Origin of the sequence: Paraburkholderia sp. UYCP14C (genome assembly GCF_004197395.1) — a bacterium.
GTDB lineage: Bacteria > Pseudomonadota > Gammaproteobacteria > Burkholderiales > Burkholderiaceae > Paraburkholderia.
In genome coordinates, this window is the sequence record NZ_SELS01000007.1 from 57,672 (window position 1) to 247,907 (window position 190,236).

Consider the following 190,236-nt stretch of genomic DNA (forward strand, 5'->3'; position numbering starts at 1 on the left):
GAGGAAATTCGTGTGCCGAACGCGTTGATGGCGCGCTATTACGCCGAACGCGCGAGCGCCGGCCTGATCCTCAGCGAAGCGACGTCGGTCACGCCGCAAGGCGTCGGCTACGCCGAAACGCCGGGCATCTGGTCGCAGGAGCAGGTCGAAGGCTGGAAGCTCGTCACGCAGGCCGTGCACGACGCGGGCGGCAAGATTTTCCTGCAACTGTGGCACGTCGGCCGTATTTCCGATCCGGTGTTCCTGAACGGCGAGTTGCCGGTCGCGCCGAGCGCGATCGCGGCGGGTGGTCATGTGAGCCTCATGCGTCCCGAGCGTCCGTTCGTGACGCCGCGCGCGCTCGAGCTCGATGAAATCGCCGGCGTCGTCGAAGCATTCCGCAAGGGCGCGGAAAACGCCAAGGCCGCAGGTTTCGATGGCGTCGAAGTGCACGGCGCGAACGGCTATCTGCTCGACCAGTTCCTGCAGGACAGCACCAACAAGCGCACCGATGCCTACGGCGGCCCGATCGAAAACCGCGCCCGCCTGCTGCTCGAAGTCACCGACGCGTGCATCGGCGTGTGGGGCGCGAACCGCGTCGGCGTGCATCTCGCGCCGCGCCGCGACGCGCACACGATGGGCGATTCCGATCCGGCCGCAACGTTCGGCTATGTCGCGCGTGAGCTCGGCAAGCGCAAGATCGCGTTTATCGCGGCACGTGAAGCGCTCGGCGACGACCGCCTCGGCCCGCAACTGAAGCAGGCGTTCGGCGGCCCGTACATCGCGAACGAAAAGTTCACCAAGGAATCCGCGCAGCATGTGCTCGACGCGGGCGAAGCGGATGCGGTGGCCTGGGGTCAGCTGTACATCGCGAATCCGGATCTGGTGCGCCGCTTCGCTGAAGATGCGCCGCTGAACAAGCCGGTTCCGGCGACGTACTATGCGCGCGGCGAAGTCGGCTACACCGACTATCCGGCACTGGAAACGGTGTAACCGGTAGTGACAGCGGGCTCTGGTCCGCTGTGTGAAATGACAAAGCGGCGGGCATGACTGAATTTTCAGCCACGCCCGCCGCTTTTTGCGCGCTAGACGAGCTCGCGCCGCATGAACACCCGTTTCGATTCATCGAGCCCGCGCGCGATATGCGCATCGCGCCGCGCGAGTAACGCCTCGTCGAGTTCCGGTGTATCGAGGTCGCGAAACCCAAGCTGCCGGTAATACGGCGCGTTCCACGGCACGTCGCGATACGTCGACAGCACGAGCTGCGTCAATTGTCGTGCACGCGCGATTCTCGCGACCTCCTCGATCAATGCCGCACCGATGCGCCTTCCCGCGCGCGACGTCAGCACATCGAGTTCCTGAACGTAGATGCGCGTCGGCTGCGGCTCGAACATCACGAAGCCCGCGCAAATCGCGTCTTGGTCGATAGCGACGATGATCTCGCGCGCTTCGATCTTGCGCTCGACGACCTCGCGCGCCATCGGCGGCGCGTCGGCAATCCCGGTCATGCCGACGCTGACGAAACGCAGGCCCGCTTCGAATTCGATTGCACGAATCGTTTCGGCTTCGTGCGGCGCGGCAAAACGGAAGGTGATGGCAGAGTCGTGCGACATGGCGTTGCATCTGGTGAAGACTGCCCGAGTTTGACATCGGCGCCGCAACATCGACAAGCGTCAAACGACATAAACTCGCGCGAACGCCCCGCACGCACGCTCGCCGGACTACACTCATCACATCCGAACGCCAACTGGGGCCCGTGCCAAGATGAACCTGATGAATGTGCTGCAGATCGCGCTGCACCTCGACCAGCACCTGAGCGCGCTGATCGTGCAATTCGGCACGGCAATCTACGCACTGCTGTTCGTCGTCGTGTTCGTCGAATACGGCTTTCTGCCGCTGTTCTTCCTGCCCGGCGATCCGCTGATCTTCATCTGCGGCGCGCTCGCGGCCACCGGCGAATTGAACGTGTGGATCGTCGCGCCGGTGCTGTTCGTCGCGACGGTGGGCGGCAGCATCGTCGGGTACGCGATCGGCCACGCGGTCGGCGACAAGGTCTACACCCGCAATTACTACTGGCTCAACCGCGACGCGCTGCGTCGAGCCCACGCGTTCAGCGAGACCCGCGGCCGCCTGACCTTCCTGCTGTCACCGTTCATCGCCGTGGTGCGCACGTTCGCGCCGTTCGCCGCAGGCGTGTCGCGCATGACCTTCTCACGCTTCGTCGCGTTCGTCACCGCGGGCGCCGCGCTGTGGGTGGTCTCGCTGATCGCGGCCGGCTATCTGTTCGGCAACGTGCCGGTGGTCCGCGAGCATCTGAGTTCGCTGGTGTTGCTGGGCCTCGCGCTGGGCGGAGCGATGCTGGTCGGCGGAGCGGTATGGCGCTTTTTCAACCGGCGCATGCGGGCGCGTTGAGGGCATCGTGGCGACGCCCCGGCGCACGGCCTCCCGCCACCTCAAAACTTGACCCGGGCAAGATACGAAGGTAACCTTATCAGGAAACCTTCACATCATGTCATCGCGCGAGCTCATCGCATGAGCAAATCCCCTCCCCAGGTTACGCCGGAAGAACTTCATACGCTGGCCGAAGATCTGCGCGTGCTGGCGGGCAAGCTGCGCCGGCGTCTGCGCGAAGAGTCGCATGTCGGCGACTTCACGCCGTCGCAGGTGCAGGTGCTGAACTTGCTGGAACGCGAAGGCCCGGCCACGGTCACCACGCTCGCGCGCGCTCACGGCATGCGTCCGCAATCGATGGGAGAAACGCTCGCGGTATTGAAAGCCGCGGGGCTCGTCAGCGGCGCGCCCGACCCTAATGATGGACGGCAGACGGTTCTGTCGCTGACACCGTCCTTTCGCAAGAAGGTCAAGGCAAGCCGCGCGGCACGCGAAGACTGGCTGTACCGCACGATTCAAACGGACTTCACGGCAGCCGAACAGCAACAACTCGCGACGGGCGTCGATCTGCTGAAACGCCTCGTCGATCTGTAACTCGCGATTCGCGCACACGCGTCTCGCCACTCCCAGGAGCACTCCATGGCACTCACCACCCTCGACGCCAAGACCGCACTGATCGTCGTCGATCTGCAGCGCGGCATCGTCGCGCTGCCCACCGCCCCCCACCCGGCTGGCGAAATCGTCGAACGCTCGGTTAAGCTGCTCGACGCATTCCGCCGCCACGGCCTGCCCATCGTGCTCGTGAACGTTACCGCCGGCGCACCGGGCCGCACCGACCAGGGTCGCCACTCCGCCGACTTCCCGGCCGGCTTCGCCGATCTGCTGCCTGAACTGAAGCAGCAGCCGTCGGACCATCTGGTCACGAAGCGCACGTGGGGCGCCTTCACGAACACCAATCTGGCCGAGCATCTGCAGCAGCAAGGCGTCACGCAAGTGGTGCTCGTCGGGATCGCGACCAGCATCGGTGTCGAATCGACCGCGCGCTTCGCGAACGAGGCGGGCCTGCACGTCACGCTCGTCGTCGACGCGATGACCGACCTGAACGCCGACGCGCACACCAATAGCATCACGCGCATCTTCCCGCGCCTGGGCGAAACCGGCACGACGCAGGAAGTGCTCGATCTGCTCGAAAGCTCGCGCGCTTAAAGACTTGATTGAAGCGAGCCCTTGCCCGCATGCGGCCCACCCCCGCGTTGAGGAAACCCCTGCCGTGAGCACCACGTTCCGTTCGCTGCGCATATTCAACTACCGTGTCTGGGCGAGCGGCGCGATCGTCTCGAACATCGGCACGTGGATGCAGCGCACGGCGCAGGACTGGCTCGTGCTCACCGAGCTTACGCATCACAACGCGACGGCGGTGGGCATCGTGATGTCACTGCAGTTCGGGCCGCAGATGCTGTTGCTGCCGCTCACCGGCTATGCGGCCGATCACTTCGACCGCCGCAAGCTGCTGTTCGCGACCCAGGCGGCGATGGGCACGCTGGCGCTCGCACTCGGTCTGCTCACGGTCACGGGCCTCGTGAAGCTATGGCAGGTCTACGTGTTCGCGGGACTGCTCGGCTGCGTGACCGCGTTCGATTCCCCGGCGCGCCAGACCTTCGTATCCGACCTCGTCGGCGAGCGCGATCTCGCGAATGCGGTCGGCCTCAACTCCACGTCGTTCAATGCCGCGCGCATGCTCGGGCCGGCGGTCGCGGGTCTGCTGATCGCATCGGTGGGCACCGGCTGGGTATTTCTGATCAACGCGCTGTCGTTCGTCGCGGTGCTCGGCGCGCTGCGCATGCTGCGGCTCGACCAGTTGCATATCAAGCCGCGCAACGTGCGCTCGCGCGGCAGCTTCGTCGAAGGCTTCAAATATGTGTGGACGCGCCCCGATCTGAAGGCGGCGCTCCTGATGCTGTTCCTGATCGGCACCTTCGGCCTGAACTTCCCGATCTTCATCTCGACGATGTCCGTCACCGCGTTCCGTGCCGGCGCCAGCGAATATGGCGTGCTGAGTTCCACGATGGCGATCGGTTCCGTCACCGGCGCGCTGCTCGCCGCGCGCCGCGCGCGGCCCACCATGGGGCTGCTGCTCGGCGCCGGCGCGATGTTCGGCGTCGGCTGCACGGCGGCCGCGTTGATGCCGAACTACGTGCTGTTCGGCATCGTGCTGATCGCGATCGGCGTGTCGACGCAAACCTTCACCACCTCGACCAATAGCCTCGTGCAACTGACCACCGAGCCCGCGATGCGCGGTCGCGTGATCGCGATCCTGCTCGCGATCGCGCTCGGCGGCACGCCGCTCGGCGCGCCGGTGGTCGGCTGGGTCGCCGACCGTTTCGGCCCGCGCTGGGCGCTCGGCGTCGGCGCGGCATCGGGCTTCGGCGCGGCGCTCGTTGGCCTCGTCTATCTGATGCGATACCGGGAACTGCGTTTCTATCGCGAAGGCTGGCGCCTGCGTTACAGCATCGAAGACCCGCAGCCGGTCACGGCCACGATCATTCCGGACTCGGTCACGACGGTTCAGCGCAGCGCACTCGACGAGGCGGAAGAAGACACGGCTTCTAGCGTGTAAAAGCGCAGGCCTGTGAGCGCCAAGCGGAGGCTCGCACCGCTCAGAGTCCGCCCACGCCGCGCGTCACCAGCGCATACGGCCCGCGCGTCAGCTGCTCCCTGAGAAACTCGATGCACACCTGAATCCGTGCCGACGACGACAGGCGCTCGGCCGTCACCGCCCACACATCGGCGGATTGCTGATAGTCGGGCAGCACGCGCACCAGTTCGCCCGCGCGCAGGCTCTCGGCCACGTCCCAGATCGACACCATCACGATCCCGTAACCTTCCTTCGCCCACTGCACGACGATGTCGCTCAGATTCGACGCGACCGTGCCCGTCACCTTCACGCTCCTTTCCCCCTGCGGCCCGCTCAGACGCCAGACCCCGAAGCGGTCGTCGCGGCCGCGAAACAGCAGGCAATCGTGGCCGGTCAGATCGTTGAGTTCGAGCGGCGCGCCGTGCCGCTCGACGTAAGCCGGCGACGCGCACAGAATGCGCGCGCTCTCCACCATCTTGTGGGCGATCAGATGCGGCTCCTGCACTTCGCCGACGCGCACGTCGATATCGAAGTTCTCGCCGACGACATCCGCGCGCCGATCCAGCAGCTCGAGCCAGATTTCGAGGTTCGGGTGGCGCTCGCGCAGCATCGCGAGAATCGGCGACACGTGCTTGCGGCCGAGCCGCAAACTCGTGCTGATGCGCAACAGACCGCTCAGCTCGGTGCGGCGATCGGCGAATGCGTCGGCCATCCCCTGCACGTCGTCGAGAATTTTTTGCGCCCACTGCAGGGCGGCTTCGCCGTCGCTCGTCACGCTGACGCGCCGCGTGGTGCGCTGGAACAGCTTCACGCCGAGGCCGGCTTCGAGCATGGCGATGCGCTTGCTTACATGCGACGGCGACAGCCCCATCTCCGTCGACGCCGCAACGAAGCTGCCGCGTCGCGCGATATGGCAGAACAGCTGCAAATCGCGCAGGAAGGACTCATTCGTGGCTGTGAGCGCATTCTGATTTTGCATCTGGACGCATTGTGTCGGCGCATAACGCTATTACCCTAGCTCCAACGGATTGGTTGGGCAAGGTGCAGTCGTTTGGATGCCGGCTCGAATGCAATGCCCGGCACACTCAGGCCCGTGGTTAACCCGTAGTGCGCCGCAGCAACCGGCACGAGGCGCCGATTCAAGCCGTTATGCCGCACTGCGGCAACGAGACCAGGAAAATCCTGGCTTGCGCGGCGCCCGTTTAAAGGCGCCAATGACTCAGCCGTAGAAGCTGACAAAAACATTTCCAATTCAGGAGACGTCATGCAAACGAACGCATCGGCAAGCAGTGGGCATAGCTCGCAGGCTCGCAAGGCAACCGCCAGCGGCTGGATAGGCTCGGCACTCGAGTACTACGATTTCTTCATCTACGCGCAGGCCGCTGCGCTGATCTTTCCTCAGCTGTTCTTCCCTTCCGGCAACCCCAAGATCGCGATCGTCGCGTCGCTCGCGACCTACGGCGTCGGCTATGTCGCGCGACCGATCGGGGCGGTCGTGCTTGGCCACTGGGGCGATACGCACGGACGCAAGAACGTGCTGCTGGTCTGCATGTTCCTGATGGGTCTGTCGACGATGCTGGTCGGTCTGCTGCCGACCTATCAGCAGGTCGGCTTTCTCGCGCCGGTGCTGCTCGTCGTGCTGCGCCTGATCCAGGGCTTCGCGGTCGCCGGTGAAATCTCAGGCGCCAGCTCGATGATCCTCGAACACGCGCCATTCGGGCGACGCGGCTTCTACGCGAGCTTCACGCTGCAAGGCGTGCAGGCCGGCCAGATTCTGGCCGCCGCGATCTTTCTGCCGCTCGCGTATTTCATGAACGACGCCGCGTTCAATGCATGGGGCTGGCGCATTCCGTTCCTGCTCAGCTCGGTCGTGCTGATCGCCGGCTACATCATCCGCCGCGAAGTCCACGAAACGCCCGCGTTCGAGAAGGAAGACGCGAGCGGCGGCGTGCCGCGCTCGCCGATCGTCGAAGCGTTCAAGTACAACTGGGGCGACATGATTCGCGTCGTGCTGTGCTCGCTGATGAATGTGATTCCGGTCGTCGCGACGATTTTCGGCGCGGCGTATGCGGTGCAACCGGCGTACGGCATCGGCTTTTCGAAGAGCCTGTATCTGTGGATTCCGGTGATCGGCAATATCGTCGCGGTGCTGGTGATTCCGTACGTGGGCAATCTGTCCGACCGGATCGGGCGGCGTCTGCCGATCATCGTCGGCTCGCTTGGCGCCGGGCTGCTTTCTTTTGGGTATCTGTACGCGATCAGCATCCACAACGTGCCGCTCGCGATGGTGATGTCGATCCTGATGTGGGGCGTCATCTATCAGGGCTACAACGCGATCTTCCCGAGCTTCTACCCGGAACTGTTCCCGACGCGTTCGCGTGTCTCCGCGATGGCGATCGGCCAGAACATCGGCACGACGATCACCGCGCTGCTGCCGGCTCTGTTCGCCTACGTCGCGCCGCCGGGATCCAACAACGTGCCGCTGACGATCGGCACGATCACGTTCGCCATCACGATCATCTGCGCGATCGCCGCATGGAGCGCGCGTGAAAACTTCCGCGTGCGGCTTAGCGACCTCGGCGAAAAGAACGTCGTGCCGATGGACAAGCTCAGCTACGACGCAATGCGCGCACAGAGCATGGCCGACGCAAAGAAGGCCGTTGCCTGAGTTCGTTTGCTGATTGACGCAATTTCACAAGGGCTTTCAGGGACCTTACTCATGAACAGCACCCGGATCGCCGTCGCTGGCGCAGGGTATATCGGCCGCGCTCATATGGCGGTCGCGCTCATATGGCGGTCGCGCAGCAAAGCGACACGTGCACGCTGTCGGCGATCGTCGATCCGTCGCCCGCGGCCGCCGCGGTCGCGGCCGAGGCGGGCGTGCCGCTCTACCGCACGCTCGACGAACTGCTCGAACGCGATCGCCCGGACGGTGTGATTCTCGCGACGCCGAACCAGCTGCACGTCGAGCACGCGTCGCGTTGCCTTGCGGCGCGCGTGCCGACACTGCTCGAAAAGCCGATCGCGCCGAGCGTCGACGAAGCGGAAACGCTCGCCGCCGAGGCAGAGCGCAGCGGTGTGCCGCTCTTGATCGGCCATCACCGCGCGCACAGCCCGATCATGGCGCGCGCGCGGCAGCTGATCGACGAGGGCCGGCTCGGCAAGCTCGTCGCGGTGATGGGCAGCGCGGTGTTCTTCAAACCCGACGAGTACTTCGCCGATGCCGACTGGCGACGCCAGCCGGGCGGCGGTCCGATCCTGCTGAACATGATTCACGAGGTGCACAACCTGCGCATGCTGTGCGGCGACATCGTCGCCGTGCAGGCTTTTTCGTCGCATGCGACGCGCGGCTTCGCGGTCGAGGATACGGTCGCGATCAACCTGCGTTTCGCGAACGGCGCGCTCGGCAGCTTCATGCTGTCCGATACCGCCGCGAGCGCACGTAGCTGGGAGCAGACGTCGCAAGAAAACAAGGCCTATCCGTCGTATCCGGACGAAGACTGCTACGTGATCGCGGGCACGTTCGGCTCGCTCGCGATACCGACGATGCGCCTGAAGACCTACGCCGAAGCCGCGAACCGCTCGTGGTGGAAGCCGTTCGACGTCGGCGTCGCCGACCTGACGCGCGACGATCCGCTGAAGCTGCAGATCGAGCATTTCGTGCGCGTGATTCACGGCGAGGAGCCGCCGCTCGTCAGCGCGCAGGACGGCTTGCAGAATCTGCGCATCACCGAGGCGATCGTCGAAGCGGCTCGCACCGGCGCGGTGGTCGATACGACGCGTTCCGTCGCGGCGGCCGTCCACTAAAACATGTCGAATCCGCTTCGAGATTCTTCAATCGATTACTAAGGATCACTAGATGAAAACGTTCGTGATGCTGCACGGTATCAACCACAACATGTTCGGCAAGCGCGATCCCGCGCAATACGGCACGATCACGCTCGAAGAAATCGACACACGCCTGCGCGCGCTCGGCGACGAGCTCGGCGTGCGGGTCGACAGCTTTCAGACCAATAGCGAAGCGGCGATGTGCGAGCGCATCCACCAGGCGTTCACCGACAACGCCGACGGCGTGCTGATCAACGCCGGCGCATGGACGCACTACAGCTACGGTATCCGCGATGCACTCGCGATCCTGACGGTACCGGTGGTGGAGATCCACATGTCGAACATTCACGCGCGCGAAGCGTTCCGGCATCAGTCGGTATTCGCGGAGATCGTCAAAGGACAGATTTGCGGCTTCGGCGTGGACAGCTATCTGCTTGGGCTGCGCGCGGCGGTGTCGGCGGCGGGCTAGTCCTGAGAGTGCGCCGCGCGGTGGTGGCGGCGCACGGCTAGCGCCACGTTTCGGTCAACTCGTTGGCCAGCACCATCTTCTGGCGGACCACCTCGACGAAGGCCGCGTCGATACCCGCCTGCGCCTTCAGGAATTTCAGCGCGGCGGAATGGACGGCGCGCAGCGCGCCGCCGTCGATACCCGTCATACGCGCCGCGCTGCGCCGGGTTTCAACGACCAGATCGCGCGCGCTCGTGAAGTCGGGCGATAAGCCGCATTGCGCGTCGAACGCGGCGCGCAGACTGGCCGCGTAGTCGCGCGACTCGCCGAGCCGCTCTATATCGATCAGCAGATCGACGCCCTCGCCCATGCGCAGCGCGCAGAGGATCCACAACGCGATGAACGCGCGGTATGCGTTGTCGCTGTCCACGGTGCGCGCGAATTGCTCACACGCGACGGCATACGCGTCATCGGGCATCGACGGCAGCGGCGGCAGACGCACGCCGCACACGCCGATCGCTTCGCGCACCAGCGGGTTCATCTGATTCAGACCGAGCACGCGAAACGGCGCGGCGACAAAAAACGCATTGCTCCATTGCTGCCTCAGCAGCCAGCCCGACGCGAACTGCGACGCGGGATTGCGCAGCACGCCCACGTGCAGCGCGTCGGCAAACGCGCGCTTCAGCCACCGCAGACGTCCCCCGGTACGGCAAAACTTGAAGACGGGCACGCGGCCCTGCCCGATCGTGTGCTGGCTCAGCGCACGCAGATAGGCCTGCAGCGACGGGAATGTCGCATCGGGTTCGCGCGTAAAGCGATCGATGCTGAAGCGCTTGTCGTAACCCGCAACGCCCCGTGAGTCTTCGCGCAGAAACGGCCGGTATTCGTCGAAGTACGGTGCGGCGAGCGGCGGGTGCCCCGAGGTCAAGGTCGGCCGCGAGGCAGGCACGTCGGCGAGTTTGAGATCGGCGAGCACGTTGCTGAGCGGCTCGTAGAAGCCGGCCGCGCGCTCGAGCTCACGCAGCCGCGACCACACCCACGTGCCCGCGCTGCGCCAGCCCGTGTGCAGAAAAACCGCCTGTTTCAGCGGACTGTTGGGCGCGGCGTCGTTCGCGGACGCATCATGGGACAGCGACATGGGACTTCTCTTCCAATGATTGAATCGATAGACCGGAAGCGCCACTTTACCCTGTGGGCGATCCGGACGCATTATGCTGCGAGATTCCGGACCCATCGCATCGCACCATCTCCCTCGCCCCATGAACGAATCGGCCGATATCCGCTTCCTGCTCACGCTGCGCGCAAGCGGCAGTCTGATCGCCGCCGCGCGCCGACTCGCGCTGTCGCCGTCGGCGGTCACGCAGCGTCTGCAGCAACTCGAAAAGAAGCTCGGCGCGCAGCTCGTGAACCGCAGCGCGCGCCGCCTGCAATTCACCGACGAAGGCCTGCTGCTGTGCGAGCGCGGCGCCGATCTGATCGAGCAGTTCGACGCGATGTTCGACGATCTGCAAACGCGCCGCGGCGGCCTCGTCGGCACGCTGAAGATCAATGCGCCGCTCGGTTTCGGACGACGCCACCTCGCGCCGCTGATCGGCGAGTTCCAGCAGCAGAATCCCGATATCGACGTCGCGCTGACGCTGTCCGATCGGCCGTTGACCGAAACGCTCGATCGCTTCGATATCGTCGTGCATATCGGCGAGTTGCCGCTGTCGAACCTGGTCGGCTACACGATCGCGCCGAACGCGCGCTTCGTCTGTGCGGCGCCCGCGCTCGTCAGGCGAATCGGCGAACCCGAATCGCCGGAAGCGTTGAGCCGGCTGCCTTGCATCGTGCTGCGCGAAAACAACGAGGATGTGTCGCTATGGCAGTTTAGCAAGGGCCGCACGCGCCGCAGCGTGCGCGTGTCCACGCATCTGAGCTGCAACGACGGCGACGTGATCCGCCAATGGGCCTGCGAGGGACGCGGCGTGATTCTGCGCTCCGAATGGGACGTCGCCGACGATCTGGCCAAAGGCAAACTCGTGCGCCTGCTGCCGGGCTGGAAAGCGCCGGACGCGAATGTGATCGCGCTCACGCATCAGAGGACGGGACTGCCCGCGCGCACCCGCCATTTCATGCAGTATCTGCAAGGACACTTCAGGCCGTCGCCGCCGTGGCGGCGATGATTCAGTCTGCGTGAATCTAAGAGTCAGTTGACCTCAACGCTGACGTAGGCACCAAAACCTATAATCGATTCATCCTCAACAGCCGGCCCAATTGCAATCATGACTGCCGCCGCCCATTCCGCCGACACCCCCGCCTATCCGGACGCGGTCCTGTTCGACCTGCTAACCGCCTTGCTCGACTCGTGGACCTCGTGGAACCGCGCGGCAGGCTCCGACGAAGCGGGCCGTGCATGGCGTGCCGCCTATCTGCGTCTGACGTACGGCTGCGGCCGCTATGTTCCCTACGAACAACTGGTGCGCGAGGCCGCCACGCAGGTCGGTTTGTCCGAATCGGCCGCGAACGCGCTCGAAGCGGACTGGCTGAACCTGACGCCGTGGCCCGGCGCGCTCGACGCATTGCGCGCGCTCGCGCCGCATTGCAAGCTCGCGGTCGTCACCAACTGCTCGACGCGGCTCGGCTCACAGGCAGCCGCGCTGTTGCCGGTGCGCTGGGACGCGATCGTGACCGCCGAGGAAGCCGGCGTCTACAAGCCGGACCCGCAACCGTACCGCCTCGCGCTCGGCAAGCTCGGGGTCGAGGCGCGGCGCGCCGCGTTCGTCGCCGGGTCGAGCTACGACATGTTCGGTACCGCGGCCGTCGGTTTGCGCACCTACTGGCACAACCACATCGGCCTGCCGCTGGTCGCGGGCGCGCAGCCGCCCGAGGTCGAAGCGCCGTCGCTCGACCGGCTCGTTGCGTGGCTCGCGGGCTTTGGCGGCGACCGCCGGCACTGAATCCCCAACCTCACCCCGCTCCTCAGGTGCAAGCATGAAACTCGAACAGATCGAAACCCCGGCCGCGTTGATCGACGTCGCGCGGATGCAGAAGAACATTGCGCGGATGCAGGGGCGGATGAATGCGCTCGGCGTCGCGTTCCGGCCGCACGTGAAGACCACCAAGTGCATCGACGTCGTGCGTGCGCAGATCGCCGCCGGCGCGCGCGGCATCACGGTGTCGACGCTGAAGGAAGCGGAAGCGTTCTTCGCGGCCGGCGTCGACGACATCCTGTACGCCGTCAGCATGGTTCCGTCGAAGCTGCCCCGCGCGCTCGCGCTGCGCCGCCAGGGCTGCGATCTGAAGCTCGTGGCCGACAATCCGACCGCCGCCTCGGCGATTGCCGCGTTCGGCGACCAGCACGGCGAAACCTTCGAAGTCTGGATCGAGGTCGATACCGACGGCCATCGCTCGGGTATCCAGCCCGAACAGCAGACGCTGCTCGACATCGGGCGGATTCTGCATGAGAACGGCGTGAAGGTCGGCGGCGTGATGACCCATGCGGGTTCGAGCTACGAGTTGAATACGCCTGAAGCGCTCGCCGCGCTCGCGGAACAGGAACGCGCGGGCTGCGTGCGCGCCGCCGAACGCTTGCGCGAAGCGGGCATCCCGTGTCCGGCCGTCAGTGTCGGCTCGACGCCGACCGCGCTCGCCGCGCGGCATCTGGAAGGCGTCACCGAGGTGCGGGCCGGCGTCTACGTGCTGTTCGATCTGGTCATGCACAACGTGGGAGTCTGCACGCTCGACGACATCGCGCTCAGCGTCCTCACGACCGTGATCGGTCATCAGGAAGACAAAGGCTGGGCGATTCTCGACGCCGGCTGGATGGCGCTGAGCCGCGATCGCGGTACGTCGCGGCAGCCGCACGATTTCGGTTATGGGCAACCCTGTTTGCTCAATGGCACGTTGCTTCCGGGTTATGTCGTTAGCGGCGCCAATCAGGAGCATGGGATTCTCGCGGCAGTTCAGGCTCAGGCCGATCCGCAAGCCGATGCCCAGCCCGACGACATCGCGCAGCGCTTTCCTATCGGCATGAAACTGCGCATCATGCCGAACCACGCGTGCGCGACCGGCGCGCAGTTCCCCGAGTATCACGCGGTGGCACCGGACGGCAGCAGCGTGGAATGGCAGCGCTTTTACGGCTGGTAAGCCACCGCGTCACTCGTCCTCTTCCGACAACCCCGCCAGCAGATCGTCGACCGCGCGATAGACGCGCTCGACGATCTCCGGTCCCACCTTGCGCTCGAGTTCGCGATAGTGCGCCTCGAGATCCTTCGAAATCACGCGCACCAGTTCCATGCTCGTGTCGGTCAGCGACACGAGCACGCGCCGCTGATCCTCCGCGAAACGCTCCTTCGTCACGAGTTCCATGCTCTCCATGCGCGCGAGCACGCCGGCCATGCTCGGACTCGAAATCGTGCAGATGTCGGAGATGTGGCGCGGCTCCATCGGGCCGTGCTCGTTGAGCGCGCGAATCACTCGCCATTGCTGCTCGGTGAGTCCGTGCGCGGTGATCAACGGACGAAAGCGCTCCATCATTTTTTCGCGGGCGCGCAACAACAGCATCGGCAGGTTGCGGTGTAAGACTCGGGTGGACGCAGCGGACATGTTGGCAAGGAATGAGAAAAAAACGGCCGTCGAAGCTTACGGGAAAACCCGCGATCGACCAACAGCCTATTGACCGTCAATCATATCAAGCGGGATACTACTAACATCTTAGTGTTTTCGCCGAACTTTCGCCACGAGGCCGCGCAATTATGTTTGCCCTTGCCGATCATCTGCTGCATCCCGAAGGCGACGCGCTGCCTCGCGACGTGGACGCGCACACGGCGGCCGCGTTGCTGGCGCGCGGCGTCGCGTGTCGCGCGCCGGTCAGCGGCGCCGTGTACGGCACCTTGCTGAACGATCGCGCCGCCTTGAACGCGCTGGGCGACGCCATGCATGCGGCGCCGTACAAGGCGCCGCCGAACGCGCCGATTCTATATCTGAAGCCGCGCAATACGCTGGCCGGGCATCGGGCGCGCGTGGTCGTGCCGGACAACACGCTCGGCGTCGAGGTCGGCGCGTCGCTCGGCATCGTGATCGGCCGGACCGCGACGCGCGTCGGCGTCGAGCGCGCGGCGGACCATATCGCCGGCTATACGCTGGTCGGCGACCTGAGCGTGCCGCATACCAACGTGTATCGCCCCAACGTGCGGCTGCGCGCACGCGACGGCTTCTGCGTGATCGGACCGGCGCTCGTCGCCGCGCGCCATGTCACTGCGCCCGATCGGCTCGACATCGCGGTCTCGCTGAACGGCGCCGAGCCGTTCACGGCAAGCACCGCAACGTCGGTGCGCAACGTCGCGCAATTGCTTGCCGATGTCACCGACTTCATGACACTGAACGCGGGCGACGTGCTCACACTCGGCGTTCGGCACGGCTCGCCGGTCGCGCACATCGGCGATACGGCCACCCTGTCGATCGGCACGTTGCCGCCTCTAACCGTATCGTTCGTGGGCCTCGATCAACACAACGGAGAACAGTCATGATGCGCGGCCGCGTCGCCTATGCGGGAGCGATTCACGAAGCGTATCCGCACGAGCAGGGAGTACGTCTCGCCGATGGCCGCGTACGCCGCGAGGACGAAGTAGTCTGGCTCGCGCCGATCGAAGTCGGCACGATCTTCGCGCTCGGCCTGAACTACGCGGAGCACGCGAAGGAACTGCAGTTCAGCAAGCAGGAAGAGCCGCTGGTGTTTCTGAAGGGACCGGGCACGGTACTCGGCCATCGCGGCGTCACGCGCCGCCCCGCCGATGTCACGTTCATGCATTACGAGTGCGAACTCGCGGTCGTGATCGGGCGAACCGCGCAAAACGTCGAACGTGAAAACGCCATGCAGCATGTGGCTGGCTACATGATCGCGAACGACTACGCGATTCGCGATTACCTCGAAAACTACTATCGCCCGAATCTGCGTGTGAAGAATCGCGACGGCGGCACGGTGCTCGGTCCCTGGTTCGTCGACGCCGCCGACATCGCCGACGTCACGCAACTCGAACTGCGCACGTACGTGAACGGCACGCGTCAGCAATGCGGCAATACGCGCGACCTCGTCACCGGCATCCCGGCGCTGATCGAATACCTGAGCGGCTTCATGACGCTCGCGCCCGGCGACGTGATCCTGACCGGCACGCCCGAAGGCATCGTCAACGTCAACGCGGGCGATGAAGTCGTCTGCGAAATCGACGGCCTCGGCCGTCTCGTCAATACGATCGCATCGGACGCGGACTTCCGTCCCGCCTGATGGACAGCAAAAACCCAGCGAACCGCGAAAGGACAAGGCAATGCCGATCGACCATCTGATCAACGGCGAGGCGTGCGCCTCGAGTGACTATTTCGAAACCGTCAATCCGGCCACCCAGGAAGTGCTTGGCGAAGTCGCGCGCGGCGGCGCGAAGGAAGTCGATGCGGCCGTGCAGGCGGCCAAAGGCGCCTTCCCCGCCTGGGCCGCGAAGCCCGCCGCGGAACGCGCGAAGCTGATCCGCAAGCTCGGCGAGCTGATCACGAAACACGTGCCGGAAATCTCGGAGACCGAAACGAAGGACACCGGCCAGACGATCTCGCAGACCCGCAAGCAACTGGTGCCGCGCGCGGCCGACAACTTCAGCTATTTCGCCGAGATGTGCACGCGCGTCGACGGCCACACGTACCCGACCGACTCGCATCTGAACTACACGCTGTTTCATCCGGTCGGCGTGTGCGCGCTGATCTCGCCGTGGAACGTGCCGTTCATGACGGCCACCTGGAAGGTCGCGCCCTGCCTCGCGTTCGGCAACACGGCCGTGCTGAAGATGAGCGAACTGTCGCCGCTCACTGCCTCGATGCTCGGCAAGCTCGCGCTCGAAGCGGGCATTCCGGCGGGCGTGCTGAACGTCGTGCACGGCTATGGCAAGGAAACGGGCGAACCTCTGGTCGCGCATCGCGACGTGCATGCGGTGTCGTTCACCGGATCGACCGCGACCGGCAATCGCATCGTGCAAACCGCCGGCCTGAAGAAGTTCTCGATGGAGCTTGGCGGCAAGTCGCCGTTCGTGATCTTCGATGACGCCGACTTCGAACGCGCGCTCGACGCCGCGGTGTTCATGATCTTCTCGAACAATGGCGAACGCTGCACCGCGGGCTCGCGCATTCTCGTGCAGCGCTCCATTTACGCGCGGTTTGCCGAGCGCTTCGTCGAGCGCGCGAAGCGCCTGACGGTCGGCGATCCGCTTGCGGACAGCACGATCGTCGGCCCGATGATCAGCCAGGGGCATCTGGCGAAAGTACGCAGCTATATCGAGCTTGGCCCGAAGGAAGGCGCGACGCTTGCGTGCGGCGGGCTCGATACGCCCGATCTGCCCGAGGCGCTGCGCCGTGGCAACTTCGTCACGCCGACCGTGTTCGTCGACGTCGACAACCGTATGCGCATCGCGCAGGAAGAGATCTTCGGACCGGTCGCGTGCCTGATTCCGTTCGACGACGAAGCCGACGCGATCCGTCTCGCCAACGATATTTCGTATGGTCTGTCGAGCTATATCTGGACCGAGAACACCGGCCGCGCGTTGCGTGTGGCGGCCGCCGTCGAAGCCGGCATGTGCTTCGTGAACAGCCAGAACGTGCGCGATCTGCGTCAGCCGTTCGGTGGCACCAAGGCGTCGGGTGTGGGGCGTGAAGGCGGGACGTGGAGCTACGAAGTGTTCCTCGAACCGAAGAACGTCTGCGTGTCGCTCGGCTCGCACCATATTCCGCGCTGGGGCGTCTAATCGAGGAGACCGCGATGGGCAAGCTCGCATTGGCAGCAAAAATCACCCACGTGCCGTCGATGTATCTGTCGGAACTCGACGGACCGCACAAGGGTTGCCGTCAGGCCGCGATCGACGGACACCATGAGATCGGCCGACGCTGTCGCGAACTCGGCGTCGATACAATCGTCGTGTTCGACGTGCACTGGCTCGTGAACAGCGAATACCACATCAATTGCGCGCCGAAGTTCGAAGGTGTGTACACGAGCAACGAGCTGCCGCATTTCATCAAAAACATGCCGTACGCGTACCCCGGCAACGTCGGGCTGGGTCAGATCATCGCGGACGTCGCCAACGAAATGGGCGTGAAAAGCCGCGCGCACAGCGAAACCACGCTCGAGCTCGAATACGGCACGCTGGTGCCGATGCGCTATATGAACGGCGACCAGCACTTCAAGACGGTGTCGATTGCAGGCTGGTGCATGTGGCACGACCTCGCGACCAGCGCGCGCTTCGGCCTCGCAGTGCGCAAGGCCATCGAGGAACGCTACGACGGCACCGTGGCCATACTCGCGAGCGGCTCGCTGTCGCATCACTTCGCGAACAACGGCACCGCCGAGGAGTTCATGCACAAAGTCTGGAGCCCCTTCCTCGAACAGATGGATCGCAGCGTGGTGCGCATGTGGGAAGCGGGCGACTGGAAGACCTTCTGCGAAATGCTGCCGCTCTACAACGAGAAATGCTGGGGCGAAGGCGGCATGCACGATACCGCGATGCTGCTGGGCGCGCTCGGCTGGGATCGCTACGACGGCAAGGTCGAAGTCGTCACGCCATATTTCGGCAGTTCGGGCACCGGCCAGATCAACGCGATCTTCCCGGTCACACCGCTTCCCGTCTGACACTCGCGAAGGAATCGCCATGCCTCACCTGACACTCGAATACAGCGCCAACCTTGCGGATGCGCAACGCGTCGGCGAACTTTGCAAAGACCTCGCGCAGTGCCTCGACGCGCAGCGCGACAACGGCGAGCGCGTCTATCCGCTCGGCGGCATTCGCGTGCGCGCGCTGCGCTGCGACCAGTACTGCATCGCCGATGGGCGCCCCGACGCCGCGTTTCTGCACGCCAACCTGAAGATCGGCGCAGGCCGCTCCGAGGCTGTCAGGAAGGCGACCGGCGACGCGCTGTTCGCGCTGATCAAGCAGCGCTTCGCCACCGAGTTCGAACGGCAGGGACTCGCGTTGTCGCTCGAAATCAACGAGTTCAGCGAAGCGGGCACGTGGAAGCACAACAATCTGCACGCGCGGCTGAAGGGCTGACATCATCATGCTAGACGAACAAACCATTCGCGACCTCGCGGCGCAACTCGATCAAGCGGAAAAGAGCCGCACGCAGCTGCGCCATTTTTCCGCGCAGTATCCACAGATGACCGTACAGGACGGCTACGCGATTCAACGCGAGTGGGTCAAGCTGAAGCTCGCCGAAGGGCACGTGATCAAGGGCAGGAAGATCGGCCTGACGTCGCGCGCGATGCAGCGCTCGTCGCAGATCGACGAGCCCGATTACGCGCCGTTGCTCGACAGCATGTTCATCGACAGCGGCCAGGACATTCGCACGGATCGCTTCATCGCGCCGCGCGTCGAAGTGGAGCTCGCGTTCGTATTGAGCCAACCGCTGAAGGGCCCCGGCGTGACGCTGTTCGACGTGCTCGACGCGACCGCGTACGTGACGCCGGCCGTCGAAATCATCGACGCGCGCATCGAGCAGTTCGATCGCGATACGCGCGCACCGCGCAAGGTCTACGACACGATCTCCGATTTCGCCGCGAACGCGGGCGTCGTGCTCGGCGGCCGGCCCGTGCGGCCGCTCGACGTCGACCTGCGCTGGGTCGGCGCGCTGCTGTACAGGAACGGCGCGGTCGAGGAAAGCGGGCTCGCGGCGGCGGTGCTCAACCATCCGGCCACCGGCGTCGCGTGGCTCGCGAACAAAATTGCTCCGTACGACGAATCATTGAACGCCGGCGACGTGATCCTGAGCGGCTCGTTCACGAGCCCGATTCCGGCACGCGCGGGCGACACGTTCCACGTCGACTATGGCCCGCTCGGCGGCATCGGTTTGAATTTCATCTGAGAGCATCGCTATGTCCGTGCCGACCAACCCCTTCAAACGCGCGCTTGCCGAAGGCAAACCGCAATTCGGCCTGTGGGCCGCGCTCGCCGACGCCTATGTGACCGAGCTGCTCGCCACCGCCGGCTTCGACTGGCTGCTGATCGACAACGAGCACGCGCCGAACGACGTGCGTAGCACGCTGTCGCAATTGCAGGCCGTCGCCGCGTATCCGTCGCATCCGGTCGTGCGGCCGGTGAAGAGCGACGCCGCGCTGATCAAGCAGTTGCTCGACATCGGCGCGCAAACGCTGCTGCTGCCGATGATCGACACGGCCGCGCAAGCGCTCGATGCGGTCGCGGCCACGCGCTATCCGCCGCAGGGCATTCGCGGCGTCGGCAGCGCGCTCGCGCGTGCCTCGCGCTGGAATCGCGTGCCCGACTATCTGACCACCGCGGCCGACGAACTGTGCGTGATCGTGCAGGCGGAGACCGTGCAGAGCCTCGGCAATCTCGCGGAGATCGCGCGCGTCGATGGCGTCGATGGCGTGTTTTTCGGGCCGTCCGATCTGAGCGCGTCGATGGGATTGCTCGGCAAACCGGGCGACGCGCGCGTGCGCGACACGATCCGTCGCGGCATCGATACCGTGCGCGGTGCGGGCAAGGCAGCGGGCGTGCTCGCCCCTGATCCCGCGCTAGCGGGCGACTATCTGGCGGCGGGCGCGAGCTTCGTCGCGGTCGGCACCGACACCGGCTTGCTGAGCCGCGCAGCCGCGGATCTCGCCGCGTCGTACAAGAACACGGCAGCGATGGCGCCGCAGGTCAAAGGCGGGTATTGAGGCAAGAAAATCCGCAACGAAAGCCAAACCGAAAGCCAACAAAAGCCGCGAGACGCCCGACTTACCCGCGCTCGCGGCCTTCCACTTTCCCCTACTCCCCCGCCGGCCAGGGCAAGCCGCGCGCCGACCAATCCAGCTCCACCCCCATCACACAGCGCCCACTCGCCAGCTGCACGGCCAGTGTCACCGCGATGCACGGCCGCCCGCTCGCGAGCGACAGGTACGGATTACTGGTGATCGCCTCGCCGGGCAGCAGCACCGCGTTGCGGAAGTACGGCCGATGATCCCAGCGCGCATCGCGCGGATTCGCGACCGGCTGCAGCGACGCGGCGTCCTCGCACCATGCGGGCCCGCGCACCTCGTGACCGATCTGGCGCCCGGTATCGTCGAGAATGAAGCAGCTGATGGAACGCTCGAAGGTGGCGAGCATCGCGAACGCGTCGTCCATCGTGACGCCGGCGCGCAACCCGTCGGCCGCGCACCGCAGTTCGCGCCGGTACGGTTCCATTTCGGATTCGAACAACGCATGTTGATGCGCGCGGCCCTGCGCGATCACGTCGAACGCATCGTCGATCTGGCGGTGCACCGACTCGGGCGGTGCGATCTCGACAGCAGGCCGCCCGAGCAGATAGCCCTGCGCGAAATCGACATTCGACTCGACCGCGAGGATCAGCTCGTCGGCCGTCTCGACGCCTTCGACGACCACCAGCATCCCCGCCTGGTGCAACAGCGACACGAGCTTCGGCAGGATCGGCTGCTGCGTGCGGTGCGTGGTCGCGCGAATCAGCTCGCCGTCGAGCTTCACGATGTCCGGCCGGATCCGCAGCAGGCGGTCGAGATTCGACTGGCCCGCGCCGAAGTCGTCGACCGCGATCAGGAAGCCGTGCTGGCGATAGCCCGCCGCCGCGCGCGACATCTCGTCGACGCTGCCGCCGTGCGATTCGAGAATCTCCAGAATCACGCGCTCGGGTTCGAGCCCCGCGGCGCGCACGATTTTCGTCAACTGGTCGGCATAGCCGTCGGCGACGAAGGTGGCCGGCAGGATGTTCAGGAACAGCCAGGCGTCGTCTGGCAGCGCGCGACGCGCATTGCCGAGATGCACCGCGTGGCTCGCGCGGTCGAGCGCGCCTTCGTCGCTCGACGGCTTCGGCGCGAACATCACGACCGGCGGCACCAGCGTGCCGTCGTCCTGCTCACCGCGCAGCAGCGCCTCGAAGCCGACCTGCTTCTGATGCGACAGGCTGTAGAGCGGCTGGAAGTGCGAGATCAGATAGAAGTCTTCCCAACGATAACGCGCCGCGCCCGCGCTCGGGCCGGTGCTGTCGGCGCACGGCGCGAATACGTCGTCGAACGGTGGCTGCAGCGCGTCGAACGGCAGCGCGCGCTCCGCGCAGACGCGATTGCGGCCCGTCTGCTTCGCGCGCAGCAGCGCTTCGTCCGCGCGATCGAGCAGCACCATGAAGCTTTCGCCGCGCCGGTGCTCGGCGACGCCGAAGCTCGCGGTCAGATGGCCGTCCGGCCGCTCGATCGCGGCGATGTCGAGACGCAGCCGCTCGGCGAGTTGCAGCGCGCCGGTGAGGTCATCGTCGACCAGCAACGCAAACTCTTCCCCGCCGATGCGGCTCGCGCTGTGGTAAAGCGCGACCGCGTCCTTCAGCACCTGGGCGACCTGAAACAGCGAATGGTCACCGGCCGCATGGCCGAAGCGGTCGTTGAGCGACTTGAAGCTGTCGATGTCGAGAAAGATCGCGCTGATCGGCGCGCCCGGCGCCAGCGTCCCGAGTCGTCCCTCCGCGTGCTTGACGAACGAGCGGCGGTTTTGCAGGCCAGTCAGCGAATCGGTTGCGGCGAGCTGCGCGAGCTGGCTTTCGAGCAGAAAGTGATTGCGCCGGAAACGGTAGAAAGCGAAATGGAACACCGCCGCCGTCGGCGCGCCGATCGCGATGACCGAGGTCCACACGGCCACGTCGACCTCGGGTGAATGAGTATTGCCGCGCAGCAGCCCGATGGCAACCGCGTAGAACAACGCGCTGCCGGCAGCGAAATGCGCGGGCGTGAGCCATACCGGCGCCGCGCAGATCGGTATCGCGACGAACGCCGGCAGGAGCCACGGCAACGGATGTGCAAGGCCTTGCACAATCAGCACGAGCCCGCCGGTCAGCACCAGCTCGTACGTGACGCAGATCGCGCCGAACAGCGCCGTCGACTTCACGTACGGGATCGCCAGTACCAGCAGCGCAAGCACGAGCGCGCACAGTAGCCGGTACACGAGCGGCGTAGCCGATGAGCCGACCAGTTCGCGCGCCACCACCATGCACAGGTACGCAAGCACCGTGAAGCCCAGCTTCATGAGGGCAAGCGGCCGCTGATGCTCGAGCGAGCGCCGGTGAAAGCGCTCACGCATGCTCAACTGGGGTAGGTGCTGCGTTGGGATGGCAGACATAGAAGGCTGATCAGGCTGGGTTTCCGGTCACTCCGCCAATGGTTATCGGCAAACGTTCGATAAACATTTATGGCTAACGTCAGATGACGTATAAATTTGGCGGCTGCGTGCTTGCAAGATGTCGTGCTGTCCCACTATGCGGTTTGGTGGATCGGCACTTCGGCGATCCGCCGGGTCATGCCCGTTGCGACGCTCTGCGCTACGCCGCCACCACCCGATCGCGCCCCGCCGCTTTCGCCGCGTACAACGCGCGGTCGGCGCGCGCCATCATCTGCGCGAGCGATTCGCCGCCCCGCCGCTCGTCGACGCCGACGCTGAACGTGTAGCGCAGCCCGCGCGGCCGCTCGCCCGGCATGATGGCCGCAAGGCGCGCCCGTAGGCGGTCAAGCAGCACGACCGCCTCGCCGGCCGAGGTCGCCGGGCATAGCACGCCAAACTCCTCGCCGCCCAATCGCCCGAACACGTCGCCGATCCGCAGCTCGCGTGCGACGAACGCCGCGAAGTGCGCGAGCACCTGATCGCCGGCCGCATGCCCGTGCGTATCGTTGACGGCTTTGAACGAATCGATGTCGACGATCGCGATCGCGACCGGCAAGCCCGTGCGCAACGACGCGTTCAGCAGCGCGCCGCCGATTTCGAGGAATGCGCGACGCGACAGCGCGCCGGTCAGATCGTCGACGTTCGCGAGCCGCTCGAGGCGCTCGGCGAGCCGGTCGTGCGCGAGCATCACAACGCCGATCGACAGGAACGGCGGCGCGAGAATGCCGAGCGCGAGAAACACGATGTTGGGCATCGACACCTGCATCAGGCTCGTCTGCTCGAGCAGATGGAAGCCGTACATGGCGCCTCGGGTCGTGTGGCCCAGACACAGCAGCAGCGCCGCGGTCGCGAGAAAGTAGAAGCTGTAGCGCGGCCGGTTGGCGGGGCGTCCGGTCAGCATCAGAACACCGAGCGCCCCATAGAGGCTCGCGTGATAGGCGGACACCAGCGCGACGCGCGCATTGAAGTTCGGTACCACGAAGGTCCAGTAGACCATCCCGACCAGCACGAACAGCAGCCCCACATAAGCGGGCCACGGCCGCGCGCGGCGCCCGAGGAAACGCAGGCAGCCTTCGAGCAGGAGCAGCAGCGCGAGCGCGAACAGCCCGTTGGCCACGACGAGCGTCAGCCAGGGCGACGCATGTCCCTGTAGTGCAGCGCCCAGAAGCGCGACGACCGCGAGCGCGTTGGCGGCGATCCAGTAGCCGACACCCGGAATCTCCGCGCGCATCAGCGACAGCAGCACGGCCATCGCCATCGCGTCAGCCAGAATCGTGACCAGCAGAATAGTGAGTGGATTGAGCATTGCAAATTGTTTGAATCGAACGACGCCGCGCAAGCCGCGCGCTTTGCATCGTTTGCTTCTTCGTGTTGTATCGGTCCAGCCGCGCCGCGCGATTGACGATGACTTTCGTTACTGCTTGCCGCAATTGCGCAATTCAATATGCGCGATTAATACGCGCACCAATCCGCCGCCGGGCGCCCTCGCCCCGCGCCGTTCAAGATTCTGCAAGGTAGGTGTGACAAACACGCCGCGCGACTCTTCGCACGATTCACCACCCGCCGAATGCATGATTAAAAAAAGCAAAGCTCAAAGCATGCCGGGATTGTCGGCTAATACACCTATTGCCGCACAAGCTTTTTCGCGCAACGGAGAAGGCAAACGTTTCAATTCCCTTGAATCAGCAAAAATTACGCAATTCATGTGTCTCGAATGCGCGTCAATTAACGTATAAGCTGAGCAATGGAAAGTGGCTAAAAGCCAGTGTCTTAAGTAGACTTCTCACGGTGTGTGCCGGACACCCTGGACAACCCGGTAGAAATGACGTAAACGACGCGCGGCGCGCGATTGCCTACCGACTTCATGCTCAATGGCTGTCACGTTCGCGAAGGTGCAACGGGCAGCGACCACTTCCGGAAACCATGGTCCCAATCCTCAACTATCTGCTTGAACGCCAAATCTCGCCGCAATGGCGCGGCATGCTCGGCGCCCTGGCGAGCGAGTTCGAAGCGCAAATCGGACGCGACGAGTTGCGTCAACTGATGCATCGCGTCGGCAGCCGTTTCGCGCTTGCGCATCCGCTGCCCGCCTGCGCATCGACGGCCGAGCTCGAGCAGGCGTTGAATTTTTACTGGCATCAGATGGATTGGGGTTACGTCGCGCTCGCCGATGAGGCGGACTCATTGCGCATCGTTCACTATTGCGCGCCGCTGCCGGCCTTCGGCGAAGCGGCGCTCGCCTGGACGCCGGCGTTTCTCGAAGGCGTCTATCAGACGTGGTTGAGCGCGCTGGGCGCGCAGGGTTTGTCGGTCGTGCAGACGAGCGCGTTCGGCGAGGACAGCTCGCTCGAATTCCGCCTCGGCCGTCATCCCGCCTGAGCACCGGCGGCTCTACACACAGAGGTACGAACGAGCGTGCGAATCAGCGGCACGACTCGAGATGCATAACGCGCGAACGACATGCCAATTTCAAGATTGCGCGGTAGTACTGCAATAAGTGTGCGACGTCGTTACAGCCGACGCGTGGAATCAGGGAAGGCAGTTCAAATAAACAGCACCCCGAGGAGTCGGTTCGGGGCAATGCACGGTATGTAACAGACGACGGCATCATGAGTTCATCGAGCGACATCGAAAAACTGTTCGAGCAATTTGGCGGCGACGCCAACGCGTACCAGGAGATCGGCCGCGAAAACGACGCGCGCACCGCGCGCACTCGTTGGCCGCTGCTCGTGACGCTCGATCTGACGCAACCGGCGATTCCGGCAATCGGTCAGCTGCGCGACGCCAAACCGCAGCCGCCGGCGAGCGTAGCGCCACGGGCCGCCGGCCACGAGGACACGACCCCGAAGGACATGGCATCGGTGACGCGCGCGAAGGCGCCGTTGTTCACGCGCTCGCACCGGCGTGACATTCCACCGGTACCGGTGGCTGCGGCCCAGCCGGCGGCGCCGAGCGGCGCCTCGCGCTTCGGTACGGCCGACGAACTCGACGAGGCGGCCGCGCGAGCGGCGGGCGTCGCGTCGTCGGGCGTCGCTGCTGCGCCGGGCGTTCCGGTCGCGTCGGGCGTTCCGGTTGCGTCTGCTGCCGCAGCCTCGGCGCCGATCCCGCCGATTGCCTCACCGGCACCGGCATCGGCGCAAGCTTCGCTTCCACCGACCGCGCCCGCATGGGTCGCACCGAGCGTCAGCGCTGCGCCCACCGCACCGATAGCCCCGGCGCCCCCGCCTGCCGTGCCGCCCGCGAGCTTCTCGTCCGCGTTCCAGTTCCGCGCTCCGGCCCCGCAGCCGTTGCCGCCGGCCGCCCGTGCCACGCCCGCCGCACCCGTCGCGCCGGCCTGGGCCCGCGCCGTCGCTCCGGCTTATGGCGGCGCGAGCGCTGCACCGGCACCGTCGCCGCAATCGCGACTGGCGACGCAACCCACCTATCCAGCCCAGCCCGCAGGACCGACCCAACCACCATCCATCCTCGGCAAGCTGTTTGCCGCGCAGACTCCTTCCGCGCCGTCGCAAGCGCCCGCGCCCGCGGCCCAGTCCGCGCCGCTGAACTCGGTCTTCGACCGCCTGCGCGGCACGCCCGCCCAGGGCACGCCGGCACCCGGCGGCTCCGTGCGCGGCGGCTTCGGCTCGTGGCTCACCAACGGTCCGCGCCGCTCATGAAAGTCATTGCCGTGGTGTCCGCCAAAGGGGGGGTCGGCAAGACCACCCTCGCCGCCAATCTCGCGTCCGTGCTCGCCAGCAGCGGCCGGCGCGTGATCGCGCTCGATCTCGATCCACAAAACGCGCTGCGTCTGCACTTCGGCGTGCCGCTCGACAGCATCGACGGCCTGTCGCGCGCAACGCTCTCCGGCAATCCGTGGCAAACGGTGATGTTCGACGGCATCGACGGCGTGACCGTGCTGCCGTATGGCGCGCTGCTGGAGGACGACCGCCGCCGCTTCGAGGCGCATATCGACCAGCATCCGCAATGGCTCGCACAGTCGCTGCAGAACCTGCGGCTCGATCCGTCCGACATCGTGATCGTCGACACGCCGCCCGGCACGTCTGCCTACGTGCGAACCGCGCTGAGCGCGGCCACTTTCGCGCTGAACATCGTGCTCGCCGACGCCGCGTCGTACGCGGCGATCCCGCTGATGGAGCGACTGATCGAAACCTACGCCGCGCCGCGCGCGGACTTCGGCGGCGTCGGCTACGTGGTCAACCAGATCGACCAGTCCCGCCAGCTGACCAAGGACGTGCTGAAGGTGCTGCGCCAGATGCTCGCCGGCAAGGTGTTCCCCGGCGTGATCCATCTGGACGAAGGTGTCAGCGAAGCGCTCGCCTGCGACACCACGCTGATCCACTACGATCCACTGAGCCAGGCCGCCGCCGATTTCCGCGCGTGCGGCGCGTGGCTCACGGCGGCGCTCGACGCGATCGCCGCCCAGCCGAGGAACGTCGCATGAGCAGCCCAGTCTCCTCACGCGAACCCGAGGGCGGCGAGCCGTCGCGGTTCGGACGCTTCATCGAAGCGAGCTTCTGGAACAGCCGCATCGTCACCGGGCTCGTCACGCTGCTCGCGCTGTACATGCTGTACTTCGTGTTCACGGTGCCGCTCGAGTTCTATCAGCAGCTGACCTTCGCGACGCTCTGCTTCGTGCTCGCGCTGCTGTTTCGCCGTCTGCCCGGCCGCTACGCGACGATGGTGATGATCATGCTATCGATCGTCGCGTCGGGCCGCTACATGTACTGGCGCCTGACCGAAACCACGTACTGGGAGCATCCGCTCGACGCCGCCTGGGGTCTGCTGCTGGTATCCGCCGAGCTCTACTCGACGCTCGTGCTGATGCTCGGCTACTTCCAGACCGCGTGGCCGCTCAAGCGCAAGCCGATGCCGCTGCCCGCCAATCGCGACGCATGGCCGACCGTCGACGTGTTCATCCCGACCTACAACGAGCCGCTCGCCGTCGTGAAGCCGACCGTCTACGCGGCCCTCGCGCTCGACTACCCGGCCGACAAGATGTCGATCCACGTGCTCGACGACGGCCGCCGCCCCGAGTTCAAGGCGTTCTGCGAAGAGGTCGGCGTGAACTGGACGATCCGCACGCACAACCGCCACGCGAAGGCCGGCAACATCAACGAGGCGCTGAAGATCACGAGCGGCGAGTACCTCGCGATCTTCGACTGCGATCACATCCCGACCCGCTCGTTCCTGCAGATCGGTCTCGGCTGGTTCCTGCGCGACAAGCTGCTGTCGATGCTGCAAACGCCGCACCACTTCTTCTCCGCCGACCCGTTCGAGCGCAACCTCGGCACCTTCCGCAAGGTGCCGAACGAAGGCGAGCTGTTCTACGGTCTCGTGCAGGACGGCAACGATCTGTGGAACGCGACGTTCTTCTGCGGCTCGTGCGCGCTGTTGCGCCGGAGCATGGTCGAAGAGATCGGCGGCATCGCGGTGGAGACCGTGACCGAGGACGCGCACACCGCGCTGAAGCTGCACCGCCTCGGCTACACCACCGCGTATCTGGCGATTCCGCAGGCCGCCGGCCTCGCGACCGAAAGCCTGTCGGGCCACATCGGCCAGCGCATCCGCTGGGCGCGCGGCATGACGCAGATCTTCCGCATCGACAATCCGCTCACCGGGAAAGGGCTGAAGATCGGCCAGCGGCTCTGTTATCTGAACGCGATGATGCACTTCTTCTACGGCGTGCCGCGTCTCGTGTTCCTGACCGCGCCGCTGTCGTACCTGTTCTTCGGCGCGCATGTGATCGAAGCGGCGGCCAGCACGATCGCGATCTACGCGCTGCCGCACATGATGCACGCGAGCATCACGAACTCGCGGATGCAGCGGCTGTTCCGCCATTCGTTCTGGGCCGAGGTGTACGAGTCGGTGCTCGCGTCGTACATCACCGCGCCGACGCTGCTCGCGCTGATCAACCCGAAGCTCGGCAAGTTCAACGTGACGGCCAAGGGCGGCGTGATCGAGAAGAGCTATTTCGACTGGTCGATCTCGCGGCCGTATCTGTTCCTGCTGCTCTTGAACCTGCTCGGCTTCCTCGCGGGTCTCGTGCACATCTATCTGAACTGGCACGTACGCAGCATCGTCGAGACCACGCTGCTCAATCTCGCGTGGACCAGCTACAACATGCTGATTCTCGGCGCGAGCGTGGCCGCCGCCAGCGAGCGCCGCCAGATCCGCGCGGTGCCGCGCGTCGCGATGAAGATGCCGGTGATGCTGAAGTTCTCAACCGGCCGCACGCTCGCGTGCGAAACGATCGACTACTCGGAAGGCGGCGTCGGTGTAAAGCTGCCCAGCAACATCGAAGTGCCGATGCAGGAGCGCGTGAGCGTGTCGCTGTTCCGCGGCGACGAGGAGTACGCGTTCCCCGCCACGGTCAGCTTCAGCGAGCCGGGCCGCGTGGGCCTGCGCTTTTCGTCGATGTCGCGCGAACAGGAGTACGAGTTCGTGAAGACCACCTTCGCCCGCGCGGATGCGTGGACCGGCTGGGCCGAGGGTCGCGAGACGGACACGCCGCTGCGCGGTCTGTCGCACGTGCTGAAGGTGGGCGCGCGCGGGATCGCGGGTCTGTTCGAGCATCTGTACGACGACTTGCGCAGTTCGATCAAAAGCCGTCCTGCGGACGTCAAGAAGCTGAAAACGAAAGACTGATCTATGGGCAACAGGATGGCGAAGGACAATATCGAACGCCCGGCTCACGGGCGCAGCAGCACTGGACCCCAATCGAGCCCGATTGCCCGTCGCGGCTCACGACCCTCGCGGCGCTCGCGGCGAGTCATGCGCGGCATTGCCTGCTGGCTCGCGCTGCAGACCGCGCTGGCGTCGTTGATGCCGCTCGCTGAAGCGGCCACCCCGGCAGCCACCGCTGCGGCCAAACCAGCGTCGGGCCCGGCGACCGCCGGCGCGCCGCAAACCGCGCAAGTCGCAACCGGTGTCGGCAACGTGCCGGCGCCGAGCGCGGCGGTGCCGTTCGATCCGAACGCGATCGCCCAGGGCCAGCTCGCCACGCCGACGCCCGCGCTCGCGGCATCGTCGGTAAAGGCGCTCGGCATGCGCACGCCGACCACCGCCGAGCCGGGCACGCTGGTGCCCGGAGGCCGCCGTCAGACGCTGACGTTCGCCGACTTCGGCGCGCTCGATCCGCTGCAATTGCGCGGCGTCGACGGCCAGAACGGCATCGCGTTCTCGGTGCGCGGCGACGAGGTCGTGACCGGCGCGACGCTGCACCTGATCTACAGCTACTCGCCCGCGCTGCTGGCGAACCTGTCGCAGCTGAAGGTGCTGGTCAACGGCGAGGTCGCGGCGACGCTGCCGTTGCCGCACGAGCAGGCCGGCATGCTGGTCGCGCGCGACATCACGATCGATCCGCGCTTCATCACCGACTTCAACCACCTGAACCTGCAGCTGATCGGCCATTACACGACGGCCTGCGAAGATCCCGCGAACTCGTCGCTGTGGGCGACGATCAGCAATGCGAGCTCGCTCGACCTGACCTACTCGTCGCTCGCGACGAAGCCGGAGCTGGCCGCGCTGCCGCAGCCGTTCTTCGACCGCCGCGACGTGCGCCGCCTCGAACTGCCGTTCGTGCTCGCGCAGAAACCCGGCAACGGCACGCTCGAAGCCGCCGGCATCGTCGCGTCGTGGTTCGGCTCGCTGGCCGGCTATCGCGGCGCGGTGTTTCCGACCCAGCTCGACAACCCGCCGCTGTCGGGCAACGCGGTCGTGTTCGCAACCCCCGACCAGCATCCGGCCGGCGTCACGATTCCCGAGATCACCGGGCCGACCATCGCGGTGGTCGAGCGCGACCCGAGCGCGCGCGGCAAGCTGCTGCTGGTGCTCGGCCGCAACGAGGCCGAGCTGAAGACCGCCGCGAAGTCGCTCGGGATCGGCCATAGCACGCTGTCCGGCGCGAGCGCGACGATCACGTCGCTGACCGAGCTCACGCCGCGCGTGCCGTACGACGCGCCGAACTGGCTGCCGACCGACCGCGCGGTGCGCTTCGGCGAGCTCGCCGATCCGAAAGACCTGACCGTGTTCGGCTACGACGCCGACGCGGTGCGCATCAACATGCGCGTGCCGCCCGATCTGTTCATGTGGCACACGCGCGGCGCGCCGATCGATCTGCGCTACCGCTACACGGTGCGGCCGACGCGCGACCGCTCGTCGCTGAACATCAGCGTGAACAACGGCTTCGTGCAGGCACTGCCGATTCCGGCGCGGGCCGCGTCGGTGTTCGAGCTGAGCCGCTACTTCAACCTGATCATGCCCGACGGCACCGCCGACGCGCGCCGCAACATCCGCATCCCGTCCCTGCTGATGACGCCGCGCACGCAACTGCGCCTGCACTTCTACTACGACATCCCGAACACCGGCGAATGCGCGGGCCGCCTGCTGCAGAACGTGGTCGGCGCAATCGATCCGAACTCGACGATCGACCTGTCGTCGTTCCCGCACTACATGGCGCTGCCCGATCTGGCCGCGTTCGCCAATAGCGGCTTCCCGTTCACGCGGATGGCGGACCTCTCCGAGACCGCCGTCGTGCTGCCCGACGACGCCACCGCGAGCGACTACAGCCTGTATCTGCTGACGATGGGCCGGATGGGCGAATCGACCGGCTACCCGGTCGCCGGCGTGACGGTCACCCATGCGGCCGACGTCGATCGCTTCGCCGACAAGGATCTGCTGCTGTTCGGCGCGCCCGGCAAGCAGCCGCTGCTGCAGCGCTGGTCGAAGTCGATGCCGTTCTCCAGCGACGGCGCCGCGCACACGTTCCAGCTCACCGATCTCGTGTTCAAGCTGCAGGACTGGTGGCACGGCGAGCGCGGCGTCGAGCGCTCGCCCGCGCGCGCCGATCTGACGATGGTCAGCTCGAACGGCGCGGCCCTGCTGACCGGCTTCGAGTCGCCGCTGCAACGAGGCCGCAGCGCGGTTGCGCTGATCAGCGCGGCCGGCCCGTCGGACGCCGATCTGTCCGCCGCGCTGCTCGACGCCGACGTGCTGCCGAAGATTCAAGGCGCGATGGCCGTGATCCACGGCCGCGACGTGACCATTACGTCGAACGGCACCGCGTACTTTGTCGGCCGTCTGTCGCCGCAGGAGTATCTGCGCTGGGCGCTGTCGTCGCATCCGCTGCTGCTGCTGCTCGGCGGCGTGCTCGCCGCGCTGATCATCGCGGGCCTGTGCTACCGGACGCTGCGCGCGATCGCCGCGCGTCGACTGAAGGAATGATGGAACGGACATGACTCGTATGCGGTTTCGGATCGGCAGAAGAACTTCTTTTGCGCTGGCGCTCGGTATTGGCATGGCGGCGTCGGCGAGTCTCGCGGGCTTGAGCGGCACCGCTCAGGCCGCCCAGAACGGTGCTGCCTGCGGCGACTGGAGCGCGTGGCGCAGCTTCGTGCAACGCTTCGTGCAGGCCGACGGCCGCGTGATCGATTACTCGACGCCGGCTCAGCAGACCACCTCGGAAGGCCAGTCCTACGCGCTCTTTTTCGCGCTGGTCGCCAACGACCGCGCGACCTTCGACAAGCTGCTCGGCTGGACCCGCGCGAATCTCGCGGGCAACCAGTTCGACGCGCAGAACCTGCGCCTGCCCGCTTGGCAATGGGGCAGGAAGCCGGACGGCTCGTACGGCGTGCTCGATCCGAATTCGGCATCGGATTCCGACCTGTGGATCGCCTACGATCTGCTGCAAGCCGGCCGCCTGTGGCACAACCCCGCCTACACGCAGCTCGGCCAGGCACTCGCCGAGCGCATCGCGCACGACGAAGTCGCGAACCTGGCCGGCCTCGGGCCGATGCTGCTGCCGGGTGCGCAGGGCTTCAGGAACGGCAACGTCACGCGCCTGAATCCGAGCTATCTGCCGCTGCCGGTGCTGCGCGCGCTCGCGCACGAGGTGCCGGACGGCCCGTGGGCCAAGCTCGCCGACAACACGTTCCAGTTCGTCAAAACGGTCTCGCCGCAAGGCTTCGCACCCGACTGGGCGGCGTGGCAGAACGGCCGCTTCGTCGTCGATCCGAAAAACGGCGACGTCGGCAGCTACGACGCGATCCGCGTCTATCTGTGGGCCGGCCTCGCGTCGCCCGCCGATCCGCTCGCCAGGCCCTGGCTCGGCGCGCTCGGCGGCATGCGCGCGAAGGTCGAGCAGAACGGCTTCCCGCCGGAGAAGGTGTCGTCGACCACCGGCGCGTCGAGCGGCGAAGGCCCGCTCAGCTACTGGGGCGCGCTCGCGCCGTACTTCAAGGCACTGGGCGACGAGCACGGCCTCGGCCTCGCGCGCACCCGGCTCGCCGCGCTCGACGCGAGCGTGCCGGGCCGCGAACCGGTGTACTACGATCGTGTGCTGGGTCTGTTCGGCACGGGATTCATCGACGGCCGCTACCGCTTCGATGAAGCCGGCAGCCTCGTGCCCGCCTGGAGGACCGCATGCGATTGAACGCTCTCGCCGTGTCGCTGCGCATCGCGCTGTCCGTCGGCGCGGTCTTCTGCGTGGCCGCGGCCGCACCCGATGCGCTCGCGCAGGCGACCAAAGATCCGCTGACCGTGCTGATCGATCAGGGCAAGTACTGGCAGTCGCATCAACGCGGGGACCTCGCCGAGCAAGCGTGGCAGAAGGTGCTCAGCATCGATCCGAAGCAGCCCGACGCCCTGTTCGGCATGGGCATGGTGCTCGCCGACCGCAAGGACGGCGCCGGCGCGCAACAGTACCTTGCGCGGCTGAAGGCGGTCGCGCCGAATTATCCGAATCTCGACGAGCTCGGCCGCCGCCTCGGCGAATCGAGCCCGCGCGACCAGACGATCAACGACGCGCGCCGGCTCGCGCAAGCCGGCCAGAGCGCGAGCGCGGTGCAGGAGTATCAGCGCGCGCTGGCCGGCAAACCCGCCACGCCCCAGTTGCAGCTCGAGTATTACCAGGCGCTGTCGGCGACGCCGCAGGGCTGGGACGAAGCGCGCCGCGGCCTCGAACAGCTCGCGCACGACAACCCGAACGACCCGCGCTTCGCACTCGCGTACGCCCAGCATCTGACCTATCGCGACGTCACGCGGCGCGACGGGATCGCGCGGCTGCAGAAGCTCGCGGGCGATTCCACGGTCGGCGCGGCGGCGAAAAAGAGTTGGCGCCAGGCGCTGCTGTGGCTCGACGCGCGGCCCTCCGACGCCGCGCTGTACGAGTCGTACTTCCAGGCCGCCGGTGAAGACGCCGCCGTGAAGGCGCGCTTCGATTCCATGGTGCAACAGGACAGCGCGGCGCGCGCCCGCGCGCAGGAAAACGCCGCCGCCGACGCGCGCGGCCGCGTGATCGCCGAAGGCTTCGCCGCGCTCGACCGCGACGACCTCGTGAGCGCGCGCGCGAAGTTCTCGTCGGTGCTCGCGACCAGTCCTAACGATACCGACGCGCTCGGCGGCATGGGCATCGCCGCGCTGAAGCAGGAGCAATTCGCCGAGGCGCGCAACTATCTCGAGCGCGCGTCGCGCGGACCCAATCCGGCGCGCTGGAAGAGCGCGCTCGACAGCGCGACCTACTGGACCTACACGAGCGAGGCGATCGGCGCGCGCAGCAACGGCGAGTTCGCGAAGGCGAAGGCGCTGTTCGAGCGGGCGATCGCGCTGAATCCGTCGGACGTGACCGCGCAGGTGCAACTCGGCGAAATGCTGCTTCAGACCGGCGACCCGGCCGGCGCCGAGCAGGCGTACCGGATGGCGCTGCGCCGTCAGGCCGACAACCCCGACGCAATTCGCGGCCTCGTCGGCGCGCTCGCCGCGCAGGGCCGCGCCGACGAAGCGCTGCAGTTCGCCAATCAGCTGAATGCGGAGCAACAGGCGAAGGTCGGCGGTATCGACCGTTTGCGCGGCGACGCGCAGGCGGCGCAGGCGCGCGCCGCCGAAGCGCGCGGCGATCTCGGCACCGCGCGCAGCCTGTTCGAGGACGCGCTGCTCAACAAGCCCGACGATCCGTGGCTGCGGCTCGACCTCGCGCGCATCTACGTGCGCCAGGGTGCGGTCGCGAACGCGCGCAGCATGATGGACGGACTGCTCGCCACCCATCCCGACATGACCGATGCGCTGTACGCGAGCGCGCTGCTGTCGGCGGAAACCCAGGACTGGTCGACCGGTCTCGCGCAGCTCGACCGCATTGCGCCCGCGCAGCGCACCGACGCGATGACGACGTTGCAGCATCGGCTGTGGGTGCATCAGCAGGCCGACTTGGCGACGCGCATGGCGAAGAACGGCCAGACGCAGCAGGCCATCGCGACCTTGCGCGCGGCCGAGCCGGTGGCCGGCAACAACCCCGAGCTGATCGGCGTGATCGCCGGCGCGTACCAGCAGGCCGGCGATCCGGCCCGCGCGCTGAGCCTCATACGCGGCGCGATGAGCGCGGCGCCCGGCAACACCGATCTGCTGCTGCAGTACGCGGGCATTCTGTCCGCGGCCAACCAGCAGGCCGAGCTCGGCACCGTGATGCGCCAGTTGCAAAGCATGCAGCTGACGCCGCAGCAGCGCACCGACTTCAACAACCTGAATCTCGGCATCGTGATCCGCCAGGCCGATGCGGTGCGCCAGCGCGGCGACCTCGCCAGCGCCTACGAAGTGATCGCGCCATGGCTCGCCGCGATGCCCGACAACCCCGACTTGCAGGCCGCGCTCGGCCGCATGTACGCGAGCGCGGGCGACGACCGCAACGCGCTCACGAGCTTCCGCGTCGCGCTGCAGCGCCGCCCCGACGACCTGAACCTGCTGCAGGCGGCGATCTCGGCCGCGGCCGGCGCGAAGCAGTTCAGCTACGCCGAAACGCTCGCGAACCAGGCGCTCGCCCTTGCGCCCAACGACCCCGGCGTGCTCGCGACCGTGGGCCGCATGTATCGCGCCCAGGGCAAGCTGTCGCTCGCGGCGACCTATCTGCAACGCTCGCTCGTCGCGGCCAATACGCCGCTGATGGCGAACGCGCCTCGCAACGCCGGCGGCAACGTGCCGCGCGGCTGGGAAGCGGCGATGAGCCAGATCGGCGCGACGCCGCTGCCGGGCACCAATCCATTCGAAGGCAAAACCGCGATCGTCCCTTCGGGCGACACCGACAGTGCCGCGCCTTTCCTGAATACGCAGTCCTCCTCGCCGACGCAGACCGTGCCGAACTATCCGCCGCCCCCTCAGCCCGCGCCGTATGTCGCGCCTTATATGGCGCCCGCCACGACGCCTTATAACCCGCCCGCCGCACCGCCCACGCCCGTCGCCGCACCTTATGGCGCGCCCCGCTCCGCCGCCGAGGTCGGCGGCTACGGGCAGGAAGCCTACGGATCGAGCCAGTCGGGCGCGCCGTTGCAGCCTTATCCGGGGCAAGGCCAGGCGCCCACGCAGCCGATGCCGCAGCAGCAGTACAACGCGGGCTACGCGCAGCCGCAGCCTTATGCGCAGCAGCAGGCGTATCCGCAGCAGCAGCCTTACCCGCAGCAACCGGCATACGGCCAGCCGGCATACGCGCAGCAGCCCTACGGCGCGCAGGACGGCTATGCGGCCACACCATGGCCGATGTCGCCGGCCGCGCGCGAAGCGCAGGCCAACGCCGCGTCGACGCCGCTGCCGTACGGATCGACACGCACGAGCACGAAGAAGAGCGCAAAGAACAGCACCGCTAAAACGAGCCAACCGGCGCCGGTCTACGCGCAACAGCCGCTGCCGTATCAGCAGCAGCAGGGCTACGCGCAGCCGTACCAGCCGTACCCGCCGCAGCAGCCCTATCAGCAGCAACCCTATCAGCAGCAGCCTTACCCGAACCAGGGCTACTACGCGCAGCAACCCTACATCCCGCAGCCGCCCGCCGGCTATGCGCAGCAGTACTACCCGCCCGGCAGCGGCGCGCAGAACAATCCGCGCTCGAACGTCGCGAACGCGCAAACCCTCGGCGTCGCCGAAGAGCTGGCGCAGATCAATCGCGAGCAGTCGAGCACCGTGTCGGGCGGCCTGATCTTCCGCAATCGTGTCGGCGAGGACGGCCTGTCGTCGCTCACCGACATCGAGGCGCCGATCCAGGGGCGCATCAAGGCGGGCAACGGTCATGTGGTCGTCACCGCGACCCCGGTCACGCTCGACGCCGGCACCGCCTCGAACAGCCCGACGACGCTCGCGCGCTTCGGCGCGGGGATGTCGACCCTGCCGTCAGCGTCCAACGTCGTGGCCGGCAACAACGCCTACGGCAGCCAGACCGCGAGCGGCGTGGGCCTGTCCGTCGGCTACGACAGCCGCAACATCAGCGGCGACATCGGCGTGACGCCGATCGGCTTCCGCGAGACCAACATCGTCGGCGGCGCGCAGTACAACGGCGGCATCACCGACAAGGTCTCGTACTCGATCGCGGTCGCACGGCGCGCGGTGACGGACAGCCTGTTGTCGTACGCGGGCGCGCGCGATGCGGCGTCCGGCCTCGAATGGGGCGGCGTCACGTCGAACGGCGCGCTCGCCAGCCTGTCGTGGGACGACGGCACGAGCGGCGTATACGCGAACGCGTCGTATCAGCACTACATGGGCACCAACGTCCCGAGCAACAACGCGGTCAAGGGCGGCGGCGGCGTGTACACGCGTCTGCTGAAAGACGCCGACCAGACGCTGACGGTCGGCGTGAACACGACGATCATGGGCTACAACCGCAATCTGTCGTACTTCACGTACGGCCAGGGCGGCTACTTCAGTCCGCAGCAGTACGTGATCCTGAATCTGCCGGTCGAATATGCGGGCCGCGCAGGCCTCTTCACGTATGACGTGAAGGGCTCGATCGGTGTGCAGCATTACCGCGAGGATCCGTCGAACTACTTCCCGACCGATCCCACCCGGCAAAGCAACGCGGCGGCGTTCGCGAGCAGCAACCAGGCCCCGACAGGCGTGCAGAGCAATCAGATTTACCCCGGCCAGAGCAAGACGGGCGTGTCGTATTCGATCAGCGGCGTCGGCGAATATCAGCTCGCGCCGCAACTCGCGGTCGGGGCCACCGCATCGTTCGGCAATGCCTATGAATATCGTGAGTGGCTCGCGGCCGTGTACGTGCGCTACAGCTTCGACAGGCAGACCGGCTTGCAGCCGTTCCCGCCGGTGCCGCTGACGTCGCAGTATCTGTCGTTGTCCAACTGACGGATGCGCTCCACGGCTGAGCCCGACGCTTGCGCCTGAGAAGCCGCAAGCGTCGGGCTCACCCGTTCCTCACTTTCGTTCGCACTCCATCGCATAGCGCCGGCAATGCTCGAGATAGCCGGCCTCGTGACTGCTCACGAGCTCGACGATGCTGGTCCACAGCCAGCCCGGCGCGTCGAGCGTCTTCGAGCGCTTGCGGCGCAGCTCGGTAAGCCATGCGGCACGCTCGCCACGGTCCATCTGCCGCGCGTGCGCATTGCCGACCACCAGCGCGAGAAAGCGCGCGGCTTTCATCGCTTCGTCGCGGGTCAACTGTTCGATCGTCAGCTTCATGTCCTGCGGCAACAGCTCGCGGATCACCACCGCGCGCCCGTCGAGCCGCGCCGCGCGCATGCGTTCCCCTAGCGACGGCGCCAGATGCCGCGCGCCCTCGACGACCCGCTCGGCGTTGTCGCGCGGCATGCGCGCGCCCGCGTAGCGTGGCGCGGCCGCCTGCGCCGCTTCCTTGATATCGATCAGGCACAGGTCGTCGCCGTCGAGCGCGGCGCCGTCGATGTCGAGCAGCGCCGCGTAGCGCAGACGGCCGAGCGAGCTGCATCCCTTCACCCAATACGCGGCGTCGAGCACTTCGACTTCGGTGTCGTCGCCCGCGCCGCGCAACTGCGTCGCGAGCCGCGCAAGCGAGCCCTTTTCGAACAGCGCTTCGATCCCGCGCCGCTCGCTTTTCGCGAGCGGCCAGAAACGCGGGCCGAGCGGAATGGTCGGCTCGAGATCCTCGATGCGCTCTTCGGCGAGATGGCGCCACGAACGCCGGACCGCTTCTTTCATCACGACGCGTACGGCCTCGGGTTTTTCGGCGTGAATGTCGGCGTCGCCGGCGGCTTCGTCGAACGCGCGCTCGTAGCCGTCGGCGAGCGCCTCCATCATGCGCAGCGTCGTCAGGCCGGGCAGGTCCGAGCCGCGCGCGGCGGTGGCGAGCGACAGACCGAGACGGATCAGATCGTGCGCGGGATTGCCGATCACGGTCTGGTCGAGATCGCGAATCTGAATTTCGACGCGCCCTTGCGCATCGGCAACCGGACCGAGATTGCCGGTATGGCAATCGCCGCAGATCCAGATCGCCGGGCCTTCGGGTAGCGCATGGCCCTCGATGCTGTCGAGCCATTCATAGAACTTGCTGGTATTGCCGCGTACGTACGCGTGCGCGGAGCGCGCCATTTTCGCGTTACGCCGCCGGATCAGACGCGGCTGTCGCGCGGCGGGTTTGGGGAGTGGATATCGTGTGATGTTTTTGTTCGCCATCGTCCGGTGCGTCCTGTTGACGTTCGATGCTCGCGCAGGAATCGGCGACGTCAGCACGATTCGCACCTGACAGTCCGCACGACTCCCCCTTACACGAGGATATCGATCCAGGCGGACATTGCGGGCGCTTCTTCCGCTTTTGCCGCGCGACAATCGCACCCCGAGGTAAATGTTGCCCGCACATCGAGCGACATGCCGAATCAGTACGTTTTCGGACATTGCTGCATGCCCGGCAAAACCCGAATAGCGTCTGCGATGAAGTCAACCGCACTGCGTTGTGCCCTACAATAATTGCAGCTCGCGAGGCCGCGCGAAACCCTCGAAGCTTCGCTCAAGAGCCCACCATTTTCGACCTGATTGCACGTGGAGCGCTGCATGCCTTTTCCGGCACAAGAACACGGCTGCGCCGGCTGGCGCGGCGAGATGGCGCGACGCATCAGCGAATTCGACTGGCGCGCGACCAGCCTCGGCGCAATCGAAAACTGGCAGCGCAGCCTGACCTCGACGGTCCTGATGATGCTCGCGTCGCCGATGCCGCTCGTGCTGTTGTGGGACGAGCCCGGCTACATGATCTACAACGACGCGTATGCGGTCTTCGCGGGCGGCCGGCATCCGTATCTGCTCGGCCGTCCGGTCGAAGACGGCTGGCCCGAAGTCGCCGACTTCAACCATCACGTGATGGTCACCTGCCTCGCGGGCGGCACGCTGTCGTATCGCGACAAGGAACTCGTGCTGCTGCGTGACGGCAAGCCCGAAGACGTGTGGATGGATCTGTACTACAGCCCGGTCGCGGGCGACAGCGGCGCGCCGGCCGGCGTGCTCGCGATGGTCGTCGAGACCACCGGTCGCGTGCTCACTGAGCGCCTGCGCCAGCAAGCCGAAGCCGAACTGCACGAGACCAACGAACGCCTGCAGCTCGCGCTGAACACCGGCGCGGTGCTCGGCACCTGGGTGCTCGACGTGCGCACCGGCGAAGTCACGGGCGACGAACGCTTCGCGCGCACCTTCCTGTTCGCGCGCGACAAAGCGTCGAAAGGCGTCGCGCGTAATGCCGTAACGCAGATGATCCACCCCGACGACCAGGCGCTCAACGACCACTTGACGGCCGAAGCGATCCGCAGCGGCGAGCCGTTTCGCGCCGAGTACCGAATCCAGCGGCCTGACGGCAGCTATATGTGGGTCCAGGCGAACGGACGCTGTCAGTTCGACGAACACGGCGAGCCGACGCGTTTTCCGGGCGTGCTGATCGACATTCACGAGCGCAAGATCGCCGAACAGCAGCTTCTTCAGTTAACCGAAACACTCGAGCAACGCGTCGCCGATTCGATCGCGGCGCGCGCGCTCGCCGAGGAGCAGCTGCGCCAGGCGCAGAAGATGGAAGCGATCGGCAGCCTGACGGGCGGTGTCGCGCACGACTTCAACAACGTGCTGCAGGTGATCAACGGCAATCTGCAGATGCTCGCGGCCGACGCCGACGACGACCCGGTCACGCAGCGGCGTCTATCCGCCGCGACCGATGCGGTCAAACGCGGCGCGAAGCTCGCCGCGCACCTGCTCGCGTTCGCGCGGCGTCAGCCGCTGTCGCCGACCGTGCTGAATCCGCGCCGCCTGCTGACCGGCATGAGCGAGATGCTGCACCGCGCGCTCGGCGAAACGGTGCGCATCGACACCGTGCTCAGCGACGATCTGTGGAACGTGCAGGTCGACCGCAATCAGCTCGAAAACGCGCTGCTCAATCTCGCGATCAATGCACGCGACGCGATGCGCGCCGACGGCGTGCTCACCGTGCGCGCGACCAACCGCACGCTCGACGCCGCGTTCTGCCGCGGCAAGCCGGAGCTGTCGCCGGGCGAATACGTGGAGTTCTCGGTGGCCGACACCGGCTCGGGGATGCCGCCCGAAGTGCTGCAACACGTGTTCGAGCCGTTTTTCACGACCAAGCCCGACGGCCACGGCACCGGCCTCGGCCTCTCGATGGTGTTCGGCTTCGCGCGGCAAAGCGGCGGGCATGTGACGATAGAAAGCGAAGTGGGACAAGGCACCACGGTATCGCTATTCTTTCCGCGCTGCTGCGAGGCGGAGACGCCGGAAGCCATCGACGGCACCGCGGCGTCGGTCGGCGGCGGCGAAACGATACTCGTCGTCGAGGACGATGCCGACGTGCGCCTGACCGCGGTCGACATGCTCGCCCAGCTCGGCTACAAGGTGCTGACCGCGTCGAACGGCGACGCGGCGCTCGAGTTCATCGACAGCGACGTGCCGATCGATCTGCTGTTCACCGACGTCGTGATGCCCGGCAAACTGAAGAGCGTCGAACTCGCGCAGCGCGCGGCCGCGCGCACGCCGCCGCTGCCTACGCTGTTCACCTCGGGCTATACGCGCGACGAGATCGTCCACCACGGCAAGCTCGACGCGGGTATCACGCTGCTGTCGAAGCCCTATCGGCGCGACGATCTTGCTCGTCTGGTGCGCAACGTTCTACGCGCGGGCGCCGCACGCGCGGACCAGGCGGCCGCGATGCGCGAAGCGCGTATCGCCGCGTGCGTGCCGCCCGTCGCGTACGAAAGCGCCAATACGTACGACGCCACCAAGGCCCCGCGCAACGAGTTGAAAAAAGAATCGAAGAACGAGCCGCACAAGCAGAGCCGCTCGCGCGCGACCGCCGAGACCGCGCGCGTGCTGTTCGTCGAGGACGACACCGAATCGCGCGAGGCGCTCGGCGAACTGCTCGGCGCGCTCGGCCTCGCCTGCACCGCGGTCGAGAGCGCGGAAGCCGCGCTGCCGCTCGCGAACACGCAGCACTTCGACGTGCTGTTGACCGACCTCACACTGCCCGGTATGTCCGGCGACGAACTCGCGCGCGCGGTGCGGCAAGTGCAGCCGGAGATACACGTGCTGCTGGTGTCGGGTTACGGTCACAGCGCGGAGATCGGTGCGGCGATTCCGGGCGCGCGGATGCTGGGCAAGCCGCTCGATCTTGCGCAGTTGCGACACGAGCTCGCGCAATGGCTCGACCACACTGAAGCGGCGTCCTGCTCCAATGCGCGAGCTTGAGCCGCCGTAGCTGACGTGTCGCCATGGTGCGTCAGATCGACCTGAACAACGGGCTTTTCGCAAGCGCTTCGGCGCCGTCCGCATTGCTGAGGAATTTCTCCGTGTAGATGTCGCGCTCGAACAGCTGCCCCTGCATCAGCGCGCGAATCGACGCCTCGATCATCACCGGCGGTCCGCACAGATAGGCCTTGTGGCCACGAAAATCACCGCCGAAATGCGCCTTCGCGGCCTCGTGGACGAAGCCCCGGAAGCCCTCCCATGCACTGCCCTCGGCCTCGTTCGACAGCGCCGGCACATAGGTGAAATTCGCGTGCCGCCCGGCGAGATCGACGAACTCGTCGTGGTAGTACAGCTCCGCGCGATCGCGCGCGCCATACACGAGCGTGATCGGCCGGGTGTCGCCCTCGTCGAGCAGATCGAGCAGCATCGAGCGCGGGCTCGACAACCCGGAGCCGCCCGCGATCAGGATTACCGGCTGCGGGTCCGACGCCCGCACGAAGAACCGGCCGAACGGCCCGCTGAAACGCAGCGCGTCGCCGGGTTTCAGCGCTTCGTGCAGATAGCCGGTACCCTTGCCGCCCGGCACGCGCCTTACGTTCAGCTCGATCAGCGTCGACGAACCCGGCTTGCCGGCGAGCGAGAACGCGCGCGGCATGTCTTCGCCTGGAATCCGCACGTTCACGTATTGCCCCGCCTGAAACTCGATGCCGTCGCCGTCCAGTTCGACGAAGATGCCCTTGATCGTCGGCGTCAGATCGACGCTGTCCTTCACGCGTCCCGTGAAGTCGCGCACCGGGAAGTGGCGCGCGTCGACGTCCTCGTCAATATCGGCTTCGATCGTCAGATCCGATTGCGCGGTCGCGCAGCAGGCGAGGCACTTGCGTTCGTCGCGCTCGAAATCCATCAACGCAAACGGCGACGCGTTGCCATGCTCGATCTCGCCGTCGACCACCTGCACCTTGCAGGTCGCGCACAAACCGTGGCAGCACGCGTGCGGCAACCACACGCCGGCGCGCAGGCACGCGTCGAGAATGGTCTGATCGTCGCCGATTTCGATCGTATGGCCGATCGGCTCGATGGTTAGCTGGTAGCTCATGTCAGCGTCTCCTCTTTCTCTGATCGGGTGAATGCGCGGCCTAGCTGCACGAGCCGCGAAGGCCGGTCAGGCCCGGCGTGCGAAAACGGATCAGCGCCTTGTGACGCAAGCCGTTTTCTTCAAGCGTCCGATCGAACACGGGCGTAAAGCGCTCGTTCGAGCGGAACCACTCGATGTCGTCGAGCTTCACCTCTTCCCAATCGGGATGCGCTGAATAGATGCCGGGAAGCACGTCGTTCGCGAGCGTCGCGAATGTCATCGACGGAGGCACCGGAATGCAATGCGGCGCACAGAACATCAGATGATCTTCCCAGCCGATGAACAGCAGCCGGTTGCCGTGGAAGTTCTCCTCCCGGTCCTTCACTTCGCCCGTGTAGCCTTCTTTGAGCGCGATAACTGACATGATGTGTCTCCTTCGGATTCGATTGGCGTGGGCGAGCGTCACGCGGCTTGCGCGGCAGGCGTGCTTTGCGCTGAGGCTGCGGCGGCGCTTTCCGTGGTCCCTTCGGTGGTCCCTTCGCCGCCGTGGCTCGGCTTGCCGGTCCAGCGCAGCCAGTTCTTTCGGTCGGGCGAATCCTCGAATTCATGGCCGTCCGCGCCCACGTTGATGTGGTAATAGCGCAGCACTTCGGCGAGCGGATCGAAATCGGCGGCGGACGGGTCCGCGTCTTTCTCGAAGCAGTTGCCCTGGTAGATCTGATGCACGGGCAACCAGGCCTGCACGTATTTCTCCGGCTCGTTGTCGAAGATGTCCTTGCAGCCGTCCGAGCAGAAGTGATACTTGTTGCCGAGGTAATCGCTTTCGCGGTAGCAGGTTTTGGTCGGATCGTCGAGCTCGGTGAAAGCCATCGGGATCTGACAGATCTGGCACAGCATCGGCAGCGTGTTGTTGTAGAAGCGCTTGCCCGCTTTCTGCTGCTCGCGCCAGTACTCGAAGCGCGGACGATACAGCTTGTCGAACGTCGCCGGATACTTGTCGGCGAGCCAGTCCATTTCGTCATCCGACGGAATCCACGTGTGCATCGCCGCCGCGTGCGTGTAGTTGTAGAAGATGCCCCACGCCTCGTGCGAAATGCGGTCCTTCTCCTTCGAGGCGACCTCGTGGTACTTCGGCATGCGAATGCCGTAGCGTTCGAGGTCATGAAACAGCGCGCCGCCGTTCTTCTCGAAGTAGGTTTCCCACGCTTCCTGCCACGACATGATCCGCTTGGGCAGCATGTAGTCCATCATCATCGCGACGAGCGTCAGCAATCGGTAACCGCGCCAGAACCATTTGTCGATCCACTTCTGGATGATCGGCACGTTGCCCGGGTCCTGTTCGAGCAGGAACTTCACGACTTCGAGACCGAGCGTCATATGGCGAGATTCGTCGGATTGCGCGGAGAAGCCGAACGTCACCGTCGCCATGTCGCCGTTGAATGCAGCGCCTGACATGAACGGCATGAACAGCAGATTGGTCAGCACGTACTCGAACGAGAACGAGATCGCGGTGACGAACTCGAACGGGCCGGCGCTCATTGCGTCTTCGAAATACGACTTCGGCACCGACAGATACCAGACCCGGTCGTGCATGTGCTTGAAGTCGTGAAAGCCATTGAAGAACTTGTTGTAGTGGCTGATCGTGTGAACCTGCGTCTGCGCGTGGCGCAGTTCGTCGATCGCCTGCATCTGACACGCGATGCGCGCGCCGGCGCCGCGAAAGTTGCGGCCGGCCAGCGCGAAGCCGCGGTGTGCAGCATATTCGAGCGGACTCACGCCGGTCAGGAACAGCTTCAGCGCGTTGATATAGCGCGGGTCGGTCACGTTGAACTGGCCATTGTTCTGCTGGAACGCGTCGATGATCGCGTAGAGCTTGCGTTCCTTTTCACCCTGATATTTCCAGTAAGCGTCCATCGTCAGACGGAACGGGTCTTCCCATTTGTCCCAGTCGTGGACCTTGATGCCTTCGAAGCGGTCGTACGGAAAGACCTCGTCCATCGGCTGATAGGTCGTCTCCCAGCCGAGGCCGCGCGTCAGCATCGCGTAGTTTTCCTTGATGCTCAGCTTCTTCGGCGTCGTGTTCGTGGTGCTCATCGTGCGTCTCCCATGCGATTGTTCGCGGCCGCTCAGGCCTTCCATTCGAGAATGAATTCGTCGTCGGTCTCGTCGATGTTGCCGCCGAGCGAAATCAGATTGAGTTGCAGCTCGCGCAGATCGAAGTCGCGGCCAATGCGCTCCTCGATCGACTCGCGCCGGATCACGAGCCGCCCGACCGCGTCGATCTTGACCATCGCCGGAAACGCGTTGACGACGGCATGCGGGTTGTCCGCTTCGATCGCTTCGATGATCGGGCGCGAGTCGTCGTTGGCCTGAAACGCGATGAATACCGAATCAGCCATGGTGGGCCTCCTGTGCCTGTTGTTCTGCCTGTTCCGCCGGTTCAGCCGCGAGCGGCACGCCCTGCTTCTGCACGCGCGCATCGAACGCCTGCGTGATATCGCGGAACGCCGCTTCGGCCTCGTCCGCGCCAAGCGCCTCGACCGCAAGCGGACACAGCGCGTCGAGCACGCGCGAGCGCCACTTCGTGATCCACCGGCCGAGCAACACGGCGTTGTCCGTCGACTCCGCCGCCGCGGTCTTCAACGTCGCATCGACCCAGCGACCCGTTTCGTCGTACCAGCTGCTCGCGAACTCGTTCAGCATGCCGAGCGCCGCGCCGTAGTCGCGCGACAAACGCTGGTCGATATGCCGATACACGAGCGGATACAGCAAGCCATCGAGCACGACGTTCTGCGCGACGAAAGTTTCGAACCAGTCCTGCACGACCATCATGTCTTCGACCACGCGGCGCAGGCCCTGCCACATCGGATCGTCGAGCCATTGCGTCTTGCCAACGACCAGCGACGCGCCCGAATTGCCATCGAGCAGCAGACCGATACGCGACAGGTACTGCGCGATGCCGAGCCGGTCCATCGCGTGGAACATCGTCGCCTGCGTGATCGCGGTGCCCCAGCCGTAGCCGGTCACGAAGCAGTTGTTGGTATTGGCCGCCCATTCGATATGGCGCAGCGGCACCATCAGCGCGGCGATACGCGCTCTCGCGTCGTCCGGCAGATCGGCGAGCAGACGCCGCCGCGTGACGAACTCGAGGTTCTTCTCCATTGCGTCCTGCTGCCTCGCGCGGGCGATCGTGTACGCGCCGTAGTAGTACTGGCGCGGGTCCTTGAACGCGTACCAGTCGTTCATGCGGATTGCCGTGCGACCCTTGTCGTAGAGCGCGAAGCCGGGCTGCCACAGCGGCCGGTAATGGAAGTTGTCTTCGGGCTGCAGCTCCAGCGTCGCTTCCTGATAGCGCGACGCCGGCTTGTCCGCGCCGAGCCTTCTCGCGACATGCGAGAAGGTCTGGCGGATCTGCTCGACCGAGGACGTCTTGATGTCGATCTGCATGGGGTGTCTCCTTTGTCTCTGATGCGAGGGCTTCGATGGTTATGCGCGCTTCATTCAGTGACACCCGGCTCGCCGTAGCGCCACTTCAGCTGTTCTAGATCGAGCGCCGCGGCTTCGTCGTCGCTCAACTGACACACGCGATGACTCGCGCAAAAGGACGCATAGTCTGGTGCGCTCATCACGAGCTCGACGCTCAGGCCCGGATCGCCCATCGAAAAATCGAACTCGACGAAACCGTCGTCGCGACGCTCGCGCACGCGCACATAGCGCCGCGTGACGTCGAAGCTTCGCGAGACCGGTTCGGCGTGGGGTGAATGCGAGGGCATCACTGTCTCCAGATGGTTTTGCGTTATCCGTCACTGCACGCTTTGGTTGAACTCGGCGGCAGCGCGCCTATTAATGCAACCGCTATGCCAACGAACCCGGACAGACCGCGCGCCACGCGGCGAAAGGCGCACAATTCCTTGTGAATCAACGCCCAAACGCCAAACGGAAATTTGCGCGACGCCTGCGCGGCGAAACGCGCGCAGGCTTGCGCTAGATCAAATGATCGAAACCTAGCGGTTGCACGCGTGGCGCAGCCGATCAAATCGTCATCAGGGAACACCCGAAGACGATCCGCACGCGATTCGCGATGCAGCCGCGCACGCGGCATTGCATACTGACGGCCGGCATCCGCCGGAGAAAACACAGACAAGCAGCTGGAGACGAATTCCGATGGCCACCCAAAGCAAGCCTGCGGCGAACCCGCGCATGTCGATGGTCTCGCCCAAGGGCGACTGCGTGGACAGCCTGCGCTATCCGGACATCGCGGACCTGATGTCGAGGCTGCACTTCTCGCCCGGCGACGGGCGCATCTGGCTCGGCGATCAGCGCATGCTGCTGATGCATACGGGCTCGGTCGGCGTAATGCGCCGCGAGTTGATCGACAGTCTCGGCATCGATGCGGCGCGCGGCCTGCTCACGCGCATGGGCTACAACTCGGGTGCACGCGACGCCGAGCTTGCGCGCAAGACACGCCCCGATAGTTCGATCACCGAGATGTTCGCGGTCGGGCCGCAACTGCACATGCTCGAAGGCATAACCGTGGTCGAGCCGGTGCGGCTCGAGCTCGACGTCGAGAAGGGCCAGTACTACGGCGAATTCATCTGGAAGAACTGCGCGGAAGACGAGGAGCATATCCGCATCTACGGGATCGGCGCGGAGCCGGTGTGCTGGACGCAGATCGGCTATGCGTCGGGCTATACGAGCGTGTTCATGGGACGGCCGATTGTCTATCGCGAAGTCGAGTGCCGCGCGCTCGGGCAGTCGCAATGCCGGATCGTCGGCAAGCCGGTCGAGGAATGGGGCGACGAAGCCGCCGACGATCTGCGCTTCATGCAGGCGCAGTCGTTTACGCAGGGGCTGTCGGCGGCGGCGATCAAACGTGACGTCGCAGCCGACGCCACCCTCGCCGTGCTCGGCGACGCCCGTGCGTCCACCCCGACCGCCTTCGGCGACGACAACATGGTCGGGGCGTCGCCCGGCTTCAATGCCGTGTGCCATATGATCCGGCGCGTCGCGAACACGCGCGCGACCGTGCTGTTTCTCGGCGAAAGCGGCGTCGGCAAGGAAGTGTGCGCGCGCACGCTGCATCGGATCAGCGCATGCAGCGATGGTCCGTTCGTCGCGGTCAATTGCGCGGCGATTCCCGAAGCGCTGGTCGAGTCGGAGCTGTTCGGCGTCGAGCGCGGCGGTTTCACCGATGCGACGCATAGCCGCCCGGGCCGCTTCGAGCGTGCCGACGGCGGCACGCTGTTTCTCGACGAGATCGGCATTCTGAGCCTGACCGCGCAGGGCAAGCTGCTGCGCGCGCTGCAGGAGGGCGAGATCGAACGGATCGGCGATACGCAGATGCGCCGCGTCAATGTGCGCGTCATCGCCGCGACGAATCTCGATCTGAAGGACGAGATTCGCGCGGGACGTTTCAGGGAGGATCTGTATTTCCGGCTCAACGTGTTTCCGATTCGCGTGCCATCGCTACGCGAGCGGCGCGAGGATTTGCCGGTGCTGCTCAATCACATGCTGCACAAATACCGCGAACGTCACGGGCGCGACGTGACCGGCTTCACCGGACGCGCGCTCGATGCGCTCTTGAACTACGGCTGGCCCGGCAATATCCGCGAGATGGAGAACCTCGTCGAGCGCGGCGTGATTCTCGCGCCGGACGGTGGGGCGATCGACATCGGCCATCTGTTCACGAGCGGCGAAACCATCGACGCGCAGATGTTCGGCCTCGGCACCAACGGCTCGCTAACGCCGTCGGGCTCGCTGCTCGATCAGCAGGCGGGAGGCAACGGCGAAGTGGAGCGCGTGGTCAGAAAAGTGAACGATCTGCTGATGGGCGCGAGCGGCGACATCGACCCGACCTCGCTCGACGATATCGAAACCGCGTTGCTGAAAAGCGCGGTGCAGCGCGCGCAGGGCAATCTGTCAGCGGCTGCGCGCACGCTGGGGATTACGCGGCCGCAGCTGGTTTATCGGTTGAAGAGCCGCGGACTGCGGGTGTAGGAAAGCGAGCGGCGCTCGTTTTCAACAGCGGTTTCGTGCGCCGCGCAATCCGGTACTCCCGCCCCTACCCCCGCCCCGTCCGCCGGAACACGTCGACGAGTTTGTCGACGATCCGGTTCAAATCGTTGCGCTCCTGCGCCGAGAGCATCGACAGCATTTCCGTTTCCATCGACTGACCGAGTTCGTCGGCCGTCGTGCGCAGCCGCTTGCCGGCCGCGGTGGCCCACAGCTGGAAGTGACGCGCGTCGTCGGGATGGATCGTGCGCCGCACCAGTTTGCGCTCGATCAGGTCCGCGACGAGCTTCGACAGCAGCGTCTTTTCGATCAACGTCTGCTCCTTCAACTCGGTCGCGGTAATTCCCTCCGAGTGGCAAATAACCCGCAGCACGCGCAGCGAACGCACGTCGAGTCCCACCGCGCTCCTGTACGACGCATTGGCCCGGCTGATCATTTCGCTCTTGACGAGGTCGAGCTTGAAGGTCAGAAAGTAATTCCACTGGGTATCGCGGGCAACGGCGCTGTCGCTCGCCGCAGTCTGAGCGGGCTTCTGCGCTCCGTGTTGCGCCTGGTCCGCGGCTTTCTCATGGGCGTCGTCGCGCACCACCGCCCGATCCGCGTCCCCCGCCGTACCGTTCGCTTCCTTCTTCGCGCGGTCCTTCGCGTTTCCCCTCTGTCTCGCCACTGGCGTTCCTGCTCGCATCTCTTCGCGTCCTGTCTGAAGGCTTTGCTTAATTGAAGCCCGATTAGCCGGCGCGCCTTACCTCAAGTGCTTGCGTGTTGGGCTCACGCCAGCACCCACGGGCCTCACGCCGCGCCGGCGGCTCACCGAAGATGATAGCCCAGACCATCGGCATTGACCGGTCATCAGGGAAAAGCATTAGTTGCAAACTTCAACTAATGAATTATTCTTTGACACCAACCGGCCGTCTGAGGGTCGCGCAGGCGGACCATGCACTCATTCATCACAGAGGGGATTGGCGGTATGCAAAGGGACATCGAGTTGAACGCGCTCGGCGAACAGATGCGCGCATGGCGCAGGGATATTCACCAGCATCCCGAACTCGGCTTCGACGAGCATCGCACCGCCGGACTGGTTGCGAAGCTGCTCGCCGGCTGGGCGATCGACGTGCAGACCGGCATCGGCGGCACGGGCGTAGTCGGCACGATTCGCGGCACACGCGGCGACGGTCCGTCGATCGGTCTGCGCGCCGACATGGACGCCCTGCCGATGAGTGAAAAAGGCACGCACGCTCACCGTTCGACGCACGACAACGTGTTCCACGGCTGCGGCCACGACGGTCATACCGCGATCCTGCTCGGCGTCGCGAAACACCTCGCCGCGCATCGCGACTTTCGCGGCACCGTGCATCTGATCTTCCAGCCGGCCGAGGAAACGCTGCGCGGCGGCTCGGCGATGATCAGCGACGGCCTGTTCGAGCGCTTTCATTGCGACGAGATCTACGCACTGCATAACAACAACCAACTGCCCGCCGGCAAGGTCGGCGTGCGCAGCGGCGCGATCCTGTCGGCCTGCGATCTGTTCCGGATCACGGTCACTGGCATCGGCAGCCACGCGGCCATGCCGCACAAGTCGATCGATCCGCTGATCGTCGGCACGACGCTCGTGCAGTCGATCCAGAGCATCGTGAGCCGCAACATCGATCCGCTCGACACCGCCGTGGTCAGCGTCTGCAAGTTCCTGTCGGGCACCGCGATCAACGTGATCCCCGACACCGCGGTACTCGAAGGCACGGTGCGCACGTTGTCGCTCGAAGCCCAGCAAACCACGCTCGCGCGGCTGCGCGCGATCTGCGAAGGCGCGGCCACGATGTACGGCTGCGAAGTGCGCTTCGAGCATCTGCAGACCTCGCCGCCGACGCTCAACACGCCCGCCGAAACCGACACCGTGCGGCGTGCCGCCGAGCGCGTGCTCGGCGCGGACAACGTGATCGTCGACGTCGCCCCGCTGATGGCCTCGGAAGACTTCGCGTTCATGCTGCAGCAACGCCCCGGCTCATACTTCTTCCTGGGCCACGACGGCCTCACCTGCCATCACCCGGAATTCGACTTCGACGACGACACCGCCCCCACCGGCGCGGCCGTGTTCATCGAAATCGTGCGCCAGCGGCTCGGCTAATCCACATTCACGCAATCGATCAGAGGGGAACAGCAATGAACGGAAAACCGACGCCCTCGCCGGCGATGGTGCGAAAAGTTGTGATTGCTTCGGTGCTCGGCAATGCATTCGAATGGTTCGACTTCGCCATCTACGGCCTGTTCGCCGTGATGATCGCGAAGCTGTTTTTCCCGAGCGGCAACGACTTCGCGTCGATGCTGCTCACGCTCGCGACGTTCGGCGTCGGCTTCGCGGTCCGTCCGCTCGGCGGCGTGCTGCTCGGTTTGTACGGCGACCGGGTGGGCCGCAAGAAAGCGCTGTCGATGACGATCGTGCTGATGTCGATCGGCACCGGCATGATCGGTCTGTTGCCGACCTATGCGGCGATCGGCATCGCGGCGCCGATCCTGATGGTGCTCGCGCGGCTGATCCAGGGCTTCTCGGTCGGCGGCGAATTCAGCGGCGCGACGACGATGCTGGTCGAGTTCGCGCCCGCGAATCGCCGGGGCTTTTACGGCAGCTTCCAGATGTGCTCGCAAGCGCTCGCATTCGCGCTCGGCGCACTGGTCGCCTATACGCTGACCGTCAATCTCGCGCCGCACGATCTCGAGTCGTGGGGCTGGCGACTGCCGTTCCTGCTCGGCATCCTGATCGGCCCGGTCGGCTGGCTGATCCGCTCGACCGTCGACGAATCGCCGGAATTCCTCGCCTACGCGAACGAAGTGCGGCGCGGCAAGATCAAGCCTGTGAATACGCCGCTGCGCACGGTGTTCCGCGACTATCCGCGGGCGGTGCTCGGCAGCATCGGCATGTCGGTGGTCGGTACCGTGTCGGCCTACGTGTTCGTGTTCTTCCTGCCGATCTTCGCGAAGAAGCAACTCGGCATGTCGGCCGCCGATGTGAACCTGAGCACCTTCATCGGCACCGCGATCATCCTGGTGTTTTGCCCGCTCGCCGGCTATCTGTCGGACCGCTTCGGCCGCAAGGCCGTGCTGCTGCCCGCGATCGTCGCGTACGGCATCGCTTCGTACGTGCTGTTCCGGCAACTCGTCAACGTGCCGACGTTCGGTTCGCTGCTCGCGGTGCAGATCGGCGTGTCGTGCTTCATGAGCTTCTTCTGGGGCCCGACGCCGATCGTACTGACCGAAGTGTTCCCCGTCAGCGTCCGTTCGACCGGCGCGGCCGTCACCTACAACCTCGCGGTGCTGATTTTCGGCGGCCTCGCGCCGTTCGTGAACACCTGGCTCGTGCATGTGACGGGCAGCAATCTCGCACCGATCTACTACGTGCAGGCGAGCGTGGCGATCGGCATCGTCGGCGTGCTGGTGTTGCCGTCGACCGCGCGCGCGAGGCCGGCCGGGTTGCGGCTCGACCGGCAGGTGTAAGCGTACGGATCGGCCCTGCATCGCCGATCCCGGAAGGCAACGCTAGCAGCATCGGACGCGAAGCAATCCGCGGTTCAGCGCGGCAAACCACGCGTAAATCCGGAATTAGAAGGAACCGCCCAAACCGTAAGATCGCCATGAACCGGTCAGTCAGGTGTTGGCAACATGGTAGATCTTCCTCTTTCCGATGACGCCTGGGCGCGCATCAATCATCTGTTCGAGCCGGAGCCGAAGAAACGTTTGGGCCGGCCCGCGCGTCCGCCGCGCGAGATCCTGGACGCGATCCTGTGGGTCGTCACGCGCAACGAGAAATGGCATCGGCTGCCCGGCACCTTTCCGCCGTCGCAGACGTGCTACATCAGGTGGCTGCAATGGCGCCGCACGGGCTTGATGAACGCGATTCTCGACGAGCTCGGCCTGAGCGGTTGCGTGCTTGACCCGGCATCTTGCGCGAATTCGGCGCCTGCGGCCGAGTCCAACGCCGAGGCCTGAAATCGCGGCCTGGAATGGCATATATTGTTGGTAAGGATGAGTGCCCGCAACGGCGCGGCCCCGATCTGCATCAGCCGCACGCGTGCGGGTATGATGCCGGGCGCGGTACCCACCGCGCCCGCTTCCGATGCCGCATTTCTTGCCACGAGAACCATCATGCCTGCCCAACACGACGAAGCACCCGGCACTCACGACACGGCGGACAAGCCGAAGCGCAAGACGCTGTCCCTGTCCGTGCGCAATCTCCTGATGGTCGCCATCGGCGTCGCGATGTTCGCAATCGTGTCGGGCGTCGTGCTGTACAACCCGATCATGTACGGCGACGAGATCCCGAACTTCGGCATCATCCTGATGCTGACGGTGCCGGTGATCGCGGGCGTCGCGTTTCGCGTCGGCCTCGACGCGTGGCTCGATCGGGAGTGAGCGGCACGAGCGCCGCGCCCTCAACCCGTCAAGCCGCCTTGACCGGCAAGACGACCCACACTTCGAGGCCACCGCCGTCGCGCGCATGAAACTGCAGGCCGCCGCCATGCAGCCGCGCGATCCGCTCGACGATCGACAACCCCAGCCCCGTGCCGCCGCTGTGCGCACGCGCATTGCGGCCGCGCTGGAACGGCGCCTTCAGCTTTTCCAACTCCTCCGCCGTCAAACCTTTGCCGCGATCGCCGACCGCGACCGTCACCGCATCCTGGGTCGCCCACGTGCGCACCGCAAGCCCGCTGCCGCCGTAGACGATCGCGTTCTGCATCAGATTCATCAGCAGCCGCATCATGCTGATCGGCCGATATCGAACGGCCGGCAAGCTGCCCAGCGACAGTTCGAACTCGTGCCCGAGCCCCGCGAAGTCGCCCGCGAGCCGTTCGATCAGCGCGTTCAGATCGCCGGGCTGCGCTTCCTCGCGCTCGCCGCTGCCCGCGTAATCCATGAACTGCTGCAGGATCGTCTCGATCTGATCCAGATACGACTCGGCGGCGATCACGAAGCTGCTGTCGGCCCCTGCCGGCATCGCCATCGCCATCGACAGACGCAGCTTCGTCAACGGTGTGCGGATGTCGTGCGAGATGCCCGCGAGCATCAACGCACGCGTCGCCTCGGCGTCCTGTAACGCGCGCGTCATCTGATTGAAAGCGCTGCCCACGGCGGCGATTTCGGCAGGGCCGTCGGTCGGCAGCGGCGCGGGCAGGTCGCCGGCGCTGACGCGGCGGGCCGCTTGCGTGAGCTCATGCAACGGTTCGTTCAGATGCAACTGGATCGCGTAGCCGGCGAGCGCGGCGAGCACGCCGAGACCCAACGACAGGAAGATCGCCGCTTCGAGGCCGCTGCCCTGCGCGTCCGCGGGAATCGGCAGCGCGATCCAGTACGGCGCGTTCGCCACGGAACCCGCCGCGTTGTCGGAGCCGGCGGCCGGCGCATGCATGCGGATCCACAGCCGCTGCGCGCCCTCGGTCTGCCACCGCACGGGCATATCAGCGGGCAGGTGCTTGCGCAGGCTGTCGACGAACACGCCGCGCTGATAGGTGGTATAGACGTGAAACAGATCGTGCGGCGATGTGTCGGCCGCTTCAGGCGGCAACTGCTCGCGCGCGTCGAGACGCGCGGTTAGCGTCGCGCGCGAGGCGGGCGGCGTAGCGGCGAGCAGGTTGTCGAGCGTCGTCACGTAGGTCGCGAACACAGCGGCCGCGCGCTCGACGCGCGGCCGCTGCACGTAATGCAGCAGCACGACGATCGAGCAGATCTGGCTCAGCATCACGAGCGCGATCAGCAGCGCGATATTGCGCGCGAGCAGCGTACGCGGCAGCAGTGTGCGCGACAGCGAGCGCATCATGATTCGACATCGGCGACGAGCATATAGCCGACGCCCCAGACGGTGCGGATGAAACGCGGCTTCGACGGATCGTCCTCGACGGTCTGTCTCAGGCGCAGTACCTGCACGTCGATGCTGCGGTCGAGCGCGTCATGGTCGCGCCCCCGCGCACGCGCGAGCAGGTTGTCGCGGCTCACCGCGCGATTCGGCGACGACGCGAGCGCGACCAGCAGCAGCATCTGCGCGGAATGAATCTCGAGCGGCACGCCCGCGCGCGACAGCTCCTGCTTGCCGACATCGAGCGTGAAGTCGCCGAAACGCACGCACTGCGACGTCACCGTAGGGTCGCCCGCGGCCATTTTCTGGCGGCGCAGCAGCGCATTGATTCGCGCCACCAGTTCGCGCGGCAGGAACGGCTTCGCGAGGTAGTCGTCGGCGCCGGTTTCGAGGCCGGTCACGCGATCGAGCGGATCGCCCTTCGCGGTCAGCATCAGGATCGGCAAGGTCTGCCCTTGCGCGCGCAGCTTCGCGCAGATCTCGAGGCCGTCCTCTTCGCCGATCATCAGATCGAGGATCAGCAGGTCGAACGGCTCGCGCTCCAGGTAGCGATTCAGACGCTTGCCGTCCTCGGCCGCGCGCACGTCGAAGCCGTGACCGCGCAGAAAGCGCAGCAGCATGTTGCGCAACTCGGCTTCGTCGTCGAGCACGATGATCCTGGCGGGGCGTTCCATCCGCAAGCTCCTCGATATTCACGCCGCTCAGCGTGCGGCCCCGCGTTCCTGCATGAATGCCTCGATCTGCGACAGCGTGATGTAGCCGGCCTTCTGCGTGTCGATCTCGTCGAAATGACGCGCGACCATCGGCATGCCGGCCGCCGCCTGGGCGCGGGTCAGTTTGCCGTCGTGCGTGGTGTTCGCGTTCGAAAAGCGCGTTTGCAGCTGCTGCTCCATCTGCGCCATCCGCTGCGGGTTGATACCTTGCGGCGCGGCGGCCTGAGCGAACGTGACGGTGGACGCGCAGCACAGCAACACGGTGGCGAGCAACTTCTTCATGACTGACTCCTTCGGTTGGAACATCGACCGTCGCCTGGCTGGGTGCCGCGATCCGTTTCGATGACAGGCCGAATTCTTGGCCAGACGCCGCGCGATCGCAATTCAAGAATCATGTCGAATCATGTCACGGCCCCGGGTGCCGCTGCTGCGTGACATCGAATGAAATGAGTTTGCGATTCCGTTGCGCGGGCCTGCTGCGTATCGTTCCGTCTGCCGTCCGTCGGCTTTCTACGTATCAGGAGTCCCAAATGACTATCCGTCTTGCCTGCGCCTCGACTTTCACCGCCATCGGTCTCGCCTGTTCTTCCGCCGCCTACGCCAGAATCGTCGTGTATCTGCCCGCCGCCGTGGTCTATGCGCCGCCGCCGCGACCGGTCTACTACCCTGTGCCGATCAATCCCGTGTACGTATCGGCGCCGCCTGTCGCCATTCCAGTGGCGGCCGCGACCATCGTCGCGGCGCCGCCTAACCAGCTGCCGGTCACGACGGCCGCTGCTACCGTGGTGGTGCCGCCCGCACCGAACTATGCGGTGATGCCCGTGCCGACGGTCAGCTATGCGCAACCGCTCGCGACCGCGCCGCAGTGACCGCGCCGCATTGACCACGCACTTCGGGCCGTCGGGCAGAGCCGCTCCGACCGCCTCGAGGCTCGCCACGCCGTTGACTCAGCATAGGACAAGCGCCTGGCACGCACGCCTGGTGAATTCCCGTTGTCGAGTTGAAAGGTGCAGCGCCGCCGCGGCGCGTCGGGCGCTGCGCGTAAAGCTTGCATTGAGTTTGCCGCTTCTTACCATCGCTCACCGCGTCCGGCGCGCGCTCGATGTGGCGTTTTGTGCCGTCACGGCTGATCTTGACTACAAATAGGCGGGATGGAACGAAGCTTGCTGTCGCTCTTTTACGTTCGCGCGCGCGCCCATCCCCAGCTTTCCTTTTCCCGGACCTTTGTGATGAGTTACCAAGATATCGACAAGGAAATTGCCCATCTCGAAGTCGTTTTCAACGCACTTTCGGCGCGCGACCGTTTTCCGCTCTCGTACTGGCATCGCCGGCTGCTCGCGTTGAACCGTTCGTCGATGGTGCCCGCGCAACGCCAGCGCGTCGCCCACCTCGAAGCGAGGCTGCGCTCGATCGGCGCGCGACTGGACCCGCTCGCCGGCGCGACGCCCGTCGGCACCACGCCAGCCCGCGCCGATGACGGACGGGTCAACGATCCGTTTGATGGCGGACGGGTTTCGCAGATCCGTTCAGCCGGTTAGGATCCGCGCCCCCAGCGCCAGCACGAGCGCGGGCACCATCACCAGCGCGCCGACCTTCAGAAACTTCATGAAGCCGACGTCTTCGCCTTCGCGGCGAATCGCGTTGAGCCACAGGATCGTTGCGAGCGAGCCGGTGATCGACAGGTTAGGCCCGAGGTCGACGCCGATCAGGAACGCGTCGATCACGCGCTCCGGGCTATGCGCCTGCATCACGGTCGAACTCGCGATCAAGCCGGCCGGCAGGTTGTTGATCAGATTGCTGAGGAACGCGATGCTCGCGCCGGCCCAGCCAGCCGCTTCCATTTCGTTGTGTTCGGTCGCGCGCCGCAGCGCGCCCGCGAACGCGCTGATCACGCCGGTGTGATCGAGCATCTCGACCAGCACGAACAGCCCGGCGACGAGGGGCAACACGTTCCACGAGATTTCGCGGATCATCGGCAGCGGCGATTTGCGCTCCTTGATCAGCACGACGAGCGCGGTCAGCGTGCCGAGGATCGCGGTCGGCAGGCCGAGCTGGATGTCGTACGCGGAAACCGTCAGCAGCGCGCCGGCCGTCACCGCGATGCCCGCGAGCGCGACGCGCCCGCTCGCCGACAGCTCGACCGCCTCCAGATTCGCCTCGCAGACACCCGCCAGCGCCTCGCGCTGGGTCCAGCGCAGCATCACGAAGGTCGCGGCGATCGACAGCACCGACGGCAGCGTGAAACGCAGCATCCACGGTCCCAGCGGCGGCGTGTGATTCCCGTACAGCACGATGTTGGCCGGATTCGAAATCGGCAGCACGAAGCTCGCCGCATTGGCGACGAACGCGCAGATGAACAGCAGCGGCAGCGGCGGCGTCTTCGCTTTCTTCGCCGCCGCGAACACGGCGGGCGTCAGTACGACGGCGGTGGCGTCGTTGGAAAGAAACGCGGTGATCACGACGCCGAACACATAAATGAGCACGAACAGCTTGCGCGGCGAACTACGGGCATGATTGACCGCGAGCACCGCGACCCAGTCGAACAGCCCTTCACGGCGGCCGACTTCGGAGAGCAGCATCATGCCGAACAGGAACAGATAGACGTCGGTGCCCTTGCCGATCGCTTCGATGGCCAGATGCAAGGGCAACAGGCCGAGTGCGACGAGCAGCACCGCGCCGGCAACCGCCCATACGGCTTCGGGCCATTTGAACGGCCGCGTGATCACGCCGGCGGTGGCGAGCGCGGCAATGCTCCATGAAAGAAAGACAGGATTCACAGCTTAAGCCCGGAAAATGAATGATGTTGGTGGCTGCGCAAAGCGCGCAACCTTTGTTGTTCGGGGCAACAAGTTACCACAGCGGTACCACGGCGAGCGCTCCATAGCAGTGCGCGTGCCTTCATGCTCGTGCCTTTCAGCCCGCATGTCTTTCAACACAATTAACGACAACGGGGAAACAATCTGTTCCCGATCGCCCCCTTTTCAGTTTGAATTGGCATCCCTACTATCCGCATTCTCACGCGGTTTCTCGCGAGCAACGGATAGAACACGATGCAAATACAGGCTTCCGCTCCCACGCGCTACCACGGCGCCGCCATCGCGCTGCACTGGCTGATCGCCGCGCTGATGATCGGCGGCTTCTATATCGGCTGGATCATGACCGATATCCCCGGCTTCACGCCGACCAAGCTCAAATACTTCTCGTGGCACAAATGGATCGGCGTGACCGTGTTCGCGCTCGCGCTGCTGCGCGTGCTGTGGCGCGCGACGCACCGCGCGCCCGCGCTCGATGCCGCGACGCCCGCGTGGCAGAAGGCCGCCGCGCATCTGGTGCACGGTGTGCTGTATCTGCTGATGCTCGCGATTCCGCTGTCCGGCTACTTCTACAGCTCGGCGGCCGGCATTCAGGTCGTGTATCTGGGTATCGTGCCGCTGCCGACGATCATCGGTCCCGACCAGGCGCTGAAGGCCACGCTGCGCACGGTGCACGTGCTGCTCGATTACACGCTGCTCGCGCTCGTGCTGATGCACGTGGTGGCGGCGCTCAAGCATCAGTTCGTCGATCGCGACGGCTTGCTCGCGCGCATGGTGCCGTTTCTGAAGAGCCGCGCATAACGACATGACGGCTTGAAGACAGCGATAACTTTTGTCGATTGGCTACGACTGGTTGGCAATCAAATTCCTCGCGGTGTGCAATCAGGCCGCGAAGCTCGGATAGGATGCGTACCATTATGAAAACACCGTTTTATCACTCCGCTCATCGCGCGTCGCTCGCCTCTTTCGCGGCGCTTGCGCTGTTCGGCGCGAACCTCGCGCACGCCGACGTCGACCTCGCGAAAAGCAGCGTCATCGCGACGACCAAACAGATGAACGTGCCCGTCGACGGCAAGTTCAAAAAATTCTCCGCGCAGCTGAACTTCGATCCGGCCAAGCCGGCCGCGGGCAGCGCGAACGTATCGATCGACACCGCCAGCTACGACCTCGGCGCCGACGACTACAACAAGCAGGCGCAAGGCAAGGAATGGTTCGACAGCGGCGCGTTCCCGAGCGCGACCTTCGTGTCGAACTCGATCGCGCCGGCCGGCGGCAACCAGTACAAGGTGACCGGCAAGCTGACCATCAAGGGCAAATCGCAAACGGTCGTCGTGCCGGTCGTGATTGCAAGCCAGGGCGCCACGCAAACCTTCGACGGCTCGCTGCCGATCAAACGCACGCAATTCGACGTCGGCACCGGCGAATGGAAAGACACGTCGGTGGTCGCCGACGAAGTCGTCATCAAATTTCATCTGGTCGCGGCGAAGAAATAACGCACGACGCCGCAGCACCGCATAACCTTAGACCTCTGGAGTCCACCTTGAAGAAATCCTTCCTGCTCGCCGCCGGCGCGCTCGCCGCCGCATTGTCGTTCAACGCGATGGCCGCCGCCGAAACCTACATGCTCGATCCGACCCACACGTCGCCGAGCTTCGAGGCCGATCACTTCGGCGGCCTGTCGATCTGGCGCGGCAAGTTCACGAAAAGCAGCGGCACCGTCGTGCTCGACCGTGCGGCGAAGACCGGCACCGTCGATGCAACGATCGACCTGAGCTCGGAAGACATCGGCAACAGCAAGCTCAATGAGGAACTGCTCGGCGACAAGTTCTTCGACGCCGCGAAGTACCCGACTGCGGTCTACAAGGGCACGCAGATCCGCTTCGACGGCGACAAGCCGGTCGAAGTGATCGGCACGCTGACGATGCACGGCATCACGAAGCCGGTCAACCTGAAGATCGAATCGTTCAAGTGCATCCAGCACCCGATGCTGAAGCGCGAAGTGTGCGGTACCGAATCGACCGCGACGTTCAATCGTGACGATTTCGGCATCGACTTCGGCAAGGCGTACGGCTTCAACATGAAGACCACGCTGAATATCCAGGCCGAAGGCATCAAGCAGTAAGCGCATCGCCTCGCGCCCGGCACGGCCGGGCGCCGATCTACTGGACCGCGGGCTGCGCCGGCGCGTGCGACGCGCGGCGCGCCTCCAGCCACGCGACCAGCTCCTCGCGGCGCATCGCCTTCGCGAACAGCCAGCCCTGTCCGTACTGCACGCCACGGCGCGCGAGATACTCGACCTGCTCGCTGCGCTCGATCCCCTCCGCCACGATTTCCACCCCCAATTCGTGCGCCATGTCGATGATATGCGGCGCGACGATGCTCGACGCCGCCTGCTGGGCGATGGTATCGACGAACGATTTGTCGATCTTCAGCACGTCGATCCTGAAGGTTTGCAAATAGGCGAGGCTCGAATAGCCGGTGCCGAAATCGTCGATATAGACCGGGTGGCCGGCGCTTCTGAAAGCCGCGATCGTCTGCCGGGTTACATCGGCGTTCAGGAAATGGCGCTCGGTCGCTTCGATCCTGATCTGCGCGGGACGCAGGCCGGTTCCGGCGAGCCTCGCGGTGATCAGGTTCAGAAAGCGCGGCGTGCGCAGATCCTCGCCGCTCACGTTGATCGACACGTAGAACGACGGCCGCGAACGCAACAGATCCGTCAGGTCGTGCAGCGCCTTATCGAGCACGAGGTCGGTCAACGCCTGGATCAGGCCATGCTGCTCGGCCAACGCGATGAAGATATTCGGCGAGATCTCGCGCCCGTTCAGATTCCATCTGGCCAGCGCTTCGACACCGACGCATTCGTTGGTCGCGAGACTCACGACCGGTTGATACTCGACGTCGATAATTCTTTGCGAAATCGCCCATTCGAGCGAGGCCTGGAACGACACCTGCCGCGAGATCCGTTTGAACGCGAACCAGCCGAACGCGCCGCCCATCGCCACGCCCATCGACACCCACATCGCCAGCAGGCCGGGCCAGTCTTTCAGCAGGCTGGTGCGCCGGCCCTTCACGACGACGCCGAGGGCCCGCGTCGCCGAGCGTGCCACCGCGTAGTTCCATTCACCGCTATCGACGCGCCCCGCCCGCTTCCATGCATCGAGCATCTCGTCGGGGTCCGCGCCGGTCGACAGCGCGACGATCGAGTTCACGTCGGTGTTGATCGTGGCGATCGGCCTTCCCGCCGGATCCATCACATCGACGTACGACTGCGGATCGATCGACACGTACTGGCCGTTGCGCCCGATCTGTATATCCTCACGCACGTCGCTGAGCGGGTTCTTTTGCTGGAACCAGAGCAGGTAGCCGTCGTTGCTGCGCCAGCGCGGCGGCGGCAATGCGAGATTCTGCGTGCGAACGTCGCCGAACAGCGGCGAGCAAAGATAGCGTCCGTCGCCGTACGCGCCCGCGTCCCGGACGTAGCGGTAGTTGAAAATCACGTGGGCAGCCCGTTCCAGGTATTCCGGCGAACATGGCGCGCCGTGCTCGGCCTGCAGGTCCGCGATGGCGGCAAATCCCTGATAGGTGACGAGTTCCGTGCGCATCACGGCCTTTTCCGCGTAGAGGCGCAAATCGCGTTGCTCGCGGCGCGCGACGTCTTCGTTCGCGACATAGATGCTGATCAGGACCGGCAGCACCGTTGCGGCGCAGCCGAGTGCGATATACGCCGAAATCAGCGACATGCGCTTGAGCATTTATCGAGCCCCGTGGTGAACGGTCGCGGCGAAATCCGCCGGCAGCGACTGCGGCCCTGCATGGACCCAGTACGCAATCGGCGAATGTCAGAGTCAAGGATAGTTACTGAAGCCGCTTTTTCAACATTGCGTTGATCGACACGCATGCGGCCGACCGCGCGAGCCCGACCGGCGGCGGGCGCGGCAAGGTACCATTACGGCCTGGCGGCGTCGCGCCGCGCGCCGTCACCGTTTTCGTTTACTGCCATCGCCCGCTTCAAACCCCATGAATTCGCCACTCCGCCGCATCGCGCACCTCGACATGGACGCGTTTTACGCTTCCGTCGAACTGCTGCGCTATCCGGAGCTGCGCGGCCGCGCGGTGGTGATCGGCGGCGGGCGCAATAGCGCGCCGCAGGTGCTCGAAGACGGCAGCAAGCGCTTCGCGAAGCTGCGCGATTACGCGGGCCGCGGCGTCGTGACCACCTCGACCTACGAGGCCCGCGCGCTCGGCGTGTTTTCGGCGATGGGCATGATGAAGGCCGCCGCGCTCGCGCCCGACGCGATCCTGCTGCCCACAGATTTCGATTCGTACCGCCATTACTCGCGACTCTTCAAGGCGGCCGTCAGGACCTTCACGGAGCGCATCGAGGATCGCGGCATCGACGAGATCTATATCGACCTGACCGAGCTGCCGGGCGAGGCGGCCGACCTCGGCCGGCGCATCAAGGAGGCGGTTCGCGAGGCCACCGGTCTCACGTGTTCGATCTGCGTCGCGCCGAACAAGCTGCTCGCGAAGATCGGCTCCGAGCTCGACAAGCCCGACGGCCTGACGATCCTCACACCGGCCGACATACCGCTGCGCGTGTGGCCGCTGCCGGTGCGCAAGGTCAACGGCATCGGCCCGAAGGCCGCGGAGAAGCTGACCGCGCTCGGCCTCGCGACGGTCGGCGATCTGGCCGCCGCCGACGCCGGGCTGCTGCAGGACAACTTCGGGCGCAGCTATTCCGCGTGGCTGATGGAGGTCGCGCAGGGTCACGACGAGCGGCCGGTGGTGGTCGAATCGGAGCCGAAGTCGATTAGCCGCGAGACTACGTTCGAGCGCGATCTGCATCCGCGTCACGATCGGCCGGCGTTATCGAGCGCGTTTACGGGGCTGTGCGTGCGGGTCGCCGACGATCTCGTGCGCAAGGGCTACGTGGGCCGCACGATCGGCATCAAGCTGCGTTACGACGATTTCCGCACCGTCACGCGCGACCTGACGCTCGACGAACCGACCGCCGACGCGACCGAGATCCGCCGCGCGGCGACCGAATGTTTGCGACGCGTGCAGTTGAACCGCAAGCTGCGGCTGTTGGGCGTGCGCATCAGCACGCTGAGCTCGGCCAGCGAACAGGCGCGCAAACCGCGCCTGCCGGTTCAGGCCGACTTGCCTTTCGCGAGCGACGAATAGGCGGTGTCGCTGGCGATGCCAGTCGCAGTCGCAGTCACGTTTGCATTCGCGTTCGCGCGCATGGCCGGCACGTCGCCCGAGGTGGACAGCGCCGATGCCGCCACCGAAAACGAGAACGTATTGACACCGTTCGCGCTGTGCGCGGACACGGTGCCGCGATGCATCTCGGCGATCGCCTTCACGATCGCGAGCCCGAGCCCGTGGTTTTCGCGGCTATTGGTGCGCGAGACTTCCGCGCGATAGAAACGGTCGAACAGATGTTCGAGCACGTCCGGCGCGATCTGCTCGCCCGGATTCGCCACGACGACGCGCACCTGGTCGCGCAGCGGACCTTCCCCGCGCGCGATCGTCACGCTGATCGACGCGCCCGGCTCGCAATGCTGGATCGCGTTCATCAGCAGGTTCGTGCACGCGCGGCCGAACAGCGAGCGGTTCACGCGCGCGAACGCATCGCCCTGCAACTTCGCATGCACGCGCGCTTCTTCGAGCGGAATCTCCAGAAACTCCAGCGTATGCGCGACTTCCGCCGCGAGCGACACCTCGATGAGCCCCGTCGCGCGTTCACCCTGGTCGGCGCGCGCGAGGAACAGCATGTCGTTGATGATCGCGCGCATCCGCTCGAATTCTTCGAGGTTCGATTGCAGCGTGTGGCGCAGGTCGTCGACCGAGCGGTTGCGCGTCAGCGCGACCTCGGTCTGGCCGATCAGGATCGTGACCGGCGTGCGCAGTTCATGCGCGACGTCCGCGTTGAACGATTCGAGGCGGCCGTAGGCGCCGTCGAGCCGTTCGAGCGCGCCGTTGAACGAGTTCGCGAGATCGTTCAGTTCATGCGGCAGCGACGCGGTATTGAGCCGCTGCGAGCGGTTGTTCGGGCTGACCGCCGACGCGTCGCGCGTCAAACGCGTGAGCGGTGCGAGGCCGATGCGCGTAACGGAGTAGCTGAGCAGCAGCACCGCGAGACTGCCGAGCGCCGACAGCGCCGCGAGTGCCGAGCCGAACACGCGCATCGTGCGCAGGTTCGGCGAATAGCTCGCCGCGACCTGCAACTGCACCGGCGGCCGCGCGGCATTGGCGGGCAAGGTCACCGTCGAGGTCAGCATGTCGGGGCCGCCGCCCTCTGGCGTGATGCGCGCGTAGCCGCCCGACCAGCTCTTCGTGACGGTGCCCTGCACCGGCGTGCCGAAGTGATAGCTTGGGTCCGCGCTCGTCACCGAGTACACGGTGCTGCTGTCGTGCGGCGTCATGTCGGTGAGTTTTTCGCGGGCCATCCGCCATTTGTCGGGCGTCACCGCGTGATAGACGATGATGCGCGCGATCTGCGTGCGATCGTCGAGCGACTCGCGCAGATGATGTTCGAGCTGCGTGCGCAGCACCAGAAAGAGCCCAGAGCCGACGAGCGTAAAGACGAACAGCGCGACCAGCGCGAACATCGACGCAAGCCGGCGGGCAATCGAGCGGTTCATGATGACTCGGCCTCTTCACGCACCTCGAGCACGTAGCCCATGCCGCGCACCGTGTGCAGCAGCTTCGACGGGAACGGACCGTCGAGCTTCGCGCGCAGGCGCTTGATCGCGGTTTCGACGACGTTCGTATGGCTGTCGAAGTTGACGTCCCATACGAGCTCGGTAATCGCGGTCTTCGACAGGATGTCGCCCTGACGGCGCGCCAGCACGCTCAACAGTTGAAACTCTTTCGCGGTCAGGTCGAGGCGCACGCCGTCGCGCGTTGCGCGGCGGCCGATCAGATCGACGAACAGATCGCCGACGGAAATCAACGTGGACTCCTGCGAACGCGTGCGGCGCGCGAGCGCATGCAGACGCTCGACGAGTTCGAGGAACGAGAACGGTTTGGTCAGGTAGTCGTCGGCGCCTTCGCGCAGGCCGCGCACGCGGTCGTTCACGTGATCGCGCGCGGTCAGCATGATGACCGGCGTCGACTTGCGCATGCGCAGCGCCTTCAGCACGCTGAAGCCGTCGCGCTTGGGCAGCATCACGTCGAGGACGATCACGTCGTAATCGAATTCGGTGGCCAGATGCATCCCTTCCTCGCCGTCGAGTGCGACGTCGACGACCCAGCCCTGCTCTGTCAAGCCGGAGCGCAGATAGTCCACTACCTTGTGCTCGTCTTCAACAATCAGCAATTTCATCCGCGTCCCCTGTCGACGGGAGTTAGTGCTTTAGCACTTACTCCCGTCCCATGCCACTTGTGGCGGTCGACCTGAGTTAGCGCTTTAGCGCTTACTCAGGTCCCATGCCGCTTGCGGCGGTCGACTCTGCATTATACGAAACGCCTTCGAAGTCTTCCCACCGATCCCACTGTGTCGGCATGGAAGCTCGGCTGGCGATTCAGCGTGCAGGAGCCAGCGTCTCCTTCTGCGCGCCACCCGTTTGGGTCTGCTGCGGCATCGCCGTAGCGCTGGCGACGTTCGCAGTAGCGCTGGCCGCGTTCGCCTCGTTCGCGGCCATCGCACCACCTTGCGCGCCGCCATCCCAGCCGCCGCCGAGCGCCTTCACGAGCGCCACCGACAACGTCAGCTGCTGACCGTGAATCTGCACATCCGTGCGCTCGCTGGTCAGCAGCGATTCCTGCGCGTCGATCACATTCAGATACGCGACGAGGCCGCCCGAATAGCGATCGTTAGCGAGCGACAGCAGCCGCTGCGCATCCTCGACCGCCTCGCGCGACTGCTTCGCCGCGCCATCGAGCACCGACAGTCCGGTGATGCCGTCCTGCACCTGCTGGAACGCGCCCAGCACCGTCTGCCGATAATTCGCCTCGGTTGCCTTATAGCCCTCGCTCGCAAACTTGACGTTGGCCGCGCGTCGCCCGCCGTCGAAGATCACCTGACCGACCGTCGCGCCAAGCGTCCACATCAGCGTCGGCGCGGTAAGCAGATTGGCGAACTCGGTGCTTTCCCAGCCGATGCCCGGCGTCAGCGTGAGGCTCGGGAAGAACGCAGCCTTGGCCACGCCGATCTGTGCGTTGGCTGCCGCCATCGCGCGTTCCGCCGATGCCACGTCGGGCCGCCGTTGCAGCACGTCGCTGGGTACGCCGAGCGGCACCGTCGGCGGCTTGATGTCGAGCACCTTCGGTTCGATCGCGAACTGCGGGGCCGGCACGCCGACCAGCGCGGCGATCGCATGCTCGAACTGCGCGCGCTGATTCAGCAGCAGTTGCGCCTGCACGCGCGTCGAGTCGAGCTGCGATTTCTGCTGCAGCACGTCGAGGCCCGAGACCGAACCGAGATCGTGCTCGGTGTTCACGTAATCGAGCGCTTTCTGCTGCAGCTTCACCGACTGGTTCAGCACGTCGATCTCGTTGTCGAGCTCACGCAGCGAGAAGTAATCGGTGGCGAGGTCGGTCGTCAGCACGAGGCGCGCGTTCGCGAGATCGTCCGCCGACTGCTCGGCCGATGCCTGCGCGCCCTCGACCTGACGACGGATGCGGCCGAACAGATCGGTGTCGTAGCTGATCGTCGGTCCGAGCTGGATGTTGTTCTGCACCGTCGATTGGGTCGGCGTCGCGTAGTTCGTCAGCGGCCGGTCGTGCGAGATGCGAAAGCGCGAGGCCTGCGCATTGAAATCGACTTCCGGCACGCGCTGCGCGCTGGTATTCGCGAGCGTCGCCTTCGCCTGCTCGTAGTGCGCGCTCGCCGCGGCGAGCGTCTGATTCTGCGCGAGTGCCTGGGTTTCGAGCGTCGCGAGCGTCGGGTCGGCGAAGCCCGTCCACCAGTCCGGCGCAATCGGCGCATGCGACGGCGCGGCGACGCGCCAGAACGAATCGGTGTGCCACTCAGGCGGCACCTCGGCCTGCGGCCGCTGATAGTCGGGGCCGACCGTGCAGGCGGCGAGCAACGCCGCGCCGGCGCACGCGGTCAGCGCGGTGAAGACAGTGCCACGCGTACGCGACCGGTATGAACCCGTGAACCTCACGACGCCCCCTTGTCGCTCTTCTGCGGCTGCACCTGTACGTGATCGCCATCGGCGATCGAATCGCTCGGGTTGATGATGATGCGATCGGTCGGCTCGATACCGCTTTCGATTTCGAGCTGCTGACCGAGGTCCACCGCGATCACGACCTTGCGCAGGCTCACGTTGCCCTTCGCATCGACGACCGCGAGGCGCGGGCCCTCCGCGCGAAACAGCAGCGCATTGCCGGGCACCGTGAGGCGCGCATGCGCGGCGGCCGGCAACGCAACCTGCACGTAGGCGCCGGGGCGCAGCTTGTCGTCGGGATTCGGCAGCGTCACTTCGATCTGCAACGAGCGCGTGGGCACGTCGATCGCGCCGGACATGTGCGTGATCGTGCCGTTGAACTGCTGACCCGGCAGTTCGGCCTGGGTGACCACGACCTTCTGCCCGACCGCGACGTTCTGCGCATAGGCCTGCGGCAACTGCACGTAGACGCGAAGCGGATCTGACTGCGCGAGCGCGAACAGGGCCCGGCTCGTGCCGCTGCCCGCGTCGATCAGATCGCCGACGTCGACGTTGCGCTGCGTGACCACGCCGGTAAACGGCGCGACGATCCGCTTGAACGATTCGAGCTGCTGCAGACGCTTGACGTTCGCATCGGCGGCCGCGAGGTTCGCGATGTCCTGCGTATAGGTGCTTTGCCGTTCGTCGAGCTCCTGTTGCGACACTGCATCGCGCTGGCGCAACTGCTGCCAGCGATCGAGCGAGCTCTTCGCGAGCGCGAGGCTCGAATTGATCTGCTGGCGCTGCGCGAGAGCCTGCGCGAGTTCCTGGTCGATTTCCGGCGTATCGAGCTCGGCGAGCAGTTGCCCCTGCTTCACGTGCGTGCCGATATCGGCGTACCAGTGCAACAGATAGCCGGTCGCGCGCGCATAGATCGGCGACTCGACGTAGCCGCGCAACGTGCCCGGCAGCAGCGTGTTGCCGCTGCCGTCGCTCTGCGTCGGCGTGACGACGTTCACGTACTGCGTGGCGTTCTGTTGCGCGGTCGCCGTGACCTCGCGGTTTTGCAGCACGTTCGCGATCACGGTGCGCAGCGTGCCGATCACGAGCAGCACGAGCACGATCACGACCGCGATCTTCGCGCGCTTCCATTCGCGATTGCGCGGCGGCAGCAGGTGCTCTCCCTCTTCGGTTTCCCGCGTGGGGATCGCTAGCGATGCATGAGTTTTTTCGGTCATCTCAGTCAACCATCGTTTAACTTTTACGCGGGCGTCGCCGCACTGCTGTGTTCCGGTGCGGGGCTGCCGCTATGGCCGTGGTTCCCACCGCCGTTGCCGCCATCGTCGCCGCCACCGCCGTCGTCGTCTCCGCCGCCGCTCTTACGACGGCGCGCGAGCCACGAATGAATCCCCGCGAACACGAGCGGCACGAAAAACAGCGTCGAGACGGTCGCGAACAGCAGGCCGCCGATCACCGCGCGGCCAAGCGGCGCATTCTGCTCGGCGCCTTCGCCGAGACCGAGCGCCATCGGAATCATGCCGATGATCATCGCGAACGCGGTCATCAGCACCGGGCGGATCCGGCTCGCGCCCGCTTCGAGCGCGGCCGTGAGCGGCGGCGCGCCGGCCGTGAGCCGCTGGCGTGCGAACGAGACCATCAGAATACTGTTCGCGGTCGCGACGCCCATCGTCATGATCGCGCCGGTCAGCGCCGGCACGCTCAGATGGGTGCCGGTCAGGAACAGCATCCACACGATGCCCGCGAGCGCCGCCGGCAACGCGCTGACGATGATCAGCGGATCGATCCACGACTGGAAGTTCACGACGATCAGCAGATACACGAGCACGATCGCCATCGCGACGCCGATGCCGAGCCCAAAGAACGAGCTGCGCATCGTCTGTACCTGGCCGCGCACGGTGATCGTGCTGCCGCGCGGCAACGACGCGCGCACCTGGTTCACGATCTTGTCGACCTGATTCGCCACGCCGCCGAGATCGCGCTTTTCAACGCTCACATACAGATCGATCACCGGGCGGATGTTGTAGTGCGTGACCAACGCGAACTGGCTCTGCGGCGACACCTGCACGAGGTTGCCGAGCAGTTGCGTCGGTCCGTTCATCGTCGCCGACACCGGAGTGCGCAACAGTTCGTCGATCGACGACACCTGATACTGCGGCGTCTGCACCTGCACCTTGTATTCGACGCCGTTCCGGTTGTTGATCCAGAAGCCCGGCGACGTCTGCGAGCTGCCCGACAGCGAGACGAGGACGTTCTGCGCGACGTCGTTCGCGGTCAGGTTCAGTTGTTGCAGGCGGGTACGGTCCATGTGCAGATCGAGCACCGGTTCGTCGAGCTTCTGCTGGATATGCGTGTCGACGGTGCCGGGAATCAGGCGCACCTGCTTGAGCAGCTTGCGCGCGACCTCGAGGTTGCCCTGCTGATTCGCACCCGCAATCTGCACGTCCACCGCCGCAGGCAGGCCGAAGTTCAGGATCTGCGTGACGATGTCGGCCGGCTGAAAGAAGAACTCGACGCCCGGGAAACGCTGCGGCAGGATCGCGCGCAGCTTGTCCATGTAGATCTGCGACGGCTTGTGTCCTTCGTTCAACGCAATCTGGATCTCGCCGTCGAGCGTGCCCATCGTGCCCGCATTGCTATACGACAGGTTGATGCCGCTATACGGCAGGCCGAGGTTGTCGAGAATCGTGCCCAACTCCTTCGGCGGCACGACTTCGCGGATCACCTTCTCGACCTCGTCGGCCAGCCGCGCGGTTTCCTCGATCCGCGTGCCGGTCGGCGCGCGCATGTGCAGACGGATGTCGCCCGCGTCGACACTCGGGAAGAAGTCTTCGCCGAGCGTCAAGAACAGCCCCATCGACAGCACGCAGAAACCGAGGAACAGCGTGCCGAACATCTTGCGACGCACCAGCAGGCTGCTCAGGATCATGATGTAGGCCGCGCGCATGCGCTCGAAGCCGGCGTCGAAGCGGTGATACAGACGCATGAACAGATTCGGCTTCGCGCCCGCCTTCGGCTTGTGCGCGTGGCCCATCAGCAGCATCGCGAGCGTCGGCACGAGCGTACGCGACAGGATGTACGACGCGAGCATCGCGAACACCACGGCTTCGGCGAGCGGCACGAACAGATAGCGCGCGACGCCGGTCAGGAAGAACATCGGCACGAACACGATACAGATACACAGCGTCGACACGAGCGCCGGCACCGCGATTTCGCCGGCGCCGTCGAGAATCGCGTCGTGCAGATTCGTGCCCATGTGCAGATGCCGCTCGATGTTCTCGATCGTCACCGTGGCGTCGTCCACCAATATGCCGACCGCGAGCGCGAGCCCGCCCAACGTCATGATGTTGATGGTCTGCCCGAGCGCGTGCAGCACGATCAGCGACGACAGGATCGACAACGGAATCGAGATCGCGATGATGCAGGTGCTGCGCCAGTTGCCGAGGAACAGCAGGATCATCGCGGCGGTCAGCGCGGCGGCGACCAGCGCCTCGCGCACCACGCCCTGCACCGCCGCCTTCACGAACACCGACTGGTCGAACAGCGCGGTGATCTGCAAATCCGGCGGCAGCGCCGCGCGGGCGGACGGCAAGATGCCCTTCAACGTATCGACGATCGACAGCGTCGACGCGTTGCCGTTCTTCAGCACCGACATCAGCACGCCACGATGACCGTTCTGCCGCACGATGTTGGTCTGCGGCGAGTAGCCGTCGCGCACATGCGCGACTTCACGCAGATAGGTTGTCGCGCCGTTGACGGTGCGCACCGGAATGTCGTTGAGGCCCTCCAACGTCGGCGGCGAACCGTTCATGTCGATCGTGTATTCCTTCGGCCCGATCTTGGCTGTGCCGGTAGGCAGAATCAGGTTTTGCGCGTTGAACGCGTTGACCACGTCAGTCGGTGTCAGGCCCTTGGCCAGCATCGCGCGCGTATCGAGGTCGACCGAGATCAGTCGCGATTTGCCGCCATACGGATACGGCACGGCTGCGCCCGGGATCGTCACGAGTTGCGGACGCAGGAAGTTCAGCGCCGTGTCGTTGAGATCCTGCTCGGAGAGCTTCGGACTCGACAGGCCGAGTTGGATCACCGGAATACTCGAGGCCGAGTAGCTGATCACCAGCGGCGCGGTGGCGCCCGGCGGCATCTGCTTCAATTGCGCCTGCTCGACGGCCACCGTCTGCGCGATCGCCGTCTGGATGTTCGCGTTCGGCTGCAGAAACACCTTCAGGATCGCGATGCCGGGGAGCGACTGCGATTCGATATGTTCGATGTCGTTGACCGTCGTGGTCAGACTGCGCTCGTTGACCGACGTGATGCGGTTGGCCATGTCCTCGGCCGACAACCCGCTGTACGTCCAGATGATGCTGACGACCGGAATGTTGATTTCCGGCAACACGTCGACGGGCGTGGTGAACAGCACGAAGGGCGTCGCCAGCACGATCAGAATCGCCATCACGATGAACGTGTATGGCCGCTTAAGCGCTACGTTGACGATCCACATTGAAACGGGCCAGAGAAAATGCGGGTGGAGGGAGGGATTGAATCTCCGCTTATGCTAGATCGCTAGCACCAACACCTGCATGGCGCGAAAATGACGGAATTGTCAGGAAGCTGATTGAAAGCAAATGCACTATTTTTAAAGGTGAAGCCACGCTCGCCGAATTTACGGCGAATTAGGCGGCAAGCAAACGTTTGTTGAATAAATTTACGCGCAGTTAATGGAACGTTTGCTGATACGCGGCATGATTTTCGTTCGAAATATTATGAAACATGCTTTCAGATTGATTCGCAAAGCGGGACGATTTTGCTCCGCGCGGCCCTTCCCCTTCAACGAAAAAAGGCCGGTCAACCTGAATGGTCGACCGGCCTTCTCATTTGCGGTTATCCGGGGTCTGGCGTCAACGCCCGCGACGCTTATTTGGCGAACAGCGACGACATATCGGCGAACGCCTTGAATTCGAGCGCATTGCCCGACGGATCGAGGAAGAACATCGTGGCCTGCTCGCCGACCTCGCCCTTAAAGCGTACGTGCGGCTCGATGATGAATTCGATGCCGGCCTTCTGCAGTTTGTCCGCGGCGGCCTGCCATTGCTCCATCGACAGCACCGCGCCGAAGTGGCGCACCGGCACCGCGTCGCCGTCGACCGCGCTGGTGTGACGGTGACCGACTTCGTCCGGTGCCAGATGCGCGACGATCTGATGACCGTAGAAATTGAAATCGACCCACGCGTCCGAACTGCGCCCTTCCGGGCAGCCGAGCAATTCGCCGTAGAACTCGCGCGCGGCCGCGAGGCTATGGACAGGAAACGCCAGATGGAACGGCGGCAAAGCGGTTTCGGCAACGCTCATGATGGTAAGACTCGCTGGGTGGGTGTGGGGATGGATTGCGACTGGCACGACTGGCAATCGGCTCAGAACAAGCAAAGTTTAACCATGAATAAAAATGTTGAGAAACGATATATATTTGAGCTGACCATCACCAAAATCGATTGATCGATCATGCTCAGCGAGTTGAAAACCTTCATTGCCGTCAGCCAGTACGGCACGTTTTCCGGCGCGGGCGCGCGCATCGGGCTCACGCAATCGGCCGTTAGCGCGCAGATGCAGCGGCTCGAGCAGGAACTCGGCTTCCCGTTGTTCGACCGCACCGGCCGCTCGGCGACGCTCAACGAGGCGGGCCGCGAAACGCTCGCGCTCGCCGAGGAAATGATGACGCTCTACGCGCGGCTTTCGGAGCGCAGCGGCGGCGCCGCCGAAAGCGGCATGCTGCGGGTCGGCGCGATCGCGTCCGCGCAGGTATCGCTGCTGGCCGACGCGCTCGCGCGCTTTCGCGACGGCCGTCCCGGCTGGCGGATTCGTGTGGTGCCGGGCGTGTCGCTGGGGCTGCTCGGTCAGGTCGACTCGGGCGAGCTCGATCTGGCCGTCATCATCAAGCCGCCGTTCGCGCTGCCGTCGGAGCTCGAATGGCGCACGCTGGTCGCCGAACCGTTCGTGCTGCTCGCGCCGATAAAGCTCGCGCGCGGCGGGCGCTCGTGGCGCGAACTGCTGCGCAGCGAGCCGTTCATCCGCTACGACCGCGCGTCGTTCGGCGGGCGGCTCGTCGACCGTTTTCTGCGTCGTGCGCGCGTTGGCGTGCGCGACGCGGTCGAGCTCGACGAGTTGCAGGCGATCGTGCAACTGGTCGCGCGCGGCATGGGTGTCGCGCTGATTCCCAAAACGGCCGGGCTCGGCAAATGGCCGGCGAGCGTCGTGGCACTCGAACTCGGCGATGCGACCTTCGAGCGTGAGATCGGGCTCGTGCTGCGGCCGCGGCACAGCCGCCCGCTGGTCGCCGATGCGTTGGCGGAGTGTATTGCGGGCGCGGCGGAGAGTTGAGCGCGTGGCGCGGCGCGTTCCCTGCGAGTTCGATTCGGGTTCCGTTCGCGTTCGCAGCGAGTGTGCTGCCCTACGGACGCGCAACTGTATCTGTGAGTTGCGCGTGACGGCGCGCAGAATCGTCGCTTCATTCAATCGGCTGTGTGACGCATTGGGTCGCATTGCCAAACCCGCGCCCCGCCCTTACCTCTACCCGCCATGATCGCCAGCCCTCTGCTCACCGCCGATGTCCTGATCGCCTACAGCGCCTATTTCGTCGGCACCGCGAGCCCTGGGCCGAGCAATCTCGCGATCATGTCGCTCGCGATGAGCGCGGGCCGGCGCGCGGCGCTGGTGTTCGCGCTCGGCGTGGTGTCGGGTTCGTTTTCATGGGCGTTGCTCGCGTCGCTCGGGTTGTCGGCGGTGCTCGCCACCTACTCCGAATGCCTCGTCGCGATCCGCATCGCGGGCGGACTGTATCTGCTATGGCTCGGCTTCAAGTCCGCGCGCTCGGCGTTGAGCGCCGGCAAGCCGGTCGCGAGCGCGGCGCGCGTCGACGAACCGCTCGGGCGTCTCTATCTGCGCGGCCTGTTGCTGCATCTGACGAATCCGAAGGCGGTACTCGTGTGGCTGTCGATCGTGTCGCTCGCGATGTCGCCGGTACATGGCGCCGCGCACGCGATGCCGGTCGTGCTGGGCTGCATGGTGATCGGCGCGACGGTGTTCAGCAGCTACGCGATGCTGTTTTCGACGGCGTCCGCGCGGCGCATCTATACCGCGATCCGGCGCTGGCTCGATGGCTCGCTTGCGGTGATGTTCGGAGTTGCAGGAATCAAGTTGCTGACGTCGAAGAGTTAACGTGGATTGGTCGCCCCCAGACCGCGCTCTGCGATACTGGCAACTCGGCTCCATCAACGACGGCTGCTCACGCACCCACCCACGAATCGATGAACGGCAACGACCACGACGCACCTTCCTCCACCCGACGCTCGCCGCTGCAAAAGCGGCTCTATTGCACCGGCGCGGCAATCCTGGTCGTCAGCCTGATCGCCGCGGTGCTCATCTACATCAGCGCGCCGCCGCCCGATAGCGCGGTCGCGATGTACGCCATGGTCGATCCGCGCTACCAGATCGAGCTACAGCAAATCGGCGGCAACGCGGCAGTGCTGATGGCGCAGTTGCATCAATGGTTCGATAGCTTGTGGCACGGTTCAAGGCTGGCTTATACGGTCGCGGTGCTCGGTGCCGCGCTTGCGGCTGGGTGTTTCTTCATCGGCCATTTTTTCGCGGACGAGTGAGAGACGGGGCGCCCGCGTCTTTTTCCGCTGTTCAGGTATGCCCGTTGATGCAAGATCGCCACGCCGATCGTGCTGTGGTCGATCTCTGCCCGAAGCGAGACCCCGACTATTTTTTGGCCGCCGCTAGCGCGTCCTCAAATGAAAGCAGATTCTCAGATATCTTCTTTTCGCGATTTTCCGAGCGCAGGCCGTCAATCAGATCGGCGGAATATCCCTTGATACATTGTGGAGCGCTGCTCTCGTCATCGCGTTCGAACTGAAATTCACCGATCCCTTGAAACGATGTCTTGTCGCGGTTCTTGTCACATATATAGGTGTAGGTGAGAATGCCCGCGGCCTCGTCGATCGTTTCGGCGATCGATTTCCAGTGAGCATAGGAACGTCCGTCGGCATGAAATGCCTGACCACGAATCTTCAGTGACGACAGACTCTGCTCGAAATGTTCAACGGTGTAGATCGGTTCTCCGTCCGACGCCTCGAACTTTCCGATCCATGTGCCGTTCACGTAGCTCGGACCGAGCAGCTTGCGCTTGACCCACCGCCATTTCTTCGTGATCTTGACCAGTGCGGACGCCAACGATTTATAGATCCCAACTGCGGATAAAAGCGTGACACCCGGCTTGATCAGCTGATCAACCGACGGCGTAAAAGTCAGCAACGGAACGATGTGCTGAATGAAATAAAACATGATCAATACCGTGCCGGCCGTGACATACGAATGGAAGCGTTGCTCCGGAGTCATCTTTAATATCCTTCTTTCAGGCATGTTGAAACACGACCGAAACCAACCGGCACGATCTGGTCAACGCAAACATACCGAACGAACCACGCCGTTCGTCCAAAAAACGACAATCCCTCAAGCCATCAGCAGCGCCTCATATTCCGCGCGGAACTGATCGATCGAACTCTCCACCACCGTCACCGCGCCGTCGATCAAACCGCAGCGCCCGCTGCCCGGAAGAACGCGGCACAGGTTCTCCAGTGCTTCCAGATCGGCACGTACGCCGCGGCCCGTATCGAGCCGGTTCAGAAGCCGCATCATCTGAAACGTTCCGCCCTTGCAAGGCGGGCACTGGCCACACGATCCCTGCGCGAAGAAGCTCACGAAATCCGCGACCTTGCGCACGATGCTCGTGCCTTCCGACACCACGATCATCGCGCCCGTCCCCAGACGCGAACGGCGTTGACGCACCGAGTCGAAGTCCAGTGCAACGTCGAGGTCGCGCTTCGTCAGCAAGGTGTTGGACGGACCGCCCGTGAAGACCGCCTTGAACTCCTTGCCCTGCAGCATGCCGCCGCCGTGCTGGAACACCAGCGTCTCGAGGCTCGTGCCCATCGGCAGTTCATACAGACCGGGATGCAGGACATCGCCGGAAAGCGAATAGAGCTTGGTGCCGGCCGCGTTCCCCACCCCGAGGTCGCGATACCACTGCGCGCCGTGGCGCAGAATCCCGGGCACATGCGCCAGCGTCTCGACGTTGTTGACGATGGTCGGGGCGCCGTGCGCGCCCCGCTCGGCCGGGAATGGCGGTTTGCGCCGCGGAAACGGAAAGCCGCCTTCGACGCTGGCGATCACCGCCGTCTCCTCCCCGCCGATGTACAACCCCGAACCAGGCACGACGCCAAGCGATACGGGTGCGCCAATCCAACGTTCGACGGCAGCGAATTGCGCGTGCCCCGACCATTGCCTGACCGCCTCGCGAGTCGCGGCGAGAGACCCCGTTTGATGCGGATTCACGTACAGAACGACATGGTTGGCCCGCGTCGCCACCGCGGCGATCAGCGCGCCCTCGATGACCTGATGCGGGGTGTGTTCGAGCAGAAAGCGGTCCTTGAAGGTGCCCGGCTCGTCTTCGTTGCCGTTGCAGATGACGTACTTGTCGCCGTCAGGAGCGGCCGCGACCGGCGCCCACTTTCGATGTGCGGGGAAGCCAGCGCCTCCCATTCCGCGCAAGTCGGCCTCGGCGATCTCCGCGATGATCGCCGCCGGATCTTCGAGCGCTTTGGCGAGTCCCTCGCCGCCGCCGCGCGCGAGCCACGCATCGAGGTCGGCGCCGACACGGAAATCGTCCCTCATCAAGCACTGATTCAGCGTTTGCATCGCGTGCTCCGTGGTTCGCTCACCGGATGCCGCCGATCACGCGGCCGCGCGCGCTCGCGCGCAATCCCGCATCGACCCGCAGATCGAAATGGGCATAGGCGGGAAAGAGTTGCGGCGCCTTCACGTGAAGCGGCAGTCCCGCCAGCGTCAGCTCTCTCTGCCACGCATGCACGTGACCGATCCCGGCGCGATTCGCCATCACCCACTCCCTCGATTGCGCCGCCTTCGCGCCGGCACGGCGCCCCATGCTCAGAATGTCGAGCAGCGCGTTACCCATCAAGCGGTTGCGGCCGTGGATGCCACCCGTCACCTCGCCGACGCAGAAAAGCCCGGGGACGTTCGTGGCGCCGTCCTTGTCGATGGCGACGCCGCCGTTCTGATAGTGGAGCGTGGGATAAACGAGGAAGGGCTCCTGCGCCGCATCGATGCCGCACTTGCGCGCGAGATGGCGAAGCGTGACGAGGCGCTTCGCGAGTATCCCGGGATGCTCGATTTCGAGTGTCGGCGTATCGAGGAACACGCCGACCTGGCCGTCACGCTCGATGCCGCGACCCAGCGCGCACTCGCGCAGGATCGCCGACGCGACCACGTCGCGCGGCTTGAGTTCGTCGACGAAACGTTCCCCTTCGCCGTTCAGCAGTCTCGCCCCCGCCGATCGCGCCGCCTCGGAAATCAGGCCTCCCGCCAGATGATGCGGGTGGGCGATGCCGGTCGGATGGTACTGGAACGAGTCGAGCTCGCGAAGGCGCGCGCCGATCCGGTAGGCGAGCACCAGACCGTCGGCGGTGGCGCCGTAGTGGTTCGAGGTTGGAAACGAATTCAGGTGCAGTCGCCCGGCGCCGCCGGTGGCGAGGATCACGGCGCGCGCGCGCACCAGTACGAAAGTACGCCATTCGAGGTTGTAGATCACCGCTCCGGCACAGCCGCCGCGCTCGTCGGACAGCAGCTCGACCAGAGGGCAGCGGTTCCACAACTCGATGCCCGGGTCGAGGTCCACCGCCTCGCGCAGCACACGCATCATTTCGAGGCCGGTATAGTCCCGATACGACAGAATGCGCGCCGCCGATGCGCCGCCGGGCTTCTTGCGCATCAGATTGCCGCCAAGCGGCTGGTCCTCTTCCAGATCGAACATCATGCCGAGCTGGATCAGCCAGCGAATCACATCGGGGCCGTCCATCACCATCTGGGCCACGAGCTCGGGTTCGCCGCAGAAGTGGCCGGCGCGAAGCGTGTCCTCGAAGTGCAGTTGCGGGCTGTCGTCCTCGCCGATGGCCGCCTGGATGCCACCTTCGGCCATCACGGTGTTGCTGTCGCCGAGGCGCAGCTTGGTGGCGAGGATCACGCGCGCGCCCTGCTTCGCCGCCGTGAGCGCCGCTGCACATCCTCCACCGCCGCCGCCGATCACCAGCACATCGGTCGTCATCAGCTGCGCGCCGGCAATATCGACATCGTCGATCAGCGCGTTGGCCTGCAAATGGCGCGCGAGATCGGGCTGACACGGCTCTGCGCGATTCACCCCGACACTCAGCGCGACGCGCGCATGCGGCCCATGATCGGGGTGATAGGCCTTCAGCAGTTCGTCGACCGGGACCTCGTCGGCGCGCAACGAGGCCACCATCCCGGGTTGGTAGCGCTGTCGCGCGTTGTCGTAGGGTATGCCGGCGGACACGATGATTCGCTCCGCTCAGCGCGGCGGTTGCGCGCCCGGCGCATCGAAGTCGATCGTCATTTCACCGCTGTCGATCTGCTGCAGCCGTCGCATCAGATTGGACGGACGCAGCGAAAGCGATGCGATCATGCGACGCACGAACACGCCCAGATGGTTGGGCCGGATATGCTCGGGGCATGCGAGCGTGCACAGGTTGCACATCACGCATTCGTCGAACACCTGGCTCGATGCGCTCAGATTGCCCTCCACCGCCAGGTTCACGCCGCGCTGCACGTCCAGCCCCTTCGGACAGGCGCGATCGCAACCACTGCAATGACGGCAATGCGAGGCTTCGGGGAAGATTTCGGCGATCTTGCTGAGCGCCTGCCAACTGTCGCCGATCTCTTCGATGCGATAGACGTGACGTACCGACTCGGTGAAGTAATCGAGGAAAGCGACCTGCATGCCGTCTTCGACGAGGGTCTCGCAGGCGAGCGCGGTTTTGACTTCCTGCTCGCCGCTGCGTCGCACCATCACACGGCACGAGCCGCACACGCCCTGCGACATGCAGCCGACACCCTCGACAAGGGTCTGCCCCGCATGCCCCATGGCCTGCAGAATCGAGCAATTGCCCGGCGCCTGAATCTCGCGCCCTTCGATACTCACGCGAACCATGGCCTCGCACTCTCCTGGCGCGTCGTGAACGCTTCACTGGCGAACGCGCGAAAAAGGTCATATAAACCTTAGCACAAGGACGGTTGCGAGAACGGGCATGGCATGAAAACTTTCTGGAAGGCCGTCGCTCCTCTGACCGTGGCGATCGTGATCGGACTGATTCCCGCGCCCCCCGGTCTCGCCCAACATGCGTCACCTCGATAAGCCCGGTCGCAGCGCCCTTTTCGGCGTGATTCATATCGCCGTGTTTCTTTCGATTTGCGCGCCGATTCTGCTTTGAAGTTTGAGGCCGCTGTCCGTCCTCGTGCCGTATAGGACCAAAGTCCGATTGCCAGCAGCAAGGAATGAATGCCAGGCACTGGGACGTCTTCACGCTACCGCGTTTCGAGAACTACGCAAATCCGCTTCGCTCTACTGAGCTTCCAATTCTTGCTCGGCTCATCGAGCCAATCATGAAAGCGCTTGCGCCGCTCCTGCTTCGGAAGAGCGCGACCAATTCCGTCGTTCTTCCAACACGCACTAGCCGGAAAAATGCGGATTGATCGTGTCGTGAAACGGCGGAAGCCACGCGGGCCGCCCGAGCGTGACGTGCGCATTCCAGTGCATCTGGTGTGCGGCATCGCCAGTCCCCGCATCCGCGCAGCCCGTAACGAACGCAATATGCCCCACCAGCGGACGCCGGATCGCAATGAAGCGGACGCCCTCCGGCAGCGGCAATGCCCGCACGCCATAGACGCTCTGCAGTTGCCCGCTGGTATCGGCAACCGTGAATTTCCCCATGTACGTGTTCGCCCATCCGCCGCAGTCGAACTTCGTATCGACCATCAACGCCGGACTATCGGCCGATACTTCGCGAGGCTCCAGCCTGACGGAAAGCATGACGAGCGCAGCAATCAGCGCTGCCACAGGAATGGTACGTCGCTGCTGAAACAGGCGCTGGATAAATAAGAATCCTAGCAGTGCATACGCAGGCATCACCCACGTGAAGTAATGGATATTGCCGTATCGCCAGATCCCACTGGGCAAAAGATCGACGTATGCGACATACAGGCAGGTGTAGATCACCGTGGCCGCGGCGAGCAGCCAGATCACCCCCTCACGCCGGGACGCCCGATGAATCTGGCGCGCCAACAGCAGCAATAACGCGGGAAGAGCTAGCGCAATCCACGGCGCACGTTGCAGGATGCCGCGTCCTTCCGCAAACCATGGATACGGATCGAAAAAGACCACATACGATTTCCAAGGAAAATTCCAGAACACAAAACCGATCTTTGCCGATTGTTCGAAATAGTCCGTGGTATGAAAGTGATAGATCCGCAGATAAAGGAGCACGTAGGGAACGACAATGCATAACCCTCCGTAGATCGCCGAAGCCAGGTGACGGACAACAGGGCGCTTCTCAATCCAGTCGCATAGCAGCATCGCAAGCAGGGCAATCCCCGGCACCACCACGTCGACGGGATGGATCGCCATCACGCTGGCCGCGAGCAGACCGACCACGAAATAGCGCCGCTTCGCGCGTGTCTGTTCGGGCTGCAATACATAATGGCCGCTCAGCCACAAACTGATCCAGATGAGCGCGGCGACCGGGATGGTCGTCCATGGAACGACCCAATGCTGAAACAATTCGGGATCGCAAACGCTCGCGCCCAAAAACAGCAACACTGCCAGGACCGGATGGACGCCCACGCAGCGTGCGAAACCGGTAAAAGCAAAATAGCAGCCCAGTAGCGCAAGCAGGTTCGGCACAAAAAATGGATGAACTGGCGCGATTCCAACGAATAACGCGCCGATTGCGCTATATCCGAGCGGGTAGACGTAAAGCCCTACAGAAAAATCCCGATGCAATAAACCCGTCGCCGACTTCAGGTAATTCGATTGGTCCCACCAGGTCCACCAGCCATCGATGGTCGTAGTCGGCAACGCTGGATTCGCGAAATAGACCTTGATATAGAGTGCGGCGATCAGCACCGCGCCTGCCACAGAGATCCATCGGCTGATTGCCGAACTACCGAGACCCTGAATCAATGGGGACGTCAATGACTTGATTTGCATGATCGTGCTTGTATTGAAAATGCTGGCGGTACGCCCGCATTTCTCGTTGCGTTCTTCAACTCATGAATCGTGCGATTATAAAGAACTTGTGTGAAGCAGGTACTGCGCATTGAATATGCGCAGTACCTGTCGGAGGGGAAGTCAGGCTAACGCCCAGCCTCGAGACGCAACACCGAAATCGCTTCTTCTTTCAGCGCGACGGCCTGCCCTCCAGCGACTTTGCTGCGGCCACCGTTTGCTCGACAGGTTAAACAATTGAAGCAGGGGCCTGGAGGCCGCTGAAGATCGAATGAGTTCCTGACACGCGCTAGATATCGAAGTACAGATAAAACTCCCACGGATGCGGACGCAATTTGATGGTGTCGATCTCGCGACTGCGCTTGTAATCGATCCACGTCTGGATCACGTCGTCGGTGAAGACATCGCCTTTGCGCAGAAACGTGTTATCGGTTTCGAGCGCGGCGAGCGCCGCTTCGAGAGAGCCCGGCACCTGCCGGATATTGCGGGCTTCTTCGGGCGGCAGGTCGTAGATGTTGCGGTCGAGCGGCTCGCCGGGATCGGTCTTGTTCTCGATGCCGTCGAGGCCGGCCATCAGCATCGCGGCGAAAGCGAGATATGCGTTCGCCGATGGGTCCGGGCAGCGGAATTCGACGCGCCGCGCGTTCGGCGATTCCGAATACATCGGAATGCGCGCGGCGGCCGAACGGTTGCGTTGCGACATCGCCAGATTGACGGGTGCCTCATACCCCGGCACCAGGCGTTTGTAGGAGTTCGTGGTCGGCGCGCAGAAGGCCATCAGCGCGGGCGCGTGCTGCAGCAATCCGCCGATGTACCAGCGGCACATGTCCGACGTCAGCGCCCAGCCGCCCGCATCGTAAAAGAGGTTCTGTTCGTCTTTCCACAGGCTCTGGTGACAATGCATGCCGCTCGCGTTGTCGGCGAACAGCGGTTTCGGCATGAAGGTCGCAACCTTGCCGTGCCGACGCGCGACGTTCTTGCAGATGTACTTGTAGATCATCACGTTGTCGGCCATGCGGGTCAGCGTCGCGAAGCGCATGTCGATCTCGTTCTGTCCCGCGGTCGCGACTTCGTGGTGATGCACTTCGATCTGCACGCCCGCCTGCTGAAGCGTGAGCGCGATTTCCGAGCGGATCTCCTGCAGCGTGTCATGAGGAGACGTCGGGAAATAGCCCTCCTTATAGCGCTGCTTGTAGCCGAGGTTGCCGCCGCCGTATGCGCCCTCGTCGCGACCGGTGGTCCAGTCGCCCTCGCCCGACTCGACGTAGTAATAGCCGCAGTGCTGATCCTGGCCATAGCGGATCGAGTCGAAGATGAAGAACTCCAGCTCAGGTCCGAAATAACACGTCGACGCGATGCCCGTCTGGCGCAGATAGTTCTCCGCCTTTTTGGCCACGTAGCGCGGATCGCGCGAATACGGCTGCCGCAGCACCGGATCGACTACGTCGCAGATGATCGACAGTGTCGGCGTGCCACAGGCCGGGTCGACGAAGGCCGTTGCCGGGTCGGGCCGCAGCAGCATGTCGGACTCGTGGATCTCCTGAAAGCCACGGATCGATGAACCGTCGAAACCGATGCCGTCGCTGAACAGGTCGTCATGAACTTCGGGGAGCGTGATCGAGAAGTGCTGCCAGAGTCCGGGCAGATCGGTGAATTTCAGATCGACGATCTGGATCTCGCGCTCTTTCACGAGGTCGATCACATCGCTTGCGTTTTGCGGTCGCTTGACGCGATAGCTGCCCGCTTCGGCGGACACCGCAAACGGCGATCCGGTGGTTCCTTGCGTACTGGCCATGACCATTGTCCTCTTCCGCCCCCTGACCTCCCGTGTACTTATAGTCCAACACTAGTACGTCCGCGCGCGAAAACAAGGCAGCGGTGAGCGGACCTAGCGGTCCTGCGCCAGCGCCTTTAAATGGGCCTCTCCGGCATCTCTGGCAGCGGCGGAGGTCGCATACGTCTCGTCCGAAACGAGCGAGCGTTTGACTTCGCGAGCCCCGAAGTCGACCAGCGTGATCACCCAGACATGCTCGCCACCCTGCTCGGCCGTCTGCACGAAAGCGCGCACGTCGCCCTTGTCGTCTGATTTCATCGTGATCTCCTTGTGGAAAAGTCGCGCGGGAAAAGGGCTGCGCGACAATGAAGCCGTTCGCGAACCGCGGGGCGTTCCTCACGGCGCGCGTAACTTGATGTTAGGCAATGGAATCGCTCAATTGACGGATTTCTCGCTGCCGATGCCGCGCACGGCCGATGCGTTCGGTGGCGAAAGCTGATTGCCAGCAACTGGTTAAAGCCGTTCGATCAGGAAATCCTGCAGGCACGGCTCGCCGACGAATTCGGCGCGAGGCTTCAAAGAATACGCTCGACGCGCGCATCGCGAGCCACTATCAGCTCCGGTATTCGTCGGCCACGCTCGCGCACCTGCGTGTCGTGCGAGAGACTCCGTTCGCCTTGCCATCATGCAAGCCGCTTTCTATCCTGAGCGTAGAGAAACGCAGAACGGTTCTTACGCGCTCCCGAATGCGCTGACCCGCCGCAGGCCCACGGCGCCAGCCCGCCTCGCACCAACTCAAGGAACTGATCATGCAAACGCTCGACGATTATGTGTCCGACATCATCGCCCTGGACACGACGCCCACGCCCCGCAAGGTTCTCGTGTTGTCCCGTGCGCTGGTCGACGGGTTCACCAATCTGATCGGGCAGTCGGAAAGTCGGATGGTCGAATATGGGATGAACCTGTATTGGCGCGTCAACCAGCTTGTGCCTGGCCCCGTTTTCGTGGGATTGCAAGGCGGCACCGCGGTCGACATGCACACAGCGGCCGAATGCCAAAATCACGAATATGTAGGCGACTGTCATACGCACCCGTACCTCAAGAAGATGGGCGCAAAGGCCATGCTCGGCCCTTCATCGAGCGACTACATGGAGTGGTGGCTTAATAATCCGAAGAACTTCAACTTCGGGCTGCACTTCGTCGTGAGCGGCGATTCCGTTTTCCTCATCCTGACTCGCAACACCACCAGGCTAGGACATGCGTCACTCCAGGGCGCAATGCGCGGCACGGTCGAGGACACCAATGTCATCAACGAACCCATCCGGTCCGACATCGATCTGGCGGAGACCTTCAGCAAGGTGAAGAACACCACCAGGGAGCTCGACTTCTGGAAGTCCAACTTTCCAGACCACGCGCGCCAGTTCACGGATGCCAACCTCGCGATGAACGTCGCGCTCGCCGATTCGCTCGCTTTCGAGTACTACCGGGGCAAACTCGATTCCAACGGCGTCATTCTCGAGCGGCAATCCACGTTGGAGGTGCATGGTCCGGCCATGATCATCGGCACGACGCTCAAGCCCGTATCCACGGCGACGTGGATTGCGGACAACAAGGTAACGCGCTGCACAAGTTGCAAGCGCAGTTTTACCATGACGTTTCGCAAGCACCATTGCCGCAATTGCGGCAGGATCTTTTGCGACGCCTGCTCGAGTTCCCAGGCGCCCGTCAGGGACCGGCTGTCTCGTTGGGGGCGCCCTAAGTCTGGTGTGCAGGTCGCACGGGTGTGCGACGAGTGCTATTCGAAGTGCCGTTGAGCCGGACTAACGAAGCGCGGCTACGGACGTGCCGGCGATTGCAGGCGTCGCGCGAGCCTCCGGTGACGCGTGCATGACCGCAAAGGCCGATGACGCCCCATTTGCTACCGCGAACCGAATGGCCGCTCACACCTCGATGTCCGGGTGAAGATGCGGGCGCATCACACTTCATGCGCCTGATTTTGCCGTCGCCCCGTCGGACAGATTTCAGCTCTTTCTGGACGTTTTCGGCACAAATGGCGTGGGTATGTGCTGAACCTTCTCGCTTCCGCACTTCGGACAAGCCGGATGAGCGTTTTCATGCTCAACAAGATGCTCGGCATGTTCGAACATCTCACCGCACTTCTCGCACCTGTACCGGTAAGTCGGCATGGCATTCCTCCAACGAGAATTCCGCACGCCGTGCAGACCAGATACGGTCCACGACGTCGGCAATAACTCATTCTAGTGCAGGAAAGTGCGGGAAAACGCCCGCGTACGGTTAAGCCCAAATGTCAGTTTGACCGGTCACCTACCAGCCGAAATACCTGCACAGCATCTTCCAGCGTGCTCGCCTGTTCCTGCATGCTGGCGGCCGCGGCTGCCACCTGCTCGACCAGCGCGACGTTTTGCTGAAGCCGTTCATCCATCTGCCCGATCGCGCGGTTGACTTCGCCGATGCCGGTACTCTGCTCGTTGCTCGCGTGGGTAATCTCACCCATCAGGCTGACCACGCTATCGACGGCCGTGACGATTTCGGTCATCCCCCGACCGGCCTGGTCGACCAGTTCGCCGCCTGCATTGACGTTGCCAACCGAGTCGTCGATCAGCGCCTTGATTTCCTTGGCGGCCATGGCGCTGCGTTGGGCCAGATTGCGCACCTCGGCGGCGACTACCGCAAAGCCGCGGCCCTGGTCGCCGGCGCGTGCCGCCTCGACGGCCGCGTTCAAAGCGAGGATGTTGGTCTGAAAGGCGATCGAGTCGATCATGCTGATGATGTCGACGATCTTGTGCGAGCTGCCGCGGATCAACGACATGGTGGTGACCACATGGCCCACCACGCTGCCGCCCTTGACCGCCAGATCGGAGGCCGACGCGATGTGCTGGTTGGCGTGTGTAGCGCGTTCGGCATTGGCGCGCACCATCGCCGTCAACTGCTCCATCGTCGATGCGGTTTGCTCGAGCGAGCCAGCCTGCGCCTCGGTGCGGGAGGAAAGCTCCGCGTTGCCGGCCGCGATTTCGCGCGCACCCGTCGCGATCATATCGGACGCACGTCGCACGTTGCCGACTACCGAGGCCAAGCCGACACTGATGCCGTTCATTGCCTGCATCAACTGGCCCAGTTCGTCGCGCCGGCTCACATGCACCTGGGCGGTCAGGTCGCCGGCCGCGAGTTTTTCCGCGGCGGCCTTCGCTTCGAGCAACTGCATGCCGAGACCGCGCCGGGTCGTCACGTAGACCAGCGCGCTGACCAGCAGCGCGCCGAGCAGCCCGAAGCCGATCGCCCAGCTTTGCTGCGGAGTGGGCAACGCCGCCACCGGGCTCGACCGGTCGGGGGTGGTCACCGCCTGCAGCAGCCGACCGTAGCCCAGCAGGAGTACGGTATTCGCGGCCAGGGTCAGCAGCGCGAGCCGGGCTCCGATCGACAGGTTCCACACTTCACTGACATCGAGGCCGACGTACAGCGCGCCGATTACCTCGCCAGAACCGTCGCGGATCGGCTCGTAGCGTGTCATGTATTGCTTGCCGAATAGCGTGGCGTAACCGGTGTAGGGCTGCCCGTCGCGCAGCCTCCGATAGCCGGGGTGCGAGCGGTCGAGAACCGTGCCCACGGCCCGCTCGCCGGTTTGCCTTTTGACCGAAGTGGCGACCCGCACGAAGTCGTCGCCTATCGCGACGAACAACGTGCCCGTCGCACGGGTGTTGTCGGTGAAGCGGTCCACTTCGCCGTAATTGAGGTTCAGCAGCGTGTTCCCGTTCAGCAGCCTGGGGGTCATGACACCGAGGATGTCCACGCCGCTTGATGCGTCGCGTGTAAATGGAGCGGGAAAATACCCGGCGAGCGTACGCGCGTGACGGCGCACCTGAGCCTTGAGCGGCAGCAGAGAGTACATGAAGTGAACCCCCGTCGACTGGCTCAGCGAGCCAAATAGATTGGACGTTTTATTTTGAATTCATTAGACAGAATATTGCATAGGATGGCAATAGAGTGTCCTCGCTAATATCGGCTCACTTGAAGAAAGCGCCAGGCAAGCTTCAAGGACCCACGCCATCCGCTCTCGCTCTTTCAGGCAGGCTCCGATACGCAAAGCGGGTCAGTCTCGCCCGATCCACTCTCCACGGAATGCAAACCGAACAGTCCCACGAACTCCTCGGGTGGCAGGGGCCTTGAAAACAGATAGCCCTGCCCGCTATCACATGACCAGTCTCGCAACAGATCAGCCTGCTCGGCCGTCTCGATACCTTCCGCGGTGACCGAGAGTCCAAGCGATCGGGAGAGCGATACGATCGCCTGCACGATCGCGTCATCTTCGGCATTCTGTCCGATACCCTGCACGAAAGAGCGATCGATCTTCAGCACGTCGAGCGGTAGCCGGCGCAGATAGCTGAGCGACGAGTAGCCCGTACCGAAGTCATCGACGGCGATCGTCACGCCAAAGTCTTTGAGGCGACGCAGCGTTTCGATACTCTTCTCCACGTTACGCACGATCAGCCCTTCGGTAACCTCGAGCCTCAGCGAGGCCGGCCCGATCGACACTGCGTGCAGGGCCGCAGCCACGTCGTCGATCAGATTGGGATCGTCGAACTGCACAGGCGAAAGATTCACGCTGACCTGCAGGGGTGGATCGGCCGGATAGTTCCGTTGCCATTGCGCGACCTGCAAACAGGACTGCTCGAGCACGTGGCGACCCAGCGGGATGATTAGCCCGCTTTCCTCGGCGATTGCAATGAATTCGGATGGCGGCAATAGCCCGCGAACCGGATGCTGCCATCGAACCAGCGCCTCCATCTGATGAAAACCTTTGCCCTGCAGGTGCATGATCGGCTGGAAATGGACCCGCAGTTCATTGCGTTCGATGGCGTGGCGCAGATCGGTTTCGATCTCGAGCCGCCGGACCGCATCGGCGTGCATTCTCTCCTCGAAGATGACACAGCGGCCGCGGCCGCTGTTCTTGGCGCGATACATGGCAACGTCGGCGTCGCGCAGCAACGCGTCGGCGTCGCCGCGCTGCGCCTGGGCGTCCTCGAGGGCAAGGCCGAGGCTTGCGCCGACCATGTACTGCTTGTTGTCGAGTTCGAACGGCAGACTGAACTGCGTGAGGATGCGCTCCGCCACGGCCATCCCTTCGCTGACCGCGTCAGGGCCCAGATCGTCCAGCAGCAGCACGAACTCGTCTCCTCCGAGCCGCGCAACGGTATCGGTGGGACGCTGGCATTTCTGTAGCCGTTCCGACGCAGCGATCAGCAGCCGGTCTCCCGCATGGTGGCCGAGGCTGTCGTTGACACGCTTGAAGTAGTCCAGATCGACGAAGATCAGGCCGATCGTTGCGTTGCGCTCGCGCGCCCGCGCGCCAGCCTGTCCGACGCGGTCCAGCAGCAACGCGCGGTTCGGCAGGCCGGTGAGTGAATCGTAGAAAGCCCGTCTCGTCAGTTGCTCCTCGAAATGCTTGCGCTCGGTCGTATCGCTCGCGGTAGCCACGAGTGCTCCGACGGCGGGCTCGTTCAGCAGGTTCGTAAGCGTGAGTTCGACATAGCGCCAGTCCTCTCCTTCACCCCGGGTGCGGATTTCGATCGACTTGGTCGAATGCGGCGCGCCCGAGACGGACTGCAGCACGCTCTGGAGACTTGGGCGATCGGCGGGATGAATGGGGTCGACGACGTTGGTTCCCGCGAGGCGGCCCATGGTCCTCAGTGGGTCAGGGCGGCGTGTCGGTGCCTCGTAGGTGATGACGCCATCCGGATTGCAGACCAGAATCGCGTCCGTCGTATTTGCAACCAGCGCCTGAAGGCGCTGCTCGCTCTTCCTGAGCATGGCCTGAGCGGCCGCGTCGGCGTTGCGGCGAAGGCGTCGCAACATCTGCAGGAACAGCAGCGTCAACGCCAGGCCGATAAGCAACACGACCGGCGTGGAAACGAGCACGATCCGTTGAACCTTGACGAGCCGGTCGAGCTGGGTGGTGGCGTCGAGGCGATGCTGCGCGGCCGCGGCGATCACTTTGTCCTCGATATCGTCAAACAGCGGATCGGCGAGCTTCTCGTCGATGTCGTTGGCGCGCGCAATGTCATGCTCGTCGACAGCCGCGAACATATCCCGCGCATACGCGCGATAGCGAGCGTGCTTGTCGATCAGGTCCTGCAGGGTCCGGGCACTCTGCGGCTCGAATTGCAACGCTTTTTTGAGTGCCGTGTCGAGCGTCTCGCCTGCTTCAGCATGCTCGCGGCGGACCTCGGGGCGCGGGTCGAGGAAATACTTGCGCTCTGCGGACTCTTCCCAGGCCACGCTATAGCGGGCCTCCTCGAAGATCTTGTCGGCTTCGTTGCCCTCGCGAGCGGCCGAACCCGCGCTCAAGCTTTCATAGGCACCCCAGAACGCGAGCAGCGGCACGCTCAGGAGGACGAGCGTCAATCCGATGATTGCCGTACGGCGGGCCGGCGGGACATCGCTCGACGACTGTCCGGCGTTGGACGGACAGGGGCTGCCGCGCCACAATCGGCGTAGATCGAAATTCGCTCGTTGGGACGTCAAGGTCGCTCCGGTGAAAATGGATGCAGAACGACTCGTTAACGACGAAAAGCTTCGTGTCCTGAAGCCAGGGATTACGTGCGTAGCAGCGTTAAATCCCTGAACGAGAAGTCCCGCTCCGACGCCGCACGACACGCGTCCCCGTTACGGCGCCCCCTTCACCTGCTCATGCGGCTTCTCCACGCCGGCCATGCTCAGCGCCTCGTGCAGCGTGCCGAAAATACAGCGCTCCTCGACGATCGGCGTGATGCCATGCCGATCCATATCCGAGCGCAGATAGCGGTTCACCCGCGCAAAGATCACCTCGATGCCATTGCGCTTGAGCGCCGAGCACAACTCGCCCACCGAGCGCGCCGCCGAATAATCGACATCCGTAATCGCGCTGGCATCGACGACGAACCAGCGCACCGGGTTTGGTGCGTGATCGATCAGTCGCCGCGTATCGTCGACGAAAAAATGATCGTTCGCATAGAACAGATCGGCGCCGAAGCGATAGACGATCAAGCCCGGCGCGGTCTCGATGCCGGGCACCGCCGGCACCGGCACCCACATGCCGTCGCCGTTGGGCGCAAGCAGCATCGTGTGCGGGCGGTAGCTGTGCCGCACGTGACGCAGCAGCGATAGCGCAACCGCGACCAGAATGCCGTGCTCGACGCCGATCAGCACGACCGCCGCCGCCGTGAACAACGCCAGCGCGAATTCGCCGGGACTTTCGCCGCGAATCGACCACAGCGACTGCACATTGACCAGCCCGACCGCGATCGTAAACACGATACTCGCGAGAATGCAGTGCGGCAGATACTGCAGATAGCGGCTGAAAAACAGCAGCACGACCACCACCACCGCCGCGAACACGAGCTGCGCGAACTGGCTGCGCGTGCCGGCGCGATCGGCCATCGCGGTCTGCGTCGGGCTGCCGTTGACGACGAACGCGCCGGTAAGCGCCGCGGCCGCGTTGGCGGCCGCGATGCCGAGCAGGTCCGCGTTGGTATCGACCGGCTCGTGATAACGCTCGGCGAACACCCGGCTCGCGGCGGCGCTTTGCGCGACGATCATCACGAAGCACGACGCCGCCACCGGCACCAGATCGAGCATCTGCTGCCACGTGACCGACGGAATCTCCAGCGGCGGCAAGCCGCCCGCCACCGGTCCGAGGATCGAGATGCCGTGCGCGGCGAATCCGTACAGGTCGCTCGCGGCAATGCCCGCGACGACCGCGATCAGCGGCACCGGCAAGCGCGGCCAGAAGCGCTTGCAGACGAGAATCGCGGTCACCACGAGCAGCGAGACCGCCAGCGTCGGCCGATTGATCCGCGCGACCTGGCTCATGACGAGCAGCAGTTGTTTGACGCTGCTCGCCGCGTGTCCGGGCACGCCGAGCATGTCGCCGAGCATCGCGATGCCGACCTGCACGCCGACCCCGGCGAGAAAGCCGACCAGCACCGTGCGCGACAGGAAATCGGCGAGAAAGCCGAGCTTGAAGATGCGCGCGACGAGCAGCAGCGCGGCCGTCAGCAGCGCGACCATCGCCGCGAGCGACGCGTATTCGGCGCTCGACGCGGGCGCCATCGTCGCCAGACGGCTCGCGAAGATCGTCGCGGTAGCCGAATCGGCGGCGACGACCAGATGCCGCGACGCGCCGAAAAACGCGAACGCGACGAGCGGCAGAAATACCGTGTAGAGCCCGGTGACGGCCGGCATGCCGGCAATGCGCGCATAGCCGAGCACCTGCGGAATATCCATCGACGCAAGCTGCACGCCGGCCAGCGCATCGCGCACCGCCGCGAACCGGCTCAAAGGAAGAATGCCCTTCAGCACGCTGGCACGTGCCGCCATTTTGTGCAGAGAATCTTGCATAAGCGATGCCGACCCAAAACGAAGCTAATCGCGCATCCTGCCGCGAACCGGCATGCCAAGGCAAGTCTTGACGAAAGGGGGAACGGGCTATTGACGAAAATGAAAAAGAGAAAGCAGACCGAAAGAAAGCAAACGGTTGCTTATTTCAAACAGCCGACAAACTAACTTACCGCCAAATCGCAAAGCGAAAATCTCCACGGCGCGTGGCCGCGGGAAAAACGCCCGAGAAAACTACCGTTTGAACTGCCCTGTCTGCGGATCCACATGGCGCGCGAAACCGAACAGCGCAGCGATGCAGATCGGACAGGCGATCAGAAAGATGGCCAACATCACACTCACCCCGTAACAACTTGTTACCAGGGAGTTTAAAGAAATTTGAAGCAAGTTTAATGAGGGAAAACCGCAAATCACTATTGCAGCGGATTACGGCGGCCTTAAAAGGACCGTCACAACCGTAAGTGAAAACGCGAATAAGCCCACGACGCTGCGCATGACTAAACGCGCTGAATTGCCGCCGTGATTTTGAGGAAAGCCCCGCCGCGCATGGCTGGTGGCTACGCCCCCATTTCGCTCACGGATCTGCGCATAGCGGGCATAGGGCAACTGCCATGGCGCGCGTCCGCGCGCCAGCCATCACACCGCCACGATTAGGCAAACGCTTCTAGCCCTTTGCGCCGCGCGTATTCTTCTTCTGCATCGGCGCTGGCCCGACCGATTCGCGCATCGTCACGCTGACGGGAAACTCGCGGAAGATCTCCCACGTGGTGGCGTAACACTGGTTGATGAGCCAGCGCACCGCGTTTTGCGTCAGCTCCGCTGTCGGAATATGCACCGACGTGAGCCCGGGCGCCGCGTATGCGGCCGAGTAGTCGTCGTCGTAGCCGATCACGGAAATGTCGTTCGGCACCGAAATGCCCGCCTGGTGAAAGCGCGCAAGCACGCTGACCGCCATCGTGTCGTTCGCGCAGAACAGGCCGGTGACGCGCCGCTGCGTATCGAGCAGCTTCTGCGCGGCCGCATAGCCGCCTTCGTGCGAGAAGTCGGATTCGATCAGCGTGACGTCGTCGCGCGCAATGCCGGCTCGCGCAAGCTCGGCGAAAAAGCCGTCGATCCGCATCACGTTGTCCGACGCGGTAGCGGGCCCGGAAATCACCGCGATGTCGCGATGCCCGTGATCGAGCAGCGTGCGCGCCGCGAGTTCGCCGCCGCGCCGATGGTCCGCGCTGAACGACGCGTCCGGCAGCTGCTCGAACGCGCGATTCAGGAACACCATCTTCGGATGCATACCATGCAGCATGATCAGGTCTTCGTCGTGCAGATCGTGGCTGATCACGACCACGCCGTCGCAATCGCGGCCGATCAGAAAGCGCACCGCCTCGATCGCCTGCTCGCGCGGCGACACCTCGCCGCAACCGGTCGCGACCACGATGTGCCGCCCCACCGCGCGCAACTCGGTGTCGGTCTGCTTCAGAATCGTGCCGTAGTAGGAACCAAAGAAGGTCGGCACGAAGATGCCGATGATGCCGAGTTGCTGGGTCGCCATCGCCCGGCCGATCGACGACGGGCGAAAGTTCAGCGCCGCGATCGCCGCCTTCACGCGCGCCGCGGCATCGGCGGAAATCGGCCCCTTGCCGGAAATGGCTCGTGAGGCGGTCGACATGCCCACGCCGGCCAGTTCCGCGACGTCCTTGAGTGTTGCCACGCGCTTCTCCATCAAGCCTGTCTCGACGAGCCGCTTCGCGTGACACGCGCCGCGGCGTTATAAACGCGCGCCGCTCGCTTCGTCGAATAGCGAAACATGCGCGGCGTCGAACGAGAACGCCACGGTGTCATCCTCCGCAATCGGCGCTTTGGTCTGATCGATCGACGCTATCTGTTCGCCATGATAGTCGAGCCAGATCACGCGGTGGTTGCCCATCGGCTCCATCAGCGAAACTTTTGCGCGCTCGCTGGCGCCTTCCGTGATATGCACGTCTTCGGCGCGCACGCCGAGTACGCAAGGAACACCGTGCGCCGGCGACTGCTTGAACTCGTACGCCGACACGTCGATTCGCGCATGCCCGGAGCAGAAGTGGAGCGCGCCGTCGCGCGTTTCGAGCGTGCCCTTCAGCAGATTCATCGCCGGCGAGCCGAGGAACGTCGCGACGAACAGGTTGTTCGGCCGCGCATAGACCTCGGCCGGCGTGCCGAACTGCTGGATCACACCGCCGCGCATCACGGCCATGCGGGTTGCGAGCGTCATCGCCTCGACCTGGTCGTGCGTCACATAGATCATCGTCGCGCCGAGGCTGTGATGCAGTTGCTTCAATTCACGGCGCAGCTCGGTGCGCAGCTTCGCGTCGAGGTTCGACAGCGGCTCGTCGAACAGGAACACGTCGGCTTCGCGCACGATCGCGCGGCCGATCGCGACGCGCTGCCGCTGTCCGCCCGACAACTGCGACGGCTTGCGCTTGAGCAACGGCCCCAGTTGCAGCATCTCCGACGCGCGCGCGACGCGCCGCGCGATTTCCGCCTTCGGCGTGCCGTTGATGCGCAGAGCGAACGACAGATTGCGCTCGACGCTCATGGTCGGATACAGCGCGTATGACTGGAACACCAGCGCGATGCGGCGATCCTTCGGATCGGCCCACGTCATGTCTTCGCCGGCGATCTCGATGCTGCCGTCGCTGACGTCGATCAACCCCGCGATGCTGTGCAGCAGCGTGGACTTGCCGCAGCCCGACGGCCCGAGCAGCACGACGAACTCGCCGGCGAGCACGTCGAGATCGAGGTTCTCGATCACCGTGTTCGCGCCGAGGCGAATCGTCAGATTGCGGACCGCCACGTTGGCGGGATGCGTGAGCGCCGCGGCGTCGGAAGCAGCGTCCGCGCTTGCAGCCGGCACGCTGGCCGCATCGATCGTATTAGCCATGTCTGTCATGCTTTATCCCTTGACGGCGCCCGACGCAATGCCGCGCACGAACCAGCGGCCCGAAATGAAATAAACCGCGAGCGGCACCATCGACGTCAGAATGGTCGCCGCCATATTGACGTTGTAGAGCCGCTCGCCGGTCGTCGTGTTGATGATGTTGTTCAGCTGCACCGTCATCGGCAGATTCTTCGTGCCGGCGAATACGAGACCCAGAATGTAGTCGTTCCAGATGTTCGTGACCTGCATGATCAGCGCGACGACGATGATCGGCGTCGACATCGGCAGCATCAGCTGGAAGAAGATGCGCCAGAAGCTGCCGCCGTCGATGCGCGCGGCCTTGAACAGCTCCTGCGGAATCGACGCGTAGTAGTTGCGAAACAGCAGCGTCATCACCGGCATGCCGAACATCGTATGGATCAATACGATGCCGGGCAGCGAGCTGAACAGATGCACGCTCGCGAGCACCCGCACGAGCGGATAGATCATCACCTGCACCGGAATGAACGCGCCGACCAGCAGCACGCCGAACAGCAGGCCCGCGCCGCGCGGCCGCCAGAACGACAGCGCGTAGCCGTTGATCGCGCCGACCATGATCGACAGCACCGTGCTCGGCGCGACGATGCGCACCGAGTTCCAGAAGCCGACGCGAATCCCGTTGCAATCGAGCCCGGTGCAGGCCGACTGCCAGGCGGCGCTCCACGCGTCGAGCGTGAAATGCATCGGCAGCCCGAGCAGATTGCCGAGGCGGATCTCGCTCATCGGCTTGACCGACGTGACCAGCATCACATAGAGCGGCAGCAGAAAGAACACCGCCGCGGTGAGCAGAAACGCGTAGATGCCCAGACGCGCCGGCGTGAACGCCGCGCGGCGAGGCCGCGTGCGCGCGCGCTGCGGCAGACCGCCTTTGAGCGTGGAACCGAGCGTGTTCATCCTCTCTCCCCGCGCAGCGCAGCGCGGCTGCGTGCATAAAAGAACGGCGCGAGAACCGCGAGCACCGTCGCGAGCAGCACGATCGACGCAGCCGACGCAAGGCCGATGTTCGCGCGCCCGAACAGATAGTCCATGATGAATTTGGCCGGCACTTCGCTCGCGGTGCCGGGGCCGCCCTGCGTCATCGCGACGACCGCGTCGTACAGCTTCACGACCATCACGAACAGCAGCACGAACGCGGTGGAGATGGACGGTCCGAGCATCGGCACCACGATGCTCGCGTAAACGCGCCAGCGCGGAATGCCGTCGATGCGCGCGGCTTTCCACAACTCTTCGTCGACGCCGCGCAGACCCGCGAGCAACAGCGCCATCACGAGGCCCGAAGCCTGCCACACGGTCGCGATCACGATCGTGTAAATGACCCAGTCCTGATCGACGATCCAGTCGAAGCGCGCATGCGGGAAGCCGAGATTGCGCAGCACCTGTTGCGCACCGAACGACGGATTCAGAATCCATTGCCACACGAGCCCGGTCGCGACGAACGACATCGCGTACGGATACAGAAACACCGTGCGCAACGCGCCTTCCGCGACCACCCGCTGATCGATGAAGATCGCCAGCAGCAAGCCGATCACCATGCACGCGATGATGAAGCACGCGCCATAGATCACGATGTTCTGCAGCGACGTGAGCCAGCGATCGTTGTGGAACAGCCGCACGTACTGCGCGAAGCCCACGAAGTCGTTAGACGGAAACGTGTGCGAATTGCTGAGCGACACGCGCGCGGTCCAGACCATCGTGCCCAGATAAGTGAACACGACGGTCAGGAGCATCGGCAGCAAGGCCAGCCAGACCGCGATCGAAAACCGCCGGTTCAGCGGTTTGTTTCGCGGCTTGGGTTGCGACTTGCCGTGTGGTTTCGAACCCTCGGCTGGCAGCTTGAGCGCGTGCATGGCGAGGCCTATCCCTTCAACGCGCTGGCGAATGCTTTCTGCGCGTCGTCGACGGACTCGTTCTTGTTCCAGAAGTTCGTCACGACGTCAGTCAGCGCACCCTGCGTATCGGGCGACAGCAGCATTTCCGGATTCGGCAACTGGCGCGACTTGTCCTTCATGATCGCGATGCCCTCCTTCGCGCAGATGTCGAGGCTGCTTTCGTCCACGTCACCCCGGATCGGAATCGAGCCCTTCTTCGCGCTGAACGCGACCTGCGCGGACGGCGAGGTCATCACCGTGGCGAGCAGATTCTGCGCCTTGATCGCCGACGCGCTGTCGGTCTTCGGGAACACGAACACGTCGCCCGCGACCAGATACGGCGAACGCGGACCGAAGCCCGGGAAGCAGCCGAAGTCCTTGCCCGCCGTTTGATTCGCCGCGACGAACTCGCCCTTCGCCCAGTCGCCCATGATCTGCACACCGGCCTTGCCCGAGGTGACGAGCGCGGTCGCGTCGTTCCAGTTACGGCCGGGCGAGCCCGGGTCGACGTAATCGTGCAGCTTCTTGAACGACACGAGCACCTTCTTGAACGCTTCGGAGTTCACCGCGTTCTGATCGTGATCGCGATAGACCTTCATATACAGGTCCGGGCCGCCCACATCGGCGAGCACCGCGTCGAACGTGATCTTCTCCTGCCACGGCTGGCCGCCGAACGCGAGCGGAATCACGCCCGCGCTCTTCAGCTTGCCGAGATCGGCGAGGAACTCGTCGTAGCTTTTCGGCTCACTCGCGATGCCCGCTTTCTGGAACACCGGCTTCGAGTAGAAGAACCACGCCGGCATATGGATGTCGACCGGCGCCGCGTAGTAATGGCCCTTCACGCGGATGCTGTCGAGAATCGACTGCGGGAAAATGCCGTTCCAGTTTTCTTTCGCGGCGACGTCGTCGACGTTATTCAGGAGTCCCTGATCGATCAGATCGTGAAACTGCTTCGACGTATTGAACTGGGCGGCGGTGGGTGGATCGCCACCGACGATCCGGTTGATCGCGGTGGCGCGCGCCTGGTCGCCACCCGCCACCGCGTTGTCGACCCATTGGCCGCCGGCCTTGTCGTACGCGACGGCGAACTGCCGAATCGCGGCCGATTCGCCGCCCGAGGTCCACCAGTGAATTACGTTAGCCTTGAGCGGCTCCGCGTGCGCGACGACGCCATACAGCGCCAGTGCCGCAACTACGCCTCGCAAGACCATTCTGTTGCCGTTCATTCCGTCTCCTCCAGGCTTAGTGCCCGTGTGTCAATCGAAATACCAACCAGCTCCACCCGGTTTTACATCGTTGCTACGTCGTTGTGATTGTATTTATTGCGCCTGCGCATTGCGATCTTCGAGGAATTTCGACACCAGCTCCGCGCTGCGCTTGATCGTGCGCTTCTGCGTCTGGTAGTCGACGTGCACGATGCCGAAGCGCCGCTCATAGCCGAAAGCCCACTCGAAGTTGTCCATCAGCGACCACAGGAAGTAGCCGCGCACGTCGACGCCCGCCTTGATCGCCTGATCGACCGCTGCGAGATGGCGCTTCAGGAACGAGATGCGCTGCGTGTCGTCGACGCGGCCGTCGATCACCTCGTCATCTGATGCCATGCCGTTCTCGGTGATGTAGATCGGCGGCAGATTCGCATAGGTATCCTTGAAACCGATCAACAGATCGCGCAGACCGTCAGGGTAAACCTCCCATCCCATCTGCGTACGTTCGACACCTGCGAGCGGTACGTCCTTGAAACCGTGCCCGCCGTCGCTCGCCACGTTGGTGCGGAAATAATAGTTGATGCCGAGGAAGTCGAGCGGCGTATTGATCGTCTGCAGGTCGCCTTCGAGCACCAGCGGCTCGGTTTGCGGCCACAGCTCGAACAGGTCTCGCGGATACTCGCCCTTGAACAGCGGATCGAGAATCCATGCGTTGTGCTGGACTTCGAACAGTTCGGCCGCGCGACGGTCGGCGGCGCTGTTGCTGTTCGGCGTGCCGCGCCCGACGTTCGCGACGATGCCCTTGTGCGAGCGCGGGTCGTTCGCGCGCAGCGCCGGAATCGCGAGGCCATGCGCGAGCAGCAGATGATGCATCGCCTGGGTGGCGTAACGCAGCTTCGAGAGTCCCGGCGCATGATGGCCGTTGCCGTAGCCGAGGAACGCGGAACACCACGGCTCGTTCAGCGTCGCCCACGCATCGACGAGACCGTGCAGTTCGCGGCTCATCAGATCCGCGTAATCGGCGAACCGGTACGCGGTTTCGCGATTGAGCCAGCCGCCGCGATCCTCCAGATGCTGAGGCAGATCCCAGTGATACAGCGTGACGAAGGTGGTGATGTTCTTCTCTTTGAGCCGTTCCAGCAGGCGCTTGTAGAAGTCGAGCCCCTTGCGGTTCGGCGCGCCGTTTTCGTCCATCACGCGCGGCCACGCGGTCGACAGCCGGTACGCTTCGAGGCCGAGGCCCGCGAGCAGGTCGATGTCCTGTTCCCAGCGATGATAGTGATCGCACGCGACGGCGCCGGTGTCGCCGGCCAACACTTTGCCCGGGGTGGCCGAGAAGGTATCCCAGATCGACGGCAGGCGGCCGTCTTCGTGGATCGCGCCTTCGATCTGATACGACGCGGTAGCCGCGCCGAGCAGAAAGTCCTGGCGCCACAGCGACGAATCGGCGGGGGGTGTGAACGGATCGGTGTGCGGGTTGCCGTGAGCGTTTTGATGGGCCGCGTCGATGACTGCGGGTGCGTCGTTTTCCACGGATTCTCTCCTGCCTTGAGGTCGTTGAATCGGGTGTGGTGGAACTCGAGGCGCTCGCGTTCGAGCTTACTGTGAACGCTTAAGTGGAAGCGCTTCCACACTGTCCAGCGAACGATAGCAGCGGGGAAATCGGCGCAGCAATCCGGGTTTGTCTGGAGAGGGTTTGTGGCATGTGCGCGAGGGTGATGCGGAGCGCATCGGCGTGCAGTTCATGCAGCGACGCCTATGGGACCAAGGTCCAATTGTACGAAGATGCGCGGCCGTATAGGGTGAATGGACAGCATCGTTTCGTCTGCAAAATATCCGGGAGTACGCCATGGAATATTCGATGACGGCGAGGACTTTTACCTCAACTTTGCGGCCCAAATTTCGCCCTGGGAACCTGATGGTCGCTGCCCCGGCTCTTCTGCTCGGAGCCTGCGGAGGCAGCATCGGCCCATCTAGCGCGACGTCCCAACAACCGGTTTCGGTGCCGCTCCGGGCAGCCGTCGCTTCTCAGGTGGAGAACGGCACGTCGACCGCGTTCTCCGTTACGGGCACGATGGACGCCGTTCCCGTTACCGGTTCTGGAACGCTTGTCGACTCCGCACCCACGCCAGCGACGTTCAACGGCGCAGCTGTCCTTCAAACTGCCGAAACCTTCACCGAGACTGTGGTTCAGAACGGCGTGTCCATTCCGATCACGGAGACGAAACAGATCCTCACCGATCCGGCGACCTTCGCCGAAGTCGGTGCAATCAACAATGACGGTACCGTCGATGTGATTCCGCCTTACACGTACCCACCTTCTGTCGTGCCGGGCGACTCAGGCACGCTTGCCACGGGCACGGAGTATTCGGATAAGACCATGCAGCAGCCAGTGGGCTCGGTCGATATTTCCTATAGCGTCGCGTCTGACACCTCGACCACCGATGTGGTCGACATCGACAGGAAGGTGAAGGACAAAAACAATAACGAAATTAAGGATGACGACAAGAAAATTCGCATCGACAAAAACGGCGATTGCAAACCGGTTTCGCAGAAAGAAAAAGGCTCACATAACGGGCACCAGGACGATTTCGACGACGAGGACGAAGACTGAACTGCCAGGCATCGACCTGCGTTCCTGAGTTTCGTCGCGACGACGGGCACCCGACTTCGAGCAGCCGGCTTCGCGCTCAAGCGCTGCGCTTCGGCATCAATCCATCGCCACGATTCACGCTGCACTGAACCGCCCAGCGGCCACCCATTGCGGGCGCAATGTAGCCGATTTCTTCCACCGGTTGCTTCGTGACGGGGTGCCGTCCGTTGAATTCGATCCAGCCGCCGCCTTGATCGACCGCGCGCCAACTGGCTTCCCGGATCGCGGTCTGGTCGTCGCCGGGAAGCGCGTCTTGACGCAGCTTGCCCGCCTTGCCCGGATCGGAGCCGAACGCACGGAAATAGCGTCGGGCAGATCCGTCTGCACGACGTCTGACTGATCCGGCCGGATCGGGTTTTCATCCTTGTTCGGTGTGGTGGCCATGGCCGGCCCTCCTTAGGTTGTCGTCATGCTGGAGCAACAGCAAGTTCTGCCCCCGCTCCAGAGGCGGCCACACCCTTTTCGCTCACAAATCGAAGCCCATTTGCGAACGGCCAAGCTCGGTGAGATCGTCCGCCGTCGCGCGGCCGGCGAAATCGACTTCGAAATGATCGGCCGGAAAATCCGGCGGGCTTTTACCTTCCAGAAAACTCGGCAGTTGCCGCTTCAGGTACGCATCGTTCTTCGCGCAGGCCGGCAGCGAAGCGATATACATCACGTTGCTATAGCCGTTGCCGCGATGCGCGTCCTCGACCGCGTGAATGACGTCGCTATGCCAGAACACCGTGTCGCCCGCCTGCATCAGCGGAATCGACGACAGCGCATGAAACAGCGGCGCGTGGTACTCGGACTTGATCGACAGCGCGCGCCCCGGCATCGCTCCGCAGAGATCGTCTTCAGCGACATCATCCTGAAGCGCGCGCAGCAGGATATAGACCATCGAGTTCGCCATCGGCACCAATTGCAGCGTGCCGTCGCCGGGACCCTGCGGCGTCAGCGCGGTCCAGCCTTGAAACGTACGGAACATCGAGCAGACCGCCGGCGAAGCGATCTCCTCGACGTCGGTTCGCCACGCGGCGTCGAACGGATCGTAGTCGCGCCAGTGGCCCGAGAACACATGCCGGTAGACCTTGCGGAAGTTCGATTCGATCCAGCGCTCCACCGAACCGCCATCGCAATGCGCCGACAAGCCGAGAGATTCCGATCCGGGCGGCCGGCGACGCAGGCGGTCCGCATACACCGGCACATGGTTCGGATCGAAATGCACGCGCCCTTCACTCTCGGTGCGCCACAGCCGGTTCAGGAACACGCGAGCCTGCGTGAGCTCGGTCGACTGGCGCGCGAGCACCTGCGGTTTCGACCAGTACACGCCGTAGATTTGCGGCTTGCTCGACGCGAGCTGACCGAAGTACTTGTCTTCCGCGCGATTCAGCAGCTTGGCGTCGAGGCCGTTGCGCTCGACGTAGTCCGCGATGTCCCGATCCCACTGTTCGACCAGCGACCGGTCGAACACCTTGCGGATCACACACGCGCCGCGAGTCTTGACGAGCGCGATCTGCTCGTCGGTGACGCGGTTCGCCACGATGTCGGCGAACTGGATTTCCGGAATGACCGGCTCGCCCCGGTCACGCAGCGTCGCGATGCGCTCCGCCTCCTGCGTCATCGCCGCGTCGACCTCGGCGAATACTTCGCGGTAGTTCGGCAGCATCTCGCGCAGTTCGCGCTTCGCTTGGCGGATGGCTGCCGGCAGGTCGTCGATTTGCAAGGCCATTGCATCGTCTCCAAGGGGTTTCTGATGCTTGAAGCGTACGCGAACGAACGACGCGTGCGTGATACTTTCCGGTCAACTATTTGACGGTTTCAGACAAGAAAGCCGCTTTCGAACATGTGGATTTCGGCCGCGCGCCGGCCGGCGGTCCGGGACGTTTTTGCACGTCTGGGGGAGTATTTTTGGGCAAGTAACGAGCCAGTGATTTTATGGCGCAGACTACGCCACTAGCGGCGAGAATTTCAACGCGACGACCACGCGCGGCTGGTCGACTGCAACATCCGGTTCTGGAGGCGCTCCATGAATGAACAATCGATACGCGAAGCCTTGAACGCACATTGGCGAGCGTCGGCGGACGGCGATCTCGACGCCGAACACGCGATCTACGCCGACGATGCGATCTGCGACTATCCGCAATCAGGCGAGCGGATCCACGGACGAGCCAATTTGCAGGCTCTGCGCGGCCATCATCCCGGCAAGCCATCGGGCTTCGCGATCCGGCGAATGCAAGGAGAGGGCAATCTGTGGGTCACCGAGTACACGATCAACTATCAGGAGCGCATCGCTTACACGGTCAGCGTGATGGAGTTTCGCGAGGGCAAGGTCGTCCACGAGACCCAGTATTTCGCGGATCCGTTCGAGGCGCCGGATTGGCGCAGTCAATGGGTCGAGCGGACCGCGTGAAAAACGCGCCGCGGCCATGTAGGACCAAGGTCCGATTGAAGCGAAACGTCCGCGTGCGACCATGATTCCGGGGGCTGAAGGCCGAACTTGATGAGGTTCGCGATGCGGCAGGCCAAGATCGTTATCGTCGGCGCGGGGCTGGTCGGAGGATCGGCAGCCCTGTTCGTGGCGTTGGCGATTCCGAGCGCGAAAGTCGTCATCATCGACGTCGCGCGGGTGCGCGCCGAAGGACAGGTTCTGGATCTCGCCCACGCGGCGGCATTCTGGGGGCACAGCCGTTTTCGCGCGGGGGACTACGAAGACGCGCGTGACGCCGACATCGTCGTGATCACGGCCGGCGCCGGCGTCAAACCCGGCGAGACTCGCCTGCACCTTGCCAGAACCAATGCGGACATCGCGGCCGGAATCGTCGCGCGCATCGCGCCGCTCGCGCCCGACGCCATCTATCTGATCGCGACCAACCCGTGCGACGTGCTGACCGGCGCCGTCTACGACCAACTGCGCGACCAACTGCGCTGCGAGCGCGAGCGCGTCATCAGCACCGGCACCTCGCTCGACACCGGCCGGCTGCGCTCCCTGCTGTCCGAGCGCCTCGGCGTGGTGGCCTCCGCGATTCACGCCTACGTGCTCGGCGAGCACGGCGAATCGGCGGTGATCCAGTGGTCGGCCGCGACGGTTTGCGGCATGCCTCTCGAAACCTTCCTGACGAGGAACGGCAAGGAGCTGGGACCCGCCAGCAGGGATCTGATCCTGCGCTCCGTTCATGAGGCGGCCAAGCTCATCAAGGAAGGCAAAGGCGCCACCCATTACGGCATCGCCAGCGCGATAGGCAGGATCTGCGAGGCCATCGTGCACGACACCGATCTGATCCTCACGGTCGGCATCGTCCAGCCCGAAGTGGAAGGCATACCGGACGTGTGCGTGTCGCTGCCGATGGTCGTCAATGGCGAAGGTGCGCGCTTGATCGCCTATCCGGAACTCGACCCTGTCGAGCGCGCGGCCTTGCTGGGCAGCGCGCGCATCGTCAAGGAGGCGACGCAAAACGTGCTCCACGAGCGGTGACGCTTTCCCGCGCACTCCGAAACTACCCAGCCACGCCGGCACGAGGTCCATCATGGCTCCCACACCCGCCAAGGCTTCACAGCCCCCCGGCTCCCCGCCCACCACGCCGAAGCCCTCGGTCGGGCTGCCGGCCGGCGTCTGGAAATATCTGGTGCCGATCGCGGTCGGCGTCGTGCTGTGGTTCCTGCCCGCGCCCGCGGGCCTGCAACCGAAGGCGTGGCACATGTTCGCCGTGTTCGTCGCGACCATTGCCGGCATCATGACCGCGCCGCTGCCGATGTCGGTGGTGGCCATCATCGGCTCGACCGTCGGCGTGCTGCTCGGCGTTCTGACCTTTGCCGACGTCACCCGATCCACCGGCACCGACCTCGTCTGGCTCGTGATGCTCGCGTTTTTCATTTCACGCGGCGTGATCAAGACCGGCCTTGGCCGCCGGATCGCGCTTCTGTTCATGCGCTTGCTGGGAAAGCGCACGACCGGGCTCGGCTACGGGCTCGTGTTGACCGAACTCGTGATCTCCCCCGCGATGCCGAGCATCACCGCGCGCGCGGGCGGCGTGATGCTGCCGATCACGCGAGCCATTTCCGAAGTGCTGGGCAGTCACGCCGACGACCCGCAATCCCGCGCGAAGGTGGGACGCTATCTGATTCTGTGCGCGTTCCACGCGAACATCATCACGGCGGGCATGTTCATCACGGCGATGGCGGGCAATCCGCTCGCGGTCAAGCTCGCCGCGGACCAGGGCGTGTCGATCAGCTGGCTCGACTGGGCGGTGGCGGCGTCCGTCCCCGGTCTGCTGTGTCTCGCCGTCATTCCGATCTTCATGCTGTGGATCGTCCCGCCGCATGTCAGACGCACGCCCGATGCGACCGACCTCGCGCAACGAGAGCTTGCAACGATGGGCCCGATCTCGGTCAAAGAGATCATCATGGCGTGCATCTTCGTCGGGCTGCTGGTGCTGTGGGTGTTCGGCGACGATCTCGGCGTCGGCGCGACGCTCGCGGCGGCGATCGGCGTTTCGCTGCTGTTCATCAGCGGCGTGCTGACGTGGCAGGACGCGCTGAACGAGAAAGCCGCGTGGGACACGATGATCTGGATCGGCCTGCTGATCATGCTGGCCTCCAAGCTCAACGAATATGGCATGGTGAACTGGTTCGGCAAGGAATTCGGCCAGCACCTCGCGGGCTTTCCGAGGCTGGCCGTCTATATGCTGGTGGCGGCGATCTACGTCTACATTCACTACTTTTTCGCCAGCGCCACCGCGCATATCAGCGCACTGTTTCCACTTTCGATGGCACTGATGGTCGCCGCCGGCATCCCGCCCTTCGTCGCCGCGGTCTCCCTCGGGATTCTGAGCAATGTGAACGGTTGCCTGACGCAATATGGCATCGGCTCAGGTCCGGTGATGTTCGGTGCCGGCTATGTGACCCAGGGCGAATGGTGGAAGGCGGGCTTTTTGATGAGCCTGTTTTACATGCTCGCGTGGCTGGTGGTTGGGCCGCTTTGGTGGAAGGTGCTGGGCCATATTTGAGGCAGCGCGAGTTTCGACGCGCGGGGCGTACGGCCCACGCGCATCGGGAAGCACGCACAAACTATTCACGCGATGTCGCCAACGGAAGTCTGGCGATCAGTTCTTCGAACACGACGCGAACTCGCCTCGCTACCGGGCCGCGTTGCGGACGGTAGACGTAAAGCTTCCAGGGCTCGGGATCGAGCCGAGGTAGAACCCGCACGAGTTGGCCTCGCTGAACGTAAGGCCGAATCAGATATTCGGTACATTGGCTGAATCCGGCACCCGCGCACGCAGCCTCGATTTCCACGGAAGTGTCGTTGGTCACGAACGCAGGCGAAGCGGGCTGAAAGTGACGCTCGCCGCGAAACACCCACGGCCACGGACGACCGCTTGCCGGATCGATCAGGCACGTAACGGGCCGCGTTTCCAGTTCCTTCAGGTTCCTCGGTTCCCCCACCCGTTCGATCAATGCGGGTGACCCGACCGTCCATACGGGCAACGGACCGATCGCGCGCGCGACGAACCGGTTGTCGCCAATCGCGCCCACCCGCACGCCAATGTCGATCTGTTCATCGACGACAGCCGAGGGCGCATCCGCCAGCCTGAGGTCGGGAGTGAGACCCGGGTGACGGACCATCAAATCCATCAGGATCGGCTGGACGTAGTGGCGACCGAGGCCCGAAGGCGCCGTTATGCGCACGATGCCCGTTGCTTCGTCGCGCGTGGATGCGAGCCCGAACAGACCGTCGACCGCGGCTAATGCGGCCTGCGCGTTGACGACGAACGACTGGCCGAACGTCGTGATCTGCACGCGCCGCGTATTGCGATGGAACAGGGTTTCCTTCAGTTGCTGTTCCAGCTCACGAATCGCACGCGTGACCACTTGCGGTGAAACCCCGAGCCGCGCGGCGGCTTCGCGGAAGCTCGTGCTCGACGCGGCGGCGAGGAAGATCTTCAGCAGGTCGAGTCGGTTGAGCACGACTATTCCCATGTCGAGAACGGAGAATGCACAGTATTCCATTTCGACGGCTGACTGAACATTCCCAAAACCGGAATTGTGAATGCGCGAGTATTCCATTCACTTGCGGGTGGCGAATCTCCATACTGGGTTCCAGACGTGCCGCGACGAAGCTCTTCGCGGCACGCCAGATCAACCACCTGGCGGCATTGCCACCGAATCAAAGGACGACATCATGAACACGATCAGCACACCACGGCAGCTCGAAGGAAAGATTGCACTGGTAACCGGCGCAAGCTCCGGCATCGGCCGCGCTTCGGCCCTCGAACTCGCACGGCGCGGTGCGAAGGTAGTTGTTGCGGCCCGTCGCAAGGACGAGCTCGACCAGCTCGTGCAGCAGATCGTCGCTGAAGGGGGCGAAGCAGCGGCCATCGCCGCGGACGTGTCGAAGGAAGCCGATATCAAGCGTCTCGTCGACTACACGGTAGAGACCTACGGCCGCCTCGACATCGCCTTCAACAATGCGGGAACCGAGGGCGTGTTCGCACCGCTGCTCGAACAGAACGCCGAGAGCTTCGACAGGGTGTTCGAGCCGAACGTGCGCGGCGTGCTGAACTCGATGAAGTACGAAGCCGAAGTGATGCTCGCGCAGGGCTCCGGCAGCATCATCAACAATGCCTCGATGGGCGGCCTGATCGGCTTCGAGAACGCGTCGGTGTACATCGCCAGCAAGCACGCGGTGGTCGGCATGACGAAAACGGCATCGATCGAGTGGTTCCGCAAGGGCGTGCGCGTGAACGCGCTGTGCCCGGGTTTGATCGAGACGCCGTTTCATCATCGCGGCATCTGGCCGTCGGTCGAAGCTCAACAGCAGTTCGCCGCCGGCACGCCGGCCGGCCGCTGGGGTTCGGCCGAAGAGATGGCGACGATCGTCGCGTTTCTCGCCTCCGACGACTCGAGCTACGTGTCGGGTCATGCGCTCGTCGCTGACGGGGGTTACTCGGTCGCCTGACCTGAGGTCATTCGCGATCCCGCTGGCGCGGCAAAGACCGGGACAGACCCGGTCCATTAATTCGCTATCCGCGCCAGCGCTCCAGGCAGCGCTTCACTTGCCCGTGCCGCTCGCCTCGAAGGCCCCCCGATCATAAGCTTCGCAATAGGCCTTCCAGTCCGCGACGACCTGCGCCTCGCACTGCGTCGCGAGATCGATCAACGGCAGTTGCCAATCGCGCCGGCTACCAAACGCGATCAGATCATCCGCGATCGCCGACTTCTGCCGCCCTCCGCTGCGCAGATGCGCCCACGCGCTCAACTCGGCCATGCTGTTGATCACTGCCTCGAGGCGCGGCAGCTTGCCGTCCCAGTCGGCCAGCGCGACCCGATCTTCCGACGGCTGCAAACTCCGCAGCACATAGGAGCGCCGGTTGAATTCGACCGCGTGCAAAAAGGCCTGCGAGACCGCCTGATTGCGCCTCTGCACTTCGACGACACGCTGCGCCTCGGTCTGCCACTTCGGCTGCGTTGCCGTTACGTGCGCACTCACCGACGATGGCAGCGACTCTTTCAGATCGATCAGGTAGTTGCCATCGGGCGAGCCCTTGCCCTCGACGAGAATCACGTAACGATCGACACCGAGGCTGCCCGTCCCCGCGATGCGGCGCGCGACATCGAGCGTGCGGTAGAACTCGGGATTCGGCTCCGCCGCCGCGAACTGCTGCATGAACTGCACGACCGCCGCGCGTCGTTCGTCGCTGACGGGCAGCGCTTTCTTGCCGTCGACCTTGAGCATGCGCGTCTTGCCCTTGAGCACGGTGCGCCTGTCGAGATGCGCGGCGCGCGTGCGGCTCGCAAGCGCGACGAACAGATCGCGGACCATACCGTTCGCGGTCTCCGCCTCGATCCAGCGCGACTTGCCGAACGCGAGCGCGGCGCCGTAGGCATCGAGCGCGGTGTGGCATAGCGCGAGCGCTTCAGCGCGGCTCAGCTTCAGGTCGCCCGCGCCGACCAGCACGCTCGTCAACAGACGCACGAGCTCGTAGGGAGCCGGCGCCAGACAGGCTTCGTCGAAGTCGTTGTTGTCGAAATAGACGAGGCGATTGTCGCCCTTGTAGCTGCCGAAATTCTCCAGATGCATGTCGCCGCAAATCCACACGTGCGGCGCGTCGTCGAGCACCTTCGCGCGCGGCAGACGCTGATAGAACAGATGACAGGTGCCGCGCAGAAACACGAACGGCGAGCCGCGCATGGCCTTGTATTTCATCGCGAGCCGTTCGGGGTCGCGTCCGGCGTTGAAACTGTTGATGATCTTTGCGATATCGGACATAGCGGGTTCCGTTCAATGAGCAAGCTCGTCGTGAGCTTCATGCCTGGTGCTGTGACCTCGGCGCGTGCCGCGAATTCAATGCGGGTTCAACCCGCATGCAGCGAAGTGACCAGCGCCAACGCCACCACGAGCGGCACGAGGTGAGGCAAGCCGTGAGTCTGGAAGGCGCGTAGACCCGCCGCGAGCTACGCGTCGGGAATGCGCCGTCAGCAAGCTCACCTCTGCCCGCCAAACCTGCGCCGATACGCCCCCGGACTCGTCAGCGCGATCCGGCGAAAATGCCGCCGCAACGACTCCTCCGACCCGAACCCCGCCAGCTCGGCGACGCGCGCCATCGGCAGCGGCGTCGCGCCTTCGAGCAACTCACGCGCAAGCGCGACGCGCTCCCTGACGAGCCATTCATAAGGCGCCATGCCGGTCGCGTCGTGGAACTGCCGTTGCAGCGTGCGCGGGCTCATCGCCGCGCGCCCGGCGAGCGAGCGCAGCGTATGCGGCTCGGCCGCATGGCTGCGCACCCAGTCCATCAGCTTCGCGATACGTCCGCTTTCGTCGTGCGGCATCGGACGCGGCACGAACTGAGCCTGGCCACCCTCGCGATGCGGCGGCACCACCAGCCGTTGCGCGACGCGATTGGCGACCGCGCTGCCATGATCGCGCCGCACCAGATGCAGCAGCATGTCGAGCCCGGCCGCCGATCCCGCCGACGTGATCACCTGCCCTTCATCGACATACAGCGCATCGGGTTGCACGCGCAGTTGCGGATAGCGCTGCTGCAACTTGTCCGCATAGCGCCAGTGGGTCGTCACGGTCTTGCCGTCGAGCACGCCGGCCGCCGCCAGCACGAACACGCCCGAGCAGATCGAGCAGAGCCGCGCGCCGCGCTCGTAGGCCGCGCGAAGCTTGCGCAGCAGCGCGGCCGGCGGCACTTCGTCGGCATCGCGCCAACCCGGAATCACGATCGTGTCGGCGCTCGCGAGCAGCCTCAGCGTGTACGGCGCGGCCAGCGTGATGCCGCCCGCCGCGCGGATCGGAGCGGGCTCGGCCGCGCAGACCGCGAAGCGATACCACGGCACGCCGAGCTCGGGACGTTCGAGCGCGAACAGTTCGGTCACGCAGCCGAATTCGAAGGTGCAGAGCCGGTCGTAGGCCAACGCGACGACGAGATGATTGTGCATGGCGCGATGTTACCGGAGATTGACGATCACGCCACTTACCGGGCGACCGGCCGCCCGCCACAATCGACCGTGCCTGAAACGTCTGACACTCGCCCGCTGGACCAGCCGATCAACTCCCCTTCATCGCCATGACTCACGACCACTCCATCACCGCCGCCCCGAACGCCGTCACCGCGATCCCCGCCGCCGACAGCGCCGCCGCGCTCGCGCATTTCCACGCGTCGCTGCGCTTCGAAACCGACTGCGCCGACGTCCACGCCGCGCTCGCGAGCGGCGCGCCCGGCTTCGTGCTGCTCGACGTGCGCAGTCCCGCGCTGTTCGCGCAGGGCCACGTGCCGGGCGCGCTGAATCTGCCGCACGGCAAGATCGTCGCGTCGAAGCTCGCGGCTTATGCGCCGGACACGCTGTTCGTCACCTACTGCGCCGGCCCGCACTGCAACGGCGCGGCGCGTGGCGCACTGCGGCTCGCCCAGCTTGGCCGGCCCGTCAAGCTGATGGCCGGCGGCGTCACCGGCTGGCTCGACGAAGGCTTCGCGCTGAGCCATCAGGACGACGATCCGCCGCCCGATTCGCGGTTGGATCCGCACTCCGCTGCCTAGCACGGCCCGCACTCCGACACGACTTCGAGTGCGGCATCCGCCATGGGCCGCGAGCCTGTTTTGGCCCCTGTTAGCCAATCGCAAATTAGTTAAACAAAGTTGGAAAAGTGCCGATAACGTGTCCAGCCGCATTCCTCCCGGCGGACCCAACATGCAGAGTTCTTACAATTTTTGGCTCGTGGCGATTTCGTTCGCGGTCGCGACGCTCGCGTCGTACACCGCGCTCGATCTGACGGGCCGCATCTTCCTGCTTGCCTCGGCGCGCCGACGGCATGCATGGCGGCTCGGCGGCGCGCTCGCGCTCGGCGTCGGCATCTGGTCGATGCACTTCATCGCGATGCTCGCGTTCTCGCTGCCGATCCCGCTCGGCTACGACCTCGCGATGACCGCCTGTTCGCTGGCCCTCGCGATCGGCGCTTCGTATCTGGCGCTCTTCATGACGACCCAGCAGCGCCTGACACCGGGCCGGCTGCTGACGGGCGGCGTGGCGATGGGGATCGGTATCGCCGGCATGCATTACACCGGCATGGCGGCGCTGCGCATGGCGCCCGCGATCCACTACCAGCCGGTGTGGTTCGCGGCCTCGATCGCGATCGCGATCGGCGCGTCGAGCGCCGCGCTGTGGATGGCGCGCGCGCTCAGCAACGAACACGAGCGCCATATCGCGCGCAAACGTCTCGCCGCGGCGCTGGTGATGGGCGTCGCGATCAGCGGCATGCACTACACGGGCATGGCCGCCGCCGACTTCGCGCCCGGCGCGATCTGCGGCGCGGCCAACGACATCGACGCGCACTGGCTCGCGACCTCGCTAATCCTGCTCACGTTCGCGGTGCTGATCGTCACGCTGATGCTGTCGCGCTTCGACGTGCGCACCACCTTCCTGCTCGGCGCGGTGTCGAAGCTGAATGGCCAGATCGTGCGGCTCGCGACGCTCGACGTGCTGACGGGCCTGCCGAACCGCGCGACGCTGACCGAGCGGATCGAACGCGCGATTAGCGGCGCGCGTCGCCAGCGCACGTCGTTCGCGGTGCTGTTCATGGATCTGGACGGCTTCAAGACGATCAACGATTCGCTCGGCCACTCGGCCGGCGATGCGGTGCTGTCCGCCTTCGCACAACGCCTGCAGCAATGCGTGCGATCGAGCGACACCGTCGCGCGGCTCGGCGGCGACGAGTTCGTCGTGCTCGCGGAGCAGCTGACGTGCGGCGACGACGCGGCCGCGCTCGCAGACGGCGTGCTCGAGCGGATGCGCCAGGGCACCTGGAGCGACGAGCAACCGCTGCAGGTGATGCCGAGCATCGGCATTGCGCTCTATCCGCGCGATGGCGACAGCGTCGAGACGCTGCTCCAGCACGCGGACGCCGCGATGTACGAAGCGAAGCGCGCGGGTCGCGGCACCTACCGCTTCTTCGAGCGCAGCATGAACGAGGCCGCCACGCGCACGCTGAAGATCCAGCAAGTGCTGCACGACGCCTTCGCGAACGAGCGCTTCTCGCTGCTGTTCCAGCCGAAGTTTCAGCGCGGCGGCGATGCGCTCGCGGGCGCCGAGGCGCTGATCCGCCTGCACGATCCGGAGCTGGGCGCGCTGACGCCGACCGAATTCATTCCGGTCGCCGAGCGCTCCGGGCAGATCGTGCAGATCGGCTACTGGGTCGTGCGCGAAACCTGCCGGCGCATTCGCGGCTGGATGAAACAGGGCCTGCCGGCGATGAAGGTGGCGATCAACCTGTCGCCGCGTCAGCTGCTGCAGCCGGATCTCGTCGAGACGATCCTCGACATCGTCAGGACCGAGGGCGTCGCGTGCGAGCAGATCATGTTCGAGATCACCGAGAGCGTCGCGATGCAGGACGCCGCGCGCACCGTCGAAGTGTTCCGCGCGTTTCAGGCGAGCGGCTTCGACATCTCGATCGACGACTTCGGCACCGGTTATTCGAGCCTCGCGTATCTGCAACGCTTCCAGGTGAAGCAGTTGAAGATCGACCGCTTCTTCACCAACGGTCTCGATGCGAACGGTGCCGCGGGCAGCGCGATCGTGTCGGCGATCATCGCGCTCGCGCACTCGCTCGAAATGGACGTGGTTGCCGAGGGCGTCGAAACCCAGTCGCAGCTCGACAAGCTGCGCTCGATGAGGTGCGACGAAATGCAGGGCTTCCTGCTCGGCAAGCCGGTCAACGCCAACGACTTCGGCGAACTGCTGCGCGGCAGAATGATGGCCGTGTGAGCGAAGCGGGCAGCGCGCCTGACGATGCGTCGAGGCTGACGGGGCCGATCCGATTGACCGCCGCTTCGCCCCGATTGGCTCCGGTTCGCTTCGATTCACGCTCCGCTTCGACACGCCGCGCGCGGATCGCCTAACGCATCTCCCCTAACGCCGCGAGCCGTTCGGTCAATGCCTCGCTCGCGCGCGTCATCGGCAGACGCAGTTCGTTGCGCACCCACCCTCGCGCCGCGAGCAAAGCCTTCACCGGCGCCGGATTCGGTTCCGCGAACGCGAGCTGGATCTGCGGCACGAGCGCATGAAAAATGCGCCGTCCTTCGTCGAGCCGCCCCTCCGTCAGCGCACGGTACAGCGCGACAAAACGCTCGGGCCGCCAATGCGCCGACGCCGCGATCGCCCCGCTTCCGCCCGCGCACACCGTCGTGAAGAGCTCGAGGTCGTTGCCCGCGAGCACCTGCAGACGGCCGTCGCGAATCAGCGCGAGCGTCGTGTCGAGCGAACCGGCGCAATCCTTGATCGCCTGAATTCGCGGATGCGCGGCGAGCGTCAGCAGCGTGTCGAGTTCGAGCCGCACGCCGGTGCGCTGCGGAATGTCATAGAGCACGACCGGATGCGCGCTCGCGTCGGCGAGCGCGCTGAAATGCTCGACGATGCCGGCCTGCGCGGGCCGCGTGTAATACGGCGCGGCGATCAACACGCCGGCAATCGGCAACCGATTCAGCTGCTCGATCCGCGCGCGCATGCTCGCCGTGTGATTGCCCGACACGCCGACCAGCACCGGCAATGCACGCCGCTGAGCGTTGGATTTGGAGATGGAGTTGGTGGTGGCCTCGGCGTCGCCTCGCGCGGCGTCGAGAATCGTCGCCAGCACGGCGTCCTGTTCGGCGGCGTCGAGCGTGGCGGGCTCGCCGGTCGTGCCGAGCGCGACGAGCCCGGCCACGCCGGCGTCCGCATAGCGGCGCACCAGCGCGCGCAGCGCGGCGTGATCGACGGCGCCGTCGGCGAACGGCGTGATCAGCGGAATCCAGATACCCGAGAAATCAGACATGTTTTCTACCTCGATGACGACCGTATCGATTCCGGGTCAGCGGTGCGAGGGAGAACAAGGGGGAAAGCCGCAGGCGGGCGGTTGACCGGTCGTTCCGTCGCACATCTGACGACGGAACAGCGTGCTCCGGTCAGATGAGCGGCTGTTTTTTGGCTTTGGCGCCCACGTTGCGCGAAGCGCCGTTCGCGCGTGCGACCGCCGCGCTCGCCAAAGCGGCGCGGGCGAAGGTCGACGAACGGAGCGGGAACGTGGGGCCGGAGTGCATGGACGGCAGTGTAACCGCGAAACCCACGGCGCGGACAGCCCTTGACGCTTGGCCAACCCGCTCGCGGAGAAAATCGCTTGACTTCTACGCGCGGGAAACTAATATACGCACCGCGTACATCAACGCGTTTTGCTGACTCCCCCCGCCGACCCCACTCTTGCGACAGGTGCCCTCATGAGCGTTCCGCAACAAGCCTTCCTACGCGATGCGATGCGTCGCCTGAACATGACGCGCGATACGTTCGCTAACCGCATCGGCGTGTCGCGCCGGGCGCTCGACACGTGGCTGCTGCCGGACGACTCGCAGGAATCGCGGGCGATGCCGGAAATCGTCGAGCGCTTCGTGTCGGAGATCGTCACGAACACCGAGCCGGGAGAAGGATATACGCAAAGCGTAGACTCGCAATCGCTCGCGAGCCAGATACTGTTCGAGGGCAAGCCGCAGTTGCTGTCGGTCGATCAGTTTTCGCGCGATTCGGTCGAGGCGCTCTTTCGCGTCGCCGACATCATGCAGCCGATCGCCCGGCGCCGCAAAATCTCGCGCGTGCTCGAAGGCGCGGTGCTCGGCAATCTGTTCTTCGAGGCGAGCACGCGTACCCGCGTGAGCTTCGGCGCTGCGTTCTGCCGGCTCGGCGGCTCGGTGTGCGACACGACCGGCTTCACGTTTTCGTCAATGGCAAAAGGCGAATCGATCTACGACACGAGCCGCGTGATGAGCGGCTACGTCGACGCACTGGTGATCCGCCATCCGGAGCAAGGCTCGGTGGCCGAATTCGCGCGTGCGACCAACGTTCCGGTGATCAACGGCGGCGACGGTCCCGGCGAGCATCCGAGCCAGGCGCTGCTCGACCTGTACACGATCCAGCGTGAGTTCTCGCGCCTGGGCAAGATCGTCGACGGCGCGCACATCGCGCTGGTCGGCGACCTCAAGTACGGCCGTACCGTGCATTCGCTGGTGAAGCTGCTGGCGCTGTACCGCGGCATCAAGTTCACGCTGATTGCGCCGCCGACGCTCGAAATGCCGGGTTATATCATCGAGCAGATTTCGCGCAACGGTCACGTGATCGAACAGACACACGACCTGCGCAACGGCCTGCGCGGCGCCGACGTCGTGTACGCGACGCGCATCCAGAAGGAGCGCTTTGCCGACGAGTCGTTCGAAGGCTACACGCCCGACTTCCAGATCAACCAGGCGCTCGTCGATAGCGTGTGCGGCGCCGATACGCTGATCATGCACCCGCTGCCGCGCGACAGCCGCCCCGGCGCGAACGATCTGAGCACCGACCTCAATCACGATTCGCGGCTCGCGATTTTCCGGCAAACGGACAACGGCATTCCGGTGCGGATGGCGATTTTCGCGGTGCTGCTCGGCGTCGACAAACTGGTCCAGCATTCGATGCGCGATGCCGCGTGGCGCCCGCCCGTCTATCTCGGCCCGGACGACGCGGTGTTTCACGGGATCGATTGACGCGGACAGCGGTCTGCCGGTCAGGCAGCGGGCGCGGCCGCGGCGCGCGCTTCACGCATTTCGCGCGCCGCCTGCCTGAACGCGCCGGCAAAAAACAGCACCTGATATTTGACCGCGTTCGACCAGTACTTCCATGTATGACCGCCGGGCCGCTCGGCATAATCGTGCGGCACGCCGAGCTCGACGAGCCGCTCGTGCAGCAGACGGTTCGACTGCACGAGCGAGTCGTTCACGCCGCAATCGATCGTCAACGCGATATGGTCGCGGCCGAAATCCTCCGCACTGGCGACGATCGCTTCGCTATTCCAGAAGTCCACATGTTGCGACGGGTCGCCGAACACCCGTTCGATGCCGGGCTCGTCCTCGCTGCCACGAGGGTCCACCGCTCCGCTGATGCTGCCCGCCGCGCCGAACGCGTCGGGCCGGTCGAGCGCAATGCGCAGTGCACCGAATCCGCCCATGCTCAAGCCCGTGATCGCGCGCGCCTGCTTCGTCGCAATCGTGCGGAAATGGCTGTCGATGAAGGCCACCACCTCGGTGCCCACGTAGGTTTCATAGCGGCTGCGCGGATCGACGGGGCTATCGATATACCAGCTTTCGTGGCCGCCGTCGGGCATCACGAGGATCACGTGATAGCGGTCGGCCAGCTTGCCGATATGCGAATTCGCGGTCCAGTCCGTGTAATCGCCGCCCGAGCCGTGCAGCACATAGACGACCGGAAAGCGCGCGGCCTGGTTGCCGCGCGCATACTGATCGGGCAGCACGACGGTTGCGTCGAACGTCCGATGCATCGCCGCGCTCGGGATCGTGACGACGCGCGACTGGAACGCCCACGCCGGCGACCCGATCAGCATCAGAATGAGCCAGAACGTACGGACTGGATTCATGGTGAGTCGCCCTTGCGCTTGTTTTCCGCCAGCTTCCGGCTGCTTACCTTCGTCAGGCATCCGAATAAAGCTGCTCCGGCGTGCCTCGGCTTATGTCCGTCGACGACTCTAGCAACGGCGACTTACAACCAAATTTCAGCGAAGCATACGATCCAGTCAGACTTCAGCCGCCTCATCCGCTTCGGTTGCCGTCGCGACGCCCGTATCGTCGACGTGCGCGGCAAACCCAACCTGCCCGGGCGCCAGATCGTCCCGCAATGTGAGCGCCGGAATCGCGTAAGAACCGCCGTTCTGCGGCCGGAATGCGATCGGCGTGGCGGTCCACAGCGCGTCGAGCCGTCGCCCGAGCGCCTCGCTGACCTCGGCATACCTCGTCTCGTCGACGCGACTCGTGCGGTAGACGACGAACGGCGGCAATACCTCGAAACCGGGGTAATACAGCACGCCGTGCTGGATCGGGAACAGCACGTCGTCGATCGGACCGTTGATGCCGCGTGCGCTGTAGTGCGACTCCCAACCGCCCGTCGTCACGACCAGCATCGCGCGCTTGCCCGCGAAACGGCCCTCGCCGTAACGCTCGCCCCAGCGCGCATCGGAGTGCTCGCCGATGCCATACGCGAGACCATAGGCATAGACGCGCTCCACCCAGCCCTTCATGATCGCCGGCATCGAGAACCACCACAGCGGAAACTGCAGGATCACCGCATCGGCCCATTTCAGCTTGTCCTGCTCGCGCGCGATGTCCTCGCTCTGCAGGCCATTCTCGAACGCATGCTTCGATTCGAGCGACGCGAAGAAGCGCTCGCCGCTTTGGCGCTCGCTGGTGTCGTTCGCATCGAGCGACGCTTTCCAGTTCATCGCGTACAGATCGGATACCTGCACCGTATGGCCGGCGTGTTCGAGATGGCGGACCGTAAAGTCCTTCAGCGAACCGTTCAACGATTTCGGTTCGGGATGCGCATAGATGATGAGAACGTTCATGATGGGACCTTCGTGGCTGAAAACAGTCACGATAGGCATCGTCGAGGTATATTGGAAATGAATTCCCAATATGTCAGGTATTGCCGTGGTTAATCTCAGAAGACTGGACCTGAACCTGCTGGTCACGCTCGACGTGCTGCTCGAAGAGCACAACGTGACTCGCGCCGCCGAACGGCTGAACTTTTCGCAGCCGTCGGTCAGCGTGCATCTGGCGAAACTGCGCGACGTATTCGGCGATCCGCTGCTATTGCCCGGACCGCGCGGCATGCGGCCCACCGCGAAAGCTCAGGAACTGCGCGAGCCGTTGCGCGAAGCGCTCGACGCACTGCAGCGCGCGGTCGCGCCAACCAGCCCGTTCGATCCGGCCGCGGCGACGCAAACCTGGCGCATCGCCGCTACGGACTACGCGGAGTCGACGATCATCCTGCCGATGCTCGCGGGCTTGCGCGTGGCGGCGCCCGGCACGCGTCTGGCGATCGTCGAGGCGGCACCGCCGCGGCTCGCGCGCCAGGCCGAACAGGGCGACATCGATCTCGGCTTTCATACGAGCGAAGGCGCGCCCGAGGGCTTGCGCCGTCGCCTGCTGTTTGCCGAGCGGTACGTGCTGGTCGGCCGCGCCGGTCATCCGAAGCTGAAACGCCGGCCCACCCTCGCGCAGTTCTGCAAGCTCGAACATGTGATCGTGTCGCCCGATGGCGGCGGATTTTTCGGCGTCACCGACGAGGCGCTCGCGAAGGTGGGGCTCGCGCGCAAGGTCGTGCTGTCAGTGCCGCACTTTCTGTTCATGCAATCGGTGCTCGCGAGCACGGATCTGGTGGGGATGCTGCCCGCGCGTCTCGTGCGCGGCTCGGACGCGCTGCGCATGGTCGAACCGCCCGTCGAGGTGCCGGGCTACGAGATGGCGATGCTGTGGCACGAGCGCGTGCATCGTGATCCTGCGCATCAGTGGTTGCGGGAGTTTATTGCGGCGTCGGTTTGAGCGACGACGCGATGTATCCGAGCGACGGATGGCGATCAGGCGTGGTCATGCGGCTTGCGTGGCTGGAATGGGAGAGCCCGTCATACTCATGACGAATCTCTGCAGTCGATCCCAGGCTACCTGGTAGCGGTGCAACGGTACCGCGGCCAACTGTTCGTCATGCACGGTCAGCAGACGTTCGACTGCCCTTCGTTCATGATCGAACAGTGACCACCGCTCCTGCTGTTCGGCGCGTTCGACACAGGCGTCCAGTGCCGCCTCCGCCTGCCGATACAGGTCGAGGTCGGCTCCAGATGCGGTTTCCTGCGGCAAATAGAACGCAAGGTAGGTGGCACGCAGCAGATTGACAATCTGCTGCGAATCGCCCCTTCCGGCCCGAACGGCAGCTAGCGCCAGGTGATTCTCGAGCGACAATGCCCGCACCTTACCGGTCGACAGCGGCAGCAACATCTCATTCGTGCGTACCTTACGCTTGCAATTCATTTCGAATCCCTCCCCGACTGCTCGCAACTCGGTGCCATCGATGAACCGATCGGGAAGGCTCAATCAGTGCCGTACTTAGGCGACCGTGGCCCGTAAAGCAGCCCATTCGGCGGTCCGGCCTGCAGAAGCCGATAGCTCGTCACGCCGGCAATGTCGTGGCCCTTGTCCGTCAGCGAACTCGCAACCTGCTTGACCGCCGCCGTGACCAGCATGCCGATCAGGCCAGAGCCAGCATAATTGTTGCCCTCATTGCTGTTGGCGCTTGCCCTACCCTGCCACAGCACGTCGCCGGACTTGAGATCGACCAGCCGAGCGGACGCCGTTACGACCGTCGCACTGTCGAGCACGCGGTACACGCTGCCGTACTGTGTGATCTTCGAGTACAGGACCGCGTCGGCACCGAAGATTTCGCGCAGCTTCGCGGGCGTGGTCGCCTCGATGTCCGCGGCCGCCGTCAGGCCGTTCTGCCTGAAGGTTTCGTCCATCACCGCCACCGGTATCACGTAGTAGCCGGATTCGGCGAGCGGCATCGTCATCTGCGAGAGCATGCCGTTGGTCGCCTGCACGTCCGTTGTTTCGTTGGTCGGCGGCAGCAACAGGATCGAATGCGGCCGGCTGTTCTTGAATGCCGTGTAGTCGGCGTGCCTCGCGGGTTGTTGCGCGCACGCGGCAAGCAGTGCAACGGTCGACAGCGCAAACCAGAGCTTGAAGGAAAGGATCTTGGACATGGCGGCTCGCTCAGGGCTGTTTCGGTTTCTTCTTCATCAGGAAGTCCATGTAGGTCGAGGACTCCGGAAACATCTGCTTCTCGGCTTCGAACTCCTGCATGGCCTGGGTGTCGTTGCCGACGCTCGCGTACAGCATGCCCAGTTGTGCATGAAACCCGGGCGGCGGCGTGTGCCCCTTGCCGCGGATCTCCTGGAGGGCCTTTTCAAGCGCGTCGATCTGTTCCTGTGGCGCCTTTTCGCCTTTCAGGTAGTCGCATACGGCCGGCTGGTAGCCGGTCCACTGATAAAGCGGCGGGGGACTGTTGGCCGCGCATCCCGCGAGGAGCATCGCAGCCGCTGTTACCGGCAGACAGATTCCCCGCATCATGTGGCTATGGTTCATCGTGAATCGCGTCTTCATCTTTAGTGTTGGTGCGGTTGAATGTGAAGGCGCGCTTACTGCGCGGCCTTGAGCGTGCCTGCATCGACCTGCTCGACCAGGTGATTGACGGCCTCCTGGATCGCCAGATCGAGTACCTTGCCGTTCAGTGTGGAGTCGTAGCTGGCCGTGCCGCCGAAGCCGATGACTTCACGGTTAGAAAGGCTGAACTCTCCCGCGCCCTGGCTCGACGCCACGACTTCCGATGTCGTCGTGTCGACAACGTTCAGGCTGACCTTTGCGTAGGCCACCTGATTCTTGCCGCGGCCGAGGATGCCAAACAGCTGCTGATGGCCGACCTCCTTGCGACCGAACTCCGTTACGTCGCCTGTGATGACGAAGCGCGCACCCTTGATCGACTGCGCCTTTTTGCTGAAGCCTGCCTCCTGGCGGATTTCGTCGAGGTTGTCACGATCGAGCACATTGAAGCGACCGCTCTGCTGAAGCGACGTGATCAGAATGGTTTTGGCCTGACCACCGAGACGGTCGATGCCGTCCGAGAAGATGCCGCGCATATAGCTGGAACGGTTGTCGAACTTGCCGACTGAAACGCCGATGGGTTGGCCCACGGCTGGCTTCTGCGCACTAGCGACGGGTGGCACCGGTAGTGAGCGTGATGACTCGGTTGCGCATCCGCCAAGCGCTACGACGACGGCAACGGAAATGGCTGCGATACCATACTTTTTTAATAACTTCATTTAGTTTTCCTCTTTGTTGAAACGACAGAAGACCACTCGCGTTGGCGGGGCGAATATCAGAGCTGTGCGCTCACCTGGAAGCCGACCGTCACGCTTGGTGCGGGAAAGCCGGATGGTGCATAGATATCCGCCTGAACCGCGACGCTCGCACCGCTCAGTTGACCGCCCTGCGTATTGGACAGCGATGACGTGTCGACGGCCACATTGCCGTTGCCTGTGATTGCGCCGCCGCTGTTGATGGTCCGGCTGCCGCCCTGCACGGTCGTATTTCCCGTCCCCAGGTTGCTCACGAGACCGCCCGTATTGTCGATGGACGCGGCCTGAATGCCGAGCGTGCCCGCATCGCCCGCCGCGCCCGTGCCCGACTGGATCTGTCCGTTCGTATTCGTCAGCGTGCCGCCGCTTGCAAGCGAAAGGGACGTGAGCGAACGTATCGAGCCCTGCGTATTGTTGATATTTCCCGCGACGTTCGTGGCGATATTGCCCTTCGCGGCGAGTACGCCGGTCGCGTTGTCCAGACTCCCGGCCTGCGCCACGATATCGCCGGCAGCGGTGATCTTGCCGCCTACGTTCGAGAAGGACCCGGAACCGTTACCCGGCGCAATCGTCACGGTCCCCGTGCCGGCGGCGAGGATCGTGCCGCCGTCGTTGTCGAGGATAGCCGGGGCGAGCGTCAGGTCCGTACTGTTCGTCTGGATCGTGCCGCCGTTCGAGTTGTCGAGCGTACTACTGGCGTTGACGCTCATCGGCGAAACGCCGTACTGCGTGATTGTGCCGCCGTGATTCAGAAGGTCTATCGCGGACAGCGCAAGCTGGTTCGCCTGAATGGTGCCGCCGCTGTTGTCGAGCGTCGAGCCGATTGCGAGCGCCAGATCCGGCGCGACGATCTGACCGCCGTTATTGGTCAGCGACCCGCTCGCGAGACTCAGGTCCGCATTCGAAAGCAGCTTGCCGTTCGTGTTGTCGACAGTGTTTCCGACCGTTGCCGTCAGGCCAGTCTGGCCGAGCACCAGACCCGCCGCGTTGTTGAGCGTACCTGCCTGGGCGACGACTTGCCCGTTGCTCTGGATGGTCCCGCCTGCGTTCGAGATCGGCCCCGCGCCGGCATCAAGCGTCAGTACGCCGGTACCCGCGTGAACGATCGTCCCGCCATCGTTGTCGAGAGTAGCCGGGGCGAGCGTCAAGTCGCTGCTGTTCGTCTGGAGCGTGCCGCCGGCCGAATTGTCGAGCGTGCCCGATACCGCGACGTTCATCGGCCCGCTACCCGTCTGCGTAATCGTTCCCGCGTGATTGACGAGGTTTGTCGCATTCAGCGACACCTGCGCGGCTTGCGTAGATCCCGCGCTGTTGTCGAGCGTGGTCGCGCTTTCCGTCACCGTCTGACCGGCCGTAATCAAACCGCCGCTGTTGGTCAGAGATGAACCGGCATTGACCGTCGTGTTGCCCGACGCGCCGAGCGAGCCGCCGCTATTGTCGACCGATTGCGCGCTTACCTGGAGGTTCGTCTGCGCCGATACCGTGCCGTGATTGGCGATGGTGCCGCCTTGCAGCGCCACCGCACCATTGCCGCCAATCACGCCGCCCTGTGCACCAGTTGCGGTCGTGCCTGCCGCATTCACCAGTTGGCCCGTCGTCGTGACCGAAAGACCGTCGCCGTTCAGTGACGTAATGCGTCCCGCGGTACTGTCGAGCGACGTCCCGGCGACCGACAGACTGGCGGCGCTCTGAATCGTCCCCTGCTCGTTCGCGATGACGCCACCGCTCACCTGCATCGCGCCCTGCGAGACAATCGATCCACCCTGGTTCGTGAGCTGGCGGGACGCCTGCGCGACGAGCGGGCCTTGCGCCGAAATTACACCGCCCTGGTTCGACAGGATGCCCGCGTTAAGCGTTACGCCGCCCCCCGTCAACGAGCCTTTGTCGTTATCAAGCGTACCCGTGGCATACGCTACGATCGAGCCGCCAGCGCTCGTCGTCGCGCCCGCCAGGTTCAGATCGCCAGCATTCGCCGTCAGCGATACGTTACCGTTCGCCGCCGTCTCGCTGCCCGCGAGGTTGACGCCGCTGCCCGACAGAGACGCATTGCCGCCCGCGACGTTCTCCCCGGTCGCGCTGAGCTGCCCGACCGCAGAGACATCGAGGTCGCCCGAGTTGCCGACCGAACCATCGTTGTTCACGCCCGCGCCGAGAGTACCGGTTGAATCGACGGAGCCGGCGTTGACGGTGATGTTGCGTTGCGCGGCGAGCGTACCGCTATTCGTCAGCGCGCCGGACGAACCGATGGTCGTATTCTGCTGCGCATAAACGGTTCCGCTATTCGCAAAGCTTCCCGCGTTGATATCGACGTTGCCGCTTGCGGTCATCTTGCCCGACTGCACGAGCTGGCCCGAAGTCGATAGCGTGAGATCGCCGGCTTGCGCGGCAATCGTACCGGCGTTCGCCACCCCGACGCCGTTCTCGTTGCCCACCAAAGTGATCCGGTTCGCGTACATCCCGCCGAGCTGCGCGACGTCGATGGAGACGGCGGGTGCGGGTCCGCTGCCGGCGATGCGCGTCGGTGTCAGGCTCGCGTAGTCGATATTGTTCGAGCCGGTCGTCACGTTCAGCGTATTGGCGTAGATCGCCGCATTAGCCTGTACGGCTCGCGCCAGCAGGTCGACCTCGTCGATATTCGAGCCATTCAGGCCTGCGCCCTGCACGGTAATCGTGCCGCCCGTTACGTTAAAGCCGGTCAGATTGCCGCTGCCGTCAATCAGCGGATTGCCGGTCGTTAGAATTCCTTTCGACGTATTGATGAAACCGCCGCCGTCCACGACCAGGCCGGACGAATTTGCGATCACCACCGCGGCGGTCTTCTGCCCCGCGACCTCGACGTAGCCGCGCAACTGTGACGGGTTATTACTATTGACCTGGTTGACGATGATCTTCGCGGTGTCGCTCGGTCCGAAATTCGGATTACCGCTTATCTGGCCTGCGAGCTGCGTGCCCGTTATAACGGGTGAGTTGTTGAGAATCGCGCCTTGCTTTGATACGTCAAACTGTGAAAACGTGTTAAGTGAGACACCGGCGCCCGACGGCTTCGTAATGTTCACTTGAGGCAGACCATTCGCGGTACCGATGACCCCCGGCGCGTGCGCGCCAGACGGCACGATCTGCGCATCCGACATCCCGGGCGCAAGGCCGAACAGTGCGAGCGCGGCAAACGCCACGTCACGCATTGCAAATAGAGTAAGTGACCGGATCGCAACCGACGGCGTGGTTCGCCGACCACCCCCGCCGCGACCTACCGCAGTTTCTGCGACGGCGACGAGCATGCCCCGAAGTCGGCAATAGACCAGCCTGAATGTGTTCTTGTTCATTTTCTTAGCGTGTGCAAACTCCGTACGACGGAGAACATAACGCTAAGGACGGCTATGGTTCGTCAACAAACGTCAATGCGATGACGAATAACAACGGCCGTCTGAAACTAAGAAGTCACCGATAAGCATGCGAACAACATTTATGGTTCGAAGAGATGCTTTCGACCGGACGCCGGCGACCCCCGACCGCCGTCGCCCGTTGCAAGCAACACGAGTTGCAAAACCGAACCTCAGCCCTTTTCAGCGCCGATCGCATCCAGTTGATCGAGCACCTCGTCGCTCAGCTTCAACTGCGCCGACCGCAGGTTTTCACGCAGATGCGCAACCGAAGAGGTGCCCGGAATCAGCAGAATGTTAGGTGCCCGATGCAATAGCCACGCGAGCGCGACCTGCATCGGCGTCGCGTCAAGTTTCCGCGCGAGCTCCGACAGCTCCGACGATTGAATCGGCGTGAAGCCACCCAGCGGAAAAAACGGCACGTACGCAATGCCCTGCTCCGCAAGCGCGTCGATCAACGCATCGTCGTCGCGATGCACGAGGTTGTAGTGGTTCTGCACGCACACGAGCTTCGTGATGCGCTGCGCCTCGGCAATCTGCGCGGCCGTCACGTTGCTCAGGCCGACATGACGCACGAGCCCGCGTTGCTGCAACTCGGCGAGCGCCGTCACCTGCTTTTCGATCGAACCCTCGCTCGGCTCGTGCACGTTGCCCATCACGCGCATGTTGACCACGTCGAGCGCGTCGAGCCCGAGGTTGCGCAGATTGTCGTGCACGGCGCGCTCGAGATCGGCGGGCTCCTGCGCCGGCAACCACGCGCCGGCACCGTCGCGCACCGCGCCGACCTTCGTGACGATCGTCAGATCGCGCGGATACGGGTGCAGCGCCTCGCGAATCAGCTGGTTGGTGACGTGCGGCCCGTAAAAATCGCTGGTATCGATGTGGTCGACGCCCGACTCGACCGCCGCGCGCAGCACCGCCAGCGCCGCGCCGCGGTCCTTCGGCGGCCCGAACACGCCGGGGCCTGCCAGCTGCATCGCGCCATAGCCCATGCGCCGCACCGGGCGGCCGGCTAGCGCGAAAGTGTCGATGGAGCTGAAGTTCGGCATCACGATCTCCTTGTGAAGTGATGAGCGGCAGTATCGCCGGATTGCGTTGTTGAATAAACCGGTCTAACGTGTACGGGTTGTTCAAAATTCTGCACAATCAATCGTCATGGAACTCAATGATCTGGCCGCCTTCGTCTCGGTCGCCCGCGCAGGCGGCTTTCGCGACGCGGCGCGCGTGAGCGGCGTATCGGCGTCGAGTCTGAGCGTCGCGGTGCGGCGCCTCGAAACGAAACTCGGGCTACGTCTACTGAACCGCACCACGCGCAGCGTCGCGCCGACTGAAGCCGGCTTGCGCCTGATCGAGAAGCTGACGCCGCTGTTCGGCGAAATGGAAGCGGCGCTCGACGTGCTCAACGGCTTTCGCGACAAACCGACCGGCACGCTGAAGCTCAACGTGCCGTCGAGCGTCGCGCGCATCGTCCTGCCCGACGTACTCGCGCGCTTTCTGAAGCAGTTCCCGGACATTCGCGTGGAAGTGGTGGTCGAGGATGGTTTCGTCGATGTGCTGTCGATCGGTTGCGACGCGGGCATTCGCTACGACGAACGCCTCGAGCAGGACATGATCGCGGTGCCGATCGGCGCGCGCGTGCAGCGCTTCGCGACCGCCGCGTCGCCCGCTTATCTCGACGCGCACGGCCGTCCCGCGCATCCCAGCGAACTGCTCGCGCATGCCTGTCTGCGCGGGCAATTCGCGAGCGGCGCGATGCCGACCTGGTACTTCGAGCGCGACGGTGAGCTGCTGCAATTGAATCCGACCGGACCGCTGCTGGTGCGGCCGGGCGCCGCGATCGACCTCGCGGTCAGCGGCGCGATCGCGGGCCTCGGCATCATTCACCTGTTCGAAGACATGCTGCGTCCGTATCTGAACAGCGGCGCGCTCGAAGCGATTCTCGAACCGTGGTGGCAGCGATTTTCAGGCCCCTTCCTTTATTATCCGGGCCATCGTCATGTGCCCGCGCCGCTGCGCGCGTTCGTCGACTTCCTGAAAGCCGACTCAGAAGGTCTCCTGAATAAGGACGTGGCACGCAGATGATGCAATCAAAACGGTGGTTGCGGCGGCTCGTGCGGTATCAGCACCGTGGCGTGCATAGTTTCGCGATCGTGGTCAGAAAGCGATCCGCGCCGATCGGCTTCAGCAAACACGCGTTCCAGTAGTGCGCGTCGCGCTCCGACGGCGGCACCGCGGTATGCACCAGAATCGGCACGTTGACGGAAAGCGGCATCGATCTCAACCGGCGGCACAACTCCGCGCCGTCCATGATCGGCATCATCCAGTCGGTGATAATCAGGTCGGGAACGTGAGCGACGACACACGCGAGTGCTTCGGCGCCGTTGCTCGCGCAACTCACCTGATACCCTTCGTTTTCCAGAATCAGCCGCCATGCGGCCAGAATTTCTGGTTCGTCGTCCACCAGCAATATCGAGTACGTCATGGTTCACGGACGAAATTAGATTCTTTGTCTGATGAGAGCTCCGCAAGACGTGTTCCACAAGCGGCAATTGCGCGGATAATGACGCGAGTTGGCGGCGCGCATCGGTCGCCTGGCCGATCGGCGGCAAAACGGGCCCGCGCGGTCAGCGCAAATCGAGCCGTTCGGAACCGTTCGCGCGTTTGTATGTTGTAGAAACTCCATTCCGGTATCCATCATGACCGACAGACGTGTGAGCCCGCTGCGCAATTTCGCCAACTTCATCCGCGCGGAACGAGGCCGCCTGACGCGGCAATGGATGAATGCCGTCTCCATCGACGCCGATCTCGTTGAAGCGGACAAGCTCACCTACCAGCAACTGGCCGACCATCTGCCGGAAATTCTCGAAGAGCTCTGCGTGGCGCTCGATGCGGAAGATCTGGAGCGCGTCGAAACGTCGATCGAACGCGACGCGAAGAAGCACGGCAATGTCCGTTGGCAGCAGGGCTACCGGATCGAAGAGCTGGTGCGCGAACTGGACCTGTTTCAGCAGGTGCTCATCGAAGGGCTCGAAGAATTCGTCGAGCGCGACAGGACGTGCACGCGCCGCCACGAGAGCCGCGCGCGGCGCCTGATCGCCGAAGCATTCAGCGTGGTCACGTATGCGTCGATCAAGGAAGTGGTCGGCGAACGCGATCGCACGATCAACGAATACACGGGACGGCTCGAACACGCGAATCACGAGTTGACGCTCAAACAACGGCTGGTCGGCGATCTGTACGAATCGCGAATGCAGATCACGCGCAGCGTCGCGCACGATCTGCGTAATTTTCTGAACGCGTTTTCCGTCGCGCTGCAACTGATCGAGCGTGCGCCGTCGAAAGCGGATACCGCGTTGACGCTCGCGAACCGTCAGGCCGCCGACATGAAGCAACTCGTCGACCAGATGGTCGAGTACTCGGTCGTGCTTGGCGACTCGGCGCCGCTCGAGCTCGAAGACGTCGATTTGCGCGAACTGTTCGACGAACTCGTCGCGTCGACGCAGCCGTCGATCGACGCGAAGGGACTCGCGTTGCGCAGCGCGTTCGACCCGGCGCTGCCGGTCGTCACGTCGAATCGGCTGAAGCTCAAGCAGATCGCGGTCAATCTGTTGAGCAACGCGATCAAGTACACGAAGTCGGGGCAAGTCGAATTCCAGTTCGCGACGCATGGCGCCGAACACTGGACGATTCGCGTGTCCGACACCGGCGTCGGCATTGCGGCCGCCGACGCGGAACGCGTGTTCGACGAGTTCGAGCGGGCGGCCGGCGAGGAGATTCCAGGCACAGGGCTCGGGCTCGCGATCGTCAGGGAGCTATGCCGCGTGCTCGGTGGGCAGATCGGGTTTGCGTCGCGCGAGGGTGTGGGGACCACGTTCGAGATCCGGTTTCCGCTGCGCGTTCAGTGAGCCGATCCATCGCATGATCCATCTGCACACTGCCCGCTTCCCGGAGCAGATCGAGGTTGTACGGACCATCTTCCGCGAGTACGCGGAGAGTCTCGGCATCGATCTCGCCTTCCAGCAATTCGACGACGAACTCGCCGGACTGCCGGGCAAATTCGCGGCACCGCGCGGCCGCGTGCTGCTCGCGAGCGACGATACCGACGACGATCCTGGCGGTATCGTCGGCTGCGTCGCGATGCGTCCGATCGGCGACTCGACCTGCGAAATGAAACGCCTGTATGTGCGTCCGGCGGGACGCGGTCTGCACGTGGGGCGGCAACTCGCCACGCGGATCTGCGCAACGGCGCAAGAAGCAGGCTATCGGCGCATGCGACTCGACACGCTGCCGACGATGCAAGCGGCCCTCGCCCTCTACGCATCGCTGGGTTTCGAACAGATCGACGCCTACGTCTTCAATCCGATCCCCGGCGCGATTTTTCTGGAATGCGATCTGACCCGGCCGCGTTCAATGTAATTGCGGTGCAGGCATGCTCCGGCCTGCGTTCAGGCACCCGCTCATCGCGCCGTTCTGCGCGCTCAATCCACGCACGACCACTTCGGACGATTTGCCGTCACGCCGCGCCAGTTCGGCCAGATCGAGCATCGCGGCGTAGCGCGCGGAACAGTCGCTAGCCGCGCCGGCGTCGGGGTTCGCGCGCAGGGCGAGGCTCGCGTCGCTGGCGTCGATGACTGCATCGATCGCGAGCAACGCCGCCACGACGAGCGTCGCTAGCGTGGCCGTTTTGCAGAGCCCGCGCCACGCAGCCCCTTCCGCTCGCAAGCGACGTGCCGTCTCGACAGACGGTGGGCACGCGCCAGCGATTCCGCACATTGCGTCGTACCGCGCAGCGCGGCGTGACCGCCACGATTCGACGCAGGCTCTGATTCGCATCGCCGCGCTCATCGTCAGGCCCAATGCGCCGGCACCCACACGCGCCCGACCCAATGGCCCGGCACCCAGACGGCAGGCCGCGGCGCGACATACACGGGCCGCGGCGCGACGTAGACGGCCGGCGGCGGCACGTACACCACCGGGGGCGGCGGCACATAGGCCGGCGGCGGTACCACCACGACGGGCTTCGGCGGCACGTAGACGACCGGCGGCGGCATGACGACCGCCGGCGGCGGCGCGACCACCACCGGCTTCGGCGCGACGACCACGGTCGTGCCGGTCGTCGTCGTGGTCCCGCCCGCAACCACCACACCGCCTGTGACCACCGTGCCGCTCGACGTCACCGTATTGCCGTGCGTGCCGGTCACGCTCGTCGACGTCGTCACGACGCCGGGCGCGACCCGCGTCGCGGTGCCCGAGTGATAGACGCTGTTGTTGTCCGGCCCCGTCACCGTGCCCGAGCGCGCGCAGGTCGAACCCGCGCAATTCGTCGACGCCGAATGATTGACCGTGTTGCCGTTCGACCCCGTGATCGAGCCGGACGACGAATACTGGCCCGGCGCGGTGCGCGTCACGTCGCCCGACGTCGTCGCCGTTTTGCCGTCAGGGCCGGTCAGCGTGCCGGTATGCGAGCAGGAGCCGCCCGCGCAGCTGGTGTCGCCCGAGTGCTGCACCGTGTTGCCGTAGCGGCCCGTCGCGGTGCCCGAGTTCGAGAACTGGCCGGGTGCCGTGCGCGTGACCGTGCCGGTGTTGCTTGCGAAGCCGCCGTAAGGGCCGGCCACGCTGCCCGCATGCGAGCAGCTGCCGCTGCCGCACGAGCCGTAGTGCGCGCCGTTATAGGTGCCGCGTGACGTGTACGCGGTGCCGTGACCCGACCATGCGAACGCGGATGCGCTGCCGAGCGCGAGCACGGCGGCGGCCGCGCCGAACACCACCTTGCGCAGCGCGCTGCGCGCGATGCTGGCGTGGATCTTGTCGGAACCTGCGAGTGTGCGATTTTTCACGGTATGTCCTTGCTGGATTCGGGCCACTTGCGTCACTGCGGCGTGGCGACGAACGGACTATAGAAGGACACCCGTCGGAAATCATCACGGAAGATATGTCGCGCTGTTTCACCGCGACGCGGGCCCGCCAGGCAAGGCTTTGCGGCCATTCGGCGCAACCCGCGACATATTTCGACATAGTTTGCGAAACATCTGACGCAACGGAAATCGGCTGCGAGCGCGGCCGCTCACTGCCCCACTGGCGTCACCTGCACCGCGGCGGCCGAGACGAACACCGCATGCAAGGTATCGCCGACCTTCACGTCGCTCAGATCGACGTCGGGCGCGGCTTCGAAAGTCTGCGTCTGATACGCGCCGCGCAATGTCACGAGGCGCTGCTTGCGATCGATCTTCAGCACGGTAGCGAGCACTTCAGTCTGTCGCGTCGACTCGTAGCCGCCCGACGCGGGCGTATAGCTCTGTTTGTCGACCCGCTCGCGAATTCCCTTGCCCGCGCCGCTGACCTTCTCGGCCTTCGTGAGCAACGCGTTCTTGTAGAGCACGTCGACGTGGTCGCCGATCTTCAGCTGATCGAAGCCGGCGACCTGCTGGCTGACGAGCACGATCGCGACGTTGCCGCCCGAACCCTTCAGCGTCAGCGCGCGGTTGCCCGCATCGATGCCGACGATCTCCGCCGTCATGTGCACCGGCTGCGCCGCGCTGAGCACCGCTTGCGCGGTGCTCGCCATGTTGTCCTGCGCGCGCACCGGCTGGGCTGTGGCCACCACCGCGATGACCAGTACGGCACCTATCGTCGCTGCTTTCATCCGCGTTCTCCTCGAGCAAGGTTGAAATACTCCACGTCTTTGGACAACCACCTCGAACAGTATGACGCGAACGGTTGGCCGGTGTACGCATGGGCCTGACCGCCGGCCCCGCCACGAGCAACATCTCGTCGCCGTGTTATCATGCATACCCATAGGGGGTATACGTATGTCACATCTGAGCGATCACAAAGACGACTTGCTGAAACGCGTTCGCCGCATCGCGGGCCAGGTTCAGGCTATCGAGCGTTCACTGGAGTCGGACGCCGATTGCGAAAAAGTCCTGCATCTGGTGGCCGCGACACGCGGCGCGATGAACGGCCTGCTCGACGAGATCGTCGAGGCGCACGCGCGCGAGCATGTCGCGCATCCCGACCTGACGGCCAGCCAGCGCAAGAAGGGAGTAGATGCATTGATCGAGGCAATCCGCCGCTATTCGAAATAGGTTTTGTATGACTGACAATCTCATCCGCAAGCACGAGCACTCGTTTCTCGGCAGCTCGCACGACGAAAACGCGCGCCGGACCCGCTCCGTCGTCGCACTCACGGTGGCCATGATGATCGGCGAGATCGCGGCCGGTTACATGACCGGCTCGATGGCGCTGCTCGCCGACGGCTTCCACATGGCGACGCACGCCGGCGCGCTCGGCATTGCAGCGCTCGCGTATGCGTTCGCGAGACGCAACACGGCAAACCGCGCTTTCAGTTTCGGAACCGGAAAGGTAGGCGAGCTTGCCGGCTTCGCTTCCGCGTTGATTCTCGCGCTGGTGTCGCTTGGCATCGGCATCGAATCGGCGATCCGGCTCATTCACCCCACCGGCGTGGCGTTCGGGCAGGCTGCGGTGATCGCGGCGATCGGGCTGGTCGTGAACATCGTCAGCGCGTTGCTGTTGTCGGGCGGCCATGCGCACCATGGGCATCATGATCACGACCACGACCATCATCACCATCATCACAGCCATGCGCATGGGTCCGACAACAATCTGCGCTCCGCCTACGTGCACGTGCTCGCCGACGCGCTGACCTCGGTGCTGGCGATCGTGGCCCTGCTGGCCGGCCGCTATCTCGGGTGGGTCTGGCTGGACCCGCTGATGGGCATCGTCGGATCGATCGTCATCGCGCGCTGGGCATGGACGTTAATGCGCGACACGGCCGGCGTGCTGCTCGACAAAACCGACGAACACGTTGCCGGCGAAATCCGCGAAATCCTGGATTCGCACGGCGACGCCGAGATCGCCGACCTGCACGTCTGGCAGATCGGCCCGCAGGCGCGAGCGGCGATCGTCAGTGTGCACACGCGGGGCGACGTCACGGCGGAGACGATCCGCGCGCGGCTCGCGCCGGTGCACGAGGTCATGCATCTGACCGTCGAAGCGGCGTCATAACGCCTGCTCCCGGAGCAAGCAGGCGCAAGCAGGCGCACTCAAAACAAAGGGCCGGCGTGTCTCGACGACTCGCCGGCCCTTCTGCCTTTTAATATCCAGCTTGCGCGGTGACCCGCACAGCAGCGCGAGGACCGGACCTCGCGCTAAACCAGCTCACGCATCACACGCGCTCGATCGCGATCGCGATACCCTGGCCGACGCCGATACACATGGTGCACAGCGCGAAGCGGCCCTGCGTGCGTTGCAGCTGATACGTCGCGGTCGTCACCAGACGCGCGCCGCTCATGCCGAGCGGGTGGCCAAGCGCAATGGCGCCGCCGTTCGGGTTCACGCGAGGATCGTCGTCGGCGACGCCGAGCGCGCGCAGCACCGCGATGCCTTGCGACGCGAACGCTTCGTTCAGCTCGATCACGTCGAACTGGTCGATCTTCATGCCGAGGCGTGCGAGCAGCTTCTGCGTCGCGGGCGCCGGGCCGATGCCCATCACGCGCGGGTCGACGCCGGCGGTAGCCACGCCGAGCACTCGAGCGCGCGGCGTGAGGCCGAAGCGCTTCGCGGTTTCTTCATTGGCGAGCAGCAACGCGGCCGCGCCGTCGTTCACGCCCGATGCGTTACCGGCCGTCACCGTGCCGTCCGGACGCACCACGCCCTTCAGCTTCGCGAGCGTTTCGAGGCTGGTTTCGCGCGGATGCTCGTCCTGCGTGACCGTGATCGGATCGCCCTTCTTCTGCGCGATCGTCACGCCGACGATTTCCTGCGCGAGCGTGCCGTCGCGTTGCGCGCGCGCCGCCTTCTGCTGGCTGCGCAGCGCGAACGCGTCCTGGTCGGCGCGGCTGATGTTGTAGTCGGTGGCGACGTTTTCGCCGGTTTCCGGCATCGAGTCGACGCCGTACAGCTTCTTCATCAGGGGGTTCACGAAACGCCAGCCGATCGTCGTGTCGTAGACCTCGTTCTGACGCGAGAACGCGCTGGTCGCCTTGGGCATCACGAACGGCGCACGGCTCATGCTTTCGACGCCGCCCGCGACCATCAGCGCGGCCTCGCCCGACTTGATCGCGCGCGCGGCGATGCCCACCGCATCCATGCCCGAGCCGCACAGGCGGTTAACCGTCGAGCCCGGCACGTCCTTCGGCAGACCCGCGAGCAGCAGCGACATGCGCGCGACGTTGCGGTTATCGTCACCCGCCTGGTTCGCGCAGCCGTAGATCACGTCGTCGATCGCGGTCCAGTCGACGTTCTTGTTGCGCTCCATCAGCGCCTTGAGCGGCACCGCGCCCAGGTCGTCGGCGCGCACCGACGACAGCGAACCCGCATAGCGGCCAATGGGGGTGCGAATCGCGTCGCACAGGAATGCTTCGGTCATGGGATGTCTCCAGTTGAGATGCTGCGTGCGCTGAGCCGCGGCCTGCTGTGTGCCGATGACGCCGGTTCGATGCGCCGGGGCATCGGCCCGGGGGCCAACGGCCGCGAACGGGCAGCTGCAAAACGCCGCCGGCGCGGCGGCCGACACGTCGGAGCAGCTTAGCGCAGGATCGTGAACGATGGGCTTGGGATTGACGACCGATACCGCTGTTGCGGCAGTTGCGTTTTCCCCTCGCCCGACCTTATGTTCTATATACGAACACAAGGTCATATATCGAACAAAACAGCCACGATAATAGGCGTGGGCGCGAAAGTGTGTCAAGCACGGCCGCAGCCGTGCCAGGCGACACCAGGGAATACGCGGAGGGGATGATCTTCAGCGAACTTCGATTCCTTCATCGGCGATGTAGCCACGGATCACGTCCGCAAAACTGCGCTCGGCCGCGAGCCCGAGCCGTTCGGCGCGCGACGTATCCCACGCGCCGGGCCAGCTGCCGACGATCTTCTCGATGCGCTCGTCGGGCTGCCGCACGATGCGGCTCGCGACCACATCGCCCGCGACCTCGCGCAGTGCCGCGATCATTTCGTCGACGCTGACCGACAAGCCCGGCAGATTCACCGCGCGCTGCTTGCCGAGCGCGGCGCCATCGAGTTCGAGACCGGCGATCAGGCTGTCGATCGCCTTGCGCGGCGACAGCAGCCACAGCCGCGTCGAGCCGACGACCGGACACACGGCCTCCTCGCCATTGAGCGGCTCGCGGATGATCCCGCTCGCGAACGACGACGCCGCCGCATTCGGCCGCCCCGGCCGCACGCTGATGGTCGGCAATCGCAGCACGCGACCGTCGACGAAACCGCGCCGCGAATAGTCGTTGAGCAGCAACTCCGCGATCGCCTTCTGCGCGCCGTACGACGACTGCGGATTCAGTGCGGTGTCGTCCTGCACGACCGTGGGCAGATCACCACCGTAGACCGCCACTGAACTGGTGAACACGACGCGCGGCTGATGCCCGCGCTGGCGGCAAATCTCGAGCAGCAGCCGCGACGCATCGAGATTGATGCGCATGCCGAGATCGAAGTCCGCCTCGGCCTGGCCGCTGACGATCGCGGCGAGATGAAAGATCGCCGACGTTTGAGCGTCGATCACGCGTTCGAGCACGCTGCGCTCCGCAATATCGCCGACTTCGGTGCGCACGCGCGCATCGCCGAAATCGTGCGCGCGCACGACGTCGAGCAGCACCAGCCCGGTAATCGCTTGCGGCGCGCCGTGCGCATCTTTCAGCGCGCCACGCGCGAGCAGTTCGCGCGCGAGACGCTGACCGAGAAAACCGGCGCCGCCGGTGATCAGTACTTTCATGGTTACGTGTCCGTCAGTCGTGGTCGGAAAAAGTCAGCGCGTCGCATCGAGATAAGGCTTCAGCCAGCCAAGCCCCGCCGAGGTCCCCGCGCGCGGCCGGTATTCGCAGCCGATATAGCCGTCGTAGCCGAGCGCATCGATCAGATCGAACAGGTACGGATAGTTCAGCTCGCCGATGTCGGGCTCGTGCCGCTCCGGTACGCCCGCGACCTGGATGTGACCGATGCCTGCCATGTCGCGTTTGAGCTTCATCGCGAGATCGCCCTCGACGATCTGGCAGTGATAGCAATCGAACTGCACCTTCAGATTCGGCGCGCCGACTTCGGCGCAGATCGCTTGCGCGTCGTCCTGTCGATTGAGGAAATAGCCGGGCATGTCGCGCGTATTGATCGGCTCGATGACGACCGTGATCTGTTCCGCTTGCGCGGCTTGCGCGGCATAGGCAAGGTTCTTCAGATACACGTCGCGTTGTGTCTTGCGCTGCGTTTCGCCTGCCTGATCGCCGGCGAGCAACCCCGCCATCACATGCAGCTTGCGATTGCCGAGCACGCGCACGTACTCGAGCGCGGTGTCGATGCTGCGGCGGAACTCGTCCTCGCGGCCCGGCAACGACGCGAGCCCACGCTCGCCGCCGCTCCAGTCGCCGGGCGGCGCATTGAACAGCGCCTGCGTGAGACCGTGCGCGTCGAGCCGCGCCTTCAACTCGCCCGCGCGAAACTCGTAGGGGAACAGAAATTCGACCGCGTCGAAACCGTCGCGCGCGGCGGCGGCGAAACGGTCGAGGAACGCGTGCTCGTTGTACATCATCGACAGATTGGCGGCGAAGCGGGGCATGGCGGCAGCTCCTTCAGGACAGTGCGATACGGTGCGCGGCGTTGATCGGTCGGACGCGCCGCTACCAGCGCGCGCCGAACGCGGCACGGAGTTCTTCGAGCGCGGCGGCGTCGAGCGGCGCGGGCCGCGGATTCGTCATCAGCCACAGGCGCGCGGTCTCCTCGAGTTCTTCGAGCGCATACGACGCGTGCGCGACCGAGCGCTCCCACACCACCGGCCCCAGACGTTCGAGCAACACCGCGCGCACGCGATCGGCCAGCTCGGCGATCTGCGCGGCCACTTGCGGATCGCCCGGGCGTTGGTAGCGAATCAGCGGTACGTGGCCCACTTTCATCACGTAGTACGGCGTGATCGGCGGCAGCACGTCCGCTTCGCTCCACACGCCCGCGAGCGTCAAGGCGACCAGATGGGTCGAATGGGTATGGACGATGCCGCGCGCGTCGCCGTTGCGCGCATAGATACCGCGATGCAGCGCGAGCGTTTTCGACGGCTTGCCGCCCGACACCGCGTGGCCGTTTGCGTCGACCTTCGCGATGTCGGCGGGATCGAGGCGGCCGAGGCACGCGTCGGTCGGCGTGATCAGCCAGCCGTCGTCGAGCCGCGCGCTGATGTTGCCGGCGCTGCCGACCGTATAGCCGCGCTGGTACAGACTCGCGCCGACCGCGCAGATTTCCTCGCGCACGCGCGCTTCGGTGGATGTATGAAGTACCGGTGCGTTGCTCATTGCGCGGCTCCTTCGAGATGGCGCAGCGCCTTGTCGAAGAAGTCGGTCGTGCCGAAATTGCCGGACTTCAGCGCGAGCGCGAGCGGCTCCGCACCGGTCGTCGCCGTGGCCGGCACGCCCGGATCGATCTGCGCGCCGATGCGCAGCATGCGCACGTCGAGCGCCTGCACGACCGCGCCCGAGGTCTCGCCGCCCGCGACGACGAACTTGCGCACGCCGAGCTCGCGCAGGCCGCGCGCAATCGACGCCAACGTCTTTTCCACCAGATGCCCCGCCTCGTTGACGCCGAGTTCGCGCTGCACGGCCTGCACTTCATCGGGTGATGCGGTCGCATAGATCAGCACCGGCTCCGCGTGCACGAAGCGCTGCCGCGCGAACGCGAGCGCCTCGCCGACGACGTCCGCGCCGCGCGCCGCCGCGAGCGGATCGATGCGGAACGCGGGCCGTGTCGCGCACCATGCGGCGACCTGCGCGTTGGTCGCTTTCGACGCACTGCCCGCGAGCACCGCCGACAAACCTTCGACGCGCGGCAGTTGCGCGGCATGGGTCGTCTCGCCGAGCAGCCCCGCACGCCGGAAGTTGGCCGGCAAGCCGAGCGCGACGCCGGAGCCGCCCGTGATCAGCGCGAGGTCAGCACAGGCCGCGCCGAGCGTATGCAGATCGGCGTCGGACACCGCATCGGCAATCGCGATGCGCACGCCGTCGGCGCGCAGCGCGTCGAATGCGGCACGCACGGTCGCATCGCCTTGCGCGACCTGGTCGTAACGCACGAGCCCGACCTTCGATTGCGTTTGCCGCCGCAGCACCCGCACGAGGTTCGGGTCGCGCATCGGCGTCAGCGGATGGTTTTCCATGCCCGACTCGTTGAGCAGCGCATCGCCGACGAACAGATGGCCGCGAAAAATCGTGCGGCCGTTCTCGGGAAACGCGGGACATGCGATCGTGAACGACGCGCGCCCGGCGAATTCGGCGGATAGCGCGTTCAGCAACGCATCGGTCACCGGACCGATGTTGCCCGCATCGGTCGAATCGAAAGTCGAGCAGTACTTGAAGAAGAATTGCCGGCACCCTTGCGCGCGCAGCCAGGCGAGCGCGGCCAGCGATTGCGCGACCGCGTCGGCGGCGGGGATCGTGCGCGACTTCAGCGCGACGACGAGCGCGTCGGCATTGAGCGCTTCGTTGGAGGTTGGCACGCCGATCGTCTGCACCGTGCGCATGCCGCCGCGCACCAGCATGTTGGCGAGATCGGTGGCGCCGGTGAAATCATCGGCGATGCAGCCGAGCAGCGCGGGTTTCGTTTGAGCCGTCATCACCTGTCCCTCGCTTATTGCTTCGCCGGCAATTCGATGCCGGGAAAAATCTTCACGACGGCCGAGTCGTCTTCGCCACCGTGGCCCGCCGTCGACGCCATCATGAACATCTGATGCGCGGCCGCCGACAGCGGCAGCGGAAACTTCGTGCGGCGCGCGGTATCGAGCACGAGGCCCAGGTCTTTCACGAAGATGTCGACCGCCGACAGCGGCGTGTAATCGCCCGCGAGAATATGCGGCACACGGTTCTCGAACATCCACGAATTGCCCGCGCTGTGCGTGATCACGTCATACAGCGCGTCAGGGTTCACGCCTTCGCGCAAGCCGAGCGCCATGGCCTCGGCGGCCGCCGCGATATGCACGCCGGCCAGCAGCTGGTTGATGATCTTCACCTTCGAGCCCGCGCCATGCGCGGCGCCGAGCCGATACACGTTGCCGGCGATCGCGGCGAGCACGTCCTCGCACGCCGCGTACGCAGCCGCGGGACCGGACGTCATCATCGTCATTTCCCCCGACGCCGCGCGCGCCGCGCCGCCCGACACAGGCGCGTCGAGCATCTGCAGACCGGCCGCCTCGACACGCCTGCCGAGGTCGATCGCAAACTCCGGCGCGACTGTCGCACTCGCGATCACGACGCCGCCCGGCTTCATCGCCGCGACTGCGCCGTGCTCACCGAACAGCACGGCCTCGGTTTGCGCGGCATTCACGACCAGCGTGACCACAACCTCGCACTGCGCGCCAAGCTCCGCGGGCGTCGCGCAGCCGACGCCGCCTTCATCGACGAACGCCTGCAGCACGTCGCGCCGCAAGTCGCAAGCGTGGACCCTGAAGCCGGCGCGCAACAGCGAGCGCGCAACGCCGAGCCCCATGGCCCCCAAACCGATGACACCGACATTTCTCGACATGCGTGACCTCTATGGATTGGTGCTGCATTGGTGCGTTCGCGCGCGCCGGAATCGCCGCGCGCCTTCTGCGCGTCAGACGATGCCCGCCTCGGCAAGCCGCCGCGCCGCGTTGTACAGATGCGTCTGCGCGGCATTGCGCGCCGCCATCGGATCGCCGGCGCGAATCGCCGCGGCGATCGCCGCGTGCTCCTCGCGCACCTGCCGCGAGAAGTCCTCTCGCAGCGCCTCGTTGCGGCGTGTGACGAGCGTGCCCGCTTCGAGGTACTGATTGAGGAACATCAACGTCTTCAGGAAATACGGATTGCCGGTCGCCACCGCGATCGCGCGATGAAACGCGACGTCTTCGGCGACACCATCCTCGCCGTCCGCGACCGCCCGCTCGATGCGAGCAAGCGCGCTGTCGATCGCGGCCATGTCGGCATCGCTGCGGCGCATCGCGGCTTCCGACGCGACCTCCGCCTCGATCGCGCGGCGCAGCGCGAGGATCTGCACGACCGAGCCCGGCTCCACGGCTTCCGCGTAGTCGATCCGCAGCGGGCGGATCGCACCGTGCCCGGCAACGAACACGCCACTGCCCTGGCGCGGCTCGACCACGCCCTCGTTCTTCAGCCGCGACAACGCCTCGCGAATCACCGTGCGGCTCACGCCGAACTGTTGCGCGAGCACGGCCTCGGTCGGCAGCTTGGCGCCGCGCGCGAAGGTGCCTTTGTCGATCTGCTTCAGCAGTTGCTGCGCGACGGTGTCGCTCATCGCACGGGCGGGAATCTTGTCGAACATGGCGGCTCGGTTGAATCACCTGGATCGGTTGGATCGGTTCACATGAACTAGTCATGTTATCGGGTCATCATACAAATTTGCAGAGCGAATCGCATCCACGCAAACCCTGGTCTTTTTGCACCAATCGGCGTCATTTGGCGAAATAGAAGGCTTAAGCTATCGTCTCGCCTTTGCGCCGCAGCGCGAAACGCGGCGCTGCATCGAAACGAACGCGCGTCGCATGCCCTGCGCGCGCACTCTTCCAAAACCACGATCAAGGTCCATGAGCAAAGCCCTGCCGCCGTCTTCCGTCGCGCCCGCCAACGCCGAACCGGCCCCGGAGAAACCGGGCGACTCGTACGTGCAGTCGTTCGCGCGCGGCCTCGCGGTCATCCGTGCGTTCGACGCGACGCGCCCCGAACAGACGCTCACCGACGTCGCCGCGGCGACCGGCCTCACGCGCGCCGGCGCGCGCCGGATCCTGCTGACGCTGCAAACGCTGGGCTACGTGGAAGCTGAGGGACGCCTGTTTCGTCTGACGCCGAAGATTCTCGACCTCGGCTTCGCGTACCTGACCTCGATGCCGTTCTGGAATCTCGCCGAACCGGTGATGGAAGGCCTGTCGGCGCAGGTGCACGAAAGCTGCTCGGCGGCCGTGCTCGATCGCACCGAGATCGTCTACGTGCTGCGCGTGCCGACGCACAAGATCATGACGATCAACCTGTCGATCGGCAGCCGCCTGCCCGCGTACTGCACGTCGATGGGCCGCGTGCTGCTCGCCTCGCTCGACGAAGAGACGCTCGACGCGACGCTGAACTCGTCGCCGCTCTATGCGCACACGCCGCGCACCGTCACCGACAAGGAAGAGTTGAAGAAGCTGATCGAGCAGGTGCGTCGCCAGGGGTGGGCGATCGTCGATCAGGAACTCGAAGGCGGACTGATTTCGCTGTCCGCGCCAATTCGCAATCGCCAGGGCCGCGTGATCGCCGCGATGAACATCAGCGGCAACGCGCAGCGCAATTCAGCGAAGCAGATGGTGAAGGCGTTTCTGGAACCGCTGCAGCAAGCCGCGCAGACGGTCTCGGAGATGGTCGCGCGGCGCGGCTGACGCACGCCGCCACAGAGCCAGCCGGTTGCGTGGCTCGTGGTTATAAGCTGCCGGGCGCGCGCGTTTGCTGCGCGCTACGGCATTGGCTGTTGGCGCTCACCGCGCGAGATAGCGCTCCACCAGCCGTGCCCAGAACGCCGCGCCGATCGGCAGGCTGCGGTCGTTGAAGTCGTAGTGCGGGTTGTGCACCATGCAGCCGTCCTCGCCGACGCCGTTGCCGATGCGCAGGAACGTGCCCGGCCGCTTCTGCAGCATGAACGCGAAGTCCTCGCTGCCCATCAGGATGTCGGTCTGCTCGACCACCTTGTCGTCGCCGACCAGCTCGCGCGCGACCTGCACCGCGAAATCCGTTTCGGCATCCGTATTGATGACGACCGGATAGCCCTCGATGTACTCGACATTCGCCGTGCCGCCATAGCTCGCGGCCTGCGACTCGGCGAGTTCCGTAATGCGCTTCTTCAGCAACGCACGCACCTCGGGGCTGAACGAGCGCACGCTCAGTTCGAGTTTCGCGCTGCTTGAAATCACATTGTTCGCGGTGCCCGCGTGCATCGAGCCCACCGTCACCACGGCCGGCTGCGACGGATCGACGTTGCGCGCGACGATCGTCTGCAACGCCATCACGATGCTCGCGGCGACCACGACCGGATCGACGGTCAGATGCGGACGCGCCGCATGGCCGCCGACGCCTTCAATCGTGATGATCGCCTTGTCGCCCGCCGACATGAACGGTCCCTTGCGGAACAGCAGCACGCCCGGCTCCGCGCCCGGATGGTTGTGCAGGCCGAACACGGCGTCGCACGGGAAGCGCTCGAACAGGCCGTCGTTGATCATCTTCAGCGCGCCGCTGTCGATGCCGCTTTCCTCGGCCGGCTGGAAATACAGGTGCACGGTGCCCGAGAAATTGCGCGTGGCCGCGAGCCGTTGCGCGGCGCCGAGCAGGATCGTGGTGTGGCCGTCGTGGCCGCACGCGTGCATCTTGCCGTGCGTGCCGCTCGCGTACGGCAGGCCGGTCTGCTCGATGATCGGCAGCGCGTCCATGTCAGCGCGAATGCCGATGCTGCGCTTGCCGTCGCCCACTTTCAGCGTGCCGACCACGCCGGTCTTGCCGACCCCGCGCGTGACCTGCCAGCCCCACTGTTCGAGCCGCTCGGCGACGAGCGCCGCCGTGCCCACTTCCTCGTACGCGAGTTCGGGATGATGGTGAATGTGATGGCGAATCTCGCGCAGGCTCGCGGCGGCGGGTTCCAGATCGGACACTTCGGTCAAACGCGGGGTCTCGTTCATAGCTTGCAGGGCTCCAGTAGGTAGCTTCGCACTATAGCCACGCCGTTTTGTTCGAATAAGATGCTATTTTTTTCACCCTGATTAGTAAGTCTTATATACGGGGTTACCCTTATGAAACTGCAGCAGTTGCAGGCTTTCGTCGCCGCCGCGCATCACCGCAGTCTGCGCGCCGCCGCGCGCGAGCTCGGCGTCACGCAGCCGGCCGTCACGCATGCGATTCGCGAGCTGGAAAGCGCGCTCAACGCGGAGCTGATGGTGCGCAGCGTGCGCGGCATCGAGCTGACCGCGTGCGGGCTCGCGCTGCTGCCGCGCGCCGAGCAGTTGCTGGGCGACATGCGCCGCACCGTCGAGGCCGTCGAGCAGGTAAAAGGAGAACTGGCCGGCAGGGTCAGCGTCGGCACGATGCCATCGCTCGCGCTGACGGTGCTGCCGCAAGCGGTGTCGAGCTTTCGCGAGAAGATGCCGCTGGTGAGTCTGCACCTGGAGGAAGTGACGGTGCCCGATGCGCTCGCGCGCCTGCGCAACGGCACGCTCGATCTCGCGGCGATCCATCACGTTCTGGCATTGGATAGCGATCTGGTGCAGGTGCCGCTGTACTCGACGCAGTTCGTCGTCACGATGCGCGCCGGCCATCCGCTTGCGAACGTCACGCGTCTGTCCGAGCTGCTCGACGCCGAGTGGATCGTCACGGTCGGCGCCGATCACTTCCCGCACAGCGTGATGATGGCGATGTTCAGCGCGCACGGCCTGCCGTTGCCGAAGCGGCTGTTGCGCGCGCCGTCGTCGTTTGCGGTGACGCTCGGGCTCGTGTCGCAGACCGACGTGATCAGCTGCTTCACGCGGTCGCTTGCGCAGAAGGTCGCGCCGCTCGGCATTCGCGTCGCCCAGATCGAAGACGCGATGCCGAACTACGATATCAGCATCATCTCGCGACGCGATCTACTGCCGACGCCGGCCGTTGAGCAGTTCGTCGCATGCTTGCGGCAGGTCACGCGGGAGCGGATGGGGGCCGTGCAATAAGAGGCCGCGTGCGCTCGAGCGTGTGCTTGCGCTACGCGCTCACCTTCTCCTTGAGCACCGTGATCAACGCGTGCCCCGCTTCTTCGAGCGTGCCGGAGTTGTCGATCGTCGTGCAGCGCACGCCGGCCGGCAACGCGAACGGCGCGCGCCGCGCGAGCCGCGCCGCGACCTGCTCCGCCGATTCGCGCGCCCTTGCGCCGAGCCGCGCTTCGAGAATATGCGGCGCGGCGCTCACGTGCACCACTTCAGCGCGTGGATAGCGCGCGAGCGCATGTTGCAGGTACTGCCGCGAGCCGTTGACGACCACCGTACAGCCACGCGCGAGCCACGCATCGAGTTCGATGCCGATGCCATAACGCAGCGAATGGCTCGACCATTCGAGCGCGAACAGGCCAAGCACCGAGCGCGCGGCGAACTCCTCGACGCTCAGTGCGACATGCACCTCGCCATTGCCGCTCGGCCGCGTGATGTAACGATGCGCGAAAACGACCGGATCGCCCTCCATCCGCTTGCGCGCGAATTGCAGCAGCGAATCCTTGCCCGCGCCCGACGGCCCCATCACATAGATCAAACGCCCAGTCATTGGCTGCTCACCTCGTCTTGCTGCCGGTCCTTGCGATCGCCGGGTTGCGCGCCGTCGCTGAACGGCAGCGACTGCCACAGCACGAACGGCTCGCCCGGCGTCGGCTCGACGAACAGCGCGGCCTGATCGAGCGCGAGCGGCCCGAGCGCGGGCGTGCGCTCACGCCACCATGCGAGCAGAGTCGCGCGCTCGTCGGCATCGGCAAGCGAATTGGACAACGTCATATGGAAACGGAATTCGTCGAACACGTACGGATAGCCCCATTGCAGCAGCAACGCCCGTTGACGTTCGCTGAGCGGCGCGGCGAGCCGGCGCTCGAGCTCGGCCGCCGACGGTCGCGCGCGCAACCCGTCGAGCGCCTCCAGTGCGTTCGACGCGAGTTCGCGAATGCGCCTCTCGCCATCCGCATCGGCGGGACGCAACGCCACGAAGTCGCCCAGTGTGGCCGCTTCCATCGGCAGCGCGAACGACTGCTGCGCGAGCGCCCAGCTTCGCGCGGCCGCGAGCACGTCGTGCTGGGTGAGCCCGGTGCCAAGCCGGAACGGCGCAATCAGCGTGCCATGCCAGCCGTAGCGGCGCGGCGCGTCGGTCAATGCGGCGAGGGGTCGCCTCAGGCTCGGCGGCTGGGGCTGCGCGCAATGCTCGCCACTCTGCGCATCGCGGCCGAGCCACGTCGAGCCGGCCTGCCACCATGCCGATTCACACGACGGCGCGTAGTAGAGCGCGTAGCGCGCTTCGGCACTCCATGCGGGGTCGCTCACAGGTCGTGCTCCACGAGCAGTTGCACGCGGTCGGCGGCGAAATGCGTGAAGCCGTATTTGACCGGCGTGCCTTGCAGATCGACGTCGACGTTCTCGACCCACAGCACCGGCTGCTGACGGTTGATGTTCAGCCGCCGCGCGACTTCCGGCTCGGGCAGCACGCTGCCGATGCGGCTCCACTTGCGCAGATAGTCGTCCACGCCGAATTCGGCCAGCGCCCTGGTCGTGCCGCCGAGCCGTTGCACCACCTCCGGCAGCTCCGGAAAACGTGCGGCCGGATACCAGCTGCGCGCGAACGTGAGCGGCACCCCGTCGGACTCGTTCAGCGATTCGATCCGATAGACCGCCGCGCCCGCGCGCAGGCCCAAGGCCTTCGCGACGCTCGGCTCGGCCTTCACGCGCGCGGCCGACAGCATCTTGCCCGCGGGCGAGTGATGCTGCTGACGCAGGTTTTCGGTGAAGCGCGTACGGCGGCCGATCGAGTAGTCGATCGCGCCGGGCTGCACGAACGTGCCGCGCCCCTGCTCGACGCTGACGAGGCCGAGCGCGGCGAGACCGAGCATCGCGCGACGCACCGTGTGACGGTTGACGTCGAAGCGCTTCGCCAGCTCGCCCTCGCTCGGCAGCCGCCCTTCTTCGCCGAATCCGCTCGCCGCGATTTCGGCGGCAAGAATCTGTTCGATCTGTCTCCAGACCGCCACGCCCGCGCCGCGTTCCAGCATCGTGGCCGGCGCCGCGCTGTCGTTCGATGTCATGGTGCTGTCATTCCCTTCGGTTCAAATGATCGCCATGATGTGCATTGTAGTGCGCGAGCCGTGATGGAAATATGAAACGTCCGCTGCGCACGACAGTCCAGCCAACTATACTTGCAAACGTCTAGACGTTTAGATGAATAGATGCCCCGATGTCCACTCGCTGGATCGACAGGAAATCCGATGAGCCCGAGTACCGCTTCACCCCCTTCGTCTTTGCCGGCTGCGTCTTCAGCGGCGCGGCGCGCCTGGATGGCCGTGCTGGCCCGCACGCCGAGCGCCGATCTCGAAGCCGCGCTGCAGCGCGCGCTGCAAGGTCGCCCCGCCCCTGCCTACGACTGGCTGCGCGCTCCTGAAATCGGCCTCGCGATGGTGCGCGGGCGTATCGGCGGCAGCGGCGATCCGTTCAATCTCGGCGAAGCGACGGTCACGCGCGCCACGCTGCGCCTGCGTGCCAGCGGCGAGGCCGAGGCCACCGTCGGCGTCGCCTGCCATCTGGGACGCGACCGCCGTCGTGCCGAACTTGCCGCGCTTGCCGATGCGTTGTTGCAGATGCCCGAGCACCACGACAGCCTGCATCGTCAATTGATCGAGCCGTTCGCGACGCAACAGCGGGCCTCGCGCGCAAAACGGCAACAGGACGCCGCGGCGACGCGCGTCGAATTCTTCACGATGGTGCGAGGCGACTGATGGAACATTCACCGATTGCGTTGTCCACGCTGACGCCGGGTTTCGCGGACCCGGTCCACGACACCCAGGCCGTATTCCGCACGCTGCTCGACGCGTTGTCGCGGCCCGGCACGATCGGCGTGATTCGTGACGTGCTGCCTGAATTGCGCAACACGCCGGTCGAACCCGCTGCGTTCGCCGCGCTGCTGACGCTGTGCGACTACGCGACGCCGGTCTGGCTCGCGCATCCCGACACCGCGCTCGCGTCGGCGTTGCGTTTCCACACCGGCGCGCCGCTCGTCGATGCGCCCGGCGAGGCCGCGTTCGTGTATCTGCACGATGCCGATGCGTTGCCGCCGCTCGAAAGCTTCGCACCCGGCAGTGCCGAGTCGCCCGAACAATCGGCCACGCTGCTGATTCGCGTCGACGCGCTGACGGGCGGCGCACCGGTCACGCTGAGCGGCCCCGGCATTCTGGAAACCGAAACGATTTCGCCGGTAGGTCTTCCTGCGCGGTTCTGGCAGGAACGCGCGATGCTTGCGCCGCTGTTTCCGTGCGGCATCGACTGTTATCTGGTTTGCGGCCCGCGCGTGATCGGCCTGCCGCGCACAACTGAAGCGAAGGTGAACTGATGTACGTTGCCGTCAAAGGTGGAGAACGCGCGATCGAAGCGTCGTGGCGCCTGCTCGACAAGGCGCGCCGTGGCGATACGCAGATCGCCGAACTGAGCGTCGCGCAGATTCGCGAGCAGTTGCGGCTCGCGGTCGCGCGCGTGATGACCGAAGGTTCGGTCTACGACGAGGAGCTTGCCGCGCTCGCAATCAAGCAGGCAGCCGGCGATCTGGTCGAGGCGATTTTCCTGCTGCGCGCGTATCGCACCACGTTGCCGCGCTTCGGCTACACGCGCGCAATCGATGCCGAAACGATGCAGGTGGAGCGGCGCATTTCGGCGACCTTCAAGGACTTGCCCGGCGGCCAGTTGCTCGGCGCGACCTATGACTACACGCAGCGTCTGCTCGATTTCGCGTTGCTCGCTGAAGGTAACGACGCCCAGCAAAACATGACGGCGAACAGCGCGGCAGTTTCGCAACAAGCGCCAGAATCGATGCCGCGCGTCGTGTCCCTGCTCGACAAGGAAGGCCTGATCGAGCAGGAGCGACCGACGCCCGATGGCGCGCAACCCGGCGATCTGTCGCGCGAACCGCTCGCGTTTCCGGCGAGCCGAGCGACGCGTCTGCAGAACCTCGCTCGTGGCGACGAAGGCTTCCTGCTCGCGATGGGCTATGCGACGCAGCGCGGCTACGCGCATTCGCATCCGTTCGCGGGCGAGATCCGCTTCGGCACGATCGCGGTCGAAATGGATCTCGACGAACTCGGCGAAGCAGTCGACATCGGCGATATCGACATCACCGAATGCCAGATGATCAACCAGTTCGCCGGCAGCGGCGCGGTGCCGCCCACCTTCACGCAGGGCTACGGTCTCGCGTTCGGCCACTCGGAGCGCAAGGCGATGGCGATGTCGCTGGTCGATCGCGCATTGCGTGCCGAAGAACTCGGCGAGACGCTCGCGTCGCCGACGCAGGACATCGAGTTCATGCTGTCGCACAGCGACAACGTCGAGGCGTCGGGCTTCGTGCAACACCTGAAGCTGCCGCATTACGTCGACTTCCAGGCGGAGCTGGAACTGGTGCGGCGTTTGCGCGCGCAGCATCACCGCGACGATGAGACAAGCCACGCCACCGACAAGGAGCAAGCAGCATGAACGCGCCCGACACCGCGGTTGCAAACACCTCCAACGACAGCGCCGCGCACGGCTACAACTTCGCGTATCTCGACGAGCAGACCAAGCGCATGCTGCGCCGCGCGCTGCTGAAGGCAGTCGCCGTGCCGGGCTACCAGGTGCCGTTCGCGTCGCGCGAAATGCCGCTGCCGTACGGCTGGGGCACCGGCGGCCTCCAGGTGACGGCCGCGATTATCGGCAGGACGGACACGCTGAAGGTCATCGATCAGGGCTCCGACGAGACCACCAACGCCGTCAACATCCGCCGCTTCTTCGCACGCACCACCGGTGTCGCGACCACGCGGCACACGAGCGAAGCGACGATCGTCCAGACGCGCCACCGGATTCCCGAAACGCCGCTGACCGAGCGGCAGATCCTCGTCTATCAGGTGCCGATGCCCGAACCGCTGTACCGGCTCGAACCGCGCGTCGCCGAATGCAGGAAGCTGCACGCGCTCGCCGATTACGGGCTGATCAGCGTGAAGCTGTACGAGGACATCGTGCATCACGGCAGCATCGCGACCACGTACGACTATCCGGTGATCGTCAACCATCGCTATCTGAGCTCGCCGTCGCCGATCCCGAAGTTCGACAATCCGAAGATGCACATGAACGCCGCGCTGCAACTGTTCGGCGCGGGCCGCGAGCGCCGCATTCACGCGATTCCGCCTTATACGCATGTGCGCAGCCTCGACTTCGACGATCATCCGTTCGAAGTGCAGAAGTGGCAGCACGCGTGCGCGCTGTGCGGATCGAAGGAAAGCTTTCTCGACGAAATGATCGTCGACGATGCGGGCACCCGCATGTTCGTTTGCTCGGATAGCGACTACTGTCACGAGCGGCGCGGCGACGGCGAGATTGAACCGCAAGCACCGCTGCCCCACGCCACGCGCGCAGGAGAATCAGCATGACGCCGCTTCTGAGCGCACGCGCGCTCACCAAACAGTACGGCGGCCGCAATGGTTGCCGCAACGTGAGCTTCGATCTGTATCCGGGCGAGGTGCTATGCATCGTCGGCGAATCGGGCTCGGGCAAGACCACGCTGCTCAACACGCTGGCGCTGAAGACCGAGGCCGACAGCGGCTCGCTGCACTACACCGCGTCGCATGGCGATTCGCTCGATCTGCGCGCGCTGTCCGAGCCGCGCCGCCGTCTGCTGATGCGCACCGAGTGGGGCTTCGTGCAGCAGAATCCGCGCGACGGCCTGCGCAGCGGCGTATCGGCCGGCGCGAACATCGGCGAGCCGTTGATGGCGGTGGGCGCGCGCCACTACGGCGAGATTCGCCGTACGGCCACGCAATGGATGGAGCGCGTCGAACTCGACGCGACGCGCATCGACGAATTCCCCGCCGCGTTTTCGGGCGGCATGCAGCAGCGCTTGCAGATTGCGCGCAATCTCGTCACCGGTCCGCGTCTGGTGTTCATGGACGAACCGACCGCCGCTCTCGACGTGTCCGTGCAGGCGCGTCTGCTCGACCTGCTGCGCACGCTGACGTCGACGCTGCATCTGTCGGTGCTGATCGTCACGCACGACATCGGCGTTGCGCGTCTGCTCGCGCATCGGCTGATGGTGATGCAGGGGGGCGAAGTCGTCGAAGCCGGGCTGACCGATCAGGTGCTCGACGATCCGCAGCACCCTTATACGCAAACGCTGGTTTCCTCGGTTCTGCCGGTTTGAGGCTCACGATGCAATCCACTGAGATAGCAATTGACGCAGGTAGCGACGCACGCCACGGCGAGCGCGCTTTTGCCGACAACGCGGCGCTGATGCTGCGTGCCACCGGCATCGGCAAGACTTTCACGCTGCATGGCCAGGGCGGCGTGCGCATCGACGCACTCGCTGACGTGTCGCTCGAGGTCGAGCGCGGCGAATGCGTGGTGCTGGTCGGGCCGTCGGGCGCGGGCAAGAGCACGCTGCTGCGCTGTCTGTATGGCAACTATCTGGCGAGCACCGGCTCGATCGCGATTCGCGACACGAGCGACAACGGCCGACCCGTCACGATCACCGGTGCCGAACCACGCGACGTGCTGCGTCTGCGCCGTGGCGTGGTCGGCTATGTGAGCCAGTTCTTGCGCGTGATTCCGCGCGTGCCGACGCTTGCGCTCGTCGCCGAGCCGCTGCTGCTGCACGGCGTCGCCGAACATGAAGCGAGCGCACGCGCCGCTGAATTACTCGCGCGGCTGAACGTGCCGGAGCGGCTGTGGTCGCTCGCGCCGGCGACGTTCTCGGGCGGCGAGCAGCAGCGCGTGAACATCGCGCGCGGTTTGATTGCCGGGCATCCGCTGTTGCTGCTCGACGAACCGACCGCGTCGCTCGATGCGGAAAACCGCGACGTGGTGGCCGATCTGATCGTCGAGGCGCGCGAGCGCGGCGCGGCGATCGTTGGTATCTTTCACGACGAAGAGACCCGCAACAAGGTCGCGACGCGCCGCCTGGAACTGCGGCCGCCGCTGCGGCACTGAACTGAAACAAAGCCCGACTGACTACGGAGCAAGTCGATGTTGATCAGCAACGCTCGCGTCGTAACGCGAGACGAAGAATTCATTGGCACCGTGCGCGTCGAAGACGGCGTGATTCGCGACGTCGAACGCGGCGCGAGTTCGGCGCGCGACGCCGAAGACTGGGACGGCGATTATCTGCTCCCCGGTCTGATCGAACTGCATACGGACAACCTCGAAAAGCACCTCGTGCCGCGTCCCGGCGTCGAATGGAATACCGACGCGGCCTTCGTGATCCACGACGCGCAGGTCGCCGCCGCCGGCATCACGACGGTGTTCGACGCGCTCGCAATCGGCTCGCGTGTCAACGCCGGATTGCGCGGCCGCGCTCTGCAAACGCAATGCGCCGATTCGCTGCTGCGGCTATCCACGCGTCAACTGTTGCGTGCCGAGCACTTTCTGCATCTGCGCTGCGAGATCGCGACCGCCGACGTGCTCGAGGTATTCGATTCGCTGTGCGCGCATCCGCTGCTTCGGCTCGCGTCGGTGATGGACCATACGCCGGGCCAGCGCCAATGGCACGACCGCGAACAATGGCGCCGATTTCAGGAGCGCAACGGCAAGATGAGCGACGAGCGCGTCGAGAGCGCGCTCGCCGAGCTCGCGGTCGAACAGGAGCGATACGCGGACGAGCACCGCCGCGAGATCGTCGAGCGTTGCGGGCGGCTCGGCATTCCGGTCGCGAGCCACGACGACACGCTGATCGAGCACGTCGAACAGGCGAAGGCTGAAGGCATCGTGCTCGCCGAATTCCCGACCACGCGCATCGCCGCGCAAGCCGCGCGCGAGCACGGCATCGCGACGATCATGGGCGCGCCGAACATCGTGCGCGGCGGCTCGCATTCGGGCAATGTGTCGGCGCTCGAACTTGCTCGCGCGGATCTGCTCGACATCCTGTCGTCGGATTACGTGCCGTCGAGCCTGCTGACCGCGGTGTTCGATCTGGTCGAAAAAGCCGGCTGGTCGCTGCCGCGTGCGATGGCAACGGTCTCGGCCGAACCGGCGCGCACCGCCGATCTCACGGACCGCGGCGCGATCGAGCCGGGCCTTCGCGCGGACCTCGTGCGCGTGACGATGCTCGGCAAGCTGCCGGTGCCGCGCGCGACGTATCGCGGCGGGATGCGGATCGTTTGAGGGGACGGGTTGAGTGGGCGCTCGGCGCGCCTGCGTCTCAGGTCGACAACGGCACGCGCTCGGGCTCGTCGGCCTCGAACCAGGCGGGGTTGCGCTCGGCGATCGGGCCGAGCGACACGAGGATTTCGCGCAGGTGGTGACGCATCGCGTCTTCGGCGGCACTCGGATCGTGCGCGCGCAGTCCCGCCAGAATTTTCGCGTGCTGGCGGATCAGCAGATCGAGCGGCGATACATCGGGCAGGCTCAGATAGCGCACGCGGTCCATTTGCGCCTTGATGTCCTGGATCGTTTCCCAGGCGGCCGTGCAGTCGATCGTCTGCGCGATTGCGTAGTGGAACGCTTCGTCGAGCGCGAGAAACGCGGCCGTGTCGTTCGCTTTCGCCGCGAGTTTCTGCTCGCGCAGGTTGTCGGCGAGCGCCTGCAACTGGTCGTCGGTAATCGAAACCGCCGCCTTGCGCACCACCGCGGTTTCGATCGCCTCACGGATGAAGCGTCCTTCGCGCACCTGGCGCGGGGAAATCCGCTTCACGAAGGTGCCGCGCTGCGGCAGCACCTGCAACACGCCCGCCTCGACCAGCTTGATGAATGCTTCGCGCACCGGCTGACGCGACACCTGAAACATGTCCGACACTTCCTTCTCCGACAGCGGCGTGCCCGGCACCATCTGGCCGACGAAAATCGCCTCGCGCAACGCACGGAAAATCTGTTTGCCGATCGGCTCGTGAGAATCGAGGGAAAGATTTGCGGTCAGGTCGGGCAGCGCTGCACGCGTGCCACCCTGCGCGGCTGCGCGGCCACGCTTGCGTGGCGCGCCCGACACGGCGGCGGAAGAAGAAGGGGCGTCGGCGAGATGTGTGCTGGTGGGCATTGGCAAAGCAACGGATAGCGGCAAGTCGAAAGCGGAAAACTCAGTGGGCGATGTTCGCGGCAATTTACGTGTTATCAGCGACAGGCCGTAAAGCACCGCAAGCATCGCACCATACTACCATGCGCGCTCGACCGCCAAAGTGCTCGCGCGCGGCTCACGCACCCATACGAACGAACACACGGCGCCGAGCACCGCAATCGCGCCCGCCAGCACGAACGCGCTGCCGTACGCACCATGCGTCGCCTCGACGATGAAGCCCGTGACCGCCGGTCCGATCACGCCGGCCAGGTTCGCCAGCAGATGCACGAAGCCGCCCACGCCGCCGACGTGTTCACGCGGCACCGTGTCCTGGATCACGGCCCAATACACGGCGCCCGTCGCGTACAGGAAAAAGATCGACACCGACATCAGCGCAACCGCGCTCTCCATGCTGGAGACGCGCCCGGCCAGCGCCACGCAGACCGCGGCCGCGCCGAGGCAGGTGCCGAGCACGAGCTTACGCGACAACAGCGGCTTGCCGGTGATGCGCAGAATCAGGTCCGAAATGAAGCCGCCGGCCGCGAGACCAATGCTGCCGAGCAGCCACGGAATCACGGTCGCGATGCTCATGTCGTGCAGGCTCAGGTGATGCGCCTCGGTCAGATAGCTCGGGAACCACGACAGGAAAAAGAACAGTACGTAGTTGTATGAGAAGAACGCAAACGCGGTCGCGAGAATGATCGGCATGCGCAGGAAGTGGCCGAGTCCCGGCTTGCCATCCTCGCGCTCACCCGCATGCGCAAGCGCAGGCTCGCCCGCCTGGCCGGCGCGGATCAATTCGAGTTCGGCGGATGTGATGCGCTTCTGCTCGTGCGGATGCTCGGTCGTCGTCAGCGACCACAGCACGAGCCACGCGAGCCCGAATCCCATGATCGCGACGAATGCCCAGCGCCAGCCGAACTGCACGGCCATGAAGCCGACCACGGGCCCCGCCAGCGCGCCGCCCAGCGGCGTGCCCGAGCTGATCACGCCGATCGCGCTCGCCACTTCGCGGCGCGGAAACCAGTTGTTGACCATCTTGCTCGTCGATGAACTGAACGGCCCTTCGCCCATGCCGAACAGCACGCGCAGCACGATCAGCGAACCGATCCCGCTCGCGAGCGCGGTCGCGCCGCAGAACACCGACCACACGCCCATCGCCGTGCCGAACACGCGTTTCGCGCCGACCTTGTCGGACGCCAGACCGCCGACGAAATTGAACAGCGCATAACCGATGAAAAAACTGCTGAACACGACGCCCATCTGCGCGTGCGAAAAATTGAGGTCCTTCTGGATCAGCGGCGCGGCGATCGACAGCGCCGCGCGATCCAGATAGTTGATGACGCCCGCCAGAAACAGCAGTGCGACGACGAACCAGCGTTGACTCTTGAACATCGGATGTCTCCTTCCGGGACGCCTCTTGATGGGCGTTCGCCGTTGCTTGCGGGTTTGGGTTTGGTTGGCGTTGGCGGATGACGCTCGTCAATCGAACGTCAGATGGACCTTCATCGACTGCGAGCGGTCCAGCGCCACTTCGAACGCATGGTTCGCGTCGTGCATCGCGAACGCATGCGTCATCAGCGGACGCAGGTCGAGCTTGCCGGCGGCGATTTCATCGGCGGCCACCGCGTATTCATCGGTGAAGCGAAACGAGCCCCGGTAGCACAACTCTTTCGCCATCACCAGATTCGCCGCGACCGGCGACTGCCCCGCGGGCAGATTGCCGACCTGGATCACGGTGCCGCCCGCGCGCGCCGCACGCAACGCGGTGTCGAGCCCGGCGGGACTGCCCGATGCTTCGATGACGACATCGAACGTGCCGCGCCTGTCGGCCCAGCCAGCGATCGTCGCGGTATCGGCGGCATTCACGGCCTGATCCGCGCCGAGTTGCCGCGCGACTTCCAGCGCGCGCTCGGACAGATCGACCGCGACCAGCCGATGTGCGCCCGCGCGCCGCGCCACGCTGAGCAGAATGCAGCCGATCGGACCGCAGCCGACCAGCAGCACGCGCGCACCCACCAGCGAGCCCGCCTGCTTCACCGCATGCAACGCAACGGCGAGCGGCTCGGCCATCGACGCCTGCGCGAAATCGACGCCGTCCTGCACCGGCACGCATTGCCGCGCGGCGACGACGATGTACTGGCGGAACATGCCCTGAGTGTGCGGAAACGTCGACGCACTGCCCATGAAGCGCATGTTCAGGCAATGATTCGGCATCCCGGTCGCGCAGAAGCGGCAGGTGCCGCACGCCAGACCCGGATTGACGGCGACGCGTTGCCCGCGCGCGAGTCCCTGCTCCGCGCCGACACCGTCGCCGAGCAGGTCGATTTCACCGGCCACTTCGTGACCGAGCACGAACGGCTCGCGCACCGCGAAGTCGCCGCTTTTGCCTTTGAAGTAATACGACAGATCCGAGCCGCAGATGCCACCCGCGCGCACCCGTACGCGCACCTGCCCCGGACCGGGTTCGGGTGGCTCGAGTTCGTCGATGCGAATCAGTTTAGGTTCGTGAAGTACGGCTGCGAGCATGATGGACTCCGGGGTTAGCGTCGCGTGCGCGTTCAACGGCGCGCAAGCGGAGAAGACTGCGATGACGATGCGAAGGCGGCTGCCGTGTCATGGGCCGTGTTAGTGGCGGTCGCGCCGCCGCCCCAATCGTGAAGATCGCCGCCGCGCCGACGTGGCGCGGTCTCCGGCAACGTGAACAGCGACACGGCCGACACGAGACCGAGCACGACCACATAGAGGATCAGCGCGAGCGAATTGCCGTGCGTGACCTGAATCAGCTTGACGGCGACGAGGCCGAGCACGCCGCTGCCGAGCAGCGAGCCGATCTGCCAGATCAGCGCGATGCCGCTGCAACGCACCCGCGCCGGAAAAAGCTCGGGGAACAACGCGGCCTGCGGCGCATAGCAGAGACTGTGGCCGATGCTGATCGCGAGGATCATCACGAGTTGCATCGCGCCGCGCTGGCCGCTATCGACCGCGAGAAAAAATGGCACCGCGAGCGCCACGTGCCATAGCGCACCGGCGATGAACGTCGCACGCCGGCCGATGCGATCGGACAACGCGCCCGCGAGCGGAATGGTCACCAGTTCGAGCGCCACCGCGACGATCACCGTTTGCAGCAACATTCCTTGCGCAATGCCGTGTGCTTTGCCGTATGCGAGCACGATCATCGTGTACATCGCGAACGTGCAGGCTTCGATCAGCTTCGCGCCGACGCCCTTCACGATGGTCGGGCCGAACTGCTTCAGCACCTCGACGACGGGCCGCGAAGCGACCGCCTTGGTGCGCTGGATCGTCGCGAAGATCGGCGATTCCTCGGTACGCAGGCGGATGTAAAGGCCAACCGCAACCAGCAGCGCGCTCGCGAGAAACGGAATGCGCCAGCCCCAGTCCAGCAGTTGCGCGGGCGTCAGCGTCGCCGACAGCAGCGCGAACAGACCGGACGGAATCAGAAAGCCGGCGGGTGCGCCGAGCTGCACGAGACTGGCAAAAAAGCCGCGCCGCACCGGCGGTGCATATTCGGCGGTGAGCAGCACCGCACCCGCCTGCTCGCCGCCCACACCGAAACCTTGCAACACGCGGATCACGATCAGCGCGACCGGCGCCCACACGCCGATGGTCTGGTAGTCGGGCAGCAGCCCGATCGCGAAGGTGCCGAGGCCGACGATCAGGATGGTCACGATCAGTGCTTTCTTGCGGCCGACGCGATCGCCGAAATGGCCGAACACGACGCCGCCGAGCGGCCGCGCAAGAAAGCCGACCGCATAGGTTGCGAAAGCGGCGAGCGTGCCGATCAGCGGGTCGGAAGCGGGGAAGAACTTCTGGCCGAACACCAGCACGGCCGCCGTGCCGTAGACGAAGAAGTCGTAGTATTCCGCGGCGGTGCCGATGGTCGATGCGAAGGCCACGCGGCGCAGCATCGCGGTGCTGGCCGGCGCATTGCCCTGGTTGCCTTGCGGGCGTGTTGAGTTCAAGGCTGTCTCCGTGATTCTGTTTTTACTGAGCGGGAAGGTTGCGCGTCTGCACGCTCACCAGTTCCACAGCGTGCCGTCTTCGAGACGCGCGACCGGCAGATAAGCCGGGTCGTACGGATAGCGCGCCGCCGCCGCTTCGTCGATATCGACACCATGGCCCGGCGCTTCGCCCGGATGCATCATGCCCTTGTTGAAACTCCACGCATGCGGGAACACTTCGAGCGCTTCGGCCGGAAAGCCCATGTATTCCTGCACGCCGAAATTCGGCACCCACAGATCGAAATGCAGCGCGGCACCCATGCAGACCGGCGACAGATCCGACGGACCATGACAGCCCGTTCTCACCTGGTATAACGAAGCAAAATCGGCGATCCGCCGCAGATGCGTAATGCCGCCCGCGTGCGTGAGCGTGGCGCGGATATAGTCGATCAACTGCTCCTCGATTAGCTGCTTGCAGTCCCAGATGCTGTTGAACACCTCACCGACCGCAATCGGCGTGACCGTATGCTCGCGGATCAGCCTGAAACCGGCCTGGTTTTCCGCGGGTGTCGGGTCTTCCATCCAGAACAGCCGATACGGCTCGACCGCTTTGCCGAGCCGCGCGGCTTCGATCGGCGTCAAACGGTGGTGCACGTCGTGCAGCAGATGCGTGTCGAAGCCGAAGCGCTCGCGCACGGCCTCGAACAGTTTCGGCACGAAATCCAGATACTTTTCCGACGACCAGCTCTGCTCCTCCACCGCGCCCTTGGTGGCCGGCTCGTACATGCCGTCGCCCTTCGCGACGCCATACACCGAGCGCATGTTCGGCACGCCGCACTGAATGCGGATGGCCTGGTAGCCGGCCTCGATATGTTCGGCGTAACGGTCGAGTGCTTCGGGAATATCGCGGCCCGTCGCGTGGCCGTACACCATCACGCCTTCGCGCGACGCGCCGCCGAGCAGCTTGTAAAGCGGCATGCCGGTGACCTTGCCGAGGATGTCCCACAAGGCCATGTCGACCGCGGCGATCGCCGTCATCGTGACGGGACCGCGCCGCCAGTACGCGCCTTTGTAGAGGAATTGCCAGGTGTCCTCGATACGCGCGGGATCGCGGCCGATCAGCAGCGGGCACACGTGGTCCTTCAGATACGACGCGACCGCCAGTTCGCGGCCGTTCAGCGTGGCATCGCCGATGCCGTGTACGCCCTCGTCGGTGACGATTTTCAGCGTGACGAAATTGCGGCCCGGGCACGTGACGATGACGTCGGCGCGAACGATTTTCATGAGTTGTTCCTGGCAGAAAACGGGGAACCGCGATGACGGGCCAACCGGACATGGCGGCATAAAAATCACTGCATCAGCCTGTCTCAAGCTGTTGGAACGATGCTACCATACAAGTATAGTTAATCGTCAAATCAGGGTTTCCCCGCCCCTTCCGGACCACTTTCCATGACTGCCGCCACCTTCGAGTTGCCGCCGAACTGTCTGTCCCGTGATGCGCTGCCTGCACTGCAAGCGCATCTGCTGTCGCCGCAATGGCGGGAGCCGCGCATCGGCATCGTGCATCTGGGGATCGGCAATTTTCATCGCGCGCATCAGGCGCTCTACACGGAAGAAGCGATGCTGGCCGCCGGCGGCGACTGGGGGATTTGCGGCGTGACGCTGCAGGGCGACGTCGGCAAACGCGACGCGTTGATGGAACAGCAGGGGCTGTACAGTCTCGTCGAACGCGGGCCCGACGGTGCCAGGGTCACGGTCATCCGCGCGCTGCGCGAAGTGCTGGCGATGCCCGCCGACGCCACCGCGCTGTTCGCGCGGCTTGCCGACCCGCTGGTGCGGATCGTCTCGCTGACCGTCACCGAAAAAGGCTATTGCCGCGATCCGAAGACCGGCGAAGTCGATCTCGACGATGCCGCCATCCAGCGCGACCTCGCCGATCCGCTCGCGCCGCGCACGGTGCCGGGCATCCTCGTCGCGGCGTTGCGCGCCCGGCGCGACACCGCGAACGGGCAGCCCTTCACGGTGCTGTCGTGCGACAACCTTTCGCACAACGGCGCCGCGCTGCGCCAGGTGGTGTGCTCGTTCGCCCGGCAACTCGACGCCGGGCTCGCCGACTGGATCGCCGCCGAAGTCGCGTTTCCGTCGACGATGGTCGATCGCATCGTCCCCGCCACCACCGACGCCGAGCGCGTCACCACGGCCGAACAACTCGGCTACCGCGACGCCGCGCCGGTGCCTTGCGAGCCGTTCAGGCAATGGGTGATCGAAGATCGATTTACGCAGGGCCGGCCCGCGTGGGAAGCGGTCGGCGCGCAACTCGTCGACGATGTGATGCCGTTCGAACTCGCGAAGCTGCGCATGCTGAACGGCACGCATTCGACGCTCGCGTACCTGTCGATGCTCGGCGGCTTCGACACGATCGACGCGGCGATCGCCGAGCCCGCGCTGCGCAATCTGATCCACGCAATGATGAGCGACGAAATCGCGCCGACGCTGAGCATGCCCGCATCGTTCGACCTTGCCGGCTATCGCGACGCGTTGCTCGCGCGTTACGCAAACCCGGCGCTCAAGCACCGTTGCGCGCAGATCGCGATGGACGGCAGCCAGAAGCTGCCGCCGCGTTTGCTCGCGACCATCGCGGCGCGCATCGACGCGGGCCAGCCGTATCGGCGGCTCGCGCTCGCCGTCGCCGCGTGGATGACGTTCCTGCGCGGCCACGCCGACGACGGCACGCGCTACGAAATCAACGACCCGCTCGCGGCGCGGCTGACGGCGCTGGCGGCGTCCGCGCAAGACGACACGCAGGCGCTGATGAACGCGCTACTCGGCGTACGTGAAGTGTTCGATGCGAAGCTCGCGGATCACGCGGCATTCAGAACGACGCTCGCTGACGCGTTGCGTCTGTTGCAGCAAAAAGGCGCACGCGGCGCAATCGCGGCGTGGCAATAGAAAGCGCTCAGTGGCGCGGATCACGGCGCGTCACGCGGTGGGCTCCGCCTCGCGCCCCTCGGTCGCATCGCGCGCGGCGTGCGCGTGGACGAGCTGGTCGTGGGCAAGCCTCGCCTGCTCGGCCTGTTCGTCGAGGCGCGCCGCAAGCAGATCCCGATAGCGCAGATACGCGCAACGGCCGCCCGATTTCGCCGCATACATCGCGGCATCGGCGTTCAGCAGCAGTTCCTCGGCGTTGCCGCTGTCGTGCGGAAACTCGCTGATGCCGATGCTTGCGCCGACCGTCATGCTGTTGCCGTCGACGGTCAGCGTTTCGTTCAGCGCATCCATGATGCGCTCGGCGATCGCAGGCGTGACCTCCGCCGCGCGCGGCCCTTCGATCAGCACGATGAATTCGTCGCCGCCGAGCCGCGCGACCACGTCACCGGCATACAGCACGTCCTTCAGCCGGCACGCGACCGCGACCAGCACCTTGTCGCCAACGGAGTGACCGAACTGATCGTTGATCTGCTTGAAGCGGTCGAGGTCGACGAACAGCACCGCGAGACCTTCATGGCGGAACCGTGCCTCGTCGATCGCCCCTTCGAGCTTCTGCATGAACAGCATGCGGTTCGGCAAGCCGGTCAGCACGTCATGCGAGGCCAGATGCACGAGTTCGCTCTGCTTGCTGTGCAGCGCATCCATCTGCGCGCGGATTTCGCGCCGCAAACGCTCGAAGCAGCGCGCGAGCACGCCGATTTCGTCGGTGCGCTTGAGCGGCAGCGTGTGCATCGCGTGCTCGGCGAACAGGTGCGTCGCCGCATGCGCGAGCAGATGCAGCGGCTTGGTCAGCGCCCGCGCGAACAGAATGGCCAGCAGCACCGACAATGCGCTGAACACCAGCACCATGCGAATGATCCGCGAGCCGAGCTGATTGGCGCCGGTCAACACGTCCTCGAGCGGCTTCGCGAGACCGAGCACGATGAAGCGGTTGCCCTCCGAACCGCCGAACGGCCGCCGCACGAACGCGAGCACATGGCCGGCCGCCTCGCCGGACCCCGTGAGACCGTTGACGCGCACTTCGCTCTGGCGTTGCTCGAATAGCTGCCTGGTGACCGGAAAGCTGTCCTGCATCAACACGCGCCGGCCGCGGTCGAAGCCGAAGGTTTGCGTCGCGTCGGGATGCACCAGGAAATCGCCCCACTCGTTCGCCAGATAAACCTGGTAGTCGCTCGGCAGATCGCTCTGCAAACGCCGCAACATGCCGGCCAGATCGATGTCGATCACGACGACGCCAACCACCGTGCCGCGCTCATCCGCGATCGGCGTGCCGAGGCGCAGCGTCGGCTTGCCTTGCGCCGCATGCGTGCCGTACTCGTGATTGACCGAGATCGGCGACGTGTAAATGCGGCCCGGCGAAAACGCGAGGGTTTCGAATACGTAGGGGAACTGAGATTTTTCCTGCAGATCGTCACCCTGCACGCGCACGAGGCCGTCGCTGTCGCGATCGAAACGGATCAGCTCGAGCCCGTGATGGTGCCGGGTGATCAGCCGCACCTGCAGATACTCCGGGTGATGCAGCATGAAGCTCGAATACACCTGCGCGAGCCGCTCGCGGCCGAGGTTCGGGCCGATGCCGTCGTCGGTCTGCGCGACGCTCACCGACGACGGCATCGTCGCGAGCACGAGCGCGTCCGCCGCGACGTCGTCGATCGATACCGCGATGCGCTGGCCGAGCAGCTCCGTCGAAGTCTGCAGGCTGTGCTCCGCTTCGTTGACCAGCATCGTGCGATTCGCGCGATACGCGTAATAGCCGGTCGCGCCCGACGCCAGCACGCCGATGCACGCGAGCAGAACGGACAGCTTGAAGGTCAGGCCGCGATGCAGCATCAGAAGCGCTCCGAACGGTCGCCCGACACGATGCGCGCCCACAGTTGCTCGCGGCGGTCGATATCCTCGACCGGACTGATCCAGACGATGTGTGCGTTGGCGGCGCTGCCTTCGGCCGGCTCGGACAGCGTATTCGCGAGCCCCTGCCGCTGGGTCAGCAACGCGCTCACGCTCGGTTCGAGCATGTAGTTGATCCACGCGAGCGCGAGCGGCCGGTCGCTCGCCGCGCGCGTCATCGACCAGCAGTCGAGCCATGCGAGCGCGCCTTCGTCCGGAATCACATAGCCGACATCGGCGCCCGCGCGGCGCAGCAACTGCACCTGCTGCGTGCCGTAGTTGCCGAACATCAGCGCGACCTTGTGCTGGATGAAGAACGCGGTCGCCTCCTCGGGCAGCGTGTAGTAGGTCAGCAGGTTGCGGCGCAGATCGACGAGCTTGTGCGCGATCGTGCGCATCTGCGCGGGGTCGAGTTGAAACGGATGCGGATAGCCGAGCGCGAGCGCGGTGAACGAGAAGTTGTGCTGCGCGCTATTGAAGTCGAGCACCTTGCCGCGATAGCGCGGGTTCCACAGTTCGAGCATCGAATGCGGCGCCACCGGAATCTGCTGGCGATCGTAGATGAGTCCCATCGACGAATAGGTGAACGGAATCGCATACACCTTGCCCGCCGACGTCAGGCCGTCGATCGAGCCGAGCGCCTGGAAACGCGGCAACTGCTTCTTCGTATTCGGCAGGCTCGCGAGATCGAGCGGCGCGAGCAGGTTCGCCTGCCTGTAGCGGCGAATTTCGGCGGTGTTGGCGGCGAGCACGTCGAACGGCGCGGAGCCCTTGGTGTGCATCTGCGCCCACAGCGCTTCGTCGGAATCGACGAGCGTGACCTCGACCTTCGCACCATAGCGCGTTTCGAAGGCCTTCACGACGTCCGGGTCCGCGTAGCCGGGCCATGCCAGCACGTGCAGCACTTTATCGGCGGCCGAGGCGGGCGTCGCCGCGCCGAAGCCCGCGCACAGCAATACGCCTGTCAGAACGAGAACGCGCGGGACGCGAGGTAAAAACCCGGACAAAACGTCACAGCAAAATCCGCATGTGCCAATCGATGAAAATCCCGATGTAACGCCCGACAAAAAACCACCCAAAAAACGGCGCCGCAATAATGCCGCGCGAGCACTCGCGCCGGCGCTCGCGATTCGTCGCTTAAAAGTCTGTTTACAACAGCCTGTTTGATCCGCCGTGAACATCGTGTGCATGAATAACACCGTTTAGCAGAAAGGCCTTTTGAGCGAGCGCAAAAACGCGCGGCATTTGAATCTTGACGGCTGTCCGACGACATGCCTCAGAGCGATCCCCGCCTGCGCGGGCGCTCGGCGTCCAGCACAGGGAGCATCGATGATAGCGCCAAAGCCTTCGTTTTTGCAGCGGTTCTAATCAGCGGCGAAAAAATATCGGGCGTTGGTAATAACGTGTAAGGCGAAGGTCTCGACGCCGCTGTTAATTAACGGCAAATTCAGCCGCGGACTTTAACGATCCGTCCACGTTTCAAACTTGTGTTTCAAACCTGTTTCGGCGAACCTGCCAGAAAACCGTCGTAAATCCCGGTCGATTACGCTCGCCCGCCGATCGTATTACCGCTCCCGCATTACACCCGCGTTACGCAATGCCCACCAACGGTGTACGATCCGGGCGCACCGGCTTGGGCGCAAGCGCTGGTCTAGAGGGTCTCCTCCTGCGCCATCCGGTGTTCTACTAGCTTCCCAATATTTTTGAACTGATAAGCTTGGCGCGCGTTGCAGGTCACCCCGGCTTGCATCCTGACCAGAAGCCCGATTGCGAGTCGCGCCGGGCGTCCCAAGGCGGCACAACCGTCGAGGGAGTAATTGAACTACACCGAGGAGTAAAAACAGTGAAAAAACTGCTAGCGGCTTTGACGGTTGCTCTAATTGCCACCGTCTCGATTGGCGCACACGCTAAAGATTGGTCGACGATCCGTTTTGGCGTTGATGCCAGCTATCCCCCGTTCGAGTCGAAAGGCACGGACGGCAAGCTCGTTGGCTTCGATATCGACCTCGGCAACGAAATCTGCAAGCGCGTCGGTGCGAAGTGCGTGTGGGTGGAAAACGACTTCGACGGCATGATTCCGGCACTGAAGGCGAAGAAGTTCGACGGCGTGCTGTCGTCGATGTCGATGACGCCGCAACGCGCCGAGCAGATCGCCTTCTCGACGAAGCTGTTCAACACGCCGACGCGCCTCGTCGCGAAGGAAGGCTCGGGCATCCTGCCGACCGCCGACTCGCTGAAGGGCAAGACGGTGGGCGTCGAACAGGGCACGATCCAGGAAACCTACGCGAAGACGTACTGGGAGCCGGCGGGCGCGAAAGTCGTGCCGTACCAGAACCAGGACCAGGTCTATGCCGATCTGATCTCCGGCCGTCTGGACGCAGCACTGCAAGACGCGGTGCAGGCTGAAATCGGCTTCCTGAAGACGCCGCGCGGCAAGGGTTTCGCGTTCGTCGGCAAAGATCTCGTCGATCCGAAGATCCTCGGCAACGGCGCCGGCATCGGCATGCGCAAGGAGGACACCGATCTGAAGGCGAAGGTCGACAAGGCGATCGCCGACATCATCAAGGACGGCACCTACAAGAAGATCGAGAAGAAGTACTTCGACTTCGACGTGTACGGCAGCTAAATCGCCCACGCGCGCCTCACGGCGCGCCGGCAGCTTGCCCGAAACGGGCTCCGCGACGCGGAGCCCGTTTTGTTTTTACGGCTCCACATCCGGCCACATGAAGCCACATCGTGCGGCATATCGGCTAAGATCGTGCGAGACGCGGCGACCGGGAGACAGGTTGCCGCGGTCCGCGCACGCGGACCTCGCGCGCTCCCGGCGCGCACCTTTCCTCTTGCAATCAACCACATAGCGCGGCTGCCCGGAACGGGCCGCGAAGCCAATACCATGCAAACCCAGACCCATCCGCTGATTGCCCCGTCGCTCGGCACCGCCCGCGAACTGACGAGTTTCCACTACGGCCCCGGCGGCGGACAGAAAATCTATATCCAGTCGTCGCTGCACGCAGACGAGTTGCCCGGCATGCTGGTGTCGTGGTCGCTGCGGCGCAAGCTGGCCGCGCTCGAAGCCGCGGGCAAGTTGCGCGGCGAAGTCGTGGTCGTGCCGGTGCCGAATCCGATCGGCCTGAACCAGCATCTGCTCGGCCAGATGCTCGGCCGCTTCGAAACCGGCAGCGCGCAGAACTTCAACCGCAATTTCTACGACCTCGCGGAACTCGTGCAGCCGGTCATCGAGTCGCGTCTGAGCGGCGACATCGACGCGAACCGCGCCGCGATCCGCGCGGCGATGCGCGAAGCGCTCGACGCGCAGCAGCCCACCACCGAACTCGGCTCGCAACGCCTCGCGCTGCAAAAGCTCTCGTACGACGCCGACGTCGTGCTCGATCTGCATTGCGACTGGGAAGCCGCGATGCACCTGTACACCAATCCGGACCTGTGGCCCGAAGTCGAGCCGCTCGCGCGCTATCTGGACGCGAAGGCGTCGCTGCTCGCGCTGAACTCGGTCGGCAATCCGTTCGACGAGATCCACAGCTTCTGCTGGTCGGATCTGCGCGGCCGTTTCGGCGAGCGCTTCCCGATCCCGAACGGCGGGATCTCGGTCACGATCGAGCTGCGCGGCCAGCGCGACGTGTCGTACGAACTCGCGGAAAAAGACGCGCAGGCGATCATCGAGTATCTGACCTCGCGCGGCGTGGTCGAAGGCGAGCCGGCGCCGCTGCCGCCGCTCGAATTCGCGGCGACGCCGCTCGCGGGCGCCGAACCGCTCGTCGCACCGATGAGCGGCGTGCTCGTCTATCGCTGCGAAGTCGGCAAATGGGTGGACGTGGACCAGGAAATCGCCGACATCATCGATCCGTTGACGGACCGCGTCGTCACGATCAAGAACACCGTGGCAGGCGTGCTGTACGCGCGGCATCTGGCGCGCTTCGCGACCGCCGGCCTCGAATTCGCGCGCATCGCCGGCGCGACGCCGTTCCGCAGCGGCTCGTTGCTGAGCAACTGACGCCCAGGCCGCTGCGACCGCCGGTCCTGTCGCGGCCGGCCATGTAACTAAATTTTCACGCATCAGCTGAAATAACCGATCGCCCGCCACCCGGCGGGCGATCTGCTGCCGCGCGCCCCGCCTTGTTTCAGGGTCGATCGACCCGCCCGCCACCGATTCGCCCGCCACCAGCGCACACGCAAAGTGTCGCGTCGACACGACACCGTGAAAAGAATTTTTCAGTGTCACAGACCTTACTCAGCGTTCCCTTAAATTGCCGGCCATCGCGCGACATTGCCGCAGAGCAGCGCGTCGCGATCGCTTAAATTCGCTAACTCGGAGAAGTACCTTGAACAAGAAAATCCTGACCGCCGCTACGTTTGCCGTCTTCGCCTCCGCCGCTCACGCACAAAGCAGCGTCACGCTGTACGGCCTGATCGACGCGGGTATCAGCTACGTAAACAACTCGAAAACGGCCACCGGCCACAGCAGCCTGACCAAGTACGACGACGGCGTCGCAAACGGCAGCCGTTGGGGCCTGCGTGGCTCGGAAGACCTCGGTAACGGCCTGAAGGCGCTGTTCGTGTTGGAGAACGGCTTCAACAGCGGCAACGGCACCGCCGGCCAGGGCGGCGCGATGTTCGGCCGCCAGGCGTTCGTTGGTCTGTCGCAGAATAACGTCGGCTCGCTGACGTTCGGCCGCCAGTACTCGTTCTCGACCGATTACCTCGGCTCCAACTACGCAACCGGCGGCCTGACCGTCGCGGGTAACTACGCGTACCACATCAACGACGTCGACCAGCTCACGTCGAGCCGTATCAACAACTCGGTTAAGTTCAGCAGCGCGAACTTCTCCGGCCTGACCTTCGGCGCGATGTACGGCTTCTCGAACACGGCTGGCGGCTTCGCCGGCACGCCGGCTACGGGCACGGCCGCTGCCCCGGTGGCAGGTTCGTCGCGCGCTTACAGCTTCGGCGCGAACTACGCGAACGGCCCGTTCGGTATCGGCGCGGCGTACACGGACATCCGTTACCCGGGCCAGGCATCGCCGGCCTTCTCGACTTCGCTGGCTAACGTCACCTTCCCGACGGTCGGTAACGGCCAGATCCAGGATCTGCGCACGGTCGGCGTCGGCGGCCGCTACGCTTTCGGTCCGGCAACGCTGTGGGCCCTGTACACGAACACGCGCCTCGCCCCGATCTCGGGTCAGTCGACCACGTACGCCGCGTACGAAGCAGGTGCGAAGTACGCAGTCACGCCGGCGATCACGGCAGGCGCGGGCTACACGTACATGCACCTGAGCGGCGCGAACGTCGGTCACTGGAACCAGGTGAACCTGAGCGGCGACTACGCGCTGTCGAAGCGCACTGACGTGTACGTTCTGGGCATCTATCAGATCGCGTCGGGCCGCAACGGCACGCAGGATCTGCAGGCACAGATCGGTTCGAGCACGAGCTACTTCAGCACGTCGGGCGTCGGTGCCGACAACCAGTTGGCGTTCCGTGTCGGTCTGCGTCACAAGTTCTAAGCAGACGGTTCGCGGTGGGGGACACGTGTGTTCCCTGCTTGGTTGAATCGAACAAAAGCGCCCTACGGGGCGCTTTTTCTTTGGCGGCGCGAAATCAGTCGAGCAAGGCTGGATTCTCGATCGCGCCCATCAGCAATTCGACGAACGCCTGCATCACGCGCGGCAATGTGCGCCCCGCCATCGTCTGTACCTGCAATGTGCGCTGATGAAGCTCGGCATTACTGATCGGTATCACGGCGAAGCCATCCGCTTCGAGTCTGCCGCGCACGGTCAGCAAACCGGTGATCGTGACCGCGTCGGTTTGCAGCACGAAACTGTGCAGCGCCGCGTGATAGTTGCTGACGAACACCGGATCGAACACGAGCCCTTCGAGACTGCATGCGATATCGAATAGCTGGCGGATCGTCACGCCCGGTCCGTTGATCGCGAGCGGCCACGGCAGCAGATCGGCAAGCGACACGGAATCGCGTGTTCCCAGCGGATGACCGCGCCGCACCAGCGCGAAGATCGGCGCGCGCTGCGAATACAGCACGTTGATGTCCTGTTCTGGCGCCATGCTGAAGCACACCGCGATATCGGTGGTGCCGTCGCGCACGCGCTGCGTCGCGACCGACGGCGCCGATACGTCGAGCTGAAAATGCGTGGCCGGATGCGAGCGCAGAAAACGCGCGAATACCTGCGGCAGAAAGTGCGGCGCGACGCCCTCCGAGCTCGCGACGCGAATCGTCGCGCGGCCGCCGTTGCTCAGGCCGCGAATCTCCTCGGTCACGCGCTCCGCGTCGAGCAGGCTGCGCCGCGCGTAATCGGCGAGCAGCCGCCCCGCGTCGCTGAGCACCATGCCGCGCGGACGCCGCTCGAACAGCGCCGCGCCGACCTCTTCCTCCAGCTTCGCGATCTGCCGGCTCAGCGCCGACACCGCGACATACAGGTTCCCCGATGCCTTGCTGAGCGAGCCGCTGCGCACGACCTCGAGAAAGTAGCGCAGCGCGGTGTTATCGATTTGAGTCATCGCCATTCCGCTTTGCCGTTTCGGCAACGATATCTGCCAAATATTGTAATTGTCTATAAATATCGTCCACCCCAAGATCGCGGCACAGGCTTCGAATCCCGCGCCCGCGCCGCGCGCCCACACACGCCGCCAAAGGACTTCGTCATGAGCATGGACTCCGTTACCACCGCCGACGCGCTCGCGCGGCACACCTCGCGCTCGAGCGTATCGCGGCTGATTCTCGCGACCTCGATCGGCAACGCGCTGGAGTTCTACGATCTGGTCGTGTACGGCTACTTCGCGGCCGTGCTGTCCCGCACGTTTTTTCCGGTCCATGACCGCACCGTGTCGCTTCTGCTCACGCTCGGCACCTTCGCACTGTCGTATCTCGCGCGACCGATCGGTGCGCTCGCGCTCGGCTCGTTCAGCGACCGCAAAGGCCGCAAGGCATCGCTAACTTTGTCGATTGCGATGATGACGCTCGGCACCGGCATGATCGCGTTGATGCCGTCGTATGCGACGATCGGCGTGCTCGCGCCGATCGGCGTATTCGCGTCGCGGCTGTTGCAGGGATTCTCGGCGGGCGGCGAGTTCGGCAGCTCGACCGCGTTTCTGATCGAACATGCGCCGGAGCGCAAAGGCTTCATGGCGAGCTGGCAGTTTTCCAGCCAGGGCGCGAGCACCCTGCTCGCGTCGCTGTTCGGCGCGGTGCTGACGAGCACGCTGACGACCGAGCAACTCGAAGGCTGGGGCTGGCGCATTCCATTCCTGTTCGGCATGCTGATCGGTCCGGTCGGGCTGTACATTCGCCGCCGCATCGACGAAACGCCGGAGTTCGAGCGCGCGGAGAAATCCGCCGCGCCGGTGCGCGAACTGCTCGCGACGCAAAAGGAACAGGTGCTCGTGTCGATCGGCGCGCTCGTGCTGACCACCACGGCCAACTACATGCTGCTCTACATGCCGACCTACGCGGCGCGGCAACTCGGCCTCGCGCCGTCGTCCGGCTTCATCGCGACGCTCGCGGCCGGCCTCATCATGATGGTGCTCACGCCGATCGTGGGTCATCTGTCCGACAAGGTGGGGCGCGTTCGTATCATGCTCGTCGCCGGCGTGCTGTTCTTCGCGACCGTCTATCCGGCCTTCATGCTGATGAACGCGCACCCGTCGCTCGGCTCGTTGCTGGCCGCGGTCACGTGGGTCGCGTTGCTGAAGGCAACCTACTTCGCGCCGATTCCTGCGTTGATGTCCGAGCTGTTCCCGACCCGCACGCGCACGACCGGCATGGCGCTCGGCTACAACATCGGCACCACCGTGTTCGGCGGCTTCACGCCGCTCGCGGTCGCGGCGCTGATCGCGGCGACCGGCAACAATCTCGCACCCGGCCTCTATCTGATGCTCGCGGCCGTGCTCAGCCTTTTCACCGTGATGTGGGCACGCGTGCGACTGCGCGTACGCTGAGCCTTAGCCTCGCGGGTTTCGTTGAAACGACAGGACCTTATCCATGCAAGACCGTTTGCAGCAAGCCGTGCAGTTCGCGGTGGATCATGAATCGCTTTGGGACCGCCACGTGGGTGGCAATTGGGGTGTGCACGTGAACGACCCGCCGCCATGGAACAGGCTGCTCGGGCCCGTGCATGATCGCGGGCCGGTGTCCGGCGCGATCGCCGTCGACGGCCGCGTGCTGACGAGTTGGGGCGAACCGGATCGCGCCGATCTGACCTTCAGTGTCGCGAAGATGTATCTCGCGCTGCTCGCCGGTGTCGCGCACGATCGCGGCCTGTTGCCCGACGTCGACGAACCGGTGCGCGTGCGCGTGCCCAACATCGGCTTCGACGACGAACACAACGCGCCGATCACGTGGGCGCATCTGCTGCAGCAAACGAGCGAATGGCGCGGCACGTACTTCGGTTTGTCGGATCAGGCGGATCACTACCGCGCGGTCAATTTCGCCGCGCCGCCCGATGGCAAAAAAGGCGACCTGCGTCCGCCGCAACGGCCGGGCAGCTACTGGGAATACAACGACGTCCGCATCAACCAGCTCTCGCTCGCGCTGCTGCATCTGTTTCGTCAGCCGCTGCCCGAGGTGTTCCGCGAAGCGATCATGCGACCTTCCGGTGCGAGCGAAAACTGGCAATGGGTCGGCTACGACGACGCGTGGATCGAGATCGACGGACGACGCATGCAGTCGGTGCCGGGCGGCACGCACTGGGGCGGCGGCATGTCGGTCAGCGCGAACGACCAGTTGAAGGTCGCGCAGATGCTGCTCGACGACGGCGTCGCGAACGGCCGGCGCGTGCTGTCGTCCGAATGGATCGCGCGCATGCGCACGCCGTGCGCGATCGCGCCATTCTATGGCTACCTCGTATGGCTCAACACCGGGCGCAAGGTGTTTCCGAACGTGCCGGAGTCGAGCTATTTCGGCGTCGGCGCCGGCAGTTCGTTCACGTGGGTCGAACCGGAGCGGCGCATGACGGCGGTCGTGCGCTGGCTGAATCCGGCCGCGGCGAACGAGTTTTTCGGGCTCGTGCTCGACGCGGTCGACAACCTCGGCTGACAAAAAAACGCGGGCGATGCACGAAGAGTGCATCGCCCGCATTGTCATGGGTCGAGCCGTTGCCGCTGCAACGGCGGGTCAGTGCGAATGCCGCGGCACCTCGGAACCTCGACACCCAACGAGGAAGTCGAGATCGCAACCCTCATCGGCCTGCAGCACGTGATCGATATACAGGCGCCGGTAGCCGCCACCTTCCGGCGGCGCCGGCGGCACATGCTTCGCGAGGCGGCGCTCGAGTTCCGCATCGCTGATATCGAGGTGCAGCGTGCCCGCGTCGCAATCGAGTTCGATCCAGTCGCCGTCCTGCACCGCGGCGAGCGGGCCGCCGGCCGCCGCTTCCGGCGTCACGTGCAGCACCACGGTGCCGTATGCGGTGCCGCTCATGCGCGCATCGGAGATGCGCACCATGTCTTTCACGCCCTGCTTCAGCAGCTTCGGCGGCAGGCCCATGTTGCCGACCTCGGCCATGCCCGGGTAACCCTTCGGCCCGCAGTTCTTCATCACCAGCACCGAGTTCGCATCGACGTCGAGCGTTTCGTCGACGATGCGCGCCTTGTAATGCTCGAAGTTCTCGAACACGACCGCGCGTCCGCGATGCTTGAGCAACTCGGGCGTCGCCGCCGACGGCTTCAGCACCGCGCCGCGCGGCGCGAGATTGCCGCGCAGCACGCGGATGCCGCCATCGGCGACGAGCGGCTTGTCCAGCGGACGAATCACTTCGTCGTTGGTGTTGGGCGCATCCTTCACGTTGTCCCACAGCGACTTGCCGTTGACCGTCAACGCGTCCGGATGCGGCAGCAGGTTCGCTTCGCCGAGCCGGCGCAGCACGGCCGGCAGGCCGCCCGCGTAATAAAACTCTTCCATCAGGAAACGGCCCGACGGCATCAGGTCGACGATCGTCGGCGTGTCGCGGCCGATGCGCACCCAGTCGTCGAGTTCGAGATCGATACCGATGCGCCCCGCGATCGCCTTCAGATGAATCACCGCATTGGTCGAGCCGCCGATCGCCGCATTGACGCGGATTGCGTTCGTGAACGCCTCGCGCGTGAGGATCTTCGACAGCTTCAGGTCTTCGAGCGCCATCTCGACGATGCGGATGCCCGACATATGCGCGAGCACGTAGCGGCGCGAGTCGACCGCGGGAATCGCCGCGTTGTGCGGCAGCGACGTGCCGAGCGCCTCGGCCATGCAGGCCATCGTCGACGCGGTGCCCATCGTGTTGCAGGTGCCCGCCGAGCGCGACATGCCCGCCTCGGCCGATAGAAACTGATGCAGATCGATCTCGCCGGCCTTCAGCGATTCGTGCAGTTGCCACACCGCGGTACCCGAGCCGATGTTCCTGCCGTCGAGCTTGCCGTTCAGCATCGGGCCGCCGGTCACGACGATCGCCGGCACGTCGCAGCTCGCCGCGCCCATCAGCAGCGCGGGGGTCGTCTTGTCGCAGCCGGTCAGCAGCACGACCGCGTCGATCGGATTGCCGCGGATCGCCTCCTCGACATCCATCGCCGCGAGATTGCGCGTCAGCATCGCGGTCGGACGCAGATTCGATTCGCCGTTCGAAAACACCGGGAACTCGACCGGGAAGCCACCCGCTTCGTAGACGCCTCGCTTCACGTGCTCGGCGAGCTTGCGAAAGTGCGCGTTGCACGGCGTCAGCTCGGACCACGTGTTGCAGATACCAATCACGGGACGCCCGTCGAACTCGTGATCGGGAATGCCCTGATTCTTCATCCAGCTTCGATACATGAAGCCGTTCTTGTCAGCCGTACCGAACCACTCGGCCGAGCGCAGTTTCCGCTTTTTTTCCGACATGCTAGGTCCTTGATGCATGTGCCGGGACCCTCACCGGCATATTTGACTGAAGCGGCCCGCCCGACGCCACGGCGAAAAGCTGCCGCTCAGCGTGCAGGGATGCTGAAGTGTACGGAGCGGGTTGATATCTTTCCAATTATATTTTGGGCGATATCGATATCAATTCTGGTATCCATCGACGGCGGCTGGCGGTGCGGTGCGGCTGACACGGCAATCCGGGCGAGCCGACCGTGCCGTGCCGGCTTCAGGCCTCGCCGGTATTCGCCTCACCGGCTGCCTTTTTACCGCTGGCTTTCGGTTGCGCGGAGCGGGCGTTCTTCTTCAGATGGCTGCGGTTGTAGTCGATCGCGGCGCGCACCAGCGCTTTCAGTGCGCGCTCGTCGACCTTGTCGCCCTCGAGGAAGTCGATCGCGCGCCGCGCGTTGCCTTCGAGGCCCGCGTTGAACAAACCGTGCGGGTCGGCCAGGCTCGCGCCGTGCGCGAAGGTCAGCTTGACCTTGCCTTTATGCGCGTTGGCGACCGCGATCATGCCGTCGCACGACCAGACCGGGCTACCCATCCACTTGAACTCCTCGACGATGTGCGGGTCCGCCGCGAGCACGCATTGACGGATGCGAGCAAAGACTGCGCCGCGCCAGTCGGTGATCCCGGCGATCAATTCGTCGATACGTTCGGATGCGTTCATTGGGGCGAGGTCCTCGCAAGAGGGAATAGGAAGCAGCAAACCAGTAGGATGCTGTAACAACCAGACCATTCTAGTCGCCCCTCGAATTCGGGGTTGGCGCACGACCGATCCGCGATTTCGACGAGCACGCCAGCGGACACTTTGCAGAAATATCGTGAGCCGCGTTCGTGCTCGAACACCGCGGTTTTCTTCGCGACGCCTGATGCGGCCAATCGACCGGATAGCCCGCCGCGTCGTCGACCACGATGTCGAAGCCGGGGCGCTTCAGAAACCAGCTCGCGCCGCGTCCCGCAACCGTGCAGCCCAGATGTCGTTCGAAGAACGTCGCGGTCGCGGCGGCGTCGGATGAGGGGGACGGGCGTTTGTGGAGACGTCCGATGATCGCGGGGATGGTCTGCTCGCGGTTGCCTATCCCTTGGCGAGGGGTGCACCACTACATCGCGGCGCGTCCGTCACCAACGCCGCGACCGAGGACGATATGCACGGCTTCGATGCGCGAACTCACGTTGAGCTTTTCGAAGATGTTCTTCAGATGCCATTTCACGGTCTCGGGTGCGAGTTTCAACGATCGCCCGATTTCCTTGTTGGAAAGTCCGAGAGCGACGCAGTTGATAATCTCCAGCTCCCTGACACTCAGGACATCCGACGATGTTGTCACGACCCTGACAGACCTGGTGGATACGGATCGGCAACTATCGCATTCGTCGAATACCGCCAGCAATCGATCGGCATACGCCATTTCCGGAGTCACGGTGCCGCCCGATCCCTGGCGAAACCGTTGCAATAGTGCCCGCACGGGTTGACCTTCGTCGACGAAGCTGTTGATCATGCCAATCGCCCCACCGATGTGCAGTGCGCGCTCGAGTATGACGAGCGCCCTGTCGGCTTCCCCGCACTGTTCATACGCACAGGCAAGCAGAAGCGAAACGAGTGCCTCGGAAACACGCCAGCCCATTGCGGCCAGCGTATCGAGTGAGCGCTCGAGAAGCACGACAGCTTTGGAAGCGAAACCCTCGGCCATCTGAACCCTGGCTTGCAGCATGCAATAGTTCGTCCAACTCTCGATAGCAGATCCTTGCCGTCCTTCGCAAAGTGCTGGCACGCTTACGCTCAGGTCGTCGGCGATTTGCCTGGCTTGCGCCACGTTGCCGTCTTCAATGAACAATCGTACCGCTTCAGCATCGCATGCAAGCTTCAGACGCAGCCATTGTCGCTTCATGGCAACCTGGCGGCCGTCTTCGAGAGCGGCCAACGCCGAGCCGGTCTCCCCGGCACGCCTCAGCAGGCGTGCCGCCACAAGTATGTGCCGCGCCAGCGCACCAATCGGAGCGCTCTCCAAGATGATATTCGTGCGGCCGGCAATCATCTGCCGCGCTTTCGGCAGTTCGTCGCACTCGTAGTAAACGTATGCGACGTACCCGGCTATACAGGCCACGCCAGCCGACGAAACACCTAGCGAGCGTTCCGCACGTCGCATCGCCACTTCGAACGTTCGTCTCGCCTCGGTAAGCTCGCCATGCATCATTGCGGCGAGACCGTACATCGCGTCTCGATACAGGTCCGAGTGGTGCGGCTCGGCGTCGGCTTCCCCGCGGTCCTTGACGAGATCCCATATATGAAGGATCTGGTCGAACCTGCCTCGATAGATCAACCCGAAGAATTGCACTGATTGCGCGTAACGCTTGACCCACGGTGCAACTACCGCACCGGAAGCCTCCGCCGCGCGTCCGTGTTCAAGCGCCCGCTCGCTATCGTCACCGACAGCGGCAACCAGCGCGGCAACCGCGTTGACCTCGGCCAACCCGGCTTCGTCGACCGCGCCGGCATCTTCGCTATGCGTCCGCGTGAGTTCGTCGACAATCGAGCCGATTTCCTTCGACGCACTTGTGATCTGAAGCGAGAATGCGAGCGCCCATGCTTTGGCAAGCCGCAAACGCAGCCGTCCACGAATGACATCGGGTGGAAATTTGTTGATCCAACCCAGCAACGCGTAGGGGTCGCCACGCTCCAACATGTCTATTGCACAATTCTCCGCCCACTGCGTTGCCAGTTCGAATTCGCCCGCTGCCAGAGCATGACGGACCGCCTCGGGCCACAGACGTTCCGCCGCAAACCACCGGCATGCGCGACCATGCAACAGCTGAACCTGTTGCGGCTTCTGACGAAGAAGACGCCGCCGCAGCGCATCGGACAACAATGCGTGATAGCGATACCAGTCGTGCCTTTCGTCCAGTGGACGGATGAACACGTTATGCCGTTCGAGCCAGGCGAGCTTTTCTCCACTCCCCTCACCATCCAGAATCGCATCGCATACGCCGGGACCCAGCCGCTCCAGAATCGACGTGTGCAGCAGGAACTCCAGCATAGGTGGCGGCAAGTGAGTGAGGACCGTATCGTTCAGGTAGCGGTCGATTCCTGAACCGGGGCCCATGAGATTGTTGGCGATCCCGGACGCGTCGCGCATCTGACCTAATGCAAGCGACGCCAATTGGAGACCCGCGATCCATCCTTCGGTTGTACCGTTCAACAGCTCGACGTTGCTTCGCTCGAGTGGCACAGCACCTGTTCGGTCGAAAAACGACTGTGCCTCGTCGATCGAAAAGCGCAAATCATCGGCACCGATGCGCACCAACTCCTCCGGTGTTCGAAGCTGCCCGAGCGTAAGAGCTGGTTCGGCGCGAGCACCAACCAGGATGTGCATATTCTCGGGCGCATAGCGCAGCAGACGAGAGATCACCGTCAGCACGGGTTTCGCGGTGACACGATCGACGTCATCGAGTACGAAGAAGACGCTGCGGCCGCATTCGGCAATGCCATTCAGGAGCACAGAAATGATTGTTCTGATCGGCGTCAGCGAATCGAGGCTCAGCAATCGCTGCGCTTGCGACGCGATGTCCTCCGCTACGCGGGCCAGCGCCGCCACCAGATAGGCGACGAACAGTTGGGGGTCATCGTCTTCGCCGTCGAGGCTGAGCCACGCCACCGGGTGCCCTTTCTCCGACAGCGCTTCGGTCCGTTCGGACAGCAACGTGGTCTTGCCGAAACCCGCGGGCGCACTTACGACGACAACGCTGCGTGGCCGCCGCTCATCGAGGCGGTTGAGCAACGCAAGGCGTCGCACGCAGCGGGACGGCAGCCGGGGCGCGATCATCTTGGTCTGGATTAACGACACGCTCCACTCGCCATCGGTCCTGCATGAAGAGGCTTCCATGACTATTTCCCACCCCGACGAACCGCCGCCAGCAAAGACGCTTTCATTGACTTCGTAAGGGATGTTTTATGTATATGTTGAACTGCTTTGATGCTCAACACGAATTGCTCGCTATCTTAATATCCAGAAACACCTGTTCCGCATAAATCGCGCAAACGTTTCGCGTAGTTGTTATCGCGCAACATCGCGGATCAGGGCGAGGTTCACTGTGCCGAAGTGCACCGGAGAACAACGGCCCCAGGCCGACCTGCGCTCGACGGCACTGTGATGGCGGCCCTGGCGCGGGCCGCGGCGAAGTGTTGGCGCGTATCGGAACAGGTGCGGGAAACGAACGCGGAACGATCGCGAATGAGCTCGAGTTTTGATATGTTCACGTCGCGCCATGGGCCTTCTGATACCTTTTGCCTGCGTCAAACGTCTCGCCGCCTACTCATGATTCGACCGCACTCACGATATGACTGGACCGTTAGCTCCAGCCTTCGGAGCCATCACCTGCCGGCGTTGAAATCACTTGAGCGGCATCTGACGGTATGCATCGCCAATGCGGCAGACCGTTTGGCACACATGTCAATTCATTGCCAGATATTGAAAAGTAGCTGATGCTGACGATAGTCCCCAAGACGGGTATTGGAAGCGCCGTGCCATTGGCATGGCCACACGACTGCCCACCGGTCTGCCCACATGTGTGGAAGCAGTTGTCCGCCAGTATTCGTCTTCATGCGCAACACGACGCGCTCTATTCTGCAGTCCGGACATTTTGCTGGGAACCGCGACGCATCGAGCAGCATGCCATTCTTGCTCTAACACTGAGGAGCCCTTGCACGGGCGTTATGGCTGATGAGCCATCCGCGTCTCGCCATTCGCGAGCGAATCCGCGTGAATTCACCGGACCGGCCTGTCTGATTGGAGGGGTGGTCATCATTGCGTGGATCACACTTGCTCACTCGCCACTTCGCGAGCCGTCGCTTCACGCTGATGCCGTCTCTGGCCTGACCAATCGGCAAGAGATAGCGCTGCAAGCTCCTCACGCAGCGCAAGTGCCGCTGCCACGAAACGAGGCTCCGCCGCTGGCGATTGAAACTCAACGTATGCCTGCGCGGGCCACGAAGAAGACGATGGTCGTTAACGCTGCACTGCAATCAGTCGGCAATCGCACGCCTGATGTGCTGCGCAAACATCGCCGGCACGGCCGTGAGACAGCGCCATTCGACGCAGTGCCGCACGCATCGCCAACGTCGGATTCGATTGTCCGGCAAACCCGCCTCGTTGCCGCACCTCGGCTCCATGTTCGCGATCGCGCCGCGGATCGACGTCCGCGGATAGCATCGTCGCCGATGGACGCTGGTCAAGATGGGGCGTTTGCACAGTTGCCAGAAGAACGCCTCGCGACTGCGAAGACGCGGGGAACGACGGTCACCACCAGCCCGGATGCAACCGACTGGATGAACCATATGGTGCAGCGCCGGATCACAGAGGTAGCCGAAAAGTTTTCCGGGTCCATGTAGCGTTGCCAGGCCCGTGCTCTCGGGTCTTTGCATGTTCTCGGGATGGCTCGGTCGAACAACAGGTTAATGGCGCGCGCCTTGCCCCGAGTCCAGGACAGCCCGCCGTGCAGAGCCAGCTTCGGACCAGACACAAGGCAACGCGCCTTGGTCCGACCCGAAGTCATGGCGAATGCCGCGCTAGACCGCCGGCATCAGCCAGGAGTGCCGTTCGACATCCTCTTCCGGCGCGGCACAGACCGGCGTTTCGCTTGCCACGCTACGCACGAGAACCTCGTCCAGACGGTATCCGTGCGTATAGACCGTGCTCAGGCGTACGCCGTTCTCCGAGTGCAAAGACAGCTTTCGCCGCAACCGATAGATATGGGTGTCGACCGTGCGCGACGTACTATCGAGTTCGCGTCCCCAGGCAAGTTTCGCCAACAGGTCCCTGGAGACCGCGCGCCCGACGTTGGCGAAGAGAAACGCGGCAACCTCGAATTCCTTCGCCGTCAACTCTATCGGCTTGCCGTGAAGAGAGGCGTTGCGTCGCTCCACATCGAAGACGTAGGGCCCAACTGCTATCGCGTTGTCGACCTTTTCCTTACGAGAGGTGCGGCGCAACAGGGCGCCGACTCTGGCGACGAGCTCGACCTCGCGGAACGGTTTCACGACGTATTCGTCGGCACCCGCTTCGAGCGCCTGCACAATGTCGACCTCCAGCACTCTGCTAGTCAGGAACAGCACGGCTGGTTCACGCCCCAGGTTGCCGCGTATCCAGTGCAGGACCTCGAATCCGGTCATCCCAGGCAATTGCCAATCGAGCACCACGAGATCGACTTGATTGGACTTTAGAAAGCGCACAGCATTCTCGCCAGAATCGGCCCGGTTTATTACGTGCCCCGATTGTTGCAGCGCATTTCCGACAGCCGTTGCTTGCGCGAGATCGTCTTCCACCAACAGGATATTCATGTATCACCTCTTTCTTTCGAACCGATAGACCTGTGAACCTGACATCCGGCGGAACGAACCGGAATGCGCGATCTGGGTAACCACCATAAGGATGACCGAGTCGATAGGCACGAAAGCCCCCTAACGGGACAGATATCCGGCAATTGTTCAGACGCACGTCCTAACAAACACCGTCGTTCCGCATAGATTTTGTGAACTTCTGAAGCTCAAGATACCCGGCGTCCAGCGGTAAGATAGCCCCCCATTCGGGGGGCCGAAATGTCTTCGACGGGTTGGAGGAAATCCGTCCCAGCGGCCATGCCACGCCTCGTGGCCAGATGAACATCGCAAGTTTTATTTTTGTAATGCAAAAGAAAGCACTTGGAAATAATCAGGCGTGGCTGTCGATGCATAACAGTCAGCGACGTGGGACGAGTCATCGGCTCGTCGGGCAAGGCGACATATGTTGCGACCAGTTGCACGTTGTTTGGCAATTACCGGTTGTTATCGAAGATCAATGCACTCGATATCGATGCGCGCTCATTTCAATCATCACGTCGCGGGTCGTCGCCGCTTCGTCCGCATGGATTAACGACACCGGACAAGCAGCCGGAAAAATTCGGGCGTCCTGGGGACCACCATCGCCTCCGGCCATCTCTCGAGATCCGGGGCTTCGACTGGCGGCGCGGCACATCTGTCTTCACGGAAGCACATTCGCTAACAATATCAACCGCGACGGTTCACATTACGTGAGAAAGGCCACTCCAAAGTCAGACTAAACTTTTCCCGACCGCAAACCCCATCGCGCGACGATCAAAGCGCGATTCTTGATACTCGAAATGCAATATGCCCGACGCCCTGCGCGAAGACATTTGATAGAGGATGCTGCAGCATAAACCGGCCAGTCGCACAACGCGTCGACGGTTACGTGCAACAACAAGAGAAGCACACGTTGAACGATCAGTTTGTGTTCTTCTCGAGTCCCGAATTTATAACCAGAAAACATGCGCATGATTATGGTTGACCGACGGATGCCTGAGTGCCCCGCCGCCCGGCTGCATTGCTGTGCATGTTTGGGATCCGCAGTGTGAGCTCTGACGTCGTTTCGTTTCACTCAATTCTGTTGAATCATCCGTGCGATGCCGTACTCGACAATCATCGCGCCTACTGCGCAAGGCACGGGTATGCGCATACGGTGCATGCCATTGGCAGCCCGGGAAATAGCGATCTCATCCGCCTTGTCTACAAGTACAGCGTAGCTAGAAAAATGGTGATGAAAGCGCCAGCCGGCACGCTCCTGATCTTCGGGGACGAATCGGCAGTCATATATGAACAGCTTGCTGCAGACCGTGTGATCGGCGACGCGCTCTACTGGATCACCCAATGCGCTGCCCATGGCCACCCGGATGGATGCTTTTTCATGCTTCGTGCAGGCCCGGCTGCACTCAAGTGGCTCGACAGAATTCTCGACGTGCTACGCGGCCACGGCGCCGATCACGGCGTGAGCCGGTGGAGCCACTTTGAGCTGGAGGGCATTCCAGCAACACCATACAACCAATCTCTCGATGGTGCCCTCTGGTGCAGCCTGCTGTTCACGCCGTTCGGACTCCACCTGCCTGAACATTCAGCCTTCGTACTGTCGCTCAATCCAACCGCGCATACGAACGCCCACGACAATCGAGTCACCAGTCGTTTTGTTGACTACCTCAACTCGGTCCAGGCGCGTGCCGGTCGGCTGTATGACGACATTGACGTGCCCCCCATCTCCGAACCATCGTTCGAAGTCGTTAATCCAGGCCGCCCGATTGCGTTGATCACGAGTTACACGGCGAACATAGCAATGTATGCGGCCATCTCTCAGCGCAACGTCACCTCTTACTGCCGACGCCACGATTACACGCACTACGTCTACCGTGACACACCGGCTCGTCTGGACCGCAAGGTGACCGGCAACTGGAACAAGGCCGCATTGCTGCTTCGCCATTTCGATGCTCACCAACAGTTGGGATGGATCGATGCGGATGTGCTGATTCACGCACCGCAACTTTCGCTCAAAGAAATCACGTGCCAGCAGCAGTTCACGCTCGTACGCGACGTCTCAAACCACCGACTTAACAGTGGCTTCATGGTGTTTCAAGCCACGCCCGAATGCCGCTCGTTTCTTGAACAGGTTCAGGCTATGATCGACGTCGTGCCCGATAAGCGTGGTGTCTACACGTCAGGCGGCGACCAAAACGCATTCATATCCGTCTGGGAAGCCTCAGGCGGAGATGCAACGATCCCACTGTCAGACTGCGTATCTTCGAATTCGCATCCGGCTCTCTATGATGCGGACAGTTTCATGATTCATTACATGGGCTATCCAGACCGCTTCCGGGCAGTAGTGATGCGAGCCGATGCGCTTGACATCGAGTGCCGTAGCATGGCGCTCGAAAAATCCATCCACTCCATATAAGTGAGCTTGCCCCGAAAAGCGAATCCCTTGCTGAGCTTTTAAACTCGAGCAAGGAGAGTCAAGAAGATGAGAAAAACGTCCGCAGGACGTCCTTGCACCGGAGAGAACCAGTGCGGCATGCCCAACGATCCGAATCAAAACTATTTGAAATACGACGCGATATCGGGTATCGAATCGAAGCCTAGACCAGATAGTCTATAGTCCTCCGTCACCCCTCCCTGGCCGACATTTGAGTGCCAACTGGAGTTGAAGCAGCGCCGCCTGTCTACATGAAAGGCGACAATCGATTCAAAAAACGACACGTTCCACACGCGATCCTTGTAGCAGGTTGCTCCCGTCTTAATACCTGGAAACCGTGCGTTGACAGCGTCAGCAACATGCTTGCCGAATTCGACAAACGAATGCCTGGGCTCGGAATTGAATCCAGGCATGTAGCTGGTATGAACGTCCTCTACGATTAGCATTCCCCCATCGTTCAGGTGGGAAAACGCGCGGTCCGCCGTCACGATCTGCTGGTGATTCATGTGACCACCGTCGTCAATTAGTACGTCGATGCTACCAACGCGCTTGTAGAAGTCCTCCCAGAACAAGCTGCTCGACTGGTCGCCAATAAATATCTCGAAACCATTCTTCTCCCATTTCCTGGCCGCGGGATTCAGGTCCACGCCTATGATACGGGCCTGCGGGCCCAGATAGCGCCTCCACATGTGCAGTGAGCCACCACTGAACACCCCGACTTCCACCAACGTCACGGGTTTGCCGACGTATTTGGCGAAAAGTGCCTCATACACCTGGAAATATGAATCATGCTTTACGCACAACGCTGGTGCTTCGCTAAAACACTGATAGATCCGCGTCGAGGACAGGGGCGCTGGCTCGCTCTCCAGGTGTGTGCCAACCCCTGTACCTGCGACTGTCACGCGGTGCTTTTGCTCATCCAGGCCGGCATAAAAACTTTGATCCAGTTCGGCCGTATCGGCGGCAGACAACTTCCCAACTTCGAGAAGGGCTTGTCTCTTGCCATTCAGCAATCCAAGCAACTGGTTCTTGACTTCCATCGGGTTCTGCCCAAATGCAGTACCAACCTCCCTTAAAGCCAAACCTGCGGCACGATGCTGTTCATGCAATGCGGTAATTTCATGCGTGCCCCAACCAACATGGTATAGGTCGAGCAAGCTGGCACAACTCGGGCCGTCAAGGCGCGGAAAGTACATCGGAAGCAGACGCTCATAGAGGCGGCACTTGCTTCGAAACAGACGATTGGCATCCAGCCGGAGCGAAGTCATTGCAGCGTGGATGCGATAGCGCAACAGCACGTCAGGGAGATTGGCAAATTTTGCACCATAAAGCATACAGTCGAACCAGAACCCAAGATCATCTACCACATACAGATTGGCATCATATGCGATCCGGTTACTACGAACGAAGTCGGCGCGCCACATGGCTGAGGGATTGGCCAGGTACGCCGCTCCCCCTAAGAACCGCGCCTTGATTCTTGCATCGTCCAGAGGGAAATCCGACATGGTGTCATCCATGCCGAAATGCTGGATCTGTGTACCGACGACCGTGATATCGCGGTTGTCGTCAAGAAAAGACGCCTGCGCAGCCAGTCGCTGTGGCAATGCCAGATCATCGTGATCAAGCCGGGCAATGTATTCCCCTTTCGCCAGAGACATAGCCAGATTCATCGTCCCGGGCAAACCATGATTGATCACATTCGTATGAAGGCGAACGCGAGAATCCGCTATTGAGGTGACAAGCCGGACGGTCGAGTCCGAGCTCCCATCGTCAATGACCAAGACTTCGAAATCACAGTCGCTTTGGCTCAGAATCGAGTCCAGTGTTTCTTCGATATGCTTTTCAGCATTGAATGTTGGAATGATTACGGAAACTTTCGGCATGATCTTGATCACATGATAGATTTACAAAGGCACTTTTTCATATAAATGCGTCATCGCGGTCTACGGGAAACTAACGCTGTTTAGTCTGGCATTTCGTCTTCCCGATGCCGATTGCCACACACCTGCCACAACGGGAAATCCGGTTCATGTACACCAGGTGATCTTGCCAAGTCTTCCGATGCAAACGTCCAGAAAACGTGACCAACGGGTATTCGACGTATTTGCCAGCGGTCTGTTCAACCGCTCTGATCGTCTCCCGCCGTTTTGGTCCGGGTGGACGCAATAGCCCGCGCCGTGCAGCCCGATCGTAATGCCGATACGCAACCCGTTCACGGCTTGGCGCCGTTCACCGCTGTCGCGCCTTGGGGCTGACGCGGTATATAGCCGGTCAAGTGCCACTGACCATCGGCATCCAACTGGAAGCTCAGCAATTCGAAGACCGTGCGGCCGCTGGCAAGCGTCGACGTAAAATCCACGTTCGCATAAAGTCCATCTGGAATCCCCGGAAAACCGATGTACTGGATCCGGGTGATCGAAGACCAGCCGCGCCGGGTGACAGCCCCCAGCGCTTCACGAGCCTCGCGCGTCGTGCTGACGAACTGGGCCTGCGGGATCTTCGCCTTGACGAACGGTGCCGCGTCCCGCCATGCCTCGGCATAGTGATTCGAATCGAACTGCTGAAATACGCGGTCCGCGTCTGTCAGCAATTCGTCGGCCGAAGTTCCCTGCGCGGCGGCGGCAATCGTGCAGGACGTCCCCAGCACGCAGATGGCGGCCAACTTGAGAATTGAGGTGATGTGCTTCAAGTAGTTCTCCCTACGCAAAATATGCCCGGTGTTAAATCATTGCTATTCGATGGTCATTGACCATGGGTGCGGTCCAGCACTCAGGTTTGCTCAAAGAGTGCGGCAAGCGCGTCTCTGTCAATCTTCACGTTGTCTTCATTCTCAGGATCGAGTCCGCCAAGGAATGCATTCGCCGTGCGCCGGTATGGATCGAGGTGAGTGTCGTGCTCTGCGAACGCCTGCCGCAGGGCATGTCCACCCTCCTCGCAATCGAAGTGGTGATAGCGATATCCACACGCTCCGATCAGGTGCGAGTTGTGGACCAGCGGGTAACCGCCCGCCGCGGGTCATATCGTCCGCTGGTTCGCGCGCTTCCAAGCCATAGGTCAAGCCGAACGATTCGACCTCGCGCATACGTTGCTGGATGAACTGCGGATGCCAGATGTACGGCACCTCGTGCACATTGCAGCGGTGCACGAGGCGCATCATTGGCGCAAACGCGGCGTGTTTGGGCAGATGCCAGACCTCATCGCAACGATCGGGTCGGAATGCATGCGTGGGTGTTTCGAGCGCGCCGCTCATTTCGATGATTACGTCCACCTCATCCGTGGCCACGCGCGTCCTCATCACCCGCAGATTACGTGCGGTCAGATCGAGCTGGGACGGCATCACACCCTGGTCACCGGCATCGATAAGCAAAACAGACTGCACGAACGGTAGGCACTGAAATAGTTCGGCGAGAAAGATGGCATTCCGGCCAAGACCGTTCTGCCAGATATTCTGTCCGTGATGGGTGATAACTGAAATTCCGATACGCATGTTCAAAACCTGCACCCGATGCTTTGAATCCTCGCTCGTGGCAGAGGCTGGCAACTCGATCAGTCCACGTTGTTAGAAGAGGTTCGACGCCACATCGCTCCTGCGGATATCGGGCTCATGTTCATCAGGTCGCCCTGCCATGCACCAGCTCGTCCAGCGATACCGCAACCCGCCCGACGACCTCTGCCCAATCCCCCGGCGTCGTTTGCCGGAACAGGCGCATCACCCGTGGATACCACGGCGAATCCGTCCTGTCTTGCATCCAGCGCCAGTCCGTCCACGGCTTATGCAACAGAAGCCAGCAAGGCTTGCCCAGTGCGCCGGCCAGGTGCGCTACGGATGTGTCGACGGAGATCACCAGGTCCAGCTGGCTGACGAGGGCCGCGGTATCGGCGAAATCCTCCAGTTCGTGGGCGGCCGACACCGTGGGCAATTGCGTCTGCAGATGCGCCGGTTCGTCTTCACCCTGTCCTTTCTGCAGGCTCACGAACGTTACGCCCTGCACCGACCAGAGCGGCGCGAGCGACAGCAGACCGGGCAAGGACCGGAGTGCATCGTGCTGATGGTCCGTCGAGCCCCTCCAGACGAGACCGACCTTGAACCCGCGCGCAGGCAATCGGGCACGCCAATGTCCTACCCTGTCGGGCAGCGCGTGAAGATAGGGAAGATGCGCGGGAATGTTGTCGGTCGTGGTGCCAACATGCAACGGAAGGCTCATGATCAGCGACCAGTAATCGTGCGGACCGACTTCCCCGTCGTGACAGACCACCTCATCGATTCCTTCGAGCGTCTCCATGAGCGACTTCAACGGCGCAGGACAGAGCAACGTGAGACGACGCAGGCCACGCGCCTTGAGTAGCGGCGCGTATCGGGCCAACTGGATAGCGTCACCCAGACCCTGCTCGTGCCATATCGCGAGAGACCGGCCAGCCAGAGGTTCGCCCCGCCATTGCGGAAAGCCCGGATCAGGAACCGACACATCGAATGCACTGCACCCCCGGTATCGGGCCTCAGCGTGATGCCAGCCCTCAGCGTATCGTCCCTGGCTCAGCAGAAGCAATGCCAGATTCCAGCCGGCATCCGCGAAATCGGGATGCTGCTGCAGGACATCCCGGTACATCACTTCGGCTTCGTCGTAACGATTTAGCTCTCGCAGGGCGGTACCGAGATTGTTCCGTGCATCCGCGTGCCCCGGATCGATCTCCAGCGCGTGACGGAATGCCTGTTCCGACTCGCCGAAACGTCCGGATCGCAGAAGCTGCAACCCGAGGTTATAGTGGGCACGAAGGTAGCCCGGATCATTCCGGATAGCTAGACGATATGCCGTCTCGGCCTCACTGTAACGCCCCATCTGATCAAGCAGGATTCCCAGGTTGTTCAGGGAATCGTTGGATTCCGGGTCCAGCGTCAATACCTGACGAAACGCGCGCTCCGCCTCGTCCCGACGCCCGGTCCCCATGAACACCATGCCAAGATTTCGGTGGGCAGGCGCATAGTCAGGCGCCAGTTCGATCGCACGGCGACATGCCGTCTGCGCCTCCTGAGGCCGTCCCAACTGGAGCAGCGTGTCGGCCAGATTACCCAGGTACACAGGGCTCTCGCTGATCCCGTTTGCCTGCCTGATCAACACCGCAGCCAGGGCGAGCGCGCCCCGGCTGGCATGAATCAGCCCCAGCAAGTGAAGCGCATCCGCATGTTTCGGATCGTCCATAAGCACCTGCAGGTAACCCTCTTCGGCCTCCTGCACGCGTCCAGCCTGGTGTGCCTCGAATGCGGGCAGGAATGCCGACAGGAAAACTGTGTCGTATTGATTCGTCATTCCCCACCCCTTTGCACGGGTTGCGGCGCACCAGTCCCAACCAGCGAAGCGAGATCGCGCGCGACTTGCGCCAGCACCGGATCCCATTGGCCATACGCCTGTTGCCGGTACAGCCGGATCGACGGATACCATGGGCTGTCGATGCGTTCGGTCATCCAGACCCAGTGCGGCCGGACATCCAGCAATACCCATGCGGGCACACCCAGGGCGCCGGCCAGATGCGCGACCGACGTACACACGGTGATCACCAGATCCAGGCTTTGGAGCAACGCCGCCGTATCATCGAACGACGCGAGCTCCGACGTAGGGTCGGCCAAACTTAATCCGGCCTCGCACATGACCTCCGCCTCATCGCCGCCGCCGACCTGCACACTGACAAAATCAACCCCGTCCACGACGCTCAACGCGCTCGCGAAGGCAAGTGGATTGACGGAGCGAAACGGATTGCGCTGATGCGCGCGGCTGCCGGTCCACGCCAGCCCCACCCTGAGCTTGCTTGCCCTCTTCGTGGATCGTGCACGCCACGCGTTGACCTTGGTGCGATCTGCCCGAAGGTAGGATGTCGTGACGGGCAACTGGTCCGGTGTCACAGCAAGCGTCAACGGCAGGCTTGCCAGCGGCAGTTGAAAGTCGTATCCGGGCCAGGAAAGCGGCTGATCGTGCGCCACGATTGTCCCCACCTCATGGCCCATACTGCGCTGAACCAGCTGGAACAGGGACGCAAAGCAGCAAAAAACCAGTTTGCCCCCTGCGTGGCTGACGATTCCGGCGATGAGCGGAAGGAATCGCACGAATTGCAGGACGTCTCCGTAGCCTTGCTCACTCCATACAAAAAGGGTTTTGCCCTCGAGTGATTCTCCGGTCCAGCGTGGTGCCGACAGGGTCGGCAGCGTGTCGCGAAGCTCGGGGGAACCGTCCCATCGCGCCTCATGGCTTACCCAACCCGTAACATAGTCGCCGCGCAGCAATTGCAACATGGCGAGCGTCCAGGTGAAGGACTTACTACCTGGCTCAAGACCCGACGCACGCTGCGCACAATACAGTGCGCGATCCCATTCCTGGAGTTCACTGAGTACATTCACACAGGTTTGCAGCGCAATCGGATAGTCCGGCGCAAGCGCGCACGCGCGCTCGACCGCGACCTGGGCCGCGGCCGGATCTCGCCGCTTCAACAGCACTGTCGCGAGGTTGGTCCACGCCAGCGCATTGGTGGACTCGTCACGAAGGACGTCCTCAAGTAGCGACTGAGCCTCATCGTGACTACCCAGCTCGATATACGCGGCGGCCATATTGTTGCGTAACATGGACACGGACTGATCAAGCCGCATCGCGCGCTGGTAGGCATCGAGTGCGAGGTCGTGTCGCCCGCCCAACTGATACATCAGGCCAAGCGTGAACCAGCCGAGAGCGTCCATGGGCACGCGTTCGCAGTACGTCGCGGCAACACGTTGCGCGAGATCAAACCGGCCCAGACCCCGCAGGAGTTCGATCCATTCCAGCACCCATTTCTCGCCTTCCGTAGAGTGGCGATAGGCGCGCTCAAACCACGCCTGCGCCACTTCACGCTCGCCAAGATCCCGCGCGATATACGCGAGCTCCACCTGCACGCGAGTGTCATCCGCTGCGTCTTGCAGCGTGCGATCCAGCAACGCACGCGCTTCGACGTGGCGCCCACGCAGTCGCAGGAGCCGGCCCGTCGCCGCCGAGATTCCCGGATCCTCGGAGTGCTCAGGACGACGAGACTGGAGCAGGCGCCATGCCCCGACAAGATCGCCCTGCGAGGTTAGTTCGTCGATACGCTCAAGGTACGCCGCGATGTCACTGCTCATCTCAACCGCCCCCTGGAAGCCACAACGAGTACACCCCGCTCCCGAAAGGACACATAGCTTGTCCCATTTCGCCGATCCATCGACATCAACCTCACCTCAACTGCGAGATGATCGATATAGCGGCGAACAGACCGAACACCACCCCTGTCAGCCGACCTCGCCACGCCCCGGCACGAGCTGGCGGATCGACGAAGAAGCGCGGGCGGCGGGGGCGCGCCAGAATGTGCCACAGCCCCGGCAGGACGAACAGGATAACCGTCACCACCAATGCAACCAGACACACCCTGGCGACATCCGGCCGCAATCCGGCCACTCCGTCATCAAGCCAGTCGAAATACTCGACTGCCGACATCGTCAAAAATGTCACTGCTCCGCTCACTAGCAGGTTGGCGACAAAACGATCGGTGTAATCCACGACACGCTCTCCTTTCGCACTCACGAGATCCGCCTTACCACTGATATCCAAGGCCAGCGCCATACACCGTCCCCGAGGCGCTGCTGCTGACTCCACCTTTGACCTTCAGATTGTCGGTAATCCGCGCCGTAAATCCGATCGCAACTGCCGAGTAGCCCTGGTAGTGCCCAGTGCCGATCCCGATCGACAAGGTCTTGCCCGGATCGACATCGGGAATCATCGTCAGCGCGGTTGCGCCCGCGACACCCAAGTACGCTTGCCGCGCCAGTGCGTTCACGCCCTGCTGAACCGAGTTCAACTGCGACATGTTGACCGCATCAGTCGGATTGACGCCCGGTGCCACATTCGTGATGGTCCGCTCATTGCCGGGTGAGCCGACCGACACCGAGTTCGGTTCGCTGGCGACCGAGCCGGAGCCCAGCGCCACGGAGTTTGGTGCGGACGCCGTGGCATTCGCGCCCCACGCCGACGAGCCGGTGCCGGTCGCCTGGGCGCCCGAGCCCACCGCGACGGTATGGCCCGCACTCGCGGTCGAATTGCCGCCGATCGCCACCGATTCCGTGCCCGTTGCGCTCGCCGCGTTACCGCTTGAATTCACCCCGGTATAGGGCGACGACGCGGTGCCGGTGCCGGTGCCTGTACTTGCCGACGACGAGGACGGAAGCTGTGTACCGGACGAGGTGCTGCCGGTCGCGGAACCGATTTGCGCTTCGATCGCGGTTTCAAACGTGTACAGCTGGCTGCCGTTGATCGCATCGGTACTGGTTGCGGAGATCGCGCCTGCCGCGACGTTGGTCAGTGCGACAGCCGAACTCGCACCGACACCGCCGAGCGTCACACTGTTATGCGAGCCGTTGTCGTACAGCACAGCGTCGCTTGCCACCGAGGCCACCGCCTGCAACTGGCTCACGTTCACCGCATCGGTCGGCGCGGTGCCAGCGGCGACACCGGTGAGCTGGCGCGCGCCCGCGGTGCCGGTGAAGTCGACTGTGGTGCCGCCGGTATTGGCACCCACCGTGATCGTGCCGTTGCCCGGTGCACCGCCTACCTGCTGCACGAGGCCGACCGTGCCGGTGGCAATACCGGTCGATAGCGCGCTGATGCTGTTGTTCGTCGTCCTGAGTCCGGTCGACAGCGATGCCACGTTGCTGTTCGTCGTGCTCAGGCCTGTGGACAGCGAAGCCACACCGCTCTGTGCCGTGCTGACGCCCGTCGACAGCGAGCTGATACCCGTCGAGGCCGAGGTCGACAGTGACACCAGGTTGCTGTTGGTCGTGCTCAGACCCGTCGACAGTGAGCTGATACCCGTCGAGGCCGAAGTCGACAGCGACACCACATTGCTGTTGGTCGTGCTCAGACCCGTCGACAGCGAGTTCACACCGCTCTGCGCCGTGCTGACGCCCGTCGACAGCGAGCTGATACCGGTCGAGGCAGACGTCGACAGCGACACCACGTTGCTGTTCGTCGTGCTCAGACCCGTCGACAGTGAGTTCACACCACTCTGCGCCGTGCTGACGCCCGTCGACAGCGAGCTGATACCGGTCGAGGCAGACGTCGACAGCGACACCACATTGCTATTCGTCGTGCTCAGACCCGTCGACAGTGAGTTCACGCCGCTCTGCGCCGTGCTGACGCCCGTCGACAGCGAGCTGATGCCCGTCGAGGCCGAGGTCGACAGTGACACCACATTGCTGTTGGTCGTGCTCAGGCCTGTGGACAGCGAGTTCACGCCACTCTGCGCCGTGCTGACGCCCGTCGACAGCGAACTGATGCCCGTCGAGGCAGACGTCGACAGTGACTCCACATTGCTGTTCGTCGTGCTCAGACCGGTCGACAGCGAGTTCACACCGCTCTGCGCCGTACTGACGCCCGTCGACAGCGAACTGATGCCCGTCGAGGCAGACGTCGACAGCGAGTCCACGTTGCTGTTGGTCGTGCTCAGACCCGTCGACAGCGAGTTCACGCCGCTCTGTGCCGTGCTGACGCCCGTCGACAGCGAGCTGATACCCGTCGAGGCCGAAGTCGAGAGCGAACTGATACCCGTCGACGCCGAGGTTGACAGCGAGCTGATGCCCGTCGACAGCGAGCTGATACCGGTCGAGGCCGAGGTCGACAGCGAGTCCACGTTGCTGTTGATCGTGCTCAGACCCGTCGACAGCGAGTTCACGCCGCTCTGCGCCGTGCTGACGCCCGTCGACAGCGAACTGATACCGGTCGACGCCGAAGTCGACAGCGACACCACATTGCTGTTGGTCGTGCTCAGACCAGTCGACAGCGAGTTCACGCCGCTCTGCGCTGTGCTGACGCCCGTCGACAGCGAGCTGATGCCGGTCGAGGTCGACGT

Annotated in this window: 162 protein-coding genes and 2 pseudogenes (1 of these 164 cut by a window edge); 73 read left to right on the top strand and 91 right to left on the bottom strand. The window is 64.4% G+C overall.

Annotated features, from left to right (window positions below):
• Positions 1 to 972, top strand: the 3' portion of a protein-coding gene (locus EVC45_RS08590; RefSeq protein ID WP_129957569.1) for an alkene reductase. It extends 87 nt beyond the left edge of the window; only the last 972 of its 1,059 coding nucleotides appear in the window; its start codon lies beyond the left edge, outside the window; its stop codon occupies positions 970 to 972.
• 92 nt (positions 973 to 1,064) lie between these two features.
• Here EVC45_RS08590 and EVC45_RS08595 read toward each other — a convergent pair whose 3' ends face one another.
• Positions 1,065 to 1,592, bottom strand: a complete 528-nt coding sequence (locus EVC45_RS08595; RefSeq protein ID WP_129957570.1) for a GNAT family N-acetyltransferase — start codon at positions 1,590 to 1,592, stop codon at positions 1,065 to 1,067.
• 151 nt (positions 1,593 to 1,743) lie between these two features.
• Here EVC45_RS08595 and EVC45_RS08600 point away from each other — a divergent pair, with 151 nt between their 5' ends.
• From EVC45_RS08600 to EVC45_RS08615, 4 genes are all read left to right on the top strand, one after another.
• Entirely contained in the window at positions 1,744 to 2,391 is a 648-nt protein-coding gene (locus EVC45_RS08600) for a VTT domain-containing protein (RefSeq protein WP_129957571.1), read from the top strand.
• Between the two features lie 120 nt (positions 2,392 to 2,511).
• Positions 2,512 to 2,964 (top strand): MarR family winged helix-turn-helix transcriptional regulator, encoded by a 453-nt coding sequence (locus EVC45_RS08605; protein ID WP_129957572.1) that lies wholly within the window; start codon positions 2,512 to 2,514, stop codon positions 2,962 to 2,964.
• A gap of 45 nt (positions 2,965 to 3,009) precedes the next feature.
• On the top strand, positions 3,010 to 3,576 hold the full coding sequence (locus EVC45_RS08610; RefSeq protein WP_129957573.1) for an isochorismatase family protein: 567 nt from the start codon (positions 3,010 to 3,012) through the stop codon (positions 3,574 to 3,576).
• Positions 3,577 to 3,640: 64 nt separating this feature from the next.
• On the top strand, positions 3,641 to 4,987 hold the full coding sequence (locus tag EVC45_RS08615) for an MFS transporter (RefSeq protein ID WP_129957574.1): 1,347 nt from the start codon (positions 3,641 to 3,643) through the stop codon (positions 4,985 to 4,987).
• A 40-nt stretch (positions 4,988 to 5,027) separates the two neighbouring features.
• On the opposite strand, the gene EVC45_RS08620 is transcribed toward EVC45_RS08615, so the two are convergent.
• Positions 5,028 to 5,984: a LysR family transcriptional regulator gene (locus EVC45_RS08620; RefSeq protein ID WP_129957575.1), complete on the bottom strand. Its 957-nt coding sequence runs from the start codon at positions 5,982 to 5,984 to the stop codon at positions 5,028 to 5,030.
• 285 nt (positions 5,985 to 6,269) lie between these two features.
• On the opposite strand from EVC45_RS08620, the gene EVC45_RS08625 reads away from it, so the two are divergent.
• From EVC45_RS08625 to aroQ, 3 genes are all read left to right on the top strand, one after another.
• The gene (locus EVC45_RS08625; protein ID WP_129957576.1) at positions 6,270 to 7,673 is read left to right on the top strand and encodes an MFS transporter; all 1,404 of its coding nucleotides are present in this window, start codon (positions 6,270 to 6,272) and stop codon (positions 7,671 to 7,673) included.
• A 122-nt stretch (positions 7,674 to 7,795) separates the two neighbouring features.
• Positions 7,796 to 8,812 (top strand): Gfo/Idh/MocA family protein, encoded by a 1,017-nt coding sequence (locus EVC45_RS08630; RefSeq protein ID WP_129957577.1) that lies wholly within the window; start codon positions 7,796 to 7,798, stop codon positions 8,810 to 8,812.
• A gap of 52 nt (positions 8,813 to 8,864) precedes the next feature.
• On the top strand, positions 8,865 to 9,302 hold the full coding sequence (gene aroQ / locus EVC45_RS08635; RefSeq protein ID WP_129957578.1) for a type II 3-dehydroquinate dehydratase: 438 nt from the start codon (positions 8,865 to 8,867) through the stop codon (positions 9,300 to 9,302).
• A 37-nt stretch (positions 9,303 to 9,339) separates the two neighbouring features.
• On the opposite strand, the gene EVC45_RS08640 is transcribed toward aroQ, so the two are convergent.
• Positions 9,340 to 10,419, bottom strand: a complete 1,080-nt coding sequence (locus EVC45_RS08640; protein ID WP_129957579.1) for a hypothetical protein — start codon at positions 10,417 to 10,419, stop codon at positions 9,340 to 9,342.
• A gap of 121 nt (positions 10,420 to 10,540) precedes the next feature.
• Here EVC45_RS08640 and EVC45_RS08645 point away from each other — a divergent pair, with 121 nt between their 5' ends.
• The 3 genes from EVC45_RS08645 to EVC45_RS08655 all read left to right on the top strand — a co-directional run bounded on the left by EVC45_RS08645 (position 10,541) and on the right by EVC45_RS08655 (position 13,409).
• Positions 10,541 to 11,446 (top strand): LysR substrate-binding domain-containing protein, encoded by a 906-nt coding sequence (locus tag EVC45_RS08645; RefSeq protein WP_129957580.1) that lies wholly within the window; start codon positions 10,541 to 10,543, stop codon positions 11,444 to 11,446.
• Positions 11,447 to 11,545: 99 nt separating this feature from the next.
• Positions 11,546 to 12,220: an HAD-IA family hydrolase gene (locus EVC45_RS08650; RefSeq protein ID WP_129957581.1), complete on the top strand. Its 675-nt coding sequence runs from the start codon at positions 11,546 to 11,548 to the stop codon at positions 12,218 to 12,220.
• Positions 12,221 to 12,254: 34 nt separating this feature from the next.
• On the top strand, positions 12,255 to 13,409 hold the full coding sequence (locus EVC45_RS08655) for a DSD1 family PLP-dependent enzyme (protein ID WP_129957582.1): 1,155 nt from the start codon (positions 12,255 to 12,257) through the stop codon (positions 13,407 to 13,409).
• 9 nt (positions 13,410 to 13,418) lie between these two features.
• Here EVC45_RS08655 and hpaR read toward each other — a convergent pair whose 3' ends face one another.
• Complete coding sequence (hpaR, locus tag EVC45_RS08660; RefSeq protein ID WP_129957583.1) at positions 13,419 to 13,826, bottom strand: homoprotocatechuate degradation operon regulator HpaR; 408 nt, start codon at positions 13,824 to 13,826, stop codon at positions 13,419 to 13,421.
• Positions 13,827 to 14,017: 191 nt separating this feature from the next.
• Here hpaR and EVC45_RS08665 point away from each other — a divergent pair, with 191 nt between their 5' ends.
• Genes EVC45_RS08665 through hpaI form a run of 7 tightly spaced genes read left to right on the top strand, consistent with a single transcriptional unit; the run spans position 14,018 to position 19,965 of the window.
• Positions 14,018 to 14,791: a fumarylacetoacetate hydrolase family protein gene (locus EVC45_RS08665; RefSeq protein ID WP_129957584.1), complete on the top strand. Its 774-nt coding sequence runs from the start codon at positions 14,018 to 14,020 to the stop codon at positions 14,789 to 14,791.
• Complete coding sequence (locus tag EVC45_RS08670; protein ID WP_129957585.1) at positions 14,788 to 15,546, top strand: fumarylacetoacetate hydrolase family protein; 759 nt, start codon at positions 14,788 to 14,790, stop codon at positions 15,544 to 15,546. The genes EVC45_RS08665 and EVC45_RS08670 overlap by 4 nt, the downstream gene beginning before the upstream one ends.
• A 40-nt stretch (positions 15,547 to 15,586) precedes the next feature.
• Positions 15,587 to 17,044, top strand: a complete 1,458-nt coding sequence (hpaE, locus tag EVC45_RS08675; protein WP_129957586.1) for a 5-carboxymethyl-2-hydroxymuconate semialdehyde dehydrogenase — start codon at positions 15,587 to 15,589, stop codon at positions 17,042 to 17,044.
• Between the two features lie 14 nt (positions 17,045 to 17,058).
• Positions 17,059 to 17,922, top strand: a complete 864-nt coding sequence (gene hpaD / locus EVC45_RS08680) for a 3,4-dihydroxyphenylacetate 2,3-dioxygenase (protein ID WP_129957587.1) — start codon at positions 17,059 to 17,061, stop codon at positions 17,920 to 17,922.
• Between the two features lie 19 nt (positions 17,923 to 17,941).
• Entirely contained in the window at positions 17,942 to 18,340 is a 399-nt protein-coding gene (locus tag EVC45_RS08685) for a 5-carboxymethyl-2-hydroxymuconate Delta-isomerase (RefSeq protein WP_129957588.1), read from the top strand.
• 7 nt (positions 18,341 to 18,347) lie between these two features.
• The gene (hpaH, locus tag EVC45_RS08690) at positions 18,348 to 19,151 is read left to right on the top strand and encodes a 2-oxo-hept-4-ene-1,7-dioate hydratase (protein ID WP_129957589.1); all 804 of its coding nucleotides are present in this window, start codon (positions 18,348 to 18,350) and stop codon (positions 19,149 to 19,151) included.
• Between the two features lie 10 nt (positions 19,152 to 19,161).
• Positions 19,162 to 19,965, top strand: coding sequence for a 4-hydroxy-2-oxoheptanedioate aldolase (gene hpaI, locus EVC45_RS08695; RefSeq protein WP_129957590.1), 804 nt, complete (start codon positions 19,162 to 19,164; stop codon positions 19,963 to 19,965).
• Between the two features lie 91 nt (positions 19,966 to 20,056).
• Here the strand turns inward: hpaI and EVC45_RS08700 are convergent, their stop codons facing one another.
• A complete protein-coding gene (locus EVC45_RS08700; RefSeq protein WP_129957591.1) occupies positions 20,057 to 22,408 on the bottom strand; it encodes a bifunctional diguanylate cyclase/phosphodiesterase in 2,352 nt (783 codons plus the stop codon).
• A gap of 199 nt (positions 22,409 to 22,607) precedes the next feature.
• Positions 22,608 to 23,753: a GGDEF domain-containing protein gene (locus EVC45_RS08705; protein ID WP_129957592.1), complete on the bottom strand. Its 1,146-nt coding sequence runs from the start codon at positions 23,751 to 23,753 to the stop codon at positions 22,608 to 22,610.
• A gap of 10 nt (positions 23,754 to 23,763) precedes the next feature.
• Here EVC45_RS08705 and EVC45_RS08710 point away from each other — a divergent pair, with 10 nt between their 5' ends.
• The 8 genes from EVC45_RS08710 to EVC45_RS08745 all read left to right on the top strand — a co-directional run bounded on the left by EVC45_RS08710 (position 23,764) and on the right by EVC45_RS08745 (position 37,558).
• Positions 23,764 to 24,183 carry a hypothetical protein gene (locus EVC45_RS08710; protein WP_129957593.1) on the top strand — a complete coding sequence of 140 codons (420 nt, stop codon included), beginning with the start codon at positions 23,764 to 23,766 and terminating at the stop codon, positions 24,181 to 24,183.
• A 187-nt stretch (positions 24,184 to 24,370) separates the two neighbouring features.
• A complete protein-coding gene (bcsD, locus tag EVC45_RS08715) occupies positions 24,371 to 24,826 on the top strand; it encodes a cellulose biosynthesis protein BcsD (RefSeq protein ID WP_129957594.1) in 456 nt (151 codons plus the stop codon).
• 230 nt (positions 24,827 to 25,056) lie between these two features.
• Positions 25,057 to 26,103: a cellulose biosynthesis protein BcsP gene (gene bcsP / locus EVC45_RS08720; protein ID WP_129957595.1), complete on the top strand. Its 1,047-nt coding sequence runs from the start codon at positions 25,057 to 25,059 to the stop codon at positions 26,101 to 26,103.
• A complete protein-coding gene (gene bcsQ, locus EVC45_RS08725; protein WP_129957596.1) occupies positions 26,100 to 26,888 on the top strand; it encodes a cellulose biosynthesis protein BcsQ in 789 nt (262 codons plus the stop codon). Before bcsP ends, bcsQ begins: the two co-directional genes overlap by 4 nt.
• A complete protein-coding gene (gene bcsA / locus EVC45_RS08730) occupies positions 26,885 to 29,092 on the top strand; it encodes a UDP-forming cellulose synthase catalytic subunit (protein WP_129957597.1) in 2,208 nt (735 codons plus the stop codon). The genes bcsQ and bcsA overlap by 4 nt, the downstream gene beginning before the upstream one ends.
• Before the next feature lie 3 nt (positions 29,093 to 29,095).
• Positions 29,096 to 31,669 carry a cellulose biosynthesis cyclic di-GMP-binding regulatory protein BcsB gene (gene bcsB / locus EVC45_RS08735; protein ID WP_129957598.1) on the top strand — a complete coding sequence of 858 codons (2,574 nt, stop codon included), beginning with the start codon at positions 29,096 to 29,098 and terminating at the stop codon, positions 31,667 to 31,669.
• Between the two features lie 19 nt (positions 31,670 to 31,688).
• Positions 31,689 to 32,876 (top strand): cellulose synthase complex periplasmic endoglucanase BcsZ, encoded by a 1,188-nt coding sequence (gene bcsZ / locus EVC45_RS08740; RefSeq protein ID WP_129957721.1) that lies wholly within the window; start codon positions 31,689 to 31,691, stop codon positions 32,874 to 32,876.
• Positions 32,867 to 37,558, top strand: coding sequence for a cellulose synthase subunit BcsC-related outer membrane protein (locus EVC45_RS08745; protein WP_129957599.1), 4,692 nt, complete (start codon positions 32,867 to 32,869; stop codon positions 37,556 to 37,558). Before bcsZ ends, EVC45_RS08745 begins: the two co-directional genes overlap by 10 nt.
• A 69-nt stretch (positions 37,559 to 37,627) precedes the next feature.
• On the opposite strand, the gene EVC45_RS08750 is transcribed toward EVC45_RS08745, so the two are convergent.
• Complete coding sequence (locus tag EVC45_RS08750; protein ID WP_129957600.1) at positions 37,628 to 38,860, bottom strand: DUF2252 domain-containing protein; 1,233 nt, start codon at positions 38,858 to 38,860, stop codon at positions 37,628 to 37,630.
• 375 nt (positions 38,861 to 39,235) lie between these two features.
• Between EVC45_RS08750 and EVC45_RS08755 the strand changes: the two genes are divergently transcribed.
• The gene (locus EVC45_RS08755; RefSeq protein ID WP_129957601.1) at positions 39,236 to 41,914 is read left to right on the top strand and encodes a response regulator; all 2,679 of its coding nucleotides are present in this window, start codon (positions 39,236 to 39,238) and stop codon (positions 41,912 to 41,914) included.
• Positions 41,915 to 41,945: 31 nt separating this feature from the next.
• Here EVC45_RS08755 and EVC45_RS08760 read toward each other — a convergent pair whose 3' ends face one another.
• Genes EVC45_RS08760 through EVC45_RS08785 form a run of 6 tightly spaced genes read right to left on the bottom strand, consistent with a single transcriptional unit; the run spans position 41,946 to position 46,762 of the window.
• Positions 41,946 to 43,010, bottom strand: a complete 1,065-nt coding sequence (locus tag EVC45_RS08760; RefSeq protein ID WP_129957602.1) for an NADH:ubiquinone reductase (Na(+)-transporting) subunit F — start codon at positions 43,008 to 43,010, stop codon at positions 41,946 to 41,948.
• Positions 43,011 to 43,050: 40 nt separating this feature from the next.
• Positions 43,051 to 43,413, bottom strand: a complete 363-nt coding sequence (locus tag EVC45_RS08765) for a phenol hydroxylase subunit P4 (protein ID WP_129957603.1) — start codon at positions 43,411 to 43,413, stop codon at positions 43,051 to 43,053.
• Between the two features lie 38 nt (positions 43,414 to 43,451).
• On the bottom strand, positions 43,452 to 45,083 hold the full coding sequence (locus EVC45_RS08770; RefSeq protein ID WP_129957604.1) for an aromatic/alkene/methane monooxygenase hydroxylase/oxygenase subunit alpha: 1,632 nt from the start codon (positions 45,081 to 45,083) through the stop codon (positions 43,452 to 43,454).
• Between the two features lie 32 nt (positions 45,084 to 45,115).
• The gene (locus EVC45_RS08775; RefSeq protein WP_129957605.1) at positions 45,116 to 45,388 is read right to left on the bottom strand and encodes an MmoB/DmpM family protein; all 273 of its coding nucleotides are present in this window, start codon (positions 45,386 to 45,388) and stop codon (positions 45,116 to 45,118) included.
• Positions 45,381 to 46,436, bottom strand: a complete 1,056-nt coding sequence (locus EVC45_RS08780) for an aromatic/alkene monooxygenase hydroxylase subunit beta (RefSeq protein ID WP_129957606.1) — start codon at positions 46,434 to 46,436, stop codon at positions 45,381 to 45,383. The genes EVC45_RS08775 and EVC45_RS08780 overlap by 8 nt, the downstream gene beginning before the upstream one ends.
• A gap of 50 nt (positions 46,437 to 46,486) precedes the next feature.
• Positions 46,487 to 46,762, bottom strand: a complete 276-nt coding sequence (locus tag EVC45_RS08785; RefSeq protein WP_129957607.1) for a phenol hydroxylase subunit — start codon at positions 46,760 to 46,762, stop codon at positions 46,487 to 46,489.
• Positions 46,763 to 47,153: 391 nt separating this feature from the next.
• Between EVC45_RS08785 and EVC45_RS08790 the strand changes: the two genes are divergently transcribed.
• Positions 47,154 to 48,986, top strand: a complete 1,833-nt coding sequence (locus EVC45_RS08790; protein ID WP_248295068.1) for a sigma-54-dependent Fis family transcriptional regulator — start codon at positions 47,154 to 47,156, stop codon at positions 48,984 to 48,986.
• A 64-nt stretch (positions 48,987 to 49,050) separates the two neighbouring features.
• Here EVC45_RS08790 and EVC45_RS46635 read toward each other — a convergent pair whose 3' ends face one another.
• The gene (locus EVC45_RS46635) at positions 49,051 to 49,668 is read right to left on the bottom strand and encodes a MarR family winged helix-turn-helix transcriptional regulator (RefSeq protein ID WP_248295069.1); all 618 of its coding nucleotides are present in this window, start codon (positions 49,666 to 49,668) and stop codon (positions 49,051 to 49,053) included.
• Positions 49,669 to 49,968: 300 nt separating this feature from the next.
• Between EVC45_RS46635 and EVC45_RS08800 the strand changes: the two genes are divergently transcribed.
• From EVC45_RS08800 to EVC45_RS08815, 4 genes are all read left to right on the top strand, one after another.
• Positions 49,969 to 51,123, top strand: coding sequence for a M20 aminoacylase family protein (locus EVC45_RS08800; protein ID WP_168991432.1), 1,155 nt, complete (start codon positions 49,969 to 49,971; stop codon positions 51,121 to 51,123).
• Between the two features lie 35 nt (positions 51,124 to 51,158).
• The gene (locus EVC45_RS08805; protein ID WP_129957608.1) at positions 51,159 to 52,487 is read left to right on the top strand and encodes an MFS transporter; all 1,329 of its coding nucleotides are present in this window, start codon (positions 51,159 to 51,161) and stop codon (positions 52,485 to 52,487) included.
• A 165-nt stretch (positions 52,488 to 52,652) separates the two neighbouring features.
• The gene (locus EVC45_RS08810) at positions 52,653 to 52,979 is read left to right on the top strand and encodes a transposase (RefSeq protein ID WP_129957609.1); all 327 of its coding nucleotides are present in this window, start codon (positions 52,653 to 52,655) and stop codon (positions 52,977 to 52,979) included.
• A 156-nt stretch (positions 52,980 to 53,135) separates the two neighbouring features.
• Positions 53,136 to 53,402 carry a hypothetical protein gene (locus EVC45_RS08815; RefSeq protein WP_129957610.1) on the top strand — a complete coding sequence of 89 codons (267 nt, stop codon included), beginning with the start codon at positions 53,136 to 53,138 and terminating at the stop codon, positions 53,400 to 53,402.
• 28 nt (positions 53,403 to 53,430) lie between these two features.
• Here the strand turns inward: EVC45_RS08815 and EVC45_RS08820 are convergent, their stop codons facing one another.
• The 3 genes from EVC45_RS08820 to EVC45_RS08830 are packed head-to-tail and all read right to left on the bottom strand — an operon-like array spanning position 53,431 to position 55,835.
• Positions 53,431 to 54,804, bottom strand: a complete 1,374-nt coding sequence (locus EVC45_RS08820; protein ID WP_129957611.1) for an ATP-binding protein — start codon at positions 54,802 to 54,804, stop codon at positions 53,431 to 53,433.
• Positions 54,801 to 55,514, bottom strand: coding sequence for a response regulator (locus EVC45_RS08825; protein WP_129957612.1), 714 nt, complete (start codon positions 55,512 to 55,514; stop codon positions 54,801 to 54,803). Before EVC45_RS08825 ends, EVC45_RS08820 begins: the two co-directional genes overlap by 4 nt.
• A gap of 27 nt (positions 55,515 to 55,541) precedes the next feature.
• Positions 55,542 to 55,835 carry an EF-hand domain-containing protein gene (locus EVC45_RS08830; protein ID WP_129957613.1) on the bottom strand — a complete coding sequence of 98 codons (294 nt, stop codon included), beginning with the start codon at positions 55,833 to 55,835 and terminating at the stop codon, positions 55,542 to 55,544.
• Positions 55,836 to 56,083: 248 nt separating this feature from the next.
• On the opposite strand from EVC45_RS08830, the gene EVC45_RS08835 reads away from it, so the two are divergent.
• Together EVC45_RS08835 and EVC45_RS08840 are read left to right on the top strand one after the other, a co-directional pair.
• Positions 56,084 to 56,422: a hypothetical protein gene (locus EVC45_RS08835; RefSeq protein WP_129957614.1), complete on the top strand. Its 339-nt coding sequence runs from the start codon at positions 56,084 to 56,086 to the stop codon at positions 56,420 to 56,422.
• 294 nt (positions 56,423 to 56,716) lie between these two features.
• Entirely contained in the window at positions 56,717 to 57,091 is a 375-nt protein-coding gene (locus tag EVC45_RS08840; RefSeq protein ID WP_373683006.1) for a hypothetical protein, read from the top strand.
• Here the strand turns inward: EVC45_RS08840 and EVC45_RS08845 are convergent.
• Positions 57,080 to 58,330: an arsenic transporter gene (locus EVC45_RS08845; RefSeq protein ID WP_129957615.1), complete on the bottom strand. Its 1,251-nt coding sequence runs from the start codon at positions 58,328 to 58,330 to the stop codon at positions 57,080 to 57,082. The two genes, EVC45_RS08840 and EVC45_RS08845, sit on opposite strands and share 12 nt — an antisense overlap.
• Positions 58,331 to 58,603: 273 nt before the next feature.
• Between EVC45_RS08845 and EVC45_RS08850 the strand changes: the two genes are divergently transcribed.
• The 3 genes from EVC45_RS08850 (at position 58,604) to EVC45_RS08860 (ending at position 60,488) form a co-directional block, all read left to right on the top strand.
• Entirely contained in the window at positions 58,604 to 59,167 is a 564-nt protein-coding gene (locus EVC45_RS08850; RefSeq protein WP_129957616.1) for a cytochrome b, read from the top strand.
• Positions 59,168 to 59,283: 116 nt separating this feature from the next.
• Positions 59,284 to 59,859 (top strand): YceI family protein, encoded by a 576-nt coding sequence (locus EVC45_RS08855; protein WP_129957617.1) that lies wholly within the window; start codon positions 59,284 to 59,286, stop codon positions 59,857 to 59,859.
• A 47-nt stretch (positions 59,860 to 59,906) separates the two neighbouring features.
• Complete coding sequence (locus EVC45_RS08860) at positions 59,907 to 60,488, top strand: YceI family protein (protein WP_129957618.1); 582 nt, start codon at positions 59,907 to 59,909, stop codon at positions 60,486 to 60,488.
• Positions 60,489 to 60,525: 37 nt separating this feature from the next.
• On the opposite strand, the gene EVC45_RS08865 is transcribed toward EVC45_RS08860, so the two are convergent.
• The gene (locus tag EVC45_RS08865; protein WP_129957619.1) at positions 60,526 to 62,118 is read right to left on the bottom strand and encodes an EAL domain-containing protein; all 1,593 of its coding nucleotides are present in this window, start codon (positions 62,116 to 62,118) and stop codon (positions 60,526 to 60,528) included.
• A 265-nt stretch (positions 62,119 to 62,383) separates the two neighbouring features.
• Here EVC45_RS08865 and dinB point away from each other — a divergent pair, with 265 nt between their 5' ends.
• A complete protein-coding gene (gene dinB, locus EVC45_RS08870) occupies positions 62,384 to 63,550 on the top strand; it encodes a DNA polymerase IV (protein WP_129957620.1) in 1,167 nt (388 codons plus the stop codon).
• Here dinB and EVC45_RS08875 read toward each other — a convergent pair.
• From EVC45_RS08875 to EVC45_RS08900, 6 genes are all read right to left on the bottom strand, one after another.
• A complete protein-coding gene (locus EVC45_RS08875; RefSeq protein WP_129957621.1) occupies positions 63,517 to 65,013 on the bottom strand; it encodes a heavy metal sensor histidine kinase in 1,497 nt (498 codons plus the stop codon). The two genes, dinB and EVC45_RS08875, sit on opposite strands and share 34 nt — an antisense overlap.
• Positions 65,010 to 65,696 (bottom strand): heavy metal response regulator transcription factor, encoded by a 687-nt coding sequence (locus tag EVC45_RS08880; RefSeq protein ID WP_042328199.1) that lies wholly within the window; start codon positions 65,694 to 65,696, stop codon positions 65,010 to 65,012. Before EVC45_RS08880 ends, EVC45_RS08875 begins: the two co-directional genes overlap by 4 nt.
• A 199-nt stretch (positions 65,697 to 65,895) precedes the next feature.
• Entirely contained in the window at positions 65,896 to 67,428 is a 1,533-nt protein-coding gene (locus EVC45_RS08885) for an efflux transporter outer membrane subunit (protein ID WP_129957725.1), read from the bottom strand.
• Between the two features lie 50 nt (positions 67,429 to 67,478).
• Positions 67,479 to 68,702 (bottom strand): efflux RND transporter periplasmic adaptor subunit, encoded by a 1,224-nt coding sequence (locus EVC45_RS08890; protein WP_129957622.1) that lies wholly within the window; start codon positions 68,700 to 68,702, stop codon positions 67,479 to 67,481.
• A 23-nt stretch (positions 68,703 to 68,725) separates the two neighbouring features.
• Entirely contained in the window at positions 68,726 to 71,983 is a 3,258-nt protein-coding gene (locus EVC45_RS08895; protein WP_129957623.1) for an efflux RND transporter permease subunit, read from the bottom strand.
• 413 nt (positions 71,984 to 72,396) lie between these two features.
• Positions 72,397 to 72,831: a VOC family protein gene (locus EVC45_RS08900; RefSeq protein WP_008918388.1), complete on the bottom strand. Its 435-nt coding sequence runs from the start codon at positions 72,829 to 72,831 to the stop codon at positions 72,397 to 72,399.
• Between the two features lie 150 nt (positions 72,832 to 72,981).
• Here EVC45_RS08900 and EVC45_RS08910 point away from each other — a divergent pair, with 150 nt between their 5' ends.
• The 3 genes from EVC45_RS08910 (at position 72,982) to EVC45_RS08920 (ending at position 75,134) form a co-directional block, all read left to right on the top strand.
• Entirely contained in the window at positions 72,982 to 73,857 is an 876-nt protein-coding gene (locus EVC45_RS08910) for a LysR family transcriptional regulator (protein WP_129957625.1), read from the top strand.
• A 198-nt stretch (positions 73,858 to 74,055) separates the two neighbouring features.
• Complete coding sequence (locus EVC45_RS08915) at positions 74,056 to 74,694, top strand: LysE family translocator (protein ID WP_129957626.1); 639 nt, start codon at positions 74,056 to 74,058, stop codon at positions 74,692 to 74,694.
• Positions 74,695 to 74,783: 89 nt separating this feature from the next.
• Positions 74,784 to 75,134 carry a hypothetical protein gene (locus EVC45_RS08920; protein WP_129957627.1) on the top strand — a complete coding sequence of 117 codons (351 nt, stop codon included), beginning with the start codon at positions 74,784 to 74,786 and terminating at the stop codon, positions 75,132 to 75,134.
• Between the two features lie 106 nt (positions 75,135 to 75,240).
• On the opposite strand, the gene EVC45_RS08925 is transcribed toward EVC45_RS08920, so the two are convergent.
• From EVC45_RS08925 to EVC45_RS08955, 7 genes are all read right to left on the bottom strand, one after another.
• Positions 75,241 to 75,876: a hypothetical protein gene (locus EVC45_RS08925; protein WP_129957628.1), complete on the bottom strand. Its 636-nt coding sequence runs from the start codon at positions 75,874 to 75,876 to the stop codon at positions 75,241 to 75,243.
• Between the two features lie 114 nt (positions 75,877 to 75,990).
• Positions 75,991 to 77,235 (bottom strand): NADH-quinone oxidoreductase subunit F, encoded by a 1,245-nt coding sequence (locus tag EVC45_RS08930; RefSeq protein WP_129957629.1) that lies wholly within the window; start codon positions 77,233 to 77,235, stop codon positions 75,991 to 75,993.
• A 19-nt stretch (positions 77,236 to 77,254) separates the two neighbouring features.
• The gene (locus EVC45_RS08935; protein ID WP_129957630.1) at positions 77,255 to 78,904 is read right to left on the bottom strand and encodes an FAD-binding protein; all 1,650 of its coding nucleotides are present in this window, start codon (positions 78,902 to 78,904) and stop codon (positions 77,255 to 77,257) included.
• A 15-nt stretch (positions 78,905 to 78,919) separates the two neighbouring features.
• Positions 78,920 to 79,558: a 4Fe-4S dicluster domain-containing protein gene (locus tag EVC45_RS08940; RefSeq protein ID WP_129957631.1), complete on the bottom strand. Its 639-nt coding sequence runs from the start codon at positions 79,556 to 79,558 to the stop codon at positions 78,920 to 78,922.
• 519 nt (positions 79,559 to 80,077) lie between these two features.
• Entirely contained in the window at positions 80,078 to 81,613 is a 1,536-nt protein-coding gene (locus EVC45_RS08945; RefSeq protein WP_129957632.1) for a hypothetical protein, read from the bottom strand.
• Positions 81,614 to 81,920: 307 nt separating this feature from the next.
• Positions 81,921 to 83,426, bottom strand: coding sequence for a type I glutamate--ammonia ligase (glnA, locus tag EVC45_RS08950; protein WP_129957633.1), 1,506 nt, complete (start codon positions 83,424 to 83,426; stop codon positions 81,921 to 81,923).
• A gap of 93 nt (positions 83,427 to 83,519) precedes the next feature.
• Complete coding sequence (locus EVC45_RS08955) at positions 83,520 to 83,723, bottom strand: hypothetical protein (RefSeq protein ID WP_129957634.1); 204 nt, start codon at positions 83,721 to 83,723, stop codon at positions 83,520 to 83,522.
• A 491-nt stretch (positions 83,724 to 84,214) separates the two neighbouring features.
• Between EVC45_RS08955 and EVC45_RS08960 the strand changes: the two genes are divergently transcribed.
• Complete coding sequence (locus EVC45_RS08960; protein WP_129957635.1) at positions 84,215 to 85,219, top strand: FYVE zinc finger domain-containing protein; 1,005 nt, start codon at positions 84,215 to 84,217, stop codon at positions 85,217 to 85,219.
• 207 nt (positions 85,220 to 85,426) lie between these two features.
• On the opposite strand, the gene EVC45_RS08965 is transcribed toward EVC45_RS08960, so the two are convergent.
• The 10 genes from EVC45_RS08965 to EVC45_RS09010 form a co-directional block, all read right to left on the bottom strand.
• Positions 85,427 to 85,591, bottom strand: coding sequence for an FmdB family zinc ribbon protein (locus tag EVC45_RS08965; RefSeq protein ID WP_129957636.1), 165 nt, complete (start codon positions 85,589 to 85,591; stop codon positions 85,427 to 85,429).
• Between the two features lie 122 nt (positions 85,592 to 85,713).
• On the bottom strand, positions 85,714 to 87,312 hold the full coding sequence (locus tag EVC45_RS08970; RefSeq protein ID WP_129957637.1) for a methyl-accepting chemotaxis protein: 1,599 nt from the start codon (positions 87,310 to 87,312) through the stop codon (positions 85,714 to 85,716).
• Positions 87,313 to 87,485: 173 nt separating this feature from the next.
• Positions 87,486 to 90,077, bottom strand: a complete 2,592-nt coding sequence (locus EVC45_RS08975; RefSeq protein ID WP_129957638.1) for a bifunctional diguanylate cyclase/phosphodiesterase — start codon at positions 90,075 to 90,077, stop codon at positions 87,486 to 87,488.
• A 9-nt stretch (positions 90,078 to 90,086) separates the two neighbouring features.
• Positions 90,087 to 91,799, bottom strand: coding sequence for a SulP family inorganic anion transporter (locus EVC45_RS08980; RefSeq protein ID WP_129957639.1), 1,713 nt, complete (start codon positions 91,797 to 91,799; stop codon positions 90,087 to 90,089).
• A gap of 661 nt (positions 91,800 to 92,460) precedes the next feature.
• A complete protein-coding gene (locus EVC45_RS08985; RefSeq protein WP_129957640.1) occupies positions 92,461 to 93,513 on the bottom strand; it encodes a substrate-binding domain-containing protein in 1,053 nt (350 codons plus the stop codon).
• A 45-nt stretch (positions 93,514 to 93,558) separates the two neighbouring features.
• Entirely contained in the window at positions 93,559 to 94,719 is a 1,161-nt protein-coding gene (locus EVC45_RS08990) for an ABC transporter ATP-binding protein (RefSeq protein ID WP_129957641.1), read from the bottom strand.
• 3 nt (positions 94,720 to 94,722) lie between these two features.
• The gene (locus EVC45_RS08995; RefSeq protein ID WP_129957642.1) at positions 94,723 to 95,640 is read right to left on the bottom strand and encodes a carbohydrate ABC transporter permease; all 918 of its coding nucleotides are present in this window, start codon (positions 95,638 to 95,640) and stop codon (positions 94,723 to 94,725) included.
• Positions 95,637 to 96,593: a carbohydrate ABC transporter permease gene (locus tag EVC45_RS09000; RefSeq protein WP_129957643.1), complete on the bottom strand. Its 957-nt coding sequence runs from the start codon at positions 96,591 to 96,593 to the stop codon at positions 95,637 to 95,639. The genes EVC45_RS08995 and EVC45_RS09000 overlap by 4 nt, the downstream gene beginning before the upstream one ends.
• A gap of 8 nt (positions 96,594 to 96,601) precedes the next feature.
• On the bottom strand, positions 96,602 to 97,840 hold the full coding sequence (locus EVC45_RS09005; protein WP_129957644.1) for an ABC transporter substrate-binding protein: 1,239 nt from the start codon (positions 97,838 to 97,840) through the stop codon (positions 96,602 to 96,604).
• A gap of 93 nt (positions 97,841 to 97,933) precedes the next feature.
• Positions 97,934 to 99,352, bottom strand: a complete 1,419-nt coding sequence (locus EVC45_RS09010; protein WP_373683007.1) for a GH1 family beta-glucosidase — start codon at positions 99,350 to 99,352, stop codon at positions 97,934 to 97,936.
• Positions 99,353 to 99,668: 316 nt separating this feature from the next.
• Here EVC45_RS09010 and EVC45_RS09015 point away from each other — a divergent pair, with 316 nt between their 5' ends.
• Positions 99,669 to 100,433: a hypothetical protein gene (locus tag EVC45_RS09015; RefSeq protein WP_129957645.1), complete on the top strand. Its 765-nt coding sequence runs from the start codon at positions 99,669 to 99,671 to the stop codon at positions 100,431 to 100,433.
• Between the two features lie 114 nt (positions 100,434 to 100,547).
• On the opposite strand, the gene EVC45_RS09020 is transcribed toward EVC45_RS09015, so the two are convergent.
• Positions 100,548 to 100,856: a hypothetical protein gene (locus EVC45_RS09020; RefSeq protein ID WP_129957646.1), complete on the bottom strand. Its 309-nt coding sequence runs from the start codon at positions 100,854 to 100,856 to the stop codon at positions 100,548 to 100,550.
• An 82-nt stretch (positions 100,857 to 100,938) separates the two neighbouring features.
• Positions 100,939 to 102,183, bottom strand: coding sequence for a DUF1479 domain-containing protein (locus tag EVC45_RS09025; RefSeq protein WP_129957647.1), 1,245 nt, complete (start codon positions 102,181 to 102,183; stop codon positions 100,939 to 100,941).
• A gap of 297 nt (positions 102,184 to 102,480) precedes the next feature.
• On the opposite strand from EVC45_RS09025, the gene EVC45_RS09030 reads away from it, so the two are divergent.
• The 3 genes from EVC45_RS09030 to EVC45_RS09040 all read left to right on the top strand — a co-directional run bounded on the left by EVC45_RS09030 (position 102,481) and on the right by EVC45_RS09040 (position 105,457).
• The gene (locus EVC45_RS09030; protein WP_129957648.1) at positions 102,481 to 102,864 is read left to right on the top strand and encodes a nuclear transport factor 2 family protein; all 384 of its coding nucleotides are present in this window, start codon (positions 102,481 to 102,483) and stop codon (positions 102,862 to 102,864) included.
• Between the two features lie 102 nt (positions 102,865 to 102,966).
• The gene (locus EVC45_RS09035; protein WP_129957649.1) at positions 102,967 to 103,926 is read left to right on the top strand and encodes a lactate dehydrogenase; all 960 of its coding nucleotides are present in this window, start codon (positions 102,967 to 102,969) and stop codon (positions 103,924 to 103,926) included.
• Positions 103,927 to 103,978: 52 nt separating this feature from the next.
• Positions 103,979 to 105,457 carry a DASS family sodium-coupled anion symporter gene (locus tag EVC45_RS09040; protein ID WP_129957650.1) on the top strand — a complete coding sequence of 493 codons (1,479 nt, stop codon included), beginning with the start codon at positions 103,979 to 103,981 and terminating at the stop codon, positions 105,455 to 105,457.
• Between the two features lie 61 nt (positions 105,458 to 105,518).
• On the opposite strand, the gene EVC45_RS09045 is transcribed toward EVC45_RS09040, so the two are convergent.
• Positions 105,519 to 106,418 (bottom strand): LysR family transcriptional regulator, encoded by a 900-nt coding sequence (locus EVC45_RS09045; protein ID WP_129957727.1) that lies wholly within the window; start codon positions 106,416 to 106,418, stop codon positions 105,519 to 105,521.
• Between the two features lie 214 nt (positions 106,419 to 106,632).
• On the opposite strand from EVC45_RS09045, the gene EVC45_RS09050 reads away from it, so the two are divergent.
• A complete protein-coding gene (locus EVC45_RS09050; RefSeq protein WP_129957651.1) occupies positions 106,633 to 107,409 on the top strand; it encodes an SDR family NAD(P)-dependent oxidoreductase in 777 nt (258 codons plus the stop codon).
• A gap of 93 nt (positions 107,410 to 107,502) precedes the next feature.
• Here EVC45_RS09050 and EVC45_RS09055 read toward each other — a convergent pair whose 3' ends face one another.
• Entirely contained in the window at positions 107,503 to 108,720 is a 1,218-nt protein-coding gene (locus EVC45_RS09055; protein WP_129957652.1) for a DUF2252 domain-containing protein, read from the bottom strand.
• A gap of 215 nt (positions 108,721 to 108,935) precedes the next feature.
• Positions 108,936 to 109,895 carry a transcriptional regulator FtrA gene (gene ftrA, locus EVC45_RS09060; protein ID WP_129957653.1) on the bottom strand — a complete coding sequence of 320 codons (960 nt, stop codon included), beginning with the start codon at positions 109,893 to 109,895 and terminating at the stop codon, positions 108,936 to 108,938.
• A gap of 128 nt (positions 109,896 to 110,023) precedes the next feature.
• Between ftrA and EVC45_RS09065 the strand changes: the two genes are divergently transcribed.
• Complete coding sequence (locus EVC45_RS09065) at positions 110,024 to 110,494, top strand: rhodanese-like domain-containing protein (RefSeq protein ID WP_129957654.1); 471 nt, start codon at positions 110,024 to 110,026, stop codon at positions 110,492 to 110,494.
• A gap of 151 nt (positions 110,495 to 110,645) precedes the next feature.
• A complete protein-coding gene (locus EVC45_RS09070) occupies positions 110,646 to 112,715 on the top strand; it encodes a bifunctional diguanylate cyclase/phosphodiesterase (protein ID WP_129957655.1) in 2,070 nt (689 codons plus the stop codon).
• Positions 112,716 to 112,845: 130 nt separating this feature from the next.
• On the opposite strand, the gene dapA is transcribed toward EVC45_RS09070, so the two are convergent.
• Positions 112,846 to 113,760 carry a 4-hydroxy-tetrahydrodipicolinate synthase gene (gene dapA, locus EVC45_RS09075; RefSeq protein ID WP_129957656.1) on the bottom strand — a complete coding sequence of 305 codons (915 nt, stop codon included), beginning with the start codon at positions 113,758 to 113,760 and terminating at the stop codon, positions 112,846 to 112,848.
• 439 nt (positions 113,761 to 114,199) lie between these two features.
• On the opposite strand from dapA, the gene EVC45_RS09080 reads away from it, so the two are divergent.
• Positions 114,200 to 115,492, top strand: a complete 1,293-nt coding sequence (locus EVC45_RS09080) for an aspartate carbamoyltransferase (protein ID WP_129957657.1) — start codon at positions 114,200 to 114,202, stop codon at positions 115,490 to 115,492.
• Between the two features lie 20 nt (positions 115,493 to 115,512).
• Here EVC45_RS09080 and EVC45_RS09085 read toward each other — a convergent pair whose 3' ends face one another.
• Both EVC45_RS09085 and EVC45_RS09090 read right to left on the bottom strand, forming a co-directional pair.
• Entirely contained in the window at positions 115,513 to 116,379 is an 867-nt protein-coding gene (locus EVC45_RS09085; RefSeq protein ID WP_129957658.1) for an alpha/beta hydrolase family protein, read from the bottom strand.
• A gap of 156 nt (positions 116,380 to 116,535) precedes the next feature.
• Positions 116,536 to 117,360 carry an NAD(P)H-dependent oxidoreductase gene (locus tag EVC45_RS09090; RefSeq protein WP_129957659.1) on the bottom strand — a complete coding sequence of 275 codons (825 nt, stop codon included), beginning with the start codon at positions 117,358 to 117,360 and terminating at the stop codon, positions 116,536 to 116,538.
• Between the two features lie 70 nt (positions 117,361 to 117,430).
• On the opposite strand from EVC45_RS09090, the gene EVC45_RS09095 reads away from it, so the two are divergent.
• Entirely contained in the window at positions 117,431 to 118,339 is a 909-nt protein-coding gene (locus EVC45_RS09095; protein WP_129957660.1) for a LysR family transcriptional regulator, read from the top strand.
• A 45-nt stretch (positions 118,340 to 118,384) separates the two neighbouring features.
• On the opposite strand, the gene EVC45_RS09100 is transcribed toward EVC45_RS09095, so the two are convergent.
• The 6 genes and pseudogenes from EVC45_RS09100 to EVC45_RS09125 form a co-directional block, all read right to left on the bottom strand.
• Complete coding sequence (locus EVC45_RS09100; RefSeq protein WP_129957728.1) at positions 118,385 to 118,789, bottom strand: hypothetical protein; 405 nt, start codon at positions 118,787 to 118,789, stop codon at positions 118,385 to 118,387.
• A gap of 92 nt (positions 118,790 to 118,881) precedes the next feature.
• Positions 118,882 to 119,550, bottom strand: a complete 669-nt coding sequence (locus EVC45_RS09105; protein ID WP_129957661.1) for a DUF799 domain-containing protein — start codon at positions 119,548 to 119,550, stop codon at positions 118,882 to 118,884.
• Positions 119,551 to 119,560: 10 nt separating this feature from the next.
• On the bottom strand, positions 119,561 to 119,917 hold the full coding sequence (locus EVC45_RS09110) for a DUF4810 domain-containing protein (protein ID WP_129957729.1): 357 nt from the start codon (positions 119,915 to 119,917) through the stop codon (positions 119,561 to 119,563).
• Positions 119,918 to 119,985: 68 nt separating this feature from the next.
• Positions 119,986 to 120,666, bottom strand: a complete 681-nt coding sequence (locus tag EVC45_RS09115; RefSeq protein WP_129957662.1) for a CsgG/HfaB family protein — start codon at positions 120,664 to 120,666, stop codon at positions 119,986 to 119,988.
• Positions 120,667 to 120,773: 107 nt separating this feature from the next.
• A pseudogene (locus EVC45_RS09120) lies at positions 120,774 to 124,025 on the bottom strand (filamentous hemagglutinin N-terminal domain-containing protein); the annotation flags it as partial.
• A gap of 230 nt (positions 124,026 to 124,255) precedes the next feature.
• Positions 124,256 to 125,131, bottom strand: coding sequence for an aldo/keto reductase family oxidoreductase (locus EVC45_RS09125; RefSeq protein WP_129957664.1), 876 nt, complete (start codon positions 125,129 to 125,131; stop codon positions 124,256 to 124,258).
• Between the two features lie 106 nt (positions 125,132 to 125,237).
• Between EVC45_RS09125 and EVC45_RS09130 the strand changes: the two genes are divergently transcribed.
• A complete protein-coding gene (locus tag EVC45_RS09130) occupies positions 125,238 to 126,164 on the top strand; it encodes a LysR family transcriptional regulator (RefSeq protein ID WP_129957665.1) in 927 nt (308 codons plus the stop codon).
• A gap of 37 nt (positions 126,165 to 126,201) precedes the next feature.
• Here the strand turns inward: EVC45_RS09130 and EVC45_RS09135 are convergent, their stop codons facing one another.
• Positions 126,202 to 126,543: a PleD family two-component system response regulator gene (locus tag EVC45_RS09135; RefSeq protein ID WP_248295071.1), complete on the bottom strand. Its 342-nt coding sequence runs from the start codon at positions 126,541 to 126,543 to the stop codon at positions 126,202 to 126,204.
• A gap of 235 nt (positions 126,544 to 126,778) precedes the next feature.
• Here EVC45_RS09135 and EVC45_RS09140 point away from each other — a divergent pair, with 235 nt between their 5' ends.
• On the top strand, positions 126,779 to 127,987 hold the full coding sequence (locus EVC45_RS09140; protein ID WP_129957667.1) for a sensor histidine kinase: 1,209 nt from the start codon (positions 126,779 to 126,781) through the stop codon (positions 127,985 to 127,987).
• A gap of 13 nt (positions 127,988 to 128,000) precedes the next feature.
• Positions 128,001 to 128,498 (top strand): GNAT family N-acetyltransferase, encoded by a 498-nt coding sequence (locus tag EVC45_RS09145; RefSeq protein ID WP_129957668.1) that lies wholly within the window; start codon positions 128,001 to 128,003, stop codon positions 128,496 to 128,498.
• On the opposite strand, the gene EVC45_RS09150 is transcribed toward EVC45_RS09145, so the two are convergent.
• The 3 genes from EVC45_RS09150 to EVC45_RS09160 all read right to left on the bottom strand — a co-directional run bounded on the left by EVC45_RS09150 (position 128,490) and on the right by EVC45_RS09160 (position 130,725).
• Positions 128,490 to 128,804, bottom strand: a complete 315-nt coding sequence (locus EVC45_RS09150; RefSeq protein WP_248295072.1) for a hypothetical protein — start codon at positions 128,802 to 128,804, stop codon at positions 128,490 to 128,492. The genes EVC45_RS09145 and EVC45_RS09150 overlap by 9 nt on opposite strands.
• 125 nt (positions 128,805 to 128,929) lie before the next feature.
• Entirely contained in the window at positions 128,930 to 129,919 is a 990-nt protein-coding gene (locus EVC45_RS09155) for a hypothetical protein (protein WP_248295073.1), read from the bottom strand.
• Positions 129,920 to 130,146: 227 nt separating this feature from the next.
• Positions 130,147 to 130,725: a hypothetical protein gene (locus EVC45_RS09160; protein ID WP_129957670.1), complete on the bottom strand. Its 579-nt coding sequence runs from the start codon at positions 130,723 to 130,725 to the stop codon at positions 130,147 to 130,149.
• A 166-nt stretch (positions 130,726 to 130,891) separates the two neighbouring features.
• On the opposite strand from EVC45_RS09160, the gene EVC45_RS09165 reads away from it, so the two are divergent.
• Together EVC45_RS09165 and dmeF are read left to right on the top strand one after the other, a co-directional pair.
• The gene (locus EVC45_RS09165) at positions 130,892 to 131,167 is read left to right on the top strand and encodes a metal/formaldehyde-sensitive transcriptional repressor (protein WP_129957671.1); all 276 of its coding nucleotides are present in this window, start codon (positions 130,892 to 130,894) and stop codon (positions 131,165 to 131,167) included.
• Positions 131,168 to 131,174: 7 nt separating this feature from the next.
• Positions 131,175 to 132,107, top strand: coding sequence for a CDF family Co(II)/Ni(II) efflux transporter DmeF (gene dmeF, locus EVC45_RS09170; protein WP_129957672.1), 933 nt, complete (start codon positions 131,175 to 131,177; stop codon positions 132,105 to 132,107).
• A gap of 160 nt (positions 132,108 to 132,267) precedes the next feature.
• On the opposite strand, the gene pcaF is transcribed toward dmeF, so the two are convergent.
• The 7 genes from pcaF to EVC45_RS09205 all read right to left on the bottom strand — a co-directional run bounded on the left by pcaF (position 132,268) and on the right by EVC45_RS09205 (position 139,376).
• Positions 132,268 to 133,470 (bottom strand): 3-oxoadipyl-CoA thiolase, encoded by a 1,203-nt coding sequence (pcaF, locus tag EVC45_RS09175; protein ID WP_129957673.1) that lies wholly within the window; start codon positions 133,468 to 133,470, stop codon positions 132,268 to 132,270.
• A 375-nt stretch (positions 133,471 to 133,845) separates the two neighbouring features.
• Positions 133,846 to 134,826, bottom strand: coding sequence for a D-erythronate dehydrogenase (denD, locus tag EVC45_RS09180; protein WP_129957674.1), 981 nt, complete (start codon positions 134,824 to 134,826; stop codon positions 133,846 to 133,848).
• Positions 134,827 to 134,859: 33 nt separating this feature from the next.
• A complete protein-coding gene (otnI, locus tag EVC45_RS09185) occupies positions 134,860 to 135,660 on the bottom strand; it encodes a 2-oxo-tetronate isomerase (RefSeq protein WP_129957675.1) in 801 nt (266 codons plus the stop codon).
• A gap of 61 nt (positions 135,661 to 135,721) precedes the next feature.
• Positions 135,722 to 136,384: an aldolase gene (locus tag EVC45_RS09190; RefSeq protein WP_129957676.1), complete on the bottom strand. Its 663-nt coding sequence runs from the start codon at positions 136,382 to 136,384 to the stop codon at positions 135,722 to 135,724.
• Positions 136,381 to 137,694 (bottom strand): 3-oxo-tetronate kinase, encoded by a 1,314-nt coding sequence (otnK, locus tag EVC45_RS09195; protein ID WP_129957677.1) that lies wholly within the window; start codon positions 137,692 to 137,694, stop codon positions 136,381 to 136,383. The genes EVC45_RS09190 and otnK overlap by 4 nt, the downstream gene beginning before the upstream one ends.
• Before the next feature lie 14 nt (positions 137,695 to 137,708).
• On the bottom strand, positions 137,709 to 138,599 hold the full coding sequence (gene ltnD, locus EVC45_RS09200) for an L-threonate dehydrogenase (RefSeq protein ID WP_129957678.1): 891 nt from the start codon (positions 138,597 to 138,599) through the stop codon (positions 137,709 to 137,711).
• A gap of 72 nt (positions 138,600 to 138,671) precedes the next feature.
• A complete protein-coding gene (locus EVC45_RS09205) occupies positions 138,672 to 139,376 on the bottom strand; it encodes a FadR/GntR family transcriptional regulator (protein ID WP_129957679.1) in 705 nt (234 codons plus the stop codon).
• A 262-nt stretch (positions 139,377 to 139,638) separates the two neighbouring features.
• Between EVC45_RS09205 and EVC45_RS09210 the strand changes: the two genes are divergently transcribed.
• Entirely contained in the window at positions 139,639 to 140,463 is an 825-nt protein-coding gene (locus EVC45_RS09210) for an IclR family transcriptional regulator (RefSeq protein ID WP_129957680.1), read from the top strand.
• A gap of 96 nt (positions 140,464 to 140,559) precedes the next feature.
• On the opposite strand, the gene EVC45_RS09215 is transcribed toward EVC45_RS09210, so the two are convergent.
• Positions 140,560 to 141,750 (bottom strand): M20 aminoacylase family protein, encoded by a 1,191-nt coding sequence (locus EVC45_RS09215; protein WP_129957681.1) that lies wholly within the window; start codon positions 141,748 to 141,750, stop codon positions 140,560 to 140,562.
• Positions 141,751 to 141,861: 111 nt separating this feature from the next.
• Here EVC45_RS09215 and EVC45_RS09220 point away from each other — a divergent pair, with 111 nt between their 5' ends.
• Entirely contained in the window at positions 141,862 to 142,770 is a 909-nt protein-coding gene (locus EVC45_RS09220; RefSeq protein WP_129957682.1) for a LysR family transcriptional regulator, read from the top strand.
• Between the two features lie 31 nt (positions 142,771 to 142,801).
• Here EVC45_RS09220 and phnN read toward each other — a convergent pair whose 3' ends face one another.
• Genes phnN through phnF form a run of 3 tightly spaced genes read right to left on the bottom strand, consistent with a single transcriptional unit; the run spans position 142,802 to position 144,869 of the window.
• On the bottom strand, positions 142,802 to 143,353 hold the full coding sequence (gene phnN, locus EVC45_RS09225; protein ID WP_129957683.1) for a phosphonate metabolism protein/1,5-bisphosphokinase (PRPP-forming) PhnN: 552 nt from the start codon (positions 143,351 to 143,353) through the stop codon (positions 142,802 to 142,804).
• Positions 143,350 to 144,114 carry a DUF1045 domain-containing protein gene (locus EVC45_RS09230; RefSeq protein ID WP_129957684.1) on the bottom strand — a complete coding sequence of 255 codons (765 nt, stop codon included), beginning with the start codon at positions 144,112 to 144,114 and terminating at the stop codon, positions 143,350 to 143,352. The genes phnN and EVC45_RS09230 overlap by 4 nt, the downstream gene beginning before the upstream one ends.
• Entirely contained in the window at positions 144,111 to 144,869 is a 759-nt protein-coding gene (phnF, locus tag EVC45_RS09235; RefSeq protein ID WP_129957685.1) for a phosphonate metabolism transcriptional regulator PhnF, read from the bottom strand. The genes EVC45_RS09230 and phnF overlap by 4 nt, the downstream gene beginning before the upstream one ends.
• A 180-nt stretch (positions 144,870 to 145,049) precedes the next feature.
• Between phnF and phnG the strand changes: the two genes are divergently transcribed.
• Genes phnG through EVC45_RS09270 form a run of 7 tightly spaced genes read left to right on the top strand, consistent with a single transcriptional unit; the run spans position 145,050 to position 150,948 of the window.
• On the top strand, positions 145,050 to 145,556 hold the full coding sequence (phnG, locus tag EVC45_RS09240) for a phosphonate C-P lyase system protein PhnG (protein WP_129957686.1): 507 nt from the start codon (positions 145,050 to 145,052) through the stop codon (positions 145,554 to 145,556).
• The gene (phnH, locus tag EVC45_RS09245) at positions 145,556 to 146,167 is read left to right on the top strand and encodes a phosphonate C-P lyase system protein PhnH (RefSeq protein WP_129957687.1); all 612 of its coding nucleotides are present in this window, start codon (positions 145,556 to 145,558) and stop codon (positions 146,165 to 146,167) included. Before phnG ends, phnH begins: the two co-directional genes overlap by 1 nt.
• Entirely contained in the window at positions 146,167 to 147,297 is a 1,131-nt protein-coding gene (locus EVC45_RS09250; RefSeq protein ID WP_129957688.1) for a carbon-phosphorus lyase complex subunit PhnI, read from the top strand. Before phnH ends, EVC45_RS09250 begins: the two co-directional genes overlap by 1 nt.
• A complete protein-coding gene (locus EVC45_RS09255) occupies positions 147,294 to 148,226 on the top strand; it encodes an alpha-D-ribose 1-methylphosphonate 5-phosphate C-P-lyase PhnJ (RefSeq protein WP_129957689.1) in 933 nt (310 codons plus the stop codon). Before EVC45_RS09250 ends, EVC45_RS09255 begins: the two co-directional genes overlap by 4 nt.
• Positions 148,223 to 148,993 carry a phosphonate C-P lyase system protein PhnK gene (gene phnK, locus EVC45_RS09260; protein ID WP_129957690.1) on the top strand — a complete coding sequence of 257 codons (771 nt, stop codon included), beginning with the start codon at positions 148,223 to 148,225 and terminating at the stop codon, positions 148,991 to 148,993. Before EVC45_RS09255 ends, phnK begins: the two co-directional genes overlap by 4 nt.
• 8 nt (positions 148,994 to 149,001) lie before the next feature.
• Positions 149,002 to 149,778 carry a phosphonate C-P lyase system protein PhnL gene (phnL, locus tag EVC45_RS09265; protein ID WP_129957691.1) on the top strand — a complete coding sequence of 259 codons (777 nt, stop codon included), beginning with the start codon at positions 149,002 to 149,004 and terminating at the stop codon, positions 149,776 to 149,778.
• A 36-nt stretch (positions 149,779 to 149,814) separates the two neighbouring features.
• Entirely contained in the window at positions 149,815 to 150,948 is a 1,134-nt protein-coding gene (locus tag EVC45_RS09270; RefSeq protein ID WP_129957692.1) for an alpha-D-ribose 1-methylphosphonate 5-triphosphate diphosphatase, read from the top strand.
• Between the two features lie 37 nt (positions 150,949 to 150,985).
• Here the strand turns inward: EVC45_RS09270 and EVC45_RS09275 are convergent, their stop codons facing one another.
• The 5 genes from EVC45_RS09275 to manD form a co-directional block, all read right to left on the bottom strand.
• Entirely contained in the window at positions 150,986 to 151,816 is an 831-nt protein-coding gene (locus EVC45_RS09275) for a GntR family transcriptional regulator (protein WP_129957693.1), read from the bottom strand.
• A 114-nt stretch (positions 151,817 to 151,930) separates the two neighbouring features.
• Positions 151,931 to 153,229, bottom strand: coding sequence for an MFS transporter (locus tag EVC45_RS09280; protein WP_129957694.1), 1,299 nt, complete (start codon positions 153,227 to 153,229; stop codon positions 151,931 to 151,933).
• 87 nt (positions 153,230 to 153,316) lie between these two features.
• On the bottom strand, positions 153,317 to 154,363 hold the full coding sequence (locus tag EVC45_RS09285) for an L-idonate 5-dehydrogenase (protein ID WP_129957695.1): 1,047 nt from the start codon (positions 154,361 to 154,363) through the stop codon (positions 153,317 to 153,319).
• A gap of 32 nt (positions 154,364 to 154,395) precedes the next feature.
• Complete coding sequence (locus EVC45_RS09290) at positions 154,396 to 155,817, bottom strand: MFS transporter (RefSeq protein WP_248295074.1); 1,422 nt, start codon at positions 155,815 to 155,817, stop codon at positions 154,396 to 154,398.
• Between the two features lie 54 nt (positions 155,818 to 155,871).
• Positions 155,872 to 157,080 carry a D-mannonate dehydratase ManD gene (manD, locus tag EVC45_RS09295; protein WP_129957696.1) on the bottom strand — a complete coding sequence of 403 codons (1,209 nt, stop codon included), beginning with the start codon at positions 157,078 to 157,080 and terminating at the stop codon, positions 155,872 to 155,874.
• A gap of 165 nt (positions 157,081 to 157,245) precedes the next feature.
• Here manD and EVC45_RS09300 point away from each other — a divergent pair, with 165 nt between their 5' ends.
• Complete coding sequence (locus EVC45_RS09300; RefSeq protein WP_129957697.1) at positions 157,246 to 158,745, top strand: mannitol dehydrogenase family protein; 1,500 nt, start codon at positions 157,246 to 157,248, stop codon at positions 158,743 to 158,745.
• 30 nt (positions 158,746 to 158,775) lie between these two features.
• On the opposite strand, the gene EVC45_RS09305 is transcribed toward EVC45_RS09300, so the two are convergent.
• Both EVC45_RS09305 and EVC45_RS09310 read right to left on the bottom strand, forming a co-directional pair.
• Positions 158,776 to 160,614 carry a diguanylate cyclase domain-containing protein gene (locus EVC45_RS09305; protein WP_129957698.1) on the bottom strand — a complete coding sequence of 613 codons (1,839 nt, stop codon included), beginning with the start codon at positions 160,612 to 160,614 and terminating at the stop codon, positions 158,776 to 158,778.
• Positions 160,614 to 161,861, bottom strand: a complete 1,248-nt coding sequence (locus EVC45_RS09310; protein ID WP_248295075.1) for a PotD/PotF family extracellular solute-binding protein — start codon at positions 161,859 to 161,861, stop codon at positions 160,614 to 160,616. Before EVC45_RS09310 ends, EVC45_RS09305 begins: the two co-directional genes overlap by 1 nt.
• A gap of 653 nt (positions 161,862 to 162,514) precedes the next feature.
• Here EVC45_RS09310 and EVC45_RS09315 point away from each other — a divergent pair.
• From EVC45_RS09315 to EVC45_RS09325, 3 genes are all read left to right on the top strand, one after another.
• On the top strand, positions 162,515 to 163,297 hold the full coding sequence (locus tag EVC45_RS09315; RefSeq protein WP_129957700.1) for an ABC transporter substrate-binding protein: 783 nt from the start codon (positions 162,515 to 162,517) through the stop codon (positions 163,295 to 163,297).
• Positions 163,298 to 163,564: 267 nt separating this feature from the next.
• Complete coding sequence (locus EVC45_RS09320; RefSeq protein WP_129957701.1) at positions 163,565 to 164,680, top strand: succinylglutamate desuccinylase/aspartoacylase family protein; 1,116 nt, start codon at positions 163,565 to 163,567, stop codon at positions 164,678 to 164,680.
• A gap of 328 nt (positions 164,681 to 165,008) precedes the next feature.
• Complete coding sequence (locus EVC45_RS09325) at positions 165,009 to 166,187, top strand: porin (protein ID WP_129957702.1); 1,179 nt, start codon at positions 165,009 to 165,011, stop codon at positions 166,185 to 166,187.
• Positions 166,188 to 166,281: 94 nt separating this feature from the next.
• On the opposite strand, the gene EVC45_RS09330 is transcribed toward EVC45_RS09325, so the two are convergent.
• Positions 166,282 to 167,187 (bottom strand): LysR substrate-binding domain-containing protein, encoded by a 906-nt coding sequence (locus tag EVC45_RS09330; RefSeq protein ID WP_129957732.1) that lies wholly within the window; start codon positions 167,185 to 167,187, stop codon positions 166,282 to 166,284.
• Positions 167,188 to 167,340: 153 nt separating this feature from the next.
• Between EVC45_RS09330 and EVC45_RS09335 the strand changes: the two genes are divergently transcribed.
• Together EVC45_RS09335 and EVC45_RS09340 are read left to right on the top strand one after the other, a co-directional pair.
• Positions 167,341 to 168,633: an MFS transporter gene (locus EVC45_RS09335; RefSeq protein WP_129957703.1), complete on the top strand. Its 1,293-nt coding sequence runs from the start codon at positions 167,341 to 167,343 to the stop codon at positions 168,631 to 168,633.
• A gap of 43 nt (positions 168,634 to 168,676) precedes the next feature.
• Positions 168,677 to 169,729 (top strand): serine hydrolase, encoded by a 1,053-nt coding sequence (locus EVC45_RS09340; RefSeq protein ID WP_129957704.1) that lies wholly within the window; start codon positions 168,677 to 168,679, stop codon positions 169,727 to 169,729.
• A gap of 78 nt (positions 169,730 to 169,807) precedes the next feature.
• Here the strand turns inward: EVC45_RS09340 and EVC45_RS09345 are convergent, their stop codons facing one another.
• The 4 genes from EVC45_RS09345 to EVC45_RS09365 all read right to left on the bottom strand — a co-directional run bounded on the left by EVC45_RS09345 (position 169,808) and on the right by EVC45_RS09365 (position 177,890).
• Positions 169,808 to 171,541, bottom strand: coding sequence for an IlvD/Edd family dehydratase (locus EVC45_RS09345; protein ID WP_129957705.1), 1,734 nt, complete (start codon positions 171,539 to 171,541; stop codon positions 169,808 to 169,810).
• A gap of 244 nt (positions 171,542 to 171,785) precedes the next feature.
• Entirely contained in the window at positions 171,786 to 172,226 is a 441-nt protein-coding gene (locus tag EVC45_RS09350; RefSeq protein ID WP_129957706.1) for a DUF1801 domain-containing protein, read from the bottom strand.
• Between the two features lie 433 nt (positions 172,227 to 172,659).
• Entirely contained in the window at positions 172,660 to 175,437 is a 2,778-nt protein-coding gene (locus EVC45_RS09360; RefSeq protein ID WP_129957707.1) for a LuxR C-terminal-related transcriptional regulator, read from the bottom strand.
• Positions 175,438 to 177,119: 1,682 nt separating this feature from the next.
• Positions 177,120 to 177,890 carry a response regulator transcription factor gene (locus tag EVC45_RS09365; RefSeq protein ID WP_129957708.1) on the bottom strand — a complete coding sequence of 257 codons (771 nt, stop codon included), beginning with the start codon at positions 177,888 to 177,890 and terminating at the stop codon, positions 177,120 to 177,122.
• Between the two features lie 1,066 nt (positions 177,891 to 178,956).
• Between EVC45_RS09365 and EVC45_RS09370 the strand changes: the two genes are divergently transcribed.
• Positions 178,957 to 180,324, top strand: a complete 1,368-nt coding sequence (locus tag EVC45_RS09370; RefSeq protein WP_168991433.1) for a hypothetical protein — start codon at positions 178,957 to 178,959, stop codon at positions 180,322 to 180,324.
• Between the two features lie 140 nt (positions 180,325 to 180,464).
• Here EVC45_RS09370 and EVC45_RS09375 read toward each other — a convergent pair whose 3' ends face one another.
• From EVC45_RS09375 to EVC45_RS47600, 8 genes and pseudogenes are all read right to left on the bottom strand, one after another.
• Complete coding sequence (locus EVC45_RS09375; RefSeq protein WP_129957710.1) at positions 180,465 to 182,225, bottom strand: glycosyltransferase; 1,761 nt, start codon at positions 182,223 to 182,225, stop codon at positions 180,465 to 180,467.
• A gap of 329 nt (positions 182,226 to 182,554) precedes the next feature.
• Complete coding sequence (locus EVC45_RS09380; RefSeq protein ID WP_129957711.1) at positions 182,555 to 183,031, bottom strand: DUF4019 domain-containing protein; 477 nt, start codon at positions 183,029 to 183,031, stop codon at positions 182,555 to 182,557.
• 80 nt (positions 183,032 to 183,111) lie between these two features.
• Positions 183,112 to 183,336 carry a DUF2827 family protein gene (locus tag EVC45_RS09385; protein WP_129957733.1) on the bottom strand — a complete coding sequence of 75 codons (225 nt, stop codon included), beginning with the start codon at positions 183,334 to 183,336 and terminating at the stop codon, positions 183,112 to 183,114.
• A gap of 94 nt (positions 183,337 to 183,430) precedes the next feature.
• Positions 183,431 to 183,829 (bottom strand): annotated as a pseudogene (locus tag EVC45_RS09390) (DUF2827 family protein); the annotation flags it as partial.
• A gap of 124 nt (positions 183,830 to 183,953) precedes the next feature.
• Positions 183,954 to 185,648, bottom strand: a complete 1,695-nt coding sequence (locus EVC45_RS09395) for a tetratricopeptide repeat protein (protein ID WP_168991434.1) — start codon at positions 185,646 to 185,648, stop codon at positions 183,954 to 183,956.
• A complete protein-coding gene (locus tag EVC45_RS09400; protein ID WP_129957713.1) occupies positions 185,645 to 187,477 on the bottom strand; it encodes a tetratricopeptide repeat protein in 1,833 nt (610 codons plus the stop codon). Before EVC45_RS09400 ends, EVC45_RS09395 begins: the two co-directional genes overlap by 4 nt.
• A gap of 91 nt (positions 187,478 to 187,568) precedes the next feature.
• Positions 187,569 to 187,892 (bottom strand): hypothetical protein, encoded by a 324-nt coding sequence (locus tag EVC45_RS09405; protein ID WP_129957714.1) that lies wholly within the window; start codon positions 187,890 to 187,892, stop codon positions 187,569 to 187,571.
• A 34-nt stretch (positions 187,893 to 187,926) separates the two neighbouring features.
• Positions 187,927 to 189,036: a YadA-like family protein gene (locus EVC45_RS47600; RefSeq protein ID WP_306770770.1), complete on the bottom strand. Its 1,110-nt coding sequence runs from the start codon at positions 189,034 to 189,036 to the stop codon at positions 187,927 to 187,929.
• Here EVC45_RS47600 and EVC45_RS47605 point away from each other — a divergent pair.
• Positions 188,993 to 190,236: hypothetical protein (locus tag EVC45_RS47605; RefSeq protein WP_306770771.1), on the top strand; the 1,244-nt coding region annotated here is incomplete at its 3' end. The genes EVC45_RS47600 and EVC45_RS47605 overlap by 44 nt on opposite strands.

Bases quoted from the DNA above. Each gene is read 5' to 3' on its own strand.
- EVC45_RS08640 (WP_129957579.1), bottom strand. From the start codon at position 10,419: ATGTCGCTGTCCCATGATGCGTCCGCGAACGACGCCGCGCCCAACAGT.
- phnL (WP_129957691.1), top strand. From the start codon at position 149,002: ATGCAATCCACTGAGATAGCAATTGACGCAGGTAGCGACGCACGCCAC.
- EVC45_RS08820 (WP_129957611.1), bottom strand. From the start codon at position 54,804: ATGATGCGCTCGCTGTCGCGCACACTGCTGCCGCGTACGCTGCTCGCG.
- EVC45_RS08920 (WP_129957627.1), top strand. From the start codon at position 74,784: ATGAACGGCAACGACCACGACGCACCTTCCTCCACCCGACGCTCGCCG.
- EVC45_RS08985 (WP_129957640.1), bottom strand. From the start codon at position 93,513: ATGGAGAAGCGCGTGGCAACACTCAAGGACGTCGCGGAACTGGCCGGC.
- EVC45_RS08600 (WP_129957571.1), top strand. From the start codon at position 1,744: ATGAACCTGATGAATGTGCTGCAGATCGCGCTGCACCTCGACCAGCAC.
- phnN (WP_129957683.1), bottom strand. From the start codon at position 143,353: ATGACTGGGCGTTTGATCTATGTGATGGGGCCGTCGGGCGCGGGCAAG.
- EVC45_RS09400 (WP_129957713.1), bottom strand. From the start codon at position 187,477: ATGAGCAGTGACATCGCGGCGTACCTTGAGCGTATCGACGAACTAACC.
- EVC45_RS09005 (WP_129957644.1), bottom strand. From the start codon at position 97,840: ATGAACGGCAACAGAATGGTCTTGCGAGGCGTAGTTGCGGCACTGGCG.
- EVC45_RS09345 (WP_129957705.1), bottom strand. From the start codon at position 171,541: ATGTCGGAAAAAAAGCGGAAACTGCGCTCGGCCGAGTGGTTCGGTACG.
- EVC45_RS09365 (WP_129957708.1), bottom strand. From the start codon at position 177,890: ATGAATATCCTGTTGGTGGAAGACGATCTCGCGCAAGCAACGGCTGTC.
- EVC45_RS08645 (WP_129957580.1), top strand. From the start codon at position 10,541: ATGAACGAATCGGCCGATATCCGCTTCCTGCTCACGCTGCGCGCAAGC.
- hpaH (WP_129957589.1), top strand. From the start codon at position 18,348: ATGCTAGACGAACAAACCATTCGCGACCTCGCGGCGCAACTCGATCAA.
- EVC45_RS08865 (WP_129957619.1), bottom strand. From the start codon at position 62,118: ATGCTCAAGCGCATGTCGCTGATTTCGGCGTATATCGCACTCGGCTGC.
- EVC45_RS09025 (WP_129957647.1), bottom strand. From the start codon at position 102,183: ATGGCCTTGCAAATCGACGACCTGCCGGCAGCCATCCGCCAAGCGAAG.
- hpaI (WP_129957590.1), top strand. From the start codon at position 19,162: ATGTCCGTGCCGACCAACCCCTTCAAACGCGCGCTTGCCGAAGGCAAA.
- EVC45_RS08790 (WP_248295068.1), top strand. From the start codon at position 47,154: ATGGCCACCCAAAGCAAGCCTGCGGCGAACCCGCGCATGTCGATGGTC.
- phnG (WP_129957686.1), top strand. From the start codon at position 145,050: ATGAGCCCGAGTACCGCTTCACCCCCTTCGTCTTTGCCGGCTGCGTCT.
- phnF (WP_129957685.1), bottom strand. From the start codon at position 144,869: ATGACATCGAACGACAGCGCGGCGCCGGCCACGATGCTGGAACGCGGC.
- EVC45_RS08955 (WP_129957634.1), bottom strand. From the start codon at position 83,723: ATGAAATCAGACGACAAGGGCGACGTGCGCGCTTTCGTGCAGACGGCC.
- EVC45_RS09040 (WP_129957650.1), top strand. From the start codon at position 103,979: ATGGCTCCCACACCCGCCAAGGCTTCACAGCCCCCCGGCTCCCCGCCC.
- EVC45_RS09305 (WP_129957698.1), bottom strand. From the start codon at position 160,614: ATGCTGCATCGCGGCCTGACCTTCAAGCTGTCCGTTCTGCTCGCGTGC.
- EVC45_RS08760 (WP_129957602.1), bottom strand. From the start codon at position 43,010: ATGAGCTACCAGCTAACCATCGAGCCGATCGGCCATACGATCGAAATC.
- EVC45_RS09280 (WP_129957694.1), bottom strand. From the start codon at position 153,229: ATGTTCAAGAGTCAACGCTGGTTCGTCGTCGCACTGCTGTTTCTGGCG.
- EVC45_RS08705 (WP_129957592.1), bottom strand. From the start codon at position 23,753: ATGCTCAATCCACTCACTATTCTGCTGGTCACGATTCTGGCTGACGCG.
- EVC45_RS08785 (WP_129957607.1), bottom strand. From the start codon at position 46,762: ATGCCCTCGCATTCACCCCACGCCGAACCGGTCTCGCGAAGCTTCGAC.
- EVC45_RS09015 (WP_129957645.1), top strand. From the start codon at position 99,669: ATGGAATATTCGATGACGGCGAGGACTTTTACCTCAACTTTGCGGCCC.
- EVC45_RS08980 (WP_129957639.1), bottom strand. From the start codon at position 91,799: ATGCAAGATTCTCTGCACAAAATGGCGGCACGTGCCAGCGTGCTGAAG.
- EVC45_RS08780 (WP_129957606.1), bottom strand. From the start codon at position 46,436: ATGCAGATCGACATCAAGACGTCCTCGGTCGAGCAGATCCGCCAGACC.
- EVC45_RS09095 (WP_129957660.1), top strand. From the start codon at position 117,431: ATGTCAGGTATTGCCGTGGTTAATCTCAGAAGACTGGACCTGAACCTG.
- EVC45_RS08775 (WP_129957605.1), bottom strand. From the start codon at position 45,388: ATGGCTGATTCGGTATTCATCGCGTTTCAGGCCAACGACGACTCGCGC.
- EVC45_RS08800 (WP_168991432.1), top strand. From the start codon at position 49,969: ATGCAAAGGGACATCGAGTTGAACGCGCTCGGCGAACAGATGCGCGCA.
- EVC45_RS08925 (WP_129957628.1), bottom strand. From the start codon at position 75,876: ATGACTCCGGAGCAACGCTTCCATTCGTATGTCACGGCCGGCACGGTA.
- EVC45_RS09090 (WP_129957659.1), bottom strand. From the start codon at position 117,360: ATGAACGTTCTCATCATCTATGCGCATCCCGAACCGAAATCGTTGAAC.
- EVC45_RS09320 (WP_129957701.1), top strand. From the start codon at position 163,565: ATGCAAACCCAGACCCATCCGCTGATTGCCCCGTCGCTCGGCACCGCC.
- EVC45_RS09220 (WP_129957682.1), top strand. From the start codon at position 141,862: ATGAAACTGCAGCAGTTGCAGGCTTTCGTCGCCGCCGCGCATCACCGC.
- EVC45_RS09000 (WP_129957643.1), bottom strand. From the start codon at position 96,593: ATGCACGCGCTCAAGCTGCCAGCCGAGGGTTCGAAACCACACGGCAAG.
- EVC45_RS09340 (WP_129957704.1), top strand. From the start codon at position 168,677: ATGCAAGACCGTTTGCAGCAAGCCGTGCAGTTCGCGGTGGATCATGAA.
- manD (WP_129957696.1), bottom strand. From the start codon at position 157,080: ATGAAAATCGTTCGCGCCGACGTCATCGTCACGTGCCCGGGCCGCAAT.
- EVC45_RS08895 (WP_129957623.1), bottom strand. From the start codon at position 71,983: ATGTGGATCGTCAACGTAGCGCTTAAGCGGCCATACACGTTCATCGTG.
- EVC45_RS08610 (WP_129957573.1), top strand. From the start codon at position 3,010: ATGGCACTCACCACCCTCGACGCCAAGACCGCACTGATCGTCGTCGAT.
- dapA (WP_129957656.1), bottom strand. From the start codon at position 113,760: ATGTCTGATTTCTCGGGTATCTGGATTCCGCTGATCACGCCGTTCGCC.
- EVC45_RS08880 (WP_042328199.1), bottom strand. From the start codon at position 65,696: ATGAAATTGCTGATTGTTGAAGACGAGCACAAGGTAGTGGACTATCTG.
- EVC45_RS08655 (WP_129957582.1), top strand. From the start codon at position 12,255: ATGAAACTCGAACAGATCGAAACCCCGGCCGCGTTGATCGACGTCGCG.
- EVC45_RS09145 (WP_129957668.1), top strand. From the start codon at position 128,001: ATGATCCATCTGCACACTGCCCGCTTCCCGGAGCAGATCGAGGTTGTA.
- EVC45_RS09360 (WP_129957707.1), bottom strand. From the start codon at position 175,437: ATGGAAGCCTCTTCATGCAGGACCGATGGCGAGTGGAGCGTGTCGTTA.
- EVC45_RS08830 (WP_129957613.1), bottom strand. From the start codon at position 55,835: ATGAAGAAGTTGCTCGCCACCGTGTTGCTGTGCTGCGCGTCCACCGTC.
- dinB (WP_129957620.1), top strand. From the start codon at position 62,384: ATGAATTCGCCACTCCGCCGCATCGCGCACCTCGACATGGACGCGTTT.
- EVC45_RS09080 (WP_129957657.1), top strand. From the start codon at position 114,200: ATGAGCGTTCCGCAACAAGCCTTCCTACGCGATGCGATGCGTCGCCTG.
- EVC45_RS08750 (WP_129957600.1), bottom strand. From the start codon at position 38,860: ATGGCGAACAAAAACATCACACGATATCCACTCCCCAAACCCGCCGCG.
- EVC45_RS08835 (WP_129957614.1), top strand. From the start codon at position 56,084: ATGACTATCCGTCTTGCCTGCGCCTCGACTTTCACCGCCATCGGTCTC.
- EVC45_RS08875 (WP_129957621.1), bottom strand. From the start codon at position 65,013: ATGAACCGCTCGATTGCCCGCCGGCTTGCGTCGATGTTCGCGCTGGTC.
- EVC45_RS09335 (WP_129957703.1), top strand. From the start codon at position 167,341: ATGAGCATGGACTCCGTTACCACCGCCGACGCGCTCGCGCGGCACACC.
- EVC45_RS09300 (WP_129957697.1), top strand. From the start codon at position 157,246: ATGACTGCCGCCACCTTCGAGTTGCCGCCGAACTGTCTGTCCCGTGAT.
- EVC45_RS08770 (WP_129957604.1), bottom strand. From the start codon at position 45,083: ATGAGCACCACGAACACGACGCCGAAGAAGCTGAGCATCAAGGAAAAC.
- EVC45_RS08850 (WP_129957616.1), top strand. From the start codon at position 58,604: ATGCAAATACAGGCTTCCGCTCCCACGCGCTACCACGGCGCCGCCATC.
- EVC45_RS08940 (WP_129957631.1), bottom strand. From the start codon at position 79,558: ATGGTTCGCGTGAGTATCGAAGGGCGCGAGATTCAGGCGCCGGGCAAT.
- otnI (WP_129957675.1), bottom strand. From the start codon at position 135,660: ATGCCCCGCTTCGCCGCCAATCTGTCGATGATGTACAACGAGCACGCG.
- bcsP (WP_129957595.1), top strand. From the start codon at position 25,057: ATGAGTTCATCGAGCGACATCGAAAAACTGTTCGAGCAATTTGGCGGC.
- phnK (WP_129957690.1), top strand. From the start codon at position 148,223: ATGACGCCGCTTCTGAGCGCACGCGCGCTCACCAAACAGTACGGCGGC.
- EVC45_RS09020 (WP_129957646.1), bottom strand. From the start codon at position 100,856: ATGGCCACCACACCGAACAAGGATGAAAACCCGATCCGGCCGGATCAG.
- EVC45_RS09285 (WP_129957695.1), bottom strand. From the start codon at position 154,363: ATGCTCGCAGCCGTACTTCACGAACCTAAACTGATTCGCATCGACGAA.
- ltnD (WP_129957678.1), bottom strand. From the start codon at position 138,599: ATGTCGAGAAATGTCGGTGTCATCGGTTTGGGGGCCATGGGGCTCGGC.
- glnA (WP_129957633.1), bottom strand. From the start codon at position 83,426: ATGGCCAGTACGCAAGGAACCACCGGATCGCCGTTTGCGGTGTCCGCC.
- EVC45_RS08930 (WP_129957629.1), bottom strand. From the start codon at position 77,235: ATGCAAACGCTGAATCAGTGCTTGATGAGGGACGATTTCCGTGTCGGC.
- EVC45_RS09105 (WP_129957661.1), bottom strand. From the start codon at position 119,550: ATGTCCAAGATCCTTTCCTTCAAGCTCTGGTTTGCGCTGTCGACCGTT.
- EVC45_RS09085 (WP_129957658.1), bottom strand. From the start codon at position 116,379: ATGAATCCAGTCCGTACGTTCTGGCTCATTCTGATGCTGATCGGGTCG.
- EVC45_RS09065 (WP_129957654.1), top strand. From the start codon at position 110,024: ATGACTCACGACCACTCCATCACCGCCGCCCCGAACGCCGTCACCGCG.
- phnH (WP_129957687.1), top strand. From the start codon at position 145,556: ATGGAACATTCACCGATTGCGTTGTCCACGCTGACGCCGGGTTTCGCG.
- EVC45_RS09275 (WP_129957693.1), bottom strand. From the start codon at position 151,816: ATGCCCACCAGCACACATCTCGCCGACGCCCCTTCTTCTTCCGCCGCC.
- EVC45_RS09190 (WP_129957676.1), bottom strand. From the start codon at position 136,384: ATGAGCAACGCACCGGTACTTCATACATCCACCGAAGCGCGCGTGCGC.
- aroQ (WP_129957578.1), top strand. From the start codon at position 8,865: ATGAAAACGTTCGTGATGCTGCACGGTATCAACCACAACATGTTCGGC.
- EVC45_RS08625 (WP_129957576.1), top strand. From the start codon at position 6,270: ATGCAAACGAACGCATCGGCAAGCAGTGGGCATAGCTCGCAGGCTCGC.
- EVC45_RS08910 (WP_129957625.1), top strand. From the start codon at position 72,982: ATGCTCAGCGAGTTGAAAACCTTCATTGCCGTCAGCCAGTACGGCACG.
- EVC45_RS09165 (WP_129957671.1), top strand. From the start codon at position 130,892: ATGTCACATCTGAGCGATCACAAAGACGACTTGCTGAAACGCGTTCGC.
- EVC45_RS09270 (WP_129957692.1), top strand. From the start codon at position 149,815: ATGTTGATCAGCAACGCTCGCGTCGTAACGCGAGACGAAGAATTCATT.
- EVC45_RS08630 (WP_129957577.1), top strand. From the start codon at position 7,796: ATGGCGGTCGCGCAGCAAAGCGACACGTGCACGCTGTCGGCGATCGTC.
- EVC45_RS09115 (WP_129957662.1), bottom strand. From the start codon at position 120,666: ATGAAGTTATTAAAAAAGTATGGTATCGCAGCCATTTCCGTTGCCGTC.
- EVC45_RS08595 (WP_129957570.1), bottom strand. From the start codon at position 1,592: ATGTCGCACGACTCTGCCATCACCTTCCGTTTTGCCGCGCCGCACGAA.
- EVC45_RS08650 (WP_129957581.1), top strand. From the start codon at position 11,546: ATGACTGCCGCCGCCCATTCCGCCGACACCCCCGCCTATCCGGACGCG.
- pcaF (WP_129957673.1), bottom strand. From the start codon at position 133,470: ATGACCGAAGCATTCCTGTGCGACGCGATTCGCACCCCCATTGGCCGC.
- bcsZ (WP_129957721.1), top strand. From the start codon at position 31,689: ATGCGGTTTCGGATCGGCAGAAGAACTTCTTTTGCGCTGGCGCTCGGT.
- EVC45_RS09210 (WP_129957680.1), top strand. From the start codon at position 139,639: ATGAGCAAAGCCCTGCCGCCGTCTTCCGTCGCGCCCGCCAACGCCGAA.
- EVC45_RS08965 (WP_129957636.1), bottom strand. From the start codon at position 85,591: ATGCCGACTTACCGGTACAGGTGCGAGAAGTGCGGTGAGATGTTCGAA.
- EVC45_RS09255 (WP_129957689.1), top strand. From the start codon at position 147,294: ATGAACGCGCCCGACACCGCGGTTGCAAACACCTCCAACGACAGCGCC.
- ftrA (WP_129957653.1), bottom strand. From the start codon at position 109,895: ATGCACAATCATCTCGTCGTCGCGTTGGCCTACGACCGGCTCTGCACC.
- EVC45_RS09375 (WP_129957710.1), bottom strand. From the start codon at position 182,225: ATGCCGAAAGTTTCCGTAATCATTCCAACATTCAATGCTGAAAAGCAT.
- EVC45_RS09160 (WP_129957670.1), bottom strand. From the start codon at position 130,725: ATGAAAGCAGCGACGATAGGTGCCGTACTGGTCATCGCGGTGGTGGCC.
- EVC45_RS09100 (WP_129957728.1), bottom strand. From the start codon at position 118,789: ATGTTGCTGCCGCTGTCGACCGGTAAGGTGCGGGCATTGTCGCTCGAG.
- EVC45_RS08945 (WP_129957632.1), bottom strand. From the start codon at position 81,613: ATGCAAATCAAGTCATTGACGTCCCCATTGATTCAGGGTCTCGGTAGT.
- EVC45_RS09205 (WP_129957679.1), bottom strand. From the start codon at position 139,376: ATGTTCGACAAGATTCCCGCCCGTGCGATGAGCGACACCGTCGCGCAG.
- EVC45_RS09310 (WP_248295075.1), bottom strand. From the start codon at position 161,861: ATGCACACGATGTTCACGGCGGATCAAACAGGCTGTTGTAAACAGACT.
- EVC45_RS08685 (WP_129957588.1), top strand. From the start codon at position 17,942: ATGCCTCACCTGACACTCGAATACAGCGCCAACCTTGCGGATGCGCAA.
- EVC45_RS08970 (WP_129957637.1), bottom strand. From the start codon at position 87,312: ATGTACTCTCTGCTGCCGCTCAAGGCTCAGGTGCGCCGTCACGCGCGT.
- EVC45_RS08825 (WP_129957612.1), bottom strand. From the start codon at position 55,514: ATGGAACGCCCCGCCAGGATCATCGTGCTCGACGACGAAGCCGAGTTG.
- EVC45_RS09130 (WP_129957665.1), top strand. From the start codon at position 125,238: ATGGAACTCAATGATCTGGCCGCCTTCGTCTCGGTCGCCCGCGCAGGC.
- EVC45_RS09035 (WP_129957649.1), top strand. From the start codon at position 102,967: ATGCGGCAGGCCAAGATCGTTATCGTCGGCGCGGGGCTGGTCGGAGGA.
- EVC45_RS08670 (WP_129957585.1), top strand. From the start codon at position 14,788: ATGATGCGCGGCCGCGTCGCCTATGCGGGAGCGATTCACGAAGCGTAT.
- EVC45_RS09350 (WP_129957706.1), bottom strand. From the start codon at position 172,226: ATGAACGCATCCGAACGTATCGACGAATTGATCGCCGGGATCACCGAC.
- hpaR (WP_129957583.1), bottom strand. From the start codon at position 13,826: ATGCTGTTGTTGCGCGCCCGCGAAAAAATGATGGAGCGCTTTCGTCCG.
- EVC45_RS08915 (WP_129957626.1), top strand. From the start codon at position 74,056: ATGATCGCCAGCCCTCTGCTCACCGCCGATGTCCTGATCGCCTACAGC.
- EVC45_RS09140 (WP_129957667.1), top strand. From the start codon at position 126,779: ATGACCGACAGACGTGTGAGCCCGCTGCGCAATTTCGCCAACTTCATC.
- EVC45_RS09110 (WP_129957729.1), bottom strand. From the start codon at position 119,917: ATGATGCGGGGAATCTGTCTGCCGGTAACAGCGGCTGCGATGCTCCTC.
- EVC45_RS09070 (WP_129957655.1), top strand. From the start codon at position 110,646: ATGCAGAGTTCTTACAATTTTTGGCTCGTGGCGATTTCGTTCGCGGTC.
- EVC45_RS08855 (WP_129957617.1), top strand. From the start codon at position 59,284: ATGAAAACACCGTTTTATCACTCCGCTCATCGCGCGTCGCTCGCCTCT.
- EVC45_RS08960 (WP_129957635.1), top strand. From the start codon at position 84,215: ATGCAAACGCTCGACGATTATGTGTCCGACATCATCGCCCTGGACACG.
- EVC45_RS09055 (WP_129957652.1), bottom strand. From the start codon at position 108,720: ATGTCCGATATCGCAAAGATCATCAACAGTTTCAACGCCGGACGCGAC.
- EVC45_RS09125 (WP_129957664.1), bottom strand. From the start codon at position 125,131: ATGCCGAACTTCAGCTCCATCGACACTTTCGCGCTAGCCGGCCGCCCG.
- EVC45_RS08995 (WP_129957642.1), bottom strand. From the start codon at position 95,640: ATGAACACGCTCGGTTCCACGCTCAAAGGCGGTCTGCCGCAGCGCGCG.
- bcsA (WP_129957597.1), top strand. From the start codon at position 26,885: ATGAGCAGCCCAGTCTCCTCACGCGAACCCGAGGGCGGCGAGCCGTCG.
- EVC45_RS08990 (WP_129957641.1), bottom strand. From the start codon at position 94,719: ATGACAGACATGGCTAATACGATCGATGCGGCCAGCGTGCCGGCTGCA.
- EVC45_RS08745 (WP_129957599.1), top strand. From the start codon at position 32,867: ATGCGATTGAACGCTCTCGCCGTGTCGCTGCGCATCGCGCTGTCCGTC.
- bcsQ (WP_129957596.1), top strand. From the start codon at position 26,100: ATGAAAGTCATTGCCGTGGTGTCCGCCAAAGGGGGGGTCGGCAAGACC.
- EVC45_RS08605 (WP_129957572.1), top strand. From the start codon at position 2,512: ATGAGCAAATCCCCTCCCCAGGTTACGCCGGAAGAACTTCATACGCTG.
- EVC45_RS08665 (WP_129957584.1), top strand. From the start codon at position 14,018: ATGTTTGCCCTTGCCGATCATCTGCTGCATCCCGAAGGCGACGCGCTG.
- hpaD (WP_129957587.1), top strand. From the start codon at position 17,059: ATGGGCAAGCTCGCATTGGCAGCAAAAATCACCCACGTGCCGTCGATG.
- EVC45_RS09030 (WP_129957648.1), top strand. From the start codon at position 102,481: ATGAATGAACAATCGATACGCGAAGCCTTGAACGCACATTGGCGAGCG.
- EVC45_RS08810 (WP_129957609.1), top strand. From the start codon at position 52,653: ATGGTAGATCTTCCTCTTTCCGATGACGCCTGGGCGCGCATCAATCAT.
- dmeF (WP_129957672.1), top strand. From the start codon at position 131,175: ATGACTGACAATCTCATCCGCAAGCACGAGCACTCGTTTCTCGGCAGC.
- EVC45_RS08815 (WP_129957610.1), top strand. From the start codon at position 53,136: ATGCCTGCCCAACACGACGAAGCACCCGGCACTCACGACACGGCGGAC.
- EVC45_RS09250 (WP_129957688.1), top strand. From the start codon at position 146,167: ATGTACGTTGCCGTCAAAGGTGGAGAACGCGCGATCGAAGCGTCGTGG.
- bcsD (WP_129957594.1), top strand. From the start codon at position 24,371: ATGGTCCCAATCCTCAACTATCTGCTTGAACGCCAAATCTCGCCGCAA.
- EVC45_RS08620 (WP_129957575.1), bottom strand. From the start codon at position 5,984: ATGCAAAATCAGAATGCGCTCACAGCCACGAATGAGTCCTTCCTGCGC.
- hpaE (WP_129957586.1), top strand. From the start codon at position 15,587: ATGCCGATCGACCATCTGATCAACGGCGAGGCGTGCGCCTCGAGTGAC.
- EVC45_RS09215 (WP_129957681.1), bottom strand. From the start codon at position 141,750: ATGAACGAGACCCCGCGTTTGACCGAAGTGTCCGATCTGGAACCCGCC.
- EVC45_RS08805 (WP_129957608.1), top strand. From the start codon at position 51,159: ATGAACGGAAAACCGACGCCCTCGCCGGCGATGGTGCGAAAAGTTGTG.
- EVC45_RS08700 (WP_129957591.1), bottom strand. From the start codon at position 22,408: ATGTCTGCCATCCCAACGCAGCACCTACCCCAGTTGAGCATGCGTGAG.
- EVC45_RS08755 (WP_129957601.1), top strand. From the start codon at position 39,236: ATGCCTTTTCCGGCACAAGAACACGGCTGCGCCGGCTGGCGCGGCGAG.
- denD (WP_129957674.1), bottom strand. From the start codon at position 134,826: ATGAAAGTACTGATCACCGGCGGCGCCGGTTTTCTCGGTCAGCGTCTC.
- EVC45_RS09395 (WP_168991434.1), bottom strand. From the start codon at position 185,648: ATGACGAATCAATACGACACAGTTTTCCTGTCGGCATTCCTGCCCGCA.
- otnK (WP_129957677.1), bottom strand. From the start codon at position 137,694: ATGACGGCTCAAACGAAACCCGCGCTGCTCGGCTGCATCGCCGATGAT.
- EVC45_RS08890 (WP_129957622.1), bottom strand. From the start codon at position 68,702: ATGACCGAAAAAACTCATGCATCGCTAGCGATCCCCACGCGGGAAACC.
- EVC45_RS09050 (WP_129957651.1), top strand. From the start codon at position 106,633: ATGAACACGATCAGCACACCACGGCAGCTCGAAGGAAAGATTGCACTG.
- bcsB (WP_129957598.1), top strand. From the start codon at position 29,096: ATGGGCAACAGGATGGCGAAGGACAATATCGAACGCCCGGCTCACGGG.
- EVC45_RS08765 (WP_129957603.1), bottom strand. From the start codon at position 43,413: ATGTCAGTTATCGCGCTCAAAGAAGGCTACACGGGCGAAGTGAAGGAC.
- EVC45_RS08900 (WP_008918388.1), bottom strand. From the start codon at position 72,831: ATGAGCGTTGCCGAAACCGCTTTGCCGCCGTTCCATCTGGCGTTTCCT.